The organism is Actinoplanes sp. NPDC049548 (genome assembly GCF_040676695.1).
GTDB lineage: Bacteria > Actinomycetota > Actinomycetes > Mycobacteriales > Micromonosporaceae > Actinoplanes.
Genome location: NZ_JBFAPM010000011.1, coordinates 1 through 224,987 on the forward strand (window position 1 = coordinate 1; position 224,987 = coordinate 224,987).

A 224,987-nucleotide genomic window follows, 5' to 3' on the forward strand; every position below is an offset into this window, starting at 1 on the left:
AACTCCGCCACATCGGGAAAGAACGTGCCCGGAGCGGACGGGCGCAACGAGGCAGTACCCAGCGCGGCGGCCTCCTCATCACCAGCCCACGCCTTCGCCAATGCAGCCCGGTCCGCACCTACGACCGGGTCCACGGCCACCACCAGCCGAGCCATCCCCACCCCCGGTCACGCGACACAACGTGCCACCACGATGACACAGCGATCAAACAGACAACATGGCACGAACACCCGAGAGTGACCCAAGCCCGCGAACCACCAACTGAAAGACGACGGCCGGAAGCACAGTAGACGGCCACGGACAACCACGGACTCAATCGCCGGTCCCGTTGCTTCAGTCCCAGGTCCAAGGCCCCTGCAGGTTGCCTAGGGGCAAGCGCAAGATGCTGCAGAAACCGGCGCGGTACACGGATCACCGCCGGCGTCTGCGCGGCGAGCGACGGCGAGTCCCCCAATGCGCCCGGGTGCGCAGAGGCGTACACCACCGTGCGGCAAATCCATGGCAACGGCAGCTCCGGCCGCTACATCACCGCAGGTGAGTGTCGGTACGCTGTCCTGTCTTCAAATCCGGTGTGGCTCGATATCCGAGCCAGGCGAGTTCGATTCCCGTCCGCCTCCGCTGACCTGCGTAGGCCCGCCTGAGCTGCTCAGCTCGGTCAGGCGGGGCCTACGGGAGGGCAGGGCCGGGATCTCACCCGCCTGTCACGCGGGGACGATTCCTCAGCCGTGCGGGCACTCCGGCGTTGAGCCACAGCGACACCGCGGCGTCGCGCAGGTCGTGCTGCTAGTCCTCTTTCTCGGCTGTAGCGACTTCGCCGCACGAGCGCCAGGTGCTTATTTGAGCCGGGAGTCTCTTACGGTGATCGGTGCGACGTCGTTGCCGGGGCGTAGGTCAATGCCGCGGATGGCGTCGGAGACTCCGATCCACCCGACGCGCCACGTGCCGGCTGCGGTGTGCCGGGGCACGACGAAGGTCAACTCCCAGATTCCGTCCAGTCGCGTACCGGAGACCAGCCGGCGGGTGCGGGAGTAGATGGCGCCGTTTTTGTCTGCCGAATTGCGTAGCATGCCGTCGATGTTGTCGACGCCGCTGAGGTCATCGGTCACGTGCACTCGCAGGTGCAGGGTGTTGTCAACGTTGTTGACGACGCTCGTCTTGCCGTGCCAACCCAGGCTGGCGGTATCCAAGACGGGTGCGGACTTGTCCGCTGCGGTCCCGGTCACGGTGATCGGCGGAATGTCGAACCCGACGGGATCGCCCGTGAAGGGCTCCACGTACTTGCCGTTATTCCAGTCGTGCCAGAGGCTGCGGGAACGCCCTGTGACGTCTTTAGCTCCAGCGGAGACGAACCACTGTCCTGCCGGCGTTCCCGCTGGCAGCGAGGCGGTGAGTTCGTAGGTTCCGTCACGGGCAGTTCCGGAGACGGGGCTGTTTGAGACGGGTCCCGACGTTCCGGCGGGAGTGCGCAGTTTGACCCATGAATTGACCGCCGTCCCAGTGAGTCCGAATCCGACCTCTTGAATTCCGCTGAGGTCGTCGGTCGCATGAAGGCGCAGTGTGATGGTGTTCTCGGTGCTGTTGTCAACCACCGTGGGAGTGAGCCACTCGAAACCGGCAGGGTCGAAGACGGGTGCCGCGAGGTCTGAGACACCAGTGACCGTCACCGGGGGAACATGTACGCCGATGGTCCGGCTGCTGCCATCAGAAGACCGGCCGTGGAACACGCCTTCGTCATCGGCTTCGTAACCGATGCCGTTTTGCACGATGTCATCGGTGACGATCCGGTGCAGTCGCCATCGGCCCGTGGGCGTACCGACCGGCACGGCGATGCTCACGTTCCACACGCCGTCCCTGTCGCTACCGGCCACCGGCTTCTCCGCTGCACCCTGCAGTTCGATCGTCTCTCCGGCGGGACCGGAGAGAAGGGCGCCGACCGTGTACACACCGCTGATGTCGTCGGTGGCTCGTAAGCGCAGTGTGAGGGTTGCCGGTGCGGTGTTCTTCACCGTGGTGCCTCCGACCCACTTGACGCTCTCCAGATCCAGGACGGGAGCGTGGGTGTCGGAGCAGCTACGTCCGACGAAGTCGTCGTCGTTGCTTGGTACGCAAGCGTTGGTGCCGCTGCCGCCGTCGACGCGGTCCTTGCCGGCGCCGCCGGACAGGGTGTCATTGCCGGGGCCGCCGAGCAGAGTGTCGTTGCCGCCGGCGCCGGACAGCTTGTCATTGCCCGGGCCGCCGTCAAGCACGTCACCACCGGAACCACCGATGATCGTGTCGTTGCCGCCCAGGCCGCAGATGACGTCGCGGGCGTGCGTAGCGCGCAACCGATCGTTGCCCTTGGTACCCACCACCGTGCAGGCCTGGCCGTCGGCCGCCGTGGCTCGCAGCGGCCCTGGCGCCGCCACGGCCGGTCCCGCGCTCAGCAGGCCGGTCACTACCGTGGTCAGCAAGGTGACGGCAGCTCGCTTCATGACGACGGCTCCAAGGGTGTTCTCGACGGGCACCCCGTCTCCATCGGCGCCGAAGGAACGTGATCTGAGCAATGACCCGGCAGAAGATCGTCAGCGCACACGATGTCGTATCGCGCCGTCCAGGCACGGGAGCGGCGCACCCGACGCGGATCGCGGCGCGGGCGACGAACCGTCATGATCGATGACATGGTGGAATCTCTGCGGGCGATGCTCGTCGCCGACCACGTCACCCACGTGCCCGGTGTGTTCGACCCGGCCAGCGCCGCTCTCGCCGTCCGTGCCGGGCATCGAGCCGTGCACCTGTCGGAAGCGGCAGTAGCGGCCACCATGCTGGGGCGACCCGACCTCCGCGCCGCGTCGGCCACCCAGATCGCGGACCGGGCATCCGTCCTCGGTCCGGCGCTCGGTGGTGTGCCGCTGCTCGCGGACGCCGGCACCGGCTACGACAGCCCGCAGGACGCGGTGTGGACCGCGCTCGCCTACCAGCGGGCCGGGATCAGCGGAGTGCGCCTCGTTGACGGGCGGCACGCGAGTCTGGCGCGTGCCCGGATCGCTGCCCTGGCCGAGCAGGTGCCCGAGGTGCTGCTGATCGCCCAGGCCGGCGGGAGCAGCCTCGCGGAGACGATCGAGCGGTGCCGGGCGTACGCGGCCGCCGGCGCTGACGCTGTTCTTCCGGCGGGCGTCCGTGAAGCCGGCGACCTCGGCCGGGTGCGCGCCGAGCTTCCCGGCGTACCTCTGGTCATCGACCGGTCCGAGGCCGCGACAGGGGCCCGCCGGCTGAGCGACACCGAGCTTGCCGGCCTGGGTGTGCGCCTCGTGCTGCATCCGCTCGATGCAGTGCTTGCCGCGCTACGGGCGGCGTCGCTGGCCTACCGGTCGATCGCCGCGAAGGGGCACACTGCGGAGGTCGACCAGATGCCGCTCGCCGTGCTTGCCACGCTGACCGGGCAGTCCGACGGGTCCACCGCCCCACGAATCGGCAAGATCGATACTTAGCGTGAGTCCCTCGGGGGCCTGGGCCGGCTCTTCAAAAGGTTGTCCACAGCGGGATGCCATTGAGGATTCTTCGTGTGGTAGGCGCAGAGTACGTCGCTCTTGTCGACCATCTCGATGATGTATTCCCGCCATCCCACGTAGTTCCTCGGGCTCAGCCCACCTCGGTACCAAATCCATTCGAAGACGTCCAATATCAGCTCTGCAACGGCTTCGACCAGTGGTTTGGCCGGATCAGTCTCGTCCAGGGGCTTGTTGTCGTAGAAGTAAGGACGTACCTCGGGATGGCTGATCAGGGCGTCGTTGACTTTGAGGAACAAGTCGGTGGAACGGTCGTACGCAGCGAGCGCCCGGCTGTTCGTCGTCGCACGGTAGGCGACCCATGCGGACACGCACGACACGAGAAGCGCAAGTGCGGCCAACACATCGGAACCATTCATGCTGTTCCTCCTGAGCGTCCCGCTGTTTACGGCAGGCGACAAGCATGATGCGGGGATTCCGGCAGGCGATGGCGGCATGGCCCGTCGCTGATGATGCCAGCAGGGGTGGCGGCACGATGTCGGGTACACGACCGGACGCGGGTACGGCCGCGGAGCCGGCGCCAAGATCTTCTTGCGTCAGATGTTCTCGGATCATACGATCTCGAGCATGTCGCCCCTTGCGGAGCCCGCGGCCTGGACCGGGTCGCTGCCTGACGCCCACCCGCCGGCGGGCATGGCCATCTACCACCTGCCGACCGGCACCTACGAGACCCGGGCTGCCCTGGCCGTACGCGGCGGGTCGTTCCGTGACAAGCGTCGTTTCGCCGCGTCCGCGGTCCTGGTGCACCACCCGGACGGGGACCTGTTGATCGATGCGGGCTTCGGTGCCGGCGTCGCGGCGCACATCGCGATGCTTCCCCGGCCCGTGCGTGCCCCGTACCAGGTGACTCGCACCGCCGGTCAGCAGCTGGACGCCGTCGGCTACGACCGCGGACGGCTGCGCGGGGTGCTGCTGACCCACTCGCACTGGGACCATGCGAGCGGGCTGGACGACCTTCCGGGCACGCCGGTCTGGATGAACGCGGACGAGCGGCGATACGCCGGCCACCACCGGGACGGCAAGGTCTTCCGGCTGGTCTCCCAGGGTCATGACATTCACGAGTACGCGTTCGACAGCCGGCCCTACCTCGGCTTCGCGTCGAGCTTCGACGTGTACGGCGACGGTTCGGTGGTCGTCGTGCACGCGGGAGGTCACACGACCGGCTCGGTGATCGTCTTCGTGACCGTTCCGTCCGGCTCGCGGTACGCCTTCGTCGGCGACCTGACGTGGCAGATCGACGGTGTCCGCCGCAGGGCCGAGCGGCCGTGGCTCATGAGCAAGCTCGCCGACAGCGATCCTCGGCAGCTGCGCCAGGACCTGCTGCGGGTCATCGCCCTGGAAGGTGTGCTGCGGATCGTTCCCGCGCACGACCTCGGCTGCTACGACGGTATTCCGCTGGTGACGGCCGCCGCCGGGCGATGGCGCTGAGGGCGTACGGTTCGGCGATGCGAGATGCGCAACCATCGACGGCTCGGGTCGAGGGCCCGAGCCCGTCCGTCGAGTCCGAGATCACCTGGCTGTTGCATCGGGCGGCGCAGCGCTTGCGCGGGGTGACCGGGGACGTGGCCGAGCAGCACGGCCTCGCGTTGCGCGACTACATCGTGCTGAGCGCCCTCGACAAGACCCCCGGTCTCACCCAGTCCGACCTCGGTAGATCCCTCGGACTGGACAAGACCACGCTGATGAGCCAGCTGGACGGGCTCGAGCGGAGGGGTCTCGTCGAGCGGCGCAGCGCTCCCGGCGACCGTCGGCTGCGCATCCCCGTCATCACCGCCGCCGGGCAGGCTCTGCGGGCGAAGGTGGCCGACGCGTGTGCCGCCGTCGAGGCGGCGGTTCTCGGCCCCTTCAGCGGGCGCCAGGTTCAGGATCTGCGGCGCATGCTCGTCACGATCATCGGCGACGCCCCGGACCGGGGCTCGTGTCTCTGACCACGGGAGCGCTCAGCCGTTCGGCCGGGACTCGATCGCCTGCAGTGCCCAGCTGTTGCCGTCCGGGTCCCGGAAGTAGACGAACCTGCCCCACGGCTGCTCGTCGACCTCGCTCGCGTCGACGCCGGCGTCCAGCAGCTGTTTGCGGGCGGCGTCGGCGTCGGGCACCACCACCTGGATCTCCTGGGTGCCCGGCTCCTTGGTCGTGATGCCGTCGCCGATCACGATCGAGCAGGCCGAGCCGGGCGGCGTGAGCTGGACGAACCGCAGGCCGTCGCGTACCCGGTGGTCGTGGTCGACCACGAGCCCGACCTGTTGGTAGAACGCCTTGGCGCGATCGACGTCGGTCACCGGCACCGGGATGAGCTCGATCTTCCACGTTGGAGTCATGGACCCCATCGTGCCGGAGAAATGGGGAGCGGGCCTTCGAGGTCTGGCATACGCTCACGCAGCAAGCTCCGGACGGCTGACACGAGAGGGAGAACGAGCATGAGGACATCCGGCGGTTCCCTCGGTTCCTCGTTCGTCTCCATCGCCGGAAAGGCGCTTCGTGTCAGGTCTGTTCGAAAATCCTGTTGACCCGTTCCCGGACGGCGACGACCGCACCCCGGCCGCCGACGCCCACCGCTTCCTCCTGCAGGAGCTGCGGCCTCTTCGGCCGGTCGTCGTAGCGGCCGTCGTCACCACCGTCCTGTGTGCGGCCGTCGAGGTCTGGCTCATCGGGTACGCCGGCCGCCTGGTCGACGCGCTCGCCGCCGGGAGCCGCGACGCGCTGTGGTCCGACCACGGCGCCGAGCTGCTCGCCGTCGCCGGCCTGGTGCTGGTGGTCAGGCCGCTGCTCAACCTCGTGAGCGAGGCCCTGGACGACATGGCGTTCCGGGCCAACGCCCGTCCCCTCGCGCGGTGGCGGGCGCATAGGCATGTGGCCCGGCAGTCGGTCGGGTGGTTCCGCAACGACTTCGCCGGGCGCATCGCCACCTGGGTGCGCGACGGGGGCGATGCCGCCAGTACAGCCGCGTACTCCGTCATCCACACCTTGGTCTTCGTCGTCGCGTACGTCATCGGCTCGGTGTGGCTGATGTCGGCGATCGACGGGCGTCTGCTGCTGCCGCTGAGCGGGTGGCTGCTGGCGTACGCGCTGCTCATGCGATGGGCGGTGCCGCGTTACCGGCGGGCGTCGGAACGGCTCCAGGACGCCGAGTCGGCGCTGACCGGACTGCTGGTCGACTCGTACGCCAACGTGGACACCCTGGCGCTGCTCGGCGGGGAGGGCGCCCGCGCCGACGGCGATCGCCGGGTGTTCGCGGCGGCCCGGCGGGCGCACCTGGATCTGCAGCGGATCGAGGTGACGATCAACAGCAGCATGATGGCGCTCGGCAGTGCGCTGCTCGTCGGGCTGGTCGGGTACGGGATCGCGTTGTGGCGTACCGATGCCGCGCCGCTGGGTCTGGTCGCGGCCGCGCTGGCGCTCAGTTTCCGGATCACCTCCATGGCGGAGTGGCTGCTGGACGCGGTGTCGTCGCTGTTCGGGTCGGTCGGCGCGCTTGGGCAGGCGTTGAAGACCGTTGCGCAACCTCTCGCGGTCGCGGACGCGCCGGGGGCGAGCGCTCTCCGGGTACGCGGTGGAGCGATCACCTTCTCCGCGGTCAGCCACCACTACGGCCGCGGCGCGGGTGGGCTCGACCGGCTCAGCCTCGACGTCGCCGCCGGTGAGCGGGTCGGCATCGTGGGCCGGTCGGGTGCGGGAAAGTCCACGCTGGTCGGGCTGCTGCTGCGGTTCCACGACGCCGAGTCCGGCACGATCACCATCGACGGCGCCGACATCAGGTCCGTGACGCAGGAGAGCCTGCGCGCCCAGATCTCGATGGTGGCCCAGGACGCCACCCTGCTGCACCGCTCGATCCGGGAGAACATCGCCGGCCCGGGAGCCGTGGACGACGCGCGGGTCGAGGCGGCGTTGCGCCGTGCGTCCGCCGCCGGGTTCGTCGCCGCGTTGCGGGACGCCGACGGGCGGACCGGGCTCGACGCGCATGCCGGTGAGCGCGGCGTACGCCTGTCCGGCGGCCAGCGGCAGCGGATCGCCCTGGCCCGGGCGTTCTACCGGGACGCCCCGATCCTGGTCCTGGACGAGGCGACGTCGGCACTGGACTCGGAGGCGGAGGCCGCCATCCACGACACGCTCGGCGAGGTGATGACCGGGCGTACCGTCATCGCGATCGCGCACCGGCTCTCCACGATCGCCCACCTGGACCGGATCGTGGTCCTCGACGCGGGCCGGATCGTCGAGCAGGGTACCCACGCCGAGCTGGTGGACCGCGGCGGACTGTACGCGGAGCTGTGGTCGCGGCAGTCCGGCGGCTTCCTGGGCACGAGCGTGGCCGAACAGCCGACAAATGTCCGGGTACCGTGACAGCGTGGACTCTCGCCGCCGGATCCCGGGGACCGACACCGCGCTCGCCGATCCGCGGCTGGTGGCCGCCGCCGAGCGGGTCGGGCGGGGGCCGGTCAAGGCGGCCGTCGTGGCGGCGCAGCTGCGGGCCCGCTCCGGCGAGATCGAGCCCGAGGACGTCCTCACCGCGGCGCTCGCCGCCCTGCCCGCCGGGCCGCGTCCGGTCCTGAACGCGACCGGCGTCGTGCTGCACACCAACCTGGGCCGTGCCGCGCTGTCACCGGCCGCGATCGAGGCCGTCGCCGGCGCGGCCGGGCACACCGACGTGGAGCTGGATCTGGACACCGGCCGGCGGGCCCGGCGGGGGAGGGACGCCGTCGCTGCCCTCGCCGCGGCCGTGCCCGCCGCGGGTGCGGTGCATGTCGTCAACAACGGTGCGGCCGCGCTGGTGCTGGCCGCCACCGTTCTCGCCCACGGGCGGGAGATCGTCGTGAGCCGTGGCGAGCTGGTCGAGATCGGCGACGGTTTCCGCCTGCCCGACCTGCTGGTCTCCACCGGGGCCCGGTTGCGGGAGGTCGGCACCACCAACCGCACCTCCCGGGACGACTATGCCGCCGCCGTGGGGCCGGAGACCGGGTTCGTGCTGAAGGTGCATCCGTCGAACTTCGTCGTGCGGGGGTTCACCCGGGCGGTGCCGGTGGCGGAGCTGACCGGCTTCGGCGTGCCGGTCGTCGCCGACATCGGGTCGGGGCTGCTCGCGCCGGATCCGTTGCTGCCGGAGGAGCCGGATGCGGCGTCCACGCTGGCGGCGGGGGCCGATCTCGTCGTCGCCAGCGGGGACAAGCTGCTGGGCGGGCCGCAGGCCGGGTTGCTGCTGGGCGAGGCCGGGCTGGTGGAGCGGCTGCGGCGGCATCCGCTGGCGCGGGCGTTGCGGGTGGACAAGCTGACCCTGGCCGCCCTGCAGGCCACCCTCGCGGGGCCGCAGACGCCGACGTGGCAGGCGCTGCGCATGGACCCCGGGGTGCTGCGGGGGCGTACCGAGCGGGTCGTGGGCGAGCTGGTCGCCGCCGGGGTGGCCGCTGAGGCGGTGGAGTCGGTCGCGGTCGTCGGCGGGGGTGGTGCCCCGGAGCTGGAGCTGCCGTCGTGGGCCGTCGCGCTGCCGGAGGAGTACGCCCGCCCGCTGCGGCTGGGCGTACCGCCGGTCGTGGGGCGGGTCGTGCGGGGGCGGCTGCTGCTGGACCTTCGGTGCGTGCCGCCCGACCAGGATCATGCCGTGGTGAGCGCCGTCGTGGGGAAGTGACGTGCACGTCGTCGCGACCGCCGGGCACGTCGATCACGGCAAGTCGACGCTGGTCCGGGCCCTGACCGGGATGGAGCCCGACCGGTGGGCCGAGGAGCGCCGCCGGGGGATGACCATCGACCTCGGGTTCGCCTGGACGACGCTGAGTCCCGGGGGGAGGGTCGCGTTCGTCGACGTGCCGGGACACGAGCGGTTCGTGCCGAACATGCTCGCGGGCGTCGGGCCGGTGCCGGCCGCGATGGTCGTCGTCGCGGCCGACGAGGGGTGGATGCCGCAGTCCGCCGAGCACCTGGCCGCCCTGGACGCGCTCGGCGTGCGGCACGGGCTGCTGGTGGTCTCCCGCGCCGACCTGGCCGATCCCGGGCCGGCGATGCGCCGCGCCGCCGAGGAGCTCGCGGCGACCTCGCTCGGGAGCGTGGAGGCGGTCGCCGTCAGCGCGGTCACCGGGGCCGGGATGGACGAGCTGCGCGCCGCGTTGAGCCGGCTGGTCACCCGCCTGCCCGCGCCCGCCGACGGTCCCGTCAGGCTGTGGATCGACCGCGCCTTCACGATCAAGGGCGCGGGCACGGTCGTCACCGGCACGCTCGGCGCCGGGGAGCTGCGGACGGGGGACGAGCTGGAACTGGCCGGCGCCGCCCGGACCGTGCGGGTCCGGGGGCTGCAGAGCCTGGGGGAGCCGGTCGAGGTGGTCCGGGGGCCGGCCCGCGTCGCGGTCAACCTGCGAGGTGTCGACAAGGACACGGTCGGCCGTGGCGCCGCGCTGCTCACACCGGGGCGTTTCCTCTTCACCGAGCTGGTGGACGTGCGGGTGCACGGCGATCCGGTGGCCGACCTTCCCGGCACGCTCACGCTGCATGCCGGGTCGGCCGCCGTTCCGGTACGGGTACGCCCGCTGGGCACCGACACGGCTCGGCTGCGGCTGGCCCGCCCCCTGCCGCTGCGCATCGGTGACCGGGCGCTGCTGCGCGACCCCGGACGGCATCACGTCGCCGGGGGCGTGACGGTGCTCGACGTCGTACCTCCGGGTCTGGACCGGCGGGGCGCCGCCGCGGCCCGGGCGGCGACGCTGTCCGGGATGGACGGTGTGCCGGACCTCGCGGACGAGCTGCGCCGCCGCCGGCTGGTACGGCGCGACCACCTGGTCCGGATGGGCGTGCCTGCGGCCGGTGACGCGCTGGTGCGGCGCGAAGATGTGACCGGGATGGGCGTGCCGGCGGCCGGTGACGCGTGGCTCGCCGACCCGGAGCACTGGGCGGACCTGGGGGAGCGGCTGGCGGCCGAGGTCGCGGCCTACGCGCGGGAGCGGCCGCTGGAGCCGGGCGTACCGGTGGAGGCGCTGCGGCACCGGCTGGACCTGCCGGACCGCGCGCTCGTCGAAGCGCTGGTGCGGCCGCCGCTGGTCCTCCGGTCGGGGCGGGTGTCGGCCGGGGCGGCGGGGGTGCCGCAGGAGCTGGTCGCCGCCGTGGAGAAGGCGTTCGCCGGCCTGGCCGACCGCCCGTTCGCCGCGCCGGAGGCGTACGCCCTCGCCGAGCTGGGGCTGGGTCCGCGGCAGCTCGGCGCGGCGGTCCGGGCCGGCCTGGTGGTGCAGCTCGCCGACAACGTGGTGCTGCGGGCCGGGGCGCCGGAGCGGGCCGCCGAGGTGCTGGCGGGGGTGCCGCAGCCGTTCACGCTGAGCGAGGCGCGGCGGGCGCTGGACACGACCCGGCGGGTCGCGGTTCCGCTGCTGGGCCTGCTCGACCGGACGGGCGCGACCCGTCGCCTGCCGGACGACCGGCGAACCGTGATTGACAGCGGTGCATGAGTAGGTCATCCTCGGTCCACTAGTTCATTAGTGGATTGGTGGTCACAGTGCTCTTCCGGATCGACCGCCGCAGCGGAACGGCCGTCTACGTCCAGCTCATCCAGCAGGTCCGCCAGGCGGTGCGGATGGGCCGGCTCAGGCCCGGCGACCAGCTGCCCACGGCCCGCGAGGTGGCCGAACGCACCGGCATCAACCCCAACACCGTGCTGCGGGCGTACCGGGAGCTGGAGGTGGCGGGGCTGGTGGAGCCCAGGCAGGGCTCGGGGACGTTCGTGCGCGAGCACCTGCCTCCGCTGCCCGCCGACGTCGCCGAGCTGCGCCGGGAGCTGGCCGAGTGGGTGTCCCGGGCCCGGCACGCGGGGCTCGACCCGTCGGACATCCAGGCGCTCGTCACCGAGGTGGCCGCCGAGCAGGAGGCACAGCATGTCTGACGCGTTGACGGTCGGCGGACTGGTCCACACCTTCGACGGGCGCCGCGCCCTCGACGAATGCTCGTTCACCGTTCCGGCCGGCAGCGTCACCGCGCTGGTCGGGCGCAACGGCGCCGGCAAGACGACGCTGCTGCGGGCGGCGGCCGGGCTGCTGACGCCGGACCGCGGGCGGGTCACCGTCTTCGGCGCGCCCCCGGGCGCCGCATCCCTTCCGCGGATCGGGTACGTCGGACAGCAGGCACCGCTCTACCGCACCCTGACCGTGGCCCAGACCCTGCGCCTGGGCGCCCGCCTCAACCCGCGCTGGGACACGCCGTACGCCCAGCGCCTCGCCGACGCCGCACAGCTGCCACCGGCCGCGAAGGTGGGAACGCTCGCCCCCGGGCAGCGGATGCGCCTCGCCCTGGTGCTCGCCCTCGGCAAGCGCCCCGGCCTGCTGCTGCTCGACGAGCCGCTGGCCCACCTCGACCCGGTGGCCCGCACCGAGGCCGCCGGCGCGCTGATGGCCGAGGTCGCCGAGCACGGAACCACCGTCGTGCTCTCGTCGCACGTCGTCGCCGACATCGAGGGCGTCTGCGACCGCGTCGTCGTGCTCGCCGAGGGCCGGGTCCTCCTCGCCGCCGAGGTGGACGACGCGCTGGCCGGGCACTACGTGGCGGTGGGCGGGCCGGGTGATCTCGCCCCGCTGGACGGCGCGGAGATCGTCGAGACGCGGCCCGACGGCGGCGGGTTCACCGCGCTGGTCCGCATCGCCGAACCGGTACCCGCCGGCCGCCTGTCCTGGCATCGCCCCACGCTGGAGGAGATGCTGCTCGGCTACCTGAGAGGGGTGTCCGCGCGATGACCTGGCTCGCGATCCGCCTGCTGCGGCCGTACCTGATCATCTCGGTTCTGATCTCCGGGGTCTCGACCGCGTTCCTGGTGCACGGCTCGGCCGTCGTGCAGCGGCAGCTCGACGCGCGGGGGATGCCCGGCTGCGTCAACCCGAACCTGTGCTGGCCCACCGGCCCGGCGATGAACGCGATCCTGGGCATGGAGCTCGTCGCCGCCTTCGTGCCCGTCCTCATCGGACTGGTGCTGGGCGTGCCGCTGTTCGCGCGGGAACGCGAGGAGGGCACGGTCGCGTTCGTCCTGTCCCAGTCGGTGTCGCGCCGGCGCTGGGTGGTGACCAAGCTGGCGTGCGCCCTGGTCGCCGGCGGCCTCTGCACCGCGGTGGTCGCCCTGACCTACCGGCTCCTCGTGGCCCGGTACACGCTGCTCGCCAACGATCTCTATGAGCTGCTGGAGCTGCTGCACCTGAACCACGTCGGGTTCATGGTGATGCAGACGGTGTTCACCACGGCGGTCGCCGGTCTGCTCGGGCTGGTGTACGGCCGTACCCTGCGCACCCTGGTCGTGTCGCTGGTGTGGTGGCCGTTCGGCGTCGCGGCCGTCTACGCCGGTGTGGCGCTGCTGCCGGTGGCACCGGGCTCGGGCGTAGCCGGCGACAGCGGCTTCTCCCCGGACGACGACCGCTACTGGACCGCGGACATCTCCTACGCCGACGGCTTCGGCTACGCGGCCACCGTGCTGATGATCGTGTACGTGGTCACCACGGTGCTGCTCGCCCGCCGGGTGGGTCGCCGGCTGGCGGTGTGACGGTCAGCGCGCGACCGTGATCCGGATGGTGGTGGTCAGCTGCAGGCGGCCGTCCGGCGTCCGGGCGGGTTCGAGCTCGGCGGCGGCTGCCGCGGCGGCATCCGCCAGGGACTCCGCGGGGATCCGTCGCACCAGCCGGCGCCCGCCGTGCGAACCGACCCACCGCATCCAGTGGTCGACGTCGCGGAAGTGGCTGATCACCACGTGTTCGCCCGATGACACCGGCTGGTACCCGCTCTCGGCGAGCGCGGCGCCGATGGTCCCCTCGTCCTTGAAGATGCCCGGGTCGGGCGGTGACTCCACGGGACCGGCCGCGTACCGGGCAAGGGCCTTCATCGCCCGCGGATAGTGCGGGTCGTAGCCGGCGAAGGAGCTGAAGGCGAGCCGCCCGCCGGGCTTCAGAAGGCGGCGGTACGCCGAGAGCGCCGCCAAGGGATCCGGCAGGAAGAACAGCACGAGCCCCGCCGTGACGACATCGAAGGAGGCGGGCGGGAAGGACGGGTCCTGGGCGTCCCCCAGGGCGACGGTGACGCCGGGCAGCCCGGCCGTCGACCGCGAGGTCAGCCCCACCATCGCCGGCGAGAGGTCGATGCCGGTCACCCGGCCCTGCGGACCGGCCGCCCGGGCCGCCGGCACGAGCACGGCCCCGCGCCCGCACCCCACGTCGAGCACGTGCTCGCCCGGCCGGATCGCGGCGCGCCGGACCAGCTCGGCGCCCATCGGGGTGAAGAAGTCGACGCCGACGGCGTCGTAGGTGGCCGCCGCCTCGTCGAAGGCGCGGATGAGGTCGGAGTCCATGTCGGCTACGACAGTACGGCCTCACCCGCGCCGGTGGTGGATCAGGTCAGGACACCGCTGAGGCTGGTCCAGGCCGTCCACGAGGCACTGCCCGCCGAGGCCTGCCGACGGGTCCACAGGGCGTTGTCGGTGCCCCGGACGAAGATCTGCAGGCGGCCGTTGCTGTTCTGCGCGGCGGCCGGCTCGTTGGTCAGGACGCCGCCGAGGCTCGTCCAGGCTCCCCAGCTGCCGCCTCCGCCCTGGTAGCGGTACCACAGCGCGTTGTCGGTGCCCCGGGCGAAGACCTGCAGCCGGCCGCTGCTGTTGCGCCAGACGCCCGGGTTGCTGGTCAGGACTCCGCCCAGGCTGGTCCAGCCGGTCCACGTGGTGCTGCCCGCGGAGGCCTGCCGGCTCGTCCAGAGCGCGTTGTCCGTGCCGCGCGTGAAGACCGCCAGGCGGCCGACGGCGTCGAGAGACACGGCGGTGTCGCTGGTGAGGCCGCCACCCAGGCTGGTCCAGCCGGTCCACGTGGAGCTGCCCAGGGAGCTCTGCCGCCGCGTCCACAGCGCATTGTCGGTGCCCCGGACGAAGACCTGCAGCCGGCCGAACAGGTCGAGGGCCGCGCTGGTCTCGCCGTTCAGGGTTCCGCCCAGGCTGCTCCAGGGGGTGAACGAGGCGCTCGCGGCCGACGTCTGGCGGCGCATCCACAGTGCGTGGTCGGTGCCCTCGGCGAAGACCACGAGCCGGCCGAAGACGTCGCGGCTGACCGTCGGGTCGCTGGTCAGGCCGCCGCCCAGGCTGCTCCAGGGGGTGTAGGCGGCGCTGCCGGCGACGACCTGGCGCCGGTACCACAGGGCGTCGTCGGTACCGCGGGCGAAGACGTGCACGCGGCCGGTGGCGCTGGCTCCGGCCCGGGGAGCGCCGGCGAGGCCGCCGCCGAGCCCGGACCAGCCGGACCAGGTGGCGCTGCCCGCGCCGGCCTGGCGCCGGCTCCACAGTCCCTGGTCGGTGCCGCGGACGAAGGCTTCCAGGCGGCCGTTGCTGTTCTTGACGACCGAGACGGCGGCTGCGCCGGTCGGCGCCAGGGCAGCGGCCGGTGCCGCGGGCGCGGCCTGTGCCGGGACGGTGAGAAGCGGTGAGCAGATGGCCGCGGCGGCGGCCGCGACGACGATCCTCCGGCGCAGTGGCGCACGTAAGGCAGGCATGACGGTGCTCCTTGCAGGCGTGGTCGACCCACCGGCACGGTGCCGGTGAGGCGTGCAGGTTCAGCGGAAGCGGTGCGGGGCGCCCGGTCCTGTGGGTCGGTGTGCCGGCGTCCCGGAAGAGCGATGCGGCCGTCCGTCGCGGGTGAGTTCATGCCACTTGCGGCGGCTATCACGGAGCCTAGGCCGGTTGCCCGTGCCGGTTCGGGGAACGGGTACCTTGCCGGCGGAATGGGCTTTTCGGATGATTGCGGATCAACCGTTACGGCTGCCGGTCAGAACGCATAGCGGATGCGGCAGTACGGCGTCACGCGGTCGATCACCTCGGTGAGGGCCGCGACGTGCCGCCCCTTCTCGCCGGTGCGGTAGCGCACGTTGAGCGCACCGTTCTGCGACCGCTTGACCTGCTGCAGGTCCGGGCGCCACAGCACGTCCTCCGCCTTCGGGTGCCAGCCGAGGTTGATCTCGTGCAGGTCCCGGTTGTGGGTTAGGAAGATGACCTCCGCCGCCAGCTGTGCCTTGGCCGCCGGGCCGATCCCCGCGTCGAGGTCGGCGAGCAGGGCCGCCCAGTCGTCCAGCCAGCCGTCGCGGACCACCACGGGGCTGAAGTTCACGTGCACCTCGTAGCCGGCCGCGACGAAGTCGTCGATCGCCGCGATCCGCTCGGCGATCGGGCTGGTGCGGATGTCGAGCAGCTTGGCGTCGCGCGGCGGCATGAGGGAGAAGCGGATCCGGGTGCGCCCCTGCGGATCCCAGTCGAGCAGCTCGCGGTTGACGTGCTTGGTGGCGAAGCTGGCCTTGGCGGTCGGCAGCCACCGGAACAGCTCGACGAGGTCCCGCACGTTGTCGCTGATCCGGGCATCGAGCGAGCAGTCCGAATTCTCGCCGATGTCGTAGACCCAGGCCGCGGGGTCGCACTCGTTCGGCGCCGGCTTGACGCCCTGGCGCCCCACGTGACGCTGGACGTACCCGAGGATCTTGTCGATGTTGGCGAACACCGTGATGGGGTTGGAGTAACCCTTGCGGCGGGGCACGTAGCAGTAGGCGCAGGCCATCGCGCAGCCGTTGGCGGTGGACGGGGCGATGAAGTCGGCGGAGCGGCCGTTGGGGCGGGCGGTCAGCGACTTCTTCACGCCCAGCACGAGGGCCTCGCTCTTGATCCGCACCCAGCGCTTGACGTTGGTCTCGTCGCCGTACAGCTCGGGGATGCGCTGGTGGCTCTCCACCTCGACGCGCGTCGCATCGGGGAAGCGCGCGAGGATCTCGCGCCCGCGGCAGGGCGGCCGCCTCCGGCTCCAGGTAGATCCGCCGGATGTCGAGGAGGTCGCTCACGGGACCGCCACCGCCTCGGGCGCCTCCACCCGCACGGCCGTCGCGCGGGCCCGGCGTCCGGTCGAGGCCAGTCCCAGGACGAGAACCGCGACGCCGCAGCCGGCCATGATCCACCAGCCGGCCCGGGACGCCTCGGCGAAGTGCGCGGCGGACGGCCCGTCGAGGCCCGACGCGACGGCGGCGCCGATGACGGCGACGCCCAGCGCCGCACCCACCTGGCGGCTGGTCGACGCGATCGCCGCGGCGACACCCGCCTGCGCGCGCGGCATCCCGGAGACGGCCGTGTTCGTGATCGGGGCGTTGACCATGCCGAACCCGAACCCGAACAGCACGTAGCCGGTGAGCAGGAGGCCGATCGGCGTACTCGCGGTGAGCTGGGTGAGCAGCACCATGGCGAGCGCGATCGACGTGCCCGCGAGCACCAGCGGCAGCCGCGCACCGCGAGCACCGACGATGCGCCCCGACAGCGGCGCCACGACCGCCGTTACCAGCGCCATCGGCAGGGTCCAGAAGCCGGCGTGCAGGGCCGACAGGCCGCGGACGTCCTGCAGGTACAGCGCGTTGAGGAAGAGGAAGCCGGCGAGCGCCCCGAACGCGCACACGGCGATGAGGGCGGCGCCGGTGAACGGGACGCTGCGGAAGACGTGCAGGTCGAGCAGCGGCTGGGCGCGGCTGTTCTCGTACGGGATCAGGACGGCCAGCGCGACCGCGCCCAGCACGAAACAGCCGATGATCTCCGGCGTCGCCCAGCCGGCGTCGGGCCCCTCGATGATCCCGAAGGTCACCGCGGCGAGCACGAGCAGCACCAGAACCTGCCCCACGGGGTCGAGCCGGCGCGGCCGGGCCGCCCGGGACTCGGGCACGAACGCGGCCGCCAGCGCGATGGCGGCCAGCCCGACCGGCACGTTGATCCAGAAGATGGACCGCCAGCCGAGGGCGGCGACCAGCCCGCCACCCAGCACCGGCCCCAGCGCCATGCTCAGGCCCACCACGCCGCCCCACACGCCGATGGCACGGGCGCGCTCCCGCGGCTCGGTGAAGGTGTTCGTGATGATCGACATGGCCACGGGGTTGAGCATCGAGCCGCCGACCGCCTGCAGCGTGCGGAAGAAGATCAGCCAGCCCAGTCCCGGCGCGACGCTGCAGAGCAGCGACCCCACCGTGAACAGCGCCAGGCCGGTCTGGAAGGTCCGGCGTCGCCCCACCCGGTCGGCGGTCGACCCGGCGAGCACCAGCAGGCTCGCCAGCACCAGCGTGTACGCGTCGATGACCCACTGCAGGCCGGACACCGACGCGTCCAGGTCGGCGCGCAGCGAGGGCAGCGCGATGTTCACGATCGTGGTGTCGAGCCCGACGATGAACAGGCTCATGCAGCAGATCGCGAGCACCAGCTGGCGGCGGCGGGGGCTGAGCTCGGACATTGCTTCATTTGTACAGCCCGGGCCGGTGCATAATGCAGCATTCCCGAGGGTAGGTGCGTCACATGACGACGACCGACCCGGGCACGGTCCGCACGAACGTGCCGGCCCGCCTCGACCGCCTCCCCTGGGCCCGCTGGCACTGGATGATCGTCATCGGGCTCGGCACCGTCTGGATCCTCGACGGCCTCGAGGTCACCATCGTCGGCAACCTCTCCGGGCGGCTCTCCGAGGCCGGCAGCGGCCTCTCGATCACCCAGAGCCAGGTCACCGGCCTCGGCGCGGCCACCTACGTGCTCGGCGCCTGCTTCGGCGCGCTGTTCTTCGGCTGGCTGACCGACCGCTTCGGGCGCAAGAAGCTGTTCATGCTCACCCTCGGCGTCTACCTCTTCGGTACGGCGATGACCGCGCTCAGCTTCGACCCGTGGTGGTTCTTCGTGTTCCGCTTCATCACCGGCGCGGGCATCGGCGGCGAGTACGCGGCGATCAACTCCGCGATCGACGAGCTGATCCCCGCCCGGCACCGCGGCCGCATCGACATCGTCATCAACGGCACCTTCTGGGCCGGCGCTGCGCTCGGCGCGCTGGTCACCGTGCCGATCCTCACCCAGCTGCCGGTCTCCTGGGGCTGGCGGGCGGCGTTCGGCCTCGGCGTGGTCCTCGGCCTGGTCGTCCTCCTGGTCCGCCGGCACGTCCCGGAGAGCCCGCGCTGGCTGTTCATCCACGGCCGCGGCGACGAGGCGGAGAGCCTCGTCCGCGAGGTGGAGGAGACAGTCGAACGCGAGGACCGCGTGACGCTCGAGCCGGCCGAGGACTACATCACCATCCACCAGCGCCGCAGCATCGGCTTCGGGCAGATCGCCAGGACGCTCGTGCGGCAGTACCCGAAGCGGGCCACGCTGGGCCTCGCCCTCTTCGTCGGCCAGGCGTTCCTCTACAACGCCGTCACCTTCGGGTACGCCCAGATCCTGCAGACCTTCTTCGACGTGCCGTCCGGCAGTACGGGGTACTACTTCGCGGTCATCGCCGTCGGCAACCTGCTCGGCCCCCTGACGCTCGCCCCGCTCTTCGACTCCATCGGCCGCAAGATCATGATCACCGGTACGTACGTGCTCTCGGGCGTGCTGCTGCTGGTGACTGCCTGGCTGTTCTCCGCCGGGGTGCTCGGCGCGGTGACGATGACCGCGTGCTGGTGCGTCGTGCTCTTCTTCGCCTCGGCGGGCGCCAGCTCGGCGTACCTGACGGTCAGCGAGATCTTCCCGATGGAGACCCGGGCGCTGGCGATCGCCTTCTTCTACGCGGTCGGCACCGCGGTCGGCGGCGTCACCGGCCCGCTGCTCTTCGCCGAACTCGTCGGCACCGGCAAGGTCGGCGACACCGTGCTGGCGTTCGTCATCGGCGCCGTGCTGATGATCGCCGCCGGGCTGGTCGAGGCGTTCCTGGGCGTCAAGGCGGAACGGCAGAGCCTGGAGAAGCTCGCCACGCCCCTGACCGCCGCCGAGCCGGCCACCGTCACGACCTGAGCCCGCGTAGCCTGGCTCGGTGCTGATCAAGGTGCTGGGCGACTACCACTGCTGGCCGCTGTGGGTCCGTGGCGAGGGCGACGACATCTTCGCCACCCGCGATCCCGCCTCGCTGGGCCTCAGCGACGCTCTCGTCGGCCGGCTGACCGCCTGGCAGCAGTGGTACGAGTCCATGGTCAACTTCGCCGAACCCGGCGACAGCAGGCCCGTCAGCGAAGCCGAGGACGAGGCGTTGGACACCGAGGGGCGCCTGCTCGCCGCACGGGTCGCCGAGGAAGCGCCCCACGCCTCGGTCTGGTATGCCAAGGACCCGCCACCGGCGTGACCGTCGTGTCAGAGCCGCATCACGGACTTGGACTCGGCGAGCTCGGGAGACAGCTCGGCACCGCCGGCCAGGAACTCCTGCAGGGTGCCGCTGTTGCGTCTCATGCACGCGATGTCGCGCTCCAAGCCGGGGTACGGGTCAAAGACGACCTCGCCGCTGTCGTAGGTCTCGCTCCAGAAGTAGCCGTCGCCGTCGAGCGGAGCCATCGGAGCCGCCACGACGGCCGTGCCCGCCGGCACCCGGGCCGGTGCCCCGCCGACCACCAGCTCGAACCGCACCCGGTACAGATGAACCGTGGTCCGGGACCCCGGCTCCGGGGTGCCGATCCGCACCGCGAAGCGGTCCGCCTCGTCGGGGCGTTGCTGTTGACTGACCGGCACCTGCAGCTCGGTGCCGTCGGCGGGTCGCAGCGGCAGGGTGACGTCGTACGACGCCGACACGGCCACCGGTGCGCCGTCGGCGGCGCACTGCTCGATCACCGTCGAGTCCTCGATCGTCATGACCAGCCGGGTGATCACCGACCGCCGGGTGCCGCCGTTGTGCACCGTGAACTCCACTGCGGGCGGCGTGAACTCGATCTGCCCCTCGTCGTCGGTCCCGCCGCTGCTCACGGGGTCCCGGACCACCAGGTCGAGGACGGTGAGGCCCGTCCCGCCCGGCGCGGTCGCCGAGGGCGTCGGCAGCCGACGAACCTCCCCGTGGCCCGCTCCGGCTCGGTCTCCGGCGCCGAACCGGCCTCATCTTCTTCTGTCTGCACCGCACTCCCGTCGTCTCGTTCTTGGAGAACAACGACGTATCGGCTGTGCCGATGTCCATTCTTAATGTCCAGGGTGGACGCGATCGCCATTTTCCCCCGGCGTCTCTATGTCGATCGGCGAGCGACGATCGGGCAGTTCAGGGGGCATAGTTGTTACCCAGCAAGGAGCCGGGATAACGCGGAGAAGATGCCACGATTTAGTGGCTCGGTGCGCTGTTTATCGCGGTAGAGGCCGGGGATTGTCCGGGGTGCAGGTCCACGACCCCGGAGAGGACGAAGACGTGATCACGCGCAACGACATCCCCAAGCTGTACGGCATGGACGTCTACGAGGCGGACGGCGGCAAGATCGGCTCCACCGACGAGGTGTACCTGGACGCCGAGACCGGCGAGCCCGAGTGGCTCGCGGTGAAGACGGGGCTGTTCGGCACCAAGCAGTCGTTCATCCCGCTGCAGCGCGCAGAGGTCGGCGGCGACCGCATCACGGTGCCGTTCGAGAAGGCGAAGGTGAAGGACGCGCCGCGCATCGACCCCGACGGCCGGCTGTCGCCCGAGGAGGAGGACGAGCTCTACCGCTACTACGGCTTCTCGTCCAGCGGCGGCAACCTCACCCGCGAGGAGACCACGACGACCGGCTACGACCGTGACACCACCACGACCACCGGCTACCACCGGGACAGCTCCGCGACCGGGGACGAGGCCATGACGCGCTCCGAGGAGCGCCTGGTCGCCGACACCCGCAAGGAGCAGGTCGGCAAGGCGCGGCTGCGCAAGTACGTCGTCACCGAGCAGGAGCAGGTGACCGTACCGGTGACCCGCGAGCAGGTGCGGCTCGAGCGGGAGCCGATCACCGAGGCCAACCGCGGCGACGCGCTGGACGGCCCGGAGATCAGCGAGAGTGAGCACGAGGTGACCCTGCACGCCGAGCGGCCGGTGGTCGACACCGAGGCCGTGCCGGTCGAGCGGGTCCGGCTCGGCAAGGAGACGGTGACCGACGAGGAGAGCGTCACCGGCGAGGTCCGCAAGGAGCAGATCGACTTCGACGACCCCGGCACCTCCCGCCGTTGAGCGCGGCCCCCGTCGTTCCCGGCGTCCCGTGGCACCGAGCCGCGGGACGCCGGTGCGTCCGGCATCACGATGCGGCGAGGGTTGACCGCGCCTCGTAGTGGGAAGGCCAGCGCGCAAGCGTCCGCTGGGAGGAGAGCCGTATGAAGATCTGGCCGGGCAACCCCTATCCGCTCGGCGCCACCTACGACGGTGGCGGCACCAACTTCGCGCTCTTCTCCGAGGTCGCCGACCGTGTCGAGCTGTGCCTGTTCGACGACGACGGCAAGGAGACCCGCATCGACCTGCCCGAGCGGGAGGCGCTGGTCTGGCACGGGTACCTGCCGCGAGTGGTGCCCGGTCAGCGCTACGGCTACCGCGTGCACGGCCCGTACGACCCGTCGCGGGGGCTGCGGTGCAATCCGCACAAGCTGCTGCTCGACCCGTACGCGAAGGCGATCGACGGGCACAACGAGTGGAACAACGCGCTGTTCTCGTACCACTTCGGTGATCCGTTCTCGTACAACGACGCCGACTCGGCCCCGTACGCGATGCGCTCGGTGGTGGTGAACCCGTACTTCGACTGGGCCAACGACCGGCCGCTGCGCATCCCGTTCCACCAGACGGTCATCTACGAGGCCCACGTCAAGGGCATGACGATCCGCAACCCCAAGATCCCCGAGGACGTCCGCGGCACGTACTCGGGCCTGGCCCACCCCGAGATGATCAAGCACTTCAAGGCGCTCGGGGTGACCGCCGTCGAGCTGATGCCGGTGCACCAGTTCGTGCACGACAGCGGGCTGATCGAGCGCGGGCTGAGCAACTACTGGGGCTACAACACCATCGGGTTCTTCGCCCCGCACAACGACTATGCCTCGTTCGGCGGCCGGGGCGGGCAGGTCCAGGAGTTCAAGTCGATGGTGAAGGCGCTGCACGCCGCCGGCATCGAGGTCATCCTGGACGTCGTCTACAACCACACCGCCGAGGGCAACCACCTGGGGCCGACGCTGTCCTTCCGCGGCATCGACAACCCGGCCTACTACCGGCTCGTCGACGGCGACAAGCAGTACTACTACGACACCACGGGCACCGGGAACAGCCTCAATGTGCGCCACCACGAGTCGCTGCGGCTGATCATGGACTCGCTGCGCTACTGGGTGACCGAGATGCACGTCGACGGCTTCCGCTTCGACCTGGCGGCCTCGCTGGCCCGGGAGTTCCACGAGGTCAACCGCCTCGCCGCCTTCTTCGACCTGGTCAACCAGGACCCGGTGGTGAGCCAGGTCAAGCTCATCGCCGAGCCGTGGGACGTCGGCGACGGCGGCTACCAGGTCGGCGGCTTCCCGCCGCTGTGGACGGAGTGGAACGGCAAGTACCGCGACACCGTGCGCGACTTCTGGCGCGGCGAGCCGGCCAGCCTGGGCGAGTTCGCCTCCCGGTTCACCGGCTCGTCCGACCTGTACGAGATCGACGGCCGGCGCCCGATCGCGTCGATCAACTTCGTCATCGCGCACGACGGCTTCACGCTCGAGGACCTGGTCTCCTACAACGGCAAGCACAACGACGCCAACGGCGAGAACAACAACGACGGCGAGAGCCACAACCGCTCCTGGAACTGCGGCGCCGAGGGGCCGACCGACGACCCCGAGATCATCAAGCTGCGGGAACGCCAGAAGCGCAACTTCCTCGCGACGCTGCTGCTGTCGCAGGGCGTACCGATGATCGCCCACGGCGACGAGCTCGGCCGCACCCAGCGCGGCAACAACAACGTGTACGCCCAGGACAACGAGCTGAGCTGGATCGACTGGGAGGACGCCCGGCACCACGACGTCCTCACGCGCTTCACGCAGCAGCTGACGAAGCTGCGCGCCGACCACCCGATCTTCCGCCGCCGCCGCTTCTTCACCGGCGCGCCGGCCGGCGACTCGAAGCTGCCCGACATCGCGTGGCTGCGGCGTGACGGTGAGCCGATGACCCCGCAGGACTGGACCGCGCAGTCCGGCATGACGATGACGGTGTTCCTGAACGGCCACGGCATCCCCGAGCAGGACGCCCTCGGCGAGTCGATCACCGACGCCTCGTTCCTGGTCCTGTTCAACCCGTTGTGGGAGCAGGTCACCTTCACCGTGCCGCCGCGCGCATACGGGCGTACCTGGGAGACCGTCATCGACACGGCCGACCCGCTGCTGGCCAACCGCAGGAAGACGGTCCGAGCCGCGGGCAGGCTCGACGTGGGCGGCCACACCATGGTGGTCCTTCGCTGCCGTTACTAAACGGGTTGTGACGCCGGTCGTCCGGCGGCAGGCTGGCCGGCGTGTCCGGAACCGATCTCGCCCGACGCTTCTACCTGGCGGCCGTCCGGCCGTTGCTGGGTGCCCGGCCGCACGCCGCGGCCCTGCTCGGCGACGGCTCGGAGGTGCTCGGCTTCGACGACGACGTGTCGGCGGACCATGACTTCGGTCCCCGGCTGCAGGTCTTCCTGCCGCCGGGCGTGCCGGAGCCCGACCTCGGCGCGCTTCCCGAGACCTTCGAGGGCTTCCCGGTCCGGTTCCCGTACGGCGGCCGCATGGGCCACCAGGTCGAGCTGACCACCGTCGCCGGCTTCTGCACCACCCGCCTGGGCGTCGACCCGGTCGACGGGCTGAGCCTGCAGGACTGGCTGGTCACTCCCACGCAGACGCTGGCGGGGCTGACCGGCGGCGCGGTCTTCCACGACCCGGACGGCGAGCTCGCCCGGCGCCGCACGCGGCTGACGTGGTATCCCGACGACGTCTGGCGGTACGCACTGGCGGCGGGGTGGCTGCGGGTGGCCCAGGAGGAGGCGTTCGTGGCGCGGGCCGGGTCGACCGGCGACGACCTCGGCTCCCGCGTCATCGCCGGGCGGCTGGTCCGGGAGCTGATGCGCCTGGCGTTCCTCGTCGAGCGCCGCTGGGCCCCGTACCCGAAATGGTTCGGTGCCGCCTTCGCCCGCCTGGACCTGGCCGCCGGCGCCGGGCCGCTGCTGGCGGAGGCCCTGGCCGCGCCGGACTGGCGGGCCCGCGAGGCGGCCCTGGTGACGGCGGCGAGCCGGATCGCGGCCGCGACCAACGCCCTCGGCCTCGCCACGGCGGTGGACCCGGCGCCGCGCCCCTACTACACCCGCGACATCCGGGTCGTCGGCGCGGACCGGTTCGTCGTGGCGCTCACCGCCGCGATCGAGGACCCGCCGGTCCGGGCGCTGCTCGAGCGGCTCGGCGTGCGGCGCGGCGGCCCGATCGGTTCCCTGCCGGGCACGATCGACCAGGTCAGCGACTCGACGGACGTGCTCACGGAGCCGGGCCGCTGCCGCGCCGCCGCCCCGCTGCTCGGGCTGGTGTGATCGGATGGGTGCCATGGCAGAACCCGATCTCGGCCGTTTCGTGGCCGCGCAGGACCGCATCTACGAGCGGGCGCTCGCCGAGCTCCGTGCGGGGGACAAGCGCAGCCACTGGATGTGGTTCGTCTTCCCGCAGATCGCCGGCCTCGGCTCCAGCCCGACGGCCCGCACGTACGCGATCCGCGACCTGGCCGAGGCCCGCGCCTACCTGGCGCACCCGGTCCTCGGCCCCCGGCTGGCCGAATGCGCGCGGGCGCTGCTGGACGTCCAGGGCCGCACGGCGGCGCAGATCCTGGGCTACCCCGACGACCTGAAGCTGCGCTCGTCGATGACGCTGTTCGCGCGGGCCGCCGAGGACCCGGCGGTCTTCCAGGCCGTGCTCGACAGGTACTACGACGGCGAGCCCGATCCCGCCACGCTCGACCGCATCTAGGCGCTCGGCACGGTGAAGGGGTCGTGCTCGGCCAGCAGCTTCTCCATCCGCGCCTGGTCGACCCGGCGCACCACCGAGCCGGCCTCCTGCTGGTCACGGACGCACTTGGCGAGCGTGAACGCCGAGGTCACCACGTACAGCAGGCCCACCGCGAGGAAGGCGCGGATCCAGGCGCCGACGGGCAGGTACACGATGCCGGCGGTGACCGCCGTCAGGGACAGGCCGAACGAGGCGATCGACTGCACGTAGAAGGCCGTCGTGGTCCGGGGCTGAGGGTTCGTCTCCATGCTTGAGGAGCCTGCCGTGCCGGTCGTCAACGCGACTGAGTGCGCGTACTCACCTCCGCCATGCAGCAGGATGGCGGGATGGCCGATGTCATCGTGGTGGGCGGCGGGATCATCGGGATGACGGCGGCGCTGCGGTTGCGCGAGCGCGGCGCCGACGTGGTGCTCTGGACGCCGGTCGGCCCCGCGGACACGGTCTCCGCGGTCGCCGCGGCGGTCTGGTACCCGACCGGTCTCGCCTTCGACCCGCGGCTGCTGGCCTGGGCCGGGGCCACCTACGAGTCCTTCCGCCGGCAGGCGCACGACGGCGTGCCCGGCGTGCTGATGCGCGAGACCCGCAACCTCGAGCGGGACGGCGCGACCGGCGAGCCCTGGTGGGCGCCCGCCGCGGGCCGGGTCCGGTGCCTGCCGATCGCCGCGCCGTGGACCCGGGAGCTGCGTTTCGCCGCGCCGATGGCTGAGATGGGCGTGTACCTGCCGTGGCTGCGTGACAGGTTCGAGCGGGCCGGCGGCCGGGTGGTGCGCCGCCGGGTGGACCGGCTGGAGGAGGCCCTGGCCGAGGCGCCGGTGGTCGTCAACGCCACCGGGCTCGCCGCCGGCTCGCTGTGCGGCGACCCCGAGGTGCATCCGGTACGCGGCCAGATCGTGCTCGTCGCCAACCCCGGCGTGTTCGTGTCGGTCCGCGACCAGAGCGACCCGGCCACCTATGTGCACCCGCGCACCCGCGACGTCGTGCTCGGCGGCACCTTCCAGGTGGACGACTGGAACACCACACCGGACCCGGCGACGCGGCACGCGATCCTCGAGCGCTGTCTCGCACTGGTGCCCGAGCTGGCCGGCGCGCCCGTGGTGGGGGAGAAGGTGGGGCTCCGCCCGGCCCGGCGGGGTGGGCCGCGGGTCGAGGCCGAGAAGTGGCCGGGCGGGACGGTGGTGCACGCGTACGGCCACGGCGGCGCCGGCATGACGCTCTCCTGGGGCTGCGCGGACGAGGTCGCCCGCCTGGCCCTCTGACCACGGATCGTTAACCTTCCGTTTACTCAGCGTCCGGTTTAGACTCACGCGCACCCCACCGCGAGGAGATCTGACGATGGAGTCCGAACGCCCGCGTTTGCTGCCCCTGGTGAGCCACGGGCGCGATGAGATGACCTGCCTCTACCGCTGCGGGAACGCCTGCGACCATCCCGTGCCGAACCGGTCCGGCAACCCGTACCTGGGCGACGTGCTGAGCGCGGGGATGACCCGACGCGGACTGGTCCGGGCCGGTGCCGCCGGTGCTCTCGTGCTCGGGCTCGGCGCCGAGGCCACCCCGGCCGCCGCGGCCGCGCCGGCGCCCTCGCGGAGCAGCGGTGGCCGGACCGGCGCGCTGACCTTCAAGCCGATCCCGCCGAACGAGCTCGACACGGTGATCGTGCCCAACGGCTACGACCACGCCGTGGTGATCCGCTGGGGCGACCCGGTGCTGCCCGGCGCGCCCGCGTTCGACGTGCACCACCAGAGTGCCGACCGGCAGCTGCGCCAGTTCGGCTACAACAACGACTTCCTCGGCGTCCTCCCGCTCGGCCGCGACGGCCGCCGGGCGCTGCTCGTGTCCAACCACGAGTACACCAACGAGGAGCTGATGTTCCCCGGCTTCACCACCCTCGAGGCGATGACCGTCGAGCAGATCCGGATCGCCATGGCCGCCCACGGCATGTCCGTCGTGGAGCTGGAGCGGGTCGGCCACACCGGCCAGTGGCGTCCCGTCCGCGGCAGGAGCCTGCCGTACAACCGCCGCATCACCATGCTCGAGACGCCGTTCGCCTTCACCGGTCCCGCCGCCGGCTCCCCGCTGCTGCGCACGTCGGCCGATCCGGCCGGTACGACCCCCATCGGTACGCTCAACAACTGCTCCGGCGGCGTGACCCCGTGGGGCACGGTGCTGTCCGGCGAGGAGAACTTCAACCAGTACTTCGTCGGCGGCGACCAGGCCCCGGCCGAGCTGAAGCCCTCCCTGGCCCGCTACGGCATCAGCACGACGGCCCGGTACCCGAGCGGGTCACGCCGGTGGGAGCGGGCGCAGGAGCGCTTCGACCTAACCCGGCACCCGAACGAGGCGCACCGCTTCGGGTGGATCGTCGAGGTCGACCCGCACGACCCGCGGTCCCGGCCGCGCAAGCACACCGCGATGGGCCGCTTCAAGCACGAGGGCGCCAACGTGATCGTCGCCCGCAGCGGGCACGTGGTCGCGTACATGGGTGACGACGAGCGCTTCGACTACCTGTACAAGTTCGTGTCGGCCAAGCGCTACATCCCCGGTAACCGCCGGCACAACCTGACCCTGCTGGAGTCGGGAACCCTCTACGTCGCCACGCTGACCGGGGACAGCCCGGCCGCCGAGATCGACGGCACGGGGAGACTCCCCTCCGACGGCGCGTTCGACGGCACCGGCCGCTGGGTCAAGCTCGCCTCGGGCGACCGCTCCTATGTGCCCGGGATGAGCGTCGTGGAGGTCCTGACCTACGCCCGCATCGCCGGGGACAAGGTCGGCGCGACCAGGATGGACCGCCCCGAGGACGTCCAGCCCAGCCCGGTGACGGGGAAGATCTACGCCGCGCTGACCAACAACGTGAACCGCGGGGTCGGCACCTACCCGGGCGTGGACGAGGCCAACCCGCGGACCGCCAACCGGCACGGGCAGATCTTCGAGATCACCGAGGACGGCGGGGACCACACGTCGGAGACGTTCACCTGGATGCTGCCGATCGTCTGCGGCGACCCGGCCGACCCGTCGACGTACTTCGCCGGCTACGACAAGAGCGCCGTGTCGCCGATCTCCTGCCCCGACAACGTCGCGTTCGACCGTACCGGAAACCTCTGGATCGCGACCGACGGCAACGCGCTGGGCAGCAACGACGGCCTCTTCGCCACGGCGATCGAGGGCCCGGAGCGGGGCCACCTCAAACAGTTCCTGACCGTCCCGCCGGGCGCGGAGACGTGCGGCCCGTTCCTCACCGGCGACGACCGGTCGGTGTTCACGGCCGTGCAGCATCCGGGGGAGATCACCGGCGCCTCGGTCGAGAACCCGGCCTCCACCTGGCCCGACGGCGACTTCGCCAAGCCGGCCGTGGTGGTCACCTGGCGCCTCGACGGCGGCCCGGTCGCCAGCTGACACCCGGGCGGACCGCCGGACACCCGTCCGGCGGCCCGCAGCGCCCGGTTCAGCGGCCCTGGTCGAGGAACGCCAGGGCGGTCGTCGCGAACAGCGGGGACTGGAACAGGTTGTAGTGGGTGACGCCGGGCAGGATCGCCAGGGCGTGGCCGCCCTTCGGCCGGCCCTCGCCCATCCAGCCGCCGTCGCGGGCGCCGCCGTCGAGCAGGGCGAAGATCTCCACGAAGTGGCTCGGCGGCACCAGGTCGGCGTCCGCACCCATCACCAGCGTGGGAACCTGCAGGCCGCGGACGTCGTCGGTGAAGTCGAAGTCCTGGGCCATCGCCTCGCCGATCTTGTCCAGCAGCCGGGGGAAGTCCTCGGGACGGGGGGCGACCCGCTGGTAGAGCTCATACATCGGGGTTTCCTTCATGAACTCGGCCGCCGCCGAGCTCACCTGGGCCTGCTGCTCGAGGATCTCCGGGTAGGTGGCGTCGCGGCGGATGCCGGCCGACGCCGAGACGAGCCGGCCCACCTTCTCCGGGTGCCGGATCGCCACCAGCAGCGCCACGCCGCCGCCGAGGGAGTAGCCCACCACGTCCGGCCGGTCCAGGCCCAGGTGGTCGATGAGCGCGGCGATGTCGTCGGCCATCAGCCGCACGTCCAGCGGCCGGTCGATGTCGGCGGTGCGCCCGTGACCCTGCAGGTCCACCAGGATCACCTGGTGGTGCTCGGCGAAGGCGTCGGTGACCGGCCCGAACATCTCGCCCGAGCCCAGGCCGCCGTGCAGCAGGACCAGCGGGCGCCCGGTCCCGTGGGTCTCGTAGTACAGGCTGATCCCGTTGACGTCCGCGTACATGGTCGCTCCTCGTGTGCTTCGTGCCGTCTGTCACGGGGGTAGACCGGCGGGACACGGCAGACTCATCGGCGCCCGGCGGAAAAGTTCGGCTAGTTTTGCCGGGTGAACGATGTGGCGCAGCTCGAGGCGTACCGGCCGGAGCTGACCGGGTACTGCTACCGCATGCTGGGCTCGGCCTTCGACGCCGAGGATGCCGTGCAGGACGCCATGGTCCGCGCCTGGCGTGGCCTCGACGGCTTCGACGGACGCTCGGCGCTGCGGTCGTGGCTCTACCGGATCACCACGAACGTCTGCCTCACCATGCTGGGCAGCGCGCAGCGCCGGGTGCGGCCGATGGACCTGGGCCCGGCCGGTTCCGGGCGTGCCACCGATCCGGGCGAGCCGCGTCCCGACGAGATCTGGATGGGCCCGGTGCCGGACGCGCGCGTGCTGCCGGAACGCGCCGACCCGGCCGAGGTGGTCGCCGGCCGCGAGTCCATCCGGCTCGCGTTCGTGGCCGCCCTGCAGCACCTCCCGCCGCGGCAGCGGGCCGTGCTGATCCTGCGCGACGTCCTCGCGTGGTCGGCGAGCGAGGTGGCCGAGCTGCTCGACACGTCGGTGGCGAGCGTGAACAGCCTCCTGCAGCGGGCCCGGGCGACGATCGCGGCGGCCGACACCGGCGCCGAGGTGCAGCGGCCGCTCGACGAGGAACAGCGCGCGCTGCTCGCCCGGTACGTGCGGGCCTTCGAGGCGTACGACCTGGAGGCGCTCACGTCGCTGCTGCACGAGGACGCGACGCTGTCGATGCCGCCGCTGCCGTTGTGGCTGCGCGGGCACGACGACATCACCGCGTGGATGAGTGGCACGGGGTGCGGCTGCCGGGGCTCACGCCTGGTCCCAGTGACGGCCAGCGGCCTGCCGGCCTTCGGACAGTACCGGGCGGCCACCGGCGGCACCGGCCACGACCCGTGGGCGCTCATCGTCCTGGAGATCTCCGGCGGGCGGATCCGGGGCGTCAACAACTTCCTCGACACGGCCCGGCTCTTCCCCCTCTTCGGCCTGCCGCCCCACCTCGACTGACGGACGTCATACGGTGCGCAGGTCGAGGGTGTGCCAGACCATGGCGTCCTCGTCGCCGGTCGCCCACCACAGCACCCCGTTGCGGGCGAAAGCCCCGCTCGTGGCCGCCGTGACGTCGACGGTGCGGCCGGTGGACAGGTCGTGGACCAGCAGGCCCTCGGTGCCGGTGAGGTCCGACGACGCGGTGGCCTCCGAGAGGATCTCGAAGCGGTCGAGCATCGCCACATCGGTGATCGGCGCGCCGGCGGCCGGGCCGGCGATACGGCGCCGTGCCGTGCCGTCCGGGTGCATGGCGTCGATGCGGGCCAGCCCGTCGCCGGTCAGGACCATCACCCGGCACCAGGCCGGACTGCAGCTCGTCAGCTCCATGCCGGTGGTCTCGACGCGCTGCTCCAGATTGCCGGTCAGCGAGCGCATCACGCTGGTGCCGGTCTGGTCGCCGCCGCCGTCGGTCAGCCACGGCCAGGCGGTCAGGGCCCAGGTGCCCTTCTCACGGCGTACGGTGACCTTTCCACCGGCCAGCGGGACCGACCGGATCTCGGTGACGTCCGGCCCGGCCGCGGCCGCCCACCAGGCCCGGCCTTCGGCGAGCACCAGGTCCCACTGGGAGCCGTAGAAGAGCGGGTCGCCGGTGTCGCGGGTGAGGCGCCGGACCCGCGTGCCGGCGGTCGTCGCCGTCCAGATCTCGGTGGGGCCGCCCTGCGCCGACTCGGTCTACACCAGGTCGCCGCCGCTCGCGGCCGTCGCGCCGAACTCGGGGTCCCGGTCGAGCGGCCGGCGGCGCAGCTCGCGCAGGGAGCCGTCGGCCCCGCGCACGACCAGGCGCATGGCGGTCGCGTCCGGGCTGGGGGCGGTGCCGACGCTCGTGCGCGCATCGAGGAACAGCTCCGGGTGGTAGACCGGGCCGTCGGGCAGGTTGCCCGGGATGTCGGCACGCTGCGCGCCGGGCCAGGCCGTCGCGAGACTCACCCGGCCGGGGGGCTCCGGCTTCTGCCGGGACGGGTACGCGATGAGCACCGCACCCGCCACGAGCGACACCGCGAGCCCCGCCCCGCCGAGCAGCCGCCGACGCGTGCTCACTCGTACTGCTGTTTCGGTGCGGCGATCTCCTGCCAGCTCGTCACCCGCAGGTACGGCACGTCGGCGTCGTTGACGGGGTCCTTGCCGATCCGGTCCGAGTACGCGCCCACGACCTGCACCCACGTGTCCGGGGCGACGCCGGCCGGACCGTCACCGGTGAGGCCCACCTTGATCGGGCGCCCGTCCGCCGCGCAGCAGGACAGCACCATGCGCGCGAGCATGGGCTCGCCGCCGGGGCCGGGCGTGACGAAGCCGGTGAGGCGCAGGGTGCGGCCGGTGAGGCTGCGGCCGTGGTCGAACACCGCCCGGGACGCGTAGTCGAGCAGGCCCACGTCGACCGGGTCGCCGGCCGGCAGCGGGGGATAGTCGGACGCCGAGCTCTGGGCGGTGAGGACGCTGCCGGCCTGTCCCGCGGCGTACGAGCCCAGGGCCGGCGGGGCGATGAGGAGCAGACCGAGCACGGGCAGGATCAGCAGCCAGCCGACCCGCGGCTCGTGATGGTGGTCGTGGCCGTGCTCGTCCGTGACGGCGGGGCGGGGGCGCAGCTCGTACCAGAGGGTCATGATCCCGGCGGCGACCAGCAGCAGCCCGGCACCGATGAGGAAGGGCCGCAGGCCCTCCTTGACGTAGCGCAGGTAGAGGTCGCCGACGCCGGCCTTGAGGATCGCCCCGCCGAAGAGCAGCATGATCACCGCCTGGGCCTGCCGGTTCACAGCAGCACCGCCCCCACCGCCGAGCCGACCAGGATCGCGGCCAGCAGGGTCGCCGGGGCGAAGCGCGACGCGAAGCGGCGGCCGAACACGCCGGTCTGCATGCTGATCAGCTTCAGGTCGACCATGGGTCCGACCACGAGGAAGACCAGCCGGGACGTGAGCGAGAACTGGGACAGCGACGCCGCCACGAACGCGTCCGCCTCGCTGCAGATGGACAGCAGCACGGCCAGCACCGCCAGGGCCAGCACCGACACCACGGGGTTGCTCGCGAGTCCGGTCAGCCACCGCTCCGGCACCGCCACGTTGATCGTCGCGGCGGCCCCGGCGCCTACGACGAGGAACCCGCCGGCGTGCATGACGTCGTGCCGGGCGGCGGACCAGAAGGCCCGGCCGCGGCCCATGCCGTCGAGGTCCGGCCGGTGCGGCAGCTTGATCCACTCCGCCTTGCCGAGCCGCAGCCACAGCCAGCCCATCGCGACCGCGACGACGAGGCTGGCACCGCCGCGGGCGACGACCATCTCCGGGTTCCCCGGGAAGGCGACCGCCGTGGCCGTCAGCACGATGGGGTTGACGGCGGGGGCGGCGAGCAGGAACGCCAGCGCGGCCGCCGGGGTGACGCCGCGGCGGATCAGCGAGCCGGCGATCGGCACGCTGCCGCACTCGCAGCCCGGCAGCACCACGCCGGCCAGGCCGGCCGCCGGTACGGCCAGCGCCGGGTGCTTCGGCAGCGCCCGGGCCCAGAACGAGCGGGGGACGAAGACGGCGATGACCGCGGACAGCACGACGCCGAAGACGAGGAACGGCACCGCCTGCACGAGCACCGAGACGAAGACGGTGGTCCAGGTCTGCAGCCGGGGGTCGGAGATCAGTGACCCGAGGGGGCCGCGGACGAGGACCAGCAGCACGAGCACGGCGGCCAGCACCTCGACCGAGCCGATCCGGCGCGGTGCTGCTGCCTCGGGCCGGTCGATCTCCTCGGTGGCGCTGCTCACGGGCACTCCGGGTGCGGTCGGGGGCGGGGCGCGCCCCACGATACCGGGTCCGGTATCCGCTCCCGAGTCCGCGACGCGGGTGAACTTACCTATGCTGAGCTGCGCATATGCATATCCGCCACCGGGTCGGCGGCGACGATGCGGTTGCGGCCGGCGGCCTTGGCGGCGTACAGCGCGGTGTCGGCCCGGGCCACCAGCTCGTCGGAGGTCTCGGCGCCGTCCCACAGCGCGATGCCCGCCGAGAACGTCTGGCCGAGCGGCGTGCCGGCCAGGGCCCGCGCGACGGTGGCGCCCGCCTCACTCAGGTCCGCCCCGGGCAGCAGCACGGCGAACTCCTCGCCGCCGTAGCGGGCGATGGTGTCCACGCGGCGCAGCGCCGCGTGCCAGGCGGCGCTCGCCTCCTTGAGCAGCCGGTCGCCGGCCGGATGCCCGTAGCTGTCGTTGAAGTGCTTGAACCGGTCCAGGTCGAGCACCGCCACGCAGACCGGCCCGCCGTCGCGGCGGGCCCGCTCGAGGGCGCGGGGCAGCTCGTCGTTCCAGGCGCGCCGGTTCGGCAGGCCGGTCAGCTCGTCGGTGCGCGACAGCTCGCGCACCTGCCTGGCCTGCAGCTCGACCTGCCGCACGAGCTGGGCCATGCGGGTCACCACGAGCAGGAACAACGCCGTGGACCCGAGGACGATGGCCGTGCCGTCGGTGACCTCGCCCCGGGCCAGCTGCCCGGCGAGGATCGCCGGAGCGATCAGCGTGGCGCCGGTGAGGGCGGCCAGCTGCAGACCGCCCAGCCGCGGCGGGCGCGGAGACCCCGGGCGGCTGAGGTCCCGGGCCTGCGGGTGCAGGGCGCCGACGCCGAAGAGCGTGAACGCGGACAGGAAGATCATGTCGAGGCCGCGGCGGAACCAGACGACCTCCTCCATCGCCCAGCCGGCGTCGCCGAGGTTGCCGAGCACGACCCAGGTGGTGTCCCCGAGCAGGAAGGCGCCCAGCGACCCGGCGATCCACCAGAACGCGGGGCCGCGTACGCCGCCCGCCCGCAGCAGCCGGGTCAGCATGGCGAGCAGGAGCAGGTCCCCGACCGGGTACGCCACCTGCACGGTGCGCCCCAGCACGGTCATGTCGGCCTGCTGCGCCGCCGGCTGGATCACGTACACCCAGGCGAGCAGGCCCAGGCCGGTGGTGATCGTGGTGGCGTCGACCAGCGCGGTCCGGTTGCCGCCCGGCTCGCGGCGGCGGATCAGCAGGGCCAGACCCAGCGCGCAGGCGGGGTAGAGGGTGAGGAAGAACGGGTCCGCGGGCGTCGGCATGTCCTCCCAGCCGAGCGCGTTCTCGACGTAGACCGCGACGGCGATGCCGCTGGAGTTGGCGAAGATGCCGAGTGCGAAACACCACCAGGGCAGCCGGTCGGACACCGGCAGACGCCGGACCCCGAACAGCACGGCGGCGGCGCCGGCCCAGCCCACACCGACCTGCCAGGCCGTCGTCCACCTCGGGTCGTCGGGCAGGACCTGGTACGCGGCGATCACCACGACCATGGCGCCGGCGTAGGCCCGCCAGTTCCCACCTCGCATGTACGCCCCGTTCCCGACGCAGGTCAACCGGCTCAGTCAACCGGCCGCGGGTTGCCGCCCCGGGTGCCGGACGGGTGCGATCGGGGTGCGACCCTACGATCGTCCGGGTGACCATCGACTCCCATGCCGCCGCCGTCGCCGCCGCCCACGAGGTGGCCGCCGCGCTGGCGCCCGGCGTGATCCCGCGGGACCGCGACGGCGCCGCCACCGTGCCGTCCGACGCCCTCGCCGTGCTCGACTCGTCCGGCCTGCTGGCGATCACCGTCCCGGCCGCCGACGGCGGTCCCGGCCTCGGCCCGCCGACCCTGGCCGAGGTGGCCCGGATCATCGCCGCGGTGGACCCGGCGATCGCCCAGGTGCCCCAGGGGCACTACCTGCTCGTCGATGTCCTCGCCGTGCACGGCGACAAGCAGACCCGCACCACCCTGTACGGCGAGGTGCTGGCCGGCCGGCGGATCGGCAACGCCCTGGCCGAGCGCGGCGGCCGGCACGCCCAGGACCTGAGCACCCGGCTGACCGGCGGGCGGCTCAGCGGCCGCAAGTACTACACGACCGGCGCCCTGACGTCGGCCTGGATCGCGGTCAGCGCGCTCGACGACGACGGCCGGCTGGTGCTGGCGTTCGTGCCCCGCGACGCGGCGGGCGTCACCGTCGGCACCGACTGGGACGTGATGGGACAGCGCGCCACCATCAGCGGCACGGCGACCTTCGAGGACGTCGAGGCGCCGCTGACGCTGGACTACGCGAGGGCGTACGAGGTGCCGCAGCAGCTCGGTGCGCGGGCCCAGCTGGTGCACGCCGCGATCGAGGTCGGCATCGCCGGGGGAGCGCTGCGCGACGCCCGCGCGTACCTGCGGGAGAAGGCCCGTCCGTCCACCGAGGCGGTGCGTGCCGGAGCGGCCACCGCCGCCGACGACCCCCACGTGCGGCACCGCTACGGGCGTGCCGCCGCCCGGGTGCGGGCGGCCGAGGCGCTGCTCGCCGACGCTGCCCGTACCCTCGACGAGATCGGTCTCGTGCCGGCCGACGCGGCCGCGGCGGCCCGCGGTTCCCTGGCCGTCGCCGCGGCGAAGGCATTCGGCAGCGAGGTGGCGCTCGAGACGGCGTCGGACCTGTTCCAGATGTGCGGCACGAGCGCCACGGCGGCCAAGTACGACCTCGACCGGCACTGGCGCAACGCCCGCACCCACAGCGTCCACGACCCGCTCGACTGGAAGTACCACCACCTGGCCGCCTACGACCTGGCGGACGTCCAGCCGCCGAACCACGGTCAGCTCTGAGCTCGTCGTTCCACCCGTACGGTGAGCCTGGCGGGCCGCTTCGTTTCTGGTGCACACGCCGGCGAGGCGCCATTCGCACGGAGGGTGCCGAAACCCGCGCGCCATCGCCGGCAGCGGCGTGGACCTCGGACCACCGCAACCAGAACGGCTTCGGCCCACTGCGGCTCGGCAGATGCTCGACGGTGAGCCGGATGACCGTCTCCCCGGCATGCCATTGGCCGGCGGCGATCACCCGGTCGACGACCTCGCGGATCTGCGCACACGTCATCGTCGTGACGTCCGCGCCCGGCGACAGGCGGACCGCGTCGAGCAGGGCGGTCCAGAAGCTCCGGCCGGTCCGCGAGGCAGCCCCTGCACCGGACGACGCTGGGGCAGCGGTCGTGCCACCAGTAGATATGTGGCCGAGATGAGTTCGTCATCGACAGTTTCCGCTGAAGGTCTCGTTCGCCTTTCCGCCCGTCATCGGCGGCGGCTGCCGCGTTGGTTCGGTGGGACAATGGCCGCTGATCGGATGACGCCGCCGTATTCGCGTGCAGGGAAGCGGCGGTCGGGTGGTGACCCTTTTCTGGTCGCAGGGATTGCCCGGCTGTCGCGTCCGGCGGGAGGGTGGTGGGCCGCCGGCTCGCGCCTGCTGCGCGGCCACCGTCTCGAGTCGGTGCTCCGCTGCGCCGGTGCTTCGAACCTTGCCGTTTGCAGGTGCGGTGCCTCGCCCCGGGTGGTCGTCTGGTGCTGAATTGTCCGGCTGGTCGGGATGATGAGTTGGGCCACCCGGATACGTGATGCTGGGCGGCGCTCCGGGTCGCCGATCACCGGGGTGCGAGTCGCCGGGGTGGACGTCGCTGAGGTGCGAGTCGCCAGGGTGCGAATCGCCAGGGTGCGGGTCGCTCAGGCGCGAATCGCTGGCGTGCGGGTCGCCAGGGCGGGGGCCGCGAGGCCGGAGGTGATGAGGGCCGGGCTGCGGGTTCGCGGACTGGTCCGCGGTCTCGCGTGGCCGGCGCACGCGCCGGGAATGACGTCGCACCAAGCCCCACGAGCGGAGCCGTTCATGCTCGCGCCGGAACTCTTCAGCGGCCGGCGAATAATTGCGACGCAGCGTCCGGTCCCGCACATTCTTCATGGGGAACAATGCGAGCTGCGTCATTCCTCCATTGTCTCAGGCGTCCCTCAGGAGCCACGAATGCGACGGTTCGAATTTCATATCAAGAAATGATCCGTGGTCGACTGGATGATCCGCTGATCCGGCCTTACGAAAACAGCAGTCGGGGCGGAACGACAAGCTAAGCGGGTACCGCCGCGACGAACTGCATGGTGGTACGCAGGTCGAACCCGAGCCGCTCGTAGAGGCGGATCGCTGCGGTGTTGTCCGCGGCGGCGTGCAGGAACGGCACCTCGCCGCGGGCCCGGATGCCGGCGGCCACCGCGGCGACCAGGCGGGTGGCCAGGCCGCTGCCCCGATGATGCTCGTCGGTGCAGACCGCGCTGATCTCGGTGTGGCCGGGCACACGCATACGCTCGCCGGCCATGGCCACCAGCGTCCCGCCCCGCCGGATCCCCAGGTAGGTGCCGAGGGTCAGGGTGCGCCCGCGGAACGGTCCCGGCCGGGTCCGGGCCGCGAGGTCGAGCATCTCCGGCACGTCGGCGGCGGTGAGCGGGTACGCCTCCGGGTCGGGCTCGCCGTGGTACTCGGTGCCCACGAGCTGGACCCCGGGCGCGCCGCCGGTCGACACCCAGCCGGGTGGCAGCGGGACCGCGGGCGCGGCGACGAGCGCCGGATCGGCGGGTCCGGCCAGGGCCGCCAGGTCCCGCCACGCACGCGGGTCGGCTGGGTCGTCGACGGCGGCGAACGGGCTGATCTCCGGGTCGAAGCGGGCCGCCCGGCCGCGCCGGTCGGCGTGGACCTTCTGCGGGCCGGACAGCGCCGCCCACACCGGGTTGTCGAGGGGATGCACCCCGGAATCCTCGCAGGAACGCCGGACTCAGGCGGGCACGGCGGCCGCGGCAGTGGCGGGGATCTCGGCGGGCCAGACCGGCCGGGAGAACAGGTAGCCCTGGCCGTACGGGCAGCCCATCGCGGCCAGCACGGCGCGCTGCTGTTCGTCCTCGATGCCCTCGGCCACGACGGCCAGGTCGAGGTGGCGGGCCAGGGTCACGATCGCGTCCACCAGGGCCCGCTGCTGGCTGCCGGCCAGGATGTCGTCGATGAAGGACTTGTCGATCTTCAGTACGTCGACCGGGATCTGGCGCAGGTAGCTCAGCGAGCTGTAGCCCGTACCGAAGTCGTCGATGGCGATGCGGACGCCGAGCGCCCGCAGCTCCTCCAGGTCCGCCCACACCTGGTCGGCGTCGCGCAGCACCAGGCTCTCGGTGATCTCCAGCAGCAGCCAGCCGGGCTCGGCGTCCGCGGCGGCCAGCGCCTCGCGGACCTGGCCGACGAAGCCGGGCTGGCGGAACTGCCGCGCCGACACGTTGACGCTGACGTAGCGCAGCGACGAGCGCGGGGCCTCGGTCTGCCACTGGGCGAACTGGCGCAGGGCCTCCCGCAGCACCCACGCGCCGATGCCCACGATGGCGCCGCTCTCCTCCGCGAGCTCGATGAAATGGTACGGCGCCAGCAGCCCCCGCTCCGGATGCTGCCACCGGATGAGCGACTCGACGCCGACGACGGCACCCGTCCGCACGTCCACGATGGGCTGGTACTGCAGCACGAACTGCCGGTCGTCGACGGCCTCCTGCAGCGCGGTCCGCATGGCGAGCCGCTCCACCATCGCGGTGTGCAGGTCGCTGCGGTAGCGCTGCCAGCCCGCCTTGCCCGCCCCCTTCGCCAGATAGAGCGCCAGGTCCGCGTGGCGCAGCAGCTCGGTGGGGCTGTTCGCGTCCCGGCTGGTGGCGACGCCGACGCTGGCCGCGCCGCTGACCACGTGGCTGCCGCCGAGGCCGTCGCTGACCTCGACGGGTGCGGTCAGCGCGGCGACGATGCGGGCGGCGACGTCCTCGGCGGCGCCCGGCTCCCCGGCGTCGGCGACGAGCACGGCGAACTCGTCGCCGCCCATCCGCGCCGCGGTGTCGCGCGCGCCGATCGCCTGGGCGATGCGCTGGCCGACGGCCACGAGCAGCTGGTCACCGACGGCGTGCCCGAGCGTGTCGTTGACCTCCTTGAAATCGTCGAGGTCGACGAAGAGCACGCCGAGATGCGTACCGGCGCTGACGGCACCCGCGAACGCCTGCTCCAGCCGGTCGCGGAACAGCACCCGGTTGGCGAGGCCGGTGAGGCCGTCGTGGAACGCCTGGTGGGCCAGGTCGTTCTCCAGGCGGCGCCGCTCGGTGACGTCGCGGACCGTCAGCACCAGCCCGCGTACCGTCGGGTCGTCGCGCAGGTCCCGGGCGAGGCACTCGACCTGCAGCAGGCGGCGGTCGCCGCAGACGACGGTGAGGTCGGAGCCGTCGCGGTGCCCGGAGCGGGCCCGTTCCAGCAGGGCGGCCAGCTCGTCGTGGTGGGTGTCCGCGACGATCCGCGCCAAGGGGGAGCCGGTCAGGTCGGCGCGGCCGAGGACGGTCGCGGCGGACGGGCTCGCGTACCGGATCCGGTCGTCGTCGCCGACGATGAGGACGACGTCGGAGGCACTCTGGATGAGGGTCCGGAAGTACGCCTCGCCGTCGCGGCGGCTGATCTCGCCGGCCAACGCGATCCGCTCCACGATTAGCGCGACCTGGGCGAGCAGCGCCTGCACGGCGGGGCGGACGGCGCGCAGGGTGCCCACCGGCGCCGCGAGCTGGATCGCCGCCCGGTGCGGGGGCGTGCCGGGCACCACCATCGCGGCGTGCAGGGCGTACGGGAATCCGGTGGTGGCCGGGTCGGCGGCCTCGAGCGTGACACCCAGCTCGAGGGTGCTCGCGTCCTCGAGGGGCACGGAGTCGCCGGTGACGATCGAGTACGGCTCGTCCGGCGGCATGATCGCCGCGATCGCGGTCTTGGCGGCGGTGAGCACGTCGTCGGCGGTGGCGGCGGCCGCGAGGGCGGCGGTGGCCCGGCGCAGGGCCCGCTCGCGGTGGTTCGCCCGCCGCTGCTCGCCGAGCAGGCCGGCCACCCGGGCCATGACGAGCAGGACCATGGCGGCCGAGCCGGCGGCGATGACCGGGGCGTCGACGACCTCGCCGGTCAGGTGCTGGGCGAGGAGCACGCCGGGCGCAATGAGCGCGGCGAGCGTGAGCAGCGCGAGCCGGCGTGGCCCGGTCGCGGGCGCGGCTTCCGCGGGGGCGGCGTCCTCGGTGAGCCAGGTCATGGAGGGGTGCAGCGCGGCCATCCCGGCGACGGCGTAGAACACCACCCAGCCGAGGTCGATGGGGCCGCCGACGGCCCACTGGCTGTCGAGGCGGGCGAGGCCGTACACCACGTCGGAGACCAGCACGCCGACGATGCTGAGGCTCAGCAGGCGCAGGACGGCGGGCTTGCGGCCGGGCGCGGCGAGCAACCGGAGCAGGATGGCCAGGGCCAGCACGTCGCCGAGCGGGTACGCGACCGACACCGCCTTCTCGGCCAGGCTCAGCTCCGCCGCCCTGGTGTAGGGCGCGATCAGGTAGACCCACGAGAGCAGCCCGAGGCCGACGGTCGGTACCAGCGCGTCGAGCAGCGCGGCCCGGTTGCGGTCGCCGGAGCGAGCCCGGACGAACAGCAGCAGCCCACCGGCCAGCAGCGGGTAGACGAGGACGTAGAGCACGTCGGCGGGGCCGGGGAACGGCGCGTCGCGGCCGTGCATGGTCTCGACGAAATACACGGTGTCGCCGGAGACGAAGAACGCGAGCGATGTGGCGATCAGGTACCAGGGCAGGCGCTGGGCGGGGCGGTGGGCGCGGACGCCCAGCACGATGGCGGCGGCGCCGGAGAAGCCGATCGCGGCCCAGGCGTACATGTGGGTCGCCGGCCAGGCGTAGAAGACACCGGCGAGCACGATCATCCAGAGGGCGAAGCACACGCGGGCGTATCGCGTGGTCATGCGGGCTCCGTCCGGCCGGGGTGTGCCTATCACCCCTCTGTTCGGCGCACCGGAGCCGGTTCTGACCGGCTATGGCGAACCGCACCCGGATTACGACCAGTCCTCCGCCGCCGTGGTGATCGTGCGGTCGGTCGCGGCCGCCTCCTCGACGGCCAGCGCGATGAGGTGGTCCTGCGCGCCGTCGGCGAGGGGGTAGGGCGCCGGGGCGGTGCCGCGGACCCACGCGGCGGTGGCGTCCAGCAGCGTGGCGATGGCGATCTCCTCGTCGTTCCAGCGCCGCCCCTGGTACGGGTTGCGGTAGAGCACCTCGCCGCCGAGCGTGATGGTGTCGGTGTCGAAGCCGTCGAGGTCGAGGTCGTACCCGGTCTGGCGGCGTACCAGAGGGGTGCGGATGACCGTGCGCGGTGCGGTGAGCCGGACCACCTCGTCGTCGCGCAGCTCGCCGTGGCTTCCGCGGACCAGCAGCCGGCGGAACCGGAGCTGGTTGTGCCACTGGTTGTCGGTGAAGTCGTAGACGCCGGAGCGGCCGTCACCGAAGTCCATCGTGGCGATGGTCGTGACGGCGCGCTTCGGGTCCGGGTCGTCGGTCCAGCCGTCGCGGGTCAGCGGGTCGACCAGGGGAGCGGTGGTACGGCTCGCACGCACGGTCACCGGTTCCCGCCCCGCGCCGAGCAGCCCTCGGATGAGCGAGACCGCGTGGTACATGTGCGTCGACGAGACCTGCACCTGGCTGGGGATGCCGATCAGGCCCTGGCGCACCGCCTCCGCGCGGGCCGCGTGCGCCGGCATCAGCAGATACTGCTCGGCGACCTGGACGAGTCCGGACCCGCCGACCGCGGCCCACAGCGCGCGTAGCCCGTCGGCGTCCGGAGCGGGCGGCGTCTCGGCCAGCACGGGCAGCCCTCGCTCCACCGCCTCGGTGATGATGCCGGGATTGGCGTCCCACGGCACCGCGGTGACGACGAAGTCGGGACGGGCCTGCTCGACGCACTCGGTGAGCGACTCGTACGCCGGCACGGGCAGCGTCCGCGGGGTGCGCACCACCGCTCCGGCGCAGTCCAGGCCGTCGAGGTCCGCGGCGAGCCGCCAGAACATCTCCGCGCGCCAGCCGGCGCCCACGATCGCGAACGAGGTCACCGGCGCACCCTATCGGTCGGATGGGGCGTGCACCCGCCCGGCGAACTCTGTTTCATATCCTTGTTTCAGACCCTCACGACACCAGCCTGCCAACGGGCTTGACAAGGACGTTTCACAATTGTTTCCTGTCGATGGCGGCGGGTGCCGTTGTTTCATATTGTTACAGAGGAGTCCCCATGAGGCGGCGAGCATTCGGCGCGGCGGTCACCGCCGCGGTCCTCCTGCTGGCGCCGGGCACCGCCCAGGCCCAGCGCGACCGCATACCGCAGGCCCGGGTCTGGGTCACCACCCCCGACCGGGCCGAGCAGCTGCACGAACGCGCACCCGTGTCCTTCACGCGGGGCGACAGCGACCTGACGACGATCACGATCGACCCGAGCACCACCTACCAGCGGATGGACGGCTTCGGCGCCTCCCTGACCGACTCCGCCGCAGCGGTGCTCCACCGGCTGGACCCGGCCGCCCGCGACGCCGCGATGCGGTCGCTGTTCGACCCCCGGCAGGGCATCGGCGTCAGTTTCCTGCGCCAGCCGATCGGCTCGTCCGACTTCACCGCCGCGAGCGCGCACTACACCTACGACGACGTGCCCGCCGGGCAGACCGACTTCCCACTGGCGCACTTCAGCATCGCGCACGACGAGGCGCAGATCCTGCCCCTGCTGCGCCGCGCCCGGCAGCTCAACCCCCACCTCACCGTCATGGGTACGCCGTGGAGCCCGCCGGCGTGGATGAAGACCAGCGACACGCTGATGGGCGGGCACCTCAAGGACGACCCGCGCATCTACGACGCGTACGCCCGCTACCTCGTCAAGTATGTGCAGGCGTACGCCCGGGCCGGGGTGCCGATCGACTACCTGACCATCCAGAACGAGCCGCAGAACCGGCACGACGGCGGCTACCCGGGCGCGGCGGTGCCCGTGCCGCAGGAGGCCAAGGTCATCGAGGCGCTCGGGCCGCTGCTGCGCAGGGCCAGCCCGCGCACCAAGATCCTCGGGTACGACCACAACTGGAGCACGCACCCCGGCGACGTCGGCACCACGCCGCCCGGAGAGGACCCGGAGACCGACTACCCGTACCGGTTGCTCGCCTCGCCGGCCGCCAAGTGGCTCGCGGGTACGGCGTACCACTGCTACTCGGGTGACCCGAGCGCGCAGACGGCGCTGCACGAGGCGTACCCGGACAAGGGCATCTGGTTCACCGAGTGCTCCGGGTCGCACGGGCCTGCCGACACGCCGGAGCAGGTCTTCCGCGGGACGCTCACCTGGCACGCCCGTACGCTCGCGATCGGCACCACCCGCAACTGGGCGAAGTCGGTGGTCAACTGGAACATCGCCCTCGACCACACCGGCGGCCCGCACCTGGGCGGGTGCGGCACCTGCACCGGCCTGCTCACCCTGCAGGCGGACGGCAGCGTCACCCGCGACGCTGAGTACTACACCATCGGGCACCTGGCGAAGTTCGTGAAGCCGGGTGCCGTGCGGATCGCCAGCACCTCGTTCGGCACCGTCGGCTGGAACGGGCAGATCATGGATGTCGCCTTCCGCAACCCGGACGGGTCGACCGCGCTGGTCGTGCACAACGAGAACGACAACCCGCGCTCGTTCGCCGTCGCGGTCGGCGACCGGTCGTTCGAGTACGAGCTGCCGGGCGGTGCCCTGGCCACCTTCACCTGGCCGCGGGGCGCCTTTGCGGCCGACCGCCCGGTGGCGCTCGAGGATGCCACGGCGACCGCCTCCCCTGCCGGCGAGAACGCGGGCGCCGCGGTCGACGGCGACGCATCCACCCGCTGGTCCAGCGGCGCCGCGCAGGCCCCGGGGCAGTACCTGCAGGCCGACCTCGGCGCCACCCGGTGGTTCCGCAAGGTCGCCGTCGACAGCGGCGACAACCTCGGCGACTACGCCCGTTCCTGGGAGCTTTCCGCCAGCACGGACGGCGTCCACTGGCGCACCCTGGCCACGGGTACCGGCACCGGCCAGCTGATAACCGTGGAGCTTCCGCTCACCCGGGCCCGCCACCTGAGGATCACGAACACCGGCAGCAGCGGCAACTGGTGGAGCATCGCCGACCTGCGGCTGTACCGGTAGTCACAGTTTCCCACCGGTCCGTACGGGAACCACGGGCCGGTGGGAAACCGCTGGAAAGCCCTGACCGTCGCGCTCGTGGCCGGGTTCATGACCCTGCTCGACGTGAGCATCGTCAACGTCGCCCTGCCCTCCATCCGCGCCGACCTCGACCTGAGCTCGGGCGGCCTGCAGTGGGTCCTCTCCGGGTACGCCCTGACCTTCGGGCTCCTGCTCGTGCCCGCCGGCCGCTTCGGCGACGCGCGGGGACGCCGGGACGTCTTCATCGCCGGCCTCGCGGTCTTCACCCTGGCCAGCGCCGCCGCCGGGATGGCGAACGGCGCCCTGTGGCTCATCGTCGCCCGCCTCGTGCAGGGCGCCGCGGCCGGCGTGGTGAACCCGCAGGTCTCCGGGCTGATCCAGCAGCTGTTCAAGCCGGCCGAGCGAGGCCGCCCGTTCGGCCTGCTGGGCGCCACGATCGGCGTCTCCACCGCGGTCGGCCCGCTGCTCGGCGGGCTGCTGATCCAGCTCCTCGGCGCCGAGCAGGGCTGGCGCTGGATCTTCTACATCAACGTGCCGATCGGCATCGCGGCGATCGTGCTGGGCCGGATGTGGATCCCGGCCCGCGCCCCGGAGCAGCGCGACCGCGAGAGCCTCGACCCGGCCGGCGTGGGCCTGCTCGGCGTGGGCGTGCTCCTGCTGCTCCTGCCGCTGGTGCAGGAGCGCGAATGGCAGGGCTCCGCGAAGTGGCTGCTGGCCGTGGCCGGCGTGGCGGTCCTCGCCGGTTTCGTCGCCTGGGAGCGCCGCTTCGCCCGCCGAGGGAACACCCCGCTGGTGGATCTCGGACTGTTCGGGGTGCGCTCGTACGGCCTGGGCGCGCTCATCGGCCTGTTCTACTTCGCCGGGTTCACCACCATCTTCTTCATCTACACGCTGTACCTGCAGAGCGGCCTGCACTACAGCGCACTGGCCGCCGGCGTCGCGATCACCCCGTTCGCCATCGGCTCGGCGGTCGCGTCCGGCGCGGGCGGTCGCATCGTCAACCGGTACGGCCGCCCGCTCGTCGCCACGGGCCTGGCCCTGGTCGCCGCCGGCCTGATCGCCACCGTGGTCGCGCTCCACTTCGTCCCCGGCCACAACGCGGGCTGGGCCGCCGCCGTGCCGCTGCTCGTCGCCGGCGCCGGCAGCGGCCTGGTGATCAGCCCGAACCAGACCCTCACCCTCTCCGAGGTCCCGGTACGCCGGGCCGGCAGCGCGGGCGCCGTGCTGCAGACCGGTCAGCGCATCGGTACGGCCCTGGGCATCGCCGTGGTCGGCGCGATCTTCTTCAACCGGCTCGCGGCCAACGGCGGCAGCTGGTCCCTGGCCTTCCGCACCTCGCTGCTGGTCACCATCGGCTTCGTCCTGGTGGCACTCGTGGCCGCGCTCGTGGACGTCCGGTCGGCCCGCACCCCCGAGCGCGAGAGCGTGGGAGTGTCGTAGGCCGCCCGCCGCCCGCCGCTCACCCGAAGTAGTGCCCCTTGTCGAGGTCGTCGAGCAGCCCCGGCCCGGTGGGCTGCCAGCCGAGCAGCTCCCGCGTGGCCGCGCTCGAGGCGGGGCTGTCGAGGCCGACGAAACCACCCAGCCAGCCGAAGTGGCCGCCCGCGTCGGCGGAGGGCACGGAGGCGACCGGTACGCCGAGATGCCGGCCGATCACCTCGGCTACGGCACGCATGGGCACCCCCTCCTCGGCGGCCGCGTGCAGCACCGACCCGGCCGGTGCCTGCTCGACCGCCAGCCGGAACAGCCGCGCCGCGTCATGGCGGTGTACGGCCGGCCAGCGCTGTCCGCCGTCATCGACGTAGCCGGCGAGACCCTTGTCGCGGGCGACTCCGACGAGGGTGGCCAGGAACCCGTTGTCACCCTCGCCGTGGACGGTCGGGGGCAGCCGGAGGACGGACGAGCGGACGCCGCGCGACGCGAGCGAAACGGTGAACTGCGCGGTCGCGTGCCGGGTACCCGGGCCGGCGCCCTCTCCCTGCACCGACCCCTCGTCGCGGCCGTCGCGCTCGGTGACCACCTCTCCCGGAGCGAGCCCGAGCAGGCCGGATGCGATCACGAGAGGCCTGTCGGAGCCGGCCAGCGCCGCGCCGATCGTCTCGACGGCCCGCCGGTCGGTGTCGGCCGCGCCCTGGAAGTCGCCGGAGAAGGCGATGTCGTGCCGGAACGCCAGGTGAATCACGCCGTCCGCCGTGGCGGCCGCGTCGCGCAGTGTCTCCTGGTCGTCGAGGGTGCCGCGCCGCACGGCGGCGCCGGCCGCCGTCAGGGCCGCGGCCGAGGAGTCCGACCGGGCCAGCCCGGTGACCCGGTGGCCCGCGGCGAGCAGCTCGGGGACCACCGCCGAGCCGATCCAGCCCGAGGCGCCGGTGACGAAGACGTGCATGGGATACCTCCGCGTTGATGTCAGTGACTGCCATGACCATAGCGCGCGATGTCAGTGACTGTCATCCACTAGGATCGAGCCATGGGGCGATGGGAGCCGAACGCGCGCGGCCGGCTGGAGCAGGCGGCGCTCGAGCTCTACGCCGAACGCGGCTTCGAGAACACCACCGTGGCGGAGATCGCCGCACGCGCCGGGCTCACCGAGCGCACCTTCTTCCGGCACTGCGCCGACAAGCGCGAGATCCTGTTCGCCGGCGCGGGAAGACTCACCGAGCTGGTCGTCGGTGCGGTCGCCGCCGCGCCCCCCTCCGCGTCGCCGATCGACGTCATGGCCGCCGCGCTGGAGGAGGTGGGCACCATGTTCGAGGATCGCTACGACTTCGCACGGCAGCGCCACGCCGTCATCGAGGCCAGCGCCGAGCTCCGCGAACGCGAGCTGATCAAGATGGCCTCCCTGGCGGCTGCGCTCGCCGCCGCCTTCCGCCGCCGCGGTGTCCCGGCCACCGCCGCCGCCCTGACCGCCGAGGCGGGTGTCGCGGTGTTCCGCATCGCGTTCGAGCGCTGGGTCGCCGGCAGCGGAGAACCGGACCTGGCGCATCTCCTCCGGGAGTCGATGGCCGAGCTCAAGGCCGTCACCTCAGGACGTTCGGGACCTTAGACCCTCAGCGGCGGGCCGGATCCTGTCGTAGCGTCGCATGCATGACGACGGCTACGGAGGACCTGACCAGCCTCGGCCGGCTCGACGACGCGGACGTCGCGAGCCTGGACGCCTGGTGGCGCGCCAACAACTACCTGACCATCGGCCAGATCTACCTGCAGGGCAACCCCCTGCTGCGCCGCCCGCTCACCCCCGAGGACATCAAGCCCCGGCTGCTCGGTCACTGGGGCACCAGCCCGGGACTGTCGCTGATCTACGCGCACGTCTCCCGCCTCATCCGGCGCACCGGCCGGCAGGCGATCTACCTCGCCGGCCCCGGCCACGGCGGCCCCGCCCTCGTGGCGGCGGGCTACCTCGAAGGCACCTACAGCGAGATCTACCCGAGGGTCACCCAGGACGAGAACGGCATGCTACGCCTCTTCCGGCAGTTCTCCGCGCCGGGCGGCATCCCCAGCCACGTCTCGGTCACCACGCCCGGCTCCATCCACGAGGGCGGCGAGCTCGGCTACGTGCTCGTGCACGCCTTCGGCGCGGTCATGGACAACCCGGACCTGGTCGCGGTCGCCGTGGTCGGCGACGGCGAGGCCGAGACGGGCCCGCTCGAGGGGTCCTGGAAGGGCGTCTCCTTCATCAACCCGGCCCGCGACGGCGCGGTGCTGCCGATCCTGCACCTCAACGGCGCCAAGATCGCCGGCCCCACCGTCCTCGCCCGCAAGGACCGCGCCGAGGTCCGGTCCCTGCTCGAGGGCCACGGCTATGAGATCATCGAGGTCGAAGGCGACGACCTGCCCGGCATGCACCACCGCTTCGCCGCCGCGCTCGCCGACGCCTGGGCGAAGATCCACAGCATCCAGCAGGCCGCCCGCGGCGGCGACTGGGACGGCACCCGCCCCCGCTGGCCGCTGATCATCCTGCGCTCCCCGAAGGGCTGGACCGGACCCGACCAGGTCGACGGCGTCCAGGTCACCGGCACCTGGCGCTCCCACCAGGTGCCACTGTCCGGCGTCAAGGACAACCCCGAGCACCTTGCCATCCTGGAGAGCTGGCTGCGCTCGTACCGGCCGGAGGAGCTCTTCGACGACACGGGCGCGCCGGTGGACCTGGTACGCGCCCTCGCCCCCGAGGGTGACCTGCGGATGAGCGCCAGCCCGCACGCCAACGGCGGCCGGCTCACCCGCGACCTCGACCTGCCCGACTTCCGCGACTACGCCGTCGACGTACCCCACCCGGCGGAACTGCGCGCGGAGTCGACCCGCAGGCTCGGCGAGCTCATGCGCGACATCTACCGGCGCAACCCCGACACCTTCCGGCTCTTCTGCCCGGACGAGACGAACAGCAACCGGCTGGGTGCCGTCTTCGAGGCCTCGGACCGCGGCTTCATGGAACACGTCACGGACACCGACGTGCAGATCGGCCGCGACGGCCGCGTCATGGAGGTGCTCTCCGAGCACAACTGCCACGGCTGGCTGGAGGGCTACACCCTCACCGGCCGGCACGGCATGTTCGCCACGTACGAGGCGTTCGCGATGGTCAGCGCCTCCCAGACGGTGCAGCACGGCAAGTGGCTCCAGGAAGCCAAGCACCTGCCCTGGCGCGAGAAGGTACCCAGCCTCAACATCCTGCTGACCTCGACGGCATGGCGTAATGACCACAACGGCTTCTCCCACCAAGGCCCCGGCCTGATCCAGGTCGTCCTCACCCAGCGCGGCGACGTGGCCCGCGTCTACCTGCCGCCGGACGCCAACACGCTGCTGTCGGTCGCGGACCACTGCTTCCGCTCCCGCTCGTACATCAATCTTATCGTCATTGACAAACAGCCCCAGCTGCAGTGGCTGACGATGGACGAAGCCGTCGAGCACGCCGCCCGCGGAGCCGGCATCTGGGACTGGGCCGGCACCGACGACGGCACCAGCGACCCGGACATCGTCCTCGCCTGCGCCGGCGACGTCGTCACCATGGAGACGATCGCCGCCGCGCAGATCCTCCGCGACCGACTCCCCGGATTCAAGGTACGGGTCGTCAACGTGGTCGACCTGATGACCCTGATCCGCCCCAAGGACCACCCGCACGGCATGAGCGAAACCCTGTTCACCGAGCTCTTCACGGACACGGTCGACGTGATCTTCTCCTTCCACGGCTACCCGGGCGCGATCCACCAGCTGGTGCACGGCCGCCCCGACGCCGACCGCTTCCGGGTGCGCGGCTTCATCGAACAGGGCACGACGACGACGCCGTTCGACATGACGGTCCGCAACAGGGCATCCCGCTACCACCTCGTGATGGACGCGATCAACAACAGCAAGCGCCTGCCCCGCGGGGCCAGCGACCTCAAGGCCTGGTGCGAGGCGCAGCTCGAACGGCACGAGGAGTACGTGGTGCAACACCTGGAGGACATGCCCGAGGTGCGCGACTGGGTGCTGGGGGACTGGGCCACGCGGGGCTGAGGACGGCGGGGTGCGGGAGCCTGTACGGCCGCCGACGGTCACCGAGAGTAGATGGCTTCCCGCATCCGCCGCGCCGTAGGTGCATGGGGGCACAGCTTGTACATCGCCTGCAGACGATCCGGGTCGAAATCCGTGAAGTCGTCGACGGTGAAAGGCCGAGGCTCGGGTTTCGGCTCGAGAATGTCGTCGTAGTTGAACTCGAACTTCATCGTGTCGGCACAGAGTGAGAGGAGGCTTTCGAGCGCCTCGATATTGTTCTCGCCGTTACCTGTCCGCTGATCGATGGTGACGGCCGCATTCTCCAGCCTGCTCAGTCGATGGGACTCGGGCACCGAAGCCTCGCAGGAGTAGGTCCCATCGTTCTCCGCCCACGCCTTCTTGAGAGAGGTGAACGTCTTCTCGTTCCCCGAGTCGCCGACCGAACACTCGATCGTGAACGGCGGCGGCGCGGGCGGGGCCTCGGCACGAGCAGGCGCGGAAGTGGTCCGCGCGACAGCTGGAGACGTAGTCGTCACCGGAACCGCCGAGGTGACAGCAGGCGAGGCTACGGGACGCGGTGCATCGATGGAGGGCGCGCTCGTGGACGCAGAGTCATGTCTCAGGAGCAGCGGTATGCCGATCCCGCCGGTCAGGACGATGAGCGCGACCGCAATCGCCGTCCCCAAGGGGTGCTTGACCTTCTTGCGGTTACCTTCCGACCGGGCCGGGATTGCGGCGACCGGCTCGGGGACGACTTGAAAGGCGGCAGGAAGGTCATGCGTGAACCGGCGAAGGTCATCGTGCCACAGCGTATGGTTCACCGCGGCCGAGCGTTCCTCGAACTCCGGGAAACTGATGTATCCCTGAGCGGCAGCGTCGCCGAGGCGTTCCACAACGTAGAGCCGTTGATGCAGCGTCGCGCGGCGAGGCAGGTCGGCCGTGAACGGCGAGAGCTCGTCGGCCCACACCGTGCGGCTCGCCGCCGCGGACCGTTCCTCGAACTCGGCAGGAGTGATGCGCCCCTCGGCCAGTGCTCTGTTGAGGTGCTCGACAACCCGGTCACGCTGGCTGTTGCTGGCGCGGACACGCTGTGAGGTCACGGCCGGCTCCCCGTCTTCCGCAGTCCCGGAATCCGGCGACAAGCCGAGTGCCGATCGGTACTCATACAAGAACGATCGTCCGCCCGTGACACAAGTTGAGCATCTGAGGAGTCCGCCCCTTCCCGCCCCTTTGGCACGACAGCCCCCCCACCCATTCCGCTCTATCCCCGCGCCGAACGCGAACGTTCCGGTCGTCGCGTCGCGTGTCGTTTTCCAGTTCGCTCTCGCTCGGACGTCGCTTCACCGCGGCCGTTGTCGGTCAAGGTGGCCGGCGGCCAGGCTGAACCGTGGCGGGTGCTTGATCCGTACCGTTGCGCATGAAGGTCTTGCTGGTAGAGCACGACGACGCCGTAGCCGGACCACTGATCGACGGCCTGGCCCTGTACGGCATCCTCGCGGACCACGTGGCCACCGGCGCGGCCGCACTCGCCGCACCGCCCACCGACATGGTGCTGCTCGACGCCGCTCTGCCCGACGCCGACATCTGCCAGCGCCTGCGCAGCACCGTAGGCGCGCCCCTCATCGTCCTGACCGCGGGCGAGGAGGGAACCGACCGCGCCCAAGCCCTCGGCGCCGACGGCTACCTGCCCAAGCCGTTCAGCGTGCGGGAACTGGTCGCCTGCATGCGAGCGGTCGGCAGCCGGTCCCGTCCTGCGCCGGTCCAGACCTGCGGCCCGCTGACGATCGACACCGGCACCCACGAGGTCCGAGTCCACAAGATCCCGGTCCCGCTCAGCCCCAAGGAGTACGACCTCCTGGCATTGCTGGCCCAGGAGCCGGGAGCCGTGGTGCCGAGGCGCCACATCCTTGAACGGGTGTGGGGACCGGCGTTCCCGGGTCCCGGCAAGACACTCGACTTCCACGTGGCCAGCCTGCGGCGGAAGCTGGGCGATCCCGGCTGGATCGAGAACCGGCGAGGCATCGGCTTCCGCCTCGCGATCCCGGTGTGATGCGGCGTCGGTTGATGGGTTCTGTTGCGGGGTGGGATTGCATCGGGTTGGTCGGCTGGGTGCGTTCGCGGTAGGTGGGGTGGTGGCTCTTTATGTTTCGCGCGGAGCGCGGGGGAGCGTGGGCATCGTTGATTGAGCGACCGTGGCTGTGTTCCGGGCGTGGCTGTGTTCCGGGCGTGACTGGGTCCCCGCTGTGACTCGGCTCCCGGTGTGACTGGGCTCCGCCCGCGACTGCGTTCCGACCCGGACTGCGCCCCGGCCGGGACTGCGCCCGGCCGCGCTCCGTGCCGGCCTGCCCCCTCCAGTGTCGGTTCGCCTTGGCTGAGTTGGGCGGGATGTCGTTCCGCGATCCACTTCGACAGGTCAGTTGCGCCTTGCGTGGCATCGGAAATCCTTAAGTCTTTCTTATCTTCCCGGCGTAGTTGATCTGTGGCTGAGAGTCCTGCGTGGTTCGGGTTACCACGGAGTACCGACATGGCCGCATCCCGCAGTCGCGGAGGAGCAAGTCCGATGCATTCAGGTGTCCTAGGGAGTTCGATGCTCCCGCATCAGCGGACGATCATTCGGCGAAGACGGCTGTGGGCCACTGTGGTGGCTGCCATGTCGCTGATTCTCCTCGAGCCCCGCCAGGCGCGGGCCGATCCCGGCGTTCCCCTACCGCCCAACGGCCTCCTGTCCGACCGAGGCGTCGGCGTGGTCTCGGAGGCGGACCGCGATTTCGTGGTCAAGGTCCGCCTCGCCGGTCTGTGGGAGATACCGGCCGGCGACATGGCGCGGCGCAAGTCGGACGACCCCCGAATCCGCGGCATCGGACGCGAAATCGCAAGGCAGCATCGCGTACTCGACAAGCTCGACCGTGACGCGGCCAAGAAGCTGAGAATAAAGCTCCCCGACGACCCCAACGCCGACCAGCAGGGCTGGCTCGCCGAGATGAGCGATGCAAGCGGCCCCGACTTCGACCAGATCTACATCGACCGCCTCCGAGCCGCCCACGGCAAGATCTTCCCCGCGATCGCCACCATCCGCGCCAGCACCCGCAACGACTCGGTCCGCAAGCTCGCACAGCAGGCCAACCAGTTCGTGATGACCCACATGACGTTGCTCGAGAGCAGCGGCATCGTCGACTACGCCGCCCTCCCCACAGCGCCACCACCCGCGGCGGCCAACGCGAAGTCTCCGCCCACCAACCGCGTGCTGTCGGCCGCCACCTCGCGCGTCGCCACGCCCCTGATCTTCGTGGTCCTGGTCGTGGGTCTGTTCGCGCTGTACTGGACGATCCGCCGCGGACAGCAGAGCCGCCGCCGACCCAGCCGCCGATACGGCGGCCATCTCAGACGCTAGCCGGCAAGGCGGGTCGCGCGGCTCGCAAAGGGCTTGTTACCCGGGCGAGTGAAGGTGCGCGGCCCGGCTGGCCAAGGCCGGTTGCCCGGCTGACGAGGATTGGTTGCTGGCGAGCGAAGGCGCGCGGCTCGCAATGCGGTCGACGACTCATGCGGCTCGGTATACACCGCGACGATCTTCGGCGCCTGTTTGGTCACGGCCACAGAGCTTCCCGCATCCAGCCGCCGTCGGTCGTGGCCGTATACCTCAAGCGTGTGTGCCGGCGCTGCCTGTCGCCCTGCCAGAACTCGACCTGGGCGGGAGTAAGCGTGTACAGCGTCCACTCCGGAACGACGAGGTGGGGTTCGGCCTCCAACGCGGCCACTGCCTGGGTGGTGCACTGCTCCAGCTCAGCGGGGTCCTTCAACGGCTGGCTCTGTCGTCCGATACTCGCCTCCGCACGTGAACCCAGTGGCCGAGCCAGGAAGTCAGCGGCACTGCGCTCGGCGGGTTCTGGTGCGACCCTGCCGCGCACGCGAACCTGCCGGGCCTGCTGAGGCCAGTAAAAGGTGAGGGCGGCAGCGGGGTGGCGTGCCAAGTCCTGACCCTTGGGGCTGTGGGCGTGAGATGCGAACCGCCAGCCGTGTTCGTCGAGGTCCTTGAGGATCAGGACTCGGGCGTCCGGCAATCCGTCGCTGCCTACGGTCGCCAGTGTCATCGCATGAGGCTCGGCAACGCCGGCAGCGAGCGCGTCGGAGAGCCATTGGACGAAGAGGTCCTCGGGCCGGTCGGGTGCCTGGGACACCGGGAACGGCTGGAGGTCGCCGGCAAAGACGGGAATGCTCCGCAGCATGCTTCTCATGTCGGTCAAAGTTGAAGCTCTTCCAAGCGTGTGGAGATGGCCAGGGCGCGATGAAGCACATAGGTGTTCGCTGAATGACTGCTCTCGATCGGATGCGTCGCGCTGGGCCCGCGCGCGTCCTTCTTCGGCGGTGGGGCGCGGTAGGGGCGGCTCACGGTCGGCCCACGATGAGGCGCAGGGATCCCTCGAACTGCAGCTGGGTACGCAGGTGGCCGTATCGGGCGTCCCAGGTGCCCGACGCCAGGTCGGACCGCAACGCCTCGACAGCGCGCCGTTGAGCGGCGTCATCGACGAAGTCCCAAGCGGACTGGGCGGCGCGCACCTGGGGATCGAGGAACTGTTCCGGCCGGCCGTAGAAGGCCTCGGTGAAGCCGTCGACGCAGTCGAACGGGATGGGAACATTCATGACCTCTGCCGTTCTTCCGATCGCCTCCGCGATCTGCGCGATGGCGGGATACCTGCGACGTTCGGCGGCGATGAGCTCGGGTGCGTAGTCGGCCAGCCACAAGCGGTCCAGTGCATCCCCGTCGAACGTCAGCACCGCCACTCGATCACGAGCGACCCGCCGCAGCTCGGCCAACCCTCGGTCGAGGTCGGTCCATTGGTGAACCGTCACGGTGGCCATGGCGGCGTCGAACGAGTCGTCGTCGAACGGGAGGTGTTCCGCCGTCGCGTTCACGGCGGGTGCGGCTCCGGGTGGGCGCTGCGCCCTCATGGCGGCCGAGGGTTCCACCGCGAGGACGTAACGGCCGGCGGGTTCGTAGGAGCCGGCGCCCGCGCCCACGTTGAGAACTGTGCGGGAGTCGCCCAGCGCCGTATGGACGAGCGCGCCAATCCTGGGGTCGGGACGGCGCTGTGCCGCATACCCGTGGCCCTTGGTGTCGTAGTCGAAGTCCCCGGCAGTCGGCGGACGGCGGGCGGTCTCGGGAAGGGTGGTCATCGGCGCTCCTTGCGGCGCGTCAGCCAGCGCATGACCTCGAGGGCGTGCGAGGCCGGCTCGGCGATGGGATGGAAGACGTGCTCGACCACGTCGTCGGACACGATGAGGGTGAGCCGCCGGTAGAGCGTCATGTCGCCGGCGGCGAAGGTCGGAAGGCCGACCGTTTCGGCCAGCGTGAGCCGAGGGTCCGGGATCAACGGGTACGGCAGCCTGAGGCGGAAGACGAGCTCGCGCTGGTATCCGGTCGATTGGGCGGAGAGCCCGAACACCCGTGCCGCGCCGGCTTTGAGCAGCTCGGTGTGGTGATCTCGAAACCACGACGCCTGTTCGGTGCTGCCGCGCGCGCCGGGGATCTCGAGCAAGCCGTTGGGCAGGTCGACCCCCGGACGGCCGGTCAGGGGGTAGACGAAGATGACGCTGCGTCCCTTGCCAAGCGCGCCGATGTCGACGGGCGTGCCGTCCGTGCCGTAGAAGTGCACGTGCGGCAGGCGGGTGCCGACGAGATCCGCCGGATCACTGACTCCGGCGTCGTTGTGTTTGACGACCCGGCTCGCGGCGGCGTCGAGCCGTGCGTCCAGCGCTTCCCGTTGTGCGGTGAGGTGTCCGATGCGCTCCTGCAGCCCCTTGATGGCGCTTCGGTAGGTCGCCAGAGCGGCGGCGCACACGTCAGCTTGATCGTTGCCGTCGGCGAGGGACTCGACGAAGGGCCGAGTCTCTTCCACGGTCAGGCCGAGGGCGGTCAGCTCCCGGATCTGCGCGACCATGCGCTCGGCTATCGGCTCGTACTCTCGGTAACCGTTCTGCAGCCGTCGGGGCACGACCAGCCCCGCCGACTCGTAATAACGCAAGGCCCGGACCGTCGTGCCGGTCCGTCTTGCCAGCTCTCCCACCCGCATTCCGCGACGATAAACCCGCACCCCAAGGTACGGGTCAAGGTGACGAGGCTCGCCTGTGGACAACGGTTGTTCGATCTTCGAGGCCTGCCAGACTCGTCGGCACCCGACCCGGAACCGACCACGGGGAGTCAGCAATGACCTTGAAGACGAGAATCGCCGTTGCCTCCGGCGGCGACCATCATGCGTCGGGCGAGACAGATGACGTCAGCCGAACGAATGACGCTTTTCGGATTATGGACGCGAAGTGCGCCTATCGTCGAGGCCTGTGCATCGCTCGCGAAGCAGGCGAGCAGCCTTGGGAGGAGTGGCGGGTGATGGACGGGGACGAGCGGACGGGCGCGGATGTGGTCCGCGAGGTGATCGTCGCGCTGTCACCGCAGGAACTGCCGTTCCTCGAGTCCGTGTTCAGTTCCTACCGAGCCGACCCGTGGACTCTCGAGGACGACGCGAGGGTTCCTGCCGATGAGCGCGTCCCGTGGGCGCCGTTCGCCATGGGATTCGTGGGCCAGAGCATCGTCGGGGGACTGCGCGCGGAGGGCTGGCTCCTCTCAAGAGGCACAGCGCCGGTGACGCCTCAATCGACGATGCCGAAGTTGACGAGCGCGGCGCCGGCCACGCATGCGTCGAGGCCAGCACCGCCGAATGCCCCGCGGTGGCGGATGCGAGGTCCGTCCCGATGGATCCGGCGGCCGCGATGGGAGGACCTGGCGGAGGTGCCCGATCTCCTCCTTCCGGCACTGGAGGAACGCCACCTGCAACGGATCTGGACGGACGCCGTGCGGGCGGCAGCCGTCAAAGGGCGGTCAACGGCGGATCGGGAAGCCTTCGCTGCCGCCGTCATCGCGGGTCTCATGATCAGTCGACCACCGCTGGTCAGCCGTACGCCGGGGCAGCGACGGCCATGAGATCAGAGGCAGGCTGCGGGAACGACACTGTGACGTTGCGTAGCTCTGTGAGCCGCCGCGGTAAGTGGTTCCCGTCGCTGGATGCATGTGCGGCAACGCGAAGGCGACGGTCAGGAGAACAGCTTCGTCAGCCGTGGCGCCAGCGAGTTCCACCGGGAAACAATGCTGCGGTGCACCGGGCCAACGAATACTACGGGCACTCGCACGTCCTGGCTCGTTATTGCGGTGTCCCGACGGATCCGCCGCCGCGGATGCACGGCTACCTGCAGCACGGGTGGAACATCGGCGACGGGATGGCCGGCGACCACGAGTACGTGCCCGGTGTGCCGCTGTTCCTCTGGTCCGAACGCACCCGTCGTCGCGCGTGGTCGCTGGGACGGCGGGAGACGTACGTGGTGGGGGCGCCGTGGGCCTACCTGCTGCGGCTCAGACCCGAACCGGAAAATGCTTCCGCCCGCTCGGGGACCATCTGGTACCCGTTCCATGGCTGGGAAGGCCAGCACGTGCTCGGTGACCACGCGCGGCTGGTCGCACGGATCCGAGACACGGAACCCGGCCCGGTGACGGTCTGCCTCTACTGGCAGGAGTTCCGGACCCCGGCCGTCCGGCGGCGCTACGAACGTGCCGGCTACCGCGTCATCTGTCACGGCTACCGCGGCGACGCCCGCCGGGAGGGTGACGCCGACTTTCTGGACCGGCAACTCACGGAGCTGCGCCGACATCGCCGCGTCGCCTCCAACCGGCTGTCCAGCGCTGTCTGGTACGGCATCCTCGCCGGCTGCGAACCGGCCGTCTACGGCGATCCGATGGTTCTTGAACGGGAGGACCCCACCCACGGCGGCCAGGCGCGGATACGCCGCCAATGGGCCGCTCTGCATGGGGAAGAGGTCGACACGGGGATCGCGTACGCGGCCGCCGTTGACGAGCTGGGCGCCGACCGGCTGGTCCCCGCCGGGGAGCTACGCCGCCTTCTGCGCTGGCCACGGCCGAGTTCGCTGCCGAGGGTGCTCCGTGAAGCCGCCCGAGCGGGTCAGGGGTGACGAGGTGGCTGTCGGCCTGATCCGCCGACGGCTGTGCACACCGGCATGGCCGACTGCTGCGGCGTGGTGATGACTTCACTCGGGAGGCGCCGCGCGGAATGCGAAGAGCCTTCGGATGCGAGGAGAGGCGGCTCAGTGAACGTCCGAATGATCGGTGGCGAGATGCTCGTCTGGTCTGACCTGGACGAGTCGCACGGACCCGGACCGGTCCGGGGCGCTGCTGTCGCTCCGTTCTTGGAAGCGGCTCGAGGTCGCACGCTCGTCCTGGGCCCGCACTCTCCGGCCCTGGTGGCGTCCCTGGTCTCGGGGATAGGGCCCGACGGCGGTACGGTGCTGCCCGTCGTAGCCGACTCGGCTGGCAGCAGCTCCGGGTTTGCCTCCGCAACGGGAGACGGCAGACGTCGAGATGTGACCGTACTGGTCCGTGGTGTACCGGACGCCGAGCACCTTGCGCGGTGTCCGGGTCTGACCGTCCTGTGCGGGAGTCCCGCCGGGCTCGCCGCAGAGGGAGTCTTCGACACGATCGTCGCCCTCGACGGGCTCGAGCGGCTGAACTCGGTCGAGAGTGACCAGCTCACCTGGGCCGAGATCCTGACCCGGTTGAAAGCTGTTCTCAGGCCCGGTGGCCTTCTCATCATCGGGCTCGCGAATCCGCTGGGGCTGCATCGTTTGCTTGCGGCGCCGCGCCCGCTGGCCGATTCCGATTGGACGCCCGCCCCGGACAGCACCCGTCCCGCCACGGCTGAGGCGCTTACCCGGATGCTCGGCGGCGCGGCCGAGACGTATGCCTGCTATCCCGACCCGGTGGCCCCGGCGCTGGTCTTGCGCGGCGACGCCTCTGGTGGCACGGCGGAGGCCGCGCTCGCGCGGATCTACGGCCGAGTTCCTGGAGTGGATGCGAGTCGCACGGCACCGTCCGTCTTGGTGGCCGCGTCCGGCCAGGTGGTATCCGAGTCCGAAAGTGTTCGCATTGGAAGCGAGCCCAGCCTCCTCCTAGCCGACCCTTATCCATGGGCTCTTGAGAGCTTGCGTCAAGCCCAGCCACTTGCTCCCGGGTGGATCGTCGTCGCCACCGCGGACCGCGCGGCCCTACCGTCGATGGTCGATCGGCTCGGCGGGCCCTCCGGCCGCACGCTCGAGAGCCTGATCGCCGAAGCGGCCGCCCGCCGGGATCTTCCTGCCGTGCGTGCGTGCTTGACCGCCTGGCGGGGGAGCCCGGTCGCCGGTGTACTGGCGAGCCAGGTGATCCGTGGACGGGACGGTTCGCTCACCCCACTGGCGCCTTCCTCGACACCTGCTCAGGCCCTGCGCGACCTCGCATCCCGCCTGCTGGGCGGCACAGGTGGTCTTGCGTGGCCGGCGGTCCGGGACGCTGCGGACCTAGCCGACATCCTCGCCGCCATGACGGGCAGCGAACTCGGCGACCAGGGAGACCTGGACCGCGGTGAGCTGGACCGCAGTGAGCCGGACCGGGGAGGCCTGGAACGCGGTGAGCTGGGCCGGGGTGAGCTGGGCCGGGCCGAGTTGGACGGCAGTGAGCTGGGCCGGGGTGAGCTGGACCGGGGAGAGCTGGACCGCGGCGAGCAGGACTCCGGCAGCCTCGATGCGCGCGCCCGAGCCGACCATGGCGGTGTTCGCAGCCGCGGCCTGGCGCGCGACGGTGGTGTTCACAGCTACGGCGATGTCGGCGACGGCGATGTCGACGACCGCAGCGAACTCGACAACGGCTGCCCCCTGCTGCCTTTCGCCGAGCTGCTGGCCGAGCGTGACCGCCTTGCCCGCCAGCTTGCCGAGGCGCGCGCTCAGGCGGCGTTCTTCGAGTCCGAGCTGACCGCCCGCGAGGCCGACCTGCGGGGCGCGCGGCGGACGGTGGAGATGCTCAGCGGAACGGGCCCAGCTCGGGCGGGGCAGGCGTTCGTGGGCGGGGTACGCGCGGCGCGACGATTGCTGCGGCGTCATGGGTGACCTGCGGCGTGGCGGCTGGTGCGGTTTCATGGTCGGCTGCGGGCGCGGTGATGGCAGCGGCGGCCTCGGTGACCTCGTCGTAGATGTTCTCGAGGCGGCGGGTCTGGTTCTTCAGGTCGAAATGGGCCCTGACGTGGGCGCGGGCTTGGCGGCCGAGGCGTTCGCGCAGGTCATTGTCGGTGAGCAGAGTTCGCAGATGCGAGGCCAGCGCCGCCCGGTCGCCCTCCGCGCTGAGCAGGCCCGTGGTGCCCTGGATCACCGCCTCGGGGATGCCGCTGTGCACCGTGGAGATCACCGGCACGCCCCGGGCCGCGGCCTCCAGGAGGGTCGTCGGGAGGCCTTCGCTGTCACCGTCGGGTGCCGTGCGGGAAGGCGAGGCGAACACCTTCGCCGCGGCCATGCACTCCTGTGCTGCGGCGTGGTTCAGGGCTCCTGCGAATGTGACATCCACGCCGAGGTGCGCTACCCGGGCGCGCAGGGGGGCCATCAAGGGGCCGTCGCCCACGAGCAGGACTCGCGGGGCGAGGTCGGGCAGCATCGCCACGGCTTCCACCAGGTCGTCGAGGCCCTTCTTGGGTACGAAGCGGCCGACGAACACGACGTCCCACCGCTTCTCCACCTGGGGGAGCGGTGGAATCGGCACGCCGGTGTGGTGCACCCGTACCTTCGACGGGTCGGCGCCGCGGGCTATGGCCAGGCGGCGGATGTGCTCCGAGACGGCGAGGATTATCGCCGCGCGGCGGAAGACCGATCGCAGGTTACGGCGGTAGCGGACACCCTTCATCCCCTTCGCGTACGGCTGCCGGGTGACGTCGTGGCCGTGCAGCGTGACGATCAGGGGTACGCCGAGGTCCGCGGCTGCCCGGCTGATCAGCCAGCCGTCGCCGCCGAAGTGGGCGTGCACCACGTCGGGGTCGAGGCTTGCGAGGACGCGGCGCAGGTGTGGGGACCGGCCGGAAAGACGGAGCCGCAGGAAGCCGGCATCGGAGCCCCGGGAAGCCTGCCGGTCGGGCTGCTGCGAGCCGAGGGCGTCCCGGCCGCCGGCGGATCTGCGCGGCTTCGCGGGGCGTTCCGGGAAGACGATCACGTCGCTCTCCTCGGCCAGCGGCGACGGCACCTTGACCGCGCCGAGAAAGCGCGCGTGCCAGCGGGTCAGGGCGTGGGCCTGTGCTCGGACGAACGTCTCCGAGGGCGCGAGCAGGCCGCTGCGCCAGACGACGACTCTGCTCACCGGCGCCCCAGGACCTTGTCGCGGAGGACGTGGCGCAGGTGCGGTGGGATCGCCCAGATCTGTGCGTGGGTGACGTAGTCGATGGCGCTGGGACGGCCGTACGTGCGGGCCTCGCGCAGCAGCTCGCGGAAGACCCGGGCGCTGCGGGTGGGCGCCGCCATGGAGCTGAGCACGCTCATCGTGAACGCGGCGTACGCGCGTGGGGTGAACAGCGCCCGGTTGCCGCGCAGCCAGGCGAGCTGCGACTCCCACGGCATCTCCAGGCTGATCCGTTCCCGGTCCTCGTCCTGGTGCCACACGACGAGCGGTTCGTCGGCCATGACGAGCGCCGTACCCTCGGCTTTGATCGCGCGCAGGGTCCAGTCGAGCTCCTGTTGGCGGCGCAGGCCCACGGTGAACGGGACCTCGCGCAGCAGGTCCGTCGTGGCGAGGATGGTCGATGTCTGGATGAAGCCCTCGCCGTGGAAGAGGCCCCGGCGCACGGTGAAGTACTCGCTGAGGTGCTCGCCCTCCGCGGGTAGGCGGCGGGGCATCACGAACTCGGCTCTCGGCGTACGGTTCAGCAGGGGGGTCGCCACGATCGGCCGCGCGACCCCGGCGGTGGCAGCGAGCTTGAGCTGGACGGCGAGCTTGCCGGGTAGCCACTCGTCGTCGTCGTCCAGAAGGGCGGTCCACGGCGCCCTCGCCTCGCGGACGCCGGTGTTGCGGGCGTTCGGCGCGCCGCCCTTGACCGGCAGTGCGACGAGCCGGACCCGTGGGTCGCCCACCTCGGCCAAGGCCTTCGGCGTCGCTTCGTCGGGGCCGTCGACCACCAAAACGATCTCGAAGTGCGGCATGGTCTGGATCAGGACGCTGCGGACCGCGCGGGTCACCAGCTCGGGGCGGTTCCGGGTCGGGATGACCACGCTCACCTGGGGGGTCTCCATGACGACGGAACGCTAACCGGGCTTGCCGACCGGGATCTGAACACCAGATGGCCTGGCGCGTGACGTGCATCGACGAATGTAATGTCCTCCGCATGCACGTGCGTTCCGCTGCCGTCGCGCTGCTCGTGGCGGCTTCCGCGGCCGTCGTCGGCCTCACCTATCCGGCGACCGCGGCGATGCCCGCCTGCGCGACCGCGGGCGTCGATCACGCCGTTCCGGCCACGTCCCCGGCGGGCGTGTCTGCGGCGGGCGTGTCGCGGGCGGGCGTGTCTGCGGCGGGCGTGTCCTGGGCGGGCGTGTCTGCGGCGGGCGCGTCTTGGGCGGGCGTGTCTGCGGCGGGCGCGTCCCGGGCGGGTGCGTCTCCGGCAGGCGCGTCGTTGGTGGCGCTGTCTCTGGCGGAGCCCGGTGACCCCGTCAAGTGGTACCGCGTGCGGCCCTCGTTCGACGGCCAGGAGGAATACCTCTTCGAGATCGCGGAACGCTTCCTCGGCGACGGCGACCGCCTCACCGAGATCTTCGAGCTCAACAAGGGCCGCCTGCAGCCGGACGGGCAGCGGCTCACCGTGCCCGACCAGATCGAGTCCGGATGGGTTCTGCAGCTCCCCCCGGACGCCGAAGGCACGGGCGTCGAGTTCGGGCCCCTGCCGACGGCTGCACCCTCGCAGCCCGCAGTGGCCCCGTCACAGTTGGTTGACGAAGGGCCGAAGGGTGGCGGCGGTTCCATGCTGCTCTGGATCCTGCTGGGGTTGGGCGTCCTGCTCATCGCCGCCGGTCTTGGTCTCGCCATCCTGCTGGCCCGGCGCCGGCACGGGGTTCCCTCGACCACCGGCAACGTGCGGCTTCCCCGGCAGCGCACCGGGTCACCGCTGGTGGTCGTCGACTCCGCCGCCTCCTGGACGGTCGACCGCGCGCTCCGGGTGCTCGTCACGGCCGTCGGTGGGGGCGCGGTGCCTCCTGTTTACGGCGTCTCCGTGGATGACGAGCGGATCACCGTACGTCTCGTGGTGCCGGGTGTGAGCGCACCGGCCCCCTGGGTGGTTCAGGAAGGCGGCCGGCGGTGGGTCGCTGAGCTGCGCGACCTTCAAGCTCTGCCGGCCGACGTGAGTGCGCGGACGCCGTGTCCGCGGTTGGTGACCCTCGGCACGCTGTACGGGACTCGGGAGCTGGTCGACCTCGGGCAGGCCCCGGGAGTCATCGGGATCGCGGGTGACGGGGACGCCGCCGCTGTCTTGGTCGCGGCGTGGGCCGCCGAGTTGACCAGCAGTCCGTGGTCGGACGGTGTACGGGTCGTCGCCGGCACACTGGGTCACGTCGTCGCCCCGAGTGCCCGGGTGGCGTCCGTCCCGACCGTGGCGGAGGCGCTGACCGCCGCCGAGGGAGACTCCTGCGAGCTGGGGGTGCTGCTGCTCGGTGCCGTCCCTTCCGACCGGGAGCTCGAGCGGGTTCAGGCGCTGGCTTCGCGCGCGGAGGCGGCGTGGGCGGTGGTGGTGCTGGGCCGCACCGGTCTCGATCGGTGGCGATTCACCCTCCGGGAGGACGGTCGGCTCGACACCGGGCCGCTCGGCCTCCTCGTCCTCGTCCCCGGCATCACCGCAGGGAGCGGCGGCTGAGCCGGCCACGCCAGCGCCGTCGTGACGGTGGCGGTGGCTAAGCCGGCAGCTCCAGCGCCGTCTTCACGGTGGCGGTGACGGTCAGGTACCCGTCCAGGTTGGTCACGTCGAGAACGTACCGGATGCCGGTCTGCGGCGCTGCCAGCCGGAACCATCCGCCGCGGGCCGTCAGGCGCCGGTGGGTGTCGACGAACAGGCTGAGGCCCGCGGAGTCGCAGAAGGCCACGTTCGTGAGGTCGGCGACGAGTTGGTTGCTTCCGTCCTCGAGGGCCTCTTCGATCGCCGTGAGCAGCATCGGCGCGGTGTCGTGGTCCAGGTCGCCGGAGATGCAGAGCACCCGGACGCCGTCTGCCGGGTCGTGGGTGGTGACGCTGAGTGTGTCGGGCATCATCCCGCCTGGTCGTCCGCTCGTGAGGTCGGTGGCACGGTCCGCTTCGCGGCGGCCGCCGACCATTCCACCAGGAGCAGGGTGAGGTCGTCGGCCGGGGGGCCCGCCTGGTGTTCCAGGACCGTGTGGGACAGGCGGCGCAGCGTCTCGGGCAGGGGGAGGCCGTCGTTGGCGTGGTGCTCCACGGAGTCGGCGAGGCGCTGGACGCCGAACTGTTCGCCGGCTGTGTTGCGGGCCTCGGTCACCCCGTCCGTGTACAGCAGGAGGCGGTCGCCGGGGGTCAGGCGGGTCTCGCCGTACGTGCTTCTCGGGTCCTCGATGCCCAGGGGCGTGCGGCGTCCGGCGGTCAGGGTCTCGACGACCTTGCCGGCGCGGAGGACGAGCGGCGGGGGGTGGCCGGCGTTCAGGTAGCGCAGGACGCCGGTGTCGAGGTCGAGCTCGGCGAGGATCGCCGTGGCGAAACGTGCGTCCGGGAACTGGCGCAGCAGTTCCTCGTCGGCGGCGCGGGCCTGGTCGAGCAGGTCCCCGCCCGCTCGGCGGGTGGCGCGGATGTAGGACAGGACGACGGCGGCGGCTAGTCCTGCGCGGAGCCGGCGGCCGGCGGCGTCGAGGACGACGAACTGGGGCCGCCTCGCATCCACCGCGTAGTCGTAGGCGTCGCCGCCCACGTCGTAGGTGGGTTCGAGGACGGCCGCCACGGCGAAGTCGGCGACGCTGACCGTCAGTGGGGGCAGCAGCTGCCAGAGCAGCTCCGCGCCGGGCGTCATCGGCCGGGTGCGGCGGGCCAGGTCCAGGTGGTCGCCGCGGGGGGTGGTGGTCGTGATGAGGTGACCGACCAGGCCGGCGAGGGTCTCGCAGGCGCGGGCCAGCCGCTCGTCCTGGCGGGCGCCGGGCGGGAGTCGCACGTCCAGGACGCCCAGACGGTCCGTGCCGTTGACCATGGGGGCCCAGCGGCGGTCGTCGCCGGGCATCGACTCGACCAGGGCGAATGCCCGGCCGGCGTCGGTGCCGTCGATGGGCTCGGGCGCGGGCGTGGGCCGGCCGGGCACGGCGAGGGGTCGCAGGGACCGCTGTTCCGGGTCGACCAGGTAAGCGGTCATCTCCAGGCCCGAGCCGGCGGCGGCTCCGGCGAGGATGCCGGCGAGGTCCTCGGGGCGCCACAGGTGGGAGCGGTCGAGCAGCTCCTGGACGATTCCCCACCACTGGCCGCCCTCGATGTCCATGCGATCACCCTACGTCGCGGCGGGGCCGGAAAGGTTTCTCCTGCGGTTCCGCCGGGCACTGGGCCGCCGTGGATCTCCGCTACGAGCTGCGCGAACGGATCGGTGTGGGCGGCATGTCGGTCGTCTGGCGCGCGCACGACGAGGTGCTCGGGCGGGACGTGGCGATCAAGGTGCTGTCCGCGGCGGCGGCCCCGGACCCGGCGCAGCTCGGCCGGATCCGCCTGGAGGCTCGGGCTGCGGCGGGGCTGCGGCATCCGCACATCGTCGACGTGTACGACTACGGCGAGACTCCGGGCGAGCCGCCGCTGCCGTACGTGGTCATGGAGCTCGTCGAGGGCCGCACGCTGGCCGACCTCATCGCGCAGGACGGGCTGCCCTGGCGGACCGCGGTGCCCATCTGTGCCCAGGTCGCGGCCGCGCTCGCCGCTGCCCACGCCCGCGGGGTGGTGCACCGCGACGTCAAGCCCGGGAACGTGATGGTGACGGCGACGGGGGCGAAGCTGCTGGACTTCGGCATCTCGGCCGCGGCGGGTGCGGCCGACGAGACCGACGGCGAGGTGCTGGGCACGCCCGCGTACCTCGCGCCGGAGCGGCTCGACGGCGGCCCGGTGCGTCCGGCGACCGACGTCTACGGCCTCGGCCTGCTGCTCTACCGGGCGCTGGCGGGCCGGATGCCGTGGCAGGCGGGGACGGTGACGGAGATGGTCCGCGCCCATCTCTACGCCGAGCCGGGTCCGTTGCCGCCGATCGACGGGTTGCCGTCCCACGTGGCCGAGTTGTGCCGTCGCTGCCTGCAGAAGGATCCGCGGAAGCGGCCGAGCGCCGCGGAGGCGGCGGAGGTGCTGGCGGAGGCGGCCGGCCTGACGCCGTTGCCGGTGCCGGCGGCGGGAGCGGACACCGTGCCGATCCGCCGGCCGCTGCGGTGGCGCCGGCTGGTGGGCGCGGCCGCCGCGGTCGTCGCCGTGGGTGCCGCGGCCCTGTTCTGGTCGGTGCAAGGTCCTGATCCGGTACGCGGGGGAGCCACCCCCGCCGCCGCGGCCGCGGAACCGACCGTCGCCGCCGGGGCACCCGCACAGCCCCGCTGCGCCGTGCGGTACACGGTCCGTGGCACGACCGGCGGCCGGTTGGCCAACGCGGTGGCGGTGGTGAACACGGGACGGACTGCTTTCGCCGACTGGCGCCTCACCTTCGCCCTGCCGTCCGGCCAGCGCCTGGTCCGCGCCTGGGACGACCGCTGGCGGCAGCAGGGCGGCAAGGCGCAGGTCCGGGGAGCGGTGCTCGCGCCCGGGGCGACCGCCACCACGGGCTTCGACGCGGCGTACGACAAGGATGCCGCCACGTTCCCCTCTCGCTTCGAGGTGAACGGGGTCGCCTGTGAGCCGATCCTCGCCGCCGTCACGCCGACTCCGGGCAGCACCGCGCGGCCCGCGCCGGCTCCCAAGGCCGCGGCCGGGAACTCCGGTAAGGGCAGCGCCGAGAAGAAGAGCAAGAGCGGGGGGAAGGGCAAGGCGAAGGGAAAGGCCAAGAACAAGGGCAAGGGGAAGAGCGGTAAGGGCTGACCACCCCACTTTCGTACGGTTGAAGGAAAGTTTCTCCACCGCACAGAGAAGTTTCTCGATATCGAGGGTTTCCTTTGTCCCAGGCGCTGGGTTAGCGTCGCTTCACGTAACACGGGTGATACGTCGTGTTATCGCGAGGCGCGTCTATGTCCGCCCCTGGGGAGGGATGCCGCATGCGTACCGGAATCTGGCTGATCGGCGCACGCGGCTCCGTCGCCGTCACCACGCTCGTCGGCGCCGCCGCGTTGCGCGCCCGCCTCGTCGAACCGGCCGGCTGCGTCACCGAGCTGCCGCAGTTGCGTGGTGCGCCCCTGCCCGCGTGGAGCGACCTCGTCTTCGGCGGCCACGACATCGCCGCGCTGCCGCTGCTCAAGAAGGCGGAGACGCTCGCCGCCGCCGGTGTCGTGCCCGGGCGGCTCGTCGCCGCCCTCGCCGACGAGCTGGGAGCCGGCGAGCAGGAGCTGCGGCCCCTGCCGGCCGGCGACACGCAGGCGGACACGGCCCGGCGTATCAGCAGGGACCTGCGCGACTTCCGGCAGCGTCACCGGCTGGAACGGGTGGTGGTGCTCAACGTCGCCACCACCGAGGCGGCCGTCGCGCCGCATCCCGCACACGCCTCCCTGGCGGCGTTGCGGGAGGCGCTCGAGGGCCGGGAACCCGTGGTGCCGCCCAGTGCGCTGGCCGCGTACGCCGCGTTCGAGGCCGGATGCGCCTTCGTGGACTTCACCCCGTCGACCGGTGCCCGGCTACCCGCCCTCGCCGAGCTGGCCGAGCGGGCCGGCGTCCCGTACGCGGGCAACGACGGCAAGACGGGCGAGACCCTGGTGAAGTCGGTCCTCGCGCCGATGTTCGCGCTGCGCAACCTGCGTGTGACGAGCTGGTCGGGGCTGAACCTGCTCGGCGGCGGTGACGGCGCCAACCTCGCCGACCCGGGCGCGAACGCCGCCAAGGTCGCCAGCAAGCAGCGGGTCCTCGGCGACGCGCTCGGCTACGAGCCCGAGGGGACCAGCCGCATCGAGTACGTCGCGGAGATCGGTGACTTCAAGACCGCCTGGGACCTGGTCACGTTCTCCGGTTTCCTCGGCACCGGCATGCGCCTCGAGTTCACCTGGCACGGCTGCGACTCCGCGCTCGCCGCACCGCTGGTGCTGGACCTGGCCCGGCTGACCGCCGCCGCGCACCGCGCCGGGCGCAGCGGCCCGCTTCCCGAGCTCGGCTTCTTCTTCAAGGACCCGCTCGGCGACGGCCCGTCCGCCCTCGCCGCGCAGTGGGAGGCCCTCGCCGGTTTCGTCGCCGGGCTGCACCGATGAAAGCGCCGCTGCGGACCTTCGCCGAGCTCGTCCGCGCGCCCGCCGCCCTGTCGGTGCCCGGCGACGTGGTGGCGGGAGCCGCCGCGGCCGGCACGCTGGGTGCCCGCAGCGCGGGGCTCGCGGCCGCCTCGGTCTGCCTCTACTGGGCGGGGATGGCCGCCAACGACTGGGCCGACCGCGACCTCGACGCCGTGGAACGCCCCGAGCGGCCCATCCCGTCCGGCCGGGTGACGGCACCCGCCGCGCTGGGTGTCGCCGCCGGGCTCACCGCAGCGGGCCTCGCCGTCGCCGGCCGTACGGGTGGGACGCGTGCCCTCGCCGTGGCCGTGCCGCTGGCCGCGGCCGTGTGGGCGTACGACCTGCGGCTCAAGAACACCGCTGCCGGGCCGGCCGGGATGGCTGCCTGCCGCGCGCTCGACGTGTTGCTCGGCGCGAGCCCCGGCAACCCCGTCCGTGCGCTGCCGGCCGCCACGGCGATCGGGCTGCACACGTACGCCGTCACCGCGCTGTCGCGGCATGAGGTGGCCGGCAGTCCCGCACCGACGCTGCCCGTGGCGACGCTGGCCACCACGGCCGGGCTCGCCGGAGCCGTGGCCGCTCGTGGCGGTGCCCCGGCCGCCGTGCTCGCCGCGCAGTACGCCACCGGGTTCGGCCGCGCGCAGGCCGCCCTCTTCTCCGACCCCTCCGCGGGGCGGGTGCGAAGCGCCGTCGGGGCCGGGATCACGGCACTGCCGGCCCTGCAGGGCGCCCTGACCGCCCGAGCCGGCCGGGCCCTCGCCGGGCTCGCCGTCGCCGCGGCCGTGCCGATCGGCCGGCTGCTCGCCCGCAAGGTGTCGCCCACATGAGCACCCTTCGGTACGGCTACGGCACCAACGGGTTCGCGAACCACCGGCTCGCCGAGGCCATCGCGGTCATCGCCGACCTCGGCTACTGCGGCCTGGCCCTGACCCTCGACCACGACCACCTCGACCCGTTCGCCCCCGGCCTGGCCCGCGATGTCGCCGCGGTCGCCGACCTGCTGCGCGACCGCCACCTCGGCGTGGTGGTCGAGACCGGCGCCCGCTACTTGCTCGACCCGTGGCGCAAGCACGCGCCCACGCTGCTGCACGACGACCGCAAGCTGCGGCTCGACTTCCTGCGCCGGGCCGTCGCCGTCGCCGCCGACCTGGGCGCGGAGGCGGTGTCGTTCTGGGCCGGCGTACGCCCGCCCGAGGTCGACGAGCGCACCGCGTGGCGCCGCCTGGTCGACGGCTGCGCCGAGATCACCGACGTCGCGGCGATGCTCGGGGTGCCGGTCGGGTTCGAGCCGGAGCCCGGGATGCTCGTGGAGGACCTGGCCGGATGGCACCGGCTACGCGCGGACCTGGGCGACCCGGCCGCGTTCGGGCTCACCCTCGACATCGGTCACTGCCGCTGCCTCGAGCCGGACCCCGTGCCGCAGTGCGTGGCGGACGCGGCGCCGTACCTGGTCAACGTGCAGATCGACGACATGCGACGGGGCGTGCACGAGCACCTCGAGCTCGGCACCGGCGAGATCGACTTCCCGCCCGTGCTGCGGGCCCTGATCGACGGCGGATACCGCGGCCTGGTCGCCGTCGAGCTGCCCCGGCACTCCCATGCGGCGCCGGCCGTCGCCCGGGCATCCCTCGCGTACCTGCGGGCCGCCGAGGAGGAGGCACAGCCGTGACCCTCGAGGAGCTGCGCGCCGTGGTTGCCGGCGTACCGGAGAAAGCGTGGCTGGACGACGCGGAGGCCCGCGTGCGCGCCGACCCGGACACCGTCGCTCCGCTCTTCGCCCGCGCCGGGCGCAAGCTGGGCCGACAGCCGCTGCCGGACCGTCCGGGATGGACCGCCGGGCAGGCCGGACGGGTACTGCTGCTGGCCGCGCTCGCCGACCCCGGACGGATCGCGGAGCTCTACTGGTACGGCGACGCCGCCGAACGCCTGGCGGTGCTGCACGCGCTGCCGCTGCTGGAGCTGGGCGACGCTGGGGTGCCGCTGGCGGAGGACGCGCTGCGCACCAACGACCCACGGCTCGTCGCGGCGGCGCTCGGGCCGTACGCCGTGCACCTCGACGCGAGCACCTGGCGCCAGGGCGTGGTCAAGTGCGTGTTCATGGGGATCCCGCTCAGCGTCGTGGACCGCCTCGACGACCGCGCCGACGCCGAGCTGACGGCCATGCTCTCCGCCCTGGCCCGCGAGCGCGCCGCTGCCGGTCGCCGCATGCCGGCCGACGCCCTCGCGCTGCTCAACCGGCACCTGCTGCGCAAGGAGGACTGATGCGCGTCTTCGACCCGCACATCCACATGACCTCACGGACCACCGACGACTACCGCCGGATGGCCGAGCACGGCGTTCAGGCGGTCGTCGAGCCCGCCTTCTGGCTGGGGCAGCCCCGCACGAACCCCGGCTCGTTCGCCGACTACTTCGACTCGCTGCTCGGCTGGGAGCCGTACCGGGCGTCGCAGTTCGGCATCCGGCACCACGCCACCCTGGCGCTGAACCCCAAGGAGGCGAACGACCCGCGCTGCAAGGGCGTGCTCGACCTGCTGCCGCGCTACCTGGACAAGGACGGCGTGGTCGCGGTCGGCGAGATCGGCTACGACTCGATGACGCCGGCCGAGGACGAGGCCTTCGCCGCCCAGCTCGACCTGGCTCTGGAGTACGAGCTGCCGGCGCTCGTGCACACCCCGCACCGCGACAAGGCGGCGGGCACGAAGCGCACCCTGGACGTCGTGGCGGCGTCCGGCATCGAACCGGGCCGCGTCGCCGTCGACCACCTCAACGAAATCACCGTTGCCCTGGTCCGCGACACCGGCTGCTGGCTGGGGTTCTCCATCTATCCGGAGACGAAGATGTCGCCGCCGCGGATGGTCGAGATCCTGAAACGGTACGGGACCGAGCGGGTGCTGGTGAACTCCGCCGCCGACTGGGGACACTCCGATCCGCTGCTGACCGTCGTCACCGGGCAGGCCATGCTCGACGCGGGATTCACCGCCGACGACGTCGACCGCGTCCTGTGGCGCAACCCGGTCGAGTTCTACGCCCAGTCCGGGCGCCTCGACCTGGCTCCGGTCACCCCCGGCGCCGCGTACGCGGGAAGCTCGATAGCCCGGGGAGGCAGCTGATGCGCCTGCGGCACCGCGACGGGCAGACCGTGCACCTGTCGTACTGCACCAACGTCCACGCCGGGGAGAGCCTCGAGCAGATCCTCGAGCAGCTGGACACGTACGCCGTGCCGATCCGGGAGCGGCTCGGCACCGACGTGCTGGGGCTGGGGCTGTGGCTGGCCGCGCCGGTGGCCGCCGGGCTGGCCTCCGACGTCGCCGACCGGCAGCGGCTGCGCAAGGCCCTGGTGGCGCGCGGGCTCGAGGTGGTGACGCTCAACGGGTTCCCGTACCAGGCGTTCCAGGCGCCCGTGGTCAAGCACGCGGTCTATCAGCCGGACTGGACGACCGCGCACCGGTTGGCGTACACGTTGGACCTGGCCCGGATCCTCAGCGACCTGATGCCGGCCGACGCGGCCCGGGGGTCGATCTCGACCCTGCCGCTCGCGTGGCGCGAGCCGTGGAACGCGGCGCGGGCGAGCGCCTGCCGGCGCGGCCTCGACGAGCTGGCCCGCGGCCTGCACCGGATGCCGCGGCCGATCCGCGTGGCGTTCGAGCCGGAGCCCGGCTGCATCATCGAGAACACCGCCGAGGCGGTCGCGCTGCTCGGCGAGGCCGACACGTCGGTGCTCGGCGTCTGCCTCGACCTGGCCCATCTCGCCTGTGCCTGGGAGGAACCCGCGCTCGCACTCGGCCGGCTGCGCGAGGCCGGGCTGCCGGTGGTCAAGACGCAGGTGTCCGCGGCACTGGCCAGCACCGACCCGAGACGCGACGCCGCCGTGCTGGGGGAGTACGTCGAGCCGCGCTTCCTGCACCAGACCCGCGGCCCGTTCGGCCTGTCCACCGACGACCTCGACGAGGCGCTGATGACCCCGGGCGGCGACGAGCAGCCGTGGCGCATCCACTACCACGTGCCGTTGCACGAGGCGCCGACGCCGCCGCTGCAGACGACGGTCGGTGTGCTCGTCACCGCGCTGCGGGAGCTGGTCAGCGGGGACACCGCCGAGTGCGACCACTTCGACGTCGAGACGTACACGTGGCATGTGCTGCCGCCGGCGTCCCGCCCGGACGGACCGGAGGCGCTCGCCTCCGGGATCGCCGCCGAACTGTTCTTCGCCCGGGCCCAGCTGACCGCGCTGGGGCTCGCGAGCTCACAGGGGGTGTCGTCATGAAACCCGTGGTGGTCCTCGACGTCGTCGGCCTCACGCCGCGGCTGCTGCCGCACATGCCCCGGCTGTCCCGGCTCGCCGGCCTCGGCTTCCAGGCCCCGCTCGGCACCGTGCTGCCCGCGGTGACGTGCTCGGTGCAGTCGACGTTCCTGACCGGCACACTGCCCGCCGGGCACGGCATCGTCGGCAACGGCTGGTACTTCCGGGACCTCGGCGAGGTGTTCCTGTGGCGTCAGCACAACGCGCTGGTCCGCGGCGAGAAGGTCTGGGACGCGGCCCGCGCCCTGTCACCCGGCTACACAGTCGCGAACATCTGCTGGTGGTACGCCATGGGCGCCGAGGTCGACTGGACCGTCACGCCCCGGCCGATCTACCACGCCGACGGACGCAAGGACCCCGACTGCTACACGTACCCGCCGGGACTGCACGACGAGCTGCCCACGTTCCCGCTCTTCAGCTACTGGGGCGCGAACGCGGGGATCGCCTCGTCGGCGTGGATCTGCCGGACGGCCGAGCACATCATGGCCGCGCACGACCCGGACCTCACCCTGGTCTACGTGCCGCACCTCGACTACGACCTGCAACGGTACGGCCCGTCGTCGCGCCGGGCCGCCAGGGCGGCCGCCGAGCTGGACGCCACCCTCGGCCCGCTGCTCGCCGCGGCGGACGCCCGCGGCGCGACGATCGTGGCCCTCTCCGAGTACGGCATCACGGACGTCGCCCGCCCCGTCGACATCAACCGGCTCCTGCGCAGCGAGGGCCTGCTGCACGTCTACACGCAGGCCGGGATGGAGTACCTCGACCCGTGGACGTCACGTGCCTTCGCCGTCGCCGACCACCAGGTGGCCCACGTGTACGTGGCCTCACCGGACGACATCCCCGCGGTCGCCAAGCTCTGCGAGGGCCTGCCGGGCGTCGCCGAGGTGCTGGACCGGCCGGGACAGGCCGCGTACGGGCTCGATCACGAACGCTCCGGCGAGTTGGTCCTCGTCGCCGAGCCGGACGCCTGGTTCACCTACTACTACTGGCTGGACGACGCATCGGCACCCGACTTCGCCCGCCTGGTCGAGATCCACCGCAAACCCGGCTACGACCCCGCCGAGCTGTTCTTCGACCCCGCCGGGCCGGGCGCCGCCAAGGGCCGGGCAGCGCTGGCGCTGCTGCGCAAGAAGCTCGGCATGCGCTACACGATGAACGTCGTCGGCCTGGACGCGGGAGCGCGCGCGGTCCGCGGCTCGCACGGGCGCCTGCCCACCGACCCGCAGGATGCGCCGGTGCTGCTCTGCTCCGACGCCTCGGCGGCCCGCGCCTCGATCGCCGCCATCGAGGTGAAGGGACTGCTGCTCGAGCTGGCGGGGCTGGGCTCATGACCGTCGACATGGCCCCCGAGACCGACGCGGCCGGGCTGGCGCGGCGGTGCGAGTCGGCGCTGATCGCGTACCTGGACCGCCAGCGGCCGCACTGGCCGGACGGCACCCCGCGCGGCGTGCTCGACGCGGTCCGCCGGTTCGTGCTGGCCGACGGCAAACGGCTGCGCCCGATGTTCTGCTACTGGGGCTGGCGCGGCGCCGGCCAGCCCGACGGCCAGCCCATCGTGGCGGCCGCCGCGGCGCTCGAGCTGTTCCACGCCTTCGCCCTCATCCACGACGACATCATGGACGGCAGCAGCCTGCGCCGCGGGCAGCCGACCGTGCACCGCCACTTCGCCGAGCTGCACACCCGCCACTCCTGGCGAGGCGAAGCCGTCCGGTACGGCCACAGCGCCGCCCTGCTCTGCGGCGACCTCTGCGCGGCCTGGGCCGACCACATGTTCCACGAGTCGGGGCTGCCGATCGAGTGGATCCATCGCGGGTACCGGCTGTTCACGGTCATGCGTACCGAGGTGATCGCGGGCCAATACCTGGACCTCGTCTCGGGCGTGGGCGACGGCTCGGTGGCGGGAGCGCTGACGGTGATCCGGATGAAGGCCGCCCGTTACACCGTCACGCGGCCGCTGCAGATCGGCGCGGGCCTGGCCGGGGCGTCCCCGCACCTGCAGGCGGCGCTGCAGGCTTTCGGCGACCCGCTCGGTGACGCCTTCCAGCTGCGCGACGACGTCCTCGGCGTGTTCGGCGACCCGGCCGTCACCGGCAAGCCGGTCATCGACGACCTGCGCGAGGGCAAGCCGACCGTGATGGTGGCGATGGCCCGTGACCGCGCCGGCCGGGCCCAGGGCGCCCGCATCCGGGAGCTCTTCGGCAACCCCGCCCTCGACGACGCCGGCGCCGAGGAGCTGCGCACGATCATCGAGGCGACGGGCGCGCGCGACGGCATCGAGGACCTCATCCACCGGCGCGCCGCCGCGGCCATGGCGGCTCTCGAGCAGGCACCGCTGACCCCGGACGCACGAACGGCCCTGGCCGCCCTCGCCTCGTCGGTGGTCTCGCGCCGCCGCTGAGATCACTGCAACGTTTCGAGGACCCGCCTCCGTCATGAAGGACATGAAGGGAATTCGGCGGCACCGCACGGCACGCTCACCGCGATGGGCGCGCTGGTGCCTCGTCCTCGGCGCCCTGCTCGTGCTGGGCAGCGGCACGGCGGTCGCCGGCACCCGCGTGCTGCTCGGCTCGGCCACCAAGACGGTGACGAAGCGCAACCTGCTGGGCACGATCCGGCCGCAGGTGAAACACGTCACCATCAAGGGGGCCAAGACCATCATCCTGGCCGGCCTCGACACCCGTCCCCGCCAGGATCCGAGCCAGCTCACGCGGTCCGACTCGATCATCCTGCTGCACATCCCGGCGAGCCACGACGCGGCCTACCTGATCTCCCTGCCCCGCGACACCCTCGTGCGCATCCCGCGCTTCGACAACGGCAAGGTCCCCTACGCCGGGGGCGAGAACAAGATCAATGCGGCTTTCGCGTACGGGAGCAGAGGCCTGACCGGAGACGCGGCCCTGACCGGCGGCTTCACCCTGCTCGCGAAGACGGTGCAGCAGCTGACCGGCATCACCCCGGACGCCGGCGCGATCATCGACTTCCAGGGTTTCCGCCACGTCGTCGACGTCCTCGGCAAGGTCTGCATGTATGTCGACGAGGACACCACCTCGATCCACATCGGCACCGACGACCGCACCGGCAAGCGCGCCGCGCCATACAAGATCAATCCCGACGGCACGGTCAACCACAGGATCAGGGGCGTGACGCCCAACATCTACCGCAAGGGCGACCACTGCTTCACCCCGGCCGAGGCCCTCGACTTCGTCCGCCAGCGCGACCTGCTCGCCAACGGCGACTACGACTACGGCCGCCAGCGCCACCAGCAGCAGTTCCTCAAGGCGGTCGTCAAGAACATCGTCGACAGCGGCCTGACCTCACCCACGAAGCTCCCCGGGCTGCTCAAGGCCCTCGGCAAGACGATGACCGTCGACGACGGCGGCATCCCCCTGCAGGACTGGGTCTTCGCCATGCGTTCGGTCCGTCCGGACGACCTCGTCACCATCAAGACCAACAACGGCACCTTCAACAGCCGTACGGTCCCCGGCGTCGGCAGCGCCGAGATCCTGAGCGACACGAGCAGGGAGCTGATGAAGGCGGTCAAGAACGACCGCGTGGACGAGTTCGTCCTCGCCCACCCCACCTGGGTCACCAAGAGCTGACCGGGGACGAGCCGGCCGGCCCGACCGGTAGGGTTCGGCCGTGAGTGCGACGTCGCCTCGTGTGCTGGCCTCGGGCCTCCGAGACGTGGTGGACGCTGTCGAAGAAGATCTCGGCCGGCCACCACGCCTGGTGGAGCTGCTGGAGATCCTGCGTGACGGCGCCCGGACGCTGCCGGAGGGCGCGTTGGCCGACGCCCACCCGGACGAGATCAAGAGCTTCGTCGAGCGTCCCCGCGCCCGTGCCCGCGACACGACCGTGGTCGGCGAGCTGAACGACAACGCGTACGCGGTCGCCGCGGCGGCGTTCCACCACTGGTGGCAGACGGGCTCCGGTGCGCCGATAAGCGCTGCCGACCTTGCCCCCGCGATCCTCGATGCGCTTCGCCACGTCGGATCCGCTCTGCTCGAACCGCCTGAGGTCGCCCGGCTCACCGCGATCACGGTCCAGCTCCGGCGTGCGAAGGCGCGGGCTCGCATCGCCGACATCCTGGCCGTGCCCACCGGGGACGCGGGCTACCACCTGGTCGTCCTCGTCTGCCGGAACAGGTTCGGTGCCGGCTTCGGGGTGATCGGCGGCCGGTACCCGCTGCGGACCCCTCCCGGTGACCTCGCCCCGGCGGCGACCGGCATCGTCCGATACAGCGACGAAGAGGCGATCGCATCCGGCCGATGGCGCATCGTCGGGGCTGACGAACGCCTGCTGCGCCGCTTTCCCGCCGAGCCGGAGATCTACCACCGGCCCCAACCGCCGATCCCCGGCGTGCCCCGGATCGGCGAGTTCGGGGCCGCGGAGACCCCCGCCGGCCGCCTGCGCGACTTGACCGCGGCAGAGGCGCGCATCATCGATCTCCAGGGATACCCGCAGGTCTCTCTGCACGAGCAGTTCGAAAGTCTGCTGGCCGATCTTTCTCACCGCCCCGGTGGCTAGCCCGCCGGCCCCGGATGAGCCTGCGTTTCGGCTCGTCAATGGTCGACCGGGCCGACGAGGCATTGCACTGTGCCCGGTCTGGGTGTCAAGGGCCCTGCCCCTGCCGGCCGCCGAACCGGGTTCGCTTCCGGTGCCGGTCCGGTCGCACCGGCCGCCTTCTGGATCCCGCGACTCGCCGAGACGGTCGCCTGTCTGGGCACACCATCAGCTCGTCGTACGGACTGTGGCTGCCAGGCCGGCGTGACCGCGCAATCCGGGCGGCAGAAGAGGAAGCCGCCACGCCGGACGTTGCTCACCCGGCTACGTTGTCGGACGTGCAGACTCCTGGCCTCGGCAGTGCTGGGCGAACAGCTTGCCGCTCCGTCCTCGTCGGCTATGACGACCCTGCGCACGATGACTTGCATGAGGCGATCGCATCTTCCTCGCACTCCACCGACCGGCGCGTCACCGATCCACGCCTACGACCGCGACGTCATGAACGCATTCCTGGCCGACGGCTACGACGAGTGGCGCGTCGAGGTTGAAGGTCGCACCATGTCCGATTCCTGGACGAACCGACTGTCAGCCGAAATTCCTATGGCTACCGTGTGTACCGCGTACTGACGAGGTGCACTGCGTCCGCCATATGCGGGATGAGCAGCCGGTAGCCCACACCCCGTCCACACGGCGGTCAACCCGGCTCGTGACTCACCGGCCCCTGACCGCGGCGGATGAAAGCGCCGGATCTCGTGGCTCCTCGCTGTTTTCGTCATGCCGAACATGCTGATCGTCCAGTCGGCCGCGAATCATTTCTCGATATGAAATATCCGCGGTCATCATCGTTGAGTCCGGGTGGCCGCCGGGACAATGGGGGGATGGTGCAGCTCGCATTGTTCCCCACGAAGAATCTGCGGGAACGCTCGCTGCGTCGTCATTATTCGCCGGCGGCCGAGAAGTTTCGACGCGAGCATGAGCGGCACCGCTCGTGGGGCTTGGTGCAACGTCATTCCCGGCGCTTGCGCCGGCTGCGCGAGGCCGCGGGTCAGTCCCCGGGCCCGCATCCCGGCCGTGACCTGTGCCTCGATGACCTGTGTTCTGGCGATCCCCGTCCTGGCGATCCCCGCCCCGGTGACCTTCATGCAGGGGCGCTGGTCAGGATGACGTATGCGGCTGATGCAACTGATCATCCCGAGCGGCCGGAAAGCCCCGCACCAGAGGACGATCTGAGGCCGGGCACCGTCCCTCAGAAGGGAAGAGCGCAAAGCAATAGCCGGGATGGTCGCCGGTCTCAGGCGTCGGCCACGAAACAGGCGCGGGCCGCCGGCCCGCCACGTCCCACCGGAAGCGACAGTCGCGGATTCTGCCGGGCATCCCGTGCGGCCGGAGAACGGGCGCGGTCGCAGTCTGCCCACCGCTTCCATGAGCCCGTATGTTGTGGCGAATCTCCATCCTCGACCATTGCCGTACCGAACCAGCAAGGTGGCTGCCGCCGATCACTGTGGAAAGCCGGACGAGGCCCACCGCTGAAGCTGTCACCGGTAGATCCGGCGCACTCCATCACGGCAGATCCGCGCATTCGTAGCGTCCGCGTCGATGTGGCGGACGGTGACACAACGTCATCCGGTGCGAATGAGGTGCATCCGCCACCTATCGATGCTCGTTGTCGCGGGCCTGACGGACAGGGCGGTGTATTTGCTCGACGTGCTGCCTGGCCGCTTCGACGTGCGGGTGGCGGGACCGAGCGGACGCCGGATGACGTGCGCGCGGTGTCAGTGGCAGTGATGCTCGGGACTGCGCAGAGAGGGCGCGAGCCGAAATGGTGGTGCGGGGAATCGACGGCTGTGTGCAGAGTTGCCCGGTGAATCTCGACGAGGAACTGATCGAGCTTCGGCGGGAGATCCACCGTCACCCCGAGCTGGCGGGTGCGGAGCGGGAGACGGCGGGGCTGGTCGCGGAGCAGCTGCGCGCGGCCGGGCTCGAGGTGACGACCGGTGTCGGCGGGCACGGGGTCATCGCGGTGCTCGACGGTTCCGCGGACGGTCCGACGGTGGCGTACCGGGCGGACATGGACGCCGTCGACGCCCGCACGAATGTGCTGCCCATCCCGCGGTCGGGCCGGGTCTTCGACGAGGGCTTCGCCTCGCGCGTCCCCGGCGTCGCGCACCTGTGCGGGCACGACCTGCACACCGCCATCGGCGTCGGCGTCGGCGTCGCCCGGACGCTGGCGCAGGGTCATGAGCCGGTACGGGGCCGGGTGGTGTTCGTCTTCCAGCCGGCCGAGGAACCCCTGCAGGGCGCACGCGCAATGCTCGCCACCGGCCTGGTGCAACGACTCGCGCCGCGCGAGTTCTACGCGCTGCACTGCAGCCCGTTCCCCTCCGGCACCATCGCGGTCTCCCCGGGGTACGGCCTGCCCGGGCTCGACCACGTCCGCATAGTGCTGCCGGGCGGCGACGACGCGGCCGTCGGCGCCGTCGCGGCCGAGGTGGCGGGGCTCGGCACCGTCGAGTTCCCCCGAAGCATCGACGAGTACCACGGGCGATTCCACGCGTTGCTGGCGCCGGACATCGCCGCGACGATGCAGCAGACGGTGAGCGTCGCCCACTGGACCGAGGACACGCCCGCCGTCAATGTCCTGCTCCGCGTGTGGCCGCAGGAGCGGCTTCCCGGGCTGCGCGCACGGATCAAGCAGCTCGCGGCGGACGCCGGCGGGCACGTGGAGCTCCCGGGCGATCCCGTTCCCGCCATGGTGAACTCGGCGGAGCTCAGCACGGCGGCCGGCCGGTACCTGAGCACGGCGCTCGGGCCGGAGTCCGTCTTGTGGGCTCGGGCATCCTGGCCCTTCAACTGCGAGGACTTCGCGCTGTTCCTCGACGAGGCGCCGGGAGCGATGCTCTACCTCGGCGTCGCGGACACCGGGACAGGGATCAACGGCGCGCCGCACGCCCCGGACTTCGCCGCCGACGAGCGAGCGATCGGTCACGGCGTGCGCGCCATGGCCGGCTTACTGGCCAACCGGCTGGCAGCCCGGCCGGCCGAGGGCGACTGCCTCGGGCTCTGATCCGAAGGCGCGTCCCGCTCGGAAGGCGTCCCGCTCGGAAGGCGTCCCGCTCCGAAGGCGTCCCGCCCAGAAGGCGCGTCCCGCCCAGAAGGCGCGTCCCGCCCAGAAGGCGCGTCCCGCCCAGAAGGCACGTCCCGCCCGGGCGACGACACCGGCGCAGTGATGCGGGGCCACCGTTCGGGGGTGCCGCGCGGCGCGGATCGGTAGCGCCGCCGTCCGAAGTGGCATGATCTCGCCATGCGTGAAGTGGTGGACGGGGTCTTCGAAGTCGGTATCGGCTATGTTCACGTCCACCTGGTGGTGACGGACGACGGCGTCGTCCTGGTGGACACCGGGCTGCCCGGCCGGTCGGCGCGGATCGGGCGGGCCCTGCACGACATCCGGCGCAAGATCGGCGACGTCAGCACGATCCTGCTGACCCATCATCACGTCGACCACACCGGCGGGCTCGCCGAGGTGCGGCGCCGGTCCGGGGCGCGGGTGGTCGCCCATCGCGACGACGTTCCGTACGTGACCGGGGAAGCCCAGTTCGTCGTGCGGCATCCGGTGGTGAGGCTGGTCGGCCTGGTCCTGGGCAAGGCCGAACCGGCGCCGGTGGACGAGGTCATCACCACCGCCGTGGCCTCACCTCTGCCCGGGTTCACCGCCGTGCACACGCCCGGGCACACCCCGGGCCACCTGTCGTACCTTTTGGACCGGGACGGCGGCGTCCTCTTCGCCGGCGACGCGGCCGCCGGGGGCCGGAGCGGCAGGATCGGCAGTGCGCCGAAGATGGTGTCGGCCGACCTCGAGGAGGAGCGGCGCAGCGTGGGACGGCTCGCCGCCCTCGACTTCGAGCACGCCGTCTTCGGGCACGGCCCCGCCCTGGCCGGCCGCGCCGTCGAAGCGTTCCGCTCCTACGCCGCCGGGAAGTAGCTCCTACGACGCGGCGAAGTGGCACCTACGCCGTCGCGAAGTAGCGCCGCGGGACCCGCGCCGGGGGCCCGCGGACACCGTCGCGGTCAGGCGGTGAACTCCGCGATGGCGGTTCGCAGTGCCGCGCTGGCGGCGGCCAGTTCGGTCGCGGCTGCTCGGGCGGTGTCGGCCTCCCGGGCCGTGACATCGGTGCTGGCAGCCAGCACGGCGATGGTGTCCGTGATGCGTGCACTGCTGTCCGCCGCCTGGTGCAGGTTCTCGTTGATGTGGCGAGTGGCGACGGTCTGCTCATCGATGGCTGCGGAGATCGTCTCCTGGAAACCCTCGATGCGGCGGATGACGTCCTTGACGGCATCGATGGCTTCGACGGCGGAGCCGGTCCCGCTGCGGATCGCCTGCACCTTGCCGGTGATGTCGCCGGTCGCCCGGCCGGTTTCCTGGGCCAGGTCCTTGACCTCGCCCGCCACCACGGCGAAGCCCTTGCCGTGGGTTCCGGCCCGGGCCGCCTCGATCGTCGCGTTGAGGGCGAGCAGGTTGGTCTGGGCGGCGATCCCGGTGATGAGACCCACGATGTTGCTGATCTCGGCGGAGGACTCGCCGAGCTGGGCGATGGTACGACCGGTGTCCGCCGTGGCCGCCACCGCCTCGCCGGCCACCTCCGTGGCAGTCTCGGCGCTGCTGGCGATGCGGGCGATGGCGTTGCTGACGTCGGCGCTCCCGTCGACGACGGTGCGCAGGCTGGTCAGCACGTCCCCGGCGGCGGCCGACACCTCGGTGGCCTGGGCCCGCGCCACGTCCGCCGAGGTCGTCATCCGGTCGGCGATGCCCGATACGCGGGCGGACATCTGCTCGACGGCTCCGGCGCCTTCCAGCACCTGCCGCACCGCCGTCTGCAGCGACTGGCTGCTGCGATCGACCGCAGCGCCCAGCAGGCCCAGTTCGTCGCGGCGGCGAAGGCCGACGCGGGCGGTGAGGTCACCTTCGGCCAGCCGGGCCAGGGTGCCGACGACCGCACGCAGCGGCCGCACGATGGACCGGGTGACCGCCACCGCGGCGACGATTCCGAGCAGGATCGCGGCTCCCAGCGTGCCGAAGAGGGCGGCGTTGCTGGAGCGACGGGCGTCGTCCATCTCCTCGGCAAGTGCCTTCTGCCGGCCGGCGGTGGAGTCCTGCAGGCGGTCGGCGATGTCGATGGTCCCCGTGTACGCGTGATCCGAGGCACCCTCGTTGACGCTCTTCATGGCGGCCCTGCGGCCCGCGGCGGTGTCCTGGCGCAGCAGCGCCATGATCTCGTCATCGGCGCGGAAGAAGGTGTCCCAGATCTACCGCAGCGGCGCCGCCGTGGCCCGTTCGCCGGCCGTCAGCGGCACCGTCTCCAGAGCGTCCAGCGCCTGATACAGCGCCGCCTTGGACGCCAGCTCGCCGGCCCTGTTGTAGGCGGTGGGCTCGGTGGCGGCGGCACCGCCCACCGTGCCGGCCTCGGCGATGACCAGTCCCTGCCAGCCGGTCACCTCGGCGACCTGGTAGAGGAACTGCTGCACCGCCTCCCGGGCCGCCGCCAGCTTCGCCAGATCCTCGCCGACCCTGTCCTGGGTGCGCATGCCGGCCCAGCCGGCTCCGGCGGTCACGCCGAGCAACACGATCAGCAGCCCGAACGACACGGCAAGCCGGCTCCCGACCCGCATACGGCTCACCATCGGATGAATGCTCCTCGATCTGGAAGGTCTCTTCACCGAGACCATCGACGCCATCCCGGGTGCCTTGAGGCAGACCTCCGGCCGTGATCGGTGAACTCCGCCACGGCGGACCGGCGTCGTCGGCGAGCCGGAGGAGTTCGCGCTACGTGCCTGGACGGCGGGGTGCGGCCAGCCAGCGGACGTGCAGATCGGCGTAGCGCACGGGGTCCACAGCGGCGGGGTCGTCGAGGAGGTTGACCAGCAGGGCGCCGTTGCCGAGCCGGCGCGCCCCGGCTGTGACGTCTGCCGCCGGGGAGGCCGGCAGATCGAGACCGGTACCCAGGTAGGTCCACCAGCCGAGTTCCGCCGGCCATCCGCCGACCGGGTGTTCCGCGTCGTGGATGCCCAGGTCCCACACCTGCTCCATCGACCATTCGTCGAGGACCCTGCCCTGCTCGGCGTCCAGGCGCTGGGCGACGTCGAGCCACAGGCCGGTCAGGCGGCGGTGCAGCTCGCGGAACGCCTCGGCCTCCGGTGTGGGGCGGCGGTGGCAGAAGGTGGCGTCCAGCGCCCACATCAGATGGCCGTCCTCCAGGTTGAGGAAGATGTCGACCTCGTCGCCCGTCCACAGCTGACCGTGTTCGGCGCCGGTCGCCATGGCGTCCAGCGCCCGCTGCGGATCGTCGACCGTTCGCAGGTCGGCGTCCGGGTTCGTGAACAGGTTGATCAGCCCGTCGGGGCGGTGCGGGTGCATGCCGCGCCGGCTCGCCAGGGCGTACACGTCATGGAGGGCCGTCCGCGGCGCGACCCGTGCCGGCACGCGGATCTCCCAGATCCAGTCCGATCCCACGGCGGTGGCGGATCAGACGGCGAGGGGGTCGGGTGCCGGGTACGGCTGGCGCAGCGTGAAGGCCTCGGGCGACGGGCCGGTGCGGGACAGCAGGTCGAGGCGGTCGCTCGCCTGCGTGATGGTCGGCACCTCGCCGGCGGGGATCCACCACAGCACCAGGTGCGGCCGGTCGAGCGGCAGGAACCAGTCGCGCCGCCGGCGCATGGGCTCCAGGTGACCCGACCTGTACGTGTAGTCGCGCAGGGATTCGACGGACTCCCACACCGTGAGGTTGACGATCACGTCGGCCTCGAAGGGCCGCAGGGCGGTCGCGTCGCCGGACTCGTCCTGCAGGCGCCACACGAAGCCGGGGTGGCGGTCGGCCAGGCCGTGGATCTCGGGGAGCAGCGCTACGAAGTCGGCGAGCTCCGGGCTGTCGAGGGGTGCGCGCAAGCGCGCGATGTTGAGCTGGGCGAGGTGGTGGGCCGTCATGCCGAGCAGCCTATCGCTCTATGTCAAGCAGAATTGTTTTTAGACGTGATGGTGACGCAGCAGCCCTCCGGACCCGGATCGAGGCGGGCCACGTGCCCCTCGTCGCCGACCAGGCCCTCGAGCAACGCGAGGTTCAACCCGCAGACCAGCGGCGGGTACGCCTCCGCCAGGGCGTGGAACGGGCAGTTGTGCAGCCGCACGACGGCGTCCGGATCGGTCACCGGCTCGTACCCGAGGGCCCGGAGCCGCTCGAGCAGCGGTCCGCCGGCGAGTTTCGCGCCCTGCTCCCGCGCTGCGGCGTAGACGGCGGGCTCCGCGCCGAGGTCCTCCACCGCTGTCGCCAGGACGTCGGCCAGCAGGCGGTAGTCGCGCGGGGGGATCGAGACCGCGTACTCGGCGCGCGAGCGTCGGTAGAGCTTCGGCGGGCGACCCGCGCCCGGTCCACCGGTACGGGGACCGTACGCGACCTCGAGCAGCCCCGCGTCGACCAGCTTGTCCAGGTGGAACGCGGCCAGGGTGCGGCCGATGCCGACGGCGCCGGCCACGTCGTTGCGGCTCACCGGCTCCGGGGACGCCCCGACGTACTCGTACACGGCCCGGCGCACCGGTTCCCCGAGCGCCGCAACGGCGTCTAGCGACATGAGGGGACGCTACCGCGCCACACTGACGGGATGTCGGGAGCCATGGTCACCGTCCTCGAGTTCGTCGGCATCTACGTGTTCGCCACGTCCGGCGCGTTGCTGGCCGTACACAAGGGCTTCGACGCCGTGGGGATCGTCATCCTGGCTCTGCTCACCGCGCTCGGCGGCGGGATCCTGCGCGACCTGATCATCGGGGACACGCCTCCGGCAGCCTTCACGAACGTGGCCTACCTCGTGATTCCGCTGGTCGCGGCGGTGGTCACCTTCTTCGCGCATCCCCTGGTGCGGCGCCTGACGTTCACCGTGCTCGTCTTCGACGCCGCGGGCCTGGGACTGTTCTGCGTCACCGGCACCCTCAAGGCGCTCGACTTCCACCTGGGGCCGGTCCAGGCGGTGCTGCTCGGCATCACGACCGCGGTCGGCGGCGGCGTGCTGCGCGACATCACCGCCCGGGAGACGCCCGCCTTGCTGGTGGTCGACACCGAGCTCTACGCCATTCCCGCCGCGGTCGGCGCCGTCATGGTCGCCGTCGCGCACGAGGCCGATCTCGCGACACCCGTCGTCGCGGCGGGCGCGGCGACGTTCGCGTTCCTGTTCCGCGTGGTCGCCATGGTCCGCCACTGGACCGCCCCCAGCGCCTGGGAACCCCGCCGTCGCCAGGACTAGCCTCGGGAAGATGACCGGAGAGGACGAGGCCATCGCCCGGGCGGTCCTTCCGCTCCTCGGGGAGCACGAGGCGCTGACCATGGCACAGATCGCGCGGGCGGCCGGCATCGCCGAGACCGAGCTCCGCGCGGTCTTCGCCGACAAGGAGGCCGTCATGCGGGCCTGCGCGGCCATGATGACCAAGACCATGGCCGCGTTGGTGGATCCCGCCGGATGAGGAACGCCTGCGCCTTCCCGCCGACGTCCTCGCCGAAGCGTTCCTCGGCATGACCGCTGGTATCCGCGCGGACCGGTCCGCGCCGACCGCCGGACAGATCGTCGACCTCTTCCTGCGGGGAGCCCTACCCGACCGTCTCCATGGCGGGGGAGTCGAGCCGCTGGGGCTGGGCCGTGCGGGACAGCCGCAGCCAGACCACGAAGCCCCAGATGACGAACCCGGCGTAGACCGCGTACAGGACGGCTGACGGGTAGTAGCGGAAGTGCAGCAGCTCGGGAACGCCGACCAGGTCGACCGCGATCCAGCAGAGCCAGAACTCGACCCAGCCGCGGGCCATCGCATACGTCGCCAGGATCGAGCCCACGAAGATCCAGGAGTCGGCGAGGTAGTACCACCACGGGACCGGGAAGCCCGCTCCGACGGCGCGGAAGACGAAGAAGCAGAGGACCACCGCGGCCAGGGCCAGGGGTAGGACCACCGCGCGCTGGCGGGGGGTGGCCCAGTGCGGCACCACCGCCGCGCCGCCCGGGTCGAGGCGGTTGCGGCGCCAGCGCCACCAGCCGTAGACGCTGGTGGCGATGAAGAAGACCTGGCGGGATGCCTGGCCGTAGAGCGGGGTGCCCTGGTCGTTGCCGAGCGCCTGGCCCAGGAACACCGTGAAGAGCAGGACGTTGCCGACGATTCCCACCGGCCACGCCCAGGCGCTGCGGCGCAGGCCGAACAGGGCCGAGCCGAGGCCGAAGGCGTTGCCGACGATCTCCCGGTAGTAGATCGCCTGAGTGTCGGTGACCTGCCACTTCGCGTCGTAGAACGCGGTCAGCATCGTGTCCAGCCAGTGCATCCGGACCACCTCCGTGTGCGGACAGAGGTGCACGCCGGGGAGCGACCGCGCACGCGGGTGACGAACCGTCCGCGTGCTGCCTCCCATCCGGACTTTCACCGTCGGTCCCGGAATTCCACCGGGTCAACCGGCCGCCGGCTGCGGTCGGGTCGCGGACTGTCACCGCCGGTTCGGACTTTCACCGACCCCGGAGCACGCTGAACGATGGTGCTGGATCGGATGCTAGTCCCGTTTCGGGCCGGCGCCGGGACAAGCGACGAACGCCACATCGCGCCGCGGCGCAACCCTGCCCAACGAGGCTGCCGGACCGCGGTGACGGCGCCGTGGCGGGGCTCGCGGCTGCTGACAGTTCGGGCGTGCATCCCTTGTCGGCACGCGCATCGACGACCACGATCGTCGGCGCCACGCCGACAAACGCGGCCGGACAAGCCCCGCCGACAAGCGCCGCCGCACGAACCCGGCCGGACGAGCCCCGCCGACAGACGCGGCCGGACGAACCCGGCCGACAAGCCCCGCCGACAAACGCGCGGCGCCGCGCGGAAGACGGAAGGATCCGACATCACGTGTCGTACATCCCCTCAGCGTCCGGTGAGGCCGCGACGATCGATCTCAGCGGGCGCTGCGTCGGGAGCTCCTACGTCCTGATCTGCCCGGTCGGGCAGGGCGCCACCGGGACGGTCTGGCGCGGTCTGGAGCAGAACTCCGGCGACCAGGTGGCGGTGAAGCTGCTGCACGAGGGCCTGTTGCGCCAGCCCAAGCTGGTCACCCGGTTCGTGCAGGAGCGGTCGATCCTCAAGATGCTGCGGCACGAGCACATCGTCGGCGTCCGGGACCTGTTCAGCGTGGGGGAGTCGCTCGCGCTGGCCATGGACTTCGTGGGCGGCGGCAGCCTGCGGGAACGGCTGCGCGCCGCCGGCACGCTGGAGCCGGCCGAGGCGGCGCGGCTGCTCGCCCAGGTGGCCGCGGCGCTCGCCCAGGCCCACTCGCTGGGGGTGGTGCACCGCGACGTCAAGCCGGACAACATCCTGCTGCACGTCCGCGCCGAGCGGGCCGACGTGCGGCTCACCGACTTCGGTATCGCCCGGGTCCTGGACGCCCCCGGGGTGACCACCCCGCACGCGGTGATCGGAACGCCGCACTACATGGCCCCGGAGGCGATCAGCGGCGGCGACGCGACGCCCGCCGCCGACGTGTACGCCCTCGGCATCGTCCTGTTCGAGCTCGTGGCGGGCCGTACGCCGTACACGGGGGAGCCGTTCGCCGTCCTGCGCGGACATCTCGACGAGGCGCCCCGGCGCCCGGACGGCATGCCGGACCCGGTCTGGCGGGTGATCGGCCGGTGTCTCGGCAAGGACCCGGCGACCCGGCCGTCAGCGGCGGAGCTGGAGGTCATGCTGCGGGACCTGCGCGAGGAACAGGCCGGCGTACCGGCGCTGACCGCCCCGCCGGCCGCCCCGGAGGCCGCCGTGTCCGCCGTGACGCCGCCGCGGGGTGCCCGGTCCCGGCCCAGGCGCCGGCCTCCGAACCGTCCCCGCAGCTGGGCGTGGGGCCGCCGGGGCGCGCTGGCCGTCCTGGTCGCCGGCACGGTCGCCGGGTCGGTCCTCAGTGGGTACAGCGCGTGGCAGGTGCAGGAGAACCGCGCGGCCGGCAACCAGGCGGCGCTCCCGGGAACCGCCCCGGCCGCTCCGGACCGGTCCGCGCTGCCCGCCGCGAAGACGGCCACCGGGGCAGCGCCCGCGGTCGGGGCCCGCGGAACGGGCTCGGACGTGCCCAGCCTCGCCGCGCACCGCGCTTCCGCGGACGGTGCCGGCCCCGATGTCGCGGCGTCGGTGGGCGCCGGGGTGGACACCGGCGCCGGCAAGGTGAGCGGGGACGCCGACGTCGCGTTCGGACCGTACCGGTGCGGCGAGGAGTACGAGTGGGATGTCGGCCACCCGGTCCTCGCCCAGCCGTGCCACGCCCTGGGCGGCAAGGTGCGGGTGATGGGCCACATGGAGGCCACGCCGGGAGTGCAGGCCGACGTCTCGCTGACGGTGCGCGACGCCCGGACCGACGAGGTGGTGGCCGGCCCGTACACCTGTGAGGGGCTGATGTTCACCGACTTCGCGCTGCAGCAGACGTGCGGCCCTGCGGACCTGGCCGCGCCGCACGGGCATCGCTACGTGGTGGTGCAGACCTGGCGCTACACCGGCCGCTCGCTGCTGCCCGGAGGGACAGCGCGAGGCCTCGAGTTCGACTGGTGAGCCGTAGGCTGGCGGCATGACTGCAGCGCTCTGGCAGGGGCCGGCCGTGGCGCTGGTCAACCTGTTCGACGCCGACGGTGGCATCGACGCACCCGCGACGGCCGCCCACGCCGCCCGGCTGGTCGCGGCCGGGTTGCGGGCGGTGCTGGTGAACGGCAGCACGGGCGAGGCGTCCACATTGACCGATGCCGAACGGGTCGCGCTGGTCACCGCCGTGCGGGAGGCGTGCCCCGGCGTGCCGGTGCTGGCGGGTGCTTCCGGCGAGTGGCGGGGTCAGGCCGCGGCACGGGTACGCTCGGCGGCGCAGGCGGGCGCGGACGCGGTCCTCGTGGCACCGCCGCGGCTCGGCGGCGACCTGGGTGCCTTCTACGCCGCGGTCGCGGAGGCCGCCGGTTCGCTGCCGGTGCTGGCGTACCACTTCCCGCCGGTGGCCGGTGGGCCGGTGCCGGTCGACGTGCTCGCCACGCTGCCCGTGAGCGGGATCAAGGACTCCAGCGGCGACCCGGTCCGCCTCGGCGCGGAGCTTCAGCTGGGCTGGGACGGCGCGGTCTACTCCGGTGCGGCGGCGCTGCTGGGGTACGCCGGGTGGCTGGGCGCCACCGGGGCCATCGTGGCGGCGGCGAACCTCGTACCGGAGGACTGCCTGGCGGCCTGGGACCGGGACGCGGCCGCCCAGCTGCGGGTGTTGCGGGCCGAGCGGGAGGCGAAGGCGGCGCCGGGCGGCCTCAAGGCCGCGGTCGCCGCCCGTTACGGCACGTCGCCGTTCCGCCGGGAGGGCTGACCCCAGTCCCGCAGCACGTCCGCCACCTCGACGCGGTCGCGGTCCGGGTCGGGCGCCGGGCGTGGCGGTGCCGCGGGTGTCCGGCCGAAGCGGGGCGCCGGGGCCGGCTGCAGCTCGGTGCCGACGGCGACGAACGTGCCGCGCTCATGGTGGTGCGGGTGCCCGGGTGCCTCGACCGGCGAGAGCACCGGCGTCACGCAGGCGTCCAGGCCGTCGAAGACCGTGGCCCACTCGTCTCGCGTACGCCCCGCAAACGCCTCCGTGAAGCGCTGCCGCAGCACCGGCCAGTTTGCACGGTCGTACTGTTCGGGCAGGCCGGTGTCGCCGTCGAGGCCGAGGCCCGCCAGCAGGTTCGCGTAGAACGCCGGTTCCAGCGCGCCGACGGCCGTGAACCCGCCGTCCGCGGTGGCATACGTGTCGTAGAACGGCGCGCCGCCGTCCAGCAGGTTGGTGCCCCGCGGCCCGTCCCATCGCCCGGTGCCGACGAGGCCGTGCAGGAACGCCGTGAGCAGCGCGGAACCGTCGACCATGGCGGCGTCGACCACCTGCCCGGCACCGGAGCGTTCCCGTTCCAGCAGGGCGGCGAGCACCCCCACGACGAGCAGCATCCCGCCGCCGGCGAAGTCGCCGAGCAGGTTCATCGGCGCGTGCGGTGCTGCCCCGGCGCGGCCGAGCGGCTCCAGCACGCCGGCCAGCGCGATGTAGTCGATGTCGTGGCCGGCGCGGTGCGCCAGGGGGCCGTGCTGGCCCCAGCCGGTCATGCGGGCGTACACGAGACGGGGGTTGCGCCGCAGGCACACCTCGGGTCCGAAGCCGAGACGCTCGGCGACGCCCGGCCGGTAGCCCTCGACCAGGACGTCGGCGTGGTCGGCGAGGCGCAGCAGGTCGGCCACCCCGGGCGGCGACTTGAGGTCGAGCGCGGTGACCCGGCGGTTGCGCTGCAACGGGCCGCCCGGGGGCGGTGCGAGCGGGTCGGCGGCCGGCGGGCCGGGCCGGTCCACCCGCACCACGTCCGCGCCCAGGTCAGCGAGCATCATGCACCCGAAAGGCGCCGGCGCGAGCCCGGCGAGCTCGACGACCCGGACGCCGGCCAGTGGTCCCCGTCGGTCAGCCATGCCGGGAATTGTCACCCGGCGGGCGACTCCACGTGGGCCTCCGGGCCGGGGAACACCAGCGCCTCGTGGTCGGTGCCCAGCCAGCGGACCCGGTACGGCGGGGTGCCGTCGGGGTGCGGGACGTCCACGATGACACCGACCCGCTGGGGGTCGCCGAGGTGGATTCCCTTCAGGACGAGCCGGTCTCCGGTGTGCGCGATCATCATTCCTCCCGTCTGCCGGTGCTGGGTCCGAGCCCAGCATTGCCGGGGCGGCCCTCGGTGTCAGGCCCGGGGGACATGTCTCATCGGGTGATGCTCATTCGGGACATAGGCCTCTGTCGTTCATGCGGGCGGGGGACGAACATGTCCCGCGGAGGTGAGGCCCGATGCTGCTGACACTGATCATCACCGTCGCCCTCCTCGCCGCGTTCGTCCAGGTCCTGTGGCCGGACCCGACCGACCGGCCGGACGGGAGCGATGCCGGGAGCGGCGCCGGTGAGCCGGCCCGCGAGCCCGAGACGCTCGAGGGCGCCCTGGTCGCCCAGCTCGCCACCGGTGACATCACCCGGCGGCAGTACGTACGCGCGATGGAGATCCTGGCCGCCCGCGACGACGAACGGCATCCGCTCGCCGTGCCTCCGGACACCGGACCGGCGGCCACCGGAGGCTGACGCCCGGGCCGGCGGGCTCGATCAGCCGCCCGCCGGCGGGAGCACGGCGAGCGGGCAGCGCGTCGCGCCGATCAGGCCCTGCACGGTGTGCCCGAGGGGTTCGCCGCCGTGGTCATCGCCGCGCGCCGCCACGACGAGCAGGGAGGCGCCCGAGCTGAGTGCGCACAGGGCGCGGGCCGGATCGTCGTCGTGCCGGATCTCGCGCTCGGCCGCGGCGGCCTCGTCGTCGCCGAGGTGGTCGTAGAGGACCGCGGAGAGCAGCCGATCGGCGTCGCACATCGCCTCCCGCGCCGAGCCGCGCCCGCCCCAGACGTGCACGACGCGCAGGGGGACGGAACGCCGGCGGGCCTCGGCGGCGGCGTACCGCAGGACGGGACCGCACGTGGCGTCGTCGCAGACGGCCGCGACGACTGCGGCGCGGGGCTCCGGACGGGCGCATCCCGGCACGACGACGGCCTCCCCGGTGTCACCGGCCCCCGCGTTGCGCCGTGTGGTGGTCAGTTTGAGGATCGCTGAGGCGACATCTCCGGCGTTCACGCCGGTTCCGGACAGTCCTGTGGTCATGGTTCACCCGTCCTCGGACGACGCGTGTGGTTAGCGTCACTTTCAGCATGGCGCGTTTCCGCGGCCGCGGCCAGGGTCCGAGGACCCCGGTACGGCACGACCGGGTGATTCAGCCGGCGGCCACGGCTCGGCAAGGTTCCGTTCACCTTCGAGGACGACGATCCGCCGATGACGGTACGCACACCGGTCCTCGCCTCGGCCGCCCGGGAGGTCGCGTTCGGACTGCTCGGCACGATGGGCGATCGCTGGCGGCACACCCGGGGCGTCGCCGAGCGGGCCGGCGAGCTGGCGTCCGCGCTCGACCTCGACGCCGACATCCTGGTGTCCGCGGCCTGGCTGCACGACATCGGGTACGCCGCCCCGGCCGTCGTCACGGGCTTCCACCCCCTCGACGGCGCCGACCACATCGCCGGGCACGGCTGGCCACTGTCGATCGCCGCGTACGTCGCCCACCACTCCGGGGCGCGGTTCGTGGCGGCGGCGCGCGGGCTGGCCGAGCGGCTCGCGGCGTACCCGTACGAGGAAGGCCTCGTGTCGGACGCGCTGACGTACGCCGACCAGACGGTGGGCCCGCGCGGCGACCGGGTGAGCGTCACGGACCGGCGCGCGGAGATGCTGCGGCGGCACGGCCCCTGCTCGTGGAACGCGCGGGTGGACCATCTGCGCGGGCCGTACCTGGCGGCGGTCGCCGAGCGCGTCGAACGTCACCTGGCGGTCATCCACTGACGTCGATAACGTGGCAGGTCCCGCCGGATCCGAGGAGAGGTGGCGACGTGCCCGTAGCGAAGACCAACGGCGTCGAGCTGGCGTACGAGACACTGGGCGACCCGGCGGCACCACCGCTGCTGCTCATCATGGGCCTGGGCGCGCAGCTCATCGACTGGCCGCAGGAGTTCTGCGAGCTGTTGGTCGGCCAGGGCCTGTACGTCGTCCGCTTCGACAACCGTGACACCGGCCTGTCCACGATCCTCGACGAGCTCGGGGTTCCCGACCTGACCGCCCTGCGCTCCGGCGACCCGTCCTCGGTGCCCTACCTGCTGGCCGACATGGCGGCGGACACCGCGGGCCTGCTGGACGAGCTCGGCATCGCCCGGGCGCACGTCGTGGGCGCCTCGCTGGGCGGCATGGTCGCGCAGCAGCTCGCCATCGACCATCCGGAGCGGGTCGCGAGCCTCTGCTCGATCATGTCGACCACCGGTGACCGTGCCGTGGGCCGCCCGACCCCGCAGGCGGCGGCGCTGCTCGGCCGCCCGCCGGTGACCACCCGTGAGGAGGTCCTCGCCAACGCGGTCTCCGGTTCCCGGGTGATCGGCTCGCCCGGTTTCCCCGCGGCCGAGGAGGAGCTGCTGCGCCGGGCGTCGGCGAAGTACGACCGGTCCTACCGTCCGCTGGGGACGCTGCGGCAGTATGCGGCGGTGCTCGCCTCGCCCGACCGCACTCCGGGTCTGCGGCAGGTGAGAGTGCCGACGCTGGTCATCCACGGCGAGGACGACCCGCTGGTCGACGTGAGCGGCGGCCGGGCGACGGCCGCCGCGGTCCCGGACGCGCGGCTGCTCACCGTGCCCGGGATGGGCCACGACCTGCCGCGCGCGCTGTGGCCGCGCATCGTCGAGGCGATCGCCGGCAACGTCCGGCGGGCGGGTGAGGACGGCCGCTGAGGGCGGCGGGGGCCCGGCGAGCGGGTGAGGACGGTGCGCCTCAGGCGGGCCGGCGGGCAGGTCAGGACGGCCGCTGAGGGCGGCGTGCCTCAGGCGGCGCGGGCCGGGTCGCCGGTGAGGCGGTGGTGGGCGTAGGTCGCCGCCCAGAGCACCATGCCGATCACCAACAGCACGCCCGCCACCCGGTAGTCGCTGCCGGCGCGGCCGGACAACGGGCTGGCCAGGTACGCACAGAGGACCGCGCCGAGCACCGGGATCACCGTCGGGGCGCGGAAGTGCCGGTGCTCGACCCGGTCGCGCCGCAGCACCAGCACGGCAACGTTGACGATGGTGAAGACGCAGAGCAGCAGCAGCGACGTCGTCCCGCCCAGCGCCGCCAGGTCGGCGAACCAGATCAGCCCGAACGCCACCAGCGTGGTGAACACGATTCCCACCCAGGGCGTACGCCGGGAGCGGTGCACCCGGCCCAGCACCCTCGGCAGCACCCGCTCGTTCGCCATGCCGTAGAGCAGGCGGCTGGCCATCAGCATGTTGATGAGCGCCGAGTTGGCCACGGCGAACATGGTGATGAAGGCGAAGATCGTCAGCGGGAACGCCGGCGCCCCCGCCGACACGACCTTGAGCAGCGGCGCGTCGCCCTCGCCGAGGTCGGCGGGCGTGACCAGGGCGATCGACGAGATCGCCACCAGCACGTAGATCAGTCCGGTGATGCACAGCCCGGTGAGCATCACCTTGGGGAAGATGCGCACCGGGTCCTTCGTCTCCTCGGCCATGTTGACGGAGTCCTCGAAGCCGACCATCGCGAAGAACGCGAGGGCGGTCGCGGCGGTGACCGAGAGGAACGCGTTCTCACCCGGCGGCGCGTGGAACTCCACCAGCCGCGACAGGTCTCCCTCGCCGCCGCCGAGCGCCCACGCACCGATGCCGATGACGATCAGCAGGCCTGTGAGCTCCACGCACGTGAGCAGGACGTTGAGCTTGACACTCTCGCCGACGCCCCGGAAGTTGATCAGTGCGATGAGGGTCATGAAGGCGATCGCCACCGCGGTCAGCCCGAGCCCCTCACCCAGCGACAGGTCGAACGCCTCGGCGAAGTTGCCGGCGAAGGCCTTCGAGGCGCTGGACGCGGAGGTCAGCCCGGAGCACATCACCGCGAAGGTGACCATGAAGGTCAGGAAGTGCACGCCGAAGGCCTTGTGGGTGTACAGGGCCGCGCCGGCCGCGCGCGGGTACTTGGTGACGAGCTCGAGGTAGCTGAACGCGGTCAGCAGCGCCACGACGAACGCGAGCAGGAACGGCAGCCACACCGCGCCGCCCACCTCGGCCGCAACCTTGCCGGTGAGGGCGTACACGCCCGTGCCGAGGATGTCGCCGACCACGAAGAGCAGGAGTAACCCGGGGCCGATCACCCGGTTGAGCGCCGGCTCGCCGCCGGTCGTGGTCGCGTCCTGGGTGCCCGCCTCTGCCATGGTCGCGTACCTCCCCGGTTTCGAGCGTCGTACACCTCGGCCGATAAGTCGAGCATGTCTTGTTCTCGGCGGGGCCGTGCCGCAGGATCGGTGCCATGCGCATCGTGCTGGCCGCGAACCCGGAAGCCGACGAGCCGTGGGTGGCCGACGCGGCCGCCGGACTGGCCCGGCAGACCTCAGGCACGGTGGCGGTGGTCGCCGTCGACGAGGTCGAGATCGAGCGCCTCGCCGCCGCGCCCCGCGGCGTCTTCACCGAGCGGGCCGAACGCGCCGCGACGGCCGCGGTGGACCGGCTGGCCGCCGCCGGCGTCGAGGCGACGCGGACCGTGCTGCCCGGCCGGCCGCTCGAGCGCATCCTGGCGTTCGCCGACGAGCAGCAGGCCGATCTGATCGTGGTGGGCTCGAGCACCCGGCCGCGGGTGGCCGAGCGCCTGCTGGGCAGCGTCCCGCTCGACCTGATCAAGAAGTCCCCGCGGCCGGTCGTGGTGGTCACCCACCCCCGGTCGTCCTGAGCGCGCCCCGGTGCCCGCCGAGGCCGCCGCGACCGGCGAGGCAGCCTCTCAGTCGGCGGGCGGCAGGCCGAACACGTCGGCCAGGCCGGTGACCTGGATCGCCTTGCGCACCGGCTGGGACGGGTCGACCAGCGTCAGCGTCACGCCGGCCGCCGCCGCCGAGTTGCGTGCGCTCACGAGAGCGCCCAGGGCGTACGAGTCGATGAAGGTCAGCCGGCTGACGTCGACGTGCAGGTAGCGGCAGCCGCTGCCCCGGGCGGCCGCGGCGAGGCTGTCGCGCACCTCGTCGGCGCAGTCGAGGTCGAGATCTCCGTCGAGCGCCGCGACGAGCAGTCCGTCGGTGGTGACGTCCTCGTACGCGACCAAGGTGTTCCTGGTCATCTGCCCGAGAATAGCCGCGATCCCCGTGATCGGCTCGCCGGGAGTCACCCGCCCGAAGTCACCAGACGGCGAAGATGCGCGCCTGGCCGCCGGACCCCTCCTCGAACGGCAGCAGGCCGACGACGACTGTGGCGCCGTGCCGCGGGATCGACGCGAGGTTCGCGAGGTTCTCCAGGCCGTAGCGGTCCGCTCCGGTCAGCGTGACGTGCACGGGGAAGTCCTCGGAGCGGCCCGGGTCGATGCTCAGCGTGTCGACGCCCAGGCTCCGGACCGCGCGCTTCTCCAGCAGCCATTCGCAGGCGTCCGCGCTGAAGCCGGGGAAGTGCAGCACGCCGCCGGCGTCGGTGCCCCGGTACGCGTCCACCGACCCCACCTTCGCACCCCAGCCGGAGTGCATGAGCACGGCCGCGCCTCGCGGGATGCGGCCGTACCGGCGCTCGAAGGCCCGCAGGTCGCCGACGGTGACCTCGGCGTCGGGATCGGCGGCGGCCCTGCCGGCGATGTCCACCACGACCGCCGGGACGATCAGCTCCTCGAGGGTCAGCTCCGTCGACAGCCGCCCGCCGGGTGTGAAGTGCCCCGGCGCGTCCACGTGGGTGCCGGTGTGCTCGACCAGCCGCCACTCCTGCATGTAGTAACCGTCGTCCTCGATGGTCACGTAGGTGCGCCGGCGGGCCTCCTCGCCGTCGGCGAACGCCGGGAACGTGGTGGTGAGCGGGTAGGTGAGGTCACGCAGGCCGCGCCGGCGGCCGGTCAGCGGCGACGCCGCCTGCGCGGGTCCGGGCAGGGCGGCACCGCCGGCCACGGCGGCGGCGCCGATGAGTGCGGCGCGACGGGACATCCGCCCGCCGCGGGCCTGGCGCAGACATTCCTCGGTGCACATGAGCTGCTCCTGTCGGGTTCAGAGCGGGCCGCGGTCCACGAAGCTGAAGGTCAGCGTGTTGGGGAAGTCGCCGGTCTCCTCGACGTACACCGCCCGGCGTTGCTCGCTCCATTGCACCAGGCCGTACGCCTCGTTGGCGATGGTGTACGTCGGCCGGCCCTTGTCGTCGTGGCCGTCGGCGGCATTGATGGAGAAGATCGTCGCCTTGGTGAAGGCGCACGCGGTGGCGACCAGGGAGCCCGGGCCGTCGGGGTTGATCTTCACGCCGAGGCAGCGCTCCCGCCCCTGGTCGTCGGGCCGCACCGCCTTGATGACGTAGTCGACGCCGTAGGACTCCAGGACGAACAGGGCGTCCGGTCCGGTGCCGTCGGAGGCCCGGGCCGGGCCGGTGGCCGGCAGGGCCAGGTCCCGGTCGATGTCCGCCATGTGCAGCAGGGTGCGCCGGGTGCCCACGAAGATGCCGTCGGCGTCCGCCGAGGGACCGGCCGAGACGGGGACGGGCTGCGCCACCGGGTCGGACGGCGCCCTGGCGGTCAGGAACAGGGCGACGCCGCCGCCCAGCACGGCGAGGGCGAGCAGGACAGTCGCGGCGACCAGGGCACCGCGGCCGGTGCGCCGGGGCCGCGTGGCCGGTGCGGGCGGCGGGGTGTGCCAGGCCTCGGGCGGTTCCCCGGCCGGGCGGGGCGGCGCGGGTGGCACGGGCGGCTCGGCGACCGGCTGTGGCCCGGCCAGCAGGGCGTCGAGCAGCTCACGGGCGGTGGGACGGTCGGCCGGGTTCCGCGCCAGGGTGCGGCCGACCAGGTCGCGCAGCGAGCCGGGCACGCCGGTCAGGTCCGGTGCCCCGGTGAGGATGCGCACGGCGGTGGCCGGGGCGGAGTCGGCGGCGAAGGGCGTACGACCGGTGGCGGCGTACGCGATCACGGCGCCGAACGCGAAGACGTCGGCGGGGAAGCCGATGGCCCTTCCGGCGTCGGGCTCGAGGCGTTCCGGCGCCATGTAGGCCACCGTGCCGATCATCTGGTCGACGGCGGTGTGCCGGCTGGTGGCCTCGAGCGGCCGGGCGATGCCGAAGTCGATGACCTTGACGCCGCCCCGGGCCAGCAGCACGTTCGCGGGCTTCAGGTCGCGGTGGATGACGCCGGCGCCGTGGATCGCGGTCAGCGCGGTGGCGATGCCGACGGCCAGGCTGTGCAGGGCGGCCCCGGCGAGCGGCCCCTGCTCGCGGACGACGGAGGCCAGGCTGGGCCCGTCGACGTACTCGACGACCAGGTACGGCGGATCGTGGTCCGGGTCGGCGTCGAGCACCTCGGCCGTGGAGAACGGCGGCACCTGCTGGGCCCGGTTGACCTCGCTGCGGAACCGGCCCCGGAACTCCTGGTCGTGGGCGAACTCCGGCCGGACCATCTTGACGGCGACCTCGCGGCCGTCCGGCGCCGCGCCCAGGTAGACCGTGCCCATGCCGCCCTGGCCGAGGCGGGCGTGGATCGCGTAGCGGCCGAGCCGGCGCGGGTCACCGGGAAGCAGCGGCCGGCTCATCGATCCCTCACCTCACCTCGCGGGGCACACCGCTTGGCACCCTACCGGCCGGCCAGCAGCTCACCGAGCGCGGACACGAGCCGGTCGATGTCGTCGTCGAGGGTGCCCAGGCCGAAGCTGACCCGTAGCAGCCCGGTCGTTCCCGCACCGCACGGGACCGCGCTGGTGGCGGCGGTCAGCCTCCGGGTCAGGGGATGGGCGCAGAACTGGCCTGCGCGTACGCCGACGCCGTACCGGTCGGCCAGCAGGTTCGCCACGACGGCCGGGTCGTGCCCCGGCAGGGCGACCGACACGATCCCGACCCGGGGTACGGCGCCGCCGAAGATGCCGGCCTCCACGGCGCCCGGCACCCGCGCGAGCCCGTCGCGCAGGCGGCCCAGCAGCTCCTGCTCACGCTGGTGCAGCGCGTCGCGGTCGGCCCGGCCCAGCGCCGCGCACACCGCTGCCAGCGCGACGGCGCCGAGCAGGTTCGGGGTGCCGCCCTCGTGCCGCGCCGCGCCGGAGGCCCAGGTCACCTCGCCGGGACGGTCGCCGACCACCGCGCTCGCTCCACCGCCCGCGAGGTACGGCGGTGCGGCGTCCAGCCAGTCGGACCGGCCCGCCAGCACGCCGGCGCCGAACGGGGCGTACAGCTTGTGCCCGGAGAAGGCGAGGTAGTCGGCGCCGAGGGCGGTGAGGTCGACGGGGGAGTGCGGGGCGAGCTGAGCGGCGTCGACGACCACTCGCGCGCCGTACGCGTGCGCCACGTCGGCCAGGCGGCGCACCGGCCACACCTCGCCGGTCACGTTGCTCGCGCCGGTCACGGCCAGCAGCGCGGGGCCGTCCACGGTCCGCAGCGCCTCCTCGAGCGCCGCCACGGCCGCGTCCGGGCTGTCCGGGCACGGCAGGCGGTGCTGCCGGGGCCAGGGCAGCAGGTTGGCGTGGTGCTCTCCGTCGAAGACGATCGTGGTGGTGCCCGGCGGCAGCACGCGGGCCAGCAGGTTCAGCGCGTCGGTGGTGTTGCGCGTGAACACGACCGTGTCACCGGCGCGGGCGCCCACGAACGACGCCACCAGGTCGCGGGCGCGCTCGTACTCCAGCGTGGAGGTCTGCGAGCGGATGCCGGCGCCGCGGTGCACGCTGCCGTACCAGGGGAGCAGGTTCTGCACGGCGTCGGCGGCGGCGTGCACGCAGGGCGCCGAGGCTGCGTAGTCGAGGTGGGCGAACCGGACGGTCTCGCCGGCGGACTGAAGGCTGATGACGTCCAGGTCGTGTCGCAGGGCCAGGGTCACGGGAACCTCCGCGAGGTCAGGGACCCCCACGGGGTCCGCGCTTGCCCGCGTCGGTGCCGACGCCGGCCCGGTCCTCACCCGGGGCACCCCATCGCGAACGGAAGGGTTGCCGGCCAGCGAGCCGGGGCTTGACGCTGGCGCTCATGACCTGCACCGAAGGTAGCAGAAGATCGTCAGCACGTCCGTAGCAGCCGGGTGAGCACTCGGGTGCCGAACTCCAGCGCCGCGGCCGGCACCCGCTCGTCGACGCCGTGGAACAGCGCGGTGAAGTCCAGCTCGCCCGGCAGGCGCAGCGGGGCGAAGCCCAGGGGGCGGATGCCGAGGCGGGCGAAGGACTTCGCGTCCGTACCGGCCGGCATCAGGTACGGCAGCAGCCGCGCACCGGGGCCCTCGGCCTCGACGGCGGCGGCCATCGCGGCGACGAGGTCACCGTCGAACGTGGTCTCCACGGCCGGCAGGCTGTCCCACTCGATCGCGACCCCCGGGCCCAGCACCCGCGCCAGCTCGGCGCGGAACGCCTCCGGCCGTCGAGTTCGGCGCGGGCGACCGGCGGCACCACGTTGGACTTGGTGCCGGCCGCGACGATGGTGGCGGTGGCGGTGTCGCGCAACGTCGGCTCGATCAGCCTGGCCAGGTGCCCGAGGCGGCGGACGGCGGCCTCCGGGTCGGCGGGATCGAACGGTACGGCGGTCAGCTCGGCCACCCCGGTGAGAAGCTCGCGGACCGGGTCGGTGAGCACCACGGGGAACCGGTGGGCGTCGAGCCGGGCCAGCGCGCGCTCGGGGCCCGGCCCGCCGTGGGTGCCGGGGTTGGTCGTGTCGATGGCGATGAGCTCGGTGGCGAGCGTCACGACCTCGTCCGCCGGATGCGAGAGGGAAAACACGAGGAAATTGTCGTACCCCTTCGGCAGAGTGTCAGGGGTGGAATCGCGTACCGCTCCTGACACTCCCGGGCTGCGCAGCTGGCTGCCCGGCTTCCTCACCCTGGCCGCCATCTGGGGGACCAGCTTCCTGTTCATCAAGGTCGGCGTCCGCGAGCTGCACCCGCTGTGGCTCACCTTCGGCCGGGTCGCGGCCGGTGCCCTGACGCTGCTCGTCATCCTGCTGCTCACCCGCGACCGCCTGCCGCGCGACCCGCGGCTGTGGGGGCACCTCGTCGTGGTGGGCGCGCTGGGCGTGACCTTCCCCTTCACCCTTTTCGGGTACGGCGAGCAGCGGGTCTCCTCCGTCCTCGCGGGCATCTGGAACGCCGCCACGCCCCTGGTCGCGTTGCCGCTGGCCGCGCTCGTGTTCCGGACGGAGCCGTTCACCCGGCGGCGCGCGACCGGGATCGGGATCGGCTTCGCGGGCGTCATGGTGGTGCTGGGCGTGTGGCGTGGCGTCGGTGGCACCGAGCTCACCGGGCAGCTCATGTGCTTCGGCGCGGCGATGTGCTACGCCGTCGCCATCCCGTACCAGAAGAAGTTCGTCGCCGGGCGCGCCGGCAGCGGGGTCTCCATCGCGGCCGCGCAGCTCCTCATGGCCCTGCTTCAGCTGAGTCTTGCGGCACCGCTGTTCGCCGGCGCACCGCCCGTGCCGTCGTCGCTGTCGCTGGAGGTCGTGCTCTGCGTCCTGGCGCTGGGCGCGCTCGGCACGGGGCTGGCGTTCGTGCTGAACTTCCGGGTGATCCGGCTGGCCGGGGCGAGCACGTCGGCCTCGGTCACCTACCTCATGCCGGTGGTGGCCACCGTGGTCGGCGTGTCCGTGCTGGGTGAGCACCTGCGGTGGTACCAGCCGGTCGGCGCGCTGATCGTCCTGGCGGGAGTGGCGACCTCCCAAGGGGTGTTCTCTCGCCGGAAAACGGCCATTTCGTCCAATTCCGCGACCGCTAGTGATCTTCCAACTACGGTGAGTGCTGCATCTGTCGGAAGAGCGAAAGGTATGACATGAAGCTGGTCAAGGGGCTGGTGCTCGGCATGGGCGCGGTCGCTGCGGCGCTGGTCTTCACCGCGGGACCCGCGAGCGCCGCCGTGAGCGGCGGCCACGACGACGTCAACGTCGGCGTGCTGAACGGCAACTCGGTCTGGGTTCCCGTGCACATCCCGGTGAACGTCTGCGGCAACGCCATCGCGGTCCTCGGCATCGCGGGCGGCGCGGCCCACTGCTCCAACCACTGATCCACCGTTTTCTCACGGCCGGCGCCCGGAAGCGGGTGGCACGCAGGATCACCCGATCCGGGCGCCGCGCTCATACCGCCTCAGTTCTCCTCCACGAGTGCCGATCAGATGACGTGCGGCGCCACTGTGCCGCCATCGGACCGGAGGGATTGACCACGTGCGGCGGTTCAGTATCGGCGCCCGGCTGTTCGGGACCTTCGCCGCGGTTCTCGTGCTCCTGCTGGGCGTCGCGGCCATGGCCTTCGCGACCATCGTCGAGCAGCGCAACTCCGCCAACGACGTCCGGCGCCTCGAGGTGCTGACCCGGCAGGCGGAGGAGATCAAGACCCACGCCGCGACCCTGAGCGGCTGGCAGTCGAGCTACATCAACGACATCTACCGGCTCGGCGCGGCGCGCGCCCTGGGCGGCGACTCGGTCGCGTACAAGGCGTGGCAGCAGGAGCGCGACGCGTTCCGCGCCTTCCTCGGCCGGGTCGACTCCGGCGCCTTCACCGGCGCCGAGCGGGCGTTGTTCGCGCAGGTCGGCAAGGAGCTGGACACCTACGTCGCGGTCAACGAGAAGCTCGTGACCGCGTACAAGCCCGGCACGCCGCAGGCGCTGTGGAACGCCGACCAGATCGCCATGTACGACAGCTTCAACAGCTACTACCGGACCATGGTGGCCGCCCAGAAGCTCGCCGCGTCGGTCGACGCGCGCAGCGTGGAGGCCGTGCGGGTGTCCGCGAACGACGCCACCCGCGCGCAGTGGGCGATCGGCGTCGCCACCGCGCTGGCGCTGCTGCTCGGCGCCCTGTCCGCGTACGTGGTCACCCGCAGCATCGTGCGCCCGGTCGGCGCCGCGCGCGATGCCCTGCGCCGGGTCGCCGCCGGAGACCTGACCGAGGTGCCGGCCAGCGCCTGGCGCGACGAGGTCGGGCAGATGGCCGCCGCGCTCGGGCAGGCGGTCGGCTCGGTACGCGCCATCGTCTCCGACGTGGCCACCCAGGCGGACGCGCTCACCCGTACCTCCGCCGAGCTGGACGCGGTCTCCGCGGCGTTCGCCAAGGCGGTCGGCGACACCTCGCAGCAGGCGGGCCTGGTCGCCGGCGCGGCCGAGGACGTCAACCGCAACGTCGACACGATGGCCGCCGGCGCCGAGGAGATGGGCATCTCCATCCAGGAGATCTCCCGCAACGCCACGAACGCGGCCGGCGTCGCCGCCGAGGCGGTCCGGGCCGCCGAGACCGCGAACGGCACCGTGGCGAACCTGGGGTCCTCCTCGTCGGCGATCGGCGACGCCGTCCGCCTGATCACCAGCATCGCGGAGCAGACGAACCTGCTCGCGCTCAACGCCACCATCGAGGCGGCCCGGGCCGGCGAGCTCGGCAAGGGCTTCGCGGTCGTGGCCGGCGAGGTCAAGGACCTGGCGCAGGAGAGTGCCAAGGCGGCCGAGGAGATCGACGGCCTGGTCCGGGCGATCCAGGGCGACACCGAGGCGGCGGTGGGCGCGATCGAGAAGATCGGCGGGGTCATCGCACGGATCAGCGACTACCAGACCAGCATCGCCGGGGCCGTGGAGGAGCAGACCGCCACGACCGTCGAGATGGGCCGGGGGGCGGTCGCCGCCTCCAGCGGCACGGCGAGCATCGCCGAGAACATCCGCGCGGTCGCCGCCGCCACGTCGGTCACCTCCGCCGAGGTGGCCCGTGCCCGCGAGGCCGCCGCCGAGCTCACCCGCATGTCCACCACCCTGCGCGACGCCGTCGGGCAGTTCCGGTACTGAGGATGCAGATGCGTACAAGGATCACCGCCGCCCTGCTCGCCGTCGCCGTCGCGACGCTGGCCGGGTGCACCGCGGCGCCGGTCACCGTCTCGTCCGACGCGATGACCGGGCTGGGCCACGAGACCATCCATGTCGGGATCGCGTACGACAGCGCGGGCCGGGGCGACAAGAGTTTCAACGACATGGCCGGTGCCGGCCTCGACCGGGCGAAGAAGGAACTGCTCGTCGAGGCCACCGAGGTCACCACCAAGTCGGAGGACGACGAGGGCCGGGCGGCCGCGCTGCGTGAGCTCGTCAAGGCCGGCAGCAACCCGGTGATCGCGGTGGGCTTCCTCTACGCGGGCGCCATCGGCACCGTCGCCAAGGAGAACCCCGGCACGTTGTTCGCCATCATCGACGACGACTCCGTGCAGGCGAAGAACGTGGTGTCGCTGCTGTTCTCCGAGGAACAGGGCTCGTACCTGGTCGGCGTGGCCGCGGGCCTGGCCACCAGGACCGACCGGGTCGGCTTCGTCGGGGGCGTGGACGTACCGCTGATCCGCAAGTTCGGGATCGGCTTCGCCGCCGGCGTGCACAGCGTGGACCCGGGTATCAAGGTCGGCGAGCGCTACCTGAGCAAGCCGCCGGACTTCAGCGGCTTCGGCTCGCCGGACAAGGGCAAGGCGGCCGCGGCCGCGCTGCTCGCCGACGGCGCCGACGTCGTGTACTCGGCGGCCGGCGGCTCGGGCCAGGGCGCCCTGCAGACGGTCGCGGCGGCGGACGGCGCGTGGGCCGTGGGCGTCGACTCCGACCAGTACGCCAGCGCCGGCGGTGCGGTGAAGGAGCGCATCCTCACCTCGATGCTCAAGCGCGTCGACAACAGCGTCTTCCAGGAGATCCAGGCGTTCATCAAGGGAGACCGCTCGGGCGGCGCCAAGCGCTACGACCTCAAGGTGGACGGCGTCGGCTACGCCACCTCCAACCCGGCGCTCAAGCCGTACGAGGCGAAGCTCGAGAAGGCCCGCTACGGCATCCTCAGCGGTGACGTCGAGGTGCCGACCAGCTGATCCCATCCGGCGGGACGCAGGGGACCGGGGTGTTGCGAAAAAGCCTATCAACACGATAGGAAAACTGGGTGACCCTCACCGCACCCGCCCCGCCCATCGCCGGCGCCCCCGCGAGCGGACCCCGCGCGCCCCGGACCGGCCGGGCATCGCGGCGCAGGCGCTTCGTGCTGCGCGTCGTCTCCCTGCTCGTCCTGTACGCCCTCTGGGAGGTGACCGCCCGCGTCACCCGCAACCCGGCGTTCATCCCCGCCCCCTCCGCGGTGTGGCACCAGCTCGTCGTCACCTCCACCACCCACGACGGCATCCGCGGCTACAGCGGGCACCTGCTCGTCGAGCACCTCGGCGTCAGCCTGCGCCGCATCCTCATCGGCTCGGTCATCGGCGTCGCCGCCGGCCTGGTGCTCGGCGTCGTCATGGGCACCGTCACCTGGATCCGCGTGGTCACCGAGCCAGTGGTCACCTTCGTCCGCGCGCTGCCGCCGCTGGCGTACTTCAGCCTCTTCATCATCTGGTTCGGCATCGACGAGACGCCCAAGCTGTGGCTGCTGTCCATCGCGGCCCTGCCGCCGGTCGCCGTCGCCACGGCCGCCGCGGTCCTGTCCGCACCCACCGGGCTCGTCGAGGCGGCCCGGGCCCTGGGCGCGAGCCACCGCCAGGCCGTCCGCGACGTGGTGCTGCCCCACGCGCTGCCCGAGATCTTCACCGGCGTTCGGATCGCCGTCGGCGTCGCGTACTCCTCCGTCGTGGCCGCCGAGACCATCAACGGCGTACCTGGCATCGGCGGGCTCATCCGCGACGCCCAGCGCTACTCCCAGACCGACGTGGTCGTCCTCGGCCTCTTCGCCATCGGCCTCTCCGGCCTGCTCATCGACGCCCTGCTGCGGACTGCCGAGAACCGGCTGATCCCGTGGCGCGGCCGAAGTTAAGGAACCCCCGCATGAAGAAGCTCGGCCCCGTTCTCACCGCCGCGCTCCTGCTGGCGACGGCGGCTTGCGGCAACGGTGCCGCCAGTGGCAACACCGATCCGGCGAAGAAGACGATCCGGCTGGCGTACCAGGCGTTCCCCAGCGGCGACCTGATCGTCAAGAACCAGGGCCTGCTCGAGAAGGCGCTGCCCGGGTACCAGATCACCTGGACCAAGTTCGACTCCGGCGCCAGCATCAACACCGCGTTCGTCGCCAAGAGCATCGACATCGCCGCCATCGGCTCCAGCCCGGTCGCCCGCGGGCTGTCCGCGCCGCTGAACATCCCGTACCAGGTGGCGTTCGTGCTGGACGTGGCCGGCGACAACGAGGCGCTGGTGGCGCGCAACGGCAGCGGTGTCACCGACGTGGCGGGCCTGCGCGGCAAGAAGATCGGTACGCCGTTCGCGTCCACCGCGCACTACAGCCTGCTGGCCGCCCTCGACAAGGCCGGTGTCAAGGAGTCCGAGGTGACGATCGTCGACCTCGAGCCGCAGGACATCCTGGCGGCGTGGACCCGCGGTGACCTCGACGCCGCGTACTCGTGGCTGCCGTCGCTCGACGAGCTGAAGAAGACCGGCAAGGTCCTCATCACCAGCCGGCAGCTGGCCACCGCCGGCAAGCCGACCCTCGACCTGGGCGTGGTCTCGACCCCGTTCGCCGAGGCCCACCCGGAGGCCGTCGACGCGTGGCGCAAGGTCGAGGCGCAGGCCCTGGACCTCATCGCCTCGGGCCCCGCCACCGCGGCCAAGGCGGTCGGCCAGGAGCTGAACCTCAGCCCGGAGGAGGCGCAGAAGCAGCTCAGCCAGGGCGTGTTCCTCAAGCCCGCGGACCTCGCCACCGACGAGTGGCTGGGCACCGAGGCCAAGGTCGGCAAGCTCGCCGACAACCTGGTCAGCGCCGCCGAGTTCCTCAAGGGACAGCAGAAGATCGACGCCGTGCCCGACCTGGCCACCGTCCAGAAGGCGATCTACGTCAAGGGCCTGCCCGGTGTCCTCGGCTGAGCCCGCGGTCGTCCTCGACGGCGTCGAGCACGCGTACGGCGACGTCACCGCCGTCGGCCCGGTCAGCCTGACCGTGCCGGCGGGGGAGTTCCTGGTGCTCGTCGGCGCCTCCGGGTGCGGCAAGAGCACCCTGCTGCGGCTGATCGCCGGGTTCGAGCACCCCACCACGGGTACGGTGCTCGCCGGCGGCCGCCGCCCGGAGCCCGGGCGCGGCGCCGGCCTGGTCTTCCAGCAGCCCCGGCTGTTCCCGTGGAAGACCGTCGGGGGCAACGTCGAGCTGGCCCTGCGCTACGCCGGCCTGCCCACCGACCGGGTCGGCGAGCTGCTGGCCGCCGTAGGCCTGCCGGACGTGGCGCACCGGCGCACCTGGCAGATCTCCGGCGGCCAGCAGCAGCGCGTGGCCATCGCCCGGGCGCTCGCGGCCGACAGCCCGCTGCTGCTGCTCGACGAGCCGTTCGCCGCCCTGGACGCGCTGACCCGGGAACGGCTGCAGGAGGACCTGCGCCGGGTCAGCGCCGAGACCGGCCGGACCTGCGTCTTCGTCACGCACAGCGTCGACGAGGCGGTGTTCCTGGGCAGCCGGGTCGTGGTGCTCACCGCCCGGCCCGGGCGGGTCGCCCTCGATCTCGGGATCGACCTGCCGCGCACCGGGGTCGCGCCGGAGGAGCTGCGGGGGCTGCCCGCGTACGCCGCCCTGCGCTCCGAGATCGGTCACGCCGTCCGGTCGGCGGCGACCGTCACGGTGCCCTGAGCGCCGCGACCACCGCCGCCACGGCCTGTTCCGCGCCGGGGCCGGCGTCTCGCAGCGGGCGCAGTGCGGCCCGGAGCGCGACGTCGGCGTCCCGGCCGAGCACGCCGCGCAGGGCCACGGCCACGGCGCGCCGGTCCTTGCCGGCGGGCTCGCCGAGCCAGGCCCGCACCTCCCTGCCCAGCGGGGTGTCCATCCGCACCGGCTCCCCGGTCCCGTCGGCCGCCCGATCGAGGGCTTCGTCGAGACCGGGGGCACCGGCCACCCCGGCCTCGGCGGCGAGCCGGCGCACCTCGGCGACCGCGACGCGGCGTTTGCGCTCGTCCGGTGCCGCCTCGGCCGCGGCGGCCAGCTCGGCGAAGCGGGGACCCGGGCGCAGCAGGTCGGACGGGCGTACCGGGCTGACGAACCACGGCTCGATCCGCGCCGCCGTCAGCGGCTGTCCGAGCAGGTCCTCCGGCAGCCGGACGCCGGTCAGCCGCTGCGCGAGCACGAGCGCCTTCGCCTCGGCGTCGCGCCAGGTCTCCTCGTCCTCGCCGGCCGGCTCCCGCAGCCCGATCGCCTGCATGAGATGCCGCAGCAGCTCCGGGTCCGAGCCCCAGGTGAGCTCGTGCGACGGGTACGCCGGGTCGAACGCCACCGTCGTGGTGCCGCCCACCGCATAGGTGAACCGCGGCGCGCCCTCGTCGTCGCGCAGCACGGACAGCGCCTCGGTGCCCCGCGACACGGCCTCGAGCAGCAGATGATCGGCCCCCTCGGCGCCGCCCGGCTCGATCACGACGGTCCACCGGCCCAGGTTCGCCGCGGCGGCCCGGCCGTCGAGCTGCTGCCCGTCGCAGCGGGTGACGGTGTCCGGGTACGCGCCCATCCGCCGCAGGGCGTCCCGCTCGTCGACGCCCTTGACGAAGGTGAGGCAGAACTTGCCGCCGAGCTCGGCCACGCGGGCCCGGGCGTGCGCGAGGTCATCCACGCCCCGAAGCGTATCGCCGGACGGCCCCGGGTATATCGGGCCGCATGAGTGCGGTCCCACCGGGCGTCGCCGGGCGCTACCAGCTCGGCGAGTCGCTGGGCATCGGCGGCATGGGCCAGGTGTGGGTCGCCCGCGACGAGATCCTGGACCGCCGGGTCGCCGTGAAGGAGATCGTGCTCCCGGCGGACCTCGTCGCCGCCGAGCGCGACGCCGTGCACCGCCGCATGCTGCAGGAGGCGCGCGCCGCGGCCCGGCTCAGCCACCCGAACGTCGCCCAGGTCTACGACGTCTTCGAGGACGAGGGCCGGGCCTGGATCGTCATGGAGTACGTGCCCTCGCGCTCCCTGGAGCGGGTGCTGCGCGAGGACGGCCCGCTCGAGCCCGAGCGGGTCGCGGTCATCGGGCTGGAGCTGCTCGGCGCGCTGGAGGCGGCGCACCGGGCGGGCGTACGGCACCGCGACGTCAAGCCCGCGAACGTCCTGCTCGGCCCGGACGGCCGGGTGGTGCTCACCGACTTCGGGATCGCCTCGATCGAGGGCGACAGCGTCATCACGACCAGCTCGGAGCTGGTGCTCGGGTCCCCGCAGTACATGTCCCCGGAGCGCGCCAAGGACGGCACCGCCGAGCCGGCGTCGGACCTGTGGTCGCTGGGTGCGACCCTGTACGCCGCGGTCGAGGGGCGTTCGCCGTACCAGCGTCCGTCGGCGATCGGGACGCTCACCGCGCTCGCGGCCGACGAGCCGGACCCGCCCCGGCGGGCGGGGCCGTTGCAGCCGGTCCTGAACGGGTTGCTGCGCAAGGACCCGGCGGAGCGGACCGACATCGCCGAGACCCGCCGGCGGCTGCGGGCGGCCGCCGCCGTCGACCCGACCGGGCCCGTCCCCGCCGCGGGTCCCGCTGAGGCGGCCCGGCGGCCCGGCAAGATCGTCCTCATCGCCGCGTCGGCGTTGCTCGTCGTGCTCCTCGTGGGTGCCGTCGTCTGGCTCGTGACCCGTCCGGAAGCGCGGACCCGTACCGCGACCCCGGTGCCCTCGGTGGCAGCCACCCAGGGCCGGCCGGCACCGTCCGCGCCCGCCTCGGCGACGTCACCCGCCCCCGCCTCGGCCGCCGCCCCCGCCGCGACGACCCGGGTGGCGACGTCCCCGGCGCGGCCGACGACCGCCGCCACGGGGCGCACGCTGCCGCCGCGGCCGGCCGGGTGGCGCGACTACCGGGACCGCACCGGCTTCGCCCTCTACGTGCCCGAGGGCTGGCGGCGGTCCCGCGAGGGCACGATCGTCTACTTCCGCGACCCGGCGACCGGCCGGGTGCTGGGCATCGACCAGACCGACGACCCGCAGTGGAACCCCGTCGCGGACTGGCGTGGCAAGGCCGACTACCGGGTGAGCAAGGGCGACTTCCCGGGCTACGACGAGATCCACATCCGCGAGGTCCGCTACTTCCGCAAGGCGGCGGACTGGGAGTTCACCTTCGACGGCAGCAGCAGCCGCCAGCACGTGAACAACCGGGGCTTCGTCGTGGACGCGGACCAGGCCTACGGCATCTACTGGCAGACCCGCGACGCCGACTGGGCCGCCACCCGTGACGACCTGCAGCTGGTCTTCGACAGCTTCCGCCCGGCCGGCGGCTGAGGGCGTCCTCAGTAGCGGTCGATGGTGGGGATCAACGGGTCGTTCGGGTCGAACTTGCCGGCGGTGAGCTTCCACGCCTTCAGGTACGAGCCGTCGTGGAACGACGCCTCGAGGGCGTCGTTGATGAAGGTCCGGAAGTCGTTGTCGCCCTTCTTCACGCCGATGCCGTACGGCTCCTCGGTGAACGGGCTGCCGGCCAGCGCGAACTGGCCCTCGTTGGACGCGATGAGCCCGGTGAGGATGACGTTGTCGGTCGTCACAGCGTCGACCCGCTCGTTCTGCAGCTCCTCGACGCACTTCTGGTAGGTGTCGAAGAGCTCCAGCTGCTTCGCGGAATCCTGCAGGTACTTCACGATGGTGGCCGCCGGCGTCGAGTTCTTCACCGAGCAGACCTTCTTCTTGCCGTCCTTCAGCGAGTCCGGCCCGGTGATGGAGGTGTCGTCGATCCTCACCATGAGCGTCTGACCGGCGACGTAGTACGGCCCGGCGAAGTCGACGACCTGCTTGCGCTTGTCATTAATCGTGTAAGTAGCCACCACGATGTCGACCCGGTCCTGCTGGAGCACCTGCTCACGGATGGTCGACGGCGTCTCGGTGTACTCGATCGCGCTCGTGGGAATGCCCAGCGACCGGGCGATGATCTTCGCGATCTCGACGTCGAAGCCCTTGATGACGCCGGTGTCGGGTTGCTGGAGGCCGAAGCCGGGCTGGTCGAACTTGGTGCCGACGCGCAGCCTCTTCGCCTCGTAGAGCCGCTCCATGGTCGAGCCGGCCGGGAAGGGGGTGCCGTCGCCGGTGGAGTCGGAACTGCCCCCACTGCACGCCGCCGCGGCCATCGCCAGGGCCAGCGCGCCCACCGCCGCAGTGATTCGGGTGATGCGCATTGTCGTGGATCTCCGTCCCGGGGGTTGAGCCAGCCGAGCGTATTTCCCCAGGTCGGCGCCTCGCCTCCGCGTTTCGGCGAGCGCGGGCCCACGAAAATCCGCCGGCCGGCGGCGAACGGTCAGCCGTCGTGCCACCAGAGGGTCACATGCTCCTCACCGAGCGGGCAATGTCAAAGCTGCGAACCGCCGGTGGCGTCGATCAGACCCGTGGTGACTCAGCGGCATCGTCCGAGGCCGGGAACGTCACGGCGCCGGCGCCGGCCACCTCCTGCGCCGCGGACGCGTCAGAGGCCGTGCGGGGCGATGGTGCGGTCGAGGACGTCGTCGGCCGGGCAGCGGTTGCGCATGACGTAGCGCTCGATGAAGCCGGCGACGGCGTCCCGCAGCTCGCGGGAGACGCCCTGCCGGGCCAGTGCCTCGTACGCCGCCAGGAAGCACGCCTTGGCCGCGGCGCCCAGCTGCGGGTCGCTCAGGCCGTCGCGGGCGGCGCGCTCCCACAGCCCCGGGATGGTCCGCAGCGGCTCGGTGGCGGTGAGCACCTGCACCGCCGCCCGCGGGTCGTCCATCAGTGCCGCGGTGACCGCCACCGGCACCCGCCAGCCCCCGCCGGGCTGGCGGTCGGCCACGTCCAGCTCGAGGTGGCGGCGGGCGGCGACCGGGGGCCGCAGGGTGCCGAGGTGGCGGGTGAGGTCGGCCACCACCGGCCGGTCGCCGGGGCCGGAGCGGGTCCACTGCCGGAAGGTGCGGTCGGTGCCCTTGACCGGCGCGTCCATCACCAGGGCGGTCCAGTCGGCGCGCGGGTCGGCGGTGCAGGGCCGCAGGCGGCGCAGGGCCTGGCGGTTGCTGCGCCAGCCGGTGGGCCGCCTGTGCCGCAGCGGGGAGTTGGCGAACGCCGCCGCCAGGACGGGGGCGAGCGCGTGGGCGAGGGCCCAGCGCCGGCGCAGACCGAGCAGGCCGTCCTCGTCGAGCCCGGCCTCGAGGCCGATCCGGATGCCGGCGGTGGCCCACGCCGGCGACGGGCCCACGATCCCGGGGTCCACGTCGTCGGAGCCCTCCTCGAGCACGACGACGCGGTGCCCGTTGATCAGCGGCAGGGGCAGCGGCAGGTCCTCGGCGAGGCGGGCGATCGCGACGTCGATGCCCGGCGACGGCGGGCCGCTCACCACGACCACCCGCGGCGAGCGGGCGGTGAGGAACCCGTGGCGCAGGCGGGGGCGCTCGGTGAGCAGGGAGCCGGTCAGCGAGCCGGGCAGGCCCGGATGGGAGAGCAGCAGGTCCACGGCGGCGCCGACGAATCCCGGCCGGGCGGGCTCGAACGCGGCGTCGGCGATGAGCCGCTCGGCGGCTCGTTCAGTCAAAGAGATCATGCCGCGCTCCCTGGTCGATGCGGGCCACCATCCTACCTCACCGATAGAAATTGTGGGCCACGTCCCATCGCATCGAAGGACTCGCATCGCCGACTGAACAGATAGATAAAGTGGGTCATGCCCATGCGTGGATCCGTCCCCCTGACCGTCGCCGCGACCCTGCTGGCCGGCGCCCTCGCCGGCTGCCAGGACGGCGGTGGCGGCGGCTCGTCGTCCGCCGCGTTCGACCCGGCGACCTGCCAGGGCGGCACGCTGTCCGTGCTCAACCAGGGCGGCATCACGCACCTCGACCCGGCCCGCCTCTACACCTCCGGCGGCGGCAACATCCCGTCGCTGCTGTTCCGCACGCTGACCACGCGCACCGACAGCTCCCGGACGATCGTCCCGAGCGCCAGCCACGCGCCGACGAGCCCCGCCATCGCCAGCAACCCCACGACGGTGACGGCCAGCCCGGGCAGCGGCAGGCCGGACGTGACGGCCACCAGGCAGGCGGCCGAGCCCAAGCCGGCCCACCGGGCCCCGGTCAACCGGCGCGCGGACACGAGAGGTCGGATGCCGGTCCGGGACGCGGCGGGGGGCGGCGGGGCCGACTCGATGATCGTCATGGCACGTCATCGTGCCGACCGATGGCGGCTGTCACATCGCTCTGCGGACAGCACCGCCGAGGGGCATCACATGGACCACCGGCGAAGCAGAACACGGCACCACTACGACTTCAGGCATACGTGAGGCGCCGGCCGGCCGGCGCCGTCGACCTAGACTGGCCATCATGGCGAGCTGGTACGAGTCGCACATCGACCGCAAGATCCGCGAGGCTCAGGAGCAGGGCCAGTTCGACGACCTGCCGGGTACGGGGAAGCCGCTGAGCGACCACGGCCGCGAGTACGACGAGGACTGGTGGGTCAAGGACTGGCTGCGCCGCGAGGGTGCGACCGCCGGGGCGCTGCCACCCACGCTGGCGTTGCGCCGCGAGGCCGAGGACCTGCGGGAGACCGTCGACCGCCGCACATCGGAGCAGGACGTACGCGCGTACGTGGCGGCCCTGAACGAGCAGCTGCGCAAGGCACGCGCGGGGCTGCTCGACGGGCCGCCGGTGCTGGTGCCGCCGCTGGACCCGGACGAGGTGGTCCGGGGCTGGCGGGAGCGGCGGGCCTAACCCTTCTCGGTCAGCTTCAGCGGGTCCGCGGTCAGGGTGTCGCAGCGGACGAACGCCAGATGGATCTTCACGTCGGTGAACCACAGGACCGGCAGCGTCAGCGGCGGGGGTTGCTCGGGGGTGAAGGTCACCGGGAAGAGGCCGAAGAGCTTGCCCTGGAACTTCGGCGTGTAGAAGCGCACGTTGCCCTCGGTGGTCAGCTTGTTGCTGTCGATGACCGTGGTCCGGCCGCCCGCCTCGGGGACGGTCAGCTTGAACGGCTCGGTCACCGACTTGTCCATGCTGAACTTCAGGGCCTTGAGGTTGCCCTGGGCGGTGGGCAGGTCGATCACACCGTCGTAGGTGGACTGGTACATCGTCAGCGACTTGCCCTCGAGGGTGCCGCCCTGCAGGGAGACCGTCGGTACGTCGTCCGGACTCGCCACCTTGAAGACGCGGGGGCCCAGGCAGGGGATGTCCGACAGGCTCGGCGCCGGGGACGGCGACGCCGAGCCCGCCGGTGCGCCGGTGGAGGCGCTGCCGTCCGGGGTGGGCTTCCCGCCGGGGGTCGTTGCGGGGCCGGACGGCTCGGTGGGGGCCGGCGCGGAGGTGCTGGGCGTGGGCTCCTCCGGGGCGGACGGGCCGGCCGACGGGGTGGCCGACGGGCTCGCGGTCGCGGTCTCCTCGTCGCCGATGCCGAGCAGGTCACCGACGCCATCGACCAGCCCGTTCCAGCCGTCGACGATGGGGTTGCCGGATTTCCCGTCACCCTCCTCGGCCTCTTCCGTCTTCGCCGGCGAGCTCTTGCCCGGCGTCGACGGAGAGGCACTTCTGCGGGCGGCCACCGGCGCGGAGGTCTGGGCGCGGACCTTCGACTTCGCCTTGGCCTTCGCCTTGGCTGCCGCCGCAGAGGCGGACGACTGCCGGGAGGCCTCCTTCTTCGCGGCGGCGGCGGGGCGCGAGGGCAGCCCGTCGGGGCACTCCTCGTCGGCGCGGGCCGGGGTGCGGCTGCCCGCGACCACGGCGGCGGAGAACACGAGCGGCACGAGGGCGATGACGAAGGCCTTGCGGTGCACGCCGCCCGAGGGCGGGAGGGGCGGCTGCGGGTCGTCGCCGTGCGGGGCGTCCGCGCCGGTGAAGCCGGGCACGATGCCGGGCTGGCTGGACGGGCGCAGTGCCGCGGTGTCCTCGGCCGACGGCCCGGGCGGCGGTGCCCCGTAGGGCAGTTCGGGCGCGGTCTCGGCCGGGTCGTGGGGTTCGGCCACGTCGTCGGGAATTGGGATCTGTGGCTGCGGCTTCTGCGGGGACCACGACAGCACCAGGGCGCCGCCGAGGATGCCGAGCAGCATGCCGAGGGCGAAGCCGCCGAAGTTGAGGCCGATCAGCGAGTAGACCGCGGTCAGCAGGCCGAGGATGCCGTAGAACAGGCGCTGGGCCGGCGTCACCCAGGTCAACGCGCCGCACAGGAGCAACAGCAGCGGCAGCAGGTACGACAGGAAGCCCTCGGGCCCGAAGTGAACCTGCATGTCGCCCAGCGTCAGGTTGGCGCTGAAGAACAGCTCCAGCCCGGAGAGCAGGAGCAGCAGCCCGCCCCAGAAGGGCCGGGTCCGCCGCCAGTGGCGGAAGCCGCCGCCGGCCGCCGTGCTTGGTGTTACCACGTACTCCTCCAGTCAGGTGGTGCTCGGCCGCCCCCGGCATGGGTGAGGCCCGCGGACGGTGCGCTCCGCGGGCCTCGGGTCGTGCGTCAGAAACACTCCGCCGGCTTGCCGTCGGCGCCGGGCAGGTTGACCTTCAGGTTCAGGCCCCGCAGCGTGAACGTACCCGCCGAGGTGGACACGGCGGTCTGCTTCAGGCCGGTGATCGTGACGCTCTTGGCCTCCTGGCCGAAGGCGCCCGTCTCGCCGTGCGCGTCCTCGCCGCCGAGGCCCAGCGTGGAGGCGTCCTGGCCGATGTTGATCTGCTTGAACTCCGCGTCGCCGCTGAGCTCGCTGACACCGATCAGCAGGTTGGTCGCCTCCGCCGGCTTGCCCTCGTCCCGGCCGGCCCGGATGGTCAGGCTGATGGGCAGGCCCGGCGTCTTCACCGACTGGCACAGGTTGTACAGCTTGGCCGAGGAGATGCCGGAGACGGCGACGGGGATGCCGCTGCCGTCCTTCTTCTTGTCCTGGCCGCCGTACTGGGCGAACCCGTTGCCCTCGAGCTTGTCGGCGGAGATTTTGAACGACTGACCCGAGACGGCGAACGAAGCGGCGAACGCCCCGTTGGCCATCCCGAAGACCAAGGCACCGGCTGCCACGGCGGGCACCGCCGCCGCTACGGCGAAACGGCGCCAGTTGGTGCGACCGTAAGCCGGATCGCCTTGCGCATCCTTCACGGATCCTCCTCGTACGTGGGGAACGGCTCGGCCGCACCGCCATGCGGCTCGCATCGCGGTCGACTCCAGAGTCGCTTGCGGAAGTGAGACACGTCGATGCGGCCGTCTTAACGTGCGGGAAGTGTTGCCTCTACCGGGTGGTGCGGACAAGGGGTCCGGCTACCGGCCGGTAACGTTCCCGAAACCAGGACCATTACTGTGCGTGAGCGATGACGGGGTCCGGGCCCGTAAGATGCGTCACAATTGGACACTTCGGTCGGCAAACTCACATGTGAGCGTCACCACACGTGTACAAACGTTGAAGGTTACGGATCGGTAACAACTTTCAGGAACCTTTCAGGTCTGTGCACGGCGCGTGCGCAGAGCGCCCCCTTCAGATCGGGGCGTTCAGTGCCGAATTACCTCAGGTCGGGACCATGCGAGGGAAGGGCAGCGGGCGGTGAGCGGAGACGAGCGGGAGCGCCTGGCGGCCCTGCACGAGTACCGCTTGCTCGACGCGCCCGCCGACGACGAGCTCGAGGCCGTCGTCCGGGTCGCCGCCATGGTCGCGGGGGTACCCACCGCGACGCTCAACCTCATCGACGAGCACCGGCAGTGCCAGCTCACCACGACCGGCTTCGAGGGCGGCGACTCCCCGCGGGCCGACTCCATGTGCGCCGTCCGCTTCCAGACCGGTGAGTTCACGTACGTGCGCGACGCGAGCCGCGACCCCGTCTACGCCGCCAACCCGTGGGTCACCGGCCTCCTCGCCGACGTGCGGTTCTACGCCTCCGCGCCGCTGGTCACGCCCCAGGGGCACGCGCTCGGCACGCTGTGCGTCTTCGACTCCGAGCCCCGCGAGCTCGACCCCGGCCAGATCGCTCGGCTCAAGGACCTCGCCCAGGTGATCCTCGCCCTCTTCGAGCGCCGCCGGCAGGCCCGCGAGAACGCCCGGCTGCTCGCCGAGGCGGAGGCGCGGCAGGAGCTCACCGACGCGGTCCTGGAGACCATCGACGTGGCCGTCGTGGCGGCCGACCCCACCGGGCACCTGAGCATGTTCAACCGGGCCGGCCGGGCCTGGCACGGGCTCGACGCGGATGCCTCGGTCGACCCGGAGGAGCTCGCGGACCGCTACCGGCTGTTCCGCACCGACGGCGTCACACCGCTGGCCGCCGACGAGATCCCCCTGCTGCGGGCGCTGCGCGACGGTTCGGTGCAGAACGCCGAGCTGGTCATCGGCGCACCCGGGCACGGGTCGCGGCACGTCGTCGCCAGCGGCCGGGCCATGGCGGCCCCTGACGGTACGCCGCTCGGCGCGGTCGTGGCCATGACGGACGTGACCGCCGACCGGTCCCAGCGCCGGGCCCTCGAGCGGGCCCACGCCGACCTGGCCGCCACCATCGAGGAGCTGCGGCGCTCGAACACCGAGCTCGAGCAGTTCGCCGGGGTCGTGAGCCACGACCTGGCCGCCCCGCTCGCCGTGGTCAACGGCTACCTCGAGCTGCTCACCGACGAGTACGGCGGCACCCTGGGCCCGCAGGCGCAGAAGTGGATGGGCTCGGCGACCCGGGCGATCGCCCGCATGCAGGGTCTGATCCAGGGGCTGCTGACCTACGCCCGGGCGGGCAGCGAACCGTGCCGCCGGGAGAAGGCCGACCTCGGCGACATCGCCCAGCAGGCGCTGAGCGACCTGCGCGACAGCATCGCCACGGCCGGCGCCGAGGTGGCGGTGGCCGGCGACCTGCCCCGGCTGGCCGTCGACCCGACCCTGATGCGCCAGCTGCTGCAGAACCTCATCGGCAACGCCGTCAAGTACCGCCACCCCGACCGGCCGGCCCGCATCGAGGTCGCGGCAGTGCCCCACGACGACGACTGGCTGGTGACCGTCACCGACAACGGGATCGGCATCGCCGAGCCTGACCGGCGCCGGGTGTTCGAGATGTTCGCCCAGGTCGAGCCGGGTGCCCGCGCCGGTCACGGGGTCGGGCTGTCGACCTGCCAGCGCATCGTCGAGCGTCACGGCGGACGGATCTGGGCCGAGGACGTGCCGGCCGGCGGCACCGCCATCGCCTTCACCCTGCCGGGCGCCTGAGGTGGGGAGCATGCGGCGCCGCGCGAATGCCGCCTTCGTCGTGCTCGTGACGCTCTTCGTGGCCGTCGTCATCGTCCAGATCGTGGTGGACGACCGGCTGCGCGTGCAGCACGCCGAGCACACCACGAGGCTGGAGCGGGCACGCGACGCGAACACCGCCGTGCTGCAGCATCTGACCGACGCCGAGACCGGCGTGCGGGGCTTCCAGCTGACCGGGGAGCCGGCGTTCCTGGAGCCGTACCAGCACGGCCGGGTGGGTGCGTTCACGTCGTTCGACCGGGTGGCGGCGGAGATCACGGACCCGGACGTGCGGCGGCTGCTCGACGAGGAGCGCGCGAGCGCCTCGCAGTGGCTGTACGCGTACGCGACACCGATCGTGATCGCCGGTGAGGCCGACCCCGGCTACTCGCGCACCGAGCGCGGCAAGGCGCTGTTCGACCGGATCCGGACCGCCAACGCCGCGGTCGACGAGGCGATCGCCGCCGAGCAGCGCTCCTATGCCGCCAGGTCCCGACGCGAGTCCGGTCTCGCCCAGATTCTGTTCGCGGGCCTGGGAGCCGTGCTGCTCGCGGTGGCGGTGGTACTCGGACTGTGGGGCCGGCGCTCCCTCGTGGGGCCGCTGGAGCACATGCGGCTGACACTGGACCGTCTCGCCGGTGGGGAGCTGTCCGCGCGGGCCGTCCCGTCCGGCCCCAAGGAGATGCGCGCCGTCATCGGGACGCTCAACCGCCTGGCCGCGGAGACCGAGCGCCTGCACGCCGCGGATCAGGCCCGGCTCGTCCGTACGGAGCTGCGGCAGGCTGTCGCCCTGGAGCTGCGCGACAACGCCGACGCCGCGCTCAGCTCCCGCCGGGTGGTCCGGCTGATCGGCGAGGCGCTGGGTGCGGACGCCATCCACGGGCGGATCTGCGTCGATGCGGCCGGCGGTGTCGAGGTGTGCTGGCCGGACGCCGTGCCGCTGCTGCCGCCGCAGGCCGTCACGAGGGTGTTGAGCGGCGAACCGGGTGTGGTCATGACCCTGCCGGACGTGCCCGGGATGCTGGCCGTGCCGCTCGGCGGGGACGCCGACTGCCCGCCCGGTCTGCTCTGCGTGGTGCGCCACGACCGCCCCGACTGGTCGGCCGAGGACCGGCTCCTGCTGGCCACCGTCGCCCGCGAGATCGACCATGCGGTCCGCCAGTACCGGCTGAACTACCGCCAGGAGCGGCTGATCGCCGAGATGCGCGTGCTCGACGAGCGCAAGGACGCCTTCGTGGCGACCGTGACCCACGAGCTGCGGACGCCGCTGACCAGCATCCTCGGCTACACCGAGATGCTCACCGAGGGCGACGCGGGCGACCTGAACCCGATGCAGCAGCGCGGCCTGTCGGCGATTCTGCGCAACGCCCACCGGCTGCACGAGACGGTCTCGGACCTGTTGCTGCTGGACCGCGCGAACCACGTGATGAGCGACGGTGCCGTAGCGGTGGATCTCGCCGCCGTGGCGTCCACCGTGCAGGCGGAGTTCGCGCCCGTCGCGGGGGCCCGCGGCGTCGGCTTGACCGGTGAGGCCGACGGCGTGGAGGTCGCCGGCGACGCGCGCCAGCTCGAGCGGGTCCTGCGCAACCTGCTCGACAACGCGGTCAAGTTCACGGGTACGGGCGGCCACGTGAGCTACCGCGTCCACGCCGACGGGGACGTCGCCGTCATGGCGGTGACGGACACGGGCATCGGCATCCCGGACGCTGACCTGCCCGGGCTGTTCACGCCGTTCCACCGCGCCGCCAACGCCATGGACCGGGCGGTGCAGGGTTCCGGGCTTGGGCTCGCGATCGTGCGCACGATCGTCACGGAGCACGGCGGCACGGTCTCGGTGGAGTCGAAGCTCGACCGGGGCAGCACCTTCACGGTACGGCTGCCGCTGCGGACCTCCGACTGACCCGTGCTTGTGTTGACACAAGTCACCCGATCTGCTTTTGTATCAACCCTCTGGCACAAGGAGGGTCGAGATGGCGTCCGTGGTCACCGTGGTGGTCGCGATCCTGCTGGTCCTGGCGGTCGCCGCGTTGCTCGTCGTGCGAGCGGTCGGTCCCGGCCCGTTCTCGGCCGGGACGACCGCCGCGGGAGGGATGTCGCTCGCGCGGATGCCGGGTGAGCGCCGGGCCGTCCGCTGGCGCTGGGCCGGTGTCGCCGTGGGCCTGGCCGGCGCGGCCGCCGTCGCCCGGACCGACCAGCTGGGTCGTGGCGTGCTGCTCGCCGCCCCGGTCTTCGGGCTCGGCGTTCTCGCCGGCGCGCTGGCCGGCGAACTCTCCCGGCCCGCACCCGGGGGTGCGCAACGGGTGGCCGTGCTGCGGGTCAGGCGGTTCACCGACTACGTGCCGCGCGTGCTCAGCGGCACGGTCGTCGTCGCGATCCTGCTCCTGGCGGGGCTGACGGCGGCGACCACGGCGATGGCCGGCGCGGACGACCAGGGCCGCGCCGGCCGGGCGCTGACGTGTGTGAACGGTGACTTCTCGAGCACGTACACGCCCTGGCCCGGCGGCTACTACACGCTGCCTGGCGCGGTGTGCGTCCTGGCCGGCCTGGTAGCGGCGGCGACCGTCCTGCGCCGGGTGGCGCGGCGCCCTCAGGAAGCCTCCGGTGCGGCCGCCGACGACGCGCTGCGGCGCCGCTCGGCCGAGGTGGTGGTGGCGGCGACCGGCGTCTCGGTGCTGGTACCGCTCTTCGGCGTCGCCCTGACCGCGGACCTGGCCCTCAGCGCGCAGGCGGCCGACTGCGCGGTCCTGTGGTGGGAGGCCGGGGGACATGCCCTGAGCGCCGTGGCGATCGTCGCCTTCGCCGCCGCCGCCTGGTGTGCCGCTTGCCTGCTGCTGCCGGCCCGCACCGCCCGATGACCGGCCGGCCCACGCTCGCCGTCTCCGCGAGCGACCCGACGCCGCCGTACGAGCAGGTTCGCCGCCAGCTCGCCGACCTCATCAGCAGCGGGGTGCTGGCCCATGGTGACCGGCTGCCGGCGCTGCGCCAGCTCGCCGGCGACCTCGGCCTGGCGGTCGGCACGGTCGCGCGGGCGTACCGGGAGCTCGAGGCGGCCGGCCTGGTCGTCTCCCGGCGCGGCGGCGGCACCCGGGTGGCCGACCGGCCGTCGCGCCCGCCGGGCGGCGAGCACGACGAGGCGGACCTGCACCGCGCGGCGGAGGAGTACGTGTGGCGGGCCCGCGCGGCGGGAGCCGACCGCCCGGCCATCGTGGCGGCGCTGCACCGGGTGCTGGACAGCCTGCCCTGAGCGCCGCAACCGAGAAGCTCCGCGACCTGCAACCGTCGCGCAACCGGACGGCCGAACGATGGAACTCCCCCGATCCGAGGAGTTTCATCCCATGCGCATGCGCCGTGCAGCTGTCGCCGCCCTGCTGACCGCCGGGCTCGTGGTTCCCGCCGTCTCGACTGCCGCCGTAGCCTTCGCGCACGCGCCGGCGTCGGTGGGCGCCGCCAGTCACAAGGCCACCCCGAAGCCCAGCAAGACCCCGAAGGCCGCGAAGCCGGTCCGGTTCACCGCTTCCGGCACCGTCACCGCCGTCGACGCCGAGGCCGGTACGGTCACCCTGCTCGCCAAGGGCGGCACCAAGGACGTCCGCAAGCAGACGATCACCGTGTCCGTGCCCGCCAAGGCGTCGATCCGCGTCAACGGCCGCAAGGCGACCGTCGCCGCCCTGGGCTCCGGCTTCAAGATCGAGGTCGTCGGCCGCCGTACCGGCACCGACTACACCGTCGAGGTGCTGCGCGCCAACGGCAAGAAGGTCGCCAAGCCGGCGCCGAAGCCGAGCGTCACGCCGACTCCGAGCACCAGCCCGACGACCGAGCCCGGCGACGACTCGGGCACCGAGCCGACCGACGAGCCGACCGACGAGCCGACCGACGAGCCGTCGGACGAGCCGACCGTGGAACCCAGCGCCGAGCCGACCGTGTGAGGTCGAGCGACGAGGGAAAGGGGACGCCGGTGACGGCGTCCCCTTTCGCGTTCCTCAGCGACGCACCTCCAACGCCCGGGCGCCCAGCAGGCGGGCCCACCACGGGCGCGGCTGCGCCGAGCGCAACGGCGGCATCCCCGTCCGCTTGAGGCTCACCCAGCCGCCCGGTCCCATCGTCACGGACCCGATCGCCGGCCGCCGGCGCAGGGCGACAGCGGCTCCCACGGCCGCCACGGACACCGCCGCGGCGCCCAGCGCCGCGACGCCGAGCCGGGTCACGTCGACCGCCGGCCGGTAACAGACGCGGTCGGGTTGCACGACGAACGCGCCGATCGTGTGCTCGTCCCGGCGTACCGGGACGACCTGCGCGGGAACGCTGACAACCATGACATGCTCCCTCCCGGCTCGTTCGTACCGCCGTGCGAGCGCCCGCTGGTAGGGCCTGAAGGCCCCGATCCGCGGGGCGCGTGACTGAGCGCGTGAGGTGGCGCGGAGTCGATCGGGTTCCGGCGTAGGCGCCGACGGTGCACGCCGGCCTCCTGCCGGCCGACAAGGTCGACCACGTACACGCCCTGCAAGCCGGTGGTCGGCGGGTGCTGCTGGTCGCCAGACGGCGTCAACGACGCCCCCGTCCTGGCCGCGGCCGACCTGGGGGTCGCGATGGGTGCACGAGGCTCCGACGCGACGATCTGAGCGCCCTGACGGCCATGACAGCCCTGTCGCGCCGCGCCCGCCGCCTGGTAACGGCGAATCTGACGATCGCGGCTACGGTCATCACCATGCTCATCGCCTGGGATCTGTTCGGCCACCTACCCCTGCCGCTCGGCGTGGCCGGACATGAAGGATCCACCGTCATCGTCGGCCTCAACGGGCTGCGGCTGCTGTCGAGCCGGGCCTGGCGCCGCGCCGGCACCGGTACGGGTGCCGGGTCGTGAGCCGCCGGAGTCGCCTCAGCACCGGCCGCGACACGGCATCCGGTTGCACGGTCACCGTGTGCCGCGGCTGCTGCTGCGGCACCGCCAAGGTCGCCGGAGCAGACCACGCCGCGCAGCTCGCCCGGCTGCGCCAGGCGCTGACCGGCTCGGCGCAGGTCCGCATGAGCGGCTGCCTCGACGCGTGCGCGTACGCCAACGTCATCGTCGTGCAACCCTCCGCCGAAGGCCGGCGGGCCGGCGGCCGGCCGGTATGGCTCGGCCTGGCCAACGACCCCGGCGCTGCAGACGACATCGCCGCATGGATTCACGCTGGTGGCCCCGGCATGGCTGAGCCGCCCGACGTGCTCGACCTCTACGTGATCACCCCGGCTCGCCCGGTTCGCCAGCAACTGGCCTGACCTGGCCGCGCCGCCGACGGTGTCTCGGCTGAGGCGCAGAGCCGCAGGAGGTGGATGCCGTGGTGGTTGTGGGACGGGAGATGCTGCTGAGGCTGCGGCCGTACCTCCCGGAGCGTGTCACGGTCACGGGCAGGGCCGGGCGGGCAGGTTTAGTCCGCAAGTGGCGCCGCGGGTCGACGCCGTTGTCGATACTCGAAGGGTCCGGTGTTTTCGCGGGGGAGAGGCCTTATCCGTGACCCACGTCAGCCCTGTCTGCGCCACGCCCACGGAGATCGAGTTCGAGCTCGTCGGGAACCTGGCCCGGTCCCGGGGCACGACCGTCGAGTCGGCCAGCCCGCAGGACCTCTACCAGGCGCTCGCGCTGACCGTGCGCGACCACCTCGTGGATCGGTACATCCGGACCACGGAGGCCCACTACGCGGCCAACCCGCGCTTCGTGTACTACCTGTCCGCGGAGTATCTGCTGGGCCGGCAGCTCGGGCAGAACCTGCTCTACACCGGCACCGCGGACGTGGCACGGTCGGCGCTGGAGGCGCTGGGGGTGGACCCGGCCGACGTGGCGGCGCTCGACATCGAGCCCGGGCTGGGCAACGGCGGCCTGGGGCGGCTCGCCGCGTGCCTGCTGGACGCCCTCGCCACCCACGACATCCCGGCCGTCGGCTACGGCATCCGCTATGACTTCGGGATCTTCAAGCAGGCGTTCCAGGAGGGCGCGCAGCACGAGCGACCCGACGACTGGGCGTACTACGGCAACCCATGGGAGTTCCCGGCGCCGGACGACCAGCAGCGGGTCGGCTTCTACGGCTCCACCGAGCCGGGGGAGGGCGGGCGGGGCACCTGGACGCCCGGCGAGGTGGTGCTGGGCGAGCCGAGCCACATGCTGGTCCCCGGGTACGGCACCGGCACGGTGAACATCGTCCGGCTGTGGCGCGCCCGCGCGGCCCGTGAGTCGTTCGACCTGTCGCTGTTCAGTGCGGGGCAGTACGGCGAGGCCGTCGAGGCGATCGTCCGCGAGGAGAAGATCAGCAAGGTCCTGTACCCGGACGACAGCACGGAGCTCGGCCGTGAGCTGCGGCTCAAGCAGCAGTACTTCCTGGTCGCCTGCTCGCTGCGGGACATCATCCGCCGCTACCGGCTGCGCAACGACGGGTGGGACGCATTCGCCGACAAGGTGGTGATCCAGCTCAACGACACCCACCCGGTCATCGCGATCCCCGAGCTGATGCGCATCCTCGTGGACGAGGAGGGCCTGGAATGGAGCAAGGCCTGGTCGATCACGCAGCGGGTCTTCGCGTACACGTGTCACACGCTCCTGCCCGAGGCCCTGGAGACCTGGCCGGTGTGGCTGCTGCGCCGGCTGCTGCCGCGGCATCTGGAGATCATCTTCCTGATCAACCACCTGTTCCTGCAGCAGGTCGAGCGCCTGCACCCGGGTGAGCCGGAGCGGCTGCGGCTGCTGTCGATCATCGAGGAGGGCGGCGAGCAACGGGTACGCATGGCGCACCTGGCCGTGATCGGCAGCTTCGCGGTCAACGGGGTGGCCGCCCTGCACTCGCGGCTGCTCACCGAGACGACCCTGCGGGCCTTCGCCGACGTGCTGCCCCACCACTTCCACAACGTCACCAACGGCATCTCGCCCCGGCGCTTCCTGCTGGTGGCGAACCCCGGCCTCACCCGGCTGGTCAGCCAGCGGCTCGGCGGCTCGGAGTGGCTGCGCGACCTGGACCGGCTCGCCGAGCTGGAGTCCGCGGTCGGCGATCCGGACTTCCGGGCCAAGTGGCAGGCGGTGAAGCGGCGCAACCGGCAGGAGCTGGCGCAGTACGCGCTGACGGCGACCGGGGTGAGCCTGGACCCCGACGCCCTCTGCGACGTCATGATCAAGCGGTTCCACGAGTACAAGCGGCAGGTGCTGCGGGTGCTGCACGTGATCGTCCTGTACCACCGGATCAAGCGCGGCGACCTGGCCGGCGTCGTGCCGCGCTCGATCGTCTTCGGCGGCAAGGCGGCGCCCGGCTACCACGCCGCCAAGCGGGTCATGCGGCTGGCCAACGTCGTCGCCGGCGTCGTGAACGCGGATCCGGACGTCGCGCCGTACCTGAAGGTGGCCTTCCTGCCCGACTACAACGTGACCCGGGCGGAGCTGATCATTCCCGCGGCCGACCTGTCTGAGCAGATCTCGATGGCGGGCAAGGAGGCGTCCGGGACGAGCAACATGAAGCTCGCGCTCAACGGGGCGCTGACCATCGGCACCCTCGACGGCGCGAACGTCGAGATCCGCGACCGGGTCGGTGCCGAGAACTTCTTCCTGTTCGGCCTGGACGCGGCCGACGCGGCCGCGCTGCGGGCGGGGCCCTACAACCCCAGGTCCTACTACGAGCAGGACTACGAGCTGAAGGCGGCGATCGACGCCATCACCGGCGGGCCGTTCGCCTTCGACGGCGGGGACATCCTGGTCGGGGACCTGCTGGGCTACGACGAGTACCTGACCCTGGCGGACTTCCGCTCCTACACCGACTGCCAAGACGAGGTGGCCCGGGTGTGGCGCGACCAGGACGAATGGACGCGCCGCGCGATCCTCAACGTCGCGCGCAGCGGCTTCTTCTCCTCGGACCGGACGATCCGCGACTACTGCCGCGACATCTGGCGTGCGGTGCCGGTGCCGCCGAAGGAGGCCTGACCGCCGTGCGCGGCCGCCCGGGGTTCGCCGGGCGGCCGCGAGGCTTTGTCAGCCCTTGACGCTGCCCGCGAGCAGCCCGCGGACGAAGTAGCGCTGGAGCAGCAGGAAGATCGTCACCGGTACGATGATCGACACGAAGGCGCCCGCCGACAGCAGGTGCCACGCCGTGCCCCGGGTGCCGCTCAGGTTCGCCAGCGCCACCGTGATCGGGGCGACCGCGTCGCCTCCGCCCGCGAAGGTGAGGGCGACCAGCAGGTCGTTCCACACCCACAGGAACTGGAAGATGCCGAACGCGGCCAGGGCCGGGCGCAGCAGCGGCAGCAGCACCTTGAAGAAGATCGACACGTGCCCGGCGCCGTCCACCCGCGCCGCCTCCAGCAGTGTCGACGGCACCTCCCGCATGAAGTTGTGCAGCAGGTAGATGGCCAGCGGCAGGCCGAAGATCGAGTGCGACAGCCAGATCGTCCAGAAGGTGTTCGCGAGGCCCGCGTCCACGTACAGGGTGAGCAGCGGGATCAGCGTCACCTGCAGGGGCACGATCTGCAGGGCGAAGATCGCCAGGAACAGGATGTTGCGGCCCGGGAACTTGATCCACGCGAACGCGTACGCCGCGATGGTCGCCAGCGTCAGCGGGATGATCACCGAGGGGATCGTGATCACCAGCGAGTTGACGAAGTACGAGCCCAGCCCCGCTCCGTTCTCGGCGTCGAGCACGTCGCGGTAGTTGTCCATGGTGAGCGTCGGGTTGGAGAAGAACGTCCACCAGCCCGTCGTCTTGATCGCCCGCTCCGGCCGGAACGACGAGACGAGCAGGCCGAACGTCGGCAGCGTCCACAGCACCGCGATGACGATCGCGGCGAGCGAGGCCCACGGAGAGCTGAGCTTGCGCTTGGCGACGGCCGCCGCGGACAGCTCCTTCTTGTCGACCGGAACCACCGTCGCCGGCGGGGTCGTGGTGGTCATAGCGCCTCCGATCGGCGGAGCTGCCGGATGTTGTAGACGACGATCGGGATCACCAGCAGGAACAGCAGGGCCGCGAGCGCAGCTCCGAGGCCCTGGTTGTCGCTGCGGAAGCTCTGGCTGTAGAACTCGTTGGCGATGACGCTGGTGTTGAACTGGCCGCCGGTGGCGGTCCGCACGATGTCGAAGACCTTCAGTGTCCCGATGCCGATGGTGGTCAGCACGACGACCACCGCCGGGCGGATCGCCGGCAGGGTGACGAAGCGGAACATGCCCCAGGCCGTGACGCCGTCGAGCCGGGCGGCCTCCACGATGTCGTCCGGGATCGCCTTGATGGCCGCGGACAGCACGGTCATGGCGAAGCCGGCCTGGATCCAGATCATGATGACGATCAGCAGGAACGTGTTCAGCGGTGACTCCACCAGCCACTGCTGGGGACTGCCGCCGAGCCAGACCAGGATCTGGTTCAGCAGCCCGATCTGCTTCACGTTGCCCTGGTCGGGGCGGTACTCGTAGACGAACTTCCAGATGATCGACGCGCCCACGAACGAGATGGCCATGGGCAGGAAGATCAGCGCCTTGGCGGCCGACTCGAACTTCGACTTGTCCACCAGGATGGCGTAGAGCAGGCCGACCGCGGTAGCCACGAACGGCGTGACGACGACCCAGAACACGGTGTTGCGCAGCACGGTGAGCTGGTCACCGTCGGTGAAGATCGTCTTGTAGTTGTCCAGGCCGATGAACGCGTTGCCGGCCGCGTCGAAGAACGACTCGTAGATCGTGCGCACGCCCGGGTACACCAGGCCGACCAGCAGCATGAGCAGGGTCGGTGCGAGATAGGCGTACGCGGTCCAGCGGTCGGCGCGGCGGCCGCGGAACAGGGTGGCGAGGAAGAGGATGATGCCCACGACCGCGGCGAAGAGCAGGATCGCGGCGAGCATCAGCCCGATCTTCGCGGCGTTGGTGTCGGCGGTTAACACGCGACCCGTACCTCCTTCTAGGAGCAAGGGGGCCGGTCACCTCGCGGCGACCGGCCCCGGGACGGCCCTAGCTCACTTGGGCCAGGCGTTCTCGATGTTGTTGACGGTGGTCTTGGTGTCCTGACCGGTCACCCAGCTCGTCGCCTGCTTCCAGAACGCGTTCGAACCCACGGCGGCCGGCATCTGGTCCGAGCCGTCGAAGCGGAACACGGTGTTCGGGTCCTTGAGGATCGTCGCGGCGAGCTTGTCGATCGGGTTGCTCAGGTTGTTCGGGTCGATGCCCTTGTTGGCGCTGACCCAGCCCTGCGAGACCTTCGCCTTGATGTTCGCCCAGGTGTCCGTGGACAGGTACGTCTGGAACGCCTTGACCTCCGGCCGGTCGGCGAACGCGAGGTTGAACTCGCCGCCGCCGAGCACCGGCTTGCTGCTCGCGTCCTTGCCCGGCAGGTAGAAGGCGAAGACGTCGCCGTCCTCGGCCACCTTGACGTCCTTGGGGAAGTTCGCCGCGTAGAAGCTCGCCTGGCGGTGCAGGGAGCAGGTGTTGCCGTCGACGATCGGCAGGCCCGCGTCCTGGAACGCGGTGGTGGCGATGCTCTTGACATCCCCGAGGCCGCCGTTGACGTACTTGTCGTTCTTCAGGTACTCGCCGACCGCGTCCAGGGCCGCCGTGGACTCGGGGCCGTTGAACGGGATCTGGTGGTTGACCCACTTGTCATAGGTCTCCGGCCCGTAGAGCCGGAGCATGAAGTCCTCCATCCAGTCGGTGATCGGCCAGCCCGTGGCCTCACCGCTGGCGATGCCGGCGCACCACGGCTTGCGGCCGCCGTCCGAGGCGATCTTGTCGGAGAGCTGCTTGAGCTCGTCCAGCGTCGTCGGGACCGTGTAGCCCTTGTCCTTGAACTCGCTCGGCGAGTACCAGACCAGCGACTTCACGCTCGCGCCGGAGGGCGCGCCGTAGAACTTGCCGTTGACGGTCGCGTAGCCCTTCCAGTCCTTGCCCCAGAACTTGTCCACGTTCGCCGCGACCTCGGCCGGCGCCTCGACAGCCTTGCCCGTGGCGACGAGCTGCTTGAGCAGGCCCGGCTGCGGCACGATCGCGAGGTCCGGCGGGTTGCCCGCCTTGGCGCGGACCAGGATCTGGGTCTCGAAGGACTTGTCGCCCTCGTACTTGATGGTCACACCGGTGCAGTCCTCGAACGGCTTGTACGAGTCCTTGTACGCCTTGTCCTCCGGCGTCACGATGCCCGTGTAGACGGAGACCGTCTTGCCCTTCAGATCGCCGTAGGACTTGAACTGGGCGCAGTCGATGGACTGGGTCGCCGTGGAATTGTCGTTCGAGTCGTCACTGCCGCCACAAGCGGCCAGACCGAACACCAGGCCCACGCCGAGCGAGCCGGCGAGGGCGCCGCGCAGGCGCGGACTCCTGGAATGACCGAACATACCTCTCCCTATGTCACATCACGCCGGGGCGTGACAACACCGTCACCGTCTCCGGTTCCCCCGGCTGTCAGTCAAGAGCGGGCAGCCGTCTTTCGCAATGTTTCCGGTTGATCAACCGAGTAACGATTCGGCACCGGAGCAGGGCCGTTCTTAAACGTTTAAGAAAGCTAAAAGTGCCCTTGTGCTGACGGAGAGGTGATATTCAGCGAGGCATATCGATGTATGAGCATGCTGGGCTCGCAAGATCTTTCAGCGCAGGCCGGCGCGAAGCGCGTAACCGAAGCCCCGGTGGGTCACGATCAGTGGCGGTCCGAGGCGGTCGAGCTTGTGGCGCAGGGACCCGACGTACGCGTCCACAGCGTCCGTGCCGGTGCCGCCGTGCCCGCGTACCGCCTCGCCGAGCTCGATCCGGGGCAGCACCCGGCCGGGGTTGCGCAGGAAGTGGCGCAGCAGCCCCGCCTCGGCGGGGGAGAGGCGCACCGGCGCGCCCGCCCGGCGTACGCGCAGGGTGTCCTCGTCGAGCTCGACGTCGGCGTGCCTCAGCGTCCGGGCCTGCGGTGCCGCCCCCGGCCGGTGTGCCAGGCCGCGGACCCGGGCCAGCAGCACGCCGAGATCCACCGGCTTGGTGATCCAGTCGTTGCCGCCGTACGCCACCCGCGCCACGAGGTCGGCCGGGGCGTCGCGGGCGGTCAGGAACACGACGTCCGCGCGGCTCCCGCCGGCCCGCAGCCGCCGGGCGACGTCGACGCCGGCGCCGCCGGACAGCATGACGTCGAGCAGCACCAGGTCGGGCCGGTGGACGGTGGTGTGCGCCACGGCCTGGGCGGCGGTCGCCGCAGTGTCCACGGCGAAACCGTGGAACGTCAGCACCGTGGACAGCAGATCGACGACGGCCGGCTGTTCGTCGGCCACGAGGATGCGAGGACTGGTCATGACCGGCCATGAGATCAGAGCGGCATGAGCACCGCGTGAACGTTGTGACCATTCATTGACAGATGGTGATATGGACCATGCGCGTCCACGGCCTGCTCACCCTCGTCCTGCTCGTCGCGGTCGCCGTAGTGGTCCCCGGCGCTTCCGCCTACGCCGGTGCCGCCGGCGACTATCCCGAGTTCCCGTACGCCCCGACCGCCTACGCCGAGCCGCACCGCGGACAGGTGCACTTCAGCCCGGCCGGCGGCTGGATGAACGACGTCAACGCGCCGCTGTACGCCGACGGCGTCTACCACCTGTTCTTCCAGCACAACCCGCACGGCCTGCAGTGGGACACCATGCACTGGGGCCACGCGGTCAGCCCCGACCTCGTGCACTGGACCCAGCGGCCCATCGCCCTCGAGCCGGGCGTGCACCCCGGCGACCTGTTCTCCGGCGGCGGGGTGGTCGACACGGCGAACACCTCCGCGCTGCGGACCGGCGACCGGGCCCCGATCGTCGTGTTCACCGGCACCGACGGGGTCAGCGTCGCGTACAGCAACGACGGCGGGGACACCTTCCAGGCGTACGACCACGGCCGCAAGGTCATCACCATGCCGCCCGAGAGCCGCGACCCCAAGGTCTTCTGGCACGAGCCGACCCGCCGCTGGGTGATGGTCGTCTGGTCCGGCGCGGGCGGCAACGCGGCCCATTTCTACACCTCACCCGACCTGCTCACCTGGACCTTCGCCAGCCGGTACGCGGCCGGCTGGCTCTTCGAGTGCCCCGACCTGTTCCCGCTGCGGGCCGACGGCACCGGCGCCACCCACTGGATCCTCAACGACGCGAGCGGCGAGTATGTCGTCGGCTCCTTCGACGGCACCACCTTCACCGCCGACGATCCCGCGCCGCGACGGATGGACGAGGGCGACAACCGCTTCGACGGCAGCATCTACGCGGGACTCACGTTCAGCAACCTGCCCGGCGGCCGGACCGTGCAGATGGCGTGGATGCCGGGCAACCATGGCAGCGTGTGGACCGGCAGCGCGACGTTCCCGGTCGAGCTCGGGCTGCGCGGCTACGCCGACGGGCTGCGGGTGACGAGGACGCCGGTCGCCGAGATCGGCGCCCTGCGCGCGGCGACGACCTCCTGGACGGACCGCACGCTGACCGGGGACGGCGGCGGCGACCCGCTGGGCGGTGCGTCGGCCGACGCGTACGAGCTCACCGCCGAGTTCGACACCGCGAGCGCCACGGCCGCCCGGTTCGGCTTCCGGCTGGGTGTCCGGCCCGACGGCACGTCCACCCGCGACGTCTTCTACGACCGGGCGGCCGGGACGCTCGACGGTGCCGCGCTGGCTCCGGAGGCCGGCCGGGTCCGCGTACGGCTGATCGTGGACCGTGGGCAGGTCGAGACCTTCGGCAACGACGGGCGGCTGTCGGTCACGCGTACGGTCGCCTTCGAGCCCGGGGCGTACGGTCTGCGCGCCGTCGCGGAGGGTGGCAGCGTGCGGCTGGTGTCGATGGCGTTCACGCCGTTGCGGTCGGCATGGGGGGTCGGGGAGCCGACGCTGCGGGGCGACGTGGCCGGGCCCTGGCACGCCTCCGGTGGCGCCTGGACCGACACCGCCGACGGCAAGCGGGGTGAGGCGCCCGGCGACGGGTTCTACCTGGGTGCGAGCACCGGCACCGACTTCACGTACGAGGGTGACGTGCGGCTGGACACCGCCACGGCGGCGGGACTGACCTTCCGGGGTCACTACACGCTCAATGTGGACGCGGCCGCCGGGGTGATGAAGCTGTGGCGGCCGGGGCGCGACATCGCGGCGGTGCCGGCGCCGGTGTCCCGGGGCAGGTTCCACCATCTGCGGGTGGTGGCCGAGGGCACGCGGTTGCGCGGCTACCTCGACCACGCCGCCACGCCCCTGATCGACGCCACCGACGACGCGTACGCGTCGGGGCCGTTCGGTCTCAACGTGTTCCAGGGTGCGGCGGTGCTGCAGAACCCGACCACGCACACGGCGGGCTGGCAGCAGAACCTCGGTGGCTCCTGGGCTCCGGCCGCCGGTTCCTGGACCGCGCCCGGTGGCGGCGTGGCGGGCCGCCGTACCGGTGACGGGTTCTACCTGTCGGGGCGCAGCGGCGCCGACTTCACCTACGAGGCCGACCTGCAGGTGGTCTCCGGCCGGGCGGCCGGGCTGACGTTCCGCGCGACGCCGGACGCCGCCGGTCAGTACACCGCCAACATCGACACCGACGGGTACGTCAAGCTGTGGCGTCCGGGCCGGGACATCGCCGTCTACCCGGTGGCGATCGTGCCGGGGCGTACGTATCACCTGCGGGTCGTCGCGAGCGGTGACCGTTTCGAGGTCTTCCTCGACGGGCGAGCGGCGCCCGTCATCAGCGCCACCGACGACGCCTACGCCGCGGGGCTGTTCGGCGTGAACGTCTTCGACGGCAGCTGCCTGATCCAGGGCGTGACCGTGCGCTGACCGGCCCCCCGGTCAGACGTATCGGCCCACCATATTGATGGTGATGGAACTCTCGAACGACCTTACCCCCGTGGTGACCTCGGTGCTAAATCGAGTTGTCCCCATCAGACGGAGGAGGGTACGGATGTCCACAGACCATCGACCCCGGCACCGCGTCAGGCACGCGCTGGCCGCCGTCGTCCTCGTCGCCACGCTCGGCCTGCTCGGCGTCCCCGCGTCGGCGGGTACGCAGGGCCACCCCGGCACCGGACCGTTCAGTCCCCAGGGGAGCTACACCGCGGTGTGGAGCCGCGCCGACGCGCTGAAGGTCCACTCGGACGCCACCAACACCAGCCCAGTCATCCCCGCGACCTTCCCGGTCATGACCGACCAGGTGTGGATCTGGGACACCTGGCCGCTGACCGACCTGTCCACCGACGTCGTGACATACCGCGGCTGGCACGTCATCTTCTCGCTCACCGCGCCGCGGACCATCTTCTTCGGCGACCGGCACTGGCAGGCCAGGATCGGCTACTTCTACTCGCGCGACGCGCGCACGTGGACCTACGGGGGGAACCTGTTCCCGGCGGGCTCGTCCCTCGGCTCCCGCGAGTGGGCCGGATCGACCGTCCTCAAGGGGCGTGACGAGGTCCAGACCTTCTACACCGCCTCCGGTCACGACAACGGCGGCGTCGACCCCAACGACCCGCTGCAGCGCCTCGCCACCGCGAGCGGGCGCATCCACGCCAACGCCAGCCGGGTGTGGTTCACCGGCTTCACCAACCACAAGATCATCGCCGAGCCGGACGGCCGGATGTACCAGACGCTGGAGCAGTCGCAGGCCGGGCCGATCATCTACGCCTTCCGTGACCCGTTCGCCTTCCGCAACCCCGCCGACGGCCGCGTCTACCTGCTCTTCGAGGGCAACACCGGCGGTGTGGCGGGCGACTACCGGTGCACCGAGCGGGATCTCGGGCCGCTGCCGCCGGGGCACACCGTGCCGGCCGACTCGCGGTTCTACACCGGCAACATCGGGCTCGCCGAGGCCACCAGCACCAACCTGCGCAGCTTCCGGCTGTTGCACCCGATCCTGTCGGCCAACTGCGTCAACCAGCAGACCGAACGCCCGCACCTGGTCTTCCACCGGGGGCAGGTGTACCTGTTCACCATCAGCCACATGTTCACGTACGCGCCCGGACTGACCGGCCCCGACGGCGTCTACGGCTTCGTGTCCCGCACCGTGCGCGGCGACTACCGCCCGCTCAACGGCAGCGCCCTCGTGCTCGGCAACCCGGCGAGCCAGCGCCTGCAGCAGTACTCCCACTACGTGATGCCGAACCTGCTCGTGGAGAGCTTCATCGACACGATCTTCACCCAGCCGGGCGAGCAGGCACCCGTCTACGGCGGCACCCTCGCACCGACGCTGCGCCTGGAGTTCCGCGGCGCGAACACGTACATGGTCCAGCAGCTGGGCTACGGCTACATCCCCGCTACCCGGACCCGTCCCTGACCGGCCGGCGTGGCCGGGTCACCGGCCCGGCCACGCCAGCGCCACGACGCCGTCAGCCGCGGCCGCCGGCGACCGCCTGCGCGGCGTCCACGACGGCCGCGGTGACCGTGCGGGAGTCGAACACCTCGGGGTGGTAGCTCGCCGTGATGTGCAGCGCGTCGTCCAGCTCGTCCATCGCCACCGTGATCCCGCGGGGACCGGAGGGTGAGACGACCCCGATGATGCGGGCCTGGTCGTGCAGGGACCATGGCAGAGCGGCGAAGGAGTCGTTACGGCCCAGGTACGTCACGGTCAGGTGCGGCCGCGCCGGTGTGGCGGGAGTGACGGCCCGCGAACGGCCGGGGGTGCGCAGCATCGGTGCGCCGACCCGGTGCAGTGCCGAGCGGAGGTTGTGCAGACCGAGCATGGTCAGGACACGGCGGGACCGCACGAGCTCGGCGACCGCGGCGGCGACGGCGGCCGGATCCTCCGGCGAGGTGGGCCGCACATGCTCACCCCACACGAAGTTGCCTTCCACCGTGAGTCCCGCGGGTAGATAGCGGCGCGCATCCACCAGCACGACGAACCCTGCCGGATCCGGTTCACCCAGGTTGCGCCGCATTGTCGCGTACATGGCGGAGAACAGCACGGCCGAGACCGCGACGCCCGGGGCGTGTTCGTCACGCCACTTGCGCACCTGCGTGAGCGTCCCAGGGGCGGACGCCGCCGAGGCGTACGCCACCGTGAGGTGCCGGCCTGCGCCGGACGCGGCGGAGGTCGCGGGCGGGGGTGGGCGACGGATCCGGACCGCGGCCGGCAGGCGCCCGGGGTGCCCGCCGAACTGATGAGCGAAGGCCCGCACCCACGGCAGGCGGTCCGGCCGCGGTACCGGATAGGTGGCGGTGCGGCCGGTGGTTGCCGCGGCCAGCACCTCGGCGAGCAACGCGTCGGTGACGCGGGCATCTCCCACGGAGTGGCTCGCCCGCAGGCCACCGAACCTGCCTCCGGCGGCCAGGACCATCGGCCGGTCCTCGAGGACCTCCGCGTTCAGCACCCGCGCGCACGCGTCCGCGTCCAGGCCGGCACCCATGGGCACGATGAGCCTGTCCACCCACTGCGCGAAGCCGGTGGCCGACAGGGGAACCCACCGGCCGCGCCGGTGGTCGAGCCGGCAGACGAACCGGCTGGTGGGCCGCTGCGCATGCAGGGCGATCAAGGACCGGCGTACGGCGTCGACCGGAACGTCGGGAAACGGCCCCAGCACCCGGAAGAACTCGACCGAGGACCATGCGGCGTCGCGCGCTGTCACTCGGCGGCCGGGCGAACGGCTGGTGATCCAAGGCATGCGGGGTGCACCTCGGCGGGAAGGCCGACGGTCCATGGACCGCCGGCCCGGTCGATGGTGGGAGCCGCAGCTGCGGCGGGCCGATTCGACCAGCATATCGGGCAAAAGCGCTCTTATCAGCGCGCTTGCCGGGAAGGGGGTGCGGCGCGCCCATGGCGTGGCCGGCCGGCGGCCCAGACCAGCGCGCCCACGGCGAAGACGACGAGCCCGGCCAGCACCGAGGCGCGCGGCAGCGTGGCGGCCAGGAGCAGGCACCCGGCCAGGCCGACCGCCGGCACCGCCCGCCGCCCCAGCGTCAGCGCGGAGGCGTTCGCGATCGCGTAGTACACCAGCACCCCGAACGACGAGAAACCGATGGCGCCGCGCAGGTCCACCAGCAGGACGAGGACCATCACCGCCACCCCGACCGCCAGCTCCGCCCGGTGCGGCACGCCGTGCCGTTCGCTCACCGCGTCGAACACCGCGGGAAAGTGCCGCCCGCGGGACATGGCGAAGGTGGTCCGCGACACGCCCAGGATCAGCGCGAGCAGGGCGCCGAAAGTGGCCAGCGCGGCGCCGGCCCGGACCACGCCGGACAGCCAGGACGCGCCGGCCGCGGTGACCGTGTCCGCCAGCGGCGCCGCGGAGCCGGCCAGCTGCGCCGGGCCCAGAGTGCCGAGCACCGCGAAGGCGACCAGGGCGTACAGCACGAGCGTGACACCGAGCGCGATCGGCACCGCGCGGGGGATCGTGCGCTGCGGCTCCCGCACCTCCTCGCCCAGCGTGGCGATGCGCGCGTACCCGGCGAACGCGAAGAAGAGAAGTCCGGCACCCTGCAGCACGCCCCAGGCGTCGACGGGCACCGTCCCCCCGCCGGACCGTCCGCCACCGGTCATCCCGGCCGTCACGACCGCCAGCAACACGACGATCACCACCGCGACGATCACCCGGGCGGCCGGCATCGACTTCTGCACCCCGGCGAGGTTGAGACCGGTCAGCGCGGCGACGGCCAGCACCGCGAACACCTTCTCGTGCCCCGGGGCGACGTACGCGCCGAAGGTCAGCGCCATCGCGGCGCACGAGGCGGTCTTACCGACCACGAAACCCCAGCCGGCCGAGAAGCCCCAGAGGTCGCCCAGGCGCTCACGACCGTACACATAGGTGCCGCCGGACGACGGATAGAGCGCGGCGAGCCGCGCCGAGGAGATCGCGTTGCAGTACGCGACCAGCCCGGCGAGCGCCAGCGCGACCGGCAGCCACGAACCGGCGGCCGCCGCGGCGGGAGCGAACGCGGCGAACACCCCGGCGCCGATCATCGCCGAGAGTCCCACCACGACCGCGTCGGCCGTGCCCAGCCGCCTCGTCAGTCCGGGCGTCATTTCCGCCTGTCCTTCGCCCTCACGGGGTCGAGCAGTCCTGCGTCGATCACGGCTCGGCTCACCGTGCCGGCCAGCTCTGCGAACCGGGCACAGCCGGAGGGGCCCAGCACCTCGTACGCCGGCAGTGCCAGCAGGTCGGTGCGGTCCTCCACCCACTGTCGCTGCTTGCGGCCCGCCTCGGTGAGCGCGAGCCTGTCGCCGGCCTCGAGCAGGCCGCGGGCGCGCAGGCGGCCGACCGTGGCGTCCCACTCGGCGGTGCTCCAGCCGCGGGTTCGGCGCAGCACCTCCGCCGGGACGGCGCCCGTCGCCGCGTGCAGCACGAGGGCTTCGATCCCCGAACATCCGGAGAGGAGCAGCGCCGCGACGTGGCCGTCGCCTCGGAACTCGCGGAGCAGCGTCTGCGCATGCCACAACACCAGATGCGGTTCGCTGGGCCACGGCAGCGCCGAGGTCGCCGCGAACAGGGAACGCCCCGCGGGATGACGTTGCGCCGCTTCGGCCGCCTCCCGGGCCAGGACCGCGGCCTCCGCCGTCTCCGGCGAAGCGAGCAGATCGGGGCCGCAGGCCCGCCGGAGTGCGGCGTCGGCCGCCTCGAGGCGGGCCCGCAGGATGTCCGCGGGCGTGGCTGCCCGCCACGCGGCGGGAATCGCGGCCCGTACCAGCGCGGGGTTGAAGTTGAAGAACGTCGCGACGACGGTCTCGGCACCGACCGGCCCGAACGCGGCGGCTCGAGAGGCGAAGTAGCCCATCCGGTCGCGCAAGCCGAGGGCCGCGTACCGGTCGCGGGCTTCCGGGGCGAAATAGATCATGCCGTGGATCGGCTCGGCGGCCCGCCAGGCGATGCGGGCCAGAGCGGGTTCGACGGTTCGCCGCGGGAGCCGGTCGGGGTCGGGCATCACATGCTCCTCCAGCGCCGGTGGGGACGGGGCCGCCGTCCACCATACGGTGGCGCGGGCCGGCGAAATGCGGTGGCGGCGGCGTGGCCGGCGGCCGTAGGGTCGCCCCCGACGGCGACCTCGAATCTGCGGGAGACGACATGCGAGACCTCGGCACGCTCCGGCTGACCAGTCCGCTCCCGTCCTTTGAGGATCTCCTTGTCTCGTACGCTGAATCTCGGCGTCCTGGCCCACGTCGACGCCGGTAAGACCAGCCTCACCGAACGCCTGCTCTTCGACCACGGCGCCATCGCGGCGCTCGGCAGTGTCGATGCGGGCACCACCCGCACGGACAGCGATGAGCTTGAACGCGAACGCGGCATCACGATCCGGTCCGCGGTCGCGTCGTTCCGGCTCGGGACCCTGCGGGTCAACGTCATCGACACACCCGGGCACCCGGACTTCATCGCTGAGGTGGAGCGGGCACTCGCCGTACTGGATGCTGCGGTGCTCGTGCTCTCGGCGGTCGAGGGTGTGCAGGCGCAGACCCGGGTGCTGCTGCGCAGCCTGCGCCGGTCGCAGCTGCCCACGCTGCTGTTCGCCAACAAGATCGACCGGCGCGGGGCGCGTACCGGCGGGCTGGTCGACGACGTGCGCGCCAAGCTCGGCGTGGACGTCGTCGCGATGAACGGCGTCCGCGCCGCCGGCACGCCGGGCGCGACGACCTCGCCGGACCGCTCCCTGGACGAGCTGCGCGAGCACATCGCGGGCGAGACCACCGCCGGCCGGCTGCATCCGCTGTTCTTCGGTTCGGCGTTGACGGGGGAGGGCGTCGGCGATCTCACCACCGGTCTGTCCACGCTTCTGAGACCTGCGCGCCCCGCCGGCGGCGAGCCGCGCGGTGTGGTCTTCGCCGTGGAGCGGGCGCCGAACGGGGAGCGGGCCGCCTGGCTGCGGCTGTTCGCCGGGGAGGTGCGGGAGCGCAGGAGGCTGCGGCTCAGCCGGCCCGGCGGGGCGATCAGCGGCCGGGTCACCGGGCTGACCGTCGCCGGCGGGGGCGACGTGCTGCGGGCGGGCGACATCGGCCGGGTCCGGGGGCTGGCCGGCGTACGGGTCGGCGACCGGCTCGGCGAACCCGGCCACGCCGCCGCGGCGCGGTTCTCGCCGCCCGGTCTGGAGGCGCTGGTCCGGCCGGTGCACCCCGGGCAGGAGGCCCGCCTGCACGCCGCTCTGGCCGCGCTCGCCGACGAGGACTCGCTGATCCGTACCCGGCCGGCGGGTGACGGGCAGAGCTCCGTCCAGCTCTACGGCGCGGTCCAGCGTGAGGTGATCGCCGAGCGGCTCGTGCGCGAGTTCGGGATCGAGGCGGCCTTCGGCCCGATCCGGCCGGTGTTCGTCGAGCGGCTGTGCGGCACGGGCCGGGCCGAGGCCGTGTTCGACAAGCACGGGGGCAGCGACTTCTGGGCGACGGTCGGCCTGCGGGTGGAGCCCGGGCCGCCCGGCTCCGGTCTTCGGTACGTCCGCGACGTCGAGTGGGGCGCCCTTCCCCGGGCGTTCCACACGGCGACCGAGGAGGCCGTCCGGGCGACCCTCGAGCAGGGCCTGTACGGCTGGGAGGTGCTGGACTGCACGGTGACGGTGACCCGCGCCGGGTGGAAGTCGCCCACGTCGACCGCCGCCGACTTCCGCGGGCTCACGCCGATCGTGCTGCTGCGGGCGTTGCAGGCCGCCGGAACCCGGGTGCACGAGCCGTGCCAGGCGTTCGAGGCGGAGGTGCCGGGAGCCACCCTCGGCGCGGTGCTCGGCCGGCTGACGTCCCTCGGCGCGGAGGTCTCCGGCTCCACGCAGCGCGGCGAGTCCTGGATCGTGTCGGGTCAGGTGCCGGCCCGGTCGGCGCAGGAGGTCACCCGCGCTCTGCCCGGGCTGACCCGCGGCGAGGGCGCGTGGTGGACGCGGCCCGGCCGGGACCGTCCCGTCCGGGGCCCGGCGCCGGTGCAGGCCCGCCGCGACGGCAACCCGCTGGACCGCGACGAGTACCTGCGCTTCCTCAGCAACCGGTCACTCGCGTCGTGAGCGGTCCCGGTAGGTCCATGTCGCGCCGCCCAGTGCCGACTTTCGCTGCTGCGGGATGTGCGGCGCCGCCGGCACGCCGCCGAACGGGGGAGTGGGCGCGGCGGCCGGGCGGCTCGCGGCCGCACCTTTCTCGAGCCGGGCCGCCAGGTACGCCGCGGCGGCCCGGTCCTCGTCGGTCGGGGTGGCCATCAGCGCGTACACCAGGCCCAGTACGGCGAAGATGACCGCGAGGCCGATCGGGATCAGCATCGTGGTGGCCGCCGTGCCCGACGGTGTGCCGTCGAGGGCGCCCGGGCGTACCGAGAGCGCCGCCATGCCGGTGAAGTGCATGCCGTTGACCGCGATGCCCATGATCAGGGCGGCGCCGATGATGACGACCGGCTTCTGCACGGTGACGGTCAGCCAGAGGGCGACGGTGGCGGCCACCACGGCGATGACCACGGAGGCGATCACTTTGGTGCGGTCGTAGCCGAGCTCGCCGTTGAGGTGCATGGCGTACATGCCCATGTAGTGCATCGCGGCGACGCCCAGCCCGGCGAGGAGGCCGCCCGCGCCGATGCGCAGGGCGCGGGCCCGCTCGCCGCCGAAGACGACCAGCATCCCGGCCCCGACGGCCGCGATCGCCAGCAGCGCGCTGGCGGCGGTGAGCGTCGCGTCGTAGCGGATCGGGGTGCCCGGCACGCTGAACCCGAGCATGGCGACGAAGTGCATGGTCCAGATGCCGGTACCGCCGATGGCGACCGCCGAGAGCGTCAGCCACCAGAGCCGGCCGCCGCGGGTGTGCGCGGCGCGCAGCCGGGTCGCGCAGATCAGCCCGAGCAGGGACCCGAGCGCCGACAGCGTGTAGCTGACCGCCGGTGTGACCCATCCGTGCTGGAAATGGTGGATCTCCATGTCGGTGTCCCCCCCCAAGATCGGCGTACCGATGCATCCTGCCCGCTGATCAGGGGTTTCGCAGATCGAGGAGGGCGGGCACGGGAAGATCCGGCCGTTAGGACGAGCGGGCGGCGGCCCGCCGGACGAGCCGGCGAGGGGCCGGGCGGGCACTCGTTGCGTCGTTGCGGGGCCTCGTCCAACTGTCGGGACGGCATCGGCCCGTCCGGTCGATACGACCGTCTTCGGGTACTCTTGTGCGCCAGGCCGAGGGGCGCTGCGACGGGCATGACCCGCCACGCTCGGACTGGAACCACACCGACCAAGGGCGCCTCCGAGAACTCCGCGGAGGTGGTCACTGTGTCAAGCACAACGCAGAGCCGGGGCGACGTGACGGCGACGCTGCGCCGGCTGATGGCCGAGCGGGTGCTGGTGCTCGACGGCGCCTGGGGCACCATGCTGCAGGGCGCGAGGCTCACTCCCGCCGACTACCGCGGCGAGCTCATCGCCGCCGACCACCCCAAGGACGTCACCGGCGACCCCGACCTGCTCAACCTGACCCGGCCGGACGTGATCCTCGACGTCCACCGGCAGTACCTCGCGGCCGGCGCGGACATCACCACGACGAACACCTTCACCGCGACCAGCATCGCGCAGGCCGACTACGGCCTCGAGTCGCTGGTCCGCGACATGAACGTGCGCGGGGCCCAGCTCGCCCGGCAGGCCGCCGACGAGGCCGGCGGCAGGTTCGTCGCCGGGTCCGTGGGCCCGCTCAACGTGACCCTCTCGCTGTCGCCGCGGGTCGAGGACCCGGCCTACCGGACGACCACCTTCGACAAGGTCAAGGCGGCGTACGCCGAGCAGATCTCGGCGCTGGCCGAGGGCGGCGTCGACCTGCTGCTCATCGAGACGATCTTCGACACCCTCAACGCCAAGGCCGCGATCGCCGCCGCCCGCGAGGTCGCCCCGCAGCTGCCGCTCTGGATCTCGGTGACCATCGTCGACCTGTCCGGGCGCACCCTGTCCGGGCAGACCGTCGAGGCGTTCTGGCGCTCGATCGAACCCGCCGAGCCCCTCGTGGTCGGCGTGAACTGCTCGCTCGGCGCGACCGAGATGCGCCCGCACGTGGCCGAGCTGGCCCGGCTGGCCGGTACGTACGTCGCCGCCCATCCCAACGCCGGCCTGCCCAACGCGTTCGGCGGCTACGACGAGACCCCGGCCCAGACCGCGGGGCTGATCCGCGAGTTCGCCGCCGAGAGCCTCGTCAACATCGTCGGCGGCTGCTGCGGCACCAGCCCGGCGCACATCGCCGAGATCGCCGGCGCGGTGCGGGGCAGCGCCCCGCGCCAGGTTCCCGAGCCCGCGCGCACCACCCGCTTCAGCGGCCTCGAGCCGTTCTCGATCGGCCCGGACACCGGCTTCGTCATGATCGGCGAGCGCACCAACGTCACCGGATCGGCGAAGTTCCGCCGCCTCATCGAGGCCGACGACTACCAGGCCGCCGTGGACGTCGCCCTCGAACAGGTACGCGGCGGGGCCAACCTGCTCGACGTCAACATGGACGCCGACCTGCTCGACAGCGAGCGCGCCATGACCACCTTCCTCAACCTCATCGCGACCGAGCCCGAGGTGGCCCGGATCCCGGTGATGATCGACAGCTCCCGGTGGAGCGTCCTCGAGGCCGGCCTCAAGTGCGTGCAGGGCAAGGGCGTGGTCAACTCGATCAGCCTCAAGGAGGGCGAGGAGCCGTTCCTCCTGCAGGCCCGGAAGATCCGCGACTACGGCGCCGGCGTGGTCGTGATGGCCTTCGACGAGCAGGGCCAGGCGGACACCGCCGACCGCAAGGTCGAGATCTGCGCGCGGGCGTACGACCTGCTGGTGCAGCAGGCCGGGTTCGCGCCCGAGGACATCATCTTCGACCCCAACGTGCTGGCCGTGGCCACCGGCATCGCCGAGCACAACGGCTACGCCAAGGCGTTCATCGAGGCCCTGCCGCGGATCAAGGAGCGTTGCCCGGGCGCGCGCACCAGTGGCGGCATCTCGAACCTGTCGTTCGCCTTCCGCGGCAACGACGTGGTCCGCGAGGCCATGCACTCGGCGTTCCTGCTCCACGCGGTCCGCGCCGGGCTCGACATGGGCATCGTCAACGCCGGCCAGCTCGCGGTCTACCAGGACATCCCGGCCGACCTGCTGGAGCTCGTCGAGGACGTGATCTTCGACCGCCGCGAGGACGCCACCGACCGGCTCGTGACGTTCGCGTCCACGGTCACCGGCTCGGGCACCAAGCGCACCGTCGACCTGTCCTGGCGCGAGACCCCGGTCGCCGAGCGCCTGTCGTACGCGCTGGTCCACGGCATCGTCGACTTCGTCGAGGAGGACACCGAGGAGGCCCGGCAGCTGCTCGACCGCCCCCTCGACGTCATCGAGGGCCCGCTCATGGACGGCATGAAGATCGTCGGTGACCTCTTCGGCTCCGGCAAGATGTTCCTGCCGCAGGTGGTCAAGAGCGCCCGCGTCATGAAGCGCTCGGTGGCGTACCTCGAGCCCTTCATGGAGAAGGAGAAGTCCTCCGGGCGCGGCCAGGGCAAGGTCGTGCTGGCCACGGTCAAGGGCGACGTGCACGACATCGGCAAGAACATCGTCGGCGTGGTGCTGGGCTGCAACAACTACGAGGTCATCGACCTCGGCGTGATGGTCCCGGCCGCCAAGATCCTGGACACGGCGGTGGCCGAGGGCGCCGACGCGGTCGGCCTGTCCGGGCTGATCACGCCGTCCCTGGACGAGATGGTCGCCGTGGGCGCCGAGATGCAGCGCCGCGGCCTCACGCTGCCGCTGCTCATCGGCGGCGCGACGACGTCCCGGCAGCACACGGCGGTGCGGATCGCCCCGGCGTACGAGGGTCCGACCGTGCACGTGCTGGACGCCTCGCGCGTCGTCGGCGTGGTCTCCGACCTGCTCGACCCGGGCCGTGCCAAGACCCTGGACGAGGCCAACCGCGCCGAGCAGGAGCGCCTGCGCGAGCAGCACGCGAGCCGGCACAGCCAGCCGCTGCTGAGCATCGAGCAGGCGCGTGCCAACCGCGAGGTCGTCGACTTCTCCGACCTGCCGACGCCCGCCTTCACCGGCGTGCGCGTCGTCGAGCCGGACATCGCCGCGCTGCGGGAGATGATCGACTGGCAGTTCCTGTTCCTCGCGTGGGAGCTCAAGGGCAAGTTCCCGGCGATCCTCGAGCAGCCGGTCGCCCGCGAGCTCTACGACGACGCCAACGCCATGCTGGACAAGATCATCGCGGACGGCTCGTTCCGGGCGCGTGGCGCGTACGCGTTCTGGCCCGCCCGCTCCGAGGGCGACGACATCGTCCTGGACAACGGCGTCCGCTTCCCGATGCTGCGCCAGCAGACGGAGAAGCCGCAGGGCCGGGCCAACCGCAGCCTCGCCGACTACATCGCGCCGCAGGAAGACCATCTCGGCGGTTTCGCCGTCGCCATCCACGGCGCCGAGGAGCTGGCCGCCCGCTACGAGGCCGAGCACGACGACTACCGGTCCATCATGGTCAAGGCGCTGGCCGACCGCCTCGCCGAGGCCTTCGCCGAGCATCTGCACCTGCAGGCGCGCCGCGACTGGTTCGAGCCGGACGCCGCACCGGCGATCGAGGACCTGCACGCCGAGCGGTTCCGCGGCATCCGCCCGGCGCTCGGCTACCCGGCCAGCCCCGACCACAGCGAGAAGAAGGACCTCTTCGAGCTGCTCGGCGCGCAGGAGCTCGGCATCGGCCTCACGGAGTCGTACGCGATGACCCCGGCGGCGGCGGTCAGCGGCCTGATCTTCGCCCACCCGCAGTCGCGGTACTTCACCGTGGGCCGGCTGGGCCGCGACCAGATCGAGGACTACGCGGCCCGCCGGGGCCTGCCGGTCGAGGAGATCGAGCGCTGGCTGCGGCCCAACCTGGCGTACGAGATCTCCTGACGGTCGCGGTATCAGCTCCGGCGGCGCCGTGCCAGGAAGAAGGCGCCGCCGGCGACGACCATCGCGCCGACCACGACCCAGATCCACCAGGTGCTGGACGCGTCCGACGTCTCGGACACCGGATCCGCCTGTACCACCGGGGGAACGCTGCTCGCGCTCGCAACCGGAGCGCTGCTCGCGGGTGCGGCCGCCGTCGACGCCGGCTTGGGACCAGGCTTCAGCGTGATCAGCGGCGCGGGGTTCTCCGGCTCCGCCTCACCATCCTCGGGCACCTCGATCCAGCGGGAGATCTCGCCGTCGCCGTACGTCTCGAGGGTCTTGAACGGCAGCCGGGTCTCGCCGTCCGGCAGCTTGGCGATCTTGACCTTCCACTCCGCGTCGGTGCCGGCCTTGAGCGCCTTGCCCGCTACGGTGAAGCCGTCGGCCGTGCGGGTGAACGTCCACCCGGCCGGCGCCTTGACCAGCGTGACCGCCTCGGGGGCGATCCCCTTCGGCAGCACCACCCGCTCGCTCTTGATGCCGGCGGCGTCGTTCTCGGCCTCGCCGTGGAAGGTCAGCGTCACCTCGCTCGCCCCGGCCTGCTTCTTGTCGGCACTGACCTCGACGTGCGCGGCGGCGGGCCCGGCGAGGGCGAGCACCCCCCATCCCGCGAGGACACTGACCGACACCAACCGGAACCTGGTACGCACGCCTGACCACCTTCGAGAAGAGACGACTGCCTGGCATACAGTCGCACGGCGGCGCCGGAAAGTTCCGACGCCGCACTAAGGTCGGGGCGTGACCGAACGACCTCTGCTCGCCGTCGACGCCCCGAGCCTGTACTTCCGGGCGTTCCACGGCATTCCCGAGTCCGCCGCCCGCACCGAAGCGGGTGAGCCGGTGAACGCGGTCCGGGGCTTCATGGACATGCTCGCCCAGCTGATCCGCACCCGTCGCCCGGGGCGGATGGTGTGCGCGCTGGACGCCGACTGGCGCCCGGCGTGGCGGGTCGCGCTGGTGCCCTCGTACAAGAAACACCGGGTGGCGCACGGGGACGTCGAGGAGGTTCCCGCGGCGCTTGAGAAGCAGATCCCGGTCCTGCTGCAAGTGCTCGAGGCGGTCGGCGTCCCGGCCTTCGGCGTCGAGGGGTACGAGGCCGACGACGTGCTCGGCACGCTGGCGGCGACCCAGCCGGCCCCGGTGGAGGTGGTCTCCGGCGACCGCGACCTGTTCCAGCTCGTCGACGACTCCCGCGGCACCCGGCTGCTCTACTGCGGCCGCGGCGTGGCCAAGCTGGAGGACAGCGACGACGCGGCGGTCCAGGCCAAGTACGGCGTTCCGGCCCGGTGGTACGCGGACTTCGCGGCGATGCGCGGCGACCCCAGCGACGGCCTGCCAGGCGTGCCGGGCGTGGGGGAGAAGACGGCGGCCCGGCTGATCGCCCGCTACGGCGGCGTCGAGCAGATCGTCGCCGCGCTCGACGACCCGGCCTCGGGCTTCGCGCCCGGCCTGCGCACCAAGCTGGCGGCGGCGAAGGACTATCTCGCGGCCGCTCTGCCGGTGTGCCGGGTGGCCCTGGACGTGCCGCTGCCCGACTTCGACCCGGAGCTGCCCCGGGCGCCGAAGGACGCCGACGCCCTGCTGGCCCTCGCCGAGCGGTGGAATCTCGCCGGTTCGGCGCGTCGGCTGGTCGACGCGCTGGCACTTTGACCGTATGTTGCCGATGTGCCACCTCTGTGGGGCCGAGCTGACGCCGGAACCTAACGGCCGTTAAGCTCACTGTCGTGACGGTCGAGCGGATCCTTCCCACCGAAGAGGCGTACGAGTTGCTGGGGCTCACCCGGGAGATCGCCGAGGGCGAGCTGTCGCCACGGGTCGCCCGGTACGAGCAACAAGGCGAGTTCCCCCGCGACGTGCTCCGCACCATCGGTCGCGCCGGGCTGCTCGGCCTGCCGTACCCCGAGGCCGACGGCGGGGGCGGTCAGCCGTACGAGGTCTACCTGCAGGTCCTCGAGGTCCTGGCCGGCTCCTGGCTCGCCGTCGCCGAGGCGGTCAGCGTGCACACCCTCGCCTGCTTCCCGGTGGCGGCGTTCGGCACCGAGGGGCAGCGCAAGTCCCTGCCCGACATGCTCGGCGGCGAGCTGCTGGGGGCGTACTGCCTGTCCGAGCCCCAGGGCGGCAGCGACGCGGCGGCGCTGACCACCCGGGCCGTGCGCGAGGCGGACGAGTACGTGGTGACCGGCACGAAGGCGTGGATCACCCACGGCGGGCAGGCCGACTTCTACAACATCTTCTGCCGCACCGGGGGTCCCGGCGCCGGCGGCATCTCCTGCCTGCTGGCCGACGCCGACACGCCCGGGCTGCTGCCCCAGACCCCGGAACGCACGATGGGCCTGCGCTCGTCGCCGCCGGCGCAGATCGTGCTCGACGACGCCCGGGTCCCGGTGGACCGCCTCGTGGGCGACGAGGGCGCCGGCTTCCGCATCGCCATGCAGGCCCTGGACGCCGGCCGCCTCGGCATCGCGGCGTGCGCGGTCGGGCTCGCCCAGGCGGCGCTCGACCACGCTTGTGCGTACGCGAAAGAGCGCTTGCAGTTCGGCCGGCCGATCGCCTCCTTCCAGGGCGTGGGTTTCATGCTCGCCGACATGGCCACCCAGATCTCGGCGGCCCGGGCCCTCCTGCTGGCCGCGGCCCGCCTCAAGGACGCGGGCCGGCCCTTCTCGACGGAGGCGGCCAAGGCGAAGCTGTTCGCCACCGACGTCGCGATGAAGGTGACGACCGACGCCGTGCAGGTGCTGGGCGGGTCGGGTTATGTCAGCGATCACCCGGTGGAGCGCTGGTTCCGGGAGGCGAAGGTGCTGCAGATCGTCGAGGGCACCAACCAGATCCAGCGGCTGGTGATCTCCCGCGCCCTGACGCGCGACTGAGCCGCCGCCGACCACCTGCGGGCGCCCCTGCCTCGACCGGTATCTTGACGCCGTGGAAGAGATCGACCGGGCGATCGTGGGCGCCCTCACCGCGGACGGCCGGCTGTCCTACACCGACCTCGCCGAGCGCGTCGGCCTGAGCGTGTCGGCCGTGCACCAGCGCGTCCGCCGCCTCGAGCAGCGCGGCGTGATCAGCGGCTACACGGCCACGGTGTCGTACGAGGCGCTGGAGCTGCCGCTGACTGCGTTCGTGGCGATCCGCCCGTTCGACCCGTCGCAGCCGGACGACGCGCCGGAACGGCTGGCCCACCTCGCGGAGATCGACTCCTGCTACTCGGTGGCGGGGGAGGACTTCTACATGCTCCTCGTACGGGTGGCGAGCCCGGCTGATCTCGAACGGCTGCTGCAGGAGATCCGGACGGCCGCCAACGTGACGACCCGTACGACGGTGGTGCTCAGCACGCCGTACGAGAACCGGCCGCCCCGCATCGCGCCGGCCGGACCCGCGGCCGGCTGACGGTCCTCTGCGGTCCACTGTGACCGGCGTCGCGCTCTGAGCTCGGTCGGCGCGCGCGCTCGCCCGTCCCGACAAGGCTAGCCTCCTAGGATGCCCAGCGGGGTGTGACACCGGCTCCGGTTCGGGTTAGGAGCGTGCCGACGGGATCCGGGTGGAGGCTAACAGTCGGCGGTGCACCTCGCGTTCGACGAGGACGGGCAGGAAGTCGCGCACGGTCGCGTTCGTGAACGCTGCGAAGACCTGCGCGACGTGCTGGGCGATGACTGCGACCGGAAGCTGCGGCCACCGCTGACGCAGCGCCTCGACGACTCGGCCGGGAGCCTCTGGATCGGGTGTGACCTCTGCGTTCATGCGTTCACGAAAGCGGAGCGCCGGAAGTGCGGTCAATCACCCGCGAGGGCTCGTCACCCGATAGCGCCGACGGGAATTCCGGTTTGTCGCGTCCTGTGAGCGGTCGGTCATGCGACAGGAGCCCGGTCAGCGTGGTGCACGTGTCGGTGGGACCGCCGTGATCAGCCACCTGCTGCTGCGGTGCCGAACTTGGGCCCGCCGCACCAGGAAGCCCGGCCCGGAGATCCGGCGGACGGTCCTGCCGGCCAGCAGGATCCCGAGCCGCCGCGCGCACCGCCGGGCGGACGCTGCGGCGTCGGCCGTGATCTGCCATCGCCCTCCGGGCCCGATCGGGCGGGCCGCCACGAGGTCGCGTCGCAGCGCTTGGAGTTCCGCCAGGTGAGTGTCCAGGACGGAGAGAACCTCGCTGTGCATTGCCGCCACCTCGCCCATACGCAATGTCATCAAGTGAACGCATAACGTGAGAACGCGGGCAGCCTACGCTCGGATTGCAACGAGAACATTGCCGCGGTTTTGCGCGATACCCTGGGCTGCTCGGCTTGTCGCCGGATGGCAAGCTCGTGTCCCGTGACTCAAGATCTCGTGGGGGCTCGCTCGTGAGGGCGGTCATCGTCGCGGCCGCCGTCGCCTTCATCGTTTCGCTGTTCGGCACGCCGGTGGCGATCCGGGTCTTCAGCGCGCTCAAGGCCGGGCAGCCGATCCGTTCCCTCGGCCTCGCTTCGAACGAGGGCAAGAAGGGCACCCCGGCGATGGGTGGGGTCGCGTTCATCGTGGCGACACTCGTTGCCTACGTCGCCGGGCACCTGGCGTTGACCACGCTGCCCGAGCGGCAGATCGCGCAGGAGAAGCCGACCATGACGGGCCTCGTCCTGCTCGGCCTGCTGGTCTTCTGCGGCGCGGTCGGCTTCGTCGACGACCTCCTCAAGGTCCGCAAGCGCAACTCCGACGGCCTGTCCGCCAGGGGCAAACTGCTCGGCCAGGCGATCATCGGCACCGGGTTCGGCATCACCGCGCTCTATGTGGCCAGTACCAACGGCCAGACCGTGGCCAGCGAGCACATCTCGTTCATTCAGGACATCAGCTGGCTGAACGTCGGCAAGGTCGGCTCGGTGATCGCCTTCGTCTTCGTGATCACGGCGATGTCGAACGGCGTGAACCTCACCGACGGCCTCGACGGCCTGGCCACCGGTGCCTGCACGCTCGTGCTCGGCGCGTACGCGCTGATCGGGTACTGGCAGTACCGGCACTGGTGCGCCGACGAGACGTACGTCCGCGCGCACGACTACTGCTACCAGGTACGCGACCCCCTCGAGATCGCCATGATCGCGGCGGCGGCCGCCGGCGCCTGCGTCGGCTTCCTGTGGTGGAACACGTCCCCGGCACGGATCTTCATGGGCGACGTGGGCGCGCTGGGGCTCGGGGCTCTGATCGGCGGGCTCGCGGTGGCGACCCGCACCACGCTGCTCTCGATCCTCATCGGAGGGCTCTTCTTCATCATCACGATCACCTGGGTGATCCAGATCGTCTCGTTCCGGACCACCGGCAGACGTGTCTTCCGGATGGTGCCGCTGCACCACCACTTCGAGCTGGGCGGGTGGAGCGAGGTCAACATCGTGGTCCGGTTCTGGACCGTGGCCGGCGTCTGCGTGGCGGCCGGCCTGGGCGTGTTCTACTCGGACTTCCTGGCGGCGGCCGGATAAAGCCCCGCGGCGCACCGGGTACCGCGCGCGCGGGGCAGACGTCATCCTAGGATGCTCTAGGCGATGTGCGGTAGGCTCACGCTCATGGAGAAGCCCGAGCCGGCGGCGAAGAGCCGCGAGGACTACCGCCAGATGCCGCCCCGGATCACCCCGGAGGAGATGGTCCCGGCGCAGCCGGTCGTGCAGGCCCCGTACGACCCGACCGACGGCGACGACGACCAGTGGCACATCCGCCGCGGCTGGACGGCGTGACGGCGGAGCGTCTCGAGGGCGGCAACAACGCCGACGAGGTGCTGCGCATCGGGGACACCGTGCGCAAGCCGTGGACCGCGGCGACCCCGGCGGTGCACGCGTTTCTGCGCCATCTCGCGGCGAAGGGCGTCGAGGCCGTGCCGGAGGTCGTCGGCCGTGACGAGCAGGGCCGGCAGGTCCTGCGGTACGTCCCCGGTGTGCTCGGCGAGCTCGCGCCGCCGATGACCTCCGCGGAGCTGGTACGGCTCGGCGGTGTGGTCCGCGCGTTGCACGACGCGGCGGAGGATTTCGTGCCGCCGGCGGGTGCGCGGTGGGACGTCGCCATCCCGGCGGACGGTGCCGACCTCGTGTGCCATCAGGATCTCGCGCCGTGGAACCTGATCCGCGACGGGGACGTGTGGACCTTCATCGACTGGGACGCCGCCGCGCCCGGGACGCGGTTGTGGGATCTCGCGTACGTGGTGCAGGCGTTCGTGCCGCTCGTGGCCGGCGGTGATCCGGGTGTGGACGGGCCGCGGGTGGCGGCGGTCGCCGACGGATACCGGCTCGGTGCGGCGCAGCGGAAGCTGCTGCCGGACAAGCTCGAGGAGCGTACGCGGGCGATGGCCCGGCTGCTGGAGGACGGGTGGAGGACGGGCGCGCAGCCGTGGTCGCGGTTGTGGGCCGAAGGCCACGGGGAGCACTGGGGCGGTGCGGCGGCCTACATCGGCGCGCACCTCGACGTGTGGCGTTCAGTCCTCTAGGGACGCCCGTGCGCATTCGGTGACGTAGGGGAGTGCGAAGACGTCCCGTCCGGCCAGGTCGGGGTGGGTCTCCGTGAGGTCTCGTACGCGGTCGAGCAGGGCTTCGCGCTCGTCGTCGGGCAGCAGGATGACGTAGCTGCGGGAGGACACGAGGGCGAGCAGCCGGTCGAAATTCAGCCGGTGTGTCCAGCGGAAGACCCGGTGCTCGACCGGTCCGAACGGCGGCCCGATGTCGGTGCGGCGGGGTTCCTCGGGGGAGTTGAGGATCTCGCCGAGGCGCCGGACCCAGTCGTGGGTCTCGTCGCGCAGGTTCCAGATGAGACCGAGGCGGCCGCCGGGGGACAGGACCCGGGCGGTTTCGGGTACGGCGTGAGCGAGGTCCACCCAGTGCCACGCCTGGGCGCAGACGACGGCGTCGACGCTGTGGTCCGGCAGTGGCAGGTGCTCGGCGGTGCCGATGTGTGCCGGTACGCCCGGGAGCACCCGCCGCAGCTCGGTGAGCATGCCGTCGGAGGGGTCGACGGCGGTGACGGGGAGGCCGCGGGCTGCGATGGCGCGGGTGAGTTTGCCCGTGCCGGCGCCGAGGTCGAGGACGCGGGGCCGCCCGGGTGGCAGGAGCCAGTCGAGGGCCTCGGCCGGGTAGCCGGGCCGGCCCCGTTCGTAGGTGGCGGCGGCGGGTCCGAAGGAGGCGGCTTGCGCGGCACGGTCGACCATGCGCCCATCGTGCCATCACCTCTATCTCAGGATCCTAGGATGCCTTACGCGATGTGCGCCGGGTCTCCGGGGAGTGGCGGGGTTTCAATGACGAGCCCTTCGGGCACTGAATTCACCGACAAGAACAAGAACAAGTTCGAGTCGATGAGAGGTTGACGATGAGCTTCACGGACAAGGTCAAGAACAAGGCCGAAGAGCTGACCGGCAAGGCGAAGCAGGGCATAGGCGACGCCACGGACAACGAGCGGCTCATCGCGGAGGGCCAGGCGCAGGAGACTTCCGCGCACGCCAAGCAGGCCGGCGAGCACGTCAAGGACGCCGGCAAGGATGTGCGCGACGCGTTCAGCTGAGCCGTACGGAAAAGGGCCCCGGGAGATTCTCCCGGGGCCCTTTCGTCATTCCGCGATCTGCTTGCGCCACCAGTCCTGGCCGGACTCCGGAAGCGTGTCGATCGGGTCGTAGTACGCGTAGAGCTTGTTGAGCGCCTCGGGGTCCTCGCGCTCGATGGAGGTGCGGTAGTTCTTGGTCCAGTACGAGATGCCGTGCTCGCGGTCGTACTCGGCGACCATGTGGACCCAGCGCTTGCCGACGAACGGGACGTCACAGACGATCCGGGGGGTGGCGTAGCCGGGCAGGTAGCCCATGATGTCGTGCTGCAGCTGCTGGGCGTACCAGACGGGCACGCGCCAGTGTTCGGCGTTGGGGATCATGTCGCACATGTAGAAGTAGTACGGCAGGATGCCGGCTTCGCCCTGCAGGCCGAAGCAGAGGTCGAGCAGGTCCGGTGTCGTCGCGTTGACGCCGCGCATGAGGACGCCCTGGTTGCGGACGTCGCGGACGCCGACTTCGAGCAGGGTGCGGGCGGCCTTGGCGACCAGGGGCGTCAGTGAGTTGACGTGGTTGACGTGGGTGTGGACGGCGAGGTTGACGCCGCGGCGTTCGGCGGTGATGGCGACGCGGTTGAGGCCTTCGACGACGTCGGGCTGGAGCCAGTGCTGGGGCAGACCCGCCAGCGCCTTGGTGGCGAGCCGGATGTCGCGGACGGTGGGTACGGAGAGCAGCCCCATGAGGTACGTCTCGAGCTGCTTCCAGGGCACGTTGGCGACGTCGCCGCCGGAGACGACCACGTCGCGGACGCCGGGGTGGGCCTTGAGGTAGGCGAGGTGGGCGTCGTAGCGGTCGACGGGCTTGAGGGTGAGTTTGAGCTTGTCGACGGTCGGGGTGCTGTTGCCGACGAGGTCCATGCGGGTGCAGTGGCCGCAGTACTGGGGGCAGGTGCTGAGGAGCTCGGCGAGGACCTTGGTGGGGTAGCGGTGGGTGAGGCCTTCGGCGACCCACATGTCGTGCTCGTGGAGGCTGTCGCGGGTGGCGTGGGGGTGTGACGGCCAGTCGAGGTGGCGGTCGGTGGCGACGGGGAGCATGTAGCGCCGGATGGGGTCTGCGTAGAACGACTCCGTGTCGGGGGTGCGGTCCGGCACCATGGTGTTGAGCATCTGCGGCGGGATGAGCATGGACATGGTGGCGAGCCGCTGCATGTCGGTTTCGAGGTCGGCGTAGAAGGCCTCGTCGAGCAGGTCGCCCATGACGGTGCGCAGTTGCTTGATGTTCTTGACGCAGTTGACGCGTTGCCACTGGGCGTTCTCCCACTGGGCCTGGGTGATGTCGCGCCAGCCGGGGAAGCGGGTCCAGTCGGGTTCGGCGAGGGGGCGGCGCCGGTATTCGTACGGCTGGCCGGCGGTGGTGTCCGGGGTCGCGTCCAGCTGCGGCAACGGTGCCTCCTGGGGTCGGGGTGTGATCGACTCCGACGATACTGGAGAATCTCCGGTCTAGAAACCGTCGGCCCGGAGGATTTACGGTGTACCGGCGATCTGGCAGCTTGTTTCTCGTGAGGATGGTGGGCATGACGTTCGCGGTGGGGCTGTCTCGGGTCGTCGAGCCGGCGGGTGTGCTGCCCCAGGCGGCGTGGAAGCTCGACGCGCGCCCGGAGCTGGGTCCGGACGAGGTGCGGATCCGGGTGGAGCGGCTGAACCTGGACGCGGCGAGTTTCCGTCAGCTGGCGGGCAAGCACGGTGGTGACGGTGCGGCGGTGCGGGCCGAGGTGCTGGAGATCGTGCGGACGCGCGGCAAGATGCACAACCCGGTGACCGGGTCGGGCGGGATGCTGATCGGTGTCGTCGACGAGGTGGGGCGTGAGTCGCCGTTGCCGGTGAAGCCGGGTGACCGGGTGGCGACGCTGGTGTCGCTGACGTTGACGCCGCTGGTGATCGACGACGGGCTGGAGCGCTGGGACGGCCGGGGTGAGCAGGTCCCGGCGTCGGGGCACGCGATCCTGTTCGGCCGTTCGGTGGTGGCGGTGCTGCCGGACGATCTGGCGCCGGAGCTGGCGCTGGCTGTTTTCGACGTGTGCGGGGCGCCGGCGCTGACGGACCGGGTGGTGCGCGAGTACGCGGACGGCGGCGCGCCGGTGTCGGTGGCGGTGCTGGGTGGTGCCGGTAAGAGCGGGTCGCTGGCGTTGACGGCGGCGCGGCTGGCGGGTGCCCGTACGGTCGGGGTGGTGGTTTCGGACGCCGAGCGGGAGTCGCTGACGGCGGCCGGGCTGGCGGACCACGTCGCGGTGGCGGATGCGCGGGATCCGGTGGCGGTGTCGTCGGCCGTGGTGGCTGCGCTGGGTGGTCCGGCGACGGTGACGGTGGTGTGCGTGGACGTGCCGGGTTGTGAGCACGGGGCGATCCTGAGCACGGCCGACGGCGGCACGGTGATCTTCTTCTCGATGGCGACGAGCTTCTCGGCGGCGGCGCTGGGCGCGGAGGGCCTGGCGGCGGACGTCACGATGCTGGTGGGCAACGGGTACGTGCCGGGTCACGCGGAGTTCGCGCTGGATGTGGTGCGGCGCACTCCTGCCGTGCGGGCGTTGTTCGAGGCGCGGGTTTCGGCACACTGACGGTCATGACTTCTCCTTCGGTGCTGTACACCCAGGGCCGGTTCTATTCGGCGGCGGATCCGCGGGCCACGGCGATGCTGGTGCGCGACGGGCGGATCGCGTGGCTGGGCGGGGCGGCGGATGCGCCGTCGGCCGATGCGGTGGTGGATCTGGGTGGCGCTCTGGTGACGCCGGCGTTCGTGGATGCGCATGTGCATGCCACGGACACCGGGTTGGCGGCCGACGGCCTGGATCTGTCGGGTGTGCGGTCGGCGCCGGAGTTGCTGGCGGCGGTGGCGGCGTTCGCGGGCACGCGCGGGCCGGACGCGGTGGTGCACGGTCACGGCTGGGACGAGTCGACGTGGGCGGTGCAGGCGCCGCCGGACGCCGACGAGCTGGAGCGGGTGGCCGGCGGGCGGCGGGTGTATCTGTCGCAGGCGTCGGTGCATTCGGCGCTGGCGTCGCGCTCGTTGCTGGCGGCGTGTCCCGGCATCGAGGGGGTGCCGGGGTACGCCGCGTCGGGGTGGGTGCGGGAGCAGGCCCATCACGCGGTGCGGGCGGTGGCGCTGGGGTCGTTGTCGGCGGCACAGCGGGAGGCGGCGCAGCGGTCGGCGTTGCGGTTGGCGGCCTCGCGGGGGGTGGCGGCGGTGCACGAGTGCGCCGGTCCGGGTACGTCCAGCGAGGAGGATTTCGCGTCGGTGCTGGCGTTGTCGGGCCGAGGGCTGCCGCGGGTGTTCGGCTACTGGGGTGAGCTGGGCGGGGCGCAGCGGGCGAAGGATCTGGGCGCGGTCGGTGCGGCCGGTGACCTGTATGCGGACGGGGCGCTGGGGTCGCGGACGGCGTCGGTGCGCAGCCCGTACGCCGACGGTGACGGTTGTGGTGAGGCGTTCGTGTCGGCGGAGCAGGCGGGTGCGCATCTGCTGGAGTGCATCGAGCTGGGGGTGCAGGGCGGCTTCCACGCGATCGGGGACGCGGCGATCGAGAGTGTGCTGGAGGGCTTCGGAAGAGCGGCGAAGGCGGTCGGGGTGGACCGGGTCCGCGACGGCGGGCACCGGATCGAGCATGTGGAGCTGGCGGACAAGGCGATGATCGCCCGGATGGTCGAGTTCGGCGTGGTCGCCAGCGTGCAGCCGGTGTTCGACGCACTCTGGGGAGGCAGCGACCGCATGTACGCGCAGCGCCTGGGTGTGGAGCGGGCGCTGGCGTCGAACCCGGTGGGTGCGATGTACGCGACGGGGGTGACGCTGGCGTTCGGGTCGGATTCGCCGGTGACGCCGCTGGATCCGTGGGCGGCGGTGGTCGCGGCGGCGGCGCCGCGCAACCCGGTGTACCGGATGAGTGTGCGGGCGGCGTTCGGGGCGTCGACGCGCGGCGGCTGGCGGGCGGCGCGGGTGGACGACGCGGGGGTGCTGGCGCCGGGTGCGCAGGCGACGTTCGCGGTGTGGGACACGCCGGGTGGCCTGGACGGTGGGCTGCCGGCGTTGCTGCCGGGGGTCGAGGGTGAGGTGCCGGCGCGGCCGGTGTGCCGCCGGACGGTGTTGTCCGGCGAGACCATCTACGAGGAGTGACGTTGGGCAAGTTGGGTCTGGACCCGGTGGTCGTGCGGCGGGCGAGGGAGCTCGCCGCGCGGGCGGGGCAGCCGGTCGTGGATCTGGCGCGGTCGCACACGACCGTGTCGGTGGAGCGGGCGGTGCTGCGCCTGGCGGGGGTGCGGGGTGCGGACTCCGACGGTATTCCGTGGGTGAACCGGCTGGTGGACGCGGTGCGCGCCGACGTCGGGCTGGGTCACGGGGTGGCGGTGCCGGTGTTCCACGCGCTGGCGGCCGAGGGTCTGGACGATGTGACGGTGCTGGCGCAGAAGGCCGCGGCGGGTGCGGTGCGGTTCGCCGTACCGGAGAAGAAGGCGGAGGTTGCGGCGGCCCGGCGGGCTGCGCGGCGGGCGACCAACGCGGGTCTGAAGGTCGTGGACCGGCGCCGGGCCGAGCGGGACCGGCTGATCAGACGGTACGGTGACCCGCCGCGGCGGCCGTGGATCTATCTGATCGTGGCGACCGGGGACATCTACGAGGACATCCCGCAGGCGCAGGCGGCGGCGCGGGCCGGCGCGGACGTGATCGCGGTGATCCGGTCGACGGGCCAGTCGCTGCTGGACTATGTGCCGGAGGGGGCGACCCGGGAGGGTTTCGCGGGCACGTATGCGACGCAGGAGAACTTCCGGCTGATGCGGGCGGCGCTGGACGAGTCGTCGAAGGAGCTGGGCCGCTATGTGCGGCTGACGAACTACGCGTCGGGGCTGTGCATGCCGGAGATCGCGGCGCTGGCGGGCCTGGAGCGGCTCGACATGATGCTCAACGACTCGATGTACGGGATCTTGTTCCGCGACATCAACCCGATCCGCACGTTCGTGGACCAGCGGTTCTCGCGGCAGGTGCACGCCCGGGCGGGGATCATCATCAACACCGGTGAGGACAACTACCTGACGACGGCGGACGCGGTCGAGGCGGCGCACACGGTGACGGTGTCGCAGCTGCTGAACGAGTTCTTCGCGCACGAGGCGGGGCTGGCGGACTGGCAGCTGGGGCTGGGGCACGCGTTCGAGATCAACCCGGAGCTGCCGGAGTCGTTCCGGCTGGAGCTGGCGCACGCGCTGCTGGCGCGGGAGCTGTTCCCGGACGCGCCGCTGAAGTGGATGCCGCCGACCAAGCACATGACCGGGGACGTGTTCCGCGGCAACCTGCTGGATGGGTTCTTCAACCTGGTGGGTGCGCTGACCGGGCAGGGGATCCTGCTGGTGGGGATGATGACCGAGGCGGTGGTGACGCCGTGGCTGTCGGACCGTGACATCGCCCTGCAGAACGTGCGGTACGTGCTCAACGGGGCCGGGAACCTGCACGAGGACTTCGTGCCGGCGCCGGGCGGGTTCATCCAGCAGCGGGCGCACGCGGTGCTCGGCGAGGCGGTGCAGCTGCTGGAGCGGGTCGTCGACGACGGGATGCTCAACGCGATCGCGGACGGCACGTTCGGGATCATGAAGCGGCCCGCGGACCGGGGCAAGGGCCTGGACGGGGTCGCCAGGCACGAGGCCGGCTACTACAACCCGGTGACGGAGGCCCTGGAGTCATGAGCATCGTCCGGCCCTACGGGGACACCACGGGTGACGGCATGGTGCAGGTGTCGTTCACGCTGCCGCTGGTGCACGACAAGCGCGCCGAGGGCGCCGCGATCCAGCTGGCGAACAAGATGGGCATGGACCCGGCGATGCTGGTGCACGCCAAGCCGATGGGTGAGGGGTTCACGTTCTTCGTCGTGTACGGCAAGGTCAGCCACCTGGTCGACACGGAGAAGGTGCAGGTCGTCGAGCGCGACTTCCCGCTGCTGAGCGCCAAGGAGATCAACGCGGTCATCAAGCGCAAGCTGCGGCGGCGGCTCAACGTGGTCGGGGCGTGCATCGGTACGGACGCGCACACGGTCGGCATCGACGCCATCCTGAACCTCAAGGGCATCGCCGGGGAGAAGGGCCTGGAGTCGTACCGGGAGCTGGCGGTGACGAACATGGGCGCGCAGGTGTCGGTGCCGGACCTGGTGGAGACGGCGCGGGCGGAGAAGGCCGACGCGGTGCTGGTGTCGCAGGTGGTGACGCAGCGCGACGCGCATCTGCTGAACACGCGGCAGATGTCGGCGGCGTTCCGGGAGGCGATGCCGGCGGGCAAGCGGCCGTTGCTGATCGTGGGCGGGCCGCGCTTCGACGAGCTGATGGCCGCCGAGCTCGGCGTCGACCGGATCTTCTCCCGGGGTACGACTCCCCGAGAAGTCGCCTCCTACCTCGTCCATGCCCTCATCGGGAGCGCCGCATGATTACCGTCAAGCACCGTCGTTACGTGCCGTACGCGCACGCCCACTACGCGGGGAACCTGGTCGACGGGGCGTACTCGCTGGGCCTGTTCGGGGATGTGGCGACCGAGGTGTGCATCCAGCTCGACGGCGACGAGGGGTTGTTCGCCTCGTACGACGACGTGCAGTTCAAGGCGCCGGTGCAGGCCGGTGACGTGCTCGAGGTGACCGCGACGGTGGTCAAGATGGGCACCCGGTCGCGCAAGATCGAGTTCACGTCGACGGTGGTGTGCCGCGGCACGGGCGGTTCGGCCGCTGAGGTGCTGGCCGAACCGATCGTCGCGGTGACCGCCACGGGCACGGTGGTCGTGCCGCCCAAGTCCCGTCCGACCACCCCGCCCGCCACCCAAAACAGGACTTAAGACGTGACCCTTGCCGTCTGCGTCGACGTCGGTTCCACGTACACGAAGGCGTTGCGGGTCGACCTGTCCAGCGGGCGGGTCGTGGGCCGCGCCGAGGTGCCGACGACCTCGGGCACGGACGTGCTGACCGGTCTGGACGAGGCGGTCGCGGTGGCCGGTGGCGGCGAGCAGCTGTACGTGTGCTCGTCGGCCGGTGGTGGGCTGCGCCTGGCGGTGGTCGGCTACGAGTCGCTGGTCACGGCCGAGGCCGGGCACCGGGTGGGCCTGTCGGCGGGGGCGCAGGTGGTGCATGTGGCTGCGGGCCTGCTCGACGGGCGGGCGGTGGCGGCGCTGCGGGCGGCGCGTCCGGATGTGATCCTGCTCGTCGGTGGCACCGACGGCGGTGACGAGGCGACGCTGCGGCACAACGCGGGCCGGCTGGCGACGTCGCGGATGCGGGTGCCGGTGGTGGTCGCCGGCAACGCGGACGCCCGTCCGGACGCGGCGCGGACGCTGACCGACCGGGGCGTGCCGGTGACCGTGACCGGTAACGTGCTGCCGCGCATCGGGGTGCTGGATCCGGCTCCGGCGCGTGCGGCGATCCGGGAGATGTTCCTGCGGCACGTCATCGGCGGCAAGAGGCTGTCGAGGGGGCGCCGGTTCGCGTCGCTGGTGCGGTGCGCGACCCCGGACGCGGTGCTGGCCGGGGTGTCGTTGCTGGCCGACGAGACCGCTGCCGGGGTGCTGGTCGTGGACGTGGGCGGGGCGACCACGGACGTGTACTCGGCGTTGCTGCCGGACGCGGAGCTGTCGCACGGCCCGCAGCGCGACGTGGCGGGGACGTTGTGGCGCTCACGCACGGTCGAGGGTGACCTGGGTGTGGGGGTGGGCGCGCCGGGTGTGGTGGCCGCCGCCGGCGCGGAGAAGCTCCCCGAGCCGGACATCTCGGGCGGCCGGCCGTACGGCGTGGCGACGGACCGGGCGCTGGCGTCGGCGGCGGCGATGATCGCGCTGCGCCGGCATGCGCGGGGGCACTCGCCGGGGCCGGGCCTGCCCCGCACCGGGGGACGTGATCTTCGTGACGTGCGGCTGGTGGTCGGCTCCGGTGGCGTGCTGCGTCACGGCGGCGGGGCGGAGGTCCTCGACGCGGTGCTGGGGGACACGGCGGGTGGCTGGGCGGCCCCGCGGCAGGTGCGCCGGGTGGTCGACACGCAGTACGTGCTGGCTGCCGCCGGCCTGCTCGCGGATGATCATCCGCGGGTCGCCGCGGCGCTGGTGAACGCTCTGTGAGGGGTCGTCCCGCCCGAGGAGGGCGCGCCGGGGACACGCCGAAGAATGCGACACGCCCACGCGTGCGGGACGCGGTTGACAAGGCGCCGGGGGTGCGACGTACCGTCGACGGGTCCTTTTCCGGGAAGCGGCTGTTGTTCGCTTCGTTCCTTCGCTCACTGGCCACGCGGCAAGACCCGAACGCCACCGCGTACGCCAGGTCCAGGGGGTGGGGGTCGGCGGGGCGGCGCGGACCGGCCGCGCCCTTCCGGTGCGGGTCGGGGATGAAGTGCGGCCAGTAGACAACGGCACGACGCCGGCAGCCAGCCTGCGGCGGGTCGGTCCGAAGGTCACGCGACATCGTTCCGGCGTACCGGCCCGGGAAGCGGATCTCTGGGAGCAATCGGGGCGTGGTCTGCGGGCCACGCCCCGATGTCGTCCGCGGGCCGTGTCCTTGCGGCTCGTTCGCGCGATAATTTCGTGACCGCTTCCAGGTAGCCTTCCGCGGGTGGATTTGTTGACGCTTCAGCCGACGCCTGCCCCGGCGGGCGCCCCGGAGGCGCCGCCGGGGCCCCGGCCGCTGCCGTGGTGGCTGGCGGTCGTGCTGGCGTTCGCCGCCGGCGGCGGCCTGTTGCTGTCGTTCCCGCCGTACGGGCTGTGGTGGCTTGCGCCGGTCTCGGTGGCGCTGCTGGCGGCTGCCACGCACCGGCGGCGGTTGCGTGCCGGACTGGGTGTCGGCGTGATCGCCGGGCTGGTGCTGTTCGTGCCGCTGCTGGACTGGACCCGCATCGCCGCCGGCTGGCTGCCCTGGATGCTGCTGTCGTTCGCGCAGGCCGGCTACCTGGCGCTGCTGGGCCTGGCGTCGGCGTGGCTGTCGCCGCTGGTGGACCGTTTCCGCGCGTTGTGGCCGCTGCTGAGCGGGCTGCTGTGGGTGGCCCAGGAGGCGCTGCGGGACCGGGCGCCGTTCGGCGGGTTCCCGTGGGGGCGGCTGGCGTTCGCGCAGGACGACGCGCCGGCGCTGCGGCTGGCGGTCCTCGGCGGTGCGCCGCTGGTGACATTCGCCGTCGGTGCCGCCGGCGGCGCGCTGGTGGCGCTGGCGTGGCGCAGCTGGCGGCCGCGGACGTGGCCGGGTGCGGCCGGTTTCGCGCTGGTGCTGGCGGCATTGGTGGCGGGCCCGGCGTGGGTGCCGACGGCGAAGCCGGCGGGGCAGACGCGCACGGTCGCGGTGGTGCAGGGCAACGTGCCGCGGCTCGGCCTGGACTTCAATGCGCAGCGCGCCGCCGTGCTGCTCAACCACGTGCGCGCGACGCAGAGGCTGGCCGAGGAGGTGCGGCTGGGCCGCACGCCGAGGCCGGAGCTGGTGATCTGGCCGGAGAACTCCAGCGACATCGACCCGTTGCGCAACCAGGACGCCGCCCAGCAGATCGCCGCCGCGGCCGACGCGATCGGGGTGCCGATCCTGGTCGGTGCGGTGCTGCGCGGTGACGTGCCGGGGGAGATCCGTAACGCCGGGATCCTGTGGATGCCGGTCACCGGCCCCGACATCGACCAGGTGTACGTGAAGCGGCACCCGGTGCCGTTCGCGGAGTACATGCCGCTGCGCCCGGTCGCCCGGTTCGTCTCCGAGAAGGTGGACCTGGTGCAGAACATGGTCGCCGGCACCAGGCCGGGCACCATCCGTACGCCCGTTGTGACGGTCGGTGATGTGATCTGCTTCGAAGTCGCGTATGACGGGATTGTGCGCGACACTGTCACCGGCGGCGCGCAGATCCTGGCCGTACAGACGAACAACGCGACGTTCAACGAGGCCGAGGCGCGCCAGCAGCTGGCAATGGTGCGGCTGCGCGCGGTCGAGCACGGGCGCGAGGCGCTGATGGTGTCGACGGTCGGCGTGTCGGCGTTCGCCGGCACCGACGGCCACGTGTTCGCCGCGACCGGATTCAATGTGGACGCCGTGGTCCTGCATGACATGCGGGTCGGCGGACCGCGTACGCTGGCCACTCGTTTGGGACATTGGCCGGAGGTCGCGGCGGTAGCGCTGGCTCTGCTCGCCCTGGCCGCGGCGGTGCCCCTGCGGCGCCGCCGGCGCAGCGACGACAGCACGGCAGAGTGAACACGGAGGTACGGTGAGCGACGCGAACCCGACGGCAGCAGGCTCGGAGGGCTATCCCGGGGTCGGCCGTGTGCTCGTGGTCATCCCGACCTACAACGAGGCGGACAACGTCCGGCTGATCACCGAGCGGGTGCGCCGCGCCGTGCCGTCGGTGGACATCCTCGTGGCCGACGACAACTCGCCCGACGGCACCGGCGCGATCGCCGACGAGATCTCCGCCGCCGACGACCACGTGTTCGTGCTGCACCGCGCCGGCAAGGAAGGCCTCGGCGCCGCGTACGTGGCCGGGTTCGCGTGGGCCAAGGACAAGGGCTACGACGCGGTCGTGGAGATGGACGCGGACGGCTCGCACGCCCCCGAGGAGCTGCCGAAGCTGCTCGACGCGCTGCGCGACACCGACGCCGTGCTCGGCACCCGCTACATCCCGGGCGGCAGTGTGCACAACTGGCCGCTGCACCGGCTGCTGCTCAGCCGCGGCGGCAACATCTACATCCGCATGGCGCTGGGCATGCCGTTCAAGGACGCCACCGGCGGCTACCGGGCGTACAGGATGCCCGTCCTCGACGCGATCGACGTGTCGACGGTCGCCTCGCAGGGCTACTCGTTCCAGGTGGAGCTGGCCTGGCGCACGTACCGGCACGGTTTCCGGATGGCCGAGGTGCCGATCACGTTCACCGAGCGCGAACACGGCGTCAGCAAGATGAGCGGCAACATCTTCAAGGAACAGCTGCTCAGGGTCACTGTGTGGGGTGTCTCCGCCCGCCGCGAGGCGCTGCTGGACAAGCTCGGCCGCAAGCCGCGGCAGCCGTCGACATGGCCGTGATCGCGTAGCCGCGTCATGCTGGACGGGCCGGGTGCCATCCGGACCGCCGGCATCCGCGGGAGGGTGAGAGAGATGCGTCGAGGCCTGGCCCTGCTGCCGCTGGGGCTGCTGCTGCTCGCGGTGGCCGAGATCGCGGTGTTCGCCGCCGTCGCGCACGCGCTGGGCGCGCTCTGGACGCTGCTGCTCATCGCCGTGTCCAGCGCCGCCGGGCTGTTGCTGCTGCGCCGGGAGGGCATCCGCGGCTGGCGGTCGTTCCGCGCCGCCGCCGAGGCGGGCCGGGCACCCGGGCGCCAGGTCAGCGACTCGCTCGTCGGACTGCTCGGCGCGCTGCTGCTGGCCCTGCCCGGTTTCGTCTCGGCCGTCGCCGGGCTGCTGCTGATCGTGCCGCCGGGGCGTCCCCTGGCGCGGCACGCGGTGCAACGCGTGGCGGAGCGCCGGCTGTCCGCGGCGGTCGCCGGTGACCTGTTCGGCCCCCGCCACGTGCGGGTGCGCCAGTCCGACCCCGTCGACGAGCCCGCCCCGGCGCCGCGCGCCGCGGCCGGCGAGGTCGCTCCGGGCCCGGTCGTCACCGGCGAGGTCGTCGAGGGCGAGATCATCCGCTGAGCACAGCGAATCGCCGTCCCGCCCAGCAGGGCGGAACGGCGATCGGGTGATGCGGGAAGGTCAGCGACCCCGGCGGGTGCGGACCTCCTGGAGCCGCTCGTTGAGGATGTCCTCCAGCTCCGAGATCGACCGCCGCTCCAGCAGCATGTCCCAGTGGGTACGCGGCGGCTTCGCCTTCTTCTGCTCCGGCTCGTTACCGTCGACCAGTCGCGCGACGCTGCCGTCGAACTTGCACTCCCAGGTGATCGGCACCTCGGCGTCGACGGCGAACGGCACCTCGAACTGGTGACCCTTCACGCACAGGTACTCGCGGGTCTGCCGGGGCGCCAGCTCCGTGTTGCGGTCGGACTCGTAGCTGACTGCGCCAAGTCGGCTGCCGCGCAGCATGCGTTCGCCCATGATCGGCTTTCCCCTCGCTCGTGGTGCTACTTGCCGTTGGTGTAACGAAACGGACGGTCGCGCGATTCCACGGCGACCGCCGTATGTCGACGGTGTTAACGCTCCGAGCGTAACCGGCAGGGTCCCCTATCGGCCGACTCAGCCCCGTCCTGAAGTGGACCTTGGTCCACTTTACGGGATATTGCGCGATCTACGGATAGTGCGATGTCGGTCACTCGACCGGATACGGTACGCGCCGCCGGCCGCCCGCGGACCCCCTCCAGCCTAGCGCCGCCCGGCACGCACCGCCGTGCTGCGCCGACCGGCCGCGCCGGAAAGGCACCGGAGGATCACCGGCCGGTGCCCAGCGCCGCCACCGCCGACGCCAGATCACTGACCTGCGCCGACAACTGGGCCACCCGGTCATGGGCCGCGTCCGCGTCCGCCCGGGCCGCCTCCAGCCGCCGCCGCACGTCCGCGGCGTCACGCTCCGCGGCCTCGCGCACGGCGGCGAGCTCACCGGTCACCCGGGCCAGCGCCGCCCGGTCACCCTCGGCGTCCGCGCGGACCTCGGCGAGGGTACGGCGCAACGACTCCGCCTCCGCGCGCGCTTCGGCCACCTGCTCGGTCGCGCGCTGCTGCTGCACGCGGGCCGCCTCGACGGCAGCCGTGGCCGCGTCCCGCCCGGCGCGGGCCTCGTCGCGCTCGCGCAGCGCCGTCTCCCGGGCCGCCTGCACGCCGTCACGGTCGGTGCGGGCCGCCGCCAGCTCCGCCAGGGCCTGGTCCAGGTCGCGGGCGCGGGTGCTCGCCTCGTGACGCGCCTCGGTCAGCTCCGTGCGTACCGTATCGGTCAGCCGGCGGGCGTCGGTCAGCTCGCGCCGCACCGCGTCGGCCTCCCGGCGGGCCGCGTCGCGGTCCGCCTCCGCCTGGACCTGCAGGGCGGCCGCCGCGCTCGCCGCCGCCTGCGCCTGGTCCCGGGCGGTGACAGCGTCGCGCGCCTCCTGGGCCGCGGACTGCGCCAGCCGGTGCGCGGTCTGCGCCGCCTGCAGCGCGTCGTCGCGTTCGGCGCGGGCGACCACCGCCTCCTGCACCGCCGTCGCGGCGGCCTCGGCGGCCCGGTCGGCGTCGCGGCGCGCCTCGTCGCGTTCGGTGTGCGCGGCCGCGATCTGCCGGGAGGTCTCCGCGCGGACCTCGGCGACCTGCCGTTCCACGCCGGCCGGGGACATCTCGGCGTGCAGCGCCTCGCTGAGCGTGCCGACCAGCTGGTCCAGCCGGTCCACGACCTCCCAGGTGCGGGCGACCTGCCCGGCCAGGCCCGGCGAGGAGCGGTGCCGCATCCGCACGTTGCGCGAGGCCCGCTGACACTCGCCGTCGTTGTCGCGGCAGTACCGGAACGGCCGGCCGGCCGACGCCCGCTGCGGCACCGGCCGGCCGCAGTGCGCGCACGGGCGGGTCTCGGGCACCGGGTCGTCGGCGTGGATCGGCACGGTCAGCACCGACTGCTTCGGTACCGGCCGCGTCGTCGGGGAAACGTCGTCTTCTGCCATCGCGACCCGACCTTAACGCCGCCGGCGGCCCGCATCCGGCAACCGCGCCGCTGCGCCTTGATCCGGTACGGTGCTCAGTCGTGCCCACGCCGCCACCGGACCTCGCGCCGGGCAGCCGCGCCGAGGAGCTGCTGCACAACACGACCAACGGCGCGACCGGTGGCATCTGGCGTGTCCCGCGCGACGGCGGCAGCGCGGTGCTGAAGATCGCCACGCCGGGCCGGCCCGAAGCGGCGGCGCACTTCCAGGCCTCCGGCGACCCGGGACACTGGAATTACTGGCTGCGGGAGCTGCTCGCGTACCGCAGCGGGCTGGCCGCGACCGCCTTCGCCGACGCCGGCCTGTCCGCGCCGCAGCTGCTCGCCACCGAGGAACGCGCCGACGGCTCGGTGGCGATGTGGCTGCAGGACGTCACCGGCACCCCCGGGACGGCGTTCGGCAGCGCGCAGCTCGGCGACGTCGCGTACCGGATGGGAGCCGGGCAGGCCCGGTGGCTCGGCCGGCCCCCGGGCGAACCGTGGCTGGCCCGCGACTTCCTGCGCGACTACACCAGCGCCCAGCCGGTCGGCGACGACCTCGACTGGGACCACCCGGTCGTCACGCAGACCTGGTCGCCACGCCTGCGCGACGACCTGCGCACCCTCTGGAACCGGCGCGCCGACCTGCTCGCCGAGGCCGACCGGCTGCCGCGGACCCTGTGCCACCACGACCTGTGGCCGATGAACCTGATCCTGGGCGCCACCGGGCCGGTGCTGCTCGACTGGGCGTTCACCGGGCCCGGCGCCGTCGGCGAGGACGTCGCGAACCTGACCCTCGACGCGTTCTTCGACGGGCTCATCGACATCGCGCTGATCGACGACGTGGTCGCGGCGGTCGGCGACGGTTACCGGCGGGGTTTGGGCGCCGCGGTCGACCCGGCGACCGTCGACCGGGCGATCAAGGTGACGGGGGCGGCGAAGTACTACTGGCTGGCGCCGCGGATGGTCACGGCCGCGTCGCAGAGCCCCCGCAAGGGCGCGTACGACACGCGGGACACGGCGGCGACGTTCGCGGGGCGCGCACCGGTGCTCGAGGTGCTGACCCGGTGGGCGCGGGAGGTGCTCGGCTGAGGCGGGTTAGCCGGCGGCGGGGAAATGCAGGCGCCAGTGGCCGGTGCGGTAGGTGAGCCGGGTCAGTGACAGCGGCGCGACCTCCAGGTTCCACACCGCCTCGTCCGGCAGGGCCAGGGCGTGACACAGCGCCGCCCGTACGACGATGGGGTGGGCGACCACCACGACGCGCTGGCGTGCCATCGCGTCCAGCCACGACCCGGCCCGCTGCCGGACCCGGGCCAGCGACTCACCGCCGTGCGGGGCCGACCGCGGGTCCGTCAGCCATTGCTGCAGCCCTTTCGCGTCGCCGGCCGACACGTCGTCCAGGCTCAGCCCGTCCCAGCGGCCGAAGTCCGGGTCGGCGAGCTCCGGTGCGGTGATCGCCGAGTGGCCCAGGGCCTGGGCGGTCTCGCGCGCCGCCCGGGACGGCGCGCACACCCACAGGTCGCCGCGGCCGGGCGGGGACATGGCGAGGGCGGCCCGGCGGCCACCCTCGTCGATGTCCTCGTCGCCGCCGAACCGTCCGGCCCTCAGGGCCGCCGTCGGTGCGCAGGCGAGCAGCCGCAGGCCACTCACACCGGCACGGACTCCGACCGCTCCTGCGGCGCGGCCGCGTCACGCGCGCCGAGGCGCGACAGCAGCGCCGTGAACGCCAGGCCCAGCACGGTCCACAGCGTCACCTGGGTGCCCAGCGAGCTGATCCGGAAGTTCCAGAGCAGGCTCGGCGGGAACGTCGCGGGTACCTCGTCGATGTTCGGCAGCAGCGCGTACCCGATGACCACGACCACCAGGAAACCCGCGAGACCCGCGGCGGCGCGCACCCATTCCGGGGCGCCGGCGCGTGCGGCGCGGAAGGCGAGCACGCCGGCCCAGACGGCCACCAGGCCGATCACCACGATCGACAGATAGCTGATCGTGCGCTGGTCGATCGTGGCCGGATCGCCGACCGCCGGCGGGTTCGGCGGATACTTCACGAACGGCACCAGCACCAGGCCCAGCAGCGCTGCGGCGGCCAGGCCGAGCGCGGCCCGGGAGTCGTGCGCCGTGCGCAGCCGCCGGCGCAGCAACGTGTACGCGGTGGCGAGCAGGCCGCCCATCGCCACGCCGTACAGGGCCGTGGCCAGGAACAAGCCGCCCCTCTGACCGTCGCGGGACACCAGCTCCTCGTCGCCGTGGTGGTCCGCGGCGGCCGGTTCCTGTGCGGCGGCGGCCTCCTCGATGGCGATCGCCGCGTCGACCTTGGGCTCACCGAACCCGTACGCGAAGACACCCGCGAGCAACCCGGCCAGCAGACCGGCGAGCAGGCCACGCAGCAGCAACGCCCCGTAACCGGGGCCGGTGCGAGCCGGCGTCAGTGACACGGGACGCCCAGCAGGTGCCGGCCGTCGTGCATCAGCTCGTGCAGGTACATGCCGCTCTGCGAGACCGCTCCCTGGTCGAAGGCCACCAGATAGGCCAGCATGAGCAGGACCGCCACGACGCCGGCCGCCGTCCACAGCACGCGGGGCGAGACGGTGGCCGGGCTGAGCGGGCGAACCGCCTGGACCTTGGGCATAACGGATCAGACCTCCTTGCGGGATGACGCGTCCCGAATCGACAGGCCTGCGACGAGTGAGCGTCCTGACTCACGAACCCGCACGGATCCGTTCACAGTGGCGCGACCGCACCGGACTCTCACCGGTTTCCCTCACAACGGCGCAGATGGTCCCCACAACCTATCGGCGCGCGGGTTTGCGGGTCAATCGGGGCCCCGGCCGGGCGCCGCCGCGGCCCCCGCCTCGGTAGCATCCACCCGGTCGTTTCGTACGGGGGTGGGGATGCAGTCGAGCAAGGCGGCGCTGGCCGTCGCGGTGATCGCCGCGACGTTGCTGCCGGCCGCGCCGGCACAGGCCAGGGCCTACGTGTGCCCCAACCAGCCCGCCATCGCCCAGGTCAGCAAGGACAAGCCGTACGAGACGCAACTGTTCGCCCCCGAACGGCTCGCGCCGTTCGCGACCGGCGCCGGCGTGCGCGTCGCCGTCATCGACTCGGGCGTCGACGCCTCCCACCCGCAGCTGCGCGGCCGGGTCGCGCCCGGCAGGGACTTCCTGCACGGCAACGCCGACGCCCGCCAGGACTGCGTCGGCCACGGCACCGGGGTCGCCGGCATCATCGCGGCCGGGCCGGACGGGGCGGCCGGGCCGCGCGGCCTCGCCCCGGACGCGACGATCGTCCCGGTGCGCGTCAGTGAGCAGACCGACACCGACGACCGCACCGCGCAGACCGAGCCCACCAGCCCCGGCACGTTCGCCGACGCCATCGACTGGGCGTCCAGCCCCAACGGTGGCGACGCCGACGTCATCAACATGTCGCTGGTCATGACGGAGCAGAGCGACGCGGTCCGGGCCGCCGTGGCGCGGGCGGTCGACCGGGGCGTCGTGGTCGTCGCCGCCGCCGGTAACCACGGCGGTGACAAGGACAAGAACCCCACGCCCTACCCGGCGGACTTCCCCGACGTCATCGGCGTCGGCGCCATTAACGTCAACGGCGTGCGCGGCGACTTCTCGCAGCACGGCGACTACGTCGACATCATGGCCCCCGGAGTCGACGTGACGGTCGCCGCGCGAGGTGGCGGGCACGTCACCGAGCAGGGCACCAGCTTCGCCGCGCCGTTCGTCGCCGCGACCGCCGCGCTGGTGCGGCAACGGTTCCCGGCATTGACCCCGGCCCAGGTCGCGCGCCGCCTGCTCGCCACCGCCGACCCGGCCCCCGGCGGCGCCCGCAGCGACGAGTACGGCTACGGGGTGCTCAACCCGTACCGTGCGCTGACCGAGACGCTGGGCCCCGAGACGCCGCCGGCACCGGCACCCGTGGTGGTGCACACCGAGGACCCGGCGGCGGTGGCCCTGGCGGCCCGCCGGGCCGACGCGCGGGACATGTCGCTGCTCGTGGCGGCGGTGGGCGCGGGCGTGGTGGTGCTGGTGATGGTGCTGGCCGCGGCGGTGCGTCACGGCCGCCGCCGCGGTTGGCGTCCCGCGGCGCCGGTCGACGGCGAGCGCTGACCCGGCCCGGGGCGCATCACCGTCCGAGCAGGAACAGCACCCCCGCGACGACCAGCCCGGCCTCCACGAGCATCACGAACGTCCGGTCGCTGATCCGCCCGACGACCTTCTTCCCCACCCACGCCCCGGCGAGGGTGGCCGGCGTCAAGGCGGCCCCGAACAGCAGCACCTGGCTGGTCAGCAGGTCCCCCGCCCCGTAGGCGGCGATCTTCGCCACGTGCATCGTCAGCGCGGCGGCCGCCTCCGTGCCGATGTACGCCGCCCGGGTCAGCCCGTACGCCAGGAAGAACGGCGCCGTCAGCGGACCGACCGAGCCCAGCAGCGCCGAGCCCAGGCCCGAGGCGGCCCCGACCGCGGCGAAGGCGGGACCGGCGGGCCGGCGCGGCCGCGGACGGCGCCGCCGCCAGACGACCACGGCGATCAGGAACACCCCCAGCAGGCGCTTGAGTGCCCCCAGCGGGGCGTGGGCGAGCAGCAGCCCACCGGCGACCGCGAAGGGCACCGCGCCGAGCGCGAACCAGGCGGTCAACCGCCCGTGCAGCTCCCGGTGGTTGAGCCACGTCCGGGAGGCGTTGCTCGCCACCTGCGTCAGGGTCAGCATCGGCACCGCCATGCGCAACCCGAACAGAGCGGTGAACACCGGCAGCAGCAGCACTCCGCCACCGAACCCGGCCACCGCCGACATCAGCGCCAGCCCGAAGGCGGCCACCGACGCCAGCGCCAACGCCGGCAGCTGATCCGCCACGTCAGGAGTAGTTCGGCTGGGATTCCGTGGGACGGGCCGGGACCACGTCGAGGCTCCGGTCGCCGGCCAGCGCGTCGATCGCGGCGCGTTGCGCACCGATGCCGGCCCAGTGCGGGTCGACGTCGGCGGTGAGGCACCAGCGGTGGTCGGCCGGCCACGCGTACGCCGGCGGCGCGATGGGCAGGCCGCCGCCGAGCTCGGCCTCCCACGCGTCGATGTCGTGCAGCGAACCGCGGAACAGGGCGAAGCGGCGATGAGGGATCTCGACCAGCGGGCCGTGCCGCGCGTCCGGTGGCAGCGGGGCGTCGGAGTAGCCCTCCCAGAGGCAGAAGTAGCACTCGTCCGCAGCGGACGTGAACGGCGCGCGCAGGTGCAGCGCCCGCCGCACCTGCGCGATGTCCGACGGGTGGTCGCCGGGCAGCTCGACCTCGTTCTCCGATTGACCCGGCGCGGAAGGGTCCGGGATGAAGCGCAGGCGTGCGTACGCCTCGAAGACCGCCGGCCCGAAGGTGATCAGCTGCATCGGCGGCGTGCCGGAGCGCACCAGCCAGTCCGCGGGCGAGGTGTCCGGACAGTAGGTGAGTCTCATCGCAGCTACCCCTCGCGCAGGGCCGCGACGAACGCCGTCACCGCCGGGTGGGCGGCGGCGCCCTTGCGGCAGGCGATCGACGTACGCCGCCGGTACGGTAACGGCACCAGCGTCACCCCGTCCGACGGCGGTGTTCCGACGGCGAGCTCGGGCACGAGCGACACGCCCTGACCTGCCGCGACCAGCGCCAGCACCGTGGCGAAGTCGTCCGCCTGATGCCGCATCCGCGGCGTGAACCCGGCGGCGCGGCACACCTGCAGCGTCACCGCGTGGCAGAGCGTTCCCGGGGTCGCCAGGATCCACGGGCGGTTCCGGGCCTGCGAGACCGTCGCCGTCCCGGTGTCCGCCGGCACCGCCAGGTACACCGTCTCGTCGAGCAGGGCTGTCGTCTCCAGGCCCGGATCCGCCTCGGCCGGTGCCAGGTCGTAGTCCTGCACCAGGCCCACGTCCAGCTGCCGTTCCCGCAACGCCCCGGGCACCGCCACGGGGTCCAGCTCGGTCACCCGCAGTTCCAGCGCCGGGTGGTCGCGGCCCAGGCTCACCAGCGCCTGGGGGAGCAGCGTCCGGACCGCCGTCGGGAACGCGCCGATGCGCAGCGGGCCGGTCAGCTGCGCGGACACCGCCGCCAGCGCCGCCGTCGTGCGTTCGAGGGCCGCGAGGACCGTCTCGGCGTGGGCGACCAGTACCCGGCCCGCCGCGGTGAACGTCACGCGCCGGCCGGTGCGTTCCAGCAGGGCGGTCCCCGCCTCGCGTTCCAGCGTGGACAGTTGCTGCGACACCGCGGACGGGGTGTAGCTGTGCGCCTGCGCCACCGCGGCGATCGTGCCGAGGCGGTCCAGGTCGCACAGCAGCCGGAGCCGGCGCACGTCGAGCATCAGCTGAGCTTACGCACTACCGTACAAACGTGAACTGGACCTGATGGTGAGCGCGGGGCGAGGGTCAGGGGCATGACTCTCACCGGCCTGTACGTACCACTGATCACCCCCTTCGACACCGGCGGCGGCGTCGCCTTCGACGCGTTGGAGCGCCTGGCCCGCGAGGTGCTGGACGACGGCGCGCGCGGGTTGGTGGCGCTGGGCACGACCGGTGAGCCCGGTGCGCTGAGCCCTGACGAGCAGCGCGGCGTCGTCGAGGTGGTCGCGCGGGTGTGCCGGCAGCGGCAGGCGCCGTTCGTCGTCGCCGCGGGCACCGCGTCGCCGCCTCCGGGCGACGCCCAGGCCGTGCTCACCCTGGTGCCACCGTTCGTGCGTCCCGGCGAGGAGGGCGTCGTCGCTTACTTCTCCGCGTACGCCCGCAGCAGCCCGGCACCGGTGATCGTCTACCACGTGCCGTACCGGACCGGGCAGCGGCTGTCGGCCGCGACCCTGCGCCGCATCGCCGAGCTGGACAACGTGGCCGGCGTGAAGCTCGCCGCAGGCGGGATCGACGACGAGACCGTGGCGCTGCTGGCCGACCCGCCTCCCGGCTTCGCGATCCTCGGCGGTGACGACGCGTTCCTGTCACCGCTGCTGGCCCTCGGCGCCCACGGCGGCATCGTCGCCTCCGCTCACCTGCAGACGACTGCTTTCGCGGACCTGGTCCGGGCGTGGGACGACGGCGACGTCGCGCGGGCGCGACCCCTGGCGCGGCGCCTGGCCCGTCTTTCGCTGGCCATGTTCGCCGAGCCGAACCCCACCGTCATCAAGGCCGTGCTGCACGCGCGCGGACGGATCCCGACGCCGGACGTCCGCCTGCCGCTGCTTCCGGTGCACGCCCGCACCCTGAAGGTTGCCCTGGAATCTGTGACGTAAGAAGGCGCACAAACCCGTTGCGGCCCCCCATCCGGGGACGGCAGGGTCGTCCTGTGCGGATTCAGGAAGTCGTGATCGCCGACGCCGACGCCGGCCCGTACGGGATCGTCATCGGCCCGGACCGGGCGGCATGGGTGACCCTCACCCACAGCGGCCGGATAGCCCGGGTCGCCGACGACGGCGGCGTGACGCTGGTCGACCTGGGCGCCCCGGCGGCGCAGCCGGCCGTCATCACCACCGGGCCGGACGGCGCCCTGTGGTTCACCCGCACCAAGGACGACCGGATCGGCCGGCTCTCCCTTGACGGGCAGCTGAGCGAGGTGGCCGTGCCGACCGCCGGCGCCGGGCCGTACGGGATCGCCGCGGGCCCGGACGGCGCGCTCTGGTTCACCGAGATGCAGTCCGACCGCATCGGACGGGTGACCGTCGACGGTGTCGTCACCGAGTTCGACCTGCCCGTCGACAAGGCGTTCGCGGCCGCGATCACCGCAGGGCCCGACGGCGCCCTGTGGTGCGCGCTCAACCAGGCGAACGCTGTCGGGCGGATCGGCACCGACGGTGACATGCGCGTGTTCGACCTGCCGACGCCGGGCGCCGCTCCGGTCGGCATCACCAGTGACGGCGAGGCGCTCTGGTTCGCCGAGATCGGCGCCGGGCAGATCGGGCGGATCACCACCGCGGGCGACATCGACGAGTTCCCGCTGGCCGACCGGTCCGCGCGCCCGCACGCCGTCGCCGCCGCGGGACCCGGAGACATCTGGTTCACCGAGTGGGGCGCCAACCGGGTCGGCCACATCACCGGCGACGGCACAGTCACCGGCTGGGACCTGCCGACGCCGCGCAGCGAACCCCACGGCCTCACCGTCGCCCCCGACGGCGAGGTCTGGGTCGCCCTGGAGATCGGCCGGCTGGCCCGGATGCGGCCGTGAACGCCGACGACGTCAAGACGTGGCTGCGCGAGCACGGCGCGGCGACGATCGACCATCCCGGCGGCACGCTCTACGCCCACCTCGGCCGCGTCCACGACCGGCTCGGAACGCTCGGCCACGGCGACGACGTGCGGCTGGCCGGGCTGACCCACGCGGCCTACGGCACCGACGGATTCGACCTGACGTTGCTGAACCCCGCGGATCGCACCCCGCTGCGGCAGCTGGTGGGCCACCGCGCCGAGGCCCTGGTCTACCTGTACGGCGCCTGCGACCGCTCGCGCACGTGGGAGTCGCTGCCGGCCACGCGCCAGGTGTGGAACCGGTGGACCGGGGGCCCCGAGCAGCTGCCCGCAGACCTGGTGGCGGGCTTCGCCGACCTGAGCATCGTCAACGAGCTCGACGTCGTGGAGCAGGATCCCACCATCGGCCGGCGGCACGGGGCGTACTTCCGTGAGCTGTTCGCGTCGTGGCAGAGCCTGGCGTCAGAGCCGGTGCTGGCCGAGGCCCGCCGGGTGCTGGGCGCATGACGCCCGTGCTGGGTGCCGGCCTGCCGGGCATTTCCGAGGCGACCGTGACCGGCGTCGCCCGCCCGGCGGCGCTGCACTCGGCGCTGGCCGTGGCCGAGTGCGCTACGGCCGCCGTGGCCGGGTGCCTGCTGGCCGCGGCGGAGCTCGCGCACGCGCGCACCGGCCATCGGCCCCGGGTCACGGTGGACACCGCCCATGTCGCCGCCGCGGTGCGCAGCGAGGCGCTCCTGCGCGACCCGGCCGGCCACGCCGTCCCGGGGTTCGCGCCGCTGTCACGGTGGTGGCCGGCTGCCGACGGCTGGGTGCGCACCCACGCCAACTATCCGTGGCACCGTTCAGTGCTGCTGCGCGCCCTGGCCGTGCCCGACGGCCCGGACGACGCCGTCCAGCCGTTGCTCGCCGACGCGGTGGCGCGACGACCGGCGCTCCAGGTCGAGCAGCTGGTGTACGAGGCGGGCGGGCTGGCCGTCGCGGCGCGCACGACGCAGCAGTGGCGTGCCGAGCATCCGGCCGGCGACGCCCCGCTGGTCAGCACGGTGCCGCTGGGCGCCGCGGCCGCGCTACCGGCGGCCGGTCCCCTGCCCGCGTCCGGCGTACGGGTTCTCGACCTGACCCGGGTCCTCGCCGGACCGGTCGCCACCCGGATGCTGGCCGCGCTCGGCGCCGAGGTGCTGCGCGTCGACGACCCCGCACGGCCCGAGCTGGACGCGCTCACGGTCGACGGTGTGCTCGGCAAGAGGAGCACGCTGCTGGACGCCCGTACCGAACAGGGCCTGCGGACGCTGCACCGGCTCGCCGGGCAGGCCGATGTGATCGTCACCGGCTACCGGCCCGGGGCGCTCGACCGGTTCGGCCTGACACCCGCCCAGATCGCCGAACGGCATCCCGGCACGGTCGTGGCCACCCTCTCGGCCTGGGGAACGGCGGGCATCTGGGGCGGTCGCCGGGGCTTCGACAGCCTCGTGCAAGTCGCCACAGGCATCGCTTGGGCGGCCGGGGACGGCGACACGCCCGGTGCGCTGCCCTGCCAGCTGCTCGACCACGCCACCGGCTACCTGCTCGCTGCCGGGGTGCTGTCCGCCCTCGTCCGGCGAGCCCGTGACCGTGCGGCCGCACACGTGTCGGTGTCGCTCGAACGCACCGCGCGGTGGCTGCTCGAGCAGGGACGGCGCGGCCCGAGTGACCCCGGCCGTGAGGACCCGGGTGCCTACCGGATCGACCTGGGCGGCGGGTGGACCGGCATCAGCCCGCCGGGACTGCTCGACGGGCGGCCGTTGCACTGGCCGCACCTGCCCCCGGCGTACGGGGCGGCGCCACCGGCCTGGAGCTCACAGCTGTGAACCGTGCGAGGGCCGGAACTACCGCTCGTCGGAAGCGGCGTCGTCGAGACGGTTGAGTGCCCACATCGCCCATTGGCGCTGTGCCTCACTCTGATAGATCCCGAGTTCCATGGCGAGGCGGCCGAACCGCAACGGGCCCCGCGGGTGGTTAGAGTCGGCGTCGGCGGCGTCCGCCAGAGCGCGTAGTTCGGCGCTGATCGCCTCGGCCTCGGCGAGATGGCTCCGCACGATGTCCCGCGCCTCCGCCGGTTCGAGGGCGGAGATGAGGCACAGGCGCAGGGCCTGTTCGTCGCGGACCGCCCGGGGTTTGGGAGTCGACAGCAGCCAGGCGCGAAGCTCGGCCCGGCCGGCGTCGGTGATCGCGTACGTCCGGCGGCCCCGGGCGCCCTGCTCGACCACCTCGATGAGGCCGTCCTCGGCGAGCCGGCCGAGCTCCGGATAGAGATGACTCTGCCGGGCGGTCCACGCGTAGCGCTGCAGGGACTTCTCGAACCGCGCGGTCAACGCGTACCCGCTGGCGGGCCCGTCCTCCAGCAGACCGAGCACCGCGAACCGTAACGACATCTTCACCCCTCCATATGGACCGCGCCGGGCCCACCGGGCTCACCCTGGCGTGTGACCTCGCCCGGCAGGGCATCGACTTCCGCATCGTCGAACAGCAGGTGGAACCGGCGGTCGGCTCCCGCGCCTTCGGCCTCAAGCCGCACACCTTGGCGGTCTTCGACGACCTCGGCATCGCCTCGACGATCACCGCCGAGGCCGTCCTCGGACGGCGTCAGCGTTTCCACCTGGGCCCGCGGCGGCTGTTCGACCTCGACCTGCCTCCGGCCGAGGCGACGATCGATCGGCCCTTCCCGAACCTGCTCATGCTGCCGCAGTGGCGCACCGAGGCCGTCCTGCGTGACCGGCTGGCCGAGCTGGGCGGCAAGGTCGAATCCGGTGTCAGGATGTCCGCCGTCCACATCACGCCGGACGGGGTCACTGCCACGCTCACCGGTACCCTGGGCGGCACCGAGACGGTAGCCGCGCGCTACCTGGTCGGCGCCGACGGCGGTCGGAGCACGGTCCGGCGTGAGCTGGGCATCGAGTTCACCGGCCGGACCGAGACGGCCCGTGCCATGCTCGCCGACGTCCGCGTCGACGGCCTCGACCGTGCGGCCGGTGTGCACCTGTGGCTCACCGCCGGGCGGGCACATGATCGCGGCCCGCCCCATTCAGGACGGAGACCTGTGGCAGCTCGTCGTGTCGCTGCCGGCCGGCACCGACGCCGGCCCGGACACGCTCCGGCAGGCTCTGGCCACGCGCGCCGGCCGCCCGGACGTGCGCATCACCGACGTCCACTGGGTGTCGGAGTGGCGCTACAACCTGCGGATGGCCTCGCGGTACCGGCACGGCCCGGCCTTCCTGGCCGGCGACGCCGCCCACGTGCACAGTCCGGCCGGCGGCCACGGCATGAACACCGGCATCCAGGACGCCTACAACCTGGGCTGGAAGCTCGGCCTCGTTCTGCGCGGTGCGGCGCCCGACTCGTTGCTCGACACGTACGAGGCGGAGCGGATGCCGGTCGCCGAAGCCATCCTCGCCGACAGTGACCGACAGTTCGGCCGGCTCCGCGGCTCTCGGATCCCCCGGCCCCTGCTCGGCCGGATCATGAAAGCCCACCTCGTCCGCCTGCACCGCAACGCCGGCAACGACCACCCGACCTACCCGCCGGGGCTGCTCATCGGCGCTGGCGGCGGCCGTCCGGCACCCGACGGCCGTACGCCGACCGGCGCCAGGCTGTTCGACCTGTTCCGGGGCAGCCACTTCACGGTTCTCGCCCCTGGCCCTGTCCCCGGCATCGACCTGGACTTCGTCCGCACGTACCGGACGGCGTCCGCTCGCGACTACACGATCGTGCGGCCGGACGGCTACATCGCCCTGTCCGCGCCCGACCAGGCGCCGGTCATCGGATACTTTCACCGCATCGCCGTCGGCTGACTTCTCCGACACACGGCCGAGAGGCCTTGCGCCACGGCCGGGATGAACGCCCCATCACGGCATTTACCGCAAAATAGGGCGCATGTCGGCAAAGCACCTCACTGCGTCCCGGCCCGAACCCGCGGTCGGCTCCGAACCGCGACGGCGCCGGGTGGCGTCCGGCGTCCTGGTAGGGGCGGCGTACGTCGGACTGGCACTGCTGGTGATGCGCCACTTCCTGGCCGACCCTGACGGGCGGGTGTCGGCGCACCTGCCCGTCGATCACACCTGGTTCGAGTGGCTGCTGTCCCACGGCGCCTACTCACTTCGGCACCTGGAGAACCCGCTGTTCTCCACCCGGCAGAACACGCCGGTCGGGGTGAACATGATGGCCAACACCTCGGTGCTGGGAGTGACCCTGCCGCTGGCCCCCGTCACCATGCTGCTCGGCCCCCGCATCGCGTACCTGGTGTGGATGACCGGAGCGCTCGCCGGCACCGCCATGGCCACCTACTGGGTGCTGCACCGGCACGGCCGGTACTCGCGTCCGGGCGCGCTGCTGGCCGGGGCGTTCGCCGGATTCGCCCCCGGCGTGGTGCATCACGCCAACGGGCAACCGAACTTCGTCAGCAACTTCGCGCTGCCGTTCATCGTCCTCGCCGTCGTCCGCCTCGGTGCCACCGGACGCTCCGTCCGCGACGGCATCGTCCTCGGGCTGCTCGTCACGTACCAGCTGTTCATCAACGAGGAACTGCTGCTCATCACCGCGGCCGCCGGTGCGGTGATCGTCGTGGCCTGCGCGGCGCACCGCCCGGGCGAGGCGCGGCTGCGGGCGAGATCCTTCCTGACCGCGCTTGCCGTCACCGCGCTGACCGCCGGGATGCTCTGCGCGTACCCGATCTGGTTCCAGTTCCACGGGCCCGGAACCTTCCGCGGCATGCCGACCTACCACACCTGGGGCGAGGACCTGCTCACGTACCTGACGATGCCCCGCGACACCCTGGGCGGCGATGCGGAAGCCGAGACCACCCAGGGCCTGATCGAGCAGAACACCTGGTACGGATGGCCGGTGGTCCTGCTCGCCGTGGTGGCCGTGGTCCTGCTCTGGCGGCGATCGCTGCGTGTCCGCATCGCCGCCGTGGTCGCGGTCGTCTTCGCCATCCTGTCGTTCGGCCCGGCGCTTCGCATCGGCGGCACCGTCACCGACATCCCCGCGCCGTGGGCGTACATCCCGGACGACCTGCCGGTTCTCGGGTTGCTCATGCCCAGCCGGCTCACCTACGCCGTCACGGCGGCCATCGCGCTGATCATCGCCGCCTTCTGGGACGCCGTCGCGTCGCGGCGGATCGACCGGCGGATGACGGCGGCGGCCCGGGCACTCATCGCCGCCGCCCTGCTGCCGCTCCTCCCCACCGCACTGCCGGCCGTCGACGACCAGCGCCCGCCGCGGTTCATCACCTCCGGCGCCTGGCGCCCGTACGTTCCGCCCGGCCGGACACTCATCCCGGTGCCGCTGCCGAGCAGCTATCCCGGACGGGACTCGCTGAGCTGGAGCGCCGAAGCTCTGCACGAGTTCCCGGTTCCGGAGGGCTACTTCCTCGGCCCCGACGCGAACGGTGCAGGTTTCGCCGGCCCCACCACTCTCAGCTACACCACCCGCCTGGTCAACGACACGCTCCGCACCGGAACAGTCCCCGCCGTCACCGACCAGACGCGTGCGGCGGTGTGGGCCGACGTCACGCATTGGCGTGGGTCGGTGGTCGTGCTGCGAGCCGCCGAGGGCAACGAGCCGTTGCGTGCACTGCTGGAGCAGGTGTTCGGTTCGGCGGAGCAGCACCTCGACGTCTGGGTGTGGGACCTGCGCGGCAGGACCGGCGTCTGACCTCTGCGTGCTCGATCCCGGTAAGCATCCGCCGGGGACGTCAACGCGGGCGCTGAGCGACAGCAGCCCCGCGACGGCCTGCCGCCGTAACGCGGAGCTGCGCCCGCTATCCGGCTCGTCAGGCAGACGATCAAACGGAGATCCTCCACGGCAACCCCGCGCCCGAGATGTGGGGTAATTATTAGATTGCTATTAACGGTAATCCAGTAATCCAGAAACCGGACAAAACACCGCTGCACCATAATGACAGTTATGGTGTAGCCAGAGCAGGGGGCTGGTAGCTCTGCGCTCCCTCAGGTACGGCGTCGCGGCGGCCCGGACCTGGGCGCGACGTGTGGCGAGAACTGCCATGAGATCGCAGAGCCCGCTGAGGCCGCCCGCAGCCGTGAAGGGTTTACCTGGGCGGAGGAAGCGGCCCTTGAGGAGCATCGGAACGAAAAGTAACGCTAAGGATGATCTTGAATAGGGATCGAGCGGACGCCCGGCCTCGGCGCCCGCTCGTAGGGGGTTGCTGACGAAGGTGCGACCAGCTGCCAGGTATTTGATCTGGCACTGGCTACAGGTTTTCGACGTAGCCGGAGGCGATGTCTTCGGGTGGGTTGGTGTAGCGGTGGATGTAGCGCTGGGACTGGTGACCGAGTCGGCGTTCGAGTTCGTAGGCGTCGCTGTCGGTGGCCTCGGCGAGCGCGAAGGCGAACGAGTGCCGTAGGTCGTGGGGCCGCAGCGGGCTGATGCGCCGGGCCGGGTCGCCGTGTTCGGCGTCGTGCCAGCGGCCGATCTGCTCTCAGATCAGGTTGATCGAGCGTGGGGAGAGCCGGCCGTCGGGGCGGCGGGCGCCGATCGAGGCAGCGGACAGGAACAGCGCGGCCGCGGCCGGGCCGGTGTCGGCGGGGCGTTCGTGTTCGAGGTAGTCGGCCAGGGCCGTGCGGCCGTCGGCGCCGAGGAACACGGTGCGGCTGGTGCCGCCCTTGCCCCGGATGCTGCTGATCTTCGCCTTCTTCGCCGCGCGCAGCGCCTCCGGCGTGTTCGGGGTGACCTGGTCCAGGTCGAGGTTGACCAGTTCCTCGCGGCGCAGGCCGGTGCCGAGCAGGGTGTGCATCATCGCCCGGTCACGTAGCGGTCGGGCGTGGCTGTGCAGCTCGCCAGCCGCGCTGCGGCGGCGGCCCTAGTCCTGGTGGAAGCGAGGCAGCCGGTCGAGCACGTTCTTGAGCGTGCGGACCTGCCCGGGGGGCAGCGCGCGGGGCTCGAGCGGGGGCAGCGGCAGGTCGCCGACTTTCGCGCAGGGGTTGCCGTGCGGCAGGGCGGCCGGGTCGTGGGTGCACACCCAGGTGGTGAACCCGGATAGCGAGGCGAGGTGGGTGTTGACTGTCGCGGGGGCCAGGCCGAGTCCGCCGGCGTCCCGGCCGGTGGTGAGGTGGGTGCGCCAGGCGACGACTTCGCGCTGGACGACGGCCGAGAGCCGGTCGTGGCCGTGCGCGTGGTGGAAGTGGTCGCGGAACTGGGCCAGGTGCAGGGCGATCTTGTCGGCGACCTCGTCGGAGCGGACGCCGCGGACGGCGGCATCGAGGTAGCGGCCGGCCTACGCCTCGCTCGTGTCCGGGGCGGCGAGACCGCCGATCGGCAGCGGCACAACCTTTCGTGAAGCGGTCTGTACCTCTGCTGAGGCGAGGCGACCCTCGGGCCTAGATGGGCGGGCGGGAGCCCAAATGGCCAAGGCGGATGCCGTTGAGTCATGCGGTGGTCAGCTGGTTGTCGGCCTGGGCGCGGATGGCGATGATGACGTCACTTCCTGTGGCCGGGTCGACGCGGCAGTGCAGTCCAAGGTCGGTGATACGACCGTCGTGGACGGAGCCCTCGGAGTTGCTGGCGTCGTGTCCGATGATGGCGCCGAGTGCGTCGATCGTTGTCTTCCAGAGGTTCGGCCATGCGCGGCGTCGGCCTACGACGAAGGAGAGCTGCAGGGCGATGCCACCGTCGGGCAGCGGCCGGTCTGCGGTGAGCTGGCGGCGAATCTGTTTCTTGTAATCGGGGCTGATCGCCGATGCCGTCGTTCGGGCCTGAAACGAGTACGTTGCGCCGGGGTCACGGATGCCGCGTGCCTGGCATACCGCGACGGAGTGCTTGGTCGCGTGCCGTTTGGTTGCCCACACTGAGGCGAACTGCCGCCTGGTGCCCGCGGTGAGCCTGGGGATGAGCGGGAACACGTAGTTGTCGAGATGGTGGAGCCTGAGCAGGGGTGTGGTGCCGGGCAGGGCGATGTTCACCCGCAGCGCGAGCGGGTCCGGTATTTCGCGCAGGTCCTCGGCGATAGCCATGTCCACCGCGCCGGTGAACGCATCGGACCGGATCTGGCGGGGTGATCCCGCGGTGGCAAAGCTGGCGAGGGCAGAGTCCATGTCGAGCGGGACGCCCTCGCCTTCGGGCCGTGCGTAGAAGACAGGCATCATCAGAGTCACCTCAGGCCTCGTCGGGGTGTGCCGGGGCTGGCGTGTAGTCCAGCAGCACGGAAATCTGGCACAGGCGCAGCAGCACATTCAGGCTCGGCCCCGCCGCGACGATCCGTACCGGGGCACCTGCCAGACCCAGGGCGTGTAGGGCGCGCAGGCCGGCGAGGTCGCAGAAGCCGAGAGTGGACATGTCCAGGTCGAGACGCTGGCCATCCCGGCCGTCGAGGATGTCGCCCAACCGGCGGTGAAACATGGCGGTGGTTTCGACGTCGAGATCGCCGGTGACCGTGACCAGGATGGCCCCGTCACGCCGGCGGACTTCGGTGACCACGATCCGAACACCGGCCGCCTCATCAGGGTTCATTACCGTGATCGCGGTCCGAGCCGGTAGCTGAGCAGCAGCCGGGTGCCGGTGGTGTCGGTGGTGATGTCGAGGCTGGTGCAGGCGCTCCGGATGAGCTGCAGACCGCCCCAGCGGGGATGCTCCGCACCGGCGGTGTGCTCATTGGCCGCGGGTGTCGGGGGGATGCCGGGGCCGTGGTCGCTGATCTCGCACCACAGTCGGCCGTCGCGGCGCCACAACAGCAACTGGCCGTGTCCGCCGCCGTGACGCACCGCGTTGCTGGCTGCCTCGTGCACGGCCAGGACGAGCCGGTCCGCGTGCTCGCCGTGTAGTCCTTGGCCGGCGGCCAGGGTATGGATCTGGTCGCGCACCGGGCCGAACTTCGTCGACCCGAACCAGCAGGCCAGCAATACACTGTCGGCATCCTGCGGCATCGGTGGCGGTGTGACGGCGCGGACCGTATCGGCCGTGTTCACGGGTTGGGCGCCGTTCCAGCCGTAGGCGAACACTTCGGTCAGGTCCAGCCCGTGACGCTCCAGGGTGAGCAGCTCCGTGGCCGCCGCGGTGAAGGTCGCGGCGTCGAGCTGGTCGGCGCCGGCCAGCTCGCCGGGCGTGTGCCGGTACAGGTCGACGGCCCCGTCGTGCTGTACGCCGCCGGCGTGCAGCGGCAACGCGAACACCGCCCGCGCCCCGGCGTCGAGCGCGGCGGGCGTGAATCGGGGCCACCGCTGCCGCCACGACCCGGCCGACAAATCAGCGGCCAGCACCGGCCGCCGCGTCGCGGTGGCGTCGCGGCAGGGGCCTTCGTCCTGGGTGAGCTGCGCGGCTTCCAGCTGTGAGCTGGCCGTGTCGCTGGAGAATCGGAGGCGGGGAACAGACCCGGCCGGACCGGCCGACAAACCTATTCCGGCGACGCCTGGCACCAGCGCCGCGCTCGCCCGGCACAACCTGGTGACGTCTGGTCCGTGGGCACTGACTAGGTCCCATACCCGGTCCCGATGTCCGTTGCCGCGCTGATCGTTGCTGCCGGCTGCCGCCTTTTTACGCGCAAGATCGTCGACACCGGTCATGGCTGGGGGCCTCGCGTCCGCCTCGGCACCGCCGTAACGGATTCGGATCCGGCACAACGAACGCCGGCATCCCACCGAGACAGAAGGTCCTCCACCTCTCGGCGGATTACCTTCACCGTACTCCCGACAACGGCACCCAATCGAATAGGTCTATGCCATTCGCCGGGCATGCCACGATCGAGACGTTATGCTATATCACACTATTCCGGTCGCTGCGCACAGCTCTTTGCCGGCCGGCATCACCGCTGCGCGCCTGGCGCCGATCCGGAACTTCGTCTGGATCGGATCGTCACTGCTCCGACACCTGGCGGGACGCTGCCGTGAAACGGCCGGCCAGCTTCCGCTGGTACGGGTGCCGGCGCAGCGTCGGCGCCTTGGCCTCCAGCCCGTAGCGGGCCAGCTCCCACACCCGACGGCGCGGCACCACCGCGACGTCCACATCTCCCAGCCCCAACCCGGCGACCTCACCGGCCCGCGGCAACGCGCGGACCATACCGGTGCCCGTCGGGAACGTCGAGCAATTCCTCCAGCAGCCCGGCCTGCTCGGCCGACACCAGAGCGGACAGCCGTTCATACAGCCGGTCGGTGGCCTGCGAGCGCACCTGCGCCACCAGCCGGGTCAGGGTGCTCACCGCCGGCAACAACACCTTGCGCTCGCGTAGCCAGCCCACCGCCGCGTTGAACAGCGCCATCGGCCCGTCCCCGCTCGTCCACGCTCGATCGTCGATCCAGCGCACGAGCTCCCGCTCCGCCGCGGCGAAGTCGATGTACCCGTACGCCGCCGCGATCTCCCGCTGGTGCTCGAACCGGGTCGGCCGGCGCCGCAGATACTCCTTCACCTTCGACGGGTCCGCCGCGCCGACCTGCTCCGCGACGTAATCGACCGCCGCGGTCGGCACCTCCAACGGATCGCCTGTCGTACACCTCATCGGTGACGGGTTCGAGCCAGCTGGTGACGCGCTCAGTCGCAGCCGAGTGTCCGGGTCGTGCGGGGCCAGGCCTCCACCTGCTGGGAGTCCGGGTACACCACGTACGCCAAGGTCTCGGCGGTGCTCGGCGCCAGCCAGAGTTGCTGCCCGTCGGGGCCGGTGTAGTCGGTGGTGCGGGCGTCGGCCGGCAACCGGGTCCCGGCGACGTACGGCGTGCGTACGTCCGCTCCGAGCCGTCCCTTCGGGTCTCTGACGTACTGCCGGTTCGCCGCCTCGCCGGTCTGCCCGGGCAGCGGCCATTGGATGTGCAGGAAGGTGACGTCCTGCCAACCGCAGTGCTTTGCGCCCGCGTACGACTCGACGTTCTCGGTCTTGTCGCCGCCGTGGCTCCAGTAGGTCGTTTCGGAGCCGCCGGATCCGCAGGCCGCGAGGACGAGAATGCCGCCGAGGAGGGCGCAGAGTCGTGGCCAGGGAATGCCGATGCCGGACACTGCGCCCCCTTCGCCACTAATCGCGGGCCAGCTTAGCAAGCTGGGTGATCGAGGTGCTGATCTCGTTTCCGGGCAGTGAGCGCAGGGCGTTACCGGATTCGACGGGGTATTGCGCCTGGACCGGGTTCAGCAGCGACGCCGGCTGGTCGGCGTACGTTTCCAGGAAGAGCGTGTACTGCCCATTGTCCTGCAGCGGGACGCCGTGCTCCTCGGAGTAGGTGACGCCGTCCAGCTTGCCGCCCAGTTGTTTGACCTGTACGACGTCGCCCGGTTGGACGGCTCCCTTGAAGACCCGCGAGACGGTGACCGTGCGGACGGTGACGACCATTCCCTCTCGGCGTTCGGCTTCCTGCGGCGCCGCGAGCGTCTTTCCTTGTGGCGGTGCCTGCACCACGCGGATGACCTGCTTGCCGGAGGCGATCCGTCCCTGGACGACCACGGTCGCCCGCTCGAAGAGCTCGTCGGCGGTGCGGTAGGACGGGTAGTCGGCGCGGTAGAGGACGTTGTCGGGGTGGTGGGCGTGGCCGGCCTCGGTGGCGCACGCGGCGGTGGCTGCTACCAGGACGAGGGCGCCGGCGGCACGGGCTATCAGTTGCGGCTTCATACGGAACTCCCTAGTAGTAGGCGTTGACGTCCGCCACGTCGTGCGATTGCGGGGTGGTCATGGAGTTCCGGTTCCGGCCGTGGTTCATGATCGAGGTGATGTCGTTGTGCGCGAGGTTCAGGCCGTGGCCGAGCTCGTGCACCACGACGCTGGTGACGAAGTTGCTCCAGTTGCTGGCGTCCCGGTTGATCGTGCGGGAGTTCACGCGCACGTACATGCAGGACGATCCGCACGCCTGGTAGTAGCCGTACCAGGTGTCGCTGTAGGACGTGACCGTCAGGGTGGAGTTCGACAGCCGGTCCTTGTAGAAGTACGCCGGGCTGGCGGTCGCGTTCCAGTTCGACAGCGAACGGTCGAGCGGCGCCATCCACGTGTCGTTGTAGTTGTACGGGTAGATGCTGATGTACGCGTTGAGCTGACCCGTGCCGTTCCAGTGGGCGAGCGCGGGAGCCGGTACGGCCTGCGTCGCGACGAGTGCCGCGGTCAATGCGGCCGCCGCGAGGGACGAGCGTCTGACGGACGATAGGCGAAAAGGCACAAACGTCTCCTCATCGTGAGGTTCCGAGCACGGATGGAGGCGCCTGAGCGTGCGGCACACACATGCATTCAGCTCCCCCGTGAAGCTTTGTGCGAATGTGGCCAGCCTATTTACCCATCGGAATATGTCAATGGTTACAGTTGCACACCCGGCTGTTAATGTGTCGGCCATGTCGCTCGTGCGCCGCGGCATCGCCGTCGCCCTTCTGCTCGCCGCCGGTTCCGTGGCGTCCGGGTGTTCCGGCGACGACGCCTGGCTGTCGGCCCGGCTCGCCGACGGCCGGCTGGTCCTGACCATCGGCGGGCAGTGCAGCCCCGACAGCTACCTCGGCCGGGTGCAGATCACCGGGCCGGGCCGCCAGCCGCTGTGGGAGATCGCCGACGACGCGCCGGAGAGGTCGACGCCGACGGTCACCGTGGGAGACGTGCCGGCGGGGTTCGCGGAGCAGGTGCCGCTGCGTGAGCTGACCTGGCCGGTCGGGGTCGATGTGTGGACGAACTTCCGGTACACGGTCGACATCCCGCTCGATAGCCTCGCCGGCGGCGCCACCGTCGAGCTTTCGCCGCAACCGGTGATGAACGAGCTGTCGCCGGTACGACCGGAGACGTGCTGAACCGCAACCGGCACCCCAGGCGTGTGCTCGGTACGGGGGTACGCTCCTGCCGCCGCCATGGCTCGAACAAAGGGAATGTCGCGTGTCACGCAAGCGCCGCGCCGCCGCATGGGCCGTCACCGGCCTCGCCGGCCTGTTCGTCTTCCTCGCCCTGGTCGTCCCCGATCAGGTGACCCGGCTGCCGGCCGGATCGTCGCCGTGGGCCGCGCTCGTGCGCGTACCCGTGGAGGCCGTCGCCGCGCTCGCCGTGCTGCTCGTGCTGCCGGCACGGGCACGGGGCATCACCGCCGGCGTGCTCGGTGCGGTGCTCGGCCTGCTGACCGTGGTGAAGGTCGTCGACATCGGGTTCTTCTCGGTGCTGTCGCGCCCGTTCGACCCGGTGCTGGACTGGCCGCTGCTCGCCGACGGGTACAGGTTCGTGGACGGCTCCTACGGGGGTGGCACGGCCGTGGCCGCGGCGGTGGGGGCGGTGCTGCTGGCCGTCGGCGTGCTCGGCGGCATGGTGCTCGCCGTACAGCGGCTCGCTTCGGTCGCGGCCCGGCACCGCGACGCGGCGCGCGGCACGGTGGGGGTCGCCGCGGTGGCGTGGCTGGCGCTGGCCCTGCTGGGTACGTCATTCGTGCCCGGCGTGTACGTCGCCTCCGACAGCGCGGCGGCCCTGGCGCGCGACAACGTGCTGAAGGTGCCCGCCGCGGTCCGCGACCGGCAGGCGTTCGGCGCCGAGGTGGCCACGGACGCGTTCAAGGACACCGCTCCGGCGTCGCTGCTGGGCGGGCTGCGCGGCAAAGACGTGCTGCTCGCGTTCGTGGAGAGCTACGGCCGTTCGGCGATCGAGGACCCCAAGCTCAACGCGCCGATCGGCGGACTGCTCGCCACCGGCACCAAACAGCTCGCCGCCGACGGGTACGCCGCGCGCAGCGGCTTCCTGACGTCGCCGACCGCCGGTGGTGGCAGCTGGCTGGCGCACTCCACGCTGCAGTCCGGGGTGTGGATCGACAACGAGCAGCGCTACCGCAGCCTGGTCGCCGGTGACCGGCTCACCCTCACCGGCGCGTTCCACAAGGCCGGCGCCTGGCAGACCGTCGGGGTCGAGCCGGGTGTCACGTACGCGTGGCCCGAGGGTCAGTTCTACGGCTACGACCGCGTGTACGACTCCCACACGCTGGGCTACCACGGCCCGGTGTTCGGCTGGGGCCCGGTGCCCGACCAGTTCACCCTCAAGTCGTTCACCGACGAGGAGTACAAGCGTCCCGGCCGGGGTCCGCTGGCGGCCGAGGTGACCCTGGTGTCCAGTCACATGCCGTGGGCGCCGCTGCCGTCGATGGTCGGCTGGGACCAGCTCGGCGACGGCTCGGTGTACCAGGCCCAGCACGCCCGGGGCCGTCCCGCCGAGGAGGTCTGGAAGGACCCCGCCGACGTGCGGGCGGGGTACTCGCAGTCGATCGCGTACTCGATCGGCACGCTGCTGTCCTGGGTGCGCACGTACGGCGACGACAACCTGGTCCTGGTCTTCCTCGGCGACCATCAGCCGCCGCCGATCGTGGTCGGCGACGGTGCCAGCCGCGACGTGCCGGTGACGATCGTCGCGCACGACCCGAAGGTCCTCGACCGCATCGACTCCTGGGGCTGGACGCCGGGCCTGAAGCCGGACCCGCAGGCGCCGGTGTGGCCCATGGACGACTTCCGTGACCGGTTCCTCACGGCGTTCGGCCGGTAATTGAGGTGTCGCGGGCCCGCGGCGGCTCTACCGTCGCGGTCATGAGTGCACGCACGATCCGGGTCACCGTCCGCGGCGCCTTCGACGCCCTCACCGACGCCCAGCGCGCCGAGCTGCTCGCCGACGCGGCCCGGCACGACGTCGCGTTCGCGGCGTTCACCGCCGAGGGGTCGATGACCTACGACATCGCCGCGCGGCCGTTCTTCACCTTCCGCTACGCGGAGACGGTGGCCGAGGAGAGCGACATCCCGGCGGTGACGGCCCGCGGGCAGGCCGCGGCGCAGCGGTGGCTGACCTCCCACGGGTACGCGTACAAGAACCTGACCGCCCAGGCGGTGGACCTGTCGCAGACCCCGCTGGGCAAGCGCGGCCGCAAGGAAGCCGCCCGCCACGGCTGACTCCGCTCAGGCGCGGGCGACCAGGACTGCGGCGTCGAGCAGCCGGTGCCAGTCGAGCTCTGCCAGCGGTCTGCCGGCCAGGGCGCCCATGGCTGCCATCGCGTGCAGCAGCCGCTCCCTGGTCAGGTCTTCCGGCGCCCGGGTGATCCGCGCCAACCGTGCGGTCTCGCTGGAGAACCGGGGCGTCCGAGAGAACTGCACGAGCGTGTCCGGTAGGGCGCCCGGCGGTTCCGGCTCGGTGCCGTCGTCGGCCGCCCGGAGGACCAGCTCCACGCCGAGCGCCGACCCGAGGCGGTTGACGGCGGACAGCGTCGGGTTGCCACGGCCGTTCTCCAGGTTGGCGATGTACGGCACGGAGAGCCCGGCGTCCGCAGCGACGGCGGCGATGGTCCGGCCCGTCGCCAGCCGCCGGTTCCGCAGTCGGTTGCCCAGATCTGCTATCTCCACAGAACAAAGTTTGCCACAGACTGTTCTGTTGAAATAGCTTCGCCGTATGGTGACGAGGGTGCTAGGCCTGCGCGACTTCCGCCGGCTGTGGGTGGCGACGACGATCGACTCCCTCGGGACGTGGTTGCTCGTCATGGCCGTCCCCTTGCAGGTCTTCGTCCTCACCGGGTCGGCCGTGTCGACCGGGCTCGCTCTCGCCGCTCAAGCCGTGCCGGCCGTGGTGGTCGGCCCGTGGGCAGGCGTCGCGATCGACCGCTGGCCTCGCGGCCGGATCCTGGTGGGGGCCAACATCGCGAGTGCCGCCGGGGTGTGCCTGATGTTGCTGGCCACCACGCCGGCCCGCGCGGGGTTCATTCTCGCGGGGCTGGTCATCGAGAACATCGCCGTCTGCTTCCTGCGACCCGCTCTCCGGGCGGTGACACCGACGCTCGTACGCGATGAGCACGACCTCGCCTCCGCCAACTCGCTCTCGGCCTTCAGCGACAGCGCCCTGCGGATGGTCGGGCCCCTGGCGGGTACGTTCCTCGTCTCGCGCGGCTGGTTCGACGCCGTCGTCGTCATCGACGCGCTCAGCTACGCCGTCGCGGCCGCGATCATCTCCGGTGTCCCGATCGGGCTTCGGGACCCCATCCACCCCCGCACCACGCGCGTGGGCCGGGAGCTGGGCGACGGACTGCGCCACATCCTCCGTACGCCCGTACTCCGGGGACTCCTCGCCGTCAGCTGGATCTACTGGACGGGTAACGCCGCTCTGACGGCGCTGCTGGTCCCGTTCACGGCGAGCCGGCTACCCGGGTCCGGGCAGGCGCTGGGCTACCTCATCGCCGGGCTGGGTGTCGGGTATCTCGCCGGGTCGGCGATCAGCAGAACCCTCATCGTCCGGTACGCCACCCGCACCATCCTGACCGTCGCTTATGCGGCGGTGGGGTTGAGTTTCCTGGCCATGGTCAACGCCGCAAGCCTCTTGCTCGCCGTCGCGGCCGTGACGGCGGCCGGCGTGCCCGGCGCCGTGGCCCTGGTCGCCGTCGGGCATCGTCTGCAGACGGCAACGCCGAACGCCTCGCTCGGCCGGGTCTCGGCCGCCTTCTTCGTCAGTGACGCCGTCGCGGCCGTGGCCGGCGCCCTCATCGCCGCGGCGGCGGTCAGCGCGGTGGCGCTCACCACGGCGCTGAACACCTTCAGCGTCGTGGTCGTCGCCGCCGGGGCGATGGCTGCCCTGTTGCTGCGCCCCCGGACCTCCTCAGAAGCGCCGGATGCGGGTGGACGTGCAGGTGGCCTTCGCGCGGGTACGGGTGCTCGGCCGCCAGCGTCTGCTCGTACGCGTACCCGCTCTTGACCGCGACCCGGCACGACGCCGTGTTGTCCACCTGGTGCAGTAAGCGCAACCGCCGCAGGTGGGGGAACGTGGTGAAGGCCCAACCCGTGATGATCTTCACCGCGCGCGGGGCGACGCCGCGGCCGCGGGCGTGGGCGGCGGTCCAGTAGCCGACCTCGGCCTCGGTCGCCGGCGCGCCGGGGCTTTTCAGGGCGACGTGGCCCAGCACGGTGTCCTGCTCGTCGACGATGGCGAAGCTGTAGCGGTTGCCGGTGACCCAACCGTCGTGCTGCGCGGTGAGCCAGGCGGTGGCTTCGTCGCGGTGTTCCACGCGCAGGGACGTCCAGCGGTGCAGGGCCGGATCACCGGCGGCCGCCATGAGTGCCGGCGCGTCGTTGTCGCGCCACGGGCGCAGGACGAGTGCGGTCATTGCGGGGCGAGGCCGCGCTCGACGGCGCTGCGTTCGACGCAGAACTCGTTGCCTTCGGGGTCGCGCAGCGTGACCCAGCCGAGCCCGTCGCCGGTGCGGTGGTCCTCGTGCAGGGTGGCGCCGGCCTGCAGCAGCCGGGCGACGGTCTCGTCGCGGGTGCCCGTCGGCGGCTGGATGTCCAGGTGGACGCGGTTCTTGGCGACCTTGTCGTCGGGTACGCGGATGAACAGGATGCCGGGTGCACCGGGCTCGGGGGCGCTGAGCAGCACCTCGTCGTCGCCGGGTGCGTCGTCGTCGCCGACGGTGTAGCCGGTGACCTCGGTCCAGAAGGCGGCGAGGCGCCACGGGTCGTGCGCGTCGACGGTGATGTGCCGGACGGGGTTCAGGTACATGAGCGCTGAGCGTACGCGTCAACTCGTGGTTGACGGCGATCCGACCGTCAACCTAAAGTTGACGCATGACCCAGATCACGCCGCCGGTGCGGCTCGACGACCTGATCCACGCGATCACCAAGAACCGGCCCGACGCCCCGCTCGAGCGACTCTCCGACGCGGTGCTGCTCGCCGACCACCTCGGCGAGCTCGCCGACCACGTCATCGGCCACTTCGTCGACCAGGCCCGGCGCTCCGGCGCCTCCTGGACCGACATCGGCCGCAGCATGGGCGTCTCCAAGCAGGCCGCCCAGAAGCGCTTCGTGCCCAAGGCCGACCTCGACCCGTCCCAGGGCTTCAGCCGCTTCGCCGACGACGCCCGCGCCACCGTCGTCGGCGCGATGACCGCCGCCCGTGCCACCGGGCAGCCCGAGATCCACCCCGAGCACCTGCTGCTGGGCATGCTCGACGTCCCGGGTGCCCGCGCCCACGCCGCCCTCGGGGCCTTCGGGCGGGTGCGTGACGCCGCCATGGCCGCGCTGCCCGAGGCGCCCGGCGGCGCCCTGCCCGAGCTCATCCCGTTCGACGCCCGCTGCCGCAAGGTGCTCGAACTGACCTTCCGGGAGGCGCTGCGGCTCGGTGACGACCTCGTCGACACCGGCCACATCGTGCTCGCCCTGCTCGAGGAGGCCCAGGGCGGCGGGGTGCTCGGCGAGCTCGGCTTCGACAAGGCGAGCGTGGAGGCCGCGCTGGCTCAGTCCGCCAAGTAGGTCTCGATCGCCTCGACCACCAGGGCGTGGTCGTCGGCCTGCGGCAACCCCGACACGGTCACCACCCCGACCACACCCACACCCTCCACGCGTACGGGAAAAGCACCGCCGTGGGCCGCGTAGTCCGCCGGATCCACCCCGTACTTCGCGTCCAGCGCGTCGCCCTTGGCCGCGAGCCGCCGGCCCACCAGATACGACGACGCGGCGAAGCGCTCCACCACCCGCACCTTGCGCGCGATCCAATGGTCGTTGTCCGCCGTGCTGCCCGGCAGCGCCGCGTGGAACAGCTGCTGGGTCCCGCGCCGGATGTCGACGGCCACCGGCAGGTCCCTGCCGGTGGCCAGATCCACCAGCAGGCTGCCCAGGTGCCACGCGTCCGCGTTGTCGAAGCGGGTGAACGTCAGCCGCCGCTCCTGCTCCTCGAGCCGGGCGATGAGATCGTCGGTCATCCGCCCATTGTCATCCAAGATCACCGGCCACGGCGGCGCCGCAGCCAGATCCCCGCCATCCCGATCAGAACGAACACCGACGCCGCACAGCACACCGCCTTGAACACCGCATCACCTCGCCGCTCGATAGTGTCTTGTTCCGTGCGCCTGGCCACCTTCAACCTGCTGCACGGCAGGTCCCTCTCCGACGGCAACGTACACGCCGACCGCGTCGCCGCGGCCGTCGCCGACCTCGACGCCGACGTCCTCGGCCTGCAGGAGGTCGACCGGGCCCAGCCCCGCAGCGGCCACCTCGACCTCACCGCCATCGCCGCCGACGCCCTCGGCGCACCCGCCCACCGCTTCGCCGCCGCCGTCGCCGGCACGCCGGGGGAGACCTGGCGGCCCTGGCGCTCCGAGGCCGACAACGTCCACCCGCTTTACGGCATCGCCCTGGTCAGCCGCTACCCGGTGGCCCGCTGGCAGATCACCGAGCTGCCCGCGGCACCCGTACGCTCACCCGTCTGGGCTCCCGGGCCCGACGGCGGCCTGCTGCTGCTCAAGGACGAACCCCGCGTCATGATCGCCGCCGTGATCGACGCGCCGACCGGCCCGATGACAGTCGCCACCACCCACCTGTCCTTCGTGCCCGGCTGGAACGTCCGCCAGCTGCGCGCCGCCGTCCGCGCCCTGCGCTCGCTGCCCGCACCCCGGGTCCTGCTCGGCGACCTCAACATGCCGTCCGGCCCGGTACGCGCCTTCACCGGCTGGCGCAGCCTCGCCCGCCGGCCCACGTACCCGAGCCCGGCGCCCCGCGCCCAGCTCGACCACATCCTGACCCATCCGCGCGACGCCGCGCGCCTCGGCCCCGTCGTGCAGATCCGCACCCCGGCCGTCGCCGTCTCCGACCACCGCCCCCTCGTCGTTCACCTCGATCCGGGGCCGCTCACCGCGCGCTCGTAGACGATCTCCAGCCCGTCCTCCTCATCCCACTGCTCGCCGACCTTCACGAACCCGAACCCGGCGATCGTCGCCAGGGACGCCTCGTTGTCCGGCCGGATGCTTGCCCGCACCACCCGGACCCGGGGGTCACCCTCGGCGCGGCGGATCAGCTCGGCGAGCATCGCCTTCGCGAAACCCCGTCTGCGGTACGCCGGATCGACCGAATACCCGACCTCGACGCGACCCTCGTCATCCGGGGGACCGTGGAAACCGGCGTGGCCCACGACCCGCCCGTCGGCGACCGCCGCCCGTGCCACCCACTCGGCCGCCGCGGGATCCTGCTCCACCTGGCGCGCCCGGATCTCCCACAGCCAGCTCTCACTGCGCATCCACGGGGTCAGCGCGACACCGGCGAGCGCACCGGCCCGCGCCACGTCACCAGCGACCAGGGCCCACATCGCCGCCGGAGTCAGCGGCACGAAAGAGATCACGGTCAGATCGTAGTGTGGCCGCCCGCACACCTCAGTTGTGCACAACTAAATCGCGTACTACCGTTCGACGCATGCCAGAGAGCACCGGACTCGAACAGCTCATCTGCTTCGAGCTCTACGCTGCGTCACGAGCCATGACCGGCCTCTACCGGCCCGCACTCGACGCCGCCGGGCTGACCTACCCCCAGTTCGTCGCCCTGCGCGTCATCTGGCACCGCGGCCGCATCAGCGTCCGCGACCTCGGCACCGCCCTGCACCTCGACAGCGGCACCCTCTCACCGCTGCTCAAACGCCTCGAGAACCAGGGACTCATCCACCGCGAACGCGGCACCGACGACGAACGCGTCGTCTGGATCAGCCCCACCCCCGCAGGCGCCGCCCTCGAACACCAGGTCGCCGACCTGCCCCGCGAGCTCGGCTGCACCCTGCACCTCGACGCCGACGAGCTCGCCACCCTGCACGACCTGCTCCGCCGCCTCCGCGGCGCCGCAGCAGCCACCACCCACTGACGGGAGACCGCACGATGACCGCCCTCTACACCGCCTCCGCCACCGCCACCGGCGAGGGACGCAGCGGACACACCCGCTCCAGCGACGGCGTCCTCGACCTCGACCTCGCCGTACCGCAGGAGCTCGGCGGCCCCGGCGGCCCGCTCACCAACCCGGAACAACTCTTCGCCGCCGGCTACGCGGCCTGCTTCCACAGCGCCCTCAAGACCGTCGCCCGCAAAGAGAAGATCACCCTCACCGACACGGCCGTCACCGTCGACGTCGGCATCGGCCCCAACGGCAACGGCGGCTTCGGCCTCACCGTCGCCCTCGAAGCCGAGATCCCCAGCGTCGACGAAGCCACCGCCCGCAAGCTCCTCGACGCCGCCCACCAGGTCTGCCCGTACAGCAACGCCACCCGCGGCAACGTCGACGTCACCCTCACCCTCGCCTGAGAAGGGGACCCGCCATGCCCTACACCACCGTCAGCACCGGAGTCGACCTCTACTACGAGGACTTCGGCACCGGCGACCCCGTCGTCCTCATCCACGGCTGGCCCCTGTCCGGCCGCAGCTGGGAAGCCCAGATCCCCGCCCTCGTCGCCGACGGCAAACGCGTCATCACCTACGACCGGCGCGGCTTCGGCAAGAGCAGCCAACCCTGGACCGGCTACGACTACGACACCTTCGCCGCCGACCTCGACGCCCTGCTCACCCACCTCGACCTCACCGGCGTCACCCTCGTCGGCTTCTCCATGGGCGGGGGAGAAGTAGCCCGCTACCTCGGCACCTACGGCAGCGGCCGCATCGCCAAAGCCGTCTTCGCCGGAGCCGTCCCCCCGTACCTCTACAAGAGCGACGACAACCCCGACGGCGCCCTCGACGACGCCACGATCAAGTCCTTCCAGGACGGCGTCACCACCGACCGCATCGCCTTCGTCGACGGCTTCGCCCAGAACTTCTTCACCGCCGGCGGCATCCTCAAAGTCAGCGACAACCAGGTCCGCTACGCCCAGGAACTCGCCCACGCCGCCTCCGCCAAGGGCACCCTCGACTGCATCGCCGCCTTCGGCCTCACCGACTTCCGCGCCGACCTGGCCAAGATCAGCATCCCCACCCTGGTCATCCACGGCGACAGCGACGCCATCGTCCCCGTCGAACACAGCGGCCGACGCACCGCCGACACCATCCCCGGCGCCCAGCTCGTCGTCATCCAGGACGGCCCGCACGGCATCAACACCAGCCACCCCACCGAGTTCAACGAAGCCCTGCTCAGCTTCCTCAACAGCTGACAGCCGTCGCCTGTGAGGGGGAGTGCTCCCCTCACAGGCGACCCAGCGCACGGTTCGTACGGTTAGCCCGCACCGCAGCCCGCTGCTGCGCCGCCGTCACCTCGATATAGCCCTGCGACGTCGTCAACGACGCATGCCCCAGCAACCGCATGATCTCCGACGCGTTCGCCCCGTCCTCCGCCAACCGCGTCGCAAACGTATGCCGCAACGCATGCAACTGCGCCCCCCGCGGCACCCGATCCGACACCCCGGCCCGCCGGAAACACGACTGCACCAGATACTGCAGACCACCACGCCGCAACGGCGCACCCCGCCGATCCACCAACAGCGGCTCGTCAGGACGCACCCGCCCGAACCGCACCCGCCGGCTCTCCACATACCGGGCCAGCACCGCATCCAACTCCGGCTCGATCGGCACCGTACGCGGCCGCCCACCCTTACCGGCCACCTCGATCCGCCGCTCACCGGCGCGCCCCAGCACCGAACCGGTCCGCAACGCCAGCAGCTCCGACAACCGCAACCCCGCACACAACGCCAGCGCCAGCACCGCGACATCCCGCTCCGGCCACGGATCCCGCTGCCGCTCATCAGCATGATTGACCGCCTCGAGCAGCTGCTCCGGCGTGTCCTCGCCCCGCAACGGCTTGGGGGAGGGCGTCGCCATCCGCGGCTTGCCGACAGCAGGCATCGGATTGCCGGCCACCACGCCGTCGACGACCAGGAACCCGAAGAACGAGTTCCAGCTCGACCAAGCCCGGTACACCGAGGCCGGAGCCCGGCCCGCCGCGAACTCGGCGAAGGCGGCCCGGAGCGCACGAGGGGAGAGGTCACCGAGAGTGACGCCCTCGCCGATGATGCGCAGGATGGCGTTCAGGTCGCGGCGGTAGGCGAGAAGGGTGTGTTCGGACGGTTTCCGCACGGCGCGTGCCGCCAGAAACTCCTCGACGAGGGCTTCGGCCGGAATGTCTTGTTCATCCTGCATAAGGAATATTATGCAGGGAACTCCCGTCCGAGGAAGTGCGAGGATCGCCTGCATACCTGCTGTGGTGGACGTGCGCCGCAGCGCGGGCGGCAGTCTCCATCCGAGCTACTGTGCCGCAGCGTGTCGGATTAGCTGTGGGGCCGCGCAGGTGCAGCTTTTGTCAGGGCGGCACGGGGCCGCGAAGCTTCTTGCAGAACGGCGGCGGAGGCGATCCGTCGTCTGCTCGCGCGGTTCTGTCAGAGCGATTCTCCTGGGGTTTGGGCCGTAGCCTTCGTGCTCTTTGGGCGCCTCCGCGGCACCCGCAGTGCCGTCGTTGCGCCCCCGACGGCTCCTTCCCAGCTGTCCCCACGCTCAGGTTGACATAATGTCAATTATCGACCAACTCGAACGAGGGATGCCGGGCTCCTTCGGCCACGCCCGAGAACACAGTTGGTGTAAGCCGCAGGCGCGTCCCGACCGATGCGGCCTGGGGTCCTTTCCCGCGATGATGCGTTCTTGCCTGTCGGCCCGAAGATGGACTCCATGTCGGAGGAAGCGCTGCGCGGTGGTTTCGTCAGTGACGTCGTACGGGTCGGTGCGACGGTGCGCAAATCTCCCCCGCCGGATCCCGTCTTCGTACGCCGGCTGCTGAAGCACTTCGAGTCCGCGGACTGGCCGGGCGCACCGCGCTTCCTCGGAGTCGACGACCGCGGTCGGGAAACACTCACCTTCCTGGACGGTCACGTGCCGTGGCAGCCGGATGCCGAACCGTCGGACGACGCCGGCCTCGCCGGAGTGGCGCGCCTGGTGCGGCAGTTCCACGACCTGACGGCAGGCTCGGATCTGGCGGGTGACCAGGAGGTGGTGTGTCACAACGACCTGTCGCCGAAGAACACGGTGTACCGCGACGGCGTGCCGGTTGCCTTTCTGGACTGGGACATCGCCGCTCCGGGGCGCCGGGTGCACGACGTGGCTCATCTGTGCTGGCAGTTCGTTCCGCTGGGACCGTCGGTCGACCCTCGCGTCGCGGCACGCCGGGTCCGGCTGGTAGTCGACGCGTACGGGCTGGAACCCTGTGCGGATCTCGTGGACTGGGTGCTGTGGTGGCAGGACCGCTGCTGGCGCGGCATCGAGTCGGCGGCGCAGGCGGGTGATGTGGCGATGGTCCGGCTCCGTGACACCGGCGTGGTCGGCGCGATCCGCGCCGCCTACGAGTGGACGGCCGTCAACCGCGAAAACCTGTTGGCTCGTCTCGGCGATGACTGCTAGCTTTCCGGGAGCCGTGCAGAAGGACAAGGAGGTGGTACCCGTGTACATGTCGACGTGGGTGCTCCCCTTCGGGGTCACGGTCGGGCGATAGGTCGTCCGGGAGCGCCGTTCACGAGCACTCCCGAAAGGCACGACCATGCGATTCACTTCTGAACAGCGCCTCGATGACGGCGTTCTCGAGCGCGGATTCACCCTCGGCGAGATTCCCGGCATTCTGTGGACGCCGGAATCGGCTTCCGCGTCTGCGCCGGTCCCGCTGATCTTGATGGGCCACCCCGGCGGGTTGCAGAGGATGTACCCCCGACTGGTGACTCGAGCCCAGCATTCGGCGGCTGATGGCTTTGCCGCGGCCACGATCGAGCTGCCGGGCAGCGGTGACCGGCCGCGTTTTGCTGCCCTTGAGGAGGCCCGGGCAGACCTGCGGCGGGCGGTGGGTGCGGGCGAGCCTGTCACTGACGAGATCGTCGACCGGCTCGTCCTTCCCTTGGTCGAGCTGGCGGTTCCGGAGTGGCGGACCACCCTGGACGCCCTCCTCTCGCTGCCTGAGATCGTGGGCCCGGTCGGGTACTCGGGAGGGGTGATCTCGATCGGCGTACAGCTGGCTGTCGTGGAGCCGCGCATCTCGGCCGCTCTGCTGTTCGCCGGCAGTTTCGTGCCCCGCGTGATGTTCGAGGAGGCTCGGCAGGCCACCATTCCGCTGTTGGTCCTGTTGCAGTGGGATGACGAGGGCAACGACCGGCAGGCGGCCCTGGATCTGTTCGACGCCTTGGGCAGCAAGGAGAAGACGCTGCACGCCAACATGGGCGGGCACACGGGTGTCCCCCAGTTCGAGGGCGATGACGGGGGCAGGTTCTTCGTCCGGCATCTGAAGTGAGGTCGGAGGTCCTTCCTTAGGCGGCGCGGATACCGCTCATGAGGAGGTTCGGCTGCTTGCCGCCGTACCGGCTTCGCTTCCAGTGCGGGGGCGGCGGCTCGCCGTCGGCCTTTTCGGTCGAAGCGCCGCCGTCACTCGCACCTTCGGCGTGCGGAAGGTGCTGGCCTAGGTCGCCGCGATGGCGAAGCCGCCTTCTCGACCTTGTGTCCGCGAGCGAATGCGGGCTGGCCTGCCGTAGTTTTCCAGACCAGAACAACGGTATGAGCTGTGGGTTGCGAGCCCGGTGAGGCTCCGAAGAGAACACATGGTTGTTCACCCGAACCCCAGCAGCCACTCGAGCATCGGGCCGACACCAAACGGTCGGCAGGAACTAGCGCGGCTTCGGCTTTTCCGGCGCCGACCGGGCCGAGTTGAATGGGGGTCGACGTGTGTCGCCTTGTTGGGGGGTGTGGCACTGTTTGGGCTGCAAGCGGTGTTGCACGAAGGCCGCATGTTAAAGGCGATGCACATGATGCGTCGCCGTCCACCTGCTGGAGTTGCAAGATTACTCGGTGTTGTTCTCGGCGGTTCCTGATTGACCTTTTCGGATGCGGCTGCTACCTTTCCCGGCGTTAACAGACGTTAAGTTCTTTGACCCCGGGGATAATCGACGATGAAGCTGAAGCGTTTTGGTGGCCGTGTGATCGGTATGGCAGCGGTTGCGGTGGCTGCGGTGGCAAGTCTCCTGGCGGCGCCCGCCCCGGCGATGGCGGATGCCTATTCTCCGTGCATTGCCGTGGAATCCAACGTCACGGTCGGGCAGACGTCGAAGACCCAGTCGATCACGTGCGTGAAGAAGCCGGCGTGCGGCGAATCCTGGGGACAGATCTACGACGTCACCTGGAACATGGTCGTCTACAAGGGTGGGATCACCGTCAAGTCGATGAAGATCACCGTGACGCACACCCGCGGTGAGGACATCGTCCTGGGCGATAAGATCATTCGCGGAGGGAGTGGCGAGATCAACATCGCTCCTGGAAAAACCATCGTCCCGGCCGCGCAGACCAGCTTCACCAAGACCTTCGACTTCACCGACAAGTACTTCGCGAAGAATTCCCTTGGATTTGTCGACTTCTGGATGGCCATCTCCTCCACCAAGGCCAACGGCTGCAACGGTGGCGGAAACTGGCTCCGCTACGGGCTCAAGATCGTCTGACGCTGCTGAATAGCCGCCTGTCGGCGAGTACGAAATGCGGATTGGTGCTTCTTCGCCAATCCGCATTTTCGCGCTGCTGCCGGCCGGGCCGTTGCGCGTCACCTACACGCACACCGACCCGCCCCGCTGCTGGCCGCCGCACCCAGCGACACCGCCGCCGTGCCGCCCCGCCTGCTCGATGCGGCCGAAGCCGGGCGGCGCGGGGTCGTCATCACACCGATGGCGCCAACCAGATGACCAGCCTGATCCAGAAACCCGAAGCCACCGAGACCGCCCAGCTGCAGCACATCCCCCGGACCCGGCCGGGCTCCGGCTGCTCGAAGGCCTGATCCACCAACGCGCTCCTGCACACCCACGGACCGGCCAGGCTCGGGCTGCCCGAAGGCCGGTTCCACCAACGTGCCGACCTCGTCATCCAGCTCCCATCCCTCAGGCCGCGGATCCGGGCGAACTCCGGCGGTGCCTCGCGCTCGCCGGCTACACACCCTGCGCCCAGCCGGCGGCGACCGGCGGCCGGCCGCTCTCACCCCGGAAATGACGAGCAGACGTTGGCCCGCCGGGGGCCAGGCGGCCGCGAACACTGGAACACGCACCTGTCCGCGTTGACCTCGTTCACCGCCCACCTGCCGCGGCCAGGACTGGCTGACCACCGACCCGGCCGACGCCTGGAACGCCGCAAGGCCGCGATTCTGCTGCTGCTCTACTCCGAGCCGTTCGACCGCATCCTGGGCCTGACCATCGACGTCGACAGGCGCCAGGTCGGTTCCGCGGAAGCTGCTTCCCGGTGTGTCGTTAGGCTGCAGATCGTGACGGATGCCAGGGACGTCTTCGACCGCCTCGTCAGTGTGGAGATCGCCTTTTGGGAGCGGGTCGATGCGCGATTGCGGGCGGAGGGCCGCTTGGCGCTGGGACAGTTGCTGCCGATGCGGGTGATGGCGACCACCCCCCGCTGCCGGGTGTTCGACATCGCGGCTCAGCTGCAGATCACGGTGGGTGCGGCGAGCAAGACCGTGGATCGCGTCGAGGCGGCCGGTCACTGCGTGCGCCGTCCGAACCCTGCTGATCGGCGGTCGTCGCTGATCGAGATGACGGAGGCGGGTGTGACCGCTCTGGCCGATGCGGAGGTCGTGTTCGAGGACGAGGTGCAGGCGCGGGTGGGTGCTGTGCTCTCCCCCGCTGAGCTCGTGCAGTTGGTGGGGTTGTTGGACCGGCTACGGGAGGCTGCCCGCTGACGGGCTCGCGTGGCGGGCAGGGCAGGATCTCGGTCATGGCGGGGACCGTAGCGGTGGGGTCTGACAGTTCCGTCCGGTGGATCACCGGGTTCCTGGATTCGCCGTCTCGTGCGGCGGACGGGTTCTGGCAGGCGGTGACGGCTTCGACGTTGTCGTCGCGGCGGGGCCCCGGTGGCGAGTTCGCGACGTTGTTGCCCGGCGGCGGTGACGCGTACCTGAGGGTGCAGGTCGTGGGTGACGGCCTGGCGCGTGCCCACCTGGATCTGCACGTCGAGGATGTTCCGGCGCAGGCGCGCCGGGTGGTGGGGCTCGGCGCGGTCGTGGTGCTCGACGAGGGTGACCTGGTGGTGCTGCGGTCCCCTGCGGGTCTGCTGTTCTGCCTGGTGCGGTGGCATGGCGAGGCGGTGCGGCCGGCGCTGGTGGGCTCGCCGGGTGGGCGGAGCGTGGTGGATCAGTGGTGTCTGGACATTCCGGCCGGGTCGTTCGAGGCCGAGGCCGATTTCTGGGCCGCGGTGACGGGTTGGCCCAGGCGGTCCGGTTCGCTGCCCGAGTTCGATTTTCTGGTACGCCCTGAGGCGATGCCCCTGCGCCTGTTGCTGCAGCGTATCGGTGGTCCGGTGGCCGGGATGCACCCCGATCTGGCTGCTGAGGACCGGCTCGCGGAGGTCGCGCGGCACGAGGGGCTGGGCGCTTGCGTGGTACGGGCGACGCCGTCGTGGACGACGTTGAGCGATCCGGTGGGCCGGTTGTATTGCGTGACCGACCGGGATCCGGTGACGGGTCGGCCGCGCTGACGTGTTCTTGTCGGTGCCGGCTGGTACAACTGACGGCATTGGAACACACGTACGAGAGAGGGTGGGCCGATGGCGGCGACGCGTACCGGTGTGCGAGGGCTGGGCACCGACGAGCTGCAGGCGATCCGGGACGGGCTGGCCGCCGGGCGCAAGCCGCGGGTGGTGTTCACCGAGTCGGCCGGTCAGATCGCGGGTCAGCTGGGTCAGGTGGTGGGGCTGACCGATCCGGCGGAGTCGGACGAGTGGGTGGTGGTGCGGTTCGGGCGTGACGAGCTGCCGTTCGCCCCGGGTGATCTGCAGGTGGCTCCGAGGGGCGCGGCTGCCCGAAAGGTGGCGGCTCCCCCACCGGCCGCGCCGCCGCCCCGCCGGCCGGAGCCGGAGTTCGTCATCGACAAGCCGGTGGGTTCCTTGAGAGGCGGGGGTGGTGCTGCGGTGGCGGTGGAGTCGGGTTCCGGGAAGGCGAACGGGAAACGGTCGGGTGGTGACAGCGGCGGTTCAGAGGCTGGGTCGCCCCATGGCGGCGGGTTCTCCGGCGGGGGGTCGGCTCGCGGAGACCGTAGGGCCGGCGGGACCGGCGTGTCCTCTGATGGCAGCGAAGGTGGGTCTGGCGTGATGTCGGATGCCGGTGACGGCAAGTCCGGCCGGGCGGCGACTGGCGGCAACGGCCGGACCGGTGTCGGTGCTGCGGTGTCCGCAAGCTCCGGTGCTCCGGCTCCCACGCCGCGGAAGGCCTCGTCCCGGGCCGCCAAGCCCAAGCCGCCGCCCGGTCTGACGGTGACCTTGGCGTACACCGACGGGGAGTGGACGATCGCGGCCAACCAGGGTTCGAAGGCGCTCGCCAAGCCCTACGTGGTGCGCCCGGCCGAGGCGATGCGGATGGTGGCCCTCGTGGACGTGCCGGGAGTGCAGGAGGCGGTGGAGCAGATTGTGGCGGCGGAACGGGCGGAGGCTGAGCAGCAGGCGGAGCGGTTACGCGCCGAACTGGCCGAGATCGAGGCGCGGCTGCAGGAGCTGCGGGAGGCGGGCTGAACGGCCCGATCTCGAGAGGACACCGAGCCGAGCGGCGACAGGAGCTGCGGGACGCGGGCTGACCGATCCGATTTCGGAGGGGCTGAGCCGAGCGGTGCCGGGCAGCGAGCCGATGTCGAGCGGGCGACGAGCGCTGCTGGTTCCGGGCGGGACCGGGACGGCCGGGCGGACGGTGGCGCTCACGGCCGCGTTTCGGATCCGAGGAAGTGAGGCTGAGGTGAGCGACGCCGCGCGGTCAGCTGTCCACGGTCGAGTGGGCGGAGGTGTGCGGCGACGCGGGGGTCCCGAGTCGAGGTCGTGAGGTACGCGTCGACCGGTGGCGCGTGGTCAGGGGTCGAGGTCGTGAGGACTGAAGGTGACAGTCCGCCCGGGCAGGACCTCGGGAAGGTGAGAGCCCGGGAAGGCATGACGATCGTCCGCCCGGGTAGTCGACGGCTGACCGCCGGGCAGAACCGACAATCACGCGACACGACATTTCCTGGAGGACGTCATTTCCACCGTCAACGCCATCGCTGCCACCTCGGCGACCGAGCCGCTCGTGCGTACCACGATCGAGCGGCGTGCGCTGGGGCCGCGCGATGTTCTCATCGAGATCCGTTACGCCGGCATCTGCCACTCCGACATTCACACCGTGCGCGGTGAGTGGGGTGCGGTGCCGTACCCGCTCACGGTCGGCCACGAGATCGTCGGCCGGGTCACCGAGACCGGCGCGGAGGTCACGCGCCACGCGGTCGGTGACCGGGTCGGCGTCGGGTGCATGGTGAACTCGTGCCGGGAGTGTGACAACTGCCGGGCCGGGCAGGAGCAGTACTGCCTCAACGGCAACACCGGGACGTATGCGAGCGTCGATGCCGACGGCACCGTCACGCAGGGCGGTTACTCCACGCACATCGTCGTCGATGAGGACTTCGTGCTGCGGGTGCCGGAGAGCATTCCGTACGAGGCGGCCGCGCCGTTGCTGTGTGCTGGGATCACCACGTACTCGCCGCTGGCGCACTGGAGGGCCGGGCCCGGTAAGAAGGTCGCCGTGGTGGGCATGGGTGGCCTGGGGCACATGGCCGTGAAGATCGCCGCTGCGATGGGTGCCGAGGTGACCGTGTTGTCGCAGACGTTGGGCAAGAAGGACGACGGGCTGCGCTTCGGTGCCGCGGACTACTACGCCACCAGCGACCCGGCGACGTTCGAGGCGCTCAAGAGCAGCTTCGACCTGATCGTCAACACGGTCAGCGCGCCGGTCGACATGGCCGCGTACCTGGGGCTGCTGCGCCTGGACGGCACTCTGGTCAGCGTGGGGGCGCCCCCGGAGCCGCTGCCGGTGCCGGTGTTCGCGCTGTTCGGTAACCGGCGTTCGTTCGCCGGCTCGAGCATCGGCAGCATCGGGGAGACGCAGGAGATGCTCGACTTCTGCGCGGAGCGGGGCATCGCGCCCGAGGTCGAGATCATCGGGGCGGACGCGGTCAACGAGGCGTACGAGCGGGTGCTGGCCTCCGATGTGCGGTACCGGTTCGTCATCGACGTCGACACGCTGCGCTGACCCGGGCGGGCGGGCCGGGGCGACCCGGTCCGCCTACTGGTGCCCGATCACCTGGTGGGGCCGGTACGGCGCTTCCAGGGCGGCGATCTCGTCCTCGGTGAGCCGAAGCCCGGCCGCGGCCACCGCGTCGTCGACGTGGCGCTGCTGCGACGCGCCGATGATCGGTGCGGTGACCGCGGGACGCGACAGCAGCCAGGCCAGCGCGACCTGTGCGGCCGGGACCTGGCGGGCTTCGGCGACCGCGGCGACGGCGTCCGCGACGGCGTAGTCCTGCTCCTGCGCCAGCCGCTGCAGGAGCGGGTCGGTCCGCGAGCGCAGGGACTCCTGGCGGCGTCCGCGGGTCAGCAGGCCTTTCGCTAGAGGGCTCCACGGGATGACGCCGACGCCGCTGTCGAGGCAGTACGGCAGCATCTCCCGTTCCTCTTCGCGGTAGGCGAGGTTGTACTGCGGCTGCATGGAGATGAACCGGGTCCAGCCGTTGCGTTCGGCGACGTGCTGGGCCTTGGCGAACTGCCACGCGTACATGCTGGAGGCGCCGAGGTAGCGGGCCTTGCCGGCGCGTACCACGTCGTGCAGGGCCTGCATGGTCTCCTCGATGGGGGTGTCGGGGTCCCACCGGTGGATCTGGTAGAGGTCGACGTGGTCGGTGCCGAGGCGGCGCAGCGACGCGTCGATGGCGGACATGATGTGCTTGCGGGACAGGCCGCCGGCGTTCGGGCCGGGGCCGCTCGGGAAGTACACCTTGGTGGCGAGGACGTAGTCGTCGCGGTCGGTGAAGATCGAGCGCAGCAGCCGGCCGGTGATCTGCTCGCTGACGCCGTCGGAGTACATGTCGGCGGTGTCGAAGAACGTGATGCCCTGTTCGGCGGCGCGGCGCACGATCGGCGCGGCCGCGTGCTCGTCGAGCACCCATTCCCGCCAGGCTTTCGAGCCGTACGTCATCATGCCGAGGCAGATCCGGGAGACCTTCAGCCCGCTCCCGCCGAGGCGTACCTGGTTCACGACACCGACTCTATCGACCAGGTCCGAGCGTGCGATCATGGCGCACTGATGGATGCGTCGTGGCGGGTACCGGTGCTGTGGCGGGTGCTGCTGCGGTTCTCGCGCGTGCTCGTACCGTTGATCTGTCGTCTGCGGGTTTCCGGGCAGGTGCCGGCGCAGCTGCGGCAGGGTCCGCTGATCCTGGCGGCCAACCATGTGAGCCCGGTGGATCCGGTGCTGATGACCGCGGCCTGCAGCATCGCGCGGGTGGCGCCGCGGTTCATGGCCACCGGTGGGCTGTTCGACGCGCCGGTCGCCGGGTGGGCGATGCGCGCGGCGGGGCATCTGCGGGTCGACCGGCACACCGCGCGGGTCGCCGAGGCGCTGCCGAACGCGGCGGCGGCGTTGCGGGCCGGGTCGGTGGTGCTGGTGTACCCGGAGGGCCGCATCGGGCTGGATCCGTGGATGTGGCCGGAGCGTGGCAAGACCGGTGTGGCGCGGATGGCGGCGATGTCCGGGGCGCCGGTGGTCCCGGTGGCGCAGTGGGGTTCGCATGCGGTGCTGCCGTACACCGCGCCGGTGGGCATCGTGCGGTCGGTGCTGCGGGCGATGTGGCGCCGGCCGGTGGTGCACATCCGGTTCGGGGAGCCGGTGGACCTGTCGGGGTTGAGCGGGTCGGCCGGGGCGCAGGCGATGCGGGCCACGGACCGGATCGGGCAGGCGATCGCGGACACCCTGGAGCCGCTGCGTGCCGACGAGCCGGAGCTGCCGCGGTTCGTGGACCGGACGCGGCCGGTGGACATGTCGCGCGTGCGCCGGCGCCGCGACTTCAGGCGGGTCTGATCTGGGCGAGCTGGGTCAGCAGCTGCACCAGCCGGTACGCCTCCCCCATGTCCGCGGCCGTGAACGCCACCGTCCGCCCGGCACTCCGGGTCACGCCCGGGACCAGCATCGCCAGGTCGACGGTGACGGGGCTGTAGAGGTCCACCTCGACGCGTACGGGACCGGGGATGCTCAGCAGGGGCACGCTGTCGGCTCGGCGGATCGCCTTGGCCGTGGCGCGGTGGATCTGGTCGCAGACCTCTTCGGGGTGCAGGGCCACGGCGGCTGCCTGTCCGAGGGCGTGTTTCACCGTGACGGTCGTCGTACCGGGGACGAGGGCGTGGATCTCCGCGCAGGCCGCGTCGTCGCCGCTGAGCAGGACCACCGGGGCGCTGTGGTGTGCGGCCATGGCCGCGTTGAGGCCGATCTCGCCCATCGGGCGGCCGTCGACGCGCACGTCCAGGACGGCGTCGCCGATGGTGTGGGCGAGCACGGCCGGGCCGGCGCCCGCGCGGGCGTGGTAGCCGACGAACAGCACCGCGTCGGTGTGGTCGTCGAGGCCGGCGAGCATGCCGAGCGGGCGCGGTTTGCCGCGCACCAGGCGGGCGCGGCGGTCCAGGTCCTCGGGCAGCACGTTGCGGAACGGGCCGTGCGCGTCGGCGACGAGCACCTCGGCCGACGGCACGGCCTCCAGGACCCCGGCGACGGCCGCGTTGACCTCGCCGGTCAGCAGGCGGCGGCTGCGGTCGTAGTCGTAGCCACCGGGGTTGGTCTCGGTGGGGTGCACGACCCCGGAGACGCCTTCCATGTCGGCGGAGATCAGTACCTTCATCGATGAGCACCCTACCGGCGGCCGCTCAGTCGCCGGTGCGGCGCTGCCTCAAATACGCCAGGACCGCCTCGCGCGTGGTGCGCACGCCGAACAGGGCGCGCGCTTCGGCGATCCTGCGGTTGGCGGTGCGCAGCGACAGGAACTCCGCGGCCGCCGCGGCGGCGATGGTGTCCCCGGCGGCGAGGCGGTCGAGCAGGGCCCGCTGTTCGGGCACGAGCTCGGCCAGCGCGTCGCCGGCGTCGGCGGGTGCCGCGTTCTGGTTGCCGGGGCCGAGCTGCACCGTGCCGAGGCGGCTGAGGTCGTCGACGAGAGCGCGGCCGGTGGCGCTGTCGACGTCGCAGACGGCCACGATGCCCGCCCCGCGGGCCGCCGCGAGCACGGCCAGCTGCAGGGTGTCCCGGTCGCCGATGCGCCCGTGCAGCACGAGCCGTTCGGTGGTGACGTCCCAGGTGGAGCTCGGCAGGGCGAACCCCTCCCGGACGGTCCAGCCCTCGCGCGCCAGGCGGCGCACCACGGTGTCGGCGTCGGCGCCGGAGGCGACGACGTGGCGGGGCGCGTCGGGCTGTCGGGTCACCGGCCGTCCTCCAGCTGGGTGAGGGCCAGCGCCGCGGCTTCGGTACGCGTGCGCGCCCCGAGCTTGCGCATCCCCGAGCGGATGTGGGTGTCGACCGTCTCCGCCGAGATGCCGAGCTGGCCGGCGATCCGGCGGGTCGGTTCGCCGGCCGCGACCAGGCGCAGCACGTCGGTCTCCCGGCGGGTCAGGTTGCTGCCGGAGCGGGGACTGCGGGTGTCGCGGTGCACGTGGTGGCGGCGCAGCCCGCGGCGGGCCCGGCCGGCGAGGACCACCAGGCCGGCCTCGTCGGCGAGGTGCTCGGCCTGCAGCAGGGCGGTGACGGCGCGCTGCGGGTCCGGGTCGTGCAGTCCGGCGGCGAGCAGGCAGCGGATCTGTTCGCGGCGGGCGGTGCCGGCCCAGGACTCGGCGGCCGCGGTGAAGCCGGTGCCGGTCGCCCACGCGGTCAGGGTGCGGCGGGCCGCGGTGGGCAGCCCGGCCGGGATGGCCGGTGCGGCGCCGTCGATGTCGAACGCCGACGCGTACGCCGACCGCGCCCCCGCCCCGCCGTCGTACGCGGCCCAGCGGGCGGTGATGTGGTGCAGCCCGGTGAGCAGCCCCACCCCGGGGGTGGCGGGCTGGTGCGCGGCCCGGTCGGGCTGGCCGTCGAGCCAGGCGGCCTCGCGGGCCACCCACGCGGTCGCCGGGTGCCCGTCCGGGGTCGCGAGCCGGCCCCGGGCGGCGGCCAGCAGCCCGGTGTCGGCCTCGACCAGGGCGGTGGCGGCGACCGCGTAGGCCCGGGCGTCGGCGGGCAGGGCCCGGTCGGCGAGGTCGGCGCTGTGCCGCACCGCGTCGTCGGCGGTGCCGCCGCCAGGCGCGGAGGTGCCGGCGGCGCCGGTCGCGGGTGCGGCGGCGGACAGGCCCTGCAGCACGTCCGCCCAGTCGGCGACCGCCAGGAACCGCGTCTGCCAGCTGTACGCCAGGTCTGCCGCGCACGCCGCGGCTGCGGTCCGGGCCGCCGCGGCGGCTTCGGCGAGGCGTCCGTCGGCGCTCAGGTGCTCGACCAGCAGCCAGGCGCTCCACCGGCCGGTGAGCGGGTCGGCGCCCTCGGCCGCCGCCGCGGCCAGTTCCCGTTCCCAGCCTGGGGCCCGGTGGGCCGCGCGTACCGCGGCGAGCGCGGCGGCCACCCCGGGCGGAGGCGACGGGTAGCGGGCGGCGATCTTCTCCGCGGTGTCGAGGGCGGCGGCCGCGTCGCCGGCCAGGTCGGCCAGGAGCAGGATGCGGTCGCGGGCCGCCACGACGGTGGCGCCGGCCGCGTCCGGGATGGGGGTGACGGCGGCACGCGCGGCCACCGGATCGCCCGCCTGCAGCAGGGCCTCGCCGCGCAGGACGTCGGCTTCGACGCCGAGCGGGCCGGCGGCGGTCAGGACCCGGGCGGCGGCGTGCGGGCGGCCCGCGGCCAGCAACGCGTCCGCGGCGGCGATCCGCACCCGGGCGACCGGGTTGACCCCCGGCAGGTGGCAGGCGAACAGCAGCAGGTCGGCGCGGTCGCCGCCGGAGGTGCGGTCGGCGGCGCTCAGGGCCCTGCGGTACGCCTGCTCATGGTCGCCGGCGGCGGCGAGGTGGCGGGCCGCCTCGGCGTCCGGCGTCGCGGTCGCCAGCACGCGGTGCAGCTCGGCGCGGGCGTCGGCGTCGAGCAGCCCGGCGGCCGTCTCGGCGATGTACGCCGACACCGGCACCACCTCGTCGCCGCTCTGCACGACGAGCCCGGCCTCGGTCAGGGCCGCCGCCCCGGCGCCGAGCAGCGCCACCGGGGCGGGCCGGCCGAGCAGGCCGAGGGCGGCCAGGGCGGTACGCGCGGTGCGGGGCAGGTCCGCCAGGGCGGTGGCGATCGCGTACGCGACCTGGTCGACGTCGGTGTCCGGGGTGCCGCGGCCGGCACCGGCCTGCCGGGCGAGGGCCGTGACCGCCAGCGGGTTGCCGCCGGCGCGGGCCACGACGGCCGCGACGGCGGCGTCGTCGAGCTGCCCGGCGGTGCGGCGTGCCAGGTCGGCGGCGTCCTGCGGGTCGAGCGGCGCGATGTCCAGCCACGCCGTCGCCGCCTCGCGCAGGGCCGCCAGCGTGTCCGCGGGGATCCGGTGCGGGGTACGCAGCGCCGCCACCACCCGGATCCGCGTGGCCAGGTGCGGCAGCGCCGCCAGGGTGGCGGGGTCGGCGTACTGCAGGTCGTCGAGGACCAGCAGCCCGGTGCGGACCCGGGAGCGGACGGCCTCGGCGAGCAGGGGCACGTCGTGGGCGGGCAGGCGGGCCTTCACGGCACGCGACAGCGCGAGCGCGGGCACGGTGGCGAGCATGGCGAGGCCGCCGCCGGCGTGCACGGGCCCGGCGGCGGTGGCGGCGACGCGGCGCAGCAGGGTGGTGCGCCCGGCGCCGGGCGCTCCGGTGAGCACGACGAGGCCGGGGCGGCGCAGGTGTGCGGCAGCGAGCCCGGCCAGGTCCTGCTGTGACACACACGCCCCCATCCCGCTGCGCCCCCCTGCAGCGTCCCTTGGCACGAACACGGGATCCTCCGGCGGACCCATGTCCGTAGTCTGTGCTGCGGCAGGCGGTTCCGCCCTGCCCACAAGGGGAAGGACAGCCACCTTTGTCTGCGTTGACGGCCGCGGTCAGCACATTCTCGCCGAATGTGTGCTCGGCTGACGAGTCATGACCGTCGGTCCGCTGTCCGCACGGGTGGCTACCCTCTGCGACGACATCCTCGCGCGGGTCGGCCCGGAGGCCGCTGGCCAGGTACGACACGTCCGCCAGCGCCTCGCCGAGCCGTTACGCGTCGCTATCGCCGGGCGGTTGAAAGCCGGAAAGTCGACACTCGTCAACGCGTTGATCGGGCGGCGGGTCGCGCCCACGGCGGCCGGTGAGTGCACCCGGGTGGTCACCCGGTTCCGGTACGGCGCGGCCGACCGCGTCGACGTGGTGACCCGCGACGGCGCCCGCTCGAGCCTGCCGCTGGGCGACGACGGGATGATCCCGCAGCGTCTCGGGGTCGCCGCTGCCCGGGTCGCGTACGTGGATGTGACCTTGACCAGTGAGAAGCTGCGCGACCTGACGGTGGTCGACACCCCGGGGCTGGCCTCGACCGACACGCGGGTGTCCGCCCGTGCCGCCGCGGAGCTGGGCGAGCCGACCGCGCCGTTCGACGCTGACATCGACGCGGACTCCGCTTCCGAGGTCGCCGCGGCCGAGGCGGTCGTGTACGTGTTCACCCAGGCGGTACGCGCCGACGACGTGCAGGCCCTGGAGGCGTTCCGGGCGGCGTCGGCGCGGCTGGCCAGCAGCCCGATCAACGCGCTGGGCGTGTTCGGCAAGGTCGACACCCTGGTGGGCGGGGCCGCGGACCCGTGGCCGGTCGCCGGTCCGCTCGCCGAGCAGCAGGCGGCGCTGCTCGCCCGTACCGTGTCCGAGGTCGTGCCGGTCGTGGGCTTGCTCGCCGAGACCGGGGAGGCCGGGCGGCTCACCGCGGCCGACTGCGCCGCGCTGAAGGAGCTGGCCGGGTTGCCGGCCGGCGAGCTGCGGGTGCTGCTGGCCTCCGTCGACCTGTTCCGCGGCCGGCCCGCCCCGGTCTCCGCCGAGCGCCGGGAGCGGCTGCTGAGCCTGCTCGACCTGTACGGCATCGGCTTCGCCCTGGCGCAGCTGGGCGCCGAACCGCAGCTGGGCACCGGGGAGCTGGTGCGGCGGCTGGTGGCGGCCTCCGGCTTCCCGCGGCTGCGGCACACCCTGGAGCAGACCCTGCGGTGGCGTGCCGACGCGATCAAGGCGGGCTGGGCGTTGTCGCGGCTGGAACGCGTCGCCGGGCACAGCGGTGACCGCCGGGACCGCGAGACCCTGCGCGACGTGACCGAGCAGCTGCTGCGCGAGCCCGCCTACCACCGGCTGCGCCTGCTGGAGGTGGCGCAGCGGGTCGCGACCGGCAAGGTGGAGCTGCCGGTGGCGTGGGAGCAGGAGCTGACCCGGCTGGCGACCTCCGACGACGCCCGGTGGGTGCTGGGGCGCCCGCACGCCGGGGCCGACGAGCTCGCCGCCGCGGCGGTCGAGGCCGCGAACCGCTGGCGGGTGTACGCGGTCGCCGGTGCCGGGCCGGCCCAGTCGCGGGTGGCCCAGGTCGCCCACCGGGGCTTCCACCTGCTGGCCCAGGCGATCCGCGAGGAGGCCCGCCGATGAACCGGGACCTCGCCCAGGGCCTCGACACCGCGGTGCGTGACGCGCTGGCCGCGGTGCGCGCCGCCGACCCGGACGCGGGCGCGGAGCTGGCCGAGCTGCGCCGCCGCCGGCTCACCCGCCCGTCGGTGGTGCTGGTCGGCGAGACCAAGCGGGGCAAGAGCTCCCTGATCAACGCGCTGCTGGGTGTGCCGGGGCTGTCGCCCGTCGACGCCGCCGTGGCCACGGCCACGTACCTGCACTTCTCCCCCGGCGCGGCGGCCGGCGCGGTCGCGTACGTGCCGGGGATGGCCGAGCCGGTCGAGGTGGGCCTGCGCGAGCTCGGCGCGTGGGCCACCGGGCGCAGCGGTGGGCGCGCGCCACGGCGCATCGAGGTGACCCATCCGGCGCCGCTGCTGCAGTACGTGAGCCTGCTCGACACGCCGGGCGTGGGCGGCCTGGACCCGGCGCACGCCACCGTCGCGCTGGACGCGGTGGAGCGGGCGACCGCGCTGCTGTTCGTCGCCGACGCGTCCGCGCCGCTGTCGCAGCCGGAGCTGGAGTTCCTGGTGGCCGCCAGCGAGCGGGTGGACACGGTGGTGTTCGCCCTGACGAAGGTGGACGCGTTCGGAGGGTGGCGGCGCATCGCCGAGGACAACCGGGCGCTGCTGCGCGTGCGCGCACCGCGCTTCGCCGACGCGCCGTGGTTCCCGGTGTCGGCGCGGCTGGCGGAGCTGGCCCTCGACCTGCCGGCGTCGGAGCAGGCCGCGCTGGTTGAGGCCTCGCACATCGCCGAGCTGCAGCACGCCCTGGTGGAGCTGGCGGGGCGCGGGCATCAGCTGCAGCTGGCCAACGTGCTGCGCGCCGCCCGCGCCGAGCTGGCCCGCCTCGAGCAGGCCGCCGAGGCGCGGGTGCAGGCCGCGGAGGCCGATCCGGCGCAGACCGCCCGGGTACGCGCCGAGCGCAGCGCCCTGGCCGCCCGCAAACGCACCGAGTCGCGGCAGTGGGCGCTGCTGCTGAACACCGAGACCCAGCGGGCCCGCGTGGAGGTCGTCGGCCTGCTGCGCACCCGGATCGCCGAGCTGCAGGCCGACGTCGGGGCGCGCATCGACCGGCTGCGCGGCGACGGCCTGGCGGGGCTGCCCGACCAGGTGGACGCCGAGCTGCAGGCGGTGGCCGTACGGCTGTCGGAGGATCTGCGGGCGACGTTCCGCCAGGTCGGTGAGCGGGTCCTGGCGCAGGTCTTCGACGACGAGGAGCTCGCCGGGATGCTGGACCGGCTCAACGCCACGCTGCGCCACGCCCTGGCGGCCGGTCCGCCCCGCGACGGTGCCGGCGACAACCTGCTCATCGCCCTGTCGGCCGGTGGGATCGCGTTCATGGCCGGCCGCGGCGCGATGTTCGGCGCGTCGGTGCTGGGTGTGGGCGGCGCGGTCGCCGGGGGCCTGCTGGTCCCGGTGGCGGGCCTGGGTCTGGGCCTGGCCGCCGGCGGGTACGTGCTGTACCGCCGGCGGGTGCAGACCGACCGGCAGCAGGCCCGTGCGTGGCTGCGCGACGTGCTCGCCGAGGCGCGCGCGGCGCTGCAGGACGAGATCTCCTACCGCTTCAGCGACCTGCAGTACGCGCTGGGTGTCGCCGTCGACGACGCGGTCGAGCGGCGGCTGCGCGAGCTGGACGCGCACATCGCCGAGATCGACGCGGCCGCCGCGGAGGACGCTGCGGGCCGTGCCCGGCGCCGCGCCGGGGCGAACGCCGAGCTGCAGCAGTTCCGGTCCCACCTCCGCAACGTCGACGAGGTCCTCACCCGGGCACGGGCCCTGGCGCCCGCACCGGCATACGGTCAGGAGAACGCATGAGCGACGAGTACGGCTGGCCGGACTTCCACGACCCCGGCCACCACGACGACCCCGGCCACCACGCCGACGACACCGGCGCGGCGCACGACGACCTGTCGCCGGAGCCGGACCCGTTCCACGAGGACCTGTACGCCGGCCACGACCTCGGCGACGACCTGGGCGGGCACGACGACCTCGGCGTCCACGACCACCACGGCGGCCACGACGACGGCGGCTGGGACGACGACCACGCCGAGCCGGGCACCGGCCACGACGACGTCGCCGCACACGAGGTCGTCGACGTCACCGACGGGCACGGCATGGGCCCGGTGGGCGCCGACCCGGACGCCGTCGAGCCCGGCGACGAGGTGGTCAGCCTGTTCCCGCCGGTCGTCGACGTCGGGCCGCTGCCCGAGCCGGTCGACGGGTTCCCGTGGATCGACACGGGCAGCCTGGGCCTGGTCGACCCGGCGGCCGTGCACGCCGCCGCCGTGCCCGTCGACCCGCAGGAGCTGGCCGCGTACGCCGCCGAGGATCTGCCGCCGGGTGTGGACCCGTGGGCGGCGCTGGCGGACTCCGAGGACCCGGCCACCGGCGCGCTGGCCCGATGGTGGAGTGAAAACAGCTGACGAGGTGACATCATCTGCGCCCATGACCGTCACCACCGCGCCGCAGAGCTCCGGGCGTGAACGCACCGGCTGGTATTTCTACGACTGGGCCAACTCGGCGTTCTCCACCACCGTCATCACGGTGTTCCTGGGCCCGTTCCTGACCTCGGTCACCGAGCAGGCCGCCGGCTGTGCGCTGGGCGCCGACGAGTGTGACGGGCGGGTGCATCCGCTGGGCATCAGCGTCGCCGCCGGGTCCTACTACCCGTACCTGGTGTCGCTGTCGGTGCTGCTGACGGTGTTCGTGCTGCCGGTGATGGGTGCGGTCGCCGACCGCGCCGACCGCAAGAAGCCGCTGCTGGCCACGGCCGCGTTCATCGGCGCCGGGGCGACGGTCGCGATGGCGTTCGTGACCGGTGAGCGGTACCTGCTGGGCGGGGTGCTGTTCATCGTCGCCAACGTGGCGTTCGGCGCGTCGGTGGTCGTCTACAACTCGTTCCTGCCGCGGCTGGCCGGGCCGGACGAGCGGGACAAGGTGTCGAGCCGCGGGTGGGCCCTGGGCTACTTCGGTGGCGGTGTCCTGCTGCTGCTCAACCTGCTGGTGGTCAACGCGCTCAGCGTCGAGGACGACCCGCAGCGCACGCTCGACCTGGCCCGCTGGTGCATCGTGTCGGCCGGCGTGTGGTGGGCGGCGTTCACGCTGCTGCCGCTGCGGTGGTTGCGTGAGCACCCGGGCGAGGTCGCCGCGGCGCCGGGCGGCAACGTGCTCACCGACGGGTTCCGGCAGCTCGGGCACACGGTGCGCAGCTTGAAGGCGTACCCGTTGACGTTGTTCTTCCTGGGCGCCTATCTGATCTACAACGACGGCATCCAGACCGTGATCGCCTTGGCGAGCCAGTTCGGCACCGAGGAGCTGCACCTGGACACGCCCACGCTGATCCAGACGATCCTCATCGTGCAGTTCCTGGCGTTCGGCGGCGCGCTGCTGCTCGGGGCGCTGGCCGCGCGGATCGGCGCGCGCCGCACGGTGCTGATCGCCCTGGCGCTGTGGCTGCTGGTCATCCTCGCCGCGTTCTGGCTGCCGGAGGGCGAACCGGTGCCGTTCATGCTGCTCGGTGTCGGCATCGGCCTGGTGATGGGCGGCAGCCAGGCGCTGAGCCGTTCCCTGTTCAGCCAGCTCATCCCGCAGGGCCGCGAGGGCGAGTACTACGGCTTCTACGAGATCAGCGACAAGGGCACCAGCTGGCTGGGCCCGCTCGCGTTCGGGCTGGTGTTCCAGCTGACGAACTCGTACCGGATCGGCATCGTGTCGCTGGTGGTGTTCTTCGTGGTCGGTGGCATCCTGCTGGCGATGGTGCCGATGCGCCGGGCCATCGAGGCCGCCGGCAACACCCCGCCGCGGCTGCTGTGAGCCGGGAGGGACCGCACGTGGACATCGTGATCGACCCGGGCTCGGCGGTGCCGCCCTACGAGCAGGTCCGGCTGCGGATCGCGGCGCTGGCCGCGGACGGGGTGCTGGCAGCGGGCACGCGGCTGCCGCCGGTGCGGCAGCTGGCCGCCGAGCTGGGCCTGGCGGTGAACACGGTCGCCCGCGCCTACCGCGAGCTGGAGCAGGCCGGTCTGGTGGAGACCCACGGCCGGGCGGGCACGCTGATCACCTCGGCGGCGGCCGGGACTCCGGTCGCGGCCCGAAGAGCCGCCCAACGGTACGCGGACGAGACAAAATCCCTCGGACTGACACCGGAAGCGGCCTTGGCGCTGGTCGAGGCCGTTCTCCGCCGTCCGGGCTGACGTCGTGGTCCAGCGCCCGCGGGTGCCGGACCACGACACGGCGCGACGGTCAGGCCCGCTCACACAGCGACGGGGCCGTGAAGTCCGTGCTGCTCTGCCAGCTGCCGCCCGGGAAGTCGGTCCAGACGGCGATGTAGGTGAGGTGAGCGCCCGCGCTGTCACCAGGGATGCGCTGGATGGCGTGCGCGGTGGCGCCGCCCTGCGGCGACGGCAGGGAGGTGAGGGCGGCCTCGGCCGGGGTCGACTGCATCAGGATGAGCAGCGCGGTGGTGTCCGACTGGTTCGTGATGGCCCAGTCGACGACCCACTCGCCGGTGCCGGTGTCACAGGTGCCGGAGACCTCGGTCGTGAACGTCCGGGCGGCGGCGGCCTGGGCGGGGGCGGCCTGGGCGGTGGCGGCGGCCGACAGGGCGGTCACGGCGCCGAGGACGGCGGCGGCGATGATGCGAAGCTTCATGGGGTCCTTTCGGATCGGATCGGACAGACGCCGGAAAAGGTAGACGGCTCCGGCGAACCATGCGCAACGCTGAAATGAACGTCACACCGGGCGTTATCCGCCGCAGGGAACGTCTCCGCAGGTCCCACCCGGCCCCGTCGCCCGCGAGGCGCTGCACCAACGGGCATCCCCTTCTGCCCTTTATGCCTCGGCGAAGTCCTGCTGCCCGATGACGGCGAGCAGCTGCAGCTTCTCGTAGCCCTCGCTGCCCGGCGGGGCGGTCAGCACGAGTAGCGCCTGCGCCTGGTCCTCGGTGAACAGCACCTGGCAGTCCACCTCGATCGCGCCGAGCTCGGGATGCAGCAGCACCTTGTGGTCGTGGAAGCGCTGGCCCACCTCGTGACGCTCCCACAACGCCGCGAACTCGGCGCTGACCTTCTGCAGCGCCCGCACCAGCTCACCGGCGCGCGAGCGTGGCCCCATCGAGCCGTACGCGGCCCGCAGGTTCGCCACCTGGGCCCGGCTCTGCCGCTCGCGGTCGTACTCGGGGTAGCACAGGCGCTCCTCGGGCCGGGTGAACCAGCGGTGGATGCCGCTGCGGTCCCAGCCGGTGTCGGCGGAGCGGTCGCCGAACAAACGCCGCGGCCATCCTGTTCTGCACCAGCGTCTCGGCCAGGTTGGACAGGATGAGCGCGGGGGTGTCGCTGAGCCGGTCGAGCACCCGCAGCAGCGCCGGCGACACGTGCGCGGCGGTCGACACCGGCGTGGGAGCGTTACGCCCGGCGACCTGGAACAGGTAGTCGCGCTCGCCGCTGCTCAGCCGCAACGCGATCGCCAGTGCGCTCAGCATCTGCTCACTGGGCTGCGGGCCGCGCTGCTGCTCCAGCCGCGTGTAGTAGTCGGTCGACATCGCGGCCAGCGTCGCCACCTCCTCGCGGCGCAGGCCCGGGGCGCGGCGGCGGGCGCCGGCGGGCAACCCGACGTCGCCCGGGCGCAGGGCTTCGCGGCGGCGGCGCAGGAAGTCGGCGAGGGCGGCACGGTCCATGCGCCCCAGTATCGCCGAGCGTCACCGCGCAACCAGGGATCGCGGATCCCCCGATAAGTGATCTCTGCCGGACCCGCGGCGGCCCGGCCAGACTTCCCGGCATGAACATTTCCGGGAACACCGTCTTCATCCCCGGCGCGACCAGCGGCATCGGTCTGGCCCTCGCGCTGCAGCTGCAGGCCCGCGGCAACACCGTCATCGTGGGCGGGCGCCGCACCGAGCTGCTGGAGCGCATCGCCGCCGAGCACCCCGGCATCGACACCGTGCAGATCGACACCGCCGACGCCGCGTCCGTACGCGCCGCCGCCGAGCGGGTGCTGGCCCGGCACCCGCAGCTCAACGTCCTGGTCACGATGGCCGGCATCATGCGGGTCGAGGACTGGCACAAGCCGGAGACCTTCCTGGCCTCGGCCGAGGAGATCGTCACCACCAACGTGCTGGGCCCGATCCGGCTGATCGCCGCGTTCGTCGCCCACCTGCAGGCTCAGCCCGACGCCACCATCGTCACCGTCTCCTCGGGCCTGGCGTTCGTACCGCTGAAGGTCACGCCCAGCTACAACGCGTCGAAGGCCGCCATCCACATGCTCAGCGAGTCGATCCGGTTGCAGCTGGCCGACACATCGGTACGCGTGGTCGAGCTGGAACCGCCGTCGGTACGCACGGCGCTGCTGCCCGGCCAGGAGTCCAACGACCTCGCCATGCCGCTCGACGAGTTCGTCACCGAGGTCGTCGGCCTGCTCGAGTCCCAGCCCGACGCCACCGAGATCCAGGTGGAACAGGTCAAGTTCCTGCGCTATGCCGAGGCCCGCGGCGACTACGACCAGGTCGTCGCGACCATCAACGCCGCCGACCCGCACGGTAAGTGATCCGCAATGACCGGCAGGTCCTCGCGGTCACCGGCGTCCGCACCGCTGGGCCGGCCGGTCAGCCGCCGATGCCGGCCGCTTTGCAGGCGGTGGCGTACTGTCCCGCGCACAGCGACCCGGGGGTGACGAACCCGTCGGCGATGACCGTGGTGGCGATGGTGTCTCGGGTGACCGCGACAGGGTCGAGCAGGAACGACGGGACCTGACCGGCTTTGTTGTCGACGGTGGCCGGGGCCTTCGGGTGCTGACCGCGCAGCAGGTCGTTGGCGAGCTCGGCCGCCTTCTCCGCTTCGGGCCGGATCGCCTTGTACACCGTCATGTACTGCTCGCCGGCCAGGATGCGCTGCAGGGCGCCGGTCTCGGCGTCCTGGCCGGTGACCGGGACGTCGCCGAGCCCGGCGGCGTGCATCGCGGCGATGGCCCCGCCGGCGGTGCCGTCGTTGGCCGCGTACACCCCGATGATCTTCTGGCCGTCCAGCTGGGCGAGGGTCCTGGCGGTCCACGCCTTGGCGTTGTCGGGGTTCCAGTCGATGGTGTCGTACTCGCCGGCGATGCTGACTTTGCCGTCCAGGACGGCGTGGGCGCCCTGCTTGAACAGCGTCGCGTTGTTGTCCGTCGGCGAGCCGTTGATCCACAGGATCTTGCCGCTGCCGGCGTCGGCGCCGAGCGCGTCGAGCAGCGCCGTGGCCTGCAGGCTTCCGACCTTGGCGTTGTCGAACGAGATGTAGTAGTCGACGGGCACGCCCAGCACGAGCCGGTCGTAGGAGATGACCGGCACCTTCTTGGCCTTGGCCAGCGTGACGATCTCGCCGGCGGCGACGCTGTCCACGGGTGTCAGGACGAGCACCTCGGCGCCCTTGTCGAGGGCGTCCTTGGCCTGTTGCAGCTGTTTGGCCGCGTCCTGCTCGGCGTTGCGGTAGTCGACCGTGCAGCCGGGGCACAGCTCCTTGAGCTTCTGCGCGAAGTACGGCTGGTCCGCCGCCTCGTACCGGCTGGCGGCCACCTCGGGCAGCAGCAACGCCACCCGGGCTTGCGGTCCGGGCACCTTCAGGGCGGTGGTCGCTTCCGAGCTGCCGGTGAGGCCGCAGCCGGCGAGGACGAGGGACAGCGTCAGCCCCATGCCGGCCAGGCGCGCGGCGGCGGTGGTGAGGACACGCATCGGGAACTCCGGTTTCGATCGGGTCGGGGTGGTCGGCACGGCGGGTCAGCTGCGGAACTGCGAGACGACGGTATGCATCTCGGCGGCCATGCGGGCCAGGTCCTGCACCGCCTGCACGGTGCTGCCGACGCCTTCCTGGGTGGTTTCGGTGGCACTGGCGACACCGCCGACCGTGTCGGCGATCTCGCTGGACCCCACGGCGGCCTGGGCGATGCTGCGGCTGATCTCGTCGGTGGTCGCGGCCTGTTCCTCGATCGCCGCGGCGATCGTGCCCTGCAGGTCGCTGACCTGCGCGATGACGGCACTGATCCGCTCGATGCTGGTCACCGCGGCGTCGGTGTCACCCTGGATGGCCTTGACGCGACGGTTGATGTCCTCGGTGGCTTTCGCGGTCTCCTGCGCGAGGTCCTTGACCTCCGCGGCCACGACCGCGAAGCCCTTGCCGTACTCCCCGGCGCGGGCTGCCTCGATGGTGGCGTTGAGGGCGAGCAGGTTGGTCTGCTCGGCGATCGCGGTGATCACGTCCACGACCTCACCGATCTCGGTGGACGACGTGCCGAGTTTGCCGATCGTGGTGGTCGCCGCGGCCGCGGCGGTCGCCGCCTCGGCCGCCACCGTCGCCGCTTGGGTCGAGCTGCGGGAGATCTCCTCGATCGAGATGCCCATCTCCTCGGTACCGGCGGCCACCGACCCGATGTGCGAGCTGACCTGCGCGGCCGACCCGGCGACCCGCCCGGCGCGCCGGTTGGCGTCGACCGCGCTCGCACCGATCTGCGTCCCGATGGCGTTCAGCTCCTCGGTCGCCGCGGCCAGCGAGGACGCGTTCTCGCCGAGTGCACGGACGGCGTCGCGGGTGCGGGCGTTGGCGACCGAGAGGTCGCGGGCCATCTGCCCCACCTCGTCGCGGGAGTCGATCGTGACCTGCGCGGTCAGGTCGCCCGCGGCGACAGCGGCCAGGACGGCACGCATCCGCTGGATCGGCTTGGCGATGGTGGCTGCCATGACCCGGCTGAGCAGGAAGGCCACCACCAGACCGGCCACCAGCGCGATGATCATGAGGTTCCGGGCGGTGTGGTAGGTGTTGTCGGCCGACTCGGCGGCCTTCTGACCGTTCGTCTGCTCGAAGGTCTGCAGCTCGGCAAGCGCCTTCATCGCGTTGTCGCTGATGATCTGCCCGTCGCCGAGGTACGCCTGCTGGAAGTCGGCGGTCTGCTTGCCGGCGATCAGGGGCACCAGCCGGTGATCGCGGACGTTGCGGTAGGCGCCCCACCAGATCTCGAACTTGGCGAGCCGGTCCAGCTGCGTCACGGTGGTCGCGGTGGTCCGGTAGGCCGCGACCTCCTGGTCCAGGCGCTTGTCGGTGGCAGCGATGTCGTCGCTGAACGACTTGGCGGCGACCGGGCCGTTGGACAGCGCCAGGTTCGCCAGGTCGTTCTGCACCTTCAGCGCCGCCGAGTTGATCGCGGCCAGATGCGCCGACGGTTGCAGGTTGCGCGAGTACAGCTCGTCGGCCCGGCTGTTGACCTGTCCGAGCCCGGCGACGCCGACGCCGAGCACGGCCGCGCTGATCGCGCAGCACACCGCGACCAGGACCAGAAGCTTGCGCCGTACCGGCAGGTCCGTCAGCCACTTCGCCGGCGACAGCCGTCCGCGAGGTGGCTGCCCCACCGGCTTCGTCGTCCCCCGTGCCTTTGCCACCTGTTGCCTCCTCGACCCGCGGCTATGCGGTGTCTCACCGTCGTTGTCCCAATCGGCCGGATGGCCGGATCGCTGAACGCCGGTGATGCAGCTCCTCCGGGCGCGGGCACCCTCGTCGGGGCGGGAGGCAGGCTCATGCCGCGGCAGGTGGGTCAGGGTGGTGATGATTCGACGGTGATCGCCCCGGCGGGGCACATCATGACGGCGCGCTGCAGCAGTTCGTCGGGCTGTCCCTGGGCGTCCGGGTCGGTGACCACGACCAGGCCCTCGTCGTCGTCCTGGTCGAAGACCTGCGGCAGGGTCATCACACAGTTGCCGGCGCCGATGCACACCTCGCGGTCGGCGCGGACCCGGGGGCTCACCAGGTCACCGGCAGCTCGGCCAGCCCGTACACGATCGACAGGTCGCGTTTGGGCAGGTGGGCGGGGTCGGCGGCGACGCGCAGGCCGGGCAGGCGGCGGGCGAGGCGGGCCAGGGCGATGCGCAGCTCGGCGCGGGCCAGCGGCTGGCCGATGCACTGGTGCACGCCGAAGCCGAACGCCAGGTGCTGATGCGCCTGCCGGTACGGGTCGAACTGCGCGCCGTCGCCGAACACGTCGTCGTCGCGGTTGGCCAGCGACAGCAGGGCGGTGGCGGGTTCCCCGGCGCGGATCAGCCGGCCGCCGATCTCCACGTCGCGGACCGCCTGGCGGGGCAGCCCGGTCCGCACGATCGTCAGGTAGCGCAGCAGCTCCTCGACGATCCCGTCGACGGTCTCGTCGTCGCCGGTCGCCAGCCGCTGCCACACGTCCGGGCGGCGCAGCAGCAACAGCACGCTGAGCCCGATCATGTTGGCGGTGGTCTCGTGCCCGGCGATGAGCAGCAGCACCGCCATCCCGACGAGCTCGCCGACCTCCAGCTCGCCGGTGCGGACCCGTTCGCTGATCAGCCGGCCGAGCAGGTCGTCGCCGGGCTCGGGGGCGGCGCGTTTCGACTCGATCAGGCCCCCGAGGTACGCGCGCAGCCCGGTGGCGGCGTCGCGCACGCGCAGCGGGTCGGCGCCCTCGTCCAGCATGACCGAGCTGCACTGCTGGAAGAAGGCGTGGTCGGCGTACGGGACGCCGAGCAGGTGGCAGATCACCAGCGACGGCACCGGCAGCGCGAACGTGGCGACGAGGTCCGCGGGCGGCCCGGCCTCCTGGAGGGCGTCGAGCGCGTCGTCGACGACCGTGCCGATGAGCGGCTCGATCCGCCGTACGTTCTTGATCATGAACTCGGCGGTGAGCATCTTGCGCAGCCGCAGGTGCGCCTGGCCGTCCATCCGGATGAACGTGCCCTGGCTGTTGCGCTCGGTCTGCGGGGGCAGGGGCCGCAGCAGCGGGAACCCGGGCCGGCTCATGTCGGCGCTGAACGCGTCGGAGCGCAGCATCTGCTTGACGTCGGCGTGCCGCGTCACCAGCCACGTCCAGCCTCCGGTGGGCAGCCGTACCCGGGTGACGGGCCCGTCGAGGGTGCGCCGGTCGGCGGCGGTCACCGGGGTGAACGGGTCGTCGTCGGGGCTGCGGAACGGGAACAGCGGAAGGCGGTCGGTCAGCACGTCGGCCACAGCGGCGCTCCTCATACGTAGCAGGGCGTACTGGTACGCAAGCGCTACGTTATCGCCACATGGGGCAAAGAACAACGAATGTCGATGAAAGCTACGGTCGGGGGCGGCCGCGGAGCACGAGGATGTGCCAGAGGTACTTGAGCAGCTGCAGCACCTCGGCGCTCGTACCGAAGGCGGAGAAGTGGCCGGTGCGGTGGGTGGCCACGCCGATGACCGCCGCGTCGATGATCTCGGCGTCCAGCACGCGGGCGAGCCGCGCCGCGTCGGGCCCGCGCAGGTCGCCGGGGAACGCCGCCGCCTCCAGCACGAAGCCGGGGTGCCATTCCAGCGGCGCGACGGCGGCCAGGTGCGCCGCGGTCGGCGTACCGGAGAAGGCCGGGTCGCAGACGACGGCCTCGACGTCGGCGGCCAGGTCGATGCCGCCGTGGATCTGCGCCTCGACGTAGTCGTCCATCGCCCGGCCGGCCGCGATGCGCGGCACCGTCAGCGCCTGCACCCACTGCGCCGGGCCGCTCGCGGCGACGGCCAGGGCCTGCCCGGTACGCGCCACCTGCTCGAGCAGCGCCTGCCGGATCGTCCCGAACGCGTCCGCGGTGCCGACCACCGTGGGCTCGGTGAAGCTGTCGCCGTGGCTGAACGTGGCCCGGCGCAGCACCGAAGGGCGCAGCCGCAGATGGCAGCTGCCGAAGCGCGGCGACGCCCCGTCCGGATGCCCGGCGAGGTTCAGGCCGCCGTAGAGCGGCCGGCCGGCGCGGGTGCTGCTCGGGTACGCCCCGGCGAACATCCGCTGCTCCCACCGGTCCCGGTCGCCGCCCGGATACGCGGTCAGCCCCCCGTTGGAGATGCCCGTCTCGAACTGGCTGCGGTACACCCCGTCGGCGGCCAGGCGCTCGGCCACCGTACGCCCGTCGCCGAGCAGCCGGTCCGGATGGAAGCTGACGGTGATGCGCGCCTCCGGCACCGGCAGCTCACCCGCAGCGCCCAGCGCGCGTACGTGCGCCAGCGCCCGAGCCGCAGGGGTCACTTCGCGTCGATGACGTTCGTGGCGAGCAGCACCATCAACAGCGCGCCCAGCACCAGCCGGTAGCCGATGAAGATCGAGTACGAGTGCCGGGCGATGAACTTCAGCAGCCACGACACGGCGAACCAGCCGACGACGAAGCTCGTCACGGTAGCGACGATCGTGGGCAGCCAGCCGACGCCCCCGTTGTCGGCGGAGATGTTGTCGAACTCGGTGACGCTCTGCAGCACGGTCGCGCCCAGCAGCGCCGGGATGCTCAGGAAGAACGACAACTTCGTCACTGTCACCCGATCGAAGTCGCGCAGCAGGCCCGCGGTCATCGTCGCGCCCGAGCGGGACACGCCGGGGATCAGGGCCAGGCACTGCACCGTACCGATGATCAGAGTGTCCTTCCAGCCGACGTGCTCGACGTGCCGGACCTGGGTGGCGGCGCGGTCGGCGAACCACATCACGCCGCTGTAGAGGATCAGCGCGCCCGCGACGAACCAGAGGCTGCGCAGCGTCGTCTCGATGGTGTCCTGGAACAGCAGGCCGACGATGCCGATCGGGATGGACCCCAGGATCACCGCCCAGCCGAACCGGTAGTCGGCGTTGCCGCGCTGCTCACGGCTGAACACGCCACGGAACCAGGCGGTGATGATCCGGACCAGGTCGTGGCGCAGGAAGATCACCGTCGCGATGACCGCGCCGGACTGGATGATCGCCGTGAAGGCGGTGATGTCCTTGGCGTCGATCTGGTAGCCGAGCAGCTTCTCCATGATGGTCAGGTGGCCCGTGCTGGAGATGGGCAGGAACTCGGTGAAACCCTCCACCGCGCCCAGCAGCACCGCTTCGAAGATGTTCAACCCAACCCCGTCTCGTGATCGACTCACCGGACCGCGGTCGAGGATAGGGGGTCGCTCAGGCGCTGCTGCGCCTGGCCCGGGCCGCCGCGAGCGTGTACGCGGGATCCCGGTCGAGGTTGTGCCGGTCCCGGTCGTAGCGCCGCGTGGTCCGCGGGTCGGCGTGACCCATCGCGTCCTGCACGTCCTCCAGCGGCACACCCTCGGCCCGGGCGGTGGTGGCGAACGCGTGCCGCAGCGAGTGCGGTGACAGCCGCGCCCACCCCGCGATCCCCGCCTCCGCGGCCAGGCGGCGCACCAGCCGGAACACCGCGTGCCGGTCCAGGCGGGCACCGCTGGCCGTGGTCAGCAGCGGCCCGTCCAGCCGGTCCGCGGTGGTGCCCTCGGCGGCGGCCCGCGCGGCCAGGTAGGCGTCCACGGCCTGCTCCGCGTACGGCGTCAGCGCCCGCCGGCGCGCCCGGCCACCCTTGCCGACGAAGCGCACGCTGCGATGCCCGCGTTCCACGCCCAGGTCGGCGACGTCGAGACTGACCACCTCACCGACGCGCAACCCCAGGTCGGCGAGCAGGGCGATCACCGCGCGGTGCCGGTCGGCGGCGGGTCCCGTGGCGGCCTCCGCGGCGGCCAGCACCGCATCGACCTCCTCAGGG

General features: G+C 72.2%; 215 protein-coding genes, 5 pseudogenes and 4 riboswitches (1 of these 224 running past the window's edge). Of the genes and pseudogenes, 121 read left to right on the plus strand and 99 right to left on the minus strand.

The genetic code is table 11. The features are described 5' to 3' along the window. Positions 1-833: 833 nt before the first annotated feature. A complete protein-coding gene (locus AB0J80_RS21650) occupies positions 834-2,504 on the minus strand; it encodes a calcium-binding protein (RefSeq protein ID WP_364707583.1) in 1,671 nt (556 codons plus the stop codon). 153 nt (positions 2,505-2,657) lie between these two features. On the opposite strand from AB0J80_RS21650, the gene AB0J80_RS21655 reads away from it, so the two are divergent. Beyond that, the gene (locus tag AB0J80_RS21655; protein ID WP_364707586.1) at positions 2,658-3,467 is read left to right on the plus strand and encodes an isocitrate lyase/phosphoenolpyruvate mutase family protein; all 810 of its coding nucleotides are present in this window, start codon (positions 2,658-2,660) and stop codon (positions 3,465-3,467) included. On the opposite strand, the gene AB0J80_RS21660 is transcribed toward AB0J80_RS21655, so the two are convergent. Next, complete coding sequence (locus tag AB0J80_RS21660; protein WP_364707588.1) at positions 3,464-3,904, minus strand: hypothetical protein; 441 nt, start codon at positions 3,902-3,904, stop codon at positions 3,464-3,466. The genes AB0J80_RS21655 and AB0J80_RS21660 overlap by 4 nt on opposite strands. A gap of 208 nt (positions 3,905-4,112) precedes the next feature. Between AB0J80_RS21660 and AB0J80_RS21665 the strand changes: the two genes are divergently transcribed. Both AB0J80_RS21665 and AB0J80_RS21670 read left to right on the plus strand, forming a co-directional pair. Beyond that, a complete protein-coding gene (locus AB0J80_RS21665; protein ID WP_364707591.1) occupies positions 4,113-4,973 on the plus strand; it encodes an MBL fold metallo-hydrolase in 861 nt (286 codons plus the stop codon). Between the two features lie 17 nt (positions 4,974-4,990). After that, entirely contained in the window at positions 4,991-5,473 is a 483-nt protein-coding gene (locus tag AB0J80_RS21670; RefSeq protein WP_364707593.1) for a MarR family winged helix-turn-helix transcriptional regulator, read from the plus strand. Positions 5,474-5,485: 12 nt separating this feature from the next. Here AB0J80_RS21670 and AB0J80_RS21675 read toward each other — a convergent pair whose 3' ends face one another. Further along, on the minus strand, positions 5,486-5,863 hold the full coding sequence (locus tag AB0J80_RS21675) for a VOC family protein (protein ID WP_364707595.1): 378 nt from the start codon (positions 5,861-5,863) through the stop codon (positions 5,486-5,488). A 160-nt stretch (positions 5,864-6,023) separates the two neighbouring features. On the opposite strand from AB0J80_RS21675, the gene AB0J80_RS21680 reads away from it, so the two are divergent. From AB0J80_RS21680 to AB0J80_RS21705, 6 genes are read left to right on the plus strand one after another with little or no spacing between them, the layout of a single operon-like run. Next, the gene (locus AB0J80_RS21680; RefSeq protein WP_364707597.1) at positions 6,024-7,883 is read left to right on the plus strand and encodes an ABC transporter ATP-binding protein; all 1,860 of its coding nucleotides are present in this window, start codon (positions 6,024-6,026) and stop codon (positions 7,881-7,883) included. Next, positions 7,867-9,162: an L-seryl-tRNA(Sec) selenium transferase gene (selA, locus tag AB0J80_RS21685; protein ID WP_364707599.1), complete on the plus strand. Its 1,296-nt coding sequence runs from the start codon at positions 7,867-7,869 to the stop codon at positions 9,160-9,162. Before AB0J80_RS21680 ends, selA begins: the two co-directional genes overlap by 17 nt. Position 9,163: 1 nt before the next feature. Then, positions 9,164-10,963 (plus strand): selenocysteine-specific translation elongation factor, encoded by a 1,800-nt coding sequence (selB, locus tag AB0J80_RS21690; protein ID WP_364707602.1) that lies wholly within the window; start codon positions 9,164-9,166, stop codon positions 10,961-10,963. A 38-nt stretch (positions 10,964-11,001) separates the two neighbouring features. Then, complete coding sequence (locus AB0J80_RS21695; protein ID WP_364707605.1) at positions 11,002-11,394, plus strand: GntR family transcriptional regulator; 393 nt, start codon at positions 11,002-11,004, stop codon at positions 11,392-11,394. Then, a complete protein-coding gene (locus AB0J80_RS21700; RefSeq protein WP_364707607.1) occupies positions 11,387-12,238 on the plus strand; it encodes an ABC transporter ATP-binding protein in 852 nt (283 codons plus the stop codon). Before AB0J80_RS21695 ends, AB0J80_RS21700 begins: the two co-directional genes overlap by 8 nt. Then, the gene (locus AB0J80_RS21705) at positions 12,235-13,032 is read left to right on the plus strand and encodes an ABC transporter permease subunit (protein WP_364707609.1); all 798 of its coding nucleotides are present in this window, start codon (positions 12,235-12,237) and stop codon (positions 13,030-13,032) included. Before AB0J80_RS21700 ends, AB0J80_RS21705 begins: the two co-directional genes overlap by 4 nt. 3 nt (positions 13,033-13,035) lie before the next feature. Here the strand turns inward: AB0J80_RS21705 and AB0J80_RS21710 are convergent, their stop codons facing one another. From AB0J80_RS21710 to AB0J80_RS21725, 4 genes are all read right to left on the minus strand, one after another. Beyond that, complete coding sequence (locus tag AB0J80_RS21710; RefSeq protein WP_364707611.1) at positions 13,036-13,830, minus strand: methyltransferase domain-containing protein; 795 nt, start codon at positions 13,828-13,830, stop codon at positions 13,036-13,038. 41 nt (positions 13,831-13,871) lie between these two features. Then, positions 13,872-15,014 (minus strand): hypothetical protein, encoded by a 1,143-nt coding sequence (locus tag AB0J80_RS21715; protein ID WP_364707613.1) that lies wholly within the window; start codon positions 15,012-15,014, stop codon positions 13,872-13,874. A gap of 272 nt (positions 15,015-15,286) precedes the next feature. Continuing rightward, positions 15,287-16,237 carry a spore photoproduct lyase family protein gene (locus AB0J80_RS21720; RefSeq protein ID WP_364707616.1) on the minus strand — a complete coding sequence of 317 codons (951 nt, stop codon included), beginning with the start codon at positions 16,235-16,237 and terminating at the stop codon, positions 15,287-15,289. Between the two features lie 102 nt (positions 16,238-16,339). Then, a complete protein-coding gene (locus tag AB0J80_RS21725; RefSeq protein WP_364707617.1) occupies positions 16,340-17,764 on the minus strand; it encodes an MFS transporter in 1,425 nt (474 codons plus the stop codon). A 62-nt stretch (positions 17,765-17,826) separates the two neighbouring features. On the opposite strand from AB0J80_RS21725, the gene AB0J80_RS21730 reads away from it, so the two are divergent. Together AB0J80_RS21730 and AB0J80_RS21735 are read left to right on the plus strand one after the other, a co-directional pair. Then, positions 17,827-19,284, plus strand: a complete 1,458-nt coding sequence (locus AB0J80_RS21730; protein WP_364707619.1) for an MFS transporter — start codon at positions 17,827-17,829, stop codon at positions 19,282-19,284. A gap of 19 nt (positions 19,285-19,303) precedes the next feature. Next, positions 19,304-19,609 (plus strand): hypothetical protein, encoded by a 306-nt coding sequence (locus AB0J80_RS21735; RefSeq protein ID WP_364707622.1) that lies wholly within the window; start codon positions 19,304-19,306, stop codon positions 19,607-19,609. A gap of 8 nt (positions 19,610-19,617) precedes the next feature. Here AB0J80_RS21735 and AB0J80_RS21740 read toward each other — a convergent pair whose 3' ends face one another. Then, complete coding sequence (locus AB0J80_RS21740) at positions 19,618-20,235, minus strand: hypothetical protein (protein ID WP_364707624.1); 618 nt, start codon at positions 20,233-20,235, stop codon at positions 19,618-19,620. A 412-nt stretch (positions 20,236-20,647) separates the two neighbouring features. Between AB0J80_RS21740 and AB0J80_RS21745 the strand changes: the two genes are divergently transcribed. From AB0J80_RS21745 to AB0J80_RS21760, 4 genes are all read left to right on the plus strand, one after another. Then, on the plus strand, positions 20,648-21,433 hold the full coding sequence (locus AB0J80_RS21745; protein ID WP_364707626.1) for a PRC and DUF2382 domain-containing protein: 786 nt from the start codon (positions 20,648-20,650) through the stop codon (positions 21,431-21,433). Positions 21,434-21,573: 140 nt separating this feature from the next. After that, positions 21,574-23,682, plus strand: a complete 2,109-nt coding sequence (gene glgX, locus AB0J80_RS21750; protein WP_364707628.1) for a glycogen debranching protein GlgX — start codon at positions 21,574-21,576, stop codon at positions 23,680-23,682. Between the two features lie 41 nt (positions 23,683-23,723). Beyond that, positions 23,724-24,767 (plus strand): DUF4037 domain-containing protein, encoded by a 1,044-nt coding sequence (locus tag AB0J80_RS21755; protein WP_364707630.1) that lies wholly within the window; start codon positions 23,724-23,726, stop codon positions 24,765-24,767. Between the two features lie 13 nt (positions 24,768-24,780). Continuing rightward, positions 24,781-25,197: a DUF1810 domain-containing protein gene (locus tag AB0J80_RS21760; protein WP_364707633.1), complete on the plus strand. Its 417-nt coding sequence runs from the start codon at positions 24,781-24,783 to the stop codon at positions 25,195-25,197. On the opposite strand, the gene AB0J80_RS21765 is transcribed toward AB0J80_RS21760, so the two are convergent. Then, complete coding sequence (locus AB0J80_RS21765) at positions 25,194-25,484, minus strand: YiaA/YiaB family inner membrane protein (RefSeq protein ID WP_364707634.1); 291 nt, start codon at positions 25,482-25,484, stop codon at positions 25,194-25,196. The two genes, AB0J80_RS21760 and AB0J80_RS21765, sit on opposite strands and share 4 nt — an antisense overlap. Positions 25,485-25,562: 78 nt before the next feature. Here AB0J80_RS21765 and AB0J80_RS21770 point away from each other — a divergent pair, with 78 nt between their 5' ends. Continuing rightward, on the plus strand, positions 25,563-26,492 hold the full coding sequence (locus AB0J80_RS21770) for an FAD-dependent oxidoreductase (protein ID WP_364707636.1): 930 nt from the start codon (positions 25,563-25,565) through the stop codon (positions 26,490-26,492). Positions 26,493-26,568: 76 nt separating this feature from the next. Beyond that, the gene (locus AB0J80_RS21775; protein ID WP_364707639.1) at positions 26,569-28,629 is read left to right on the plus strand and encodes a PhoX family phosphatase; all 2,061 of its coding nucleotides are present in this window, start codon (positions 26,569-26,571) and stop codon (positions 28,627-28,629) included. A gap of 49 nt (positions 28,630-28,678) precedes the next feature. On the opposite strand, the gene AB0J80_RS21780 is transcribed toward AB0J80_RS21775, so the two are convergent. After that, entirely contained in the window at positions 28,679-29,467 is a 789-nt protein-coding gene (locus AB0J80_RS21780; RefSeq protein ID WP_364707641.1) for an alpha/beta hydrolase, read from the minus strand. A gap of 102 nt (positions 29,468-29,569) precedes the next feature. Here AB0J80_RS21780 and AB0J80_RS21785 point away from each other — a divergent pair, with 102 nt between their 5' ends. Next, complete coding sequence (locus AB0J80_RS21785; protein WP_364707644.1) at positions 29,570-30,526, plus strand: sigma-70 family RNA polymerase sigma factor; 957 nt, start codon at positions 29,570-29,572, stop codon at positions 30,524-30,526. A gap of 6 nt (positions 30,527-30,532) precedes the next feature. On the opposite strand, the gene AB0J80_RS21790 is transcribed toward AB0J80_RS21785, so the two are convergent. The 5 genes from AB0J80_RS21790 to AB0J80_RS21810 all read right to left on the minus strand — a co-directional run bounded on the left by AB0J80_RS21790 (position 30,533) and on the right by AB0J80_RS21810 (position 34,876). Continuing rightward, positions 30,533-31,120: a hypothetical protein gene (locus tag AB0J80_RS21790; RefSeq protein ID WP_364707646.1), complete on the minus strand. Its 588-nt coding sequence runs from the start codon at positions 31,118-31,120 to the stop codon at positions 30,533-30,535. 120 nt (positions 31,121-31,240) lie between these two features. Next, positions 31,241-31,606 carry a hypothetical protein gene (locus tag AB0J80_RS21795; RefSeq protein ID WP_364707649.1) on the minus strand — a complete coding sequence of 122 codons (366 nt, stop codon included), beginning with the start codon at positions 31,604-31,606 and terminating at the stop codon, positions 31,241-31,243. Further along, the gene (locus AB0J80_RS21800; RefSeq protein WP_364707651.1) at positions 31,603-32,319 is read right to left on the minus strand and encodes a TIGR03943 family protein; all 717 of its coding nucleotides are present in this window, start codon (positions 32,317-32,319) and stop codon (positions 31,603-31,605) included. The genes AB0J80_RS21795 and AB0J80_RS21800 overlap by 4 nt, the downstream gene beginning before the upstream one ends. After that, positions 32,316-33,311 carry a permease gene (locus AB0J80_RS21805; RefSeq protein WP_364707653.1) on the minus strand — a complete coding sequence of 332 codons (996 nt, stop codon included), beginning with the start codon at positions 33,309-33,311 and terminating at the stop codon, positions 32,316-32,318. The genes AB0J80_RS21800 and AB0J80_RS21805 overlap by 4 nt, the downstream gene beginning before the upstream one ends. An 89-nt stretch (positions 33,312-33,400) precedes the next feature. Next, positions 33,401-34,876, minus strand: a complete 1,476-nt coding sequence (locus AB0J80_RS21810; RefSeq protein ID WP_364707656.1) for a GGDEF domain-containing protein — start codon at positions 34,874-34,876, stop codon at positions 33,401-33,403. A gap of 107 nt (positions 34,877-34,983) precedes the next feature. Between AB0J80_RS21810 and AB0J80_RS21815 the strand changes: the two genes are divergently transcribed. Further along, positions 34,984-36,156, plus strand: a complete 1,173-nt coding sequence (locus AB0J80_RS21815) for an acyl-CoA dehydrogenase family protein (protein WP_364707659.1) — start codon at positions 34,984-34,986, stop codon at positions 36,154-36,156. A 1,277-nt stretch (positions 36,157-37,433) separates the two neighbouring features. On the opposite strand, the gene AB0J80_RS21820 is transcribed toward AB0J80_RS21815, so the two are convergent. The 3 genes from AB0J80_RS21820 to AB0J80_RS21830 form a co-directional block, all read right to left on the minus strand. Then, positions 37,434-38,105, minus strand: a complete 672-nt coding sequence (locus tag AB0J80_RS21820; RefSeq protein ID WP_364707661.1) for a GNAT family N-acetyltransferase — start codon at positions 38,103-38,105, stop codon at positions 37,434-37,436. A 27-nt stretch (positions 38,106-38,132) separates the two neighbouring features. Beyond that, positions 38,133-41,147 (minus strand): EAL domain-containing protein, encoded by a 3,015-nt coding sequence (locus AB0J80_RS21825; protein WP_364707664.1) that lies wholly within the window; start codon positions 41,145-41,147, stop codon positions 38,133-38,135. Positions 41,148-41,237: 90 nt separating this feature from the next. After that, entirely contained in the window at positions 41,238-42,284 is a 1,047-nt protein-coding gene (locus AB0J80_RS21830) for a Gfo/Idh/MocA family oxidoreductase (protein ID WP_364707666.1), read from the minus strand. A gap of 176 nt (positions 42,285-42,460) precedes the next feature. Between AB0J80_RS21830 and AB0J80_RS21835 the strand changes: the two genes are divergently transcribed. After that, the gene (locus tag AB0J80_RS21835) at positions 42,461-44,368 is read left to right on the plus strand and encodes a discoidin domain-containing protein (RefSeq protein WP_364707668.1); all 1,908 of its coding nucleotides are present in this window, start codon (positions 42,461-42,463) and stop codon (positions 44,366-44,368) included. A 39-nt stretch (positions 44,369-44,407) separates the two neighbouring features. Further along, a complete protein-coding gene (locus tag AB0J80_RS21840) occupies positions 44,408-45,826 on the plus strand; it encodes an MFS transporter (protein WP_364707671.1) in 1,419 nt (472 codons plus the stop codon). Positions 45,827-45,845: 19 nt separating this feature from the next. Here AB0J80_RS21840 and AB0J80_RS21845 read toward each other — a convergent pair whose 3' ends face one another. Continuing rightward, on the minus strand, positions 45,846-46,766 hold the full coding sequence (locus AB0J80_RS21845) for an SDR family oxidoreductase (RefSeq protein WP_364707672.1): 921 nt from the start codon (positions 46,764-46,766) through the stop codon (positions 45,846-45,848). Positions 46,767-46,847: 81 nt separating this feature from the next. Here AB0J80_RS21845 and AB0J80_RS21850 point away from each other — a divergent pair, with 81 nt between their 5' ends. Both AB0J80_RS21850 and AB0J80_RS21855 read left to right on the plus strand, forming a co-directional pair. Then, on the plus strand, positions 46,848-47,423 hold the full coding sequence (locus AB0J80_RS21850) for a TetR family transcriptional regulator (RefSeq protein WP_364707674.1): 576 nt from the start codon (positions 46,848-46,850) through the stop codon (positions 47,421-47,423). 41 nt (positions 47,424-47,464) lie between these two features. After that, positions 47,465-49,867 (plus strand): phosphoketolase family protein, encoded by a 2,403-nt coding sequence (locus tag AB0J80_RS21855; RefSeq protein ID WP_364707676.1) that lies wholly within the window; start codon positions 47,465-47,467, stop codon positions 49,865-49,867. A 38-nt stretch (positions 49,868-49,905) separates the two neighbouring features. Here the strand turns inward: AB0J80_RS21855 and AB0J80_RS21860 are convergent, their stop codons facing one another. Continuing rightward, a complete protein-coding gene (locus tag AB0J80_RS21860; protein ID WP_364707677.1) occupies positions 49,906-50,946 on the minus strand; it encodes a DUF1707 domain-containing protein in 1,041 nt (346 codons plus the stop codon). A 317-nt stretch (positions 50,947-51,263) separates the two neighbouring features. On the opposite strand from AB0J80_RS21860, the gene AB0J80_RS21865 reads away from it, so the two are divergent. Next, positions 51,264-51,896 (plus strand): response regulator transcription factor, encoded by a 633-nt coding sequence (locus AB0J80_RS21865; RefSeq protein ID WP_364707679.1) that lies wholly within the window; start codon positions 51,264-51,266, stop codon positions 51,894-51,896. A gap of 600 nt (positions 51,897-52,496) precedes the next feature. Next, positions 52,497-53,237: a DUF4142 domain-containing protein gene (locus AB0J80_RS21870; RefSeq protein ID WP_364707682.1), complete on the plus strand. Its 741-nt coding sequence runs from the start codon at positions 52,497-52,499 to the stop codon at positions 53,235-53,237. Positions 53,238-53,430: 193 nt separating this feature from the next. On the opposite strand, the gene AB0J80_RS21875 is transcribed toward AB0J80_RS21870, so the two are convergent. From AB0J80_RS21875 to AB0J80_RS21885, 3 genes are all read right to left on the minus strand, one after another. Continuing rightward, entirely contained in the window at positions 53,431-54,078 is a 648-nt protein-coding gene (locus tag AB0J80_RS21875) for a pyridoxal 5'-phosphate synthase (protein WP_364707684.1), read from the minus strand. Between the two features lie 151 nt (positions 54,079-54,229). Continuing rightward, positions 54,230-55,018: a class I SAM-dependent methyltransferase gene (locus AB0J80_RS21880; RefSeq protein ID WP_364707686.1), complete on the minus strand. Its 789-nt coding sequence runs from the start codon at positions 55,016-55,018 to the stop codon at positions 54,230-54,232. Next, complete coding sequence (locus AB0J80_RS21885; RefSeq protein WP_364707689.1) at positions 55,015-55,977, minus strand: MerR family transcriptional regulator; 963 nt, start codon at positions 55,975-55,977, stop codon at positions 55,015-55,017. The genes AB0J80_RS21880 and AB0J80_RS21885 overlap by 4 nt, the downstream gene beginning before the upstream one ends. Before the next feature lie 71 nt (positions 55,978-56,048). Here AB0J80_RS21885 and AB0J80_RS21890 point away from each other — a divergent pair, with 71 nt between their 5' ends. From AB0J80_RS21890 to AB0J80_RS21900, 3 genes are all read left to right on the plus strand, one after another. Further along, positions 56,049-56,819 (plus strand): hypothetical protein, encoded by a 771-nt coding sequence (locus AB0J80_RS21890; protein ID WP_364707691.1) that lies wholly within the window; start codon positions 56,049-56,051, stop codon positions 56,817-56,819. Between the two features lie 170 nt (positions 56,820-56,989). Beyond that, positions 56,990-57,859: a hypothetical protein gene (locus tag AB0J80_RS21895; RefSeq protein WP_364707693.1), complete on the plus strand. Its 870-nt coding sequence runs from the start codon at positions 56,990-56,992 to the stop codon at positions 57,857-57,859. 408 nt (positions 57,860-58,267) lie between these two features. Next, the gene (locus AB0J80_RS21900; RefSeq protein ID WP_364707696.1) at positions 58,268-59,824 is read left to right on the plus strand and encodes a hypothetical protein; all 1,557 of its coding nucleotides are present in this window, start codon (positions 58,268-58,270) and stop codon (positions 59,822-59,824) included. On the opposite strand, the gene AB0J80_RS21905 is transcribed toward AB0J80_RS21900, so the two are convergent. Continuing rightward, positions 59,739-61,055 (minus strand): glycosyltransferase, encoded by a 1,317-nt coding sequence (locus tag AB0J80_RS21905; RefSeq protein ID WP_364707698.1) that lies wholly within the window; start codon positions 61,053-61,055, stop codon positions 59,739-59,741. The genes AB0J80_RS21900 and AB0J80_RS21905 overlap by 86 nt on opposite strands. Beyond that, on the minus strand, positions 61,052-61,981 hold the full coding sequence (locus tag AB0J80_RS21910) for a glycosyltransferase family 2 protein (protein WP_364707700.1): 930 nt from the start codon (positions 61,979-61,981) through the stop codon (positions 61,052-61,054). The genes AB0J80_RS21905 and AB0J80_RS21910 overlap by 4 nt, the downstream gene beginning before the upstream one ends. Before the next feature lie 92 nt (positions 61,982-62,073). Between AB0J80_RS21910 and AB0J80_RS21915 the strand changes: the two genes are divergently transcribed. Then, positions 62,074-63,591 carry a hypothetical protein gene (locus AB0J80_RS21915; RefSeq protein ID WP_364707703.1) on the plus strand — a complete coding sequence of 506 codons (1,518 nt, stop codon included), beginning with the start codon at positions 62,074-62,076 and terminating at the stop codon, positions 63,589-63,591. Between the two features lie 37 nt (positions 63,592-63,628). Here AB0J80_RS21915 and AB0J80_RS21920 read toward each other — a convergent pair whose 3' ends face one another. Next, entirely contained in the window at positions 63,629-63,979 is a 351-nt protein-coding gene (locus AB0J80_RS21920) for an STAS domain-containing protein (RefSeq protein ID WP_364707705.1), read from the minus strand. Further along, positions 63,979-65,202, minus strand: coding sequence for a PP2C family protein-serine/threonine phosphatase (locus tag AB0J80_RS21925; protein ID WP_364707707.1), 1,224 nt, complete (start codon positions 65,200-65,202; stop codon positions 63,979-63,981). The genes AB0J80_RS21920 and AB0J80_RS21925 overlap by 1 nt, the downstream gene beginning before the upstream one ends. 68 nt (positions 65,203-65,270) lie before the next feature. Between AB0J80_RS21925 and AB0J80_RS21930 the strand changes: the two genes are divergently transcribed. The 13 genes from AB0J80_RS21930 (at position 65,271) to AB0J80_RS21990 (ending at position 80,868) form a co-directional block, all read left to right on the plus strand. Next, a complete protein-coding gene (locus AB0J80_RS21930; RefSeq protein ID WP_364707710.1) occupies positions 65,271-66,761 on the plus strand; it encodes a serine/threonine-protein kinase in 1,491 nt (496 codons plus the stop codon). 173 nt (positions 66,762-66,934) lie between these two features. Continuing rightward, on the plus strand, positions 66,935-68,071 hold the full coding sequence (locus AB0J80_RS21935) for an inositol-3-phosphate synthase (protein ID WP_364707712.1): 1,137 nt from the start codon (positions 66,935-66,937) through the stop codon (positions 68,069-68,071). Beyond that, positions 68,068-68,916, plus strand: a complete 849-nt coding sequence (locus AB0J80_RS21940; protein ID WP_364707715.1) for an SCO3242 family prenyltransferase — start codon at positions 68,068-68,070, stop codon at positions 68,914-68,916. The genes AB0J80_RS21935 and AB0J80_RS21940 overlap by 4 nt, the downstream gene beginning before the upstream one ends. After that, positions 68,913-69,758, plus strand: a complete 846-nt coding sequence (locus AB0J80_RS21945) for a sugar phosphate isomerase/epimerase family protein (RefSeq protein WP_364707717.1) — start codon at positions 68,913-68,915, stop codon at positions 69,756-69,758. The genes AB0J80_RS21940 and AB0J80_RS21945 overlap by 4 nt, the downstream gene beginning before the upstream one ends. After that, positions 69,755-70,351: an EboA domain-containing protein gene (locus AB0J80_RS21950; protein WP_364707718.1), complete on the plus strand. Its 597-nt coding sequence runs from the start codon at positions 69,755-69,757 to the stop codon at positions 70,349-70,351. Before AB0J80_RS21945 ends, AB0J80_RS21950 begins: the two co-directional genes overlap by 4 nt. Then, a complete protein-coding gene (locus AB0J80_RS21955) occupies positions 70,351-71,199 on the plus strand; it encodes a TatD family hydrolase (RefSeq protein ID WP_364707720.1) in 849 nt (282 codons plus the stop codon). Before AB0J80_RS21950 ends, AB0J80_RS21955 begins: the two co-directional genes overlap by 1 nt. Next, positions 71,199-72,350: a metabolite traffic protein EboE gene (eboE, locus tag AB0J80_RS21960; protein WP_364707722.1), complete on the plus strand. Its 1,152-nt coding sequence runs from the start codon at positions 71,199-71,201 to the stop codon at positions 72,348-72,350. Before AB0J80_RS21955 ends, eboE begins: the two co-directional genes overlap by 1 nt. Further along, a complete protein-coding gene (locus AB0J80_RS21965; protein ID WP_364707724.1) occupies positions 72,347-73,717 on the plus strand; it encodes a nucleotide pyrophosphatase/phosphodiesterase family protein in 1,371 nt (456 codons plus the stop codon). The genes eboE and AB0J80_RS21965 overlap by 4 nt, the downstream gene beginning before the upstream one ends. After that, positions 73,714-74,784: a polyprenyl synthetase family protein gene (locus tag AB0J80_RS21970; protein ID WP_364707726.1), complete on the plus strand. Its 1,071-nt coding sequence runs from the start codon at positions 73,714-73,716 to the stop codon at positions 74,782-74,784. The genes AB0J80_RS21965 and AB0J80_RS21970 overlap by 4 nt, the downstream gene beginning before the upstream one ends. Positions 74,785-74,827: 43 nt before the next feature. Next, positions 74,828-75,985, plus strand: a complete 1,158-nt coding sequence (locus tag AB0J80_RS21975) for an LCP family protein (RefSeq protein ID WP_364707729.1) — start codon at positions 74,828-74,830, stop codon at positions 75,983-75,985. 40 nt (positions 75,986-76,025) lie between these two features. After that, positions 76,026-76,913, plus strand: coding sequence for a hypothetical protein (locus tag AB0J80_RS21980; protein ID WP_364707732.1), 888 nt, complete (start codon positions 76,026-76,028; stop codon positions 76,911-76,913). A 1,837-nt stretch (positions 76,914-78,750) separates the two neighbouring features. Further along, positions 78,751-79,953: a M20/M25/M40 family metallo-hydrolase gene (locus AB0J80_RS21985; protein WP_364707735.1), complete on the plus strand. Its 1,203-nt coding sequence runs from the start codon at positions 78,751-78,753 to the stop codon at positions 79,951-79,953. Between the two features lie 237 nt (positions 79,954-80,190). After that, complete coding sequence (locus AB0J80_RS21990) at positions 80,191-80,868, plus strand: MBL fold metallo-hydrolase (protein ID WP_364707737.1); 678 nt, start codon at positions 80,191-80,193, stop codon at positions 80,866-80,868. Positions 80,869-80,954: 86 nt separating this feature from the next. Here the strand turns inward: AB0J80_RS21990 and AB0J80_RS21995 are convergent, their stop codons facing one another. The 5 genes from AB0J80_RS21995 to AB0J80_RS22015 all read right to left on the minus strand — a co-directional run bounded on the left by AB0J80_RS21995 (position 80,955) and on the right by AB0J80_RS22015 (position 84,506). Next, the gene (locus tag AB0J80_RS21995; RefSeq protein ID WP_364707740.1) at positions 80,955-82,154 is read right to left on the minus strand and encodes a methyl-accepting chemotaxis protein; all 1,200 of its coding nucleotides are present in this window, start codon (positions 82,152-82,154) and stop codon (positions 80,955-80,957) included. A 36-nt stretch (positions 82,155-82,190) separates the two neighbouring features. Further along, the gene (locus AB0J80_RS22000) at positions 82,191-82,565 is read right to left on the minus strand and encodes a hypothetical protein (RefSeq protein ID WP_364707743.1); all 375 of its coding nucleotides are present in this window, start codon (positions 82,563-82,565) and stop codon (positions 82,191-82,193) included. A 142-nt stretch (positions 82,566-82,707) separates the two neighbouring features. Further along, the gene (locus AB0J80_RS22005) at positions 82,708-83,364 is read right to left on the minus strand and encodes a hypothetical protein (protein WP_364707745.1); all 657 of its coding nucleotides are present in this window, start codon (positions 83,362-83,364) and stop codon (positions 82,708-82,710) included. Between the two features lie 42 nt (positions 83,365-83,406). Beyond that, positions 83,407-83,865: a DUF3291 domain-containing protein gene (locus AB0J80_RS22010; protein ID WP_364707747.1), complete on the minus strand. Its 459-nt coding sequence runs from the start codon at positions 83,863-83,865 to the stop codon at positions 83,407-83,409. A gap of 23 nt (positions 83,866-83,888) precedes the next feature. Further along, positions 83,889-84,506, minus strand: coding sequence for a helix-turn-helix domain-containing protein (locus tag AB0J80_RS22015; protein ID WP_364707749.1), 618 nt, complete (start codon positions 84,504-84,506; stop codon positions 83,889-83,891). A gap of 30 nt (positions 84,507-84,536) precedes the next feature. Between AB0J80_RS22015 and AB0J80_RS22020 the strand changes: the two genes are divergently transcribed. Together AB0J80_RS22020 and AB0J80_RS22025 are read left to right on the plus strand one after the other, a co-directional pair. Beyond that, positions 84,537-85,172 (plus strand): trimeric intracellular cation channel family protein, encoded by a 636-nt coding sequence (locus tag AB0J80_RS22020; protein ID WP_364707752.1) that lies wholly within the window; start codon positions 84,537-84,539, stop codon positions 85,170-85,172. Between the two features lie 10 nt (positions 85,173-85,182). Then, positions 85,183-85,389, plus strand: a complete 207-nt coding sequence (locus tag AB0J80_RS22025; protein ID WP_364707754.1) for a hypothetical protein — start codon at positions 85,183-85,185, stop codon at positions 85,387-85,389. A 124-nt stretch (positions 85,390-85,513) separates the two neighbouring features. On the opposite strand, the gene AB0J80_RS22030 is transcribed toward AB0J80_RS22025, so the two are convergent. Then, a complete protein-coding gene (locus AB0J80_RS22030) occupies positions 85,514-86,230 on the minus strand; it encodes a nicotinamide mononucleotide transporter family protein (RefSeq protein ID WP_364707757.1) in 717 nt (238 codons plus the stop codon). Positions 86,231-86,299: 69 nt separating this feature from the next. Further along, a riboswitch (FMN riboswitch) is annotated at positions 86,300-86,430 on the minus strand. Positions 86,431-86,793: 363 nt separating this feature from the next. Here AB0J80_RS22030 and AB0J80_RS22035 point away from each other — a divergent pair. Then, a complete protein-coding gene (locus AB0J80_RS22035) occupies positions 86,794-88,473 on the plus strand; it encodes a serine/threonine-protein kinase (RefSeq protein ID WP_364707760.1) in 1,680 nt (559 codons plus the stop codon). A 16-nt stretch (positions 88,474-88,489) separates the two neighbouring features. Beyond that, positions 88,490-89,254 (plus strand): dihydrodipicolinate synthase family protein, encoded by a 765-nt coding sequence (locus AB0J80_RS22040; protein ID WP_364707763.1) that lies wholly within the window; start codon positions 88,490-88,492, stop codon positions 89,252-89,254. Here the strand turns inward: AB0J80_RS22040 and AB0J80_RS22045 are convergent. Both AB0J80_RS22045 and AB0J80_RS22050 read right to left on the minus strand, forming a co-directional pair. Beyond that, positions 89,221-90,369: a CaiB/BaiF CoA-transferase family protein gene (locus AB0J80_RS22045; protein WP_364707766.1), complete on the minus strand. Its 1,149-nt coding sequence runs from the start codon at positions 90,367-90,369 to the stop codon at positions 89,221-89,223. The genes AB0J80_RS22040 and AB0J80_RS22045 overlap by 34 nt on opposite strands. An 11-nt stretch (positions 90,370-90,380) precedes the next feature. After that, on the minus strand, positions 90,381-90,572 hold the full coding sequence (locus AB0J80_RS22050; protein ID WP_364707768.1) for a DUF1918 domain-containing protein: 192 nt from the start codon (positions 90,570-90,572) through the stop codon (positions 90,381-90,383). Positions 90,573-90,736: 164 nt separating this feature from the next. On the opposite strand from AB0J80_RS22050, the gene AB0J80_RS22055 reads away from it, so the two are divergent. Then, entirely contained in the window at positions 90,737-91,021 is a 285-nt protein-coding gene (locus AB0J80_RS22055) for a hypothetical protein (RefSeq protein WP_364707770.1), read from the plus strand. 21 nt (positions 91,022-91,042) lie between these two features. Here the strand turns inward: AB0J80_RS22055 and AB0J80_RS22060 are convergent, their stop codons facing one another. Then, on the minus strand, positions 91,043-91,585 hold the full coding sequence (locus tag AB0J80_RS22060; protein ID WP_364707772.1) for a universal stress protein: 543 nt from the start codon (positions 91,583-91,585) through the stop codon (positions 91,043-91,045). 168 nt (positions 91,586-91,753) lie between these two features. Here AB0J80_RS22060 and AB0J80_RS22065 point away from each other — a divergent pair, with 168 nt between their 5' ends. Together AB0J80_RS22065 and AB0J80_RS22070 are read left to right on the plus strand one after the other, a co-directional pair. Beyond that, positions 91,754-92,311, plus strand: a complete 558-nt coding sequence (locus AB0J80_RS22065; RefSeq protein ID WP_364707774.1) for an HD domain-containing protein — start codon at positions 91,754-91,756, stop codon at positions 92,309-92,311. A 47-nt stretch (positions 92,312-92,358) separates the two neighbouring features. After that, on the plus strand, positions 92,359-93,243 hold the full coding sequence (locus AB0J80_RS22070) for an alpha/beta hydrolase (protein ID WP_364707776.1): 885 nt from the start codon (positions 92,359-92,361) through the stop codon (positions 93,241-93,243). An 89-nt stretch (positions 93,244-93,332) separates the two neighbouring features. Here the strand turns inward: AB0J80_RS22070 and AB0J80_RS22075 are convergent, their stop codons facing one another. Beyond that, on the minus strand, positions 93,333-94,712 hold the full coding sequence (locus AB0J80_RS22075) for an APC family permease (protein ID WP_364707779.1): 1,380 nt from the start codon (positions 94,710-94,712) through the stop codon (positions 93,333-93,335). Between the two features lie 95 nt (positions 94,713-94,807). On the opposite strand from AB0J80_RS22075, the gene AB0J80_RS22080 reads away from it, so the two are divergent. Further along, positions 94,808-95,224 carry a universal stress protein gene (locus AB0J80_RS22080; RefSeq protein WP_364707781.1) on the plus strand — a complete coding sequence of 139 codons (417 nt, stop codon included), beginning with the start codon at positions 94,808-94,810 and terminating at the stop codon, positions 95,222-95,224. A 48-nt stretch (positions 95,225-95,272) separates the two neighbouring features. On the opposite strand, the gene AB0J80_RS22085 is transcribed toward AB0J80_RS22080, so the two are convergent. The 5 genes and pseudogenes from AB0J80_RS22085 to AB0J80_RS22105 all read right to left on the minus strand — a co-directional run. Continuing rightward, the gene (locus AB0J80_RS22085) at positions 95,273-95,605 is read right to left on the minus strand and encodes an STAS domain-containing protein (protein WP_364707783.1); all 333 of its coding nucleotides are present in this window, start codon (positions 95,603-95,605) and stop codon (positions 95,273-95,275) included. A gap of 58 nt (positions 95,606-95,663) precedes the next feature. Beyond that, a complete protein-coding gene (locus tag AB0J80_RS22090; protein ID WP_364707786.1) occupies positions 95,664-96,488 on the minus strand; it encodes a cyclase family protein in 825 nt (274 codons plus the stop codon). Between the two features lie 18 nt (positions 96,489-96,506). Then, positions 96,507-98,024 carry a serine/threonine-protein kinase gene (locus AB0J80_RS22095; RefSeq protein ID WP_364707789.1) on the minus strand — a complete coding sequence of 506 codons (1,518 nt, stop codon included), beginning with the start codon at positions 98,022-98,024 and terminating at the stop codon, positions 96,507-96,509. Positions 98,025-98,065: 41 nt separating this feature from the next. Continuing rightward, positions 98,066-99,283: an aminotransferase class V-fold PLP-dependent enzyme gene (locus AB0J80_RS22100; RefSeq protein WP_364708221.1), complete on the minus strand. Its 1,218-nt coding sequence runs from the start codon at positions 99,281-99,283 to the stop codon at positions 98,066-98,068. A gap of 44 nt (positions 99,284-99,327) precedes the next feature. Further along, positions 99,328-99,444: riboswitch (SAM riboswitch) on the minus strand. Between the two features lie 24 nt (positions 99,445-99,468). Beyond that, positions 99,469-99,897 (minus strand): annotated as a pseudogene (locus AB0J80_RS22105) (M20/M25/M40 family metallo-hydrolase); the annotation flags it as partial. 318 nt (positions 99,898-100,215) lie between these two features. Here AB0J80_RS22105 and AB0J80_RS22110 point away from each other — a divergent pair. The 7 genes from AB0J80_RS22110 (at position 100,216) to AB0J80_RS22140 (ending at position 106,975) form a co-directional block, all read left to right on the plus strand. After that, positions 100,216-101,223 carry a DMT family transporter gene (locus tag AB0J80_RS22110; RefSeq protein ID WP_364707792.1) on the plus strand — a complete coding sequence of 336 codons (1,008 nt, stop codon included), beginning with the start codon at positions 100,216-100,218 and terminating at the stop codon, positions 101,221-101,223. Beyond that, positions 101,220-101,450 carry a chaplin family protein gene (locus AB0J80_RS22115; RefSeq protein WP_364707795.1) on the plus strand — a complete coding sequence of 77 codons (231 nt, stop codon included), beginning with the start codon at positions 101,220-101,222 and terminating at the stop codon, positions 101,448-101,450. The genes AB0J80_RS22110 and AB0J80_RS22115 overlap by 4 nt, the downstream gene beginning before the upstream one ends. A 157-nt stretch (positions 101,451-101,607) precedes the next feature. Next, on the plus strand, positions 101,608-103,212 hold the full coding sequence (locus tag AB0J80_RS22120) for a methyl-accepting chemotaxis protein (protein ID WP_364707797.1): 1,605 nt from the start codon (positions 101,608-101,610) through the stop codon (positions 103,210-103,212). An 8-nt stretch (positions 103,213-103,220) separates the two neighbouring features. Further along, a complete protein-coding gene (locus AB0J80_RS22125; RefSeq protein WP_364707800.1) occupies positions 103,221-104,258 on the plus strand; it encodes a BMP family ABC transporter substrate-binding protein in 1,038 nt (345 codons plus the stop codon). A 68-nt stretch (positions 104,259-104,326) separates the two neighbouring features. After that, positions 104,327-105,184 carry an ABC transporter permease gene (locus AB0J80_RS22130; protein WP_364707803.1) on the plus strand — a complete coding sequence of 286 codons (858 nt, stop codon included), beginning with the start codon at positions 104,327-104,329 and terminating at the stop codon, positions 105,182-105,184. Positions 105,185-105,195: 11 nt separating this feature from the next. Next, positions 105,196-106,224, plus strand: a complete 1,029-nt coding sequence (locus AB0J80_RS22135; RefSeq protein WP_364707806.1) for a glycine betaine ABC transporter substrate-binding protein — start codon at positions 105,196-105,198, stop codon at positions 106,222-106,224. After that, entirely contained in the window at positions 106,211-106,975 is a 765-nt protein-coding gene (locus AB0J80_RS22140) for an ABC transporter ATP-binding protein (RefSeq protein ID WP_364707808.1), read from the plus strand. The genes AB0J80_RS22135 and AB0J80_RS22140 overlap by 14 nt, the downstream gene beginning before the upstream one ends. Here AB0J80_RS22140 and AB0J80_RS22145 read toward each other — a convergent pair. Continuing rightward, complete coding sequence (locus AB0J80_RS22145; RefSeq protein WP_364707811.1) at positions 106,962-107,942, minus strand: DUF6461 domain-containing protein; 981 nt, start codon at positions 107,940-107,942, stop codon at positions 106,962-106,964. The two genes, AB0J80_RS22140 and AB0J80_RS22145, sit on opposite strands and share 14 nt — an antisense overlap. Before the next feature lie 44 nt (positions 107,943-107,986). Between AB0J80_RS22145 and AB0J80_RS22150 the strand changes: the two genes are divergently transcribed. Next, complete coding sequence (locus AB0J80_RS22150) at positions 107,987-109,573, plus strand: serine/threonine-protein kinase (RefSeq protein WP_364707813.1); 1,587 nt, start codon at positions 107,987-107,989, stop codon at positions 109,571-109,573. Positions 109,574-109,581: 8 nt separating this feature from the next. On the opposite strand, the gene AB0J80_RS22155 is transcribed toward AB0J80_RS22150, so the two are convergent. Both AB0J80_RS22155 and AB0J80_RS22160 read right to left on the minus strand, forming a co-directional pair. After that, positions 109,582-110,457, minus strand: a complete 876-nt coding sequence (locus AB0J80_RS22155) for a glutamate ABC transporter substrate-binding protein (RefSeq protein ID WP_364707816.1) — start codon at positions 110,455-110,457, stop codon at positions 109,582-109,584. Positions 110,458-110,741: 284 nt separating this feature from the next. Further along, a complete protein-coding gene (locus tag AB0J80_RS22160) occupies positions 110,742-111,824 on the minus strand; it encodes a glutamate-cysteine ligase family protein (RefSeq protein WP_364707819.1) in 1,083 nt (360 codons plus the stop codon). 123 nt (positions 111,825-111,947) lie between these two features. Between AB0J80_RS22160 and AB0J80_RS22165 the strand changes: the two genes are divergently transcribed. Together AB0J80_RS22165 and AB0J80_RS22170 are read left to right on the plus strand one after the other, a co-directional pair. Further along, entirely contained in the window at positions 111,948-112,553 is a 606-nt protein-coding gene (locus AB0J80_RS22165) for a hypothetical protein (protein WP_364707822.1), read from the plus strand. 40 nt (positions 112,554-112,593) lie between these two features. Further along, positions 112,594-112,980, plus strand: coding sequence for a DUF1992 domain-containing protein (locus AB0J80_RS22170; RefSeq protein WP_364707825.1), 387 nt, complete (start codon positions 112,594-112,596; stop codon positions 112,978-112,980). Here AB0J80_RS22170 and AB0J80_RS22175 read toward each other — a convergent pair. After that, complete coding sequence (locus AB0J80_RS22175; RefSeq protein WP_364707827.1) at positions 112,977-114,617, minus strand: DUF6114 domain-containing protein; 1,641 nt, start codon at positions 114,615-114,617, stop codon at positions 112,977-112,979. The two genes, AB0J80_RS22170 and AB0J80_RS22175, sit on opposite strands and share 4 nt — an antisense overlap. An 86-nt stretch (positions 114,618-114,703) precedes the next feature. Then, positions 114,704-115,333 carry a DUF6230 family protein gene (locus AB0J80_RS22180; RefSeq protein ID WP_364707830.1) on the minus strand — a complete coding sequence of 210 codons (630 nt, stop codon included), beginning with the start codon at positions 115,331-115,333 and terminating at the stop codon, positions 114,704-114,706. 439 nt (positions 115,334-115,772) lie between these two features. Between AB0J80_RS22180 and AB0J80_RS22185 the strand changes: the two genes are divergently transcribed. The 5 genes from AB0J80_RS22185 to AB0J80_RS22205 all read left to right on the plus strand — a co-directional run bounded on the left by AB0J80_RS22185 (position 115,773) and on the right by AB0J80_RS22205 (position 121,348). Next, on the plus strand, positions 115,773-117,404 hold the full coding sequence (locus tag AB0J80_RS22185) for an ATP-binding protein (RefSeq protein WP_364707832.1): 1,632 nt from the start codon (positions 115,773-115,775) through the stop codon (positions 117,402-117,404). Between the two features lie 10 nt (positions 117,405-117,414). Next, the gene (locus AB0J80_RS22190; protein WP_364707834.1) at positions 117,415-119,322 is read left to right on the plus strand and encodes an ATP-binding protein; all 1,908 of its coding nucleotides are present in this window, start codon (positions 117,415-117,417) and stop codon (positions 119,320-119,322) included. A 70-nt stretch (positions 119,323-119,392) separates the two neighbouring features. After that, positions 119,393-120,277 carry a hypothetical protein gene (locus tag AB0J80_RS22195; RefSeq protein WP_364707836.1) on the plus strand — a complete coding sequence of 295 codons (885 nt, stop codon included), beginning with the start codon at positions 119,393-119,395 and terminating at the stop codon, positions 120,275-120,277. Next, the gene (locus AB0J80_RS22200) at positions 120,274-120,666 is read left to right on the plus strand and encodes a GntR family transcriptional regulator (RefSeq protein WP_364708224.1); all 393 of its coding nucleotides are present in this window, start codon (positions 120,274-120,276) and stop codon (positions 120,664-120,666) included. Before AB0J80_RS22195 ends, AB0J80_RS22200 begins: the two co-directional genes overlap by 4 nt. A 97-nt stretch (positions 120,667-120,763) precedes the next feature. Beyond that, a complete protein-coding gene (locus tag AB0J80_RS22205) occupies positions 120,764-121,348 on the plus strand; it encodes a hypothetical protein (RefSeq protein ID WP_364707838.1) in 585 nt (194 codons plus the stop codon). A 54-nt stretch (positions 121,349-121,402) separates the two neighbouring features. Here the strand turns inward: AB0J80_RS22205 and AB0J80_RS22210 are convergent, their stop codons facing one another. Next, on the minus strand, positions 121,403-121,735 hold the full coding sequence (locus AB0J80_RS22210) for a hypothetical protein (protein ID WP_364707841.1): 333 nt from the start codon (positions 121,733-121,735) through the stop codon (positions 121,403-121,405). A 320-nt stretch (positions 121,736-122,055) separates the two neighbouring features. Between AB0J80_RS22210 and AB0J80_RS22215 the strand changes: the two genes are divergently transcribed. The 3 genes from AB0J80_RS22215 (at position 122,056) to AB0J80_RS22225 (ending at position 125,358) form a co-directional block, all read left to right on the plus strand. Continuing rightward, entirely contained in the window at positions 122,056-122,283 is a 228-nt protein-coding gene (locus tag AB0J80_RS22215; RefSeq protein WP_364707843.1) for a hypothetical protein, read from the plus strand. Further along, positions 122,280-122,681 (plus strand): (2Fe-2S) ferredoxin domain-containing protein, encoded by a 402-nt coding sequence (locus AB0J80_RS22220; RefSeq protein WP_364707845.1) that lies wholly within the window; start codon positions 122,280-122,282, stop codon positions 122,679-122,681. The genes AB0J80_RS22215 and AB0J80_RS22220 overlap by 4 nt, the downstream gene beginning before the upstream one ends. Before the next feature lie 232 nt (positions 122,682-122,913). Then, the gene (locus tag AB0J80_RS22225) at positions 122,914-125,358 is read left to right on the plus strand and encodes a glycogen/starch/alpha-glucan phosphorylase (RefSeq protein ID WP_364707847.1); all 2,445 of its coding nucleotides are present in this window, start codon (positions 122,914-122,916) and stop codon (positions 125,356-125,358) included. 48 nt (positions 125,359-125,406) lie between these two features. Here AB0J80_RS22225 and AB0J80_RS22230 read toward each other — a convergent pair whose 3' ends face one another. From AB0J80_RS22230 to AB0J80_RS22245, 4 genes are all read right to left on the minus strand, one after another. Next, the gene (locus AB0J80_RS22230) at positions 125,407-126,321 is read right to left on the minus strand and encodes a carbohydrate ABC transporter permease (RefSeq protein ID WP_364707849.1); all 915 of its coding nucleotides are present in this window, start codon (positions 126,319-126,321) and stop codon (positions 125,407-125,409) included. Continuing rightward, positions 126,318-127,259 carry a sugar ABC transporter permease gene (locus AB0J80_RS22235; RefSeq protein WP_364708226.1) on the minus strand — a complete coding sequence of 314 codons (942 nt, stop codon included), beginning with the start codon at positions 127,257-127,259 and terminating at the stop codon, positions 126,318-126,320. The genes AB0J80_RS22230 and AB0J80_RS22235 overlap by 4 nt, the downstream gene beginning before the upstream one ends. Positions 127,260-127,370: 111 nt before the next feature. Further along, a complete protein-coding gene (locus AB0J80_RS22240) occupies positions 127,371-128,738 on the minus strand; it encodes an ABC transporter substrate-binding protein (RefSeq protein ID WP_364707851.1) in 1,368 nt (455 codons plus the stop codon). 249 nt (positions 128,739-128,987) lie between these two features. Continuing rightward, positions 128,988-129,671, minus strand: coding sequence for a response regulator transcription factor (locus AB0J80_RS22245; RefSeq protein ID WP_364707854.1), 684 nt, complete (start codon positions 129,669-129,671; stop codon positions 128,988-128,990). A 62-nt stretch (positions 129,672-129,733) separates the two neighbouring features. On the opposite strand from AB0J80_RS22245, the gene AB0J80_RS22250 reads away from it, so the two are divergent. Both AB0J80_RS22250 and AB0J80_RS22255 read left to right on the plus strand, forming a co-directional pair. After that, positions 129,734-132,142 (plus strand): glycoside hydrolase family 32 protein, encoded by a 2,409-nt coding sequence (locus tag AB0J80_RS22250; RefSeq protein ID WP_364707857.1) that lies wholly within the window; start codon positions 129,734-129,736, stop codon positions 132,140-132,142. Between the two features lie 124 nt (positions 132,143-132,266). After that, the gene (locus AB0J80_RS22255; protein WP_364707859.1) at positions 132,267-133,631 is read left to right on the plus strand and encodes a glycoside hydrolase family 68 protein; all 1,365 of its coding nucleotides are present in this window, start codon (positions 132,267-132,269) and stop codon (positions 133,629-133,631) included. A gap of 52 nt (positions 133,632-133,683) precedes the next feature. On the opposite strand, the gene AB0J80_RS22260 is transcribed toward AB0J80_RS22255, so the two are convergent. From AB0J80_RS22260 to AB0J80_RS22270, 3 genes are all read right to left on the minus strand, one after another. Further along, positions 133,684-134,955 carry a hypothetical protein gene (locus AB0J80_RS22260; protein WP_364707862.1) on the minus strand — a complete coding sequence of 424 codons (1,272 nt, stop codon included), beginning with the start codon at positions 134,953-134,955 and terminating at the stop codon, positions 133,684-133,686. A gap of 116 nt (positions 134,956-135,071) precedes the next feature. Continuing rightward, positions 135,072-136,313: an APC family permease gene (locus AB0J80_RS22265; RefSeq protein WP_364707865.1), complete on the minus strand. Its 1,242-nt coding sequence runs from the start codon at positions 136,311-136,313 to the stop codon at positions 135,072-135,074. After that, positions 136,310-137,209 carry a hypothetical protein gene (locus AB0J80_RS22270; RefSeq protein WP_364707867.1) on the minus strand — a complete coding sequence of 300 codons (900 nt, stop codon included), beginning with the start codon at positions 137,207-137,209 and terminating at the stop codon, positions 136,310-136,312. The genes AB0J80_RS22265 and AB0J80_RS22270 overlap by 4 nt, the downstream gene beginning before the upstream one ends. Positions 137,210-137,407: 198 nt before the next feature. On the opposite strand from AB0J80_RS22270, the gene AB0J80_RS22275 reads away from it, so the two are divergent. Then, positions 137,408-139,261, plus strand: a complete 1,854-nt coding sequence (locus AB0J80_RS22275; protein WP_364707870.1) for a translation factor GTPase family protein — start codon at positions 137,408-137,410, stop codon at positions 139,259-139,261. On the opposite strand, the gene AB0J80_RS22280 is transcribed toward AB0J80_RS22275, so the two are convergent. Continuing rightward, complete coding sequence (locus AB0J80_RS22280; RefSeq protein WP_364707873.1) at positions 139,247-140,155, minus strand: MHYT domain-containing protein; 909 nt, start codon at positions 140,153-140,155, stop codon at positions 139,247-139,249. The genes AB0J80_RS22275 and AB0J80_RS22280 overlap by 15 nt on opposite strands. A 242-nt stretch (positions 140,156-140,397) precedes the next feature. Further along, positions 140,398-140,475, plus strand: a riboswitch (S-adenosyl-L-homocysteine riboswitch). A gap of 49 nt (positions 140,476-140,524) precedes the next feature. Here AB0J80_RS22280 and metH point away from each other — a divergent pair. After that, positions 140,525-144,100 (plus strand): methionine synthase, encoded by a 3,576-nt coding sequence (gene metH, locus AB0J80_RS22285; protein WP_364708229.1) that lies wholly within the window; start codon positions 140,525-140,527, stop codon positions 144,098-144,100. 11 nt (positions 144,101-144,111) lie between these two features. On the opposite strand, the gene AB0J80_RS22290 is transcribed toward metH, so the two are convergent. Next, complete coding sequence (locus AB0J80_RS22290; protein WP_364707875.1) at positions 144,112-144,789, minus strand: DUF1775 domain-containing protein; 678 nt, start codon at positions 144,787-144,789, stop codon at positions 144,112-144,114. Positions 144,790-144,877: 88 nt separating this feature from the next. On the opposite strand from AB0J80_RS22290, the gene AB0J80_RS22295 reads away from it, so the two are divergent. From AB0J80_RS22295 to AB0J80_RS22305, 3 genes are all read left to right on the plus strand, one after another. Beyond that, on the plus strand, positions 144,878-145,789 hold the full coding sequence (locus tag AB0J80_RS22295) for a 5'-3' exonuclease (protein ID WP_364707878.1): 912 nt from the start codon (positions 144,878-144,880) through the stop codon (positions 145,787-145,789). A gap of 74 nt (positions 145,790-145,863) precedes the next feature. Beyond that, on the plus strand, positions 145,864-147,006 hold the full coding sequence (locus AB0J80_RS22300) for an acyl-CoA dehydrogenase family protein (protein ID WP_364707879.1): 1,143 nt from the start codon (positions 145,864-145,866) through the stop codon (positions 147,004-147,006). 52 nt (positions 147,007-147,058) lie between these two features. Then, positions 147,059-147,523, plus strand: a complete 465-nt coding sequence (locus tag AB0J80_RS22305) for an Lrp/AsnC family transcriptional regulator (protein ID WP_364707882.1) — start codon at positions 147,059-147,061, stop codon at positions 147,521-147,523. A 126-nt stretch (positions 147,524-147,649) separates the two neighbouring features. Here the strand turns inward: AB0J80_RS22305 and AB0J80_RS22310 are convergent, their stop codons facing one another. After that, a complete protein-coding gene (locus tag AB0J80_RS22310) occupies positions 147,650-147,874 on the minus strand; it encodes a three-helix bundle dimerization domain-containing protein (RefSeq protein ID WP_364707884.1) in 225 nt (74 codons plus the stop codon). Positions 147,875-148,000: 126 nt separating this feature from the next. Next, positions 148,001-148,318, minus strand: coding sequence for a hypothetical protein (locus AB0J80_RS22315; RefSeq protein ID WP_364707887.1), 318 nt, complete (start codon positions 148,316-148,318; stop codon positions 148,001-148,003). 152 nt (positions 148,319-148,470) lie between these two features. Here AB0J80_RS22315 and mraY point away from each other — a divergent pair, with 152 nt between their 5' ends. The 3 genes from mraY to AB0J80_RS22330 all read left to right on the plus strand — a co-directional run bounded on the left by mraY (position 148,471) and on the right by AB0J80_RS22330 (position 150,569). Next, entirely contained in the window at positions 148,471-149,574 is a 1,104-nt protein-coding gene (gene mraY, locus AB0J80_RS22320; RefSeq protein ID WP_364707889.1) for a phospho-N-acetylmuramoyl-pentapeptide-transferase, read from the plus strand. An 84-nt stretch (positions 149,575-149,658) separates the two neighbouring features. Next, the gene (locus AB0J80_RS22325) at positions 149,659-149,826 is read left to right on the plus strand and encodes a hypothetical protein (RefSeq protein WP_364707892.1); all 168 of its coding nucleotides are present in this window, start codon (positions 149,659-149,661) and stop codon (positions 149,824-149,826) included. After that, a complete protein-coding gene (locus AB0J80_RS22330) occupies positions 149,823-150,569 on the plus strand; it encodes a phosphotransferase (RefSeq protein WP_364707893.1) in 747 nt (248 codons plus the stop codon). The genes AB0J80_RS22325 and AB0J80_RS22330 overlap by 4 nt, the downstream gene beginning before the upstream one ends. Here the strand turns inward: AB0J80_RS22330 and AB0J80_RS22335 are convergent. Continuing rightward, positions 150,558-151,283, minus strand: a complete 726-nt coding sequence (locus AB0J80_RS22335; RefSeq protein ID WP_364707896.1) for a class I SAM-dependent methyltransferase — start codon at positions 151,281-151,283, stop codon at positions 150,558-150,560. The two genes, AB0J80_RS22330 and AB0J80_RS22335, sit on opposite strands and share 12 nt — an antisense overlap. Positions 151,284-151,441: 158 nt before the next feature. On the opposite strand from AB0J80_RS22335, the gene AB0J80_RS22340 reads away from it, so the two are divergent. Continuing rightward, positions 151,442-151,633 carry a CsbD family protein gene (locus AB0J80_RS22340; protein ID WP_106124276.1) on the plus strand — a complete coding sequence of 64 codons (192 nt, stop codon included), beginning with the start codon at positions 151,442-151,444 and terminating at the stop codon, positions 151,631-151,633. A gap of 45 nt (positions 151,634-151,678) precedes the next feature. Here AB0J80_RS22340 and AB0J80_RS22345 read toward each other — a convergent pair whose 3' ends face one another. Then, positions 151,679-153,052 (minus strand): lysine 2,3-aminomutase, encoded by a 1,374-nt coding sequence (locus tag AB0J80_RS22345; protein WP_364707898.1) that lies wholly within the window; start codon positions 153,050-153,052, stop codon positions 151,679-151,681. Between the two features lie 131 nt (positions 153,053-153,183). Between AB0J80_RS22345 and AB0J80_RS22350 the strand changes: the two genes are divergently transcribed. From AB0J80_RS22350 to AB0J80_RS22390, 9 genes are all read left to right on the plus strand, one after another. Then, on the plus strand, positions 153,184-154,224 hold the full coding sequence (locus tag AB0J80_RS22350; RefSeq protein ID WP_364707901.1) for an L-erythro-3,5-diaminohexanoate dehydrogenase: 1,041 nt from the start codon (positions 153,184-153,186) through the stop codon (positions 154,222-154,224). A gap of 5 nt (positions 154,225-154,229) precedes the next feature. Then, the gene (locus AB0J80_RS22355) at positions 154,230-155,771 is read left to right on the plus strand and encodes an amidohydrolase family protein (RefSeq protein ID WP_364707904.1); all 1,542 of its coding nucleotides are present in this window, start codon (positions 154,230-154,232) and stop codon (positions 155,769-155,771) included. Further along, on the plus strand, positions 155,768-157,327 hold the full coding sequence (locus AB0J80_RS22360) for a lysine 5,6-aminomutase subunit alpha (RefSeq protein WP_364707906.1): 1,560 nt from the start codon (positions 155,768-155,770) through the stop codon (positions 157,325-157,327). The genes AB0J80_RS22355 and AB0J80_RS22360 overlap by 4 nt, the downstream gene beginning before the upstream one ends. Continuing rightward, the gene (locus AB0J80_RS22365) at positions 157,324-158,058 is read left to right on the plus strand and encodes an OAM dimerization domain-containing protein (protein WP_364707909.1); all 735 of its coding nucleotides are present in this window, start codon (positions 157,324-157,326) and stop codon (positions 158,056-158,058) included. Before AB0J80_RS22360 ends, AB0J80_RS22365 begins: the two co-directional genes overlap by 4 nt. Next, positions 158,055-158,456, plus strand: coding sequence for a hotdog domain-containing protein (locus AB0J80_RS22370; protein ID WP_364707912.1), 402 nt, complete (start codon positions 158,055-158,057; stop codon positions 158,454-158,456). Before AB0J80_RS22365 ends, AB0J80_RS22370 begins: the two co-directional genes overlap by 4 nt. Before the next feature lie 3 nt (positions 158,457-158,459). Next, a complete protein-coding gene (locus tag AB0J80_RS22375) occupies positions 158,460-159,725 on the plus strand; it encodes a glutamate mutase L (RefSeq protein ID WP_364707914.1) in 1,266 nt (421 codons plus the stop codon). Positions 159,726-160,221: 496 nt separating this feature from the next. Continuing rightward, entirely contained in the window at positions 160,222-161,817 is a 1,596-nt protein-coding gene (gene lnt / locus AB0J80_RS22380) for an apolipoprotein N-acyltransferase (protein WP_364708231.1), read from the plus strand. A gap of 13 nt (positions 161,818-161,830) precedes the next feature. Beyond that, on the plus strand, positions 161,831-162,640 hold the full coding sequence (locus tag AB0J80_RS22385; protein ID WP_364707917.1) for a polyprenol monophosphomannose synthase: 810 nt from the start codon (positions 161,831-161,833) through the stop codon (positions 162,638-162,640). 72 nt (positions 162,641-162,712) lie between these two features. After that, complete coding sequence (locus tag AB0J80_RS22390; protein ID WP_364707919.1) at positions 162,713-163,243, plus strand: FxsA family protein; 531 nt, start codon at positions 162,713-162,715, stop codon at positions 163,241-163,243. Positions 163,244-163,303: 60 nt separating this feature from the next. Here AB0J80_RS22390 and AB0J80_RS22395 read toward each other — a convergent pair whose 3' ends face one another. Together AB0J80_RS22395 and AB0J80_RS22400 are read right to left on the minus strand one after the other, a co-directional pair. Next, positions 163,304-163,642, minus strand: coding sequence for an RNA polymerase-binding protein RbpA (locus tag AB0J80_RS22395; protein WP_015622005.1), 339 nt, complete (start codon positions 163,640-163,642; stop codon positions 163,304-163,306). A 329-nt stretch (positions 163,643-163,971) separates the two neighbouring features. Beyond that, the gene (locus tag AB0J80_RS22400; RefSeq protein ID WP_364707921.1) at positions 163,972-165,168 is read right to left on the minus strand and encodes a serine/threonine protein kinase; all 1,197 of its coding nucleotides are present in this window, start codon (positions 165,166-165,168) and stop codon (positions 163,972-163,974) included. An 80-nt stretch (positions 165,169-165,248) separates the two neighbouring features. Here AB0J80_RS22400 and AB0J80_RS22405 point away from each other — a divergent pair, with 80 nt between their 5' ends. Beyond that, positions 165,249-166,277 (plus strand): phosphotransferase, encoded by a 1,029-nt coding sequence (locus AB0J80_RS22405; protein WP_364707923.1) that lies wholly within the window; start codon positions 165,249-165,251, stop codon positions 166,275-166,277. Positions 166,278-166,283: 6 nt separating this feature from the next. On the opposite strand, the gene AB0J80_RS22410 is transcribed toward AB0J80_RS22405, so the two are convergent. From AB0J80_RS22410 to AB0J80_RS22420, 3 genes are read right to left on the minus strand one after another with little or no spacing between them, the layout of a single operon-like run. Then, positions 166,284-166,835, minus strand: coding sequence for a histidine phosphatase family protein (locus tag AB0J80_RS22410; protein WP_364707925.1), 552 nt, complete (start codon positions 166,833-166,835; stop codon positions 166,284-166,286). Further along, positions 166,832-167,620: a CbtA family protein gene (locus AB0J80_RS22415; protein ID WP_364707927.1), complete on the minus strand. Its 789-nt coding sequence runs from the start codon at positions 167,618-167,620 to the stop codon at positions 166,832-166,834. Before AB0J80_RS22415 ends, AB0J80_RS22410 begins: the two co-directional genes overlap by 4 nt. Continuing rightward, on the minus strand, positions 167,611-167,814 hold the full coding sequence (locus AB0J80_RS22420) for a CbtB domain-containing protein (protein WP_364707930.1): 204 nt from the start codon (positions 167,812-167,814) through the stop codon (positions 167,611-167,613). Before AB0J80_RS22420 ends, AB0J80_RS22415 begins: the two co-directional genes overlap by 10 nt. Before the next feature lie 60 nt (positions 167,815-167,874). Next, positions 167,875-167,945, minus strand: a riboswitch (cobalamin riboswitch). A 131-nt stretch (positions 167,946-168,076) separates the two neighbouring features. Here AB0J80_RS22420 and mycP point away from each other — a divergent pair. Further along, on the plus strand, positions 168,077-169,300 hold the full coding sequence (gene mycP / locus AB0J80_RS22425) for a type VII secretion-associated serine protease mycosin (protein ID WP_364707933.1): 1,224 nt from the start codon (positions 168,077-168,079) through the stop codon (positions 169,298-169,300). Positions 169,301-169,316: 16 nt separating this feature from the next. Here mycP and AB0J80_RS22430 read toward each other — a convergent pair whose 3' ends face one another. From AB0J80_RS22430 to AB0J80_RS22440, 3 genes are read right to left on the minus strand one after another with little or no spacing between them, the layout of a single operon-like run. Beyond that, entirely contained in the window at positions 169,317-170,045 is a 729-nt protein-coding gene (locus AB0J80_RS22430) for a sulfite exporter TauE/SafE family protein (RefSeq protein WP_364707935.1), read from the minus strand. Position 170,046: 1 nt separating this feature from the next. Continuing rightward, positions 170,047-170,634: a hypothetical protein gene (locus AB0J80_RS22435; protein ID WP_364707938.1), complete on the minus strand. Its 588-nt coding sequence runs from the start codon at positions 170,632-170,634 to the stop codon at positions 170,047-170,049. A gap of 5 nt (positions 170,635-170,639) precedes the next feature. Beyond that, positions 170,640-171,509, minus strand: a complete 870-nt coding sequence (locus tag AB0J80_RS22440; RefSeq protein ID WP_364707941.1) for a LysR substrate-binding domain-containing protein — start codon at positions 171,507-171,509, stop codon at positions 170,640-170,642. 72 nt (positions 171,510-171,581) lie between these two features. Between AB0J80_RS22440 and AB0J80_RS22445 the strand changes: the two genes are divergently transcribed. The 4 genes from AB0J80_RS22445 to AB0J80_RS22460 are packed head-to-tail and all read left to right on the plus strand — an operon-like array spanning position 171,582 to position 175,220. Continuing rightward, on the plus strand, positions 171,582-172,424 hold the full coding sequence (locus tag AB0J80_RS22445; protein ID WP_364707942.1) for a dihydrodipicolinate synthase family protein: 843 nt from the start codon (positions 171,582-171,584) through the stop codon (positions 172,422-172,424). A gap of 53 nt (positions 172,425-172,477) precedes the next feature. Then, entirely contained in the window at positions 172,478-173,353 is an 876-nt protein-coding gene (locus AB0J80_RS22450) for a virginiamycin B lyase (RefSeq protein WP_364707944.1), read from the plus strand. Further along, positions 173,350-173,880: a DUF6817 domain-containing protein gene (locus tag AB0J80_RS22455; RefSeq protein ID WP_364707946.1), complete on the plus strand. Its 531-nt coding sequence runs from the start codon at positions 173,350-173,352 to the stop codon at positions 173,878-173,880. Before AB0J80_RS22450 ends, AB0J80_RS22455 begins: the two co-directional genes overlap by 4 nt. Next, the gene (locus tag AB0J80_RS22460) at positions 173,877-175,220 is read left to right on the plus strand and encodes a CoA transferase (protein WP_364707947.1); all 1,344 of its coding nucleotides are present in this window, start codon (positions 173,877-173,879) and stop codon (positions 175,218-175,220) included. The genes AB0J80_RS22455 and AB0J80_RS22460 overlap by 4 nt, the downstream gene beginning before the upstream one ends. Before the next feature lie 18 nt (positions 175,221-175,238). Here AB0J80_RS22460 and AB0J80_RS22465 read toward each other — a convergent pair whose 3' ends face one another. Then, the gene (locus AB0J80_RS22465; RefSeq protein WP_364707950.1) at positions 175,239-175,784 is read right to left on the minus strand and encodes a PadR family transcriptional regulator; all 546 of its coding nucleotides are present in this window, start codon (positions 175,782-175,784) and stop codon (positions 175,239-175,241) included. A gap of 14 nt (positions 175,785-175,798) precedes the next feature. On the opposite strand from AB0J80_RS22465, the pseudogene AB0J80_RS22470 reads away from it, so the two are divergent. The 3 genes and pseudogenes from AB0J80_RS22470 to AB0J80_RS22480 form a co-directional block, all read left to right on the plus strand. Beyond that, positions 175,799-176,365: pseudogene (locus tag AB0J80_RS22470) on the plus strand (FAD-dependent monooxygenase); the annotation flags it as partial. A gap of 49 nt (positions 176,366-176,414) precedes the next feature. Further along, positions 176,415-177,200 carry an FAD-dependent monooxygenase gene (locus tag AB0J80_RS22475; RefSeq protein WP_364707952.1) on the plus strand — a complete coding sequence of 262 codons (786 nt, stop codon included), beginning with the start codon at positions 176,415-176,417 and terminating at the stop codon, positions 177,198-177,200. A gap of 82 nt (positions 177,201-177,282) precedes the next feature. Then, the gene (locus tag AB0J80_RS22480; protein ID WP_364707954.1) at positions 177,283-179,061 is read left to right on the plus strand and encodes a glycosyltransferase 87 family protein; all 1,779 of its coding nucleotides are present in this window, start codon (positions 177,283-177,285) and stop codon (positions 179,059-179,061) included. 556 nt (positions 179,062-179,617) lie between these two features. Here the strand turns inward: AB0J80_RS22480 and AB0J80_RS22485 are convergent. Next, positions 179,618-180,199 (minus strand): annotated as a pseudogene (locus AB0J80_RS22485) (site-specific integrase). Between the two features lie 27 nt (positions 180,200-180,226). Then, positions 180,227-180,385: a hypothetical protein gene (locus tag AB0J80_RS22490; protein WP_364707957.1), complete on the minus strand. Its 159-nt coding sequence runs from the start codon at positions 180,383-180,385 to the stop codon at positions 180,227-180,229. Between the two features lie 30 nt (positions 180,386-180,415). Between AB0J80_RS22490 and AB0J80_RS22495 the strand changes: the two genes are divergently transcribed. After that, complete coding sequence (locus AB0J80_RS22495; protein ID WP_364707959.1) at positions 180,416-180,703, plus strand: hypothetical protein; 288 nt, start codon at positions 180,416-180,418, stop codon at positions 180,701-180,703. A gap of 88 nt (positions 180,704-180,791) precedes the next feature. Here AB0J80_RS22495 and AB0J80_RS22500 read toward each other — a convergent pair whose 3' ends face one another. From AB0J80_RS22500 to AB0J80_RS22535, 8 genes are all read right to left on the minus strand, one after another. Next, positions 180,792-181,508, minus strand: coding sequence for a hypothetical protein (locus AB0J80_RS22500; protein ID WP_364707962.1), 717 nt, complete (start codon positions 181,506-181,508; stop codon positions 180,792-180,794). A gap of 10 nt (positions 181,509-181,518) precedes the next feature. Further along, positions 181,519-181,872 carry an STAS domain-containing protein gene (locus AB0J80_RS22505; RefSeq protein WP_364707964.1) on the minus strand — a complete coding sequence of 118 codons (354 nt, stop codon included), beginning with the start codon at positions 181,870-181,872 and terminating at the stop codon, positions 181,519-181,521. After that, complete coding sequence (locus tag AB0J80_RS22510) at positions 181,872-182,921, minus strand: ATP-binding protein (protein ID WP_364707966.1); 1,050 nt, start codon at positions 182,919-182,921, stop codon at positions 181,872-181,874. The genes AB0J80_RS22505 and AB0J80_RS22510 overlap by 1 nt, the downstream gene beginning before the upstream one ends. A 289-nt stretch (positions 182,922-183,210) precedes the next feature. Continuing rightward, positions 183,211-183,402: a hypothetical protein gene (locus tag AB0J80_RS22515; RefSeq protein WP_364707969.1), complete on the minus strand. Its 192-nt coding sequence runs from the start codon at positions 183,400-183,402 to the stop codon at positions 183,211-183,213. Continuing rightward, complete coding sequence (locus AB0J80_RS22520) at positions 183,386-183,826, minus strand: DUF4158 domain-containing protein (protein ID WP_364707972.1); 441 nt, start codon at positions 183,824-183,826, stop codon at positions 183,386-183,388. The genes AB0J80_RS22515 and AB0J80_RS22520 overlap by 17 nt, the downstream gene beginning before the upstream one ends. A 56-nt stretch (positions 183,827-183,882) precedes the next feature. Next, positions 183,883-184,341, minus strand: coding sequence for a hypothetical protein (locus AB0J80_RS22525; protein ID WP_364707975.1), 459 nt, complete (start codon positions 184,339-184,341; stop codon positions 183,883-183,885). 16 nt (positions 184,342-184,357) lie between these two features. Next, on the minus strand, positions 184,358-184,945 hold the full coding sequence (locus AB0J80_RS22530; RefSeq protein ID WP_364707978.1) for a hypothetical protein: 588 nt from the start codon (positions 184,943-184,945) through the stop codon (positions 184,358-184,360). 10 nt (positions 184,946-184,955) lie between these two features. Beyond that, positions 184,956-185,432 carry a hypothetical protein gene (locus tag AB0J80_RS22535; protein WP_364707980.1) on the minus strand — a complete coding sequence of 159 codons (477 nt, stop codon included), beginning with the start codon at positions 185,430-185,432 and terminating at the stop codon, positions 184,956-184,958. A gap of 220 nt (positions 185,433-185,652) precedes the next feature. Between AB0J80_RS22535 and AB0J80_RS22540 the strand changes: the two genes are divergently transcribed. The 3 genes from AB0J80_RS22540 (at position 185,653) to AB0J80_RS22550 (ending at position 188,211) form a co-directional block, all read left to right on the plus strand. Further along, positions 185,653-186,096 (plus strand): hypothetical protein, encoded by a 444-nt coding sequence (locus tag AB0J80_RS22540; RefSeq protein WP_364707982.1) that lies wholly within the window; start codon positions 185,653-185,655, stop codon positions 186,094-186,096. 82 nt (positions 186,097-186,178) lie between these two features. Further along, positions 186,179-187,813 carry a sulfatase gene (locus tag AB0J80_RS22545; RefSeq protein WP_364707985.1) on the plus strand — a complete coding sequence of 545 codons (1,635 nt, stop codon included), beginning with the start codon at positions 186,179-186,181 and terminating at the stop codon, positions 187,811-187,813. 41 nt (positions 187,814-187,854) lie between these two features. After that, positions 187,855-188,211 carry a DUF6204 family protein gene (locus AB0J80_RS22550; RefSeq protein WP_364707988.1) on the plus strand — a complete coding sequence of 119 codons (357 nt, stop codon included), beginning with the start codon at positions 187,855-187,857 and terminating at the stop codon, positions 188,209-188,211. A gap of 6 nt (positions 188,212-188,217) precedes the next feature. Here the strand turns inward: AB0J80_RS22550 and AB0J80_RS22555 are convergent, their stop codons facing one another. Further along, the gene (locus AB0J80_RS22555) at positions 188,218-188,658 is read right to left on the minus strand and encodes a helix-turn-helix transcriptional regulator (protein WP_364707991.1); all 441 of its coding nucleotides are present in this window, start codon (positions 188,656-188,658) and stop codon (positions 188,218-188,220) included. Between the two features lie 46 nt (positions 188,659-188,704). Between AB0J80_RS22555 and AB0J80_RS22560 the strand changes: the two are divergent. Further along, positions 188,705-189,841 (plus strand): annotated as a pseudogene (locus tag AB0J80_RS22560) (MFS transporter); the annotation flags it as partial. Here the strand turns inward: AB0J80_RS22560 and AB0J80_RS22565 are convergent. Both AB0J80_RS22565 and AB0J80_RS22570 read right to left on the minus strand, forming a co-directional pair. Beyond that, positions 189,837-190,403, minus strand: coding sequence for a GNAT family N-acetyltransferase (locus tag AB0J80_RS22565; protein ID WP_364707994.1), 567 nt, complete (start codon positions 190,401-190,403; stop codon positions 189,837-189,839). The pseudogene AB0J80_RS22560 and the gene AB0J80_RS22565 overlap by 5 nt on opposite strands. After that, positions 190,400-190,795 carry a VOC family protein gene (locus AB0J80_RS22570; protein ID WP_364707996.1) on the minus strand — a complete coding sequence of 132 codons (396 nt, stop codon included), beginning with the start codon at positions 190,793-190,795 and terminating at the stop codon, positions 190,400-190,402. Before AB0J80_RS22570 ends, AB0J80_RS22565 begins: the two co-directional genes overlap by 4 nt. Before the next feature lie 65 nt (positions 190,796-190,860). On the opposite strand from AB0J80_RS22570, the gene AB0J80_RS22575 reads away from it, so the two are divergent. Next, entirely contained in the window at positions 190,861-191,544 is a 684-nt protein-coding gene (locus AB0J80_RS22575; protein ID WP_364707999.1) for a Clp protease N-terminal domain-containing protein, read from the plus strand. Here the strand turns inward: AB0J80_RS22575 and AB0J80_RS22580 are convergent. Beyond that, positions 191,529-191,993: a heme-degrading domain-containing protein gene (locus AB0J80_RS22580; protein ID WP_364708002.1), complete on the minus strand. Its 465-nt coding sequence runs from the start codon at positions 191,991-191,993 to the stop codon at positions 191,529-191,531. The two genes, AB0J80_RS22575 and AB0J80_RS22580, sit on opposite strands and share 16 nt — an antisense overlap. A gap of 141 nt (positions 191,994-192,134) precedes the next feature. Here AB0J80_RS22580 and AB0J80_RS22585 point away from each other — a divergent pair, with 141 nt between their 5' ends. Further along, positions 192,135-192,935, plus strand: a complete 801-nt coding sequence (locus AB0J80_RS22585; RefSeq protein ID WP_364708003.1) for an endonuclease/exonuclease/phosphatase family protein — start codon at positions 192,135-192,137, stop codon at positions 192,933-192,935. Here AB0J80_RS22585 and AB0J80_RS22590 read toward each other — a convergent pair. Further along, complete coding sequence (locus AB0J80_RS22590) at positions 192,899-193,405, minus strand: GNAT family protein (protein ID WP_364708006.1); 507 nt, start codon at positions 193,403-193,405, stop codon at positions 192,899-192,901. The two genes, AB0J80_RS22585 and AB0J80_RS22590, sit on opposite strands and share 37 nt — an antisense overlap. A gap of 71 nt (positions 193,406-193,476) precedes the next feature. Between AB0J80_RS22590 and AB0J80_RS22595 the strand changes: the two genes are divergently transcribed. The 3 genes from AB0J80_RS22595 to AB0J80_RS22605 are packed head-to-tail and all read left to right on the plus strand — an operon-like array spanning position 193,477 to position 195,184. Further along, positions 193,477-193,914 (plus strand): MarR family transcriptional regulator, encoded by a 438-nt coding sequence (locus AB0J80_RS22595; RefSeq protein ID WP_364708009.1) that lies wholly within the window; start codon positions 193,477-193,479, stop codon positions 193,912-193,914. 14 nt (positions 193,915-193,928) lie between these two features. Continuing rightward, complete coding sequence (locus AB0J80_RS22600) at positions 193,929-194,348, plus strand: organic hydroperoxide resistance protein (RefSeq protein ID WP_364708011.1); 420 nt, start codon at positions 193,929-193,931, stop codon at positions 194,346-194,348. A gap of 14 nt (positions 194,349-194,362) precedes the next feature. Next, positions 194,363-195,184: an alpha/beta hydrolase gene (locus tag AB0J80_RS22605; RefSeq protein ID WP_364708014.1), complete on the plus strand. Its 822-nt coding sequence runs from the start codon at positions 194,363-194,365 to the stop codon at positions 195,182-195,184. A gap of 31 nt (positions 195,185-195,215) precedes the next feature. On the opposite strand, the gene AB0J80_RS22610 is transcribed toward AB0J80_RS22605, so the two are convergent. Further along, positions 195,216-196,166: a tyrosine-type recombinase/integrase gene (locus AB0J80_RS22610; protein ID WP_364708233.1), complete on the minus strand. Its 951-nt coding sequence runs from the start codon at positions 196,164-196,166 to the stop codon at positions 195,216-195,218. Positions 196,167-196,688: 522 nt separating this feature from the next. On the opposite strand from AB0J80_RS22610, the gene AB0J80_RS22615 reads away from it, so the two are divergent. From AB0J80_RS22615 to AB0J80_RS22645, 7 genes are all read left to right on the plus strand, one after another. Further along, the gene (locus AB0J80_RS22615) at positions 196,689-197,414 is read left to right on the plus strand and encodes a phosphotransferase (RefSeq protein ID WP_364708016.1); all 726 of its coding nucleotides are present in this window, start codon (positions 196,689-196,691) and stop codon (positions 197,412-197,414) included. Positions 197,415-197,550: 136 nt separating this feature from the next. Next, positions 197,551-198,288, plus strand: coding sequence for an alpha/beta hydrolase (locus tag AB0J80_RS22620; RefSeq protein WP_364708019.1), 738 nt, complete (start codon positions 197,551-197,553; stop codon positions 198,286-198,288). A 652-nt stretch (positions 198,289-198,940) separates the two neighbouring features. Next, on the plus strand, positions 198,941-199,483 hold the full coding sequence (locus AB0J80_RS22625) for a hypothetical protein (RefSeq protein WP_364708021.1): 543 nt from the start codon (positions 198,941-198,943) through the stop codon (positions 199,481-199,483). A gap of 602 nt (positions 199,484-200,085) precedes the next feature. After that, positions 200,086-200,715 (plus strand): MarR family transcriptional regulator, encoded by a 630-nt coding sequence (locus AB0J80_RS22630; protein WP_364708024.1) that lies wholly within the window; start codon positions 200,086-200,088, stop codon positions 200,713-200,715. 35 nt (positions 200,716-200,750) lie between these two features. Further along, positions 200,751-201,509, plus strand: a complete 759-nt coding sequence (locus tag AB0J80_RS22635; RefSeq protein ID WP_364708026.1) for a VOC family protein — start codon at positions 200,751-200,753, stop codon at positions 201,507-201,509. 159 nt (positions 201,510-201,668) lie between these two features. Then, complete coding sequence (locus AB0J80_RS22640; RefSeq protein WP_364708236.1) at positions 201,669-202,538, plus strand: hypothetical protein; 870 nt, start codon at positions 201,669-201,671, stop codon at positions 202,536-202,538. Positions 202,539-203,028: 490 nt separating this feature from the next. Then, positions 203,029-204,072 (plus strand): NAD(P)-dependent alcohol dehydrogenase, encoded by a 1,044-nt coding sequence (locus AB0J80_RS22645; protein ID WP_364708239.1) that lies wholly within the window; start codon positions 203,029-203,031, stop codon positions 204,070-204,072. A gap of 33 nt (positions 204,073-204,105) precedes the next feature. On the opposite strand, the gene AB0J80_RS22650 is transcribed toward AB0J80_RS22645, so the two are convergent. Then, positions 204,106-205,074: an aldo/keto reductase gene (locus tag AB0J80_RS22650; protein WP_364708029.1), complete on the minus strand. Its 969-nt coding sequence runs from the start codon at positions 205,072-205,074 to the stop codon at positions 204,106-204,108. A gap of 48 nt (positions 205,075-205,122) precedes the next feature. On the opposite strand from AB0J80_RS22650, the gene AB0J80_RS22655 reads away from it, so the two are divergent. Beyond that, the gene (locus AB0J80_RS22655) at positions 205,123-205,896 is read left to right on the plus strand and encodes a lysophospholipid acyltransferase family protein (protein ID WP_364708032.1); all 774 of its coding nucleotides are present in this window, start codon (positions 205,123-205,125) and stop codon (positions 205,894-205,896) included. Here AB0J80_RS22655 and AB0J80_RS22660 read toward each other — a convergent pair. Genes AB0J80_RS22660 through AB0J80_RS22670 form a run of 3 tightly spaced genes read right to left on the minus strand, consistent with a single transcriptional unit; the run spans position 205,883 to position 209,767 of the window. Continuing rightward, positions 205,883-206,707 (minus strand): M55 family metallopeptidase, encoded by an 825-nt coding sequence (locus AB0J80_RS22660; RefSeq protein WP_364708035.1) that lies wholly within the window; start codon positions 206,705-206,707, stop codon positions 205,883-205,885. The two genes, AB0J80_RS22655 and AB0J80_RS22660, sit on opposite strands and share 14 nt — an antisense overlap. 25 nt (positions 206,708-206,732) lie before the next feature. Next, complete coding sequence (locus AB0J80_RS22665) at positions 206,733-207,281, minus strand: LuxR family transcriptional regulator (protein WP_364708037.1); 549 nt, start codon at positions 207,279-207,281, stop codon at positions 206,733-206,735. After that, positions 207,278-209,767, minus strand: coding sequence for a LuxR C-terminal-related transcriptional regulator (locus AB0J80_RS22670; protein WP_364708039.1), 2,490 nt, complete (start codon positions 209,765-209,767; stop codon positions 207,278-207,280). The genes AB0J80_RS22665 and AB0J80_RS22670 overlap by 4 nt, the downstream gene beginning before the upstream one ends. A 196-nt stretch (positions 209,768-209,963) precedes the next feature. On the opposite strand from AB0J80_RS22670, the gene AB0J80_RS22675 reads away from it, so the two are divergent. The 5 genes from AB0J80_RS22675 to AB0J80_RS22695 are packed head-to-tail and all read left to right on the plus strand — an operon-like array spanning position 209,964 to position 215,685. Next, entirely contained in the window at positions 209,964-211,475 is a 1,512-nt protein-coding gene (locus AB0J80_RS22675; protein WP_364708042.1) for a dynamin family protein, read from the plus strand. After that, positions 211,472-213,307, plus strand: coding sequence for a dynamin family protein (locus AB0J80_RS22680; RefSeq protein WP_364708045.1), 1,836 nt, complete (start codon positions 211,472-211,474; stop codon positions 213,305-213,307). The genes AB0J80_RS22675 and AB0J80_RS22680 overlap by 4 nt, the downstream gene beginning before the upstream one ends. Next, on the plus strand, positions 213,304-213,915 hold the full coding sequence (locus tag AB0J80_RS22685; RefSeq protein ID WP_364708047.1) for a hypothetical protein: 612 nt from the start codon (positions 213,304-213,306) through the stop codon (positions 213,913-213,915). Before AB0J80_RS22680 ends, AB0J80_RS22685 begins: the two co-directional genes overlap by 4 nt. A gap of 4 nt (positions 213,916-213,919) precedes the next feature. Then, the gene (locus AB0J80_RS22690) at positions 213,920-215,305 is read left to right on the plus strand and encodes an MFS transporter (protein ID WP_364708050.1); all 1,386 of its coding nucleotides are present in this window, start codon (positions 213,920-213,922) and stop codon (positions 215,303-215,305) included. A gap of 17 nt (positions 215,306-215,322) precedes the next feature. Continuing rightward, positions 215,323-215,685, plus strand: a complete 363-nt coding sequence (locus AB0J80_RS22695) for a GntR family transcriptional regulator (RefSeq protein ID WP_364708052.1) — start codon at positions 215,323-215,325, stop codon at positions 215,683-215,685. A gap of 49 nt (positions 215,686-215,734) precedes the next feature. Here the strand turns inward: AB0J80_RS22695 and AB0J80_RS22700 are convergent, their stop codons facing one another. Both AB0J80_RS22700 and AB0J80_RS22705 read right to left on the minus strand, forming a co-directional pair. Further along, positions 215,735-216,142: a hypothetical protein gene (locus tag AB0J80_RS22700; protein ID WP_364708055.1), complete on the minus strand. Its 408-nt coding sequence runs from the start codon at positions 216,140-216,142 to the stop codon at positions 215,735-215,737. Positions 216,143-216,322: 180 nt separating this feature from the next. Next, positions 216,323-217,166: pseudogene (locus AB0J80_RS22705) on the minus strand (helix-turn-helix transcriptional regulator). A gap of 101 nt (positions 217,167-217,267) precedes the next feature. Between AB0J80_RS22705 and AB0J80_RS22710 the strand changes: the two are divergent. Beyond that, positions 217,268-218,032, plus strand: coding sequence for an SDR family NAD(P)-dependent oxidoreductase (locus AB0J80_RS22710; protein WP_364708057.1), 765 nt, complete (start codon positions 217,268-217,270; stop codon positions 218,030-218,032). A 58-nt stretch (positions 218,033-218,090) separates the two neighbouring features. Here the strand turns inward: AB0J80_RS22710 and AB0J80_RS22715 are convergent, their stop codons facing one another. The 7 genes from AB0J80_RS22715 to AB0J80_RS22745 all read right to left on the minus strand — a co-directional run. Continuing rightward, positions 218,091-219,191, minus strand: a complete 1,101-nt coding sequence (locus AB0J80_RS22715) for a substrate-binding domain-containing protein (protein ID WP_364708060.1) — start codon at positions 219,189-219,191, stop codon at positions 218,091-218,093. 45 nt (positions 219,192-219,236) lie between these two features. After that, positions 219,237-220,889 (minus strand): methyl-accepting chemotaxis protein, encoded by a 1,653-nt coding sequence (locus AB0J80_RS22720; protein ID WP_364708063.1) that lies wholly within the window; start codon positions 220,887-220,889, stop codon positions 219,237-219,239. 152 nt (positions 220,890-221,041) lie between these two features. Next, a complete protein-coding gene (locus AB0J80_RS22725) occupies positions 221,042-221,251 on the minus strand; it encodes a ferredoxin (RefSeq protein WP_364708065.1) in 210 nt (69 codons plus the stop codon). Continuing rightward, a complete protein-coding gene (locus AB0J80_RS22730) occupies positions 221,248-222,474 on the minus strand; it encodes a cytochrome P450 (protein WP_364708068.1) in 1,227 nt (408 codons plus the stop codon). Before AB0J80_RS22730 ends, AB0J80_RS22725 begins: the two co-directional genes overlap by 4 nt. A gap of 91 nt (positions 222,475-222,565) precedes the next feature. Further along, positions 222,566-223,498, minus strand: coding sequence for a DUF3626 domain-containing protein (locus AB0J80_RS22735; RefSeq protein WP_364708071.1), 933 nt, complete (start codon positions 223,496-223,498; stop codon positions 222,566-222,568). Beyond that, entirely contained in the window at positions 223,495-224,340 is an 846-nt protein-coding gene (locus tag AB0J80_RS22740) for an undecaprenyl-diphosphate phosphatase (RefSeq protein WP_364708074.1), read from the minus strand. Before AB0J80_RS22740 ends, AB0J80_RS22735 begins: the two co-directional genes overlap by 4 nt. A 55-nt stretch (positions 224,341-224,395) precedes the next feature. Beyond that, positions 224,396-224,987 carry the 3' portion of a tyrosine-type recombinase/integrase gene (locus tag AB0J80_RS22745; RefSeq protein WP_364708077.1) on the minus strand. Its footprint extends 377 nt past the window's final position, so the window shows 592 of its 969 coding nt (coding positions 378-969); the start codon falls outside the window, past its right edge; its stop codon occupies positions 224,396-224,398.

Bases quoted from the DNA above. Each gene is read 5' to 3' on its own strand.
- AB0J80_RS21655 (WP_364707586.1), top strand. From the start codon at position 2,658: ATGGTGGAATCTCTGCGGGCGATGCTCGTCGCCGACCACGTCACCCAC.
- AB0J80_RS21660 (WP_364707588.1), bottom strand. From the start codon at position 3,904: ATGAATGGTTCCGATGTGTTGGCCGCACTTGCGCTTCTCGTGTCGTGC.
- AB0J80_RS21665 (WP_364707591.1), top strand. From the start codon at position 4,113: ATGTCGCCCCTTGCGGAGCCCGCGGCCTGGACCGGGTCGCTGCCTGAC.
- AB0J80_RS21670 (WP_364707593.1), top strand. From the start codon at position 4,991: ATGCGAGATGCGCAACCATCGACGGCTCGGGTCGAGGGCCCGAGCCCG.
- AB0J80_RS21675 (WP_364707595.1), bottom strand. From the start codon at position 5,863: ATGACTCCAACGTGGAAGATCGAGCTCATCCCGGTGCCGGTGACCGAC.
- selA (WP_364707599.1), top strand. From the start codon at position 7,867: ATGTCCGGGTACCGTGACAGCGTGGACTCTCGCCGCCGGATCCCGGGG.
- AB0J80_RS21700 (WP_364707607.1), top strand. From the start codon at position 11,387: ATGTCTGACGCGTTGACGGTCGGCGGACTGGTCCACACCTTCGACGGG.
- AB0J80_RS21705 (WP_364707609.1), top strand. From the start codon at position 12,235: ATGACCTGGCTCGCGATCCGCCTGCTGCGGCCGTACCTGATCATCTCG.
- AB0J80_RS21710 (WP_364707611.1), bottom strand. From the start codon at position 13,830: ATGGACTCCGACCTCATCCGCGCCTTCGACGAGGCGGCGGCCACCTAC.
- AB0J80_RS21715 (WP_364707613.1), bottom strand. From the start codon at position 15,014: ATGCCTGCCTTACGTGCGCCACTGCGCCGGAGGATCGTCGTCGCGGCC.
- AB0J80_RS21725 (WP_364707617.1), bottom strand. From the start codon at position 17,764: ATGTCCGAGCTCAGCCCCCGCCGCCGCCAGCTGGTGCTCGCGATCTGC.
- AB0J80_RS21730 (WP_364707619.1), top strand. From the start codon at position 17,827: ATGACGACGACCGACCCGGGCACGGTCCGCACGAACGTGCCGGCCCGC.
- glgX (WP_364707628.1), top strand. From the start codon at position 21,574: ATGAAGATCTGGCCGGGCAACCCCTATCCGCTCGGCGCCACCTACGAC.
- AB0J80_RS21760 (WP_364707633.1), top strand. From the start codon at position 24,781: ATGGCAGAACCCGATCTCGGCCGTTTCGTGGCCGCGCAGGACCGCATC.
- AB0J80_RS21765 (WP_364707634.1), bottom strand. From the start codon at position 25,484: ATGGAGACGAACCCTCAGCCCCGGACCACGACGGCCTTCTACGTGCAG.
- AB0J80_RS21770 (WP_364707636.1), top strand. From the start codon at position 25,563: ATGGCCGATGTCATCGTGGTGGGCGGCGGGATCATCGGGATGACGGCG.
- AB0J80_RS21775 (WP_364707639.1), top strand. From the start codon at position 26,569: ATGGAGTCCGAACGCCCGCGTTTGCTGCCCCTGGTGAGCCACGGGCGC.
- AB0J80_RS21780 (WP_364707641.1), bottom strand. From the start codon at position 29,467: ATGTACGCGGACGTCAACGGGATCAGCCTGTACTACGAGACCCACGGG.
- AB0J80_RS21810 (WP_364707656.1), bottom strand. From the start codon at position 34,876: ATGCGAGGTGGGAACTGGCGGGCCTACGCCGGCGCCATGGTCGTGGTG.
- AB0J80_RS21825 (WP_364707664.1), bottom strand. From the start codon at position 41,147: ATGACCACGCGATACGCCCGCGTGTGCTTCGCCCTCTGGATGATCGTG.
- AB0J80_RS21835 (WP_364707668.1), top strand. From the start codon at position 42,461: ATGAGGCGGCGAGCATTCGGCGCGGCGGTCACCGCCGCGGTCCTCCTG.
- AB0J80_RS21845 (WP_364707672.1), bottom strand. From the start codon at position 46,766: ATGCACGTCTTCGTCACCGGCGCCTCGGGCTGGATCGGCTCGGCGGTG.
- AB0J80_RS21850 (WP_364707674.1), top strand. From the start codon at position 46,848: ATGGGGCGATGGGAGCCGAACGCGCGCGGCCGGCTGGAGCAGGCGGCG.
- AB0J80_RS21855 (WP_364707676.1), top strand. From the start codon at position 47,465: ATGACGACGGCTACGGAGGACCTGACCAGCCTCGGCCGGCTCGACGAC.
- AB0J80_RS21865 (WP_364707679.1), top strand. From the start codon at position 51,264: ATGAAGGTCTTGCTGGTAGAGCACGACGACGCCGTAGCCGGACCACTG.
- AB0J80_RS21870 (WP_364707682.1), top strand. From the start codon at position 52,497: ATGTCGCTGATTCTCCTCGAGCCCCGCCAGGCGCGGGCCGATCCCGGC.
- AB0J80_RS21875 (WP_364707684.1), bottom strand. From the start codon at position 54,078: ATGAGAAGCATGCTGCGGAGCATTCCCGTCTTTGCCGGCGACCTCCAG.
- AB0J80_RS21880 (WP_364707686.1), bottom strand. From the start codon at position 55,018: ATGACCACCCTTCCCGAGACCGCCCGCCGTCCGCCGACTGCCGGGGAC.
- AB0J80_RS21890 (WP_364707691.1), top strand. From the start codon at position 56,049: ATGACCTTGAAGACGAGAATCGCCGTTGCCTCCGGCGGCGACCATCAT.
- AB0J80_RS21910 (WP_364707700.1), bottom strand. From the start codon at position 61,981: ATGGAGACCCCCCAGGTGAGCGTGGTCATCCCGACCCGGAACCGCCCC.
- AB0J80_RS21915 (WP_364707703.1), top strand. From the start codon at position 62,074: ATGCACGTGCGTTCCGCTGCCGTCGCGCTGCTCGTGGCGGCTTCCGCG.
- AB0J80_RS21920 (WP_364707705.1), bottom strand. From the start codon at position 63,979: ATGCCCGACACACTCAGCGTCACCACCCACGACCCGGCAGACGGCGTC.
- AB0J80_RS21925 (WP_364707707.1), bottom strand. From the start codon at position 65,202: ATGGACATCGAGGGCGGCCAGTGGTGGGGAATCGTCCAGGAGCTGCTC.
- AB0J80_RS21935 (WP_364707712.1), top strand. From the start codon at position 66,935: ATGCGTACCGGAATCTGGCTGATCGGCGCACGCGGCTCCGTCGCCGTC.
- AB0J80_RS21940 (WP_364707715.1), top strand. From the start codon at position 68,068: ATGAAAGCGCCGCTGCGGACCTTCGCCGAGCTCGTCCGCGCGCCCGCC.
- AB0J80_RS21945 (WP_364707717.1), top strand. From the start codon at position 68,913: ATGAGCACCCTTCGGTACGGCTACGGCACCAACGGGTTCGCGAACCAC.
- AB0J80_RS21955 (WP_364707720.1), top strand. From the start codon at position 70,351: ATGCGCGTCTTCGACCCGCACATCCACATGACCTCACGGACCACCGAC.
- eboE (WP_364707722.1), top strand. From the start codon at position 71,199: ATGCGCCTGCGGCACCGCGACGGGCAGACCGTGCACCTGTCGTACTGC.
- AB0J80_RS21965 (WP_364707724.1), top strand. From the start codon at position 72,347: ATGAAACCCGTGGTGGTCCTCGACGTCGTCGGCCTCACGCCGCGGCTG.
- AB0J80_RS21970 (WP_364707726.1), top strand. From the start codon at position 73,714: ATGACCGTCGACATGGCCCCCGAGACCGACGCGGCCGGGCTGGCGCGG.
- AB0J80_RS21975 (WP_364707729.1), top strand. From the start codon at position 74,828: ATGAAGGGAATTCGGCGGCACCGCACGGCACGCTCACCGCGATGGGCG.
- AB0J80_RS21990 (WP_364707737.1), top strand. From the start codon at position 80,191: ATGCGTGAAGTGGTGGACGGGGTCTTCGAAGTCGGTATCGGCTATGTT.
- AB0J80_RS21995 (WP_364707740.1), bottom strand. From the start codon at position 82,154: ATGGCGCTGCTGCGCCAGGACACCGCCGCGGGCCGCAGGGCCGCCATG.
- AB0J80_RS22000 (WP_364707743.1), bottom strand. From the start codon at position 82,565: ATGGTGAGCCGTATGCGGGTCGGGAGCCGGCTTGCCGTGTCGTTCGGG.
- AB0J80_RS22010 (WP_364707747.1), bottom strand. From the start codon at position 83,865: ATGACGGCCCACCACCTCGCCCAGCTCAACATCGCGCGCTTGCGCGCA.
- AB0J80_RS22015 (WP_364707749.1), bottom strand. From the start codon at position 84,506: ATGTCGCTAGACGCCGTTGCGGCGCTCGGGGAACCGGTGCGCCGGGCC.
- AB0J80_RS22020 (WP_364707752.1), top strand. From the start codon at position 84,537: ATGTCGGGAGCCATGGTCACCGTCCTCGAGTTCGTCGGCATCTACGTG.
- AB0J80_RS22025 (WP_364707754.1), top strand. From the start codon at position 85,183: ATGACCGGAGAGGACGAGGCCATCGCCCGGGCGGTCCTTCCGCTCCTC.
- AB0J80_RS22030 (WP_364707757.1), bottom strand. From the start codon at position 86,230: ATGCACTGGCTGGACACGATGCTGACCGCGTTCTACGACGCGAAGTGG.
- AB0J80_RS22040 (WP_364707763.1), top strand. From the start codon at position 88,490: ATGACTGCAGCGCTCTGGCAGGGGCCGGCCGTGGCGCTGGTCAACCTG.
- AB0J80_RS22045 (WP_364707766.1), bottom strand. From the start codon at position 90,369: ATGGCTGACCGACGGGGACCACTGGCCGGCGTCCGGGTCGTCGAGCTC.
- AB0J80_RS22050 (WP_364707768.1), bottom strand. From the start codon at position 90,572: ATGATCGCGCACACCGGAGACCGGCTCGTCCTGAAGGGAATCCACCTC.
- AB0J80_RS22055 (WP_364707770.1), top strand. From the start codon at position 90,737: ATGCTGCTGACACTGATCATCACCGTCGCCCTCCTCGCCGCGTTCGTC.
- AB0J80_RS22060 (WP_364707772.1), bottom strand. From the start codon at position 91,585: ATGACCACAGGACTGTCCGGAACCGGCGTGAACGCCGGAGATGTCGCC.
- AB0J80_RS22065 (WP_364707774.1), top strand. From the start codon at position 91,754: ATGACGGTACGCACACCGGTCCTCGCCTCGGCCGCCCGGGAGGTCGCG.
- AB0J80_RS22075 (WP_364707779.1), bottom strand. From the start codon at position 94,712: ATGGCAGAGGCGGGCACCCAGGACGCGACCACGACCGGCGGCGAGCCG.
- AB0J80_RS22080 (WP_364707781.1), top strand. From the start codon at position 94,808: ATGCGCATCGTGCTGGCCGCGAACCCGGAAGCCGACGAGCCGTGGGTG.
- AB0J80_RS22085 (WP_364707783.1), bottom strand. From the start codon at position 95,605: ATGACCAGGAACACCTTGGTCGCGTACGAGGACGTCACCACCGACGGA.
- AB0J80_RS22090 (WP_364707786.1), bottom strand. From the start codon at position 96,488: ATGTGCACCGAGGAATGTCTGCGCCAGGCCCGCGGCGGGCGGATGTCC.
- AB0J80_RS22095 (WP_364707789.1), bottom strand. From the start codon at position 98,024: ATGAGCCGGCCGCTGCTTCCCGGTGACCCGCGCCGGCTCGGCCGCTAC.
- AB0J80_RS22115 (WP_364707795.1), top strand. From the start codon at position 101,220: ATGAAGCTGGTCAAGGGGCTGGTGCTCGGCATGGGCGCGGTCGCTGCG.
- AB0J80_RS22125 (WP_364707800.1), top strand. From the start codon at position 103,221: ATGCGTACAAGGATCACCGCCGCCCTGCTCGCCGTCGCCGTCGCGACG.
- AB0J80_RS22135 (WP_364707806.1), top strand. From the start codon at position 105,196: ATGAAGAAGCTCGGCCCCGTTCTCACCGCCGCGCTCCTGCTGGCGACG.
- AB0J80_RS22150 (WP_364707813.1), top strand. From the start codon at position 107,987: ATGAGTGCGGTCCCACCGGGCGTCGCCGGGCGCTACCAGCTCGGCGAG.
- AB0J80_RS22155 (WP_364707816.1), bottom strand. From the start codon at position 110,457: ATGCGCATCACCCGAATCACTGCGGCGGTGGGCGCGCTGGCCCTGGCG.
- AB0J80_RS22160 (WP_364707819.1), bottom strand. From the start codon at position 111,824: ATGATCTCTTTGACTGAACGAGCCGCCGAGCGGCTCATCGCCGACGCC.
- AB0J80_RS22165 (WP_364707822.1), top strand. From the start codon at position 111,948: ATGCGTGGATCCGTCCCCCTGACCGTCGCCGCGACCCTGCTGGCCGGC.
- AB0J80_RS22170 (WP_364707825.1), top strand. From the start codon at position 112,594: ATGGCGAGCTGGTACGAGTCGCACATCGACCGCAAGATCCGCGAGGCT.
- AB0J80_RS22190 (WP_364707834.1), top strand. From the start codon at position 117,415: ATGCGGCGCCGCGCGAATGCCGCCTTCGTCGTGCTCGTGACGCTCTTC.
- AB0J80_RS22195 (WP_364707836.1), top strand. From the start codon at position 119,393: ATGGCGTCCGTGGTCACCGTGGTGGTCGCGATCCTGCTGGTCCTGGCG.
- AB0J80_RS22200 (WP_364708224.1), top strand. From the start codon at position 120,274: ATGACCGGCCGGCCCACGCTCGCCGTCTCCGCGAGCGACCCGACGCCG.
- AB0J80_RS22205 (WP_364707838.1), top strand. From the start codon at position 120,764: ATGCGCCGTGCAGCTGTCGCCGCCCTGCTGACCGCCGGGCTCGTGGTT.
- AB0J80_RS22210 (WP_364707841.1), bottom strand. From the start codon at position 121,735: ATGGTTGTCAGCGTTCCCGCGCAGGTCGTCCCGGTACGCCGGGACGAG.
- AB0J80_RS22215 (WP_364707843.1), top strand. From the start codon at position 122,056: ATGACAGCCCTGTCGCGCCGCGCCCGCCGCCTGGTAACGGCGAATCTG.
- AB0J80_RS22230 (WP_364707849.1), bottom strand. From the start codon at position 126,321: ATGACCACCACGACCCCGCCGGCGACGGTGGTTCCGGTCGACAAGAAG.
- AB0J80_RS22235 (WP_364708226.1), bottom strand. From the start codon at position 127,259: ATGCTCGCCGCGATCCTGCTCTTCGCCGCGGTCGTGGGCATCATCCTC.
- AB0J80_RS22240 (WP_364707851.1), bottom strand. From the start codon at position 128,738: ATGTTCGGTCATTCCAGGAGTCCGCGCCTGCGCGGCGCCCTCGCCGGC.
- AB0J80_RS22245 (WP_364707854.1), bottom strand. From the start codon at position 129,671: ATGACCAGTCCTCGCATCCTCGTGGCCGACGAACAGCCGGCCGTCGTC.
- AB0J80_RS22250 (WP_364707857.1), top strand. From the start codon at position 129,734: ATGGTGATATGGACCATGCGCGTCCACGGCCTGCTCACCCTCGTCCTG.
- AB0J80_RS22255 (WP_364707859.1), top strand. From the start codon at position 132,267: ATGTCCACAGACCATCGACCCCGGCACCGCGTCAGGCACGCGCTGGCC.
- AB0J80_RS22260 (WP_364707862.1), bottom strand. From the start codon at position 134,955: ATGCCTTGGATCACCAGCCGTTCGCCCGGCCGCCGAGTGACAGCGCGC.
- AB0J80_RS22265 (WP_364707865.1), bottom strand. From the start codon at position 136,313: ATGACGCCCGGACTGACGAGGCGGCTGGGCACGGCCGACGCGGTCGTG.
- AB0J80_RS22270 (WP_364707867.1), bottom strand. From the start codon at position 137,209: ATGCCCGACCCCGACCGGCTCCCGCGGCGAACCGTCGAACCCGCTCTG.
- AB0J80_RS22280 (WP_364707873.1), bottom strand. From the start codon at position 140,155: ATGGAGATCCACCATTTCCAGCACGGATGGGTCACACCGGCGGTCAGC.
- AB0J80_RS22310 (WP_364707884.1), bottom strand. From the start codon at position 147,874: ATGAACGCAGAGGTCACACCCGATCCAGAGGCTCCCGGCCGAGTCGTC.
- AB0J80_RS22315 (WP_364707887.1), bottom strand. From the start codon at position 148,318: ATGACATTGCGTATGGGCGAGGTGGCGGCAATGCACAGCGAGGTTCTC.
- AB0J80_RS22325 (WP_364707892.1), top strand. From the start codon at position 149,659: ATGGAGAAGCCCGAGCCGGCGGCGAAGAGCCGCGAGGACTACCGCCAG.
- AB0J80_RS22335 (WP_364707896.1), bottom strand. From the start codon at position 151,283: ATGGTCGACCGTGCCGCGCAAGCCGCCTCCTTCGGACCCGCCGCCGCC.
- AB0J80_RS22340 (WP_106124276.1), top strand. From the start codon at position 151,442: ATGAGCTTCACGGACAAGGTCAAGAACAAGGCCGAAGAGCTGACCGGC.
- AB0J80_RS22350 (WP_364707901.1), top strand. From the start codon at position 153,184: ATGACGTTCGCGGTGGGGCTGTCTCGGGTCGTCGAGCCGGCGGGTGTG.
- AB0J80_RS22355 (WP_364707904.1), top strand. From the start codon at position 154,230: ATGACTTCTCCTTCGGTGCTGTACACCCAGGGCCGGTTCTATTCGGCG.
- AB0J80_RS22365 (WP_364707909.1), top strand. From the start codon at position 157,324: ATGAGCATCGTCCGGCCCTACGGGGACACCACGGGTGACGGCATGGTG.
- AB0J80_RS22370 (WP_364707912.1), top strand. From the start codon at position 158,055: ATGATTACCGTCAAGCACCGTCGTTACGTGCCGTACGCGCACGCCCAC.
- AB0J80_RS22390 (WP_364707919.1), top strand. From the start codon at position 162,713: ATGCGTCGAGGCCTGGCCCTGCTGCCGCTGGGGCTGCTGCTGCTCGCG.
- AB0J80_RS22395 (WP_015622005.1), bottom strand. From the start codon at position 163,642: ATGGGCGAACGCATGCTGCGCGGCAGCCGACTTGGCGCAGTCAGCTAC.
- AB0J80_RS22400 (WP_364707921.1), bottom strand. From the start codon at position 165,168: ATGGCAGAAGACGACGTTTCCCCGACGACGCGGCCGGTACCGAAGCAG.
- AB0J80_RS22420 (WP_364707930.1), bottom strand. From the start codon at position 167,814: ATGCCCAAGGTCCAGGCGGTTCGCCCGCTCAGCCCGGCCACCGTCTCG.
- mycP (WP_364707933.1), top strand. From the start codon at position 168,077: ATGCAGTCGAGCAAGGCGGCGCTGGCCGTCGCGGTGATCGCCGCGACG.
- AB0J80_RS22435 (WP_364707938.1), bottom strand. From the start codon at position 170,634: ATGAGACTCACCTACTGTCCGGACACCTCGCCCGCGGACTGGCTGGTG.
- AB0J80_RS22440 (WP_364707941.1), bottom strand. From the start codon at position 171,509: ATGCTCGACGTGCGCCGGCTCCGGCTGCTGTGCGACCTGGACCGCCTC.
- AB0J80_RS22445 (WP_364707942.1), top strand. From the start codon at position 171,582: ATGACTCTCACCGGCCTGTACGTACCACTGATCACCCCCTTCGACACC.
- AB0J80_RS22460 (WP_364707947.1), top strand. From the start codon at position 173,877: ATGACGCCCGTGCTGGGTGCCGGCCTGCCGGGCATTTCCGAGGCGACC.
- AB0J80_RS22465 (WP_364707950.1), bottom strand. From the start codon at position 175,784: ATGTCGTTACGGTTCGCGGTGCTCGGTCTGCTGGAGGACGGGCCCGCC.
- AB0J80_RS22475 (WP_364707952.1), top strand. From the start codon at position 176,415: ATGATCGCGGCCCGCCCCATTCAGGACGGAGACCTGTGGCAGCTCGTC.
- AB0J80_RS22480 (WP_364707954.1), top strand. From the start codon at position 177,283: ATGTCGGCAAAGCACCTCACTGCGTCCCGGCCCGAACCCGCGGTCGGC.
- AB0J80_RS22500 (WP_364707962.1), bottom strand. From the start codon at position 181,508: ATGATGCCTGTCTTCTACGCACGGCCCGAAGGCGAGGGCGTCCCGCTC.
- AB0J80_RS22505 (WP_364707964.1), bottom strand. From the start codon at position 181,872: ATGAACCCTGATGAGGCGGCCGGTGTTCGGATCGTGGTCACCGAAGTC.
- AB0J80_RS22510 (WP_364707966.1), bottom strand. From the start codon at position 182,921: ATGACCGGTGTCGACGATCTTGCGCGTAAAAAGGCGGCAGCCGGCAGC.
- AB0J80_RS22530 (WP_364707978.1), bottom strand. From the start codon at position 184,945: ATGAAGCCGCAACTGATAGCCCGTGCCGCCGGCGCCCTCGTCCTGGTA.
- AB0J80_RS22540 (WP_364707982.1), top strand. From the start codon at position 185,653: ATGTCGCTCGTGCGCCGCGGCATCGCCGTCGCCCTTCTGCTCGCCGCC.
- AB0J80_RS22550 (WP_364707988.1), top strand. From the start codon at position 187,855: ATGAGTGCACGCACGATCCGGGTCACCGTCCGCGGCGCCTTCGACGCC.
- AB0J80_RS22565 (WP_364707994.1), bottom strand. From the start codon at position 190,403: ATGACCGCACTCGTCCTGCGCCCGTGGCGCGACAACGACGCGCCGGCA.
- AB0J80_RS22570 (WP_364707996.1), bottom strand. From the start codon at position 190,795: ATGTACCTGAACCCCGTCCGGCACATCACCGTCGACGCGCACGACCCG.
- AB0J80_RS22575 (WP_364707999.1), top strand. From the start codon at position 190,861: ATGACCCAGATCACGCCGCCGGTGCGGCTCGACGACCTGATCCACGCG.
- AB0J80_RS22580 (WP_364708002.1), bottom strand. From the start codon at position 191,993: ATGACCGACGATCTCATCGCCCGGCTCGAGGAGCAGGAGCGGCGGCTG.
- AB0J80_RS22595 (WP_364708009.1), top strand. From the start codon at position 193,477: ATGCCAGAGAGCACCGGACTCGAACAGCTCATCTGCTTCGAGCTCTAC.
- AB0J80_RS22600 (WP_364708011.1), top strand. From the start codon at position 193,929: ATGACCGCCCTCTACACCGCCTCCGCCACCGCCACCGGCGAGGGACGC.
- AB0J80_RS22605 (WP_364708014.1), top strand. From the start codon at position 194,363: ATGCCCTACACCACCGTCAGCACCGGAGTCGACCTCTACTACGAGGAC.
- AB0J80_RS22610 (WP_364708233.1), bottom strand. From the start codon at position 196,166: ATGCAGGATGAACAAGACATTCCGGCCGAAGCCCTCGTCGAGGAGTTT.
- AB0J80_RS22615 (WP_364708016.1), top strand. From the start codon at position 196,689: ATGTCGGAGGAAGCGCTGCGCGGTGGTTTCGTCAGTGACGTCGTACGG.
- AB0J80_RS22620 (WP_364708019.1), top strand. From the start codon at position 197,551: ATGCGATTCACTTCTGAACAGCGCCTCGATGACGGCGTTCTCGAGCGC.
- AB0J80_RS22625 (WP_364708021.1), top strand. From the start codon at position 198,941: ATGAAGCTGAAGCGTTTTGGTGGCCGTGTGATCGGTATGGCAGCGGTT.
- AB0J80_RS22635 (WP_364708026.1), top strand. From the start codon at position 200,751: ATGGCGGGGACCGTAGCGGTGGGGTCTGACAGTTCCGTCCGGTGGATC.
- AB0J80_RS22655 (WP_364708032.1), top strand. From the start codon at position 205,123: ATGGATGCGTCGTGGCGGGTACCGGTGCTGTGGCGGGTGCTGCTGCGG.
- AB0J80_RS22660 (WP_364708035.1), bottom strand. From the start codon at position 206,707: ATGAAGGTACTGATCTCCGCCGACATGGAAGGCGTCTCCGGGGTCGTG.
- AB0J80_RS22675 (WP_364708042.1), top strand. From the start codon at position 209,964: ATGACCGTCGGTCCGCTGTCCGCACGGGTGGCTACCCTCTGCGACGAC.
- AB0J80_RS22680 (WP_364708045.1), top strand. From the start codon at position 211,472: ATGAACCGGGACCTCGCCCAGGGCCTCGACACCGCGGTGCGTGACGCG.
- AB0J80_RS22685 (WP_364708047.1), top strand. From the start codon at position 213,304: ATGAGCGACGAGTACGGCTGGCCGGACTTCCACGACCCCGGCCACCAC.
- AB0J80_RS22700 (WP_364708055.1), bottom strand. From the start codon at position 216,142: ATGAAGCTTCGCATCATCGCCGCCGCCGTCCTCGGCGCCGTGACCGCC.
- AB0J80_RS22710 (WP_364708057.1), top strand. From the start codon at position 217,268: ATGAACATTTCCGGGAACACCGTCTTCATCCCCGGCGCGACCAGCGGC.
- AB0J80_RS22715 (WP_364708060.1), bottom strand. From the start codon at position 219,191: ATGCGTGTCCTCACCACCGCCGCCGCGCGCCTGGCCGGCATGGGGCTG.